A 181,052-nucleotide genomic window follows, 5' to 3' on the forward strand; every position below is an offset into this window, starting at 1 on the left:
CCGTGATCTCCACGCGATTGCCGGCAATCTGGCTGTACAGCGGCATTCATCCTCCAAAAGTACAATAATGCGCTACATTAGTGCATTTTATATGTGGCTGTCATTGCTAAACTTTGATCAGCGCAGGGGAAAGCCTTGAGGAGAACGGCAACCCCGATAAGGCGCTTTGGGAGGAACATCATGAATAATCTGAAGCGCAGAACGCTGTTCTGCCTGCTCTCCGGTGCTGCCCTGTCGGCGGTATCTTTCGGTCACGCCATTGCGCAGGACCGCACCTCGGTGAAGATCGGTTATGCCGTTTCCAAAAGCGGCGCCAATGCCACGGGTGCTGGCATCACCACCATTCCGAACTACAAATTATGGGTGAAGGAGGTCAACGATGCCGGTGGTCTCACTTTGCCGGATGGCAAGCGCCTGCCAGTGGAAGTGGTCGAATATGACGACCGCTCCTCGGCCGAGGATGCGGTGCGGTTCACCGAGCGTCTGGCCAGCCAGGACAAGGTCGATTTCATTCTGCCGCCCTGGGGCACGGGCTTCAATCTGGCCGTTGCGCCGCTTTACGACCGTTTCGGTTATCCACAGCTGGCTGTGACCGGCGTGACCGACAAGGCGCCGGATTTTGCAGCGCGCTGGAAAAAGAGCTTCTGGATGCTGGGCGGCGGTCATGATTATGCCAATGCGCTGGCCGATGTTTTGAAAGCTGCGCGCGATGCCGGCCAGATCAACGACAAGGTCGCGGTGATTTCCGTGGCTGACGGTTTCGGTATCGATCTCATCAAGGCCGCGCGGCCGGCGCTGAAGGAAGCGGGTTTCACACTCGCCTATGACAAGACCTATCCGGTCGGCACTTCGGATTTCGCAGCACTTGTGAACGAGGCGGCGTCGAGCGGTGCGGACAGCTTCATCGCCTTTTCTTATCCGCCCGACAGTTTCGCGGTGACGAAACAGGCACAGACGGCCCGGTTTAACCCGAAGGTTCTCTATGTTGGCGTCGGCGGCGCTTTCCCGATCTTCCCGAAGGTTTCCGATGGCAAGCAGGAAGGCGTGATTAGCATCGGCGGCGTCGATGGCAGCAGCGACAAGATCGAGGACTATTTCAAACGCCACGAAGCCTTCATCGGCACCAAGCCGGACAGCTGGGCAAGTGCCATCACCTATGCGAGCCTCGAAATGCTGGCCCAGTCCATCCAGCGCGTCGGTCTCGACAAGGCGGCAGTCGCGGGCGAGCTTTCGACTGGAAGCTTCGAGACTGTGATCGGCCCGGTCAAGCTTGAAGACAACCAGCTTCGCCAGCTCTGGTGGGCGGGGCAATGGCAGGGTGACCGTTTCGTGGCGATTGCGCCCGCGGACCGTGCAGGCGCGGCGAAGCCGGTCGTTCCGAAGCCGCAATGGTGAACCTTTGCCGGCCGGGGCCGTAAACCCCGGCCGGAAGGCTTCGGCCATCTTCCATACTGGAGACATTCCCTTGTTTTTATCCACCCTCATCTTCGGCTTGATGCTGGGAGGGACCTATGCGCTGATCGCGCTTGGACTTTCGCTGCAATATGGCATCGCCCGCATCATGAACCTCGCTTATGGCGAAGTGCTGATTGCGGCTGCCTTCATCGCCTTCGTGCTGTTTTCCAGTTATGGCCTGTCGCCGCTCTGGTCGCTTTTCATCATCGTGCCGCTCGGTTACGGCCTGTCTTTCGTGATCTACCGGGTCATGATGCGGCCGCTGGTGCGCCGTTCGGGCGGCTCCGGCCGTCTGGAAGTTGATTCCATTCTGGCGACCTTCGGGCTGCTCTTCGTTATCCAGGGCATCATGCTCGTGATATTCGGCGGCAACTACCATTCCTATTCCTATCTCGCCGATGGCGTCGACATCTTCGGCACGACGGTGGCGCTGAACCGGCTCCTGTCCTTCGGCCTGTCGGTCGCGATTGGCGGCGGGCTTTATCTCGCGCTTACCCACAGCCGCTGGGGCCTTAACCTGCGGGCGGTGGCGCTTGCGCCCAAATCCGCGCCGCTGGTCGGCATCGATGTGAACCGCGTGGCCTCGATCGGCTTTGCTCTTGGCGGCGCACTCGCCGTGGCGGGCGGAGTGATGATTTCGATGTACCAGACCTTTTCCGCCTCCTATGGCGTGGTTTTCACCATGAAGGCGCTTGTCGTCGTCATCATGGGCGGTGTCGGCAATCTGCTCGGCGCGCTGGTGGCCGGGCTGCTGCTCGGCCTCGTGGAAACCTTCGTGCTCGTTTATGTCGATCCCGGCCTCACGCTTGCCGCCACCTATCTGCTTTTCCTCGTGGTGCTGCTCTGGCGTCCGGAAGGCATCTTCGCAAGGAGGGGCAAATGATCCCGCTTCTCATCGGTCTTGCCGCAGCCGCGCTGCTGGCGCTTTCCCCTTTCTTTTTCGATGCCTATGGCGTGGGTGTCATCATCGGCCTTCTCGGTTATGCGACGCTCGCCTCTGCCTGGGCGATGTTCTCCGGCCCGACCCGCTATATTTCGCTCGCCACCGTCGCCTTCTTCGGTGTCGGGGCCTATACGGTCGCGGTGCTGAGCGAGGTTCTGCCCTGGCCGGTGGTGCTCCTGTGTGCGGCCCTTGTCGGCGCGGCGCTGGCGCTTGTCGTCGGGCTTTCCACGCTGCGCGTCGCAGGCATTTATTTCGTGATATTTTCTTTCGGCCTTGCCGAACTTATCCGCCAGCTCATCACCTGGTATGAGGTGAATGTGACCGGCACGCTGGGGCGTTACATCTTCCTGCCGCTGGAGCCGCAGCATGTGCTGTGGCAATTGCTGGCGCTGGCTGTCATCACCCTCCTGCTGGCGATCCTCATCGACCGCAGCAAGCTCGGACTGGCGCTGAAGGCAATCGGTGACGACGAGGTCGTGGCCGCCCATGCGGGCATCAATCTCGCCCGCACCAAGCTGACGCTCTTCGTGTTGTCGGCCACGCTCATCACGCTGGTCGGCGCCATTCAGGCCCCGCGCTGGGTCTATATCGAGCCGGCCATCGTCTTTAATCCGCAGGTATCGTTCCTCACAGTCATCATGGCCCTGCTTGGCGGAGCCACACGCCGCTGGGGACCCATTCTCGGTGCGGTGCCGCTGTTCCTGCTGTTCGAGTGGCTGGGCGCGAACTTCCCCAACCATTTTTCCATCATTCTCGGCGCTCTCTTCATCCTCATCGTCTTTGTTCTGCCGGATGGCGTGCTCGCGGCGCTGGAGAAGTTGCGCAAAAAGGAGAAAGCCGCATGAGCGCCGTTCTCGAAATCACCGATATCCGCAAGACCTTCGGCGGGCTGAAGGCGGTGGATGGCCTCGGCCTCACCATTAAGGCCGGCGAGGTCGTCGGGCTGCTCGGGCCGAACGGTTCCGGCAAGACGACGCTGATGAACCTCATCTCCGGGGCGCTGAAGCCGACCGAAGGGTCGATACGGCTCAAAGGGCAGGAGATTGCCGGCCGACGGCCGGATGTGATTGCGCGCGCCGGCGTGGCGCGCACCTTTCAGCTCGTGCGGCTTTTGCCGTCGCTTTCACTGCTCGAAAATGTCGCGGTGTCGGCCATGTTCGGCCCGCAGCGGCTTTCACGTCCCGAGGCGGAGAAGGTCGCGCGTGCCTGCCTCGAGAGAATTGGCCTTGCCGGACGGGAGACCCTGCCTGCCGGCGATCTCACCTATATCGACCAGAAGCGGCTTGAACTGGCGCGTGCGCTGGCGGGCGAACCGAAGCTTCTGCTTCTTGACGAATGGCTTGCGGGCCTCAACCCCACGGAGCTGCAGGAAGGAATAGCGCTGATCCGGCGGCTGGCATCGCAGGGAACGACGATCCTGCTGGTGGAACATATCATGGCCGCCGTGCGCGCACTTTGCCCGCGCTCCGTGGTCATGGCGGCCGGTCGCAAGATCGCCGATGGGCCGACGGCGACGGTGCTTGATGATCCGCAGGTCATTTCCGCCTATCTGGGAGCGGCACATGCTTGAAATAGACGCACTGACAATCCGCTACGGCAAACATCTCGCGGTTGACGGCATATCGCTTAATGTCGCCAAGGGCGAAACGGTGGTGCTGCTCGGCGCCAATGGTGCGGGCAAGTCGTCACTGCTGAAAGCGGTCGGCGGCGTGGTTGCGCCGGCCTCTGGCGACGTGCGCGTCAACGGTGCGTCGCTTGCCGCTGTCCCCGCCCATCAGATCGTGGAACGGGGCGTGGCGCTGGTGCCGGAGGGACGCGGAATTTTCGCGGCGCTGACGGTGGAGGACAATCTCCGTCTCGGCGCCAATCCCCGCCATGCACGTTCGGCGGAAAAGGCGACAAGAGAGCATATTTTCTCGCTGTTTCCGCGCCTTGCGGAGCGGCGGCAGCAGCTTGCAGGCACCATGTCCGGCGGCGAACAGCAGATGGTCGCCATCGGGCGGGCGCTGATGTCCGCACCCGATTATCTGCTGCTGGATGAGCCGAGCCTTGGCCTTGCGCCCATCGTTACGCAGGAACTTTTCGCCGCCCTGGCGGAGATCAAGAAGAGCGGCCTTTCCATTCTGCTCGTGGAGCAGAATGTGCGCGAAAGCCTCGCGCTTGCCGATCGCGGTTATTTGCTGGAAGCAGGGCGGATCGTCGGGGCAGGCACGGCTGAGGCCCTGTCCGCCGATCCCGCCGTGCAACGGGCGTTTCTCGGCGGCACCACCGCCGCCATTGTCTGAATTCAGGAGGAAGACCATGCAGACTGTCAATCTTTTCATCGCCGGCGACCATTGCCCGGCCGCAAGCGGCAAGCGCTTCGAACGCAGCAACCCCATTACCGGCGACGTGGCGACCAGTGCGGCAGCGGCAACGGTGGAGGACGCTACCCGTGCCGCCGATGCCGCGGCGGCCGCTTTCCCGGTCTGGTCGGCAACGCCGCCCGGTGAACGCCGCCGCCTGCTTCTGGCTGCCGCGCAGGCGCTTCTTGCCGCCGGGCCTGATATTACCCAGGCGATGAAGGAAGAAATCGGCGCAACCGATGCCTGGGCCGGTTTTAACGTCAAACTGGCAAGCGACATGCTGGTGGAGGCGGCAAGCCTAACGACCCAGATCAAGGGCGAGATCATTCCCTCCAACCGTCCCGGAACCATGGCGATGGCACTGCGCCAGCCGGCGGGCGTCGTCCTGTCCATCGCACCGTGGAATGCGCCTGTCATTCTCGGCGTGCGCTCCATCGCCACGCCGCTTGCCTGCGGCAATACGGTTGTGATGAAGACCTCGGAACTTTGCCCGCGCACCCATGCGCTGATCATCGAGGCGGTTGCTTCGGCGGGTCTGCCGAAGGGCGTGCTCAACGCCGTCTCCAATGCGCCGGAAGATGCCGCAAAGATCGTCGATACGCTGATCGCGCACCCCGCCGTCAGACGCGTGAATTTCACAGGGTCGACCCGTGTCGGCCGCGTGATTGCTGAAACAGCCGGTCGTTACCTGAAGCCGGCGCTTCTGGAGCTTGGCGGCAAGGCGCCGTTCATCGTGCTCGACGATGCCGATATCGATGCGGCTGTCGCGGCTGCCGCCTTCGGCGCTTACATGAATCAGGGCCAGATCTGCATGTCGACGGAGCGCATCATCGTGCTCGACAGCGTCGCCGATGCATTTGTGGAGGCCTTCGCCCAAAAAGCTTCGAGCCTCACGGCCGGCGATCCGCGTGAGGGCAAAACACCGCTCGGCTCGCTGGTCAGCGCCGAAGCGACCGCCCGCATTCGGGCGCTGGTGGATGACGCCGTCTCCAAGGGTGCACGACAGGTCGCCGGAGGCGGCGGGAACGGCACGATGCTCGATGCGATTGCGGTCGATGGCGTCACTCCCGCCATGCGGCTCTATTCGGAGGAAAGTTTTGGTCCTGTCGTCTCCATCATCAGGGCCGGCAGCATCGATGAGGCGGTGAGCATCGCCAATGAAACCGAGTTCGGCCTCTCCGCCGCGATTTTCGGCAGGGATCAGGCACGGGCGCTTTCCATTGCAGCCCGCATTGAAAGCGGCATATGCCACATCAACGGCCCGACCGTTCACGATGAAGCGCAGATGCCCTTCGGCGGGGTCAAGGCCTCCGGATACGGCCGTTTCGGCGGCACGGCGGGCATTGCGGAATTCACCGAGTTGCGCTGGGTCACGCTGCAGGACGGGCCGCTGCATTATCCCATCTGAACCGGAAACGGTACAGGCTGGCGGGCGGCGTCATCGCCGCTCGTCGATCAGCCAGCTGGTGAGTTTTCTCACCGCGCTATCGCTGCTTTTCGGCCGCATCAGCCAGTAGCCGCGTCCCGGCGCATCAAGGCTCGGGCCTGCCGTTACCAGCACTCCGGCCTCGAGCAACGGATCGACCAGCCCGGCCCAGCCGAGCGCGAAACCCTGTTCGCCGATGGTTGCCTGCACCACCATGGTGTAATTGTTGAAGCTGATATCGCCGCCATCATGCTCGGCCGTTCTCAGCACGCCGAAGTGCTTGAAATAGGACGGCCAGTCGAACCAGTGGGCCTGCGAGGTATTTTCTAGGTGGATGAGCTTCCGCCGTGAAAAATCAGCGACGCCTGCCGGTGCTGGCGTTTCCGCCAGGAGCGCCGGGGAACAGACCGGTGTGACCTTCTCCGAGAGCAGCAATACCGCTCCTTCGCCGGCCTCCTGCCGCGTGCCGAAAATGATCATCACGTCGCTATCGTGTTTGCCCTGGCCGAGCGGATCCTGCGTGGCGACAATCTGGATATTGATATCAGGATTGAGGGCGCGAAATCCGTGCATGCGCGGGATGAGCCACAAGGACGAAAAGGCATAGTCCGTGTGCAGACGGATGGTCTGCCGCTCCTCCGTTCGGCGGAGCTGCTGCGCCAAAAGATCGATGGCATCGACATTGCGCGAAACGATCTCGAACAGCCTCCGACCCTCCGTCGTCAGTTCGATGCCGCGATGTCTGCGCTGCACCAGCGCCACGCCCAGTTCCTCCTCCAGCCTGCGAATCTGATAGCTGACGGCTGGCTGGGTCAGCCGCAGGGATGCCGCCGCAGCCGTCAGGCTGCCACGGCGGGCAACCTCGGTGAAAATGCGCATCCATCCCAGATCGAGCGGTCGGTCTGACATTAAAATTCCTTATATCAACTATCGAAAAATACCCGCTTCACAGGCAAAAACAATGTGGTGTTCAATAAACTGGACTAATAAAAGGGGAGCCGCAATGAAAACCATTTCTCATCTGCATCGCATCGCCGCCGGTCTCATTCTGTCCGTGGCGGCCTTCTCCACCCCGCTTCAGGCGGCCGATGACGCGGCCTGCAAGACGATCCGCCTCAGCGATCCCGGCTGGACCGACATTACCGCCACCAATGGCGTCGCCTCCGTTCTGCTCGATGCGTTGGGTTATGAGGCCGACGTCAAGACACTGTCGGTGCCGATTGGCTATCAGGCGATGAAAAACGGCGAGATCGACGTTTTTCTCGGCAACTGGATGCCGGCCCAGAAATCCTTCGTCGATGACCTGAACGCGGCCAAGGCGGCCGAGGTGATGACGAAGAACCTTGAAGGCGCAAAGTTTACGCTGGCAGTGCCTTCTTACATGGCGGAAAAGGGCGTCAAGGATTTCGCCGATCTCGCCAAACACGCCGATGAGTTCGAAAGCAAGATTTATGGCATCGAGCCGGGTGCACCGGCCAACCAGAATATCCAGAAGATCATCGATGCCAATGATTTCGGCCTGAAAGGCTGGCAGTTGGTCGAATCCGGCGAGCAGGCCATGCTGGCGCAGGTGGAGCGGGCGGGCAGGGACAAGAAGGCCGTGGTCTTTCTTGCCTGGGCGCCGCATCCGATGAATGAGAAGATCGATATCACCTACCTCTCCGGCGGTGACACCTATTTCGGCCCAAATTTCGGCGGCGCGGAAGTCCATACGCTCGCCCGCACCGGCTGGCCGCAGCAATGCCCGAATGCGGCGACGCTGTTCAAGAACCTGAAATTCGATATCGGCATGGAAAATACCCTGATGGGTTCCATTCTCGGTGGCGAGGATTCCAAGGCGGCGGCAACAGCCTGGCTGAAGGCAAATCCGCAGGCGCTGGATGGCTGGCTGCAGGGCGTTACCACGCTGGATGGCAAGCCGGGTGCGGACGCCGTCAAAGGCAAGCTTGGCCTCTAAAATCGGAAAGTGGAAATGCCGCGTCCCAATATTCTGATCCTGATGGCCGACCAGTTTAACGGGACGTTTTTTCCCGATGGCCCGGCCGATTTTCTCCATGCGCCACATCTGAAAGCCTTGGCGGAGCGGTCTGTCCGCTTCGCCAACACCTATACCGCAAGCCCGCTCTGCGCACCGGCCCGCGCCTCCTTCATGTCCGGGCAATTGCCCAGTCGCACGCGGGTTTACGACAATGCTGCCGAATTTGCTTCCGATATTCCGACCTATGCCCATCATCTGCGGGCGGCGGGTTATTACACCGGCCTTTCGGGCAAGATGCATTTTGTCGGGCCCGACCAGCTGCATGGCTTCGAGGAACGCCTGACGACGGATATCTATCCGGCGGATTTCGGCTGGACACCCGATTATACCAAGCCGGGTGAGCGGATCGACTGGTGGTATCACAATCTCGGTTCGGTGACTGGCGCAGGTGTCGCGGAAATCACCAACCAGATGGAATATGACGACGAGGTAGCCTATCACGCCACCCGCAAGCTCTACGACCTGTCGCGCCGCCTCGATGACCGGCCGTGGTGCCTGACGGTGAGCTTCACCCACCCGCACGACCCCTATGTGGCGCGGCGCAAATTCTGGGACCTCTATGAGGATTGCCCGGCGCTCGACCCGCAGACGCCGGCGATTGCCTTCGAGGAGCAGGACCCGCATTCGAAGCGGTTGCTGGAGGCCTGCGATCACGAAGCTTTCGATATTTCGGCAGAACAGATGCGCCGGGCACGGCGCGGTTATTTCGCCAATATCTCCTATATCGACGAGAAGATCGGCGAAATCCTCGACGTCCTGAAGGCGACGCGGATGGAGGAGGACACGATCATCCTCTTCCTGTCGGACCATGGCGATATGCTGGGCGAGCGCGGCCTGTGGTTCAAGATGTGTTTCTTCGAGGGTTCCGCCCGCGTGCCCTTGATGATCGCCGCACCCGGCTGGCAGCCGGCTTTGATCGATGCACCGGTCTCGACGCTGGATGTCACGCCGACGCTGTGCGGACTGGCGGGGCTCGATATCACTTCACTCAAACGCTGGACGGATGGCGAAGATCTGACGGCGCTGGCTGCGGGAACTGGCGAGCGCGGCCCGGTGCCGATGGAATATGCCGCCGAAGGCTCCATCGCGCCGCTCGTCGCCATCAGGGACGGCCGCTACAAGCTGTCGGTCTGCGAGGCCGATCCGCCGCTGCTCTACGATCTCGAAGCTGACCCGGAAGAGCGCATCAATCTTGCCGGCGATCCCGCTTTCAGCGATGTGCTCTCATTGCTTTCCGCCGAGATTGGCCGGCGTTGGCAATTGCCGGGGTTCGACGCTGCCGTTCGCGAAAGCCAGGCGCGGCGCTGGGTGGTCTATAAGGCGCTGCGCAACGGCGCCTATTATCCGTGGGATTACCAGCCCTTGCAAAAGGCCTCGGAACGCTACATGCGCAACCACATGGACCTCAACGTGCTGGAGGAAAACCAGCGCTTTCCGCGCGGGGAATGAGGCGGGCAGGGCGTGTCACGCGGCGGTCGCCCTTGGCGCGCCGCCCGCCGCCTGCACCGCAAGGCTGCCCGCTGCAACACCCGCCTTGAGGCATTGTTCGTCGCCCAGCCGATGAAGCCATGCGTCAAGGAAGCCTGCATTAAAGGCGTCACCTGCGCCCGTCGTGTCGATGACAGGGACTTTTTGAGCCGCGGCATGCCGAAGTCCGGCTGAAGAGGATACCCATGCGCCCTGCGCACCGCCTTTGAGGGCGACGAGGGGAAAAGCCTCTGCCAGTGCCTTAATGGCCGCTTCCGGCTCTGAATGACCCGTGATCGCTTCGGCTTCCTCAAGATTGGGCAAAAAGACGTCGACCCCCGTACAGGCCTTGAGCAGTCCCTTGTCATATATCAGTGATGCGTCCCAGCTCGGATCGAGCGAGACGGACAGGCCATTTGCCTTGGCGCGGGAAACGAGATCTGGGATTTCGTGCAGCGTGGCAAATTCGGCAATATGCAGATGGCATGCCCCGTTCCATGCGAAGGCGGCATCAAGGGTTGAAGGGCGAACGGTGCCGGCGCGGCGCGTCAGAAACGCCCGGTCCTGCCCGACCACGCTTGCCACCGTGACCTGCGGTCCCGCATCTGCCGAATGCTCCAGAAATTGCAGGTCGACGCCGCTCTGCTGCATCCTCTCGCCGATCGCGCGCGACAGTGTGTCTGTGCCGAGCCTTGCGAGCAGCGCGGCCGGGCGGCCGATATGGGCGAAATGCGCGGCGGCAATGAAGGCCCCGCCGCCGGCGGCAATTTCCATGTCGCGGGCAAACAGTTCCCGGCCGAGAACGGGTAATTCGTCAAGCCCGGTGAAAATGAGGTCGCAATAGATCCGGCCGATGCTGAGGACGGCTGTTTTTTCTGTTGTCATCATGCGCGACCCAGAAGCTTTTCCGTTTTCGCATCGAAAAGATAAAGCGCGCCTGCTTCCGCCTGGCATTGCAACCGGCTGCCGACAGCGGGAATGGATTTGCCTCTGGCCGTCGCAATCACCGAGGTGGTGTCGGTATCCAGATGAACAAGCGTCTCCGGCCCGAGCGGCTCGACTGCCGTTACAGTTCCCTCGAGCGTAAACGTTCCCTGTGCGGCACCGTTTTCCCCGACCAGCAGATCATGTGGCCGGACGCCGATCAAAAGCTCACCCGTGGCGGAGGGCGTAACGCTGCTGGTTTTTTTGGTGCCGCGCAGCAGGTTCATCGAGGGGCTGCCGATGAAGCGCGCCGTGAAGATATCGACGGGTGTTTCGTAAAGTTCCGTCGGCGTGCCGACCTGCAGGATATGGCCGTCCTTCATCACCACGATACGGTCCGCCATGGTCATGGCTTCCACCTGATCGTGGGTGACGTAGACGGTGGTCGTCTTAAGACGTTGATGCAAGCGCTTGATTTCAATGCGCATCTGCGATCTCAACTGCGCATCGAGATTGGAGAGCGGCTCATCGAACAGGAAGGCTGCGGGATCGCGCACCATCGCGCGGCCAATGGCGACGCGCTGCCGCTGGCCGCCCGACAGGGCCGCGGGACGGCGGTCAAGCAGGGCTTCAAGCCCCAGCACCCGGCCGGCCTCTTCGATGCGGCGGTTCTTTTCCGTCTTGTCGAGCTTTGATGTATAAAGCCCGAAACCGATATTCTGGCGAACCGTCATATGCGGATAGATCGCATAGTTCTGGAAGACCATGGCGATGTTGCGCTGTTTCGGTTCTTTCTCATTGACGACGTTACCGGCGATCTTGAGCGTGCCATCGGAAATCTCTTCCAGCCCGGCGATCATTCTGAGCGTAGTGGATTTGCCGCAGCCGGAAGGGCCGACAAAAACGACGAATTCGCCGTCTTCAATGGCCAGGTCTATGCCTTTGACCGCTTCGACCTTGCCGTAGCGCTTCACGAGTTGATTGAGTTCGATTGTCGCCATTATCGCGCTCCCGTCAGGGCGGTAAATTTCTCTGTCAGTTCGGTGGCCTTCGCCGCTTCGTGGTCGGCGGATCGCTGTGCTTCCGCTGCCAACTCACCCAGCTTGTCTCGATAGGCCGCGATGGCCTCCCGCATCGGTTCGGGGGCAGGGCCGCCGAAGCGGCTGCGAACCGCGACGAAGTGCTCCGGCGAGACGATCTGCCTGAATTTTTCCTCGTCAATGCCGGTCTCGCGTCCTGTCAGCTCATTGAAGGCCTTGAGGAACGGCTGATAGCCGTCATTCGGCAGATCGCCCTTCAGCGCGACGACGCTTCTGGCGACGGTCGCGGCAATTTCGTGCGCTTGGCGGAACGACAGGTCTTCGATACGGACAAGCGAATCCGCCAGTTCCGTGATGGTGATGCAGGAACGGCGGATGTTCTGGTCGACCCTTTCAGGATCGATGCTGATCTGGCCAACGAGGCTGGCGAGAAGATCGAGAACCCGGCCGGCGGAAGCGAAGGCCTCGTAACCCATGCCCTGGGTTTCGCCTTCGCTGTCGTTCATGTCGGTGAAGGGCGTATTGTGCATCACATCAAGCACGGTACGCGCCCGGCCGAATGTCTGGCTGGCGAGGTGGCGCAGATGTTCGATCGGCACCGGGTTGCGTTTCTGCGGCATGATGGAGGAAATCTGTACCAGCGAATTCGGCACATAGATCTGGCCAACTTCGAAACTCGTCCAGAACTGGAAATCCTGAATGAGCCGGCCGAGATGCAGGAACATCAGCTCGATCGCGCCGTAGGTTGCTGTCGTATAATCCACGGCGGCGATGCAGGAATAGGAATTGCGCAGCGGCGCGGCAAAGCCCAGCAATTCGGCAACGCGTGCACGGTCGATTGGAAAGCCCGAGGTGGTGATGGCGGCAGCGCCCATTGGCGAAAGGTCAACGATGCGGCGCGCCTCAGCGAAGCGGTCAATATCCCTTATCAACACCTCGATGGCGGCGGAAAGGTAATGGCCGAAGGTCGTGGGCTGGGCGGGCTGCCCATGCGTATAGGCCACAATCAGCGTGGACTGATTGCGCTCGGCGGCATCGATCAGCGCTTTCAGCAGAACGCGTGCCTTGGCGGTGAGCGTGTCGATCTTGTCCTTGAGGCCGATCTTGAACAGCGTGTGATCGATATCGTTGCGCGAACGGGCCGTGTGCAGGCGACCTGCCACATCGACGCCGATGCGGGCTTTCAGTTCCTTTTCGATCAGGAAGAAGAAATCCTCGACCTCGCCGGTATAAACAAGTTCCGATGGCTCGATGGTCCTGTCGATATCCTCAAGCGCGCCGGCGATTTTGGCCGCCGTTTCGGCGTCGAGAATGCCGGTTTCCCGAAGCATGACCAGATGGGCGCGGTCAATGCGGCGGAAACCGTCGACATGGTGGTTCTTGGCGCCGTCGAAAAGCGGGCGCAGCACTGTTTCCTTGTAGACAGGGTCGGGGAACTTGCTGGTATCCGACTGGCGCGGGTTGATATCGGCCATAATATTATCCTTTCAGACCCGCCAGCATCACACCGCGCACGATGTAGCGTTGCAGGACGATGAAGACGATAAGGGTTGGGATGGTCGCAATGGCTGCGCCCGTCATGATCATTTCCCACTGGATCTGCTGCTCCACGGCAAAGCTCGAGAGGCCGACCGGCAGAGTATAGAGTTCCTTGCTGGTCGTGACGATCAGCGGCCAGAAAAAGGCTGTCCAGTTGCCAAGGAAGGTGAAGATCGCGAGTGCGGAGAGCGCCGGCGTCACCAGTGGCAGGGCGACTTTCCACCAGATCTGGAATTCGTTCAACCCGTCGACGCGCGCGGCCTCGATGAAATCGTTAGGAACCGTCTCGAAGAACTGCTTCATCAGGAAGGTGCCGAAGGCCGTCATCATGCCCGGAAACATGATGCCCCAGTAGCTGTCGAGCCAGCCCAGCTGGCTGGACATCAGATACCATGGAATAACAAGCATTTCGGTCGGTATCATCAGCGTCGAGAGGATTGCGAGGAAGATGAAGTATCGACCACGGAACTCGAACTTCGCCAGCGTATAACCGACCAGACTGTCGAAGAAACAGTTGGAAATGGTGACGACGACGGCGACCAGCATCGAGTTGAAAAACCAGCGCAGGAAACGGCCGTCGGCCATGACGGTGATGTAGTTTGCGATTGTCGGCGCAGCCGGGATGAGCCTGAGATCATAGACTTGATCCGCCGTCTTGAACGATGTCGAGAACATGAACAGCAGCGGCGAAACCATGATCAGGCCACCGATGAACAGCAGCGTCCAGGCGAGAATGCGGCCGGGGCGGATGCGGGCGTGGGAGAGTGGCGAGGCTTCGCTCATTTCTTTTCCCTCAGGACCCAGAGCTGGATCAGCGATACGACGAGAAGAATGGTGAACAGGACGACCGTCTGCGCGGCGGCATAGCCCATCGCATAGGAGTTGAATGCGGTCTGGTAGATCATCAGCACCAGCGGTTTGGTGGAACCGAGCGGCCCGCCCGGATCATTGGTGGTCATGTTATAGACCTGGTCGAAAATGCGCAGGAAGCCGATGGATGAAAACACCACGAGGAAAACGGTGGTGGGTTTCAGAAGCGGCAAGGTTATCTTGCGCAGGATCGCCCATTCACCCAGCCCGTCGATACGGGCGGCTTCGTAGAATGTCGTCGGAATGGCGCGCAGGCCCGCCATGAAGATGATGATCTGGAAACCGAGGCCCGCCCAGATGGCCGTCACCATGACCGAATAAAGCGCCTGATCGGTGGAGCGAATAAATGGCTGCTGGGGAATGCCGATGAGGCCGAGCACGTCGTTGATGATGCCGATGGGCGGCGGCTGATAGAACCAGCGCCAAACCCAGGCCATGGCGGCAGCCGTGGTCAGGTAGGGGAGGAAATAAAGCGCGCGGATGAAGCCGTGCAGAATGCGCACCCGGTCCAGATAAAACGCGATGACGAAAGCCAGAACAAGGCTGATCGGCGTACCGACGATAAGATAGGCAAAGGTGTTCTTGAACACCTTCCAGAATTGCGGGTCCTTGAACAGCTTGACGTAATTGGCGATGCCGATGAACTTTGCCGGTCGCAGCAGGTCCCAGTTGGTGAAGGATAGATAGAAGGCCTGCAGCGTCGGGTAAAAACGGATGACGCTGTAAAAGAGGATCGGGATTGCCAGAAAGCTCCAGATCCACAAAAGCCGTTTGGTGCGCATGGAAAGGCGATCTCCGAAGGAGCCGCCGGGGCGGCCGGATGCCGCCCCCTGTTGATCGATCGCTGTCATTGTTGGACCTGCGGTTTTCAGGGTTTCGCCGCGTCGATGATTTCCTGCTCGGCCTCGGCGGCCTGCTTGATGGAATCTTCGACCGACTGGCCTTCGAGCAGGACCCGGTTGGTCATGTCGATGGCGTTCTGCCGCTGGGCGGCTTCATCCATGAACAGTGTTGTATGGGCATATTCCAGACCCTTCAGGAACGGCGCGTAGATCGGGTCCTTCAGGTTTTCTTCTGTCAGTGCCGCAGAGCGCCGCGCCGGCAACTCGCCCACCGTCTTCAGCCAGATCGCCATGGCCTCCGGCGAAGAGATATAGGCGAGGAACTTCTTCGACGCCTCAAGCTCTTCGCCCGTGGTCTTGGCGCTGATGCCGTTGGCGAAGTAGCTCGCATAGTTGGAGCGGATATTCTTGTCATTGGTGGGAAGTTCGGTCACGCCCCACTCGAAATCCTTGATGGTGCGGAACGAGCCCAGCCGGAAGGTGCCGTCGATGGTCATGCCGGCCTTGCCGGCGCGGAAGGCGGCCTGGCCTTCATCCATGAAGCCGGCCTGACCGATCTTCTTTTCAAGCTGCAGGCTGGTGTAGAATTTCAGTGCCTGAACGCCCGCCTCGCTGTTATAGGCGACCTTCTGGTCATTGTCGGTATAGGGTTCGCCACCATATTGGCGAATGAGAATCTCACGCCACCACTGGTGATCCTGGCCGCCCATGTCGAGCGTGGAACCGGCGACCGTCAGGTTTCCGGCGGCGTCGTGCTTGGCGATCTTTTCCGCGGCTGCCACGAATTCGTCAAGCGTCTTCGGCGGATTGGCGGCGTCGAGACCTGCTTCGGTGAAGAGCTTCTTGTTGTAGAAGAGCGCCAGCGAACGAACCGCTGTCGGCAGGCCGTAATAATCGTCGCCGCGTTTCATGGCGCTGACGATCGGGAAAAATTCGCTTTCGATCTTGTCATGCGGGAAGGCGTCGGTTGGCAGTGGCTGCAGGATGCCGCCGGCTGCGAATTTATCCAGCCAGCCATAGAAGAGCTGCATCACGTCGGGGCCCTTGCCGGAAAGATTGGCGGCGATGACGCGCGTCTGGTAATCGGCGTATGGAAAGGTCACCTGCTTGACGGTGATGTCAGGATTGGCCTTCTGGAATTCCGCGATCAGCTCATCCATGGCCTTTACGCGTGTGTCGAAGACATATTGCCAATATTCGATTTCAACCGCCTGCGCGGCGTTGAATGCAAATGTGCTGAAACCGGCGACCAAGCCGGCGAACAGAGTTGCCCTGCGCATGTAACCCTCCATTTCCTCCGTCCGGTCTTCCGGATGCGGAGTGATCGTTCCCTTTATCCGCGCTTTCGCGCGTGCTCATTCACTCGTCCGGCAACGGGAATTTTCGTGTCCCATCCCCATGCGAGCCTGACCCCCGGTCGTTCTCTACGGTTCTCCGAACACGGGCATTTGTCAATAAGATAATTTACTTGAATTATTATATTGCGCTTATCGTCATTTGGACGTTATGAATTTTCTAAGGGACGGGGAAATTGAAGAGATGACGGTGCACACGGTGGATGCCTATCCCGTAGCAATCGGAAAAAATCCTGAGCGGAGCCGCGAGCATAACAGGCGAGTCGTCCTCGACCTCGTCAGGCGTCACGGATCGCTCGGTCGCGCCCAGATCGCCAAGATCACCCATCTGACAGCCCAGGCAGTCGCCAACATCGTCGATGAGCTGGTGGGTGAAGAATTGCTGAAGGAACTCGGCCGTCGCCGCACCGGCAGGGGGCAGCCGCCGATCCAGTTCGCTGTCAATCCGGATGGCGGCGCGACGATCGGCGTGGAAATCGCCGCCGACCATATGGTCACCGTCGGCCTCGATCTCGCCGGCGTGCTGCGCACCCATCGCGTCACGCCGCTGACGGACACCACGCCGGAGGCCATATTCAAGACCTTTGCCGCCGAGCATGCGGCTGTTGCGAAAAATCTCGGTTGCAGGCTGCTCGGCACCGGCGTCGTCATGCCCGGTCCCTTCGAGATCGATGGCATGACCTCGGTCGGGCCAACGACCCTTTCCGGCTGGGGCGGCATCGATGCCCGCCAGATGCTGAGCGACGCCTGCGGCCAGCCGGTGGTGGTGGAAAATGACGCGACAGCCGCTGCCGTCGGGGAGCGCCTGTTCGGCGCGGGGTTGGCGATCCCCAATTTCTGCATGATCTATTTCGGCGTCGGTATCGGTCTTGGCATCATTCAGGATGGCTCGCCCTATCGCGGTGCATTCGGAAACGCCGGCGAAATCGGCCACGTCACCGTATCGCCGCGGGGCAGGGCCTGCCCGTCCTGCGGGCAAAAAGGCTGCCTGGAAGCCTATGCTTCCGTTTACGTGCTGAAGGAAAAGCTCAGCCATGCCGGTATCGCCGATACCGAACTTGGCGATCTTGAAGCTCTGTTCAAAGCCGGCGATCCTGTCGTGACAGAGTGGATCGACGATGCCTCGGCCCATCTCGCGCCGATGATTGCCATGCTGGAGAACATTCTCGATCCGCAGACCGTCATCCTCGGTGGCGCGCTGCCGGAGGTCATCATCAGCGAAATCATTCAGCGCATGGGGGATTTGCCGACCTCGGTCGCAAGCCGGCGGCAGCGGGAACTGCCGCGCGTCATGCACGGCAAATCCGGGCAGTTGACCGCCGCCCTTGGCGCTGCGGCGCTGCCGCTGTTCGATATCGTCACACCAAAACTGGAGACATCCCCGGGAGCCGCAGCACAGGCGCCGGGCTGAATATTGGAGGAGACCGCCCATGCTTACCCCTCGCGAGCGCATCGAACGGCAGATGGCCGATCCATGGCTCGTTCGCCTGCACCGCAAGCTGAGCGCGCTGAAATCCACCGCCACCGTCATGCATACCGGCGCGCATCCGGATGATGAGCAGAACGGCCTTCTCGCCTATTTCCGCATGGAACTGGGCATGCGGATCATCATTGCCTGTTCGACACGCGGCGAGGGCGGGCAGAACGCGCTGGGGCCGGAAAGACTGGGCGCGCTTGGTGTCATTCGCTCGCGGGAACTCGAAGAGGCCGCCCGTATCATCGATGCCGACATAAGCTGGCTTGGCCACGGACCGGCGGATATGATCCATGATTTCGGTTTCTCCAAGGATGGCGACCAGACCTTCGGCCGCTGGGGGCAGCAGCGCATCGTCGAAAGATTGGTGCGGGCCTATCGCAAGGAGCGTCCCGATATCGTCATCCCGACATTTCTCGATGTGCCGGGGCAGCACGGGCACCACCGCGCCATGACACGGGCTGCAAGAAGCGCGATTGCGCTGGCGGCCGATCCTTCCGCTTACCCTGAACATTTCTCCGAGGGGCTGAAGCCCTGGAAGGTGGCGAAGTTCTACCTTCCGGCATGGTCGGGCGGTGGCGATACCTATGATGACGAAGTGCCGCCGCCGGAAACCACCCTGACGATCAATGCGGCCGGCAAGGAGCCGGCGACCGGTGCGGAATATGACCGTATCGGCGAATGGTCACGTTATTACCATGCCTCGCAGGGAATGGGGCACTGGCCGAAGCGTGCGCAGGAACTCTGGCCGCTTCATCTCGAACTTTCCGACGCCGCCAATCGAGAAGAAAGTTCGATCCTCGACAACCTGCCATCGACGCTTGCCGCCCTTGCCGGCGTTGCGGGGCTGGATTCCGAATCCCAGAAAGCACTGGTCGAGGCCGAAAAGGCCATCGGCCGCGCGATTGCGGCTTTTCCCGACACGCGGGAAATCACCAGATCGCTACTGGATGCGGCGGCCCTTCTGCAAAAGGTGGATGAAGCCGCGGCAAGTGAATTCACGGACTTGCACGGCCACAGGATCACGCGCAAACGGGCTGAAGTCGATGCTGCCATTCTGACCGCGCTTAATCTTTTCGAGCGGGCCTATGCCGAGCCGGCAGAGATCGTTCCGGGTGGGGAAACGTCGCTTTCTGTGGAGCTTTCCGACCGGGCGGCCGAATTCGATATCAAGGTAACACCGGTTCTTCCGAGTGGAGTGTCGTCGTCCATCAGGTCGTTGGGACAGACAGTTGTCTTTTCCCTTGCCGCCGATCAAACCACGGCTGTCTCAGGTCTCTATCAGCCGGACTGGAAGACGGCAGGCGGCAACGGCCATGGTTTCGTACGTGTGGCTGCAACGCTCGAAGGGCGGGAGGTTTCCGCTCTCTTCGATCTGGAAGAACCGTTTTTCGTTACGCCGGCGCAGTCGCTCACGCTTTCGCCGGATGCATTTCTCGTTCCGCTGGAGCAAGGCCGGGACACACATGTGTTTCAGGCCCTTGTGAAAGGCGCGGATACACCGATTTCATTCAGGGGCGCTGGCGGCTGGAATGTGAACCGATCGGGAGACGGCTGGGTTGCTGAACGCACGGGCGAGGGCGCGGCGGGGCTTGCACAGCTTGAGGCGATCTCCGGTTCGCAGCCGGCTTTCCAGGTCACCCCTATCGCCTATCCGCATATTGGCAGGGCGCGGTTTCTTGCTCCGTCCGTCATGAAAATTCTGTCGCTGGACCTCAAACTGCCCAAGGGCGCGCGGATCGGTTATGTCGGCGGCGGTGCGGACCGGGTCGGTTCATGGCTGTCGCGCATGGGTCTCGATGTCACCGAACTCGACGCGCAGGCGCTCGGCGGCGATCTCTCGCCTTTCACGACAATTGTCGTCGGCATATTCGCCTTCGGCATCCGCAGGGATCTCACTGCTGCGACGGAGAAGCTCCATCGCTTTGTCGAAAACGGCGGCCATCTGGTCACGCTCTATCACCGGCCGACCGACGGATGGAACCCGGAGACAACACCGGTCCAGCGTCTTGAAATCGGCAAACCGTCGCTGCGCTGGCGGGTAACGGACCCGACGGCGGAGGTGACGGTGCTGTTGCCCGATCATCCGCTGCTTGCCGGCCCCAACATCATCGGCGCTGCCGATTGGGCGGGCTGGGACAAGGAGCGCGGGCTTTATTTCGCCTCGCGCTGGGATGACGTGTACGAGCCATTGCTCGCCATGCACGATGTCGATGAACAGCCTCTCAAGGGCGCGCTGGTCTCGGGCGTCATCGGCAAGGGCCGTCACACCCATACCAGCCTCGTGCTGCATCACCAGATGGACAAGCTTGTGCCGGGGGCGTTCCGCCTCATGGCAAACCTTGTGCAACCGGCGTGAATGCCCACGGACAAAGTGAGAAACAGGAAAACCCGCGCGAAACCGATACGCGCGCGGGTATCGGCTGGCTGTTGCTGGACATGACCCTTGTTGCGGGAGGAATGACAGCGCTGGTTAAGGCGCAGGGTGTTACCTATCCCGCCTTCCAGCTCGTCTTCATCCGGGCGATGATCGGCCTTATCTTCATCCTGCCTTTGATCTGGCGGCATCGGATGGAGATGCTGCGCGTCAAATATCCTTGGCGCAACCTCTTTCGCATCTGCTGCAACGCCATCGCGCTCACCAGCAATTTCATCGCCATCACCCTCCTGCCGCTTGCCACGGTCAACGCCGTCGGCTTCTCCCGACCATTGGTGACGATGGCGATGGCCGTTGCTTTTCTCGGTGAAAGAGTGAGTCGGTATCGCTGGGCCGGAGCCTGCCTCGCATTTGCCGGCGTGCTTGTCGTCATCGGGCCGGGTGGGGCGGAGTTTAACGGGGGCGTGCTTGTCGTCCTCGTATCTGTGGTGTTTGGTGCACTTGCAGTGATCCAGACCCGGGCGTTGCGGCAGGAAAACACCACGGTCATGATGGTATTTTATACCGTTGGCCTTGCCGTCATCACTGCCGTTCCGGCGATCTGGACATGGAAGCCGGTTGCGCCGCTCGACTGGGGGCCGTTGCTGGCCATCGGGCTTCTGGCGCAGATGGGGCAATATTGCTTCCTGCGGGCCTATCGTATCGCCGATGCCAGCGTCCTTGCGCCCGTCAGCTATCTCTCGATCCTGTTCGTCACGGCTGTCGGATATTTCCTGTTTGACGAGGTGCCCGAAACCCGTGTCGTGCTCGGCATCGCCATCATCCTCGTTTCGTTGCAGTCCACCGCACTTGTGGAATATGTTTTAAAGAAGCTGCGCCGCCGGAAGTAACGGAAACGCCCTTACCTCTGGAATTCCAAGACCCTCAGCCGGATCCAGTTCAAGGTCGCCAGTTTGGCGCGATCGTAAAAGGAACGGGCGAAGCGCACATAGCGCATGATCCAGGCGAGCCAGGCATAGGTGAGGAGCTTTTCCTTCCCCGCGTGATAGATGCGTTCGACGATCAGGAAGGTTGCCAGATGGGCGAGGATCGTGACACCGATCCCTGTCTTGATTGCACCATGGGCAATCAGGAGAAGGCCGACGATCTTCATGGGTTCGGCAATGGCGAAGGGCACGGCAAGACAGAGAAGAATGGCGAGACGCGGCAAGTCGGCGATCCGGTTTTCCAGTCGCCTGATGAATGTTATGCCGGATATGGCCCTGATGACAGGCCGATAAAGCGGCCGGAAAATTCCGTCGAGGATCAGTGCAAATACGATGATTGCTCTGATTGGAAAAACGAGGATCGTGCGGACTTTGCTGTTCACCTCAGCCGATCTCCAAAGAGGTTGTTCAGTCCATTCTTAGTCGCCTGAAACGTGGCAAAACGAAGTTGTTTTTTCAGGTTCCGTCCTGCCGAACGCTCGCATACATGCCGGTGGTGCGAAATTCGCTGGGATTGGTGCCGTAAAGACGGCGGAAGACCTTGGAGAAATAGTTCGGATCCTCGAACCCACACAGCACGGAAACCTCCTTGATCGGGATGTTTGCGGCCGTGGTGAGAAGCTTGGCCGCCCGCCTCAATCGGCGTTGCAGCACGAATTCAGCGGGCGGCATGCCTTCGCTTGCCGTGAAGATGCGGGAAAAATGCGCGCGGCTGAGGCCGGCGACGCCCGCGAGGTCGCTGACGGATAGACGCTCGCCGAGATGGCTGTCTATGTGGCTCAGCACCTGTTGCAGGGTGCGATATTCGCCGCCGAAAGAAGGGTGCGAACCGAAGACATCATCATAAAGCGTCATAGCTGCTTCATAGGCCACGGCGGAGGCCGCCCCCGGCGTTTCCGCGCCATTGACCAGGCGCGAACAGCATTCGGCAAGGTGATCGACGGTTTCGGACTGGAGCTTGAGGATCGGGCCGGTGACGGCGAGGATGTTGCGGTGAATGCGCAGGGCTTCCTCGCCATTCATGGAAATCCAGAAGAATTCCCACTCCTTGCCCTCTTCCAGCCAGTAGCGGTGATTGTGGGGGATGAGCAGCAGCAGGGTTTCGCCCGGCTTCACCACATAGTGGCGGTTCTCGTAACGCAGGTTGCCCTGTCCGCTGATACAATATTGCAGCACCGTGAAGGGCGTCTGGCCGCGCTTGCGTCCGTCCCAGTCGTAATTGCCGCCGCGGCGGATTTCATAACCGCTGCTGGTCGGCATGGTGTGCAGCGTCTGGCGGCCGCGCGGCAGCGAGACGGTGCGCATGCCCGGTCCCTGATCGATCAAATCGTGCAGCACAAAATTACCCATGAAAGCATAATCCTTCTCTGGTCCTCACCCTCTTTATACGCATAATCCCGATCCGAGGAGACAGCCAACGGGATATTGTTGCTGAAAAATTGGGAGGAAGGCCGGTTTTCCGGGATTCTCACGGGTATTTTTCTACAGCGCCATTTCATGACCCTTCGGCCCGTTTCACCCGTTCGATTTGCAACAGAGGTGGCGTTATGAGTTTCAAAATCGCTATTATTGGCGCAGGCAGCGTCGGTTTCACGAAAAAACTGTTCACCGATCTCCTGTGCGTGCCGGAGTTTCGCGACATTGAAGTCGCGCTGACGGATATCAGCCAGCACAATCTCGATATGATCAAGGCGATCCTTGAAAAGATCGTCGAGGCCAATGGTTTTCCGGTGAAGGTGACAGCCGATACCGACCGCCGCCGGGCGCTGGAGGGTGCCAAATACATCATCAGCTGCGTGCGGGTCGGCGGTCTGGAAGCCTATGCCGACGATATCCGCATTCCGTTGAAATATGGCATCGATCAGTGCGTCGGCGATACGATCTGCGCCGGCGGCATTCTCTATGGCCAGCGCAACATTCCGGTCATCCTGGATTTCTGCAAGGATATCCGCGAGGTCGCGGCACCCGGCGCAAAATTCCTGAACTATGCCAACCCCATGGCGATGAACACATGGGCGGCCATCGAATATGGCAAGGTGGATACGGTCGGTCTCTGCCATGGCGTGCAGCACGGTGCCGAACAGATCGCCGAAATTCTCGGTGCGAAAAGCGTGTCCGAACTGGATTACATCTGCTCGGGCATCAACCACCAGACATGGTTTATCGATCTGAGGCTCAACGGCCGCAAGATCGAAAAGGACGAGTTGATCGCCGCTTTCGAAGCGCATCCGGTCTTCTCGCAGCAGGAGAAGCTGCGCATCGATGTGCTGAAGCGTTTCGGTGTCTATTCGACGGAAAGCAACGGCCATCTCTCCGAATATCTGCCGTGGTATCGCAAGCGGCCAGAGGAAATCGCCCGCTGGATCGACATGTCCGACTGGATCCACGGCGAAACCGGAGGGTATCTGCGCCATTCCACCGAAACGCGCAACTGGTTCGAAACGGAGTTTCCGCAGTTCTTGGCATCCGCCGCCAAGCCCATCGACCCGGCGAAGCGCTCCAACGAACATGCGAGCCACATTCTGGAAGCGCTGGAAACCGGGCGCGTCTATCGCGGCCATTTCAACGTCAAGAACAATGGCGTCATCAGCAACCTGCCTGCGGATGCGATCATCGAATCGCCCGGCTTCGTTGATCGTTTCGGCATCAACATGGTCTCGGGCGTGACGTTGCCGGAAGCCTGTGCTGCCACCTGCATGGCCTCCATCAACGTCCAGCGCATGTCTGTGCATGCGGCGGTGAGTGGCGATATCGATCTTCTGAAACTTGCGGTGCTGCATGACCCGCTGGTTGGTGCTGTCGCCACGCCGGAGGAGGTTTGGCAGATGGTCGATGAGATGGTCGTCGCGCAGGCGCGCTGGCTGCCTCAATATGCCGATGCCGTGCCGGCCGCCAAGGAGCGGCTTGCGAAATCCAGCGTCAAGACCCGTGACTGGGCGGGAGCTGCGCGCCGCAACGTGCGCTCCATCGAGGAATTGCGGGCCGAAAAATCGGCGTTGAAAAAGGCCGTTTGAGGAAAAGTGAGGAAACAGGCCGGCGGCAAAAGGGAGTTTGCCGCCCGGTCAGAACGATCAAAGAGGGTGGGCGGTCGAAGAGCTGCCATTTGGGAGGAATGACGATGTTACTTCAATGCAAGATTGGTATCATCTCGGCACTGGGTCTCGGTGTTTCGATGATCGCACTCAATGCGAATGCCTTCGAGACCACCACGCCGCCGGAGCCGCCGCAATTTCCGGCCGAAGGCAAGATCAATTATGTCGCGCGCGACTCGATCCTCGAATTCAAGGCGCTGCCAAATTACAGCGAACCCGACTGGGTCAGTGAGAAATTCGAAAAGACCGGCAAATTGCCGCCGCTGAAGGAGCGTTTGCCGGAAGAGCCGCTGGTCTACAAGGCGGCCAACATGCCCGACGGCGCCGGCGTTTACGGCGACACGATGCGACACGTTGTCGGCGGCAGGCCCGAAGGCTGGAACTATATTGCCGGCCAGAGCCAGGGTTGGGGTGGCATCGATATCGCCCTTTCCGAATGCCTGACGCGCACCGCACCGCTCTTCCAGGTGGATGCCAAGGACACCGAACCGCTGCCCAATCTGGCGAAAAGCTGGGAATGGTCCGAAGACGGCCACAGGCTGACGATGCATCTCGTCAAGGGCGCCAAGTGGTCGGACGGCGAAGCCTTCAACGCCGATGACGTGATGTTTTATTGGGAAGACGCCGTCGTCGATCCAAATGTGTCACCGCTTGGCGGCGGCGCATCGCCTGAGGCTTTCGGTGAGGGAACGACGCTCAAGAAGATCGATGATTACACCGTGGAGTGGACCTTCAAGGCCGCTTTTCCCAAGCAGTATCTCTACACCATGGCCTATCCGAGCTTCTGCCCCGGACCGTCGCATATACTGAAACCGCAGCATCCGAAATATTCCAAGAACACCTATAACCAGTTCAAGAACGCTTTCCCGCCGGAATATATGAACATGCCGGTCATGGGTGCTTGGGTGCCGGTCGCCTATCGGCCCGATGATATCATCGTGCTCAGGCGCAACCCCTATTACTGGAAGGTGGATGAAAAGGGCCAGCAGCTGCCCTATCTCAACGAGGTCCATTACAAGCTTTCCACCTGGGCCGACCGTGACGTGCAGGCCGTGGCGGGATCGGGCGATTTCTCCAATCTCGAGCAGCCGGAGAACTTCGTCGCCTCGCTGAAACGCGCCGCCGATCCCAATGCGCCGGCCCGCCTTGCCTTCGGGCCGCGGCTTATCGGTTATAATCTGCAGATGAATTTTTCCGCCAATGGCTGGGGCAATCCTGATGAGCGCGGGCAGGCCATTCGCGAGCTGAACCGCAACGAGGTGTTCCGCCAGGCCGTCACATCGGCCATCGACCGCAAGGCAGTCGGCGACTCGCTGGTGAAGGGACCTTTCACGGCGATCTATCCGGGTGGCATTTCGTCTGGCACCAGCTTCTATGACCGCGCCTCCACGGTTTATTACCCCTTCAATCTCGAGGCCGCCAAGGCCGCACTCGCCTCGATCGGCCTGAAGGATACGGATGGCGATGGTTTCCTGAATTTCCCAAAGGAAACGCTTGATGGTCGCAATGTCGAAATTACCCTTCTCGTCAATAACGGTTACGCGACGGACAAGAGCCTCGCGGAAGGTCTTGTTGGCCAGATGGCGAAACTCGGCCTGCGCGTCGTCATCAACAGCCTCGATTCCAACCAGCGCGACGCCGCCCATTATGGCGGGCAGTTCGACTGGCTGGTACGCCGCAACTCCACCGAGCTTTCATCGGTGGTGCAGAATACCGAGCAGCTTGCCCCTGTTGGCCCGCGCACCAGCTGGAACCACCGCTCTCCCGAAGGCAAGGAGCTCGATCTGATGCCGTTCGAGAAGGAGATGGCCGATCTGGTGCGGAAATTCATCTCCTCGCAGGACAATGCCGAACGGGCGGACCTGATGAAGCAATATCAGAAGGTCTACACGCAGAACCTCTATACGATTGGTCTCACCGAATATCCCGGCGCGCTGATCGTCAACAAGCGGTTCTCGAATGTGCCGCAGGGCACGCCGATCTTCATGTTCAACTGGGCTGAAGACGCCATCATCCGCGAACGCCTGTGGGTCGCGGCCGACAAGCAGGGCAAATACGAACTTTTCCCGCAGCAGCTTCCCGGCAAGCCGGGTGAGGGCGGGCCGATTAACTAAAGCATTTCCAGGAAAAGTGCGTAGCGGTTTTACGTCCGGAAAATGCGTAGAAACAAATAGCTAGCGCATTTCAAGGAAAAGGGACCCCGGTTTTCCGTCCGGAAATGCCAATACCTTAAAGTACTCCTCCCGGAGAACACCCGGTACCGGTCGCGCGTGAAGCGCGGCCGGAGACACACGGCCCACCCAAACCGAGGAGACCGTCGATGCTGCGATTTTTGACGATACGCGTTGCATCCGCCATTCCGGTGCTGCTGATCCTGAGTGTGGTGACCTTCGCCATCATTCAGGCGCCGCCCGGCGATTATGCCGATTACATCCGCTCGCAGCTGATGAACCAGGGCGGCGCGTCCTTCGAACAGGCGGAAGCGCAGGCGCAGGCCTATCGTGTCGAACACGGTCTCGATCAGCCGCTCGTGGTGCAATATTTCAACTGGATCGGTGGCATCGTGACGCGCGGCGATTTCGGCTACAGCTTTTATTACAACAAGCCGGTCGCCGATGTGGTTGGCGAACGCCTGCCGCGCACCATTGCGCTGGCGCTGGTCTGCCACATCTTTGCATCCGTTCTCGGCATCGGTTTCGGAATCTGGGCGGCCACACGGCAATATTCCTGGGTCGACAACCTGCTCTCCACCATCGCCTTTCTCGGCATGACGATCCCGCGTTTCCTTATGGCGCTGATCCTCGTCTATCTCATGGTGTTTCATTTCGACGTGTCCGAGATCGGCAGCTTCTTCTCGCCGCAATATGGCGGTGCACCGTGGTCGTGGGGCAAATTCGTCGATCTGGTCAGTCATGTCTGGCCGGTGGTCGCCATCGCCGTCTTCGGTGGGCTGGCCTATAATATGCGGGTGATGCGCGGCAATCTGCTCGATACGCTGAATGCGCAATATGTCGAGACCGCGCGCGCCAAGGGGCTTTCGGAAGGCGCCGTCATCATGCGCCATGCGGTGCCGAATGCCGTGCACCCGCTCGTCATGTATCAGGGGGTGGTGCTGCCCTACATGCTGAGCGGCGAGATCGAAACCGCCATCATCTTCGCGCTGCCGACCGTCGGTCCCGCCATCGTCGGCTCCATGGCAGTGGGTGATGTCTATGTCACTGCGACATTCATGATGGTGCTGGCCGCCACGCTCATCATCGGCAACATCATCGCCGATATGCTTCTGGCCATGCTCGACCCGCGCGTGCGCGAATTCGGGAGGGCCTGAGATGATGGCGTTTGACGAGATGAAGAACGAAACCGCCGTCCCCGCAAAACCCGACCGTTCCGCCCATGGCAATGAGAGCTATCTCGCGCTTGTCTGGCGGCGTCTGAGGCGCTCCTTCACCGGCATGGTTGGACTGGTGCTGGTGGTACTGCTGATCCTCATTGCCATCTTCGCGGATTTTTTTGCGCCGATGAACCCGCTCGAAACCCATGGCAGCTTTTCGCCGCCGCAGGTGGTGCGCTTCAGCGACAAGGACGGCAATATCAGCCTTTCGCCGCGGGTCTATGCCATCGCCGAGACCGAAGAGCTCGATCCGATCACCTTCCAGCCCATCGTCGGGCCGGACTATGACAATCCGGTTTATCTCGGCTTTTTCGTCAAGGGCGCAGAATACAAGCTTTTGGGTCTCATCCCGATGAGCCGGCATTTCTTCGGCTCGACGGATGGCCAGCCGGTGCATTTTCTCGGAACCGATAAATTCGGACGCGACGTGCTGTCGCGCGCCATCTATGGCTCGCGCATCTCGCTTGCCATCGCGCTCAGCGTCGTCGCCATCGTCACCGTCATCGGCACCAGCGTCGGGCTGATATCAGGATATTTCGGCGGGCCGCTGGATGCCTGGATACAGCGTTTCGTGGAAGTGGTGCTCGCTTTCCCGCAATTGCCGCTTTATCTCGCGTTGACCTCACTCATTCCTGTCACCGCGCCGACGACCGTTTTCCTCGTCTTCGTCGTCGGTGTCATGTCGGCGCTCGGCTGGGCGCAGATGTCCCGCGAAGTGCGGGGCAAGACGCTGGCGCTGGCGCGTATCGATTATGTCCGGGCGGCGATTGCCGTCGGGGCCACTGACCGGCGCATTATTTTCCAGCATATCCTGCCGAATGTGATGAGCCATGTGATCGTCGCCGTCACCCTGCATATTCCAAGCGTCGTGCTGCTCGAATCCTTCCTCGGTTTCCTCGGCTTTGCGGTGAAGCCGCCGCTCATCTCCTGGGGGCTGATGCTGCAGGATACCGCCACCTATTCCGTCATCGGTTCCTATCCATGGATATTGGCCCCGGTCGGTTTCGTGCTGGTCACCGTCTTCGCCTTCAACGCGTTGGGCGATGGCCTGCGCGATGCCGTCGATCCCTATTGAGAGGAGTGTGTCATGGTTGCTGCCCAGAACAACGCCTACGCCCCTGCGATCCGCCTCGATGCCGATGACCGTCAGGACGATGCCATTATCGACGCGCGCAATATTGCCGTGACCTTCAGGGTGGAACACGGCATCGTGGAGGCGGTGAAGGATATTTCCTTCCAGCTCTATCGCGGAGAGACGATCGCCATCGTCGGCGAATCCGGTTCGGGAAAATCGGTGACGGCGCGCACCGTCATGGGCCTTCTGACGAAGCGGGCTTCCGTTTCGAAATCCGCGACCGTGCGGTTCAATGGCGACGACATTCTGAAGTTCTCGAGCCGCCAGCGGCGAGCGTTGCGTGGCAACCGCATCTCGATGATCTTTCAGGAGCCGATGAGTTCATTGAACCCGATCTATACGATCGGTAGCCAGATCGTCGAGGCGATCCGCGTTCATTCGAGACTCAGTCGGAAAGAGGCCGAGGCAAGGGCGCTCGATCTTCTGCGGCAGGTGCAGATACCGGAGCCGGAAGCGCGGCTGAAGCAATATCCGCACCAGCTTTCCGGCGGCCAGCGGCAGCGTGTGATGATCGCCATGGCGCTCTCCAACGATCCTGACGTGCTGATTGCCGACGAACCCACCACCGCGCTTGATGTGACGGTGCAGGCGCAGATCCTCAACCTCATCCGCGACCTTCAGAAGAAGCGCGGCATGGCCGTGGTGCTCATCACCCATGACCTGACGATCGTGAAGCAGTTTTCCGATTACGTCTATGTCATGCAGCATGGCGAGATGCGTGAGCACAACACCACGGAAAAGCTCTTCGAAGCGCCGCAGCACCCCTATACGAAGAAGCTGCTCGGCTCCGAACCGCATGGCACGGCAAAGCCGCTGCCGGAAAATTCCGGCGTGCTGCTGACGGCGAGCGGTGTGCGCGTTTCCTTCATGATGCGTTACGGCGGGCTGTTCAAACCGGAACTGAAAGAGCTGATCGCCGTCGACAGTCTCGGCCTGACCCTGAGGCGGCACGAGACGCTGGGGCTGGTCGGTGAATCCGGTTCCGGCAAGACCACGTTCGGGCAATCGCTGCTGCGGCTGAACGAGCCGGTGGGCGGCGAGGTGATCTTTGATGGCGAGAGGGTCGATGGCCGCTCGCGTGCGGAAATGCGGCCCTTGCGTTCGCGTATGCAGATCGTCTTTCAGGATCCTTTTGCCTCGCTCAACCCGCGCATGACCATCGGCCAGATCATCGAGGAAGGCCTCATCATCAACGGTCTTGGCAAAACCAAGGCCGAAAGACTGGAGCGGGTGCGCGACGCGCTGGAGGCGGCGGGCATGCCCGGCAACATCCTCTCGCGTTTCCCGCACGAATTTTCCGGCGGCCAGCGCCAGCGCATCGCCATTGCCCGTGCAGTGGCGCTGGAGCCGGAATTCATCCTGCTCGATGAGCCGACCTCGGCGCTCGATCTCTCCGTACAGGCGCAGATCATCGATTTGCTCCGCAAGCTGCAGGATGAGCGGGGCCTGAGCTACCTGTTCATCTCGCATGACCTGAAGGTGGTGCGCGCACTCTGCCACCGCGTCATCGTCATGCAAAGCGGCAGGATCGTCGAGGAAGGCCCCGTCGAGGACGTTCTCACTCACCCAAAAACCGAATATACTCAGCGGCTTGTAAGGGCCGCCTTCGAAATCGCTTGAATGCCAAATGCCGGAGGTAGAAATGGCAAGAGATCCCAAGATCACATTTATCGGCGCAGGTTCCACTGTTTTCATGAAGAACATCATCGGTGATGTGCTGCAGCGTCCGGCCCTGTCCGGCGCCACCATCGCGCTGATGGACATCAACCGTGAAAGGCTGGAAGAAAGCGCCATCGTCGTCAACAAGCTGATCTCGACATTGGGGGCAAAGGCGAAGGCCGAGACCTATACCGACCAGAAGAAGGCGCTCGCCGGTGCGGATTTCGTCGTCGTCGCCTTCCAGATCGGCGGTTATGAGCCCTGCACGGTCACCGATTTCGAGGTGCCGCGCAAATATGGCCTGCGCCAGACGATTGCCGATACGCTCGGCGTCGGTGGCATCATGCGCGGCCTGCGCACCGTGCCGCACCTGTGGAAGATTTGTGAGGACATCCTTGCCGTTTGCCCCAATGCGATCATGCTGCAATATGTCAACCCGATGGCGATCAACACCTGGGCGATCGCGGAAAAATACCCGACGGTCCGGCAGGTCGGCCTTTGCCATTCCGTACAGGGCACGGCCATGGAGCTCGCCCATGACCTCGATATTCCCTACGAGGAAATTCGCTATCGTTCGGCCGGCATTAACCACATGGCGTTTTTCCTCGAATTCGAGCATCGTCAGCCCGACGGTAGCTACAAGAACCTTTATCCCGATCTCGTGCGCGGCTACCGCGAAGGCCGTGCACCAAAACCCGGCTGGAACCCGCGCTGCCCCAACAAGGTCCGCTACGAGATGCTGACAAGGCTCGGTTATTTCGTCACCGAAAGCTCCGAACATTTCGCCGAATACACGCCCTATTTCATCAAGGAAGGTCGTGAGGACCTGATCGAGAAATTCGGCATTCCGCTCGATGAATATCCCAAGCGCTGCATCGAGCAGATCGAACGCTGGAAAGGCCAGGCAGCTGCCTATCGTTCGGCCGAGAAGATCGAGGTCAAGCAGTCCAAGGAATATGCCTCCTCGATCATCAACTCGGTCTGGACCGGCGAGCCCTCTGTCATCTATGGCAACCAGCGCAACAATGGCTGCATCACCTCACTGCCGTCAGATTGTGCGGCGGAAGTGCCCTGCCTCGTTGACCATAACGGTGTGCAGCCCACCTTCATCGGCGAATTGCCGCCGCAGCTGACGGCGCTGATGCGCACCAACATCAATGTGCAGGAGCTGACGGTGCGGGCGCTGATGACCGAGAACCGCGAGCACATCTTCCACGCGGCGATGATGGACCCGCATACGGCGGCGGAACTGGATCTCGACCAGATTTGGTCGCTGGTGGATGATCTCCTCGTCGCGCACCGCGACTGGTTGCCTGAGTGGACGCAGGTGGAGGTGAAGCGGGCGCGGGCGGTGTAACGCGCGGTCGCTACAACAAATACGAGGCTGCAGGTTTCACCCTGCGGCCTTTGACTACTTAAGGTGCGGGCCCTCTCCTCCGTCATGCCGGAGGTGATCCGGCATCCAGCCACGGCGCGTCTGCGCCGTGAGAGGAGGGCCGCGTGCGATCAAGGACTTGATCGCGCCAGACCCCGGATCAAGTCCGGGGTGACGAGTGCGGATGACGCGGCCTTGCCAAACGAGGCCGTTTCATATGCCTTTGCAATCGTTGTCGCCTGCCATCGTCAACCGGTTCAGGGCCTTGCCCGAAACCTTTCATGCACTTGACTTGTGTCAAAGCCACGAAGCGCACCCTCACTTAAACAGCCGCATGACCCGGCCCATTTCCTCAAACAGAAGAAATGCCGGGTGCAAATTCTAAACGCGATGGTGGCTGGCATCTTCGGTTTTTACGTATTACGGTTGAAACCTGAAGGGTTCATGGGGAAGACGGATGTCTAAAAAAGGCTTGCTCATTGGTCTGGTGGTTCTGGTTATTGCCGGTGTCGCCTATTTCTCCTGGTCAAAACTGAAGGGGGAGGGACTGCCCGCCGGATTTGTGGCCAGTAACGGCCGGATCGAGGCTGTCGAGATTGACATTTCCACGAAAACCGCCGGCCGCCTTCAGGATATCATGGCGCGCGAGGGCGACTTCGTGAAGGCCGGGCAAGTGCTTGCGCAGATGGACACAGCCCAGCTGGAAGCCAAGAAACGTCAGGCGGAAGCGCAGCTTCGCCGTGCGAAAATTGCGATCGATACAGCCAACAGCCTCGTTGCCCAGCGTGAAGCGGAAAAAACCTCCGCTCAGGCGGTGGTGGAACAGCGCAAGGCCCAACTCGATTCCGCATCCAAGACCTATACGCGCTCAAAACAGCTGCTGACCGGCAACGCCGTCTCCCAGCAGATCGTTGACGACAGCGAAGCCGCCGAGCAATCCGCCCGCGCCACACTTGCCTCGGCGCAGGCCTCTCTCGCTGCTTCGGATGCTGCAATCAGCGCCGCCAAGGCACAGATCGTTGATGCTGAAGCGGCTGTCGATGCTGCGCAGGCCGATATAGAGAGCATTGAAACGGATATAGAAGATGCGACGCTGAAATCGCCGCGCGACGGCCGCGTGCAATATCGCATCGCCCAGCCCGGAGAGGTGCTTTCCGCCGGCGGCCGCGTTCTCAATCTCGTCGATCTCGGCGACGTCTATATGACGTTCTTCCTGCCGACGGCCGAGGCCGGCCGCACTTCCATGGGCTCCGATGTCCGCCTGATCCTCGACGCAGCGCCGCAATACACCATTCCCGCCAAGGTTTCCTTCGTCGCCGATGTCGCGCAATTCACTCCCAAAACGGTTGAGACCGAAGAAGAGCGCCAGAAACTGACGTTCCGGGTGCGGGCGCAAATTCCGCAGGAACTGCTGCAGAAATATATTCAATATGTCAAAACCGGTCTGCCCGGCATGGCCTATGTCCGGCTTGATCCGCAGGCGGCCTGGCCTGGAAACCTCGAACGCAATCTCGTCAAGTGACGGTGGCCGCCGTGGTCGCGTCTCCCCAAACGAACGACAAGAACGCACCGGTCGCGCGATTGACCGATGTGCGGCTGACTTTTGGCAGCACGGTAGCGCTGGCCGATATATCGGTGGAGATCCCCGCCGGCCGGATGATTGGCCTGATCGGGCCTGATGGCGTCGGCAAATCCAGCCTGCTGTCGCTCGTCTCCGGTGCGCGCGCCATCCAGAAGGGCAAAGTGGAGGTTCTGGGCGGCGATATGTCCGATCCACGCCACCGCGAGGATACCTGCCCGCGTATCGCCTATATGCCGCAGGGTCTTGGCAAGAATCTTTATCCCACCCTGTCCGTCTTCGAGAATATCGACTTTTTCGGCAGGCTGTTCGGGCAGGGCGGCAGGGAGCGGCAGGCGCGTATTGCCGAATTACTCAAGAGCACCGGCCTCGAGCCATTCGCCGACCGCCCCGCAATGAAACTTTCCGGCGGCATGAAGCAGAAGCTCGGGCTTTGCTGTGCCCTCATCCACGATCCGGACCTGCTCATTCTCGATGAACCGACCACGGGCGTCGACCCGCTGTCGCGCCGGCAGTTCTGGGAACTGATCGATTCCATCCGCGCCGGGCGTCCGGGCATGAGTGTGATCGTCGCCACGGCCTATATGGAAGAAGCCGCCGGTTTCGACTGGCTGGTCGCCATGGATGGCGGCAAAATCCTCGCCACCGGTTCACCCGCCGAACTTCTCGAACGCACTTCGACCGCCAATCTCGATGCCGCCTTCATCGCGCTTCTTCCGGAAGAAAAGCGCAAGGATTATCACGAGGTGCATATCGCGCCACGCAAGGTGACGGATGATGGTGACTATGCCATTGAGGCGTCGCATCTCAGCATGCGCTTCGGTGATTTCACCGCCGTCGACAATGTCAGCTTCAAAATTCCGCGCGGCGAGATTTTCGGCTTTCTCGGCTCGAATGGTTGCGGAAAATCCACGACCATGAAGATGCTGACCGGGCTTCTGGCCGCCAGCGAAGGCGAAGCGAAGCTCTTCGGGCACAAGGTGGATGCCAGTGACATGGCGATCCGCCACCGCGTCGGTTACATGAGCCAGGCGTTCTCGCTCTATTCCGAGCTGACGGTGCGCCAGAACCTCGATCTGCACGCGCGGCTGTTCAAGCTGCCGGAAGAAACCATTCAGCCGCGTATCGCCGAGATGGCGGAGCGTTTCGATCTCGGCGCCGTTATGGAAACCATGCCTGACGACCTGCCGCTCGGCATCCGCCAAAGGCTGTCGCTGGCGGTGGCGATGATCCATTCGCCTGATATTCTCATCCTTGATGAGCCGACCTCGGGTGTCGATCCGGTGGCGCGGGACGGCTTCTGGCAAATCCTCGCCGATCTCTCGCGTAACGATAATGTCACCATCTTCATCTCCACCCATTTCATGAACGAAGCGGAGCGCTGCGACCGGATTTCGCTGATGCATGCCGGCAAGGTGCTGTTCAGCGATACGCCAGACGCGATCACCAGAAGTCGCAATGCCGCAACGCTCGAAGAGGCCTTTGTCGCCTATCTCGAAGATGCGTCCGGTGTAAAGAAGACGCAGGCCGCCGCCGTTCCTGCTTCGGCAGCGGCCGTGCCCGCGACGCCGCATGCAGCGCCCGCCCGCAAACGGTTTTTCGATGTCAGGCGCATGTTCAGCTATACGCGGCGCGAGGCGCTGGAACTGCAGCGAGACCCCATTCGCGGCACGCTGGCGGTGCTTGGCAGCGTCATCCTGATGTTCGTGATCGGATATGGTATCAATCTCGATGTCGAGGATCTGACCTTCGCGGTGTTGGACCGTGACGATTCCACCATCAGCCGCGATTACGTGCTCGACATAGCCGGCTCGCGTTATTTCATCGAGAAAGAACCGATCCGCGATTATGCCGATATGGACAGGCGCATGCGTGACGGCGAACTCAGCCTTGCCATTGAAATCCCGCCCGGTTTCGGCCGCGATGTCTTGCGCGGAAAGACGGTGGAGGTCGGCGCATGGATCGACGGTGCCATGCCGCAGCGGGCCGAGACGGTGCGTGGTTACGTGCAGGGCATGCACCAGACATGGCTGGCGCGCAAGGCCGCCGAGATTTACGGCAGCGCCGCCACGCAAAGCACATTCAGCATCGAGACGCGGTATCGTTATAATCCAGACGTCAAGAGCCTCGTCGCCATGGTGCCGGCGGTTATTCCGCTGTTGCTGATGCTCATCCCCGCCATGTTGGCGGCGCTCAGCGTCGTCCGGGAAAAGGAGCTTGGCTCCATCGTCAATCTTTACGTGACGCCGACCACGCGGCTGGAGTTCCTGATCGGCAAGCAGCTTCCCTATGTCGCTCTCGGCATGCTCAATTTCCTGCTGTTGACGGCATTCGCCATCTTCATCTTTCAGGTACCCTTCACGGGAAGTTATCTCGCTTACGCAACGGGAGCGCTGCTCTTCGTCATCATCGCCACATCCATCGGCCTCGTCATGTCGTCTTTCATGAAGAGCCAGATCGCGGCGATCTTCGGCACGGCCCTGTTGACGCTTATTCCGGCCACGCAATATTCGGGCATGATCGATCCCGTTTCGTCGCTGCAGGGGGCGGGGGCCGTCATCGGCAATATCTATCCCGCCACCTATTTCATGACCATTTCGCGCGGCACCTTCTCCAAGGGACTGGATTTCGCCGGGCTTTCCGGCTCGTTCCTGCCGCTCATCATCGCCATTCCGCTGCTGCTCATCGCCGGTGCCGCTCTTTTGAGGAAACAGGCGTCATGAGGTTGTTTTCGTCCAACATCTTCCAGCTCGGCATCAAGGAACTGCGCGGGCTTGCGCGTGATGGCATGCTGCTGCTCCTGATTGTCTACGCTTTCACGCTGCAGATCTATACCGGCTCCAGCGCATTGCCGGAAACACTCAACAATGCCGCCATCGCCATTGTCGATGAGGATCAGTCGCCGCTTTCCGGGCGCATCAGTACGGCGTTTTATCCGCCCTATTTTGCGCCGCCGAAGCAGATTTCGATTGCGGAAATGGACAAGCGCATGGATGCCGGGCTCGATACTTTCGCCCTCAATATTCCACCGGATTTCCAGCGCCGGCTGATGGCCGGGCAACAGCCCGCCATCCAGCTCAATATCGACGCCACCCGCATGAGTCAGGCTTTCAGCGGCGGCGGTTATGTTCAGACCATCGTGACGAGCGAAGTTCAGGAATATATCAACCGCTATCGCGGTGTGACTTCGGTGCCGGTAGATCTGACACTGCGCTCTCGCTTCAACCCGGAACTGGACAAATCCTGGTTCGGCTCGATCAACAACATCATCACCGCCATCACCATGCTGTCGATCGTGCTGACCGGGGCGGCGCTCATTCGCGAGCGTGAGCATGGCACGGTGGAGCATCTGCTGGTCATGCCGGTCACGCCGCTGGAGATCATGCTTAGCAAGGTCTGGTCCATGGGCCTTGTCGTGCTGGTGGCTTCGGCATTTTCCCTCTTCGTTGTTGTCCGGGGTCTGCTTGCCATTCCCATAGAAGGCTCGCTCTTGCTCTTTCTGCTTGGAACCGCCCTGCAGCTCTTCGCCATGACGTCGATGGGCATATTCCTCGCAACGGTTGCCGGGTCCATGCCGCAGTTCGGCATGTTGCTGATCCTGTTCCTGCTGCCGTTGCAGGTGCTTTCCGGCGCCATGACGCCACGTGAAAGCATGCCTGATATCATCCAGTATCTCATGCTTCTCGCACCCAACACTCATTTCGTCATCCTGGCGCAATCGGTGCTTTTCAGGGGCGCCGGGCTGGATGTGGTGTGGCCGCAACTGCTGGCGCTGCTGGCTATCGGCTCAGCGCTCTTCGTCTTTGCGCTTCGCCGCTTCCGGCGTTTCCTGCGCTGAGGTGAGCGAAACCCGCCGTTTTTCGACCGCTTCCGGACAAGTTGAATTAATTGTGTTCGGTAACGGTATGTTCGCCTTCCGGGAATATGCCTATGAGGACGGCTGGGTAAAAGCGGGCTTTGTTCAGGAGTAGCATAATGAATATTGCAGCACGTCTGTCTTTGACGGCCATGATCGCACTGGCTGCGACATCATCTTTCGCCTCTGAGGATATGACTTCGGAGACGAGCGAGGCGATATTCGGTTTCGCTGGCGCCATGACGAAAGAAGACATGCTGAAAAGTGCTGCGCTCATTCCAGTGGAATATGAAAGAAACGCCACTATCGGCGGCGGCTACCAGTTTTATCCCTACAGTATCGGCAATGTAAAACTGGGCGGCGAGATCGGCATTGCCGCCAGATTTGGCAAAGGCTTCACTGGCGAGGTCTGGGCGGGCCCGGTCGCCCGTTATGAGCAGATCAGGCTTGGGGAGCGGCTGTTCATCACGCCGAGCTTCACCGCCGGTCTCAGCCTTGTCACGGATGCGCAGCCGGGCCGTGAGCGCGAGCAGGAAATCAAGGACGACGGCAATGCCAATGTCCTGTTTTATCTCGGGCCGGAAATCAATGTCTCCTTCAGCGAGGATTCATCGACGGAATTCTTCTGGCGCCTTCACCACCGTTCCGGCGGTGGCAAAACTTTGGGCAATATGAAGGGCGCTACAAACGCCAATGTATTCGGTGTCCGCTACAAGTTTTGAGATGACAGCGCCGGGTAAAGCCTCGCGAACCGGCTGAATTTCAGTCACGTTTCTTTTTCGTTGCAAACCGTCACGAGGTACCCTTGCGTCTGGCGCATGGGTGTATTGCCTTATTCTGCCTGTTCATTGGGCATGAGAAAGCGCATATAGAGGGCATCAAAGGACGCCGGAACGAAAACGTTGCTGACGTCACCTAAACCTCAAGAAAGGGTCATGTCATGAACGTAGCACGCAGCTTTAACAATTGGCGCAAATATCGTCAGACCATCAACGAACTGGGCCGCATGAGCACCCGTGAACTGCACGATCTCGGTCTCGACCGCAGCCAGATCACCAGCGTTGCCCGCGCCGCAATCGGCAAATAATCAAGACGATTATTGTCGTGTCTTAATGCCCAAACGCCCGCTTCGCGGGCGTTTTTGTTTTGGCGCATCATTCAATTTCTTCGTCACCTTTTGGCGCTTGTAACGAAGTTTTGCCCGGCTGCGTGAAATAGGCAGTCTGCGGTTTTTGCAGACGATGCGACAAGACGTGAAGCTGTGGCATCGATATCCCATAGCGTGAAATTCGTCATGCACCAAATGCATATCTGTACTGCAAGCTTATGCCTGTGAAATGCGCAGGAAAATGCTATCTTCAAATCATCGAAACGGATGTACCTCCTCCCACATCCTTTTTGTAATGCGGGCGATCCTACTCCTCCTCCCAAGGATTGCCCCAGGGACAGCGGTTTCCTCCTCCCATATCGCTGTTCATCTTTTCAGAAGCCTGCCGCACCTCCTCCCGCGGCAGGCTTTTCTGTTTTCAGCCTTATCTTCAGGTCAGCTTAATTTTAAGGAAGTGCCTCAGTCGAAAGCCATCATGCCGATGGGTGTCACCGCATGCGTGCCGGCCCGTTTGGCAAGCGCGTAGGACAGGCATTGTCCCACTGCGTCCTGCGGCACGGGCTTGGCAATCACTCCGGCGCCAATGCCCAGATTGACGACCACTTCCGGGTTTGCCGTCATGAAAATCACCACCACGCCATGATCCTGGGAAAGACGGCGGCCGATCTCCGGGCCAGTCTGGCCATCGGCAAGGTTGACGTCGACGAAGGCGATGTCGGCGCGGCTGCCGAGCGCAACGGCCTCATCCAGCCGGTTGGCGATGCCGATGACATCTGCCTCTTCATCCGCCTGGAGAATGGAATCCTCTATGTCCATGGCGATGAGGAACTCATCTTCGACGATCAGCACCCGCGGCTGTTCCATGCGGAAACCCGGTTCGCTTTGCAAGACGTCTGCCAACATATGCCTGCCTCCATTCTGTGCGCCAAGCGCGGTCGGCAAGCAAACACTTGTCGGCACAACTCGTTCCAAACTGAGATAAACATAGTGAATGGAGTGTAAACGGCGTGCCTTTTCGGCTATCACAATTCAATAGCGAAGCAGTTGATTCGGTTTGGTTTTCATCCGGGGGAAGGGTGGGAGAACGTTGCCGTAGCGCATCTTTCGCCGCTGGAGCACAAGTCTTTTGGCCGCAATCGGCCGATAGCTTATATGCAATTCAACGCGTTAAAGCCTCCTTCGTGCGCCAGGAAGGAAGTGCCGGAACGCCGCCGATCATTCGCGTGCCGCGGCCAAAACGGCGCGGGACACTATGAGTTTAGAAAGAGAATAACACGATGACCCAGTCTCCGCGCGCTTCGATTGCCCGCAACACTCCCAATATCGCTGTCGTCGGCGTTGGTGGCGGTGGCGGAAATGCGATCAACAACATGATCTCCGAGGGCATTAGCGGGGTCGATTTCATCGCCGCCAATACGGACGCGCAGGCGCTGAAGAAAACCAATGCACCGCGGATGGTGCAGCTCAGTTCCGAGCTGACCGGTGGACTTGGTGCAGGGGCCGATCCGGAGGTCGGTCGGCAGGCGGCGATCGATTCACTCGATGAGATCATGGATCACTTGAGCGGTTACGACATGTGTTTCATCACCGCCGGCATGGGCGGCGGCACCGGCACGGGTGCGGCCCCGGTAATTGCGGAAGCCTGCCGGGCAAAGAACATCCTCACCGTTGGCGTTGTTACGCTTCCCTTCAGCTTTGAAGGTGCGCGCCGCATGCGGGCTGCCGAATACGGCTTTGCCAACCTGCTCAATACCGCCGATACCGTCATCGTCATTCCCAACCAGAACCTGTTGCGCATTGCCGACGCTGGCACCACCTTCGAGAATGCGCTGAAGACGGCCGACAAGGTCCTGTCGCTCGGCGTGCGTTGCGTCACCGATCTCATTCTGCGCGAGGGTCTCGTCAATCTCGATTTCGCCGATGTGCGCTACGTCATGAAAAATGGCGGCCGGGCGCTTATGGGCACGGCGCAGGCCAAGGGTGAAAAGCGCGCCTCCGAAGCGGCGGCCGCCGCCATCGCCAACCCGCTGCTCGGCGAACCGTCGCTGAAAGAAGCGCGCGGTGCGCTTGTGGCCATCTCCGGTGGCAACGATCTGACGCTTTATGAGATCGATGAGGCGATGACGCTGGTGCGCGAGGCTGTCAGCGAGGAGACGGATGTGGTGATGGGCGCTTCTTTCGATCCGACGCTGGACGGGGCTTTCAAGATCTCTGTCGTGGCCACCGGCCTGCGGAACTGAGGCGCAGCTACAGCGACAGGGAGTTACGGGGGAGTACGAGGGTGCGGCTCGTTTCTTCTCCCCGCCGGGGAGAAGGTGGCCCGAAGGGTCGGATGAGGGGGCAACGTTGCCGAATATCTCTACCCTTGCCCCCTCATCCCGCTGCCGCGACCTTCTCCCCGAACGGGGAGAAGAAACAGGCGGCGTGCTCCCCGTTCCCCGATAAACTAAGCGGCGACATTTTATAAACAGCGTACACGCCACAAACCGAACAATTAAAAGCCGTCGCGGGTAATTTTCGCGACGGCTTTTTGTTGTTTTTGAACAATTATTCCGCCATTCGGGGAGGCGGGGCTGCAACGCGTCGTTGATAACGAAAAAAGATAATAGTACTCTTTATGTCGACAAGAAGGATTTGGCTATGACGGAAATAATTGCTTCTGCCGAGCGCAAGCGCGGCTCCGGCGTGAAGATGGTCTATGATCTGCTGCGCGACGAGATTCTCGATCTGGTCCTGCCGCCGGGAAGCCCCATTGACGAGGTGCAACTTGCCGAACGGTTCAAGATGTCGCGCACGCCCATACGCGAGGCGCTGGTGCGGCTTTCGGGTGAGGGGCTGATCGATACGTTGCCGAACCGCTCGACCATGGTGTCGAATATCGATTTCCTCAACATGCACACCTATTTCGATGCGCTGGTGCTGATGTACCGGGTCACCACCCAGCTTGCGGCGCAATATCACCGCCCCGAGGATCTTGCGGGAATCCGTGCCCACAATGCGGAATTTGCCATTGCGGTGGAAGAGCAGAATGCGCTGGCAATGATTTCCACCAACGCCGCACTTCATCTTTCCATCGCCGAGGCAGGCCGAAACCCCTATTTCACCAGCCTGTTCAAGCGCCTGCTGGATGAGGGGCGGCGCATTCTGAGACTTTATTACCAGTCCTATGAGGACCGTCTGCCGAAGCGTTTCGTCCATGACCATGACGCAATGATCGCCGCCATCGCCGCGCGGGATATCGCCCTTTCCGAAAAACTGGCGCGTGAACATGCGGAACAGATCGTGCAGCAGGTGCAGAAATTGCTGGTGCGAAATGAGCGGTTGGAAATAAATCTGTAGCTTGTCGATTTCTTGTCGACAAATAAAATACAAGATAGTAATGTCCTTGTTGAAAGGGTGGCGCATCGCTGCGTCCATTCCTGAGAACCATGTGCCTTAGGAGCTAATAATGACGGCCAGCATTTTTTCCGGCGTGATTCCCGCCTTGATGACCCCCTGCAAGGAAGATCGCACCCCTGATTTTGATGCGCTTGTGCGCAAGGGCAAGGAATTGATTGCCGATGGCATGTCGGCCGTCGTTTATTGCGGTTCCATGGGCGACTGGCCGCTTCTCACCGATGAGCAGCGCATGGAAGGCGTGGAGCGCCTGGTCAAGGCCGGCATCCCCGTTATCGTCGGCACCGGTGCGGTCAATACGGCGTCCGCCGTGGCGCATGCCGCGCACGCCCAGAAGGTTGGTGCCAAGGGCCTGATGGTCATTCCCCGCGTCCTGTCTCGCGGTTCGGTCATCGCGGCCCAGAAGGCGCACTTCAAGGCCATTCTCTCGGCCGCTCCTGAAATTCCGGCGGTTATCTACAACAGCCCCTATTACGGTTTTGCCACCCGCGCAGATCTCTTCTTCGCGTTGCGTGCCGAACACAAGAACCTGATCGGCTTCAAGGAGTTCGGCGGTCCGGCTGATATGCGTTACGCAGCTGAAAACATCACCAGCCGTGATGATGAAGTGACCCTGATGATCGGCGTCGATACCGCCGTTTTCCACGGCTTCGTCAACTGCGGTGCAACCGGCGCCATCACCGGCATCGGCAATGTTCTGCCGAAGGAAGTGATTCACCTGTGCAAGCTGTCGCAGGCCGCTGCCAAGGGTGATGCGGATGCCCGCACCCGCGCGCTGGAGCTGGAGCAGGCGCTTGCCGTTCTCTCCTCCTTTGATGAAGGTCCGGATCTGGTTCTGTATTTCAAGCACATGATGGTGCTGAAGGGCGACAAGGAATACACGCTGCATTTCAACGAAACCGACGCCCTGACGGACAGCCAGCGCGGTTATGTCGAGGCGCAGTTCAAGCTGTTCAACAGCTGGTATGCCGACTGGAGCAAGCTTCCCGGTGCCGTTCAGACCTGTAAGGCTGCCTGAGCAGTCGCTGACGTGAAAACAAAAGGCCCGCAAATGCGGGCCTTTTTTGCATGTTATGAGGTTTGATCGTTCCCCGGCTTCGACGTCATCCTCGGGCCTGTCCCGAGGATCTGCCAACGTATAGTCAAATCAATCGGTTGCAGATGCTCGGGACGGGCCCGAGCATGACGGAGGAGAGGTTTGCGGTCTTCGCCATCACGTCAGGCCCTCGGCCTTTCGTATATCGCTCCCCAACGCGGTCAGGAGACCGCGTCCAGCCCCTTCTCCAGCAATCGGTCGAGCCCGGCCATTTCTGCTGCGGTCAGCGTGATACCCTCGCTTTCGGACTTGGCGCGTGCGACGAAGCGGCGGCCGGAGGGCAGGCGGGCGCCCTGGCCGATGATGGCGTCGAACAGCACTTCCGCGCGCTGGAACGGGTCGCCGGGGCGGCCCCTGGCGAAGGCTTCGGGAGAGAAGGCGACAATCAGCTCGCCGTGTGTGGGGGCGAGCGCCGTGCTGCCGAGAAAGTCGAGGGCTTCGGGGCTGGTCAGGTCGCCGATCATGATACCGGCGAGAAGTTCGATCATGGTGCCGATTGCCGATCCCTTGTGCCCGCCGAAAGGCAGCATGGAACCGGCAAGCGCGGCTTCCGGGTCGGTCGTCGGCCTGCCTTCAGCGTCCAGCGCCCATCCTTCCGGCAGGGATTTGCCTGCGCGACGGTGCAGTTCGATTTCGCCGCGCGCCGCAACAGAAGTGGCGAAATCGAAGACATAGGGTGATGTATCCTTGCGCGGCCAGCCGAAAGCGAAGGGGTTGGTGCCGAGAAGCGGTTTGCTGCCGCCAGTGGGGGCAACGGCGGAATAGCTGGGGCACATCACCAGCCCGGCAAGGCCGTTCTCGGTCAGCCCCTCGATTTCCGGCCAGAGCGCCGAGAAATGCGTGCAGTCATTGATGACGAGTGCGGCGATGCCCGAACGTTTCGCCCGCTCCACCAGAACCGGCAGGCCCAGTTCGAAAGCTGGGTTGGCAAAGCCGCCATTGGCGTTGACCTTCACGATCGCCGTGCCGTCATCTTCGGCCACATCAGGGATCGCGTCAGGCTTCACCTTGCCGGCCTTGACGGTGCGCAGCGCGCCCTCGATGCGGTAGATGCCGTGCGATTTGCAGGCGTCGCGCTCGCCGGCGGTGATGACGCGGGCAAGCGCTCCCGACTGCACGTCATTCAGCCCCGCTTTGCGGAAAATTTCTTCAACCCGCTTTGAAAGCGCATCAATGGTCAGGGTGGTGGCGTCGCTCATCATGATCCTCCGATATCTGCTCGCACATCTTGAATACATAAAGTATACAAAGGCGGGTCTATTGCAACTCGTCTTTTCGGTGAAGCGCCATGAAAGCGTAAATCGGCATCGAAGATACAGAGTTTTCTGTTTTTGTGACGGTTTCCTCTTCCCTCGCATTCCCGGGCGGCCCGCGGCATTCGCGTCGGCTCAAGTCCTTGGGCTGAAAAGAGTCTTTTCTTCACGCCCCCACACAACCACCCATGCGGCAAATCCCGATTATTCGCAGCTGCAAAATTCTTTTTGTATACTAGTTGTATTTTTATGTTGATTTATCGGCCCCATAGGGAAATAGTGACCGGGCCTTCAAAGGCAGACCAATTGTGGGAGCAAATAAAGAATGAAAAAATCGGTCATCATCGCCGGCCTTCTGGCCACCACTTCCGTTATCACGCCGGCCAAGGCCGACAAACTTGACGACATCATTTCCGCCGGTACGCTGCGCTGCGCCGTCGTGCTCGATTTCCCGCCCATGGGTTCGCGTGACGACGCAAACAACCCTGTTGGCTTCGACGTCGATTATTGCAACGATCTCGCCAAGGCGCTCGGCGTCACGGCTGAAATCGTCGAAACGCCTTTCCCCGAGCGCATTCCCGCCCTTATGTCGGGCCGCGTTGATGTCGGCGTTGCGTCGACCTCCGATACGCTGGAGCGCGCCAAGACGGTCGGCATGACCGTGCCTTATTTCGCCTTCGAAATGGCCGTTACCGCCAATGACAAGTCGGGCATCAAGTCCTTCGAGGACATGAAGGGCAAGACGGTTGGCGCAACCGCCGGCACGTTCGAAGCCATCGCGCTCGAAAAGTCGGTCAAGGAATGGGGAACCGGCGAGTTCCGTCCTTACCAGACGCAGGCCGATGTCTTCCTCGCTCTGAGCCAGGGCCAGATCGACGCCACCGTTTCCACTTCCACGGTTGCGCAGTCCAACGTCAAGGGCGGCAAGTTCACCGGCATCTCGGTGGTCGGCAAGGCGCCTTACGACATCGACTATGTCGCGCTCTTCACCAACCGTGACGAATACGGTCTCATCAACTACCTGAACCTCTTCATCAACCAGCAGGTTCGTACCGGCCGTTACGCCGAACTCTACGAAAAATGGGTTGGCGGCGAGGTTCCATCGCTCACCGTCAACGGCGTTTATCGCTGATCAGGACTTTTCGTAAACGGCGCGGTCGAAATGATCGCGCCGTTGATCGTTTCTGAAAAGGCGGGACGCTTAATGTTCAACTATACATTCCACTGGAATCAGGCGCTGAAGGCTTTGCCGCAGCTTCTGGACGGTGCGGTGGTAACGCTGCAGATCGCCCTTTTGTCGATGGTGATCGGTCTTACCTTCGCCATCCTGCTGACGCTGTTCCGGCTCTCCGGTAACCGCGTTCTCGGCGCTTTGGCCTCCGTCTGGGTGGAGGTTGCCCGCAACACGCCGGCACTTTTCCAGATTTACATGGCCCATTTCGGGCTTGGTAATTTCGGCATCCACCTCAGCCCCTATACCGCGCTTCTGGTCGGTATCGCGTTTAACAATGCCGGTTATCTGGCCGAGAACTTCCGAGGTGCGCTGAAAGCAATCCCGGATACGCAGACGCGGTCGGGCCGTTCGCTTGGCATGACCTCGATGCAGACCTTCCGGCTGATCATCCTGCCGCAGATGCTGCGCGTGGCTTTCCTGCCGGCCACCAACCAGATGGTCTGGGCGATCCTCATGACCTCGCTCGGTGTCACGGTCGGCATGAATACGGATCTGGCCGGCGTCACGCAGGCGCTCAATGCGCGCTCGTTCCGCACCTTTGAATTCTTCGCGCTCGCCGCGGTCATCTATTACGTGATCGCCAAAATCGTCACGCTCGCCGCCAGAATGCTGGCCTGGCGTCTGTTCCGTTACTGAGAGAGGTGAGCCATGTTTGAAACCGCTCTCACCTGGAGTGATCTCGCCTTCCTGGCCAAGGGTGCCGGCATGACGCTTGCCGTCACCGCCGTCGCCGTCACGGCGGGCACCCTCATGGGAATCATCTTCGGTATCATCCGTTTCCAGTTCGGCCCTTACTGGTCGCTGCCGCTGACCTTCGTTCTGGATATTTTCCGCTCCGTGCCGCTGCTCATCCAGCTGGTTCTCGGCAACGCCTTCCAGTCGATCGCCAAGCTCGGCTGGCCGCCATTTACCACCTCCTGCGTGGTGCTGTCGCTTTATACGGCCGCCTATTGCACCGAGATCGTGCGCGGCGGCATCGACGCCGTACCGTCCAATACGCGCCGCGCCTGCCGCTCGCTCGGCATGACGTGGTCGCAGGACATGCGCTACATCGTGCTGCCGCTTGCTACCCGTGTGTCGCTGCCTTCCTGGATCGGGCTGACGCTCGGTGTCATGAAGGATTCGGCACTGGTGCTGTGGCTTGGCCTCATCGAGCTTCTGCGCGCCTCGCAGATTCTCGTTACCCGCCTGCAGGAACCGCTGACCATCCTGATGATCTGCGGCGCCATCTACTTCCTTATCAGCTTCCCCATCGCCCGTTTCGGCGGGTATCTCGAAAGACGGTGGTCCCCCAATGATTGAGATCGAAAACGTCCGCAAATCCTTCGGCCCGCTGGAGGTTCTGAAAGGGATCAACCTCACCGTCAACAAGGGCGAGGTCGTCACCATCATCGGCGGTTCGGGTTCCGGCAAGTCGACCCTGCTGACCTGCATCAACGGCCTCGAGCCGATCGACAGCGGCAAGATCGTCATCGACGGCACGGAAGTGCATGCCAAATCGACCGACCTCAACAAGCTGCGCCGCAAGGTCGGCATCGTCTTCCAGCAATGGAACGCCTTCCCGCATCTGACGGTGCTTGAAAACGTCATGCTGGCGCCGCGCAAGGTGCTCGGTATTTCCAAGGAACAGGCCGAGGAAATCGCCGTCAAGCAGCTGACCCATGTGGGCCTTGCCGAAAAGCTGAAGGTCTATCCCAACCGCATGTCGGGCGGCCAGCAGCAGCGCATGGCGATTGCCCGCGCGCTCGCCATGTCGCCGGAATATATGCTGTTCGACGAAGTCACGTCAGCGCTCGACCCGATGCTGGTGGGCGAAGTGCTCGATACGCTGAAGATGCTGGCGGATGAGGGCATGACGATGATCTGCGTCACCCATGAAATGGCCTTCGCCCGCGATGTCTCGAACCGCGTCGCCTTCTTCCATCAGGGCGTGATGGCGGAAATCGGTACGCCCGACCAGCTGTTCGGCGCACCGCAGCATGCTGAAACCCAGAAGTTCCTGGCGAGCGTGCGGTAATGCCAGCCAATGATGTCATCGTCATAGGGGCCGGCGTCGTCGGCCTCTCGGCGGCAATTGCCGCGCAGGGCCGTGGTCTTTCGGTCACCGTCATCGATCGCGAGGGACCGGCGGCGGGCGCTTCGGCCGGCAATGCCGGCGCCTTCGCCTTCACCGATATCCTGCCGCTCGCATCGCCGGGCATTCTCTGGAAGGCGCCGAAATGGCTCATCGATCCGCTCGGTCCGCTCAGCGTGCCGCCGGCCTATGCGCTGAAGATCGCGCCGTGGATGTTCCGCTTCTGGCGGGCCTGCGCGGCATCGAAAGTCGAGCATTCCACGGCCGCCCAGACGGCGCTGATGGATCTTTCCAAAGCAGAGCTGGAGCCGTTTCTCAGAAAGACGGACACCATTGCCATGCTGCGCAAGGAGGGCAACCTCCAAGTCTATGAAAGCGAGGCGGAATTCGAAACCTCGCTTCCCGGCTGGAAGGCGCGCGAACGCCATGGCATCGAGTTCCGGCATCTGAACGCCGAACAGATGGCCGAGATACAGCCCGGCATCGCGCCGCGTTTTACCTGTGGCACGTTTACGCCCGGCTGGTATTCCATTGCCGATCCCAAGCTTTACACGCTGGCGCTGGCCGACCATTTCCGCACCATTGGCGGTCGCATCGAATGCCTTGATGTCGCCTCGCTCCGGCCGCTGGAAGACGGCGTCGAGGTGGTGAGCCATGATGGCCGCACCCGCAAGGCCGGTAAGGTGGTGCTGGCGGCCGGGGCTTTCTCGCACCGCATCGCCCGCTCGCTTGGTGAAAAAATTCCGCTGGAAACGGAACGGGGTTATAATACCACCCTGCCTTCGGGTGCTTTCGATCTGCGCACGCAGGTCACCTTCGGCGGCCATGGTTTCGTCGTTACCCGCCTTTCCTCCGGTATCCGCGTTGGCGGTGCTGTGGAACTCGGCGGGCTGGAGCTTCCGGCCAATTTCGCCCGTTCGGAGGCGCTTTTGACCAAGGCGAAGAGCTTCCTGCCGGGCCTGAAAACAGAAGGCGGCAAGCAGTGGATGGGCTTTCGCCCGTCGCTGCCGGACAGCCTGCCGGCCATCGGCGAAGCGCGGCACACGGCACGGGTGGTTTATGCTTTCGGCCACGGGCATCTGGGGCTGACGCAATCGGCGGGCACGGCCCGCATCGTCGCTGATCTTCTGACGGGGCAAAAACCCGCCATCGATACAAGGGCATTTTCGCCGCAACGTTTCTAGAGAGTTTTGGCTTTTCCCCAAAACGCAAAAATTCTCTAGCTCTTTTTTTCACGCATTTTCCGGGCGTAAAACCGCTACGCAATTTTGACGGAAATGCTTTAGGGAGATTTTCGATGTCTTCTGCCGTTTCGCCAATCACCGCTCCCGAGGCGCGCAGCATTCTGGCTGGCGCCGCCGAAGGCAAGGTTATCGCCACGACCGAGGCGCTGAGCTTCTGGGGCGGGGTCGATCCCGCCACCGGCAAGGTGATCTGCGTGCATCACCCGCTGCATGGCGCCTGTCTCACCGGCGGTGTGCTGTTCATGCCGACCAGCCGCGGTTCCTGCACCGGTTCCGGCGTGCTGCTCGATCTCATCCTCACCGGCCGTGCGCCCTCGGCGCTGGTTTTCTGCGAGGCTGAAGACGTTCTGACACTCGGCGCCCTCGTCGCGGCGGAAATGTTCGACAAGGCTCTGCCGGTTGTCCGTCTGGATGCGGATAATTTCGCCCGCTTCTCGCGTGCTGCGCATGTCAGCATCAATGAGAACACCATTGAGGCTGACGGTATCTCGCTTGCCATCGCGCCGCCGGCGACGGCCCATCTCGACCTGAAGGACGACGATGGGGCAATGCTCGAGGGGCGAGACGGCATCGCCGTGCGGCAGGCCATGCGCATCATCGTCGCCATGGCCGCGCAGCAGGGCGCTTCGGCGCTTGTCGATGTGACGCAGGGCCATATCGATGGCTGTATCTATGCCAGCCCCGCCAACCTCACCTTTGCCGAAAAAATGGCTGACATGGGTGGCAAGGTGCGGGTACCGACCACCATGAACGCCATTTCGGTGGACAAGGCGCACTGGCGGGCGCAGGGCGTGCCGGAGGATTTCGGCGATCCGGCCGCAAGGCTGGCGGATGCCTATGTGCGCATGGGCTGTCGCCCCACCTTCACCTGTTCGCCTTACCTGCTGGACAGTGCCCCAAGTGCCGGTGAATCGATCGGCTGGGCCGAATCGAATGCGGTGATCTTCGCCAATACGGTGCTCGGTGCCCGCACCGCAAAGCACCCGGATTTTCTCGACCTCTGCATTGCGATGACGGGCAGGGCGCCGCTTTCGGGGGTCTATCTCAAGGAAAACCGCAGGCCGCAGCGCATCGTCGATGTGGCGTTGCCAGCTGGTATCGATGATGCCTTCTGGCCGCTCGTTGGCTATCTCGCCGGCAAGGCCGCGCCGGATTGTATTCCGTTGCTGCGTGGTCTCGGGGCCGCAAAGCCGTCGCGGGACGATCTCAAGGCGTTGTGTGCCGCCTTCGGCACCACCTCCGCCTCGCCCATGCTGCATATCGAGGGCGTGACGCCGGAAGCGGAACTAGCGCCGCTCGAAACGGCCGTCACCGTCACCATTTCGCTCGCCGATATGGCCGCCGGCTGGTCGCTTCTGAACGAGGGACCGGAAGAGGTGCAGCTTGTCGCCATCGGCAGCCCGCATGCCTCGCTGGAGGAATGCCACGCCCTTGTCACCGTGTTCAATGGCCGCAAACGCCATGCGGATGTCGCCGTCATCGTCACCGCCGGCCAGCAGGTCATCGATGCGGCTGTGCAGGACGGCACGTTGCAGAGTTTGAAGGACAGCGGCGTGCAGGTCCTGCCGGATCTCTGCTGGTGTTCGATTTCCGAGCCGGTCTTCCCGACGAAGACGCGCGCACTCATGACCAATTCCGGCAAATACGCCCATTACGGTCCTGGTCTCAGCGGCCGCGCTGTGCGCTTCGGCAGCCTTGCCGATTGCGTTGAAAGCGCGCTGACCGGCCGTGCCGTATCCCGCCTTCCTGTCTGGCTTTCCTGAGGAGAACTGAATGCGCAGTATCAAGACAGTTCATGTGATTTCCGCCCATGCGGAAGGTGAAGTGGGGGATGTTATCGTTGGCGGGGTGAAGCCGCCGCCGGGGGAGACGATCTGGGAACAGAGCCGTTTCATCGCCCGCGATGAGACCCTGCGCAACTTCGTGCTCAACGAGCCGCGCGGCGGCGTGTTCCGTCACGTCAATCTGCTGGTGCCGCCGAAACATCCGGATGCGGATGCCGCCTTCATCATCATGGAGCCGGAAGATACACCGCCCATGTCCGGCTCCAATTCCATCTGCGTTTCCACCGTGCTTCTGGATGGTGGTATCGTGCCGATGCAGGAACCGGAAACCCATATGCTGCTGGAAGCTCCCGGCGGACTGGTGAAGGTGCGCGCCGAATGCCGCAACGGCAAGGCCGAGCGCATTTTCGTGCAGAACCTGCCGAGCTTTGCCGCAAAACTCGACGCCGAACTCGAGGTCGAAGGTCTCGGAACGCTGAAGGTAGATACCGCCTATGGTGGCGACAGCTTCGTCATCGTTGATGCCGAGGCGATGGGCTTCAGCCTGAAGCCGGAAGAGGCGCATGAGATTGCCCGCCTCGGTGTGCGCATCACAAATGCCGCCAACAAGGCTTTGGGCTTCGACCATCCCGAAAACCCGGACTGGCGGCATTTTTCCTTCTGCCTTTTCGCCGGCAAGGTGGAACGCACGGCGGAAGGTCTCAGGGCAGGGGCGGCCGTCGCCATCCAGCCGGGCAAGGTGGACCGCTCGCCGACCGGCACGGCACTTTCGGCCCGCATGGCCGTTCTGCATGCGCGCGGCGAAATGAAGGAAGGCGAAACGCTGACGGCGGTATCGCTGATCGGCTCCACCTTCACCGGCCGCATCCTCGGAACCACAACAGTCGGCGACCGCCCGGCCATCCTGCCGGAAATCTCCGGCCGCGGCTGGGTTACCGGCATCCATCAGCATATGCTCGATCCGTCGGATCCATGGCCGGAAGGGTATCGGCTGACGGATACCTGGGGTGCGAGGTAATAAGAGCCTTACGGTCGAAACCCAGCTCGGGTGGCGTGTTTCGATGGACCGCAGCGATTCGGCGAGTTTCTTCTCCCCGCCGGGGAGAAGGTGGCCCGAAGGGTCGGATGAGGGGGTAACCTTGCCGGAGTTCGGAGAGCTTGCCCCCTCATCCCGCTGCCGCGGACTTCTCCCCCTCGGGGAGAAGAAACAAGCGGTACCCGCTCGTTCCAACAGGGCTAAAGCCTCACCGGCTCAACCGCTTCGTCGTCTCCCGCACGATCAGCTCGAAACCGACATCCACCCGCGCCCCTTCGGGAACAGCGGCATCCTTTTCCGGCTCCAATATCGAAAGCAGCAATTCGCCCGCCTTGCGGCCGATCATCTGGGCATCGACGCGGATCGTTGAAATCGCGGGGTAACACTGGCGGCTGATATCGAAATCGCCGAAACCGAGAATCGACACCTGATCCGGCACGGGAATGCCGCGGCGATGACATTCCATCAGTGCGCCAACGGCGGAAATATCGGAGACCGCGAAAATGCCTTCGACATCGGGCGCCTTCGCAAGCAACGAGCCGAGCGTCTTTGCCCCGTGATCGTAGGAGACAGGCGCGCTGCCTTCCCGGATGATCAGATCGTCGGGAATGCCGGCTTCGCGCAGTGCCGCCGCAAACCCGACAAGGCGGCTTTCGCCGCGCCAGTCGTTCACGGCGCCATCAGCCCGGGAGCCGAGTGCGCCTATGCGCTTTAAACCAAGCGATATCAGATATTTGGCGGCGTTTCTTCCTACTTCGTAGTTGGAGAAACCAACGGCATGGTCGATCGGATGTTCCGGAACATCCCAGATTTCCACGATCGGAATGCCGGCGCGCATCAGAACTTCGCTCGCCATCTTGGTATGTACGGTGCCGGCAACGACAATCGCGTCGGGACGCCGCTCCATCATGGTGCGGATGACGCGCTCCTCTTCCTGCAGATCATACATCGTATAACCGATCAGCAACTGGTAATCGGCCGCGCGCAGCGCCTTGGCGAGCCCCTGGGCGCTGTCGGCGAAGTTGGAGTTGGTGAGCGTCGGCAGGATGGCGGTGATGAAATTGGTGCGCCGGGAAGAGAGCGAACCGGCGATCCGGTCTGGCACATAACCGAGCTTCTCTATCGCCTTCATCACCTTCTGGCGTGTGTCTTCCGACACCAGGGCAGGATCGGCCAGCACCCGCGAAACGGTCATCTTGGAGACGCCCGCGAGTTTCGAGACGTCGCTCATGGTTGCTTTTTTTGACGTGACTAACGCTGCGGCCAAGGGCGTGCGCTCCACCAAAGCATGTCTCCCTAAATTCGAACCGGTTCAGGACAAGACATACACGAAGATATCAAGGGAAAGCACGCCGTATGATTGCAGATCGATGCGGCGTGCACCGGATTTATGCGACGCGGCTATAGACCAGATGGTAAAAACGGCCGTCGCACATGCTCATCATCTCGTCCGTCAGCACCCGGCCTTCCAGCCGAACCGGCGAGACCAGTGCTTCCTCCACGGCTTCCATCGAAGGATAGTCGATTTCCTGCACCATGATGATCGCAGCCGCGTCCGGATCGGTGCGCTCGGTGCGCATCACCCGAACGGCCTGCGCATTCGGCATGCGTTTCCAGACGGGCAGCAATTTCTCCTCGACGATGCGGAAAAACTCCTCCTCCCGGCCGGGGTGAATCCTGCCTTCGAAAATTGCCGAGCGTGTGTACATGTTTCCCTCCCGAATGAATGCCGACCAAAACAGTTCTGTAGATCGGACTTGCAATGATACCGATAACATGCATTATTGATCCTGCCAAGAACGTGAAATGGTGTCGAACAGAGGAAAATCGATAACCAGCCGAAAACATTGAATTTCATTGGAAATTCAGGCTGTTTTTGATCTTCGCGTCCCCTTGGGAGGAGTTTTTAGTCAATCGCGACAGAATGTTATCGAGAACATTGTGTCCTTTGCGCAAGGCCGCTGTTCCTGTCGAACAGCCACTATAAGGTTGGAGGAGAAACCATGAGCATTTCAAGATTTCTGAAAAACATGACCGTTGCCGTTGGTGTTGCAGCCGCTTCGCTTGCTGCCACCACGTCCGCCCATGCCGTCTCGCTCAGCGAGATCACGGCGCGCGGCAAGGTCAAGATCGGTGTTCTCACCGGTGCGCCGCCGATGGGCATGGTGGATGAGAAGGGCAATCCTTCCGGTTATGACGTGGATGTCGCCAATCTTATCGGTTCTTACCTGTCGCTGCCGGTGGAACTGGTGCCGCTGACGCCGCCCGCCCGCATTCCGGCACTTCAGACCGGCAAGGTCGATTTTCTAGTTGCGACGCTCGCACCGACCGGTGAACGCGCCAAGACCGTGATGTTCACGCAGCCCTACAGCGCCTTCAACATGGACATCATCTCCGGCAAGGACCAGAAGTTCGAAAATCTCGACAGCCTCAGGGGCAAGCGCGTTTCGGTCAATCGCGGTTCCTCGCAGGAAACAGCGCTGCGCAAGGCCAATGTCGAAGGTCTCGAAATCGTCGTTTACGAAGACGACTCCACCAGCGCCCAGGCATTGCTCGCCGGTCAGGTTGATGCTGTCGCCCTGCCGTCCACGGTTGGCGAAGCGATCATCAAGCAGCGCCCGGAGGCTGGTCTGCAGGTTGGTTTCACCTTCTTCCAGCAGGGCAATTCCATGGCGACGAAGCTTGAGGATTTCGAGCTGCGCCAGTGGCTGAACACCTCCATCTACCTCATGAAGATGTCGGGCGATCTCGACCGTATCTCGGTGAAGTGGACCGGCCGTCCGCTGCCGCAATTGCCAAGCTTCTGATTGAGCCTTTCAACGCGTCCGCCGGAGGAAAATTCCGGCGGACCGGGAAATGTCAACGGAGTGACGCATGTCCTATACTTTTCAATTCGGCGCGCTCGCCCAATATCAGAATGAAATTCTGAACGGCATATGGCTGACGATCAAGCTGTCTGTCCTGTCCATCGTGCTCGGCTGCGCTTTCGGCATTCTTTTGGCCTCGCTGCGGTCCATCAATGGCGGCATTGTCCGCATCATCGTGGACGCCTATGTGGAGGTGATCCGCAATACGCCGTTTCTCGTGCAGCTGTTCATCGTCTATTTCGGCCTGCCGGGCCTCGGCTTCAGGGTAGGGGCGGATACGGCGGCGCTGATCGGCATGACGATCAATCTTGCGGCCTATTCGACGGAAATCATCCGCGCCGGCATCGAGGCGGTGCACAAGTCGCAGATCGAGGCGGGCGAGGCGCTGGGCTTCACCAGATACCAGATCTATCGCCACGTCATCATCGTGCCTGCCATCGCCAAGGTCTATCCCTCGCTTTGCAGCCAGTTCGTGCTGATGATGCTGGCATCGAGCATATGCTCGGCCATTTCCACCCATGAGCTTGCGGCCGCCGCAGCCTTCGTGGAATCGCAGACCTATCGCTCCTTCGAAGTCTATATCGTCGTCACGCTCATCTATCTTGCGCTGGCGCTCAGCCTGCGGCTCATCCTTGCCCTTATCGGCATGTGGCTGTTTGGCCGCCGCGTGGCTCGCAAGACGATGACCGCCATGCCGGAGGTGCAGTCATGACTCTTCGAACTTTCGGCTGGAACGAATTCGGTTTCCTGCTGACCGCCCTGCAATGGACCGTGCTTTTGACGATCATTGCGCTTATCGGCGGTGGCATCGTCGGCTTTTTCATCGCTCTTGCCCGCACCTCGGATAACAAGCTGCTGCGCATTGCCGCCGGCACCTATATCCAGGTCATTCAGGGCATTCCGGTGCTGATGATCCTGTTCCTGTCCTATTACGGCCTCAGCCTTGCCGGACTGGAACTGCCGCCTTTGATCGCCGCCGGCGCGTCGATGACCATCTATACATCAGGTTATCTTGCCGAAATCTGGCGCGGCTGCATCCAGGCGGTGCCGAAGCAGCAATGGGAAGCGTCGGAATCGCTGGCGTTGACCCGCGCCCAGCAATATCGCTACGTCATCCTGCCGCAGGCGATCCGCATTTCCCTGCCGCCGACCGTCGGTTTCGCCGTTCAGGTCGTCAAGAATACGTCCATCGCATCGATCATCGGTTTCGTCGAACTGGCGAGAGCGGGGCAGCTCATCAACAATGCCACGTTCCAGCCGTTCCGCGTCTTCGTCGCCGTGGCCGTGCTTTATTTCATCGTCTGCTACCCGTTGTCCCAGCTGTCGCGTTGGCTGGAAAGGAGGCTTCATGCCGGAAGTAATCGTTGAAAACGTTCACAAGAGCTTTGGCGCTCTGGAAGTCCTCAAAGGCGTGTCGCTGACGGTCGGCCGCGGTGAAGTCTTCGCCCTCATCGGCCGCTCGGGTTCGGGCAAGAGCACGCTGCTGCGCTGCATGAATGGGTTGGAGAAGATCAATTCGGGCCGCATCGAAATTGCCGGTCATGCCATTGGCGAAGATGCCAAGGCGCTGCGCAAGCTGCGCACCGATGTCGGCATCGTGTTCCAGAGCTACAATCTCTTCCCGCATTTGACGGTCGGCGAAAACATCATGCTCGCGCCGCGCATCGTCAAGGATGTGGCGAAATCGGAAACAAAGGATATCGCCCGCGAGGTCCTGCAACTCGTCGGCCTGTCGGAGAAATTCGATTCCTATCCCGACCAGCTGTCCGGCGGCCAGCAGCAGCGCGTGGCAATTGCCCGCTCGCTCGCCATGCGACCGAAGGTGATGCTGTTCGACGAGGTGACCTCGGCGCTCGACCCGGAATTGACCGAGGAAGTGCTGACCGTCATGGAAAACCTCGCCAAAGGCGGCATGACCATGATCCTCGTTACCCATGAAATGGCCTTTGCGCGCCGCGTGGCGACTGAAACCATCTTCATGCACAAGGGCAAGATCTGGGAGCAGGGCCGTTCTTCGGAACTTTTCGCCAATCCGCAAACGCCGGAACTCCGGCAATTCGTCAAGGCCGATGTGAAGTAATTCACCGGCGCAAAGGAAAGTCCATGACCACTGAAATCGTGCAACTGTGCCCGCTCATTCCGGCACTGGAAGAAGAACTCGCGCAGCGTTTCACGGTGCATCGCCTGTTCGAAGCTTCCGACAAGGCGGCGTTCCTTGCTGAAAAGGGCGCCGCGATCCGCGGCGTCGTCACCGGCGGCCATATCGGCCTGCCGGCGGATATCGGCGCCGCACTTCCCAATCTTGAAATCGTCGCCATCAACGGTGTCGGTTTCGACAAAGTCGATCTGACGGACGCGAAACAACGCGGTTTCCGCGTCTCCAACACGCCCGACGTGCTGACGGCCGATGTTGCCGACCTCGCGCTTGGCCTCGTCCTGGCGCAGGCGCGCAAGCTGCCGCAGGCCGACCAGCATGTGCGCACCGGTCAATGGCTGAAGGGCGATATGGGGCTTTCCACCCGTGTGGCTGGCCGTCGTTACGGCATTTTCGGCCTCGGCCGCATCGGTCAGGCAATCGCAAAGAGGCTCGAAGGTTTTGATGGGCGGATTTCCTATACCGCCAGAAACCGTCGCGACGTCGCTTATGACTATCACGACAGTATAGAGGCGCTGGCCGCCAATTGCGACGTGCTGATCATCGCCGCCGCCGCCACCGCCGAAACGCGCCATATCGTCAATGCCGATGTGCTGAAGGCACTCGGGCCGCAGGGTGTGCTTGTCAACGTTGCGCGCGGTTCGCTGGTGGATGAAAAGGCGCTGGTCGAGGCGCTGTCAAACGGCACGATCGGTGGTGCGGCCCTCGACGTCTTCGAGGATGAGCCGCGTGTGCCGGAAGCGCTTTTCGCCTTCGACACCGTCACGCTTGCCCCGCATGTCGGCAGCGGCACGCACCAGACGCGACGCGCCATGGCCGATCTCGTTCTTGCCAATCTCGACGCGCATTTTGCGGGCAAGGAACTGCCGACCCCGGTGGTCTGACATACCTCTATCTGAGCCTGTAATCCAACGGCGCGGCTTTTATCCGCGCCGTTTCGATTCGTGCTGTCGGCTGTTCCTGATTTAGCCTGTAAAAGGCAGCCATTCGCCGGTAATCTCGGCCTGTCGTTCATATTTATATAATATGTATAATCCTACTATTCTGCTTCCTTATAAAGCGATGAGGCGGAGAGGTGCGTTCCAAAGGCCCGAAGACACCCGTGCAGAACCGGATGTCGCGAACCAAGCGCGGCGTAGCGCCATCTGCCTCTCCTGCAACGACTGAAAACCCCAATACCTCCGACCGGCATGTGCTTCTGGAAGCGATGATCAATCATGTGCCGGATTTTATCTATGCCAAGGATCTGGAGGGTCGTTTTCTTTTTGCCAACCGCGCCATCGTTACGGAAAACGGCTTTGAAAGTGTCGAAGAACTGATCGGGCTCACCGACGGCGACATTCACGGAGACGCGGCGCAGCGGGCCGGCATTCCCGATACCGAAGCGCGGGTGATGCGCACCGGAGAGCCTGATCTTGGCTACGAGGAACCCGCCATGCGCGGCGATATCGACCGTTGGTTGATGATGTCGCGTGTGCCCTTGAAGGATGAGGCCGGCAAGATCATTGGTGTGGTTGGCGCTTCCAGGGACATAACCCAGAAAAAGGCCTCGGAAAGACTGCTTCAGGCACAGGCGCGTATTCTGGAAATGATTGTCGCGGCGGCGCGGATCGAAGATTTTCTCGACGAATTCGTCAAGGCCATTGAAAATCTTGCCACCGGGCTTGCCTGCGCTGTCAGGGTGTTCGAGGCGGCGGCGGGCGAACCTTCCGTTTATGTCTCTCCGGCGCTGATGCCGCATGAGGGGCTGACGGCGCGCATTTCCACCGTCAACGATCCCGGGAGCCTTACCTATCCGGCCGACAGCACGGCTTTCAGTTTCGATATTCCCGCCAGCGAGGGCAAGGCGCATGGTTTTGTCTGGTGCGTGCTGGCGGGCCGCCAGCCGGATGCGGCGCTGGTAGAGTTCATCGGGGCTGCCGCCCGCATGGCGGGGCTGGCGATCGACCGGAAACGTGCCGCGGAGCATATAGCATTTCTGGCCGATCACGACATGCTGACCCGGCTACCTAATCGCCGTTTTCTCGATACGCGGCTACCGGAAATATTGGCGGTGGCGGCAAAGGCAAAACGGAAGGTCGGCATCGGTTTTCTCGATCTCGATAATTTCAAGCAGATCAATGATACGCTTGGTCACAGCGTTGGCGACGCGCTGCTTTCGAAAACGGCGGAGCGCATCGCTCATAGCCTCGGCCGAAACGATCTCGTGCTGCGGGTGGGCGGCGACGAATTCGTCGTCATTCTGGAAAAGCAGAAAGACAGTTTCGAAAACCGTCTGCAGCGTATTCAGGCGGCGGTTTCGCAGCCGCTGCGCATCGGCAATTACGATATCAAGGTCACCTGCAGCATCGGCATGGCGTTTTTTCCCGAGCACGGGGAGACCACGGCGGAAATCGTCGCTGCCGCCGATCTTGCCATGTATGAGGCCAAACATAATGGCCGGAATGGCATCGCCACTTTCACACCGCGCATGGCGGACGATCTGAGAAAGAAGTTCACCCGCATCGAGGAGTTGCGCAAGGCTTTGGAGCGGGATGAGTTTGTTCTGCATTTCCAGCCGCAGGTTGATCTTCTCACCGGCCGCATCAGCGGGGTGGAGGCGCTGGTGCGCTGGCAGCATCCGGTGGAAGGTCTGCTGGCTCCGTCGGAATTCATCGGTCTTGCCGAGGAAACCGGCCTCATTGTGGAGCTTGGGGAAAGCATTCTGAAAAAGGCATGCCAGCAGGCGCAGGCTTGGATCGTGGCCGGCCTGTCGCCCATCAAAATGGCGGTCAATATCTCACCCCGGCAGTTTCAGGGCGGACTTGTGGAGCAAATCCAGTCGGTGCTGAAGGAAACCGGTCTTTCGCCCTCGCTGCTCGAAATCGAAATCACCGAGACGCTTATCATTCAGGATGTCGAAACATCGGTGCGGATCATGCGCTCCATCAAGCAGATGGGCGTCAGCCTCTCGCTGGACGATTTCGGCATCGGTTATTCCTGCCTCGGCATGCTCAAGACCTTTCCCCTGTCCTGCATGAAGATAGACCGCTCGTTCCTCACCCACCTGCCGGAAAAAACCAAGGACAGCGCCATCGTCTCGATCATGATTCAGCTTGCTGGATCTCTGGATATCGATGTCATTGCCGAGGGAGTGGAGGCCGGCGAACAGGCGGCGTTTTTGCGCGCCGCCGGCTGCCCTTACGGGCAGGGTTATTATTTCAGTCGCCCGGTGCAGGCGGACGTGATTGAAGACATGCTGGCAAAGATGACGACATTCCCCACAGGCCCTGCCGGCGATCTGCAATAGACCCGCTATGATGGCCCTGTTTTGACGGGCCTGATCTGAGTGACGCCGGAATTGTTCCGGCCGGTTGCCCGCGCCTTTTATTACAACAACCTTAAACGTCTCTATGATTGTTTAGGGTCAGGGTGCCGGGTAACTGCCCTTCGCGGTTATGTAGATTTATATATTATAATAAATAAAATTATTATAATCGACTATTTTTGTTAAGTAATAAATTCTTTTATTTGAAAATAAAAAATGAAATTATTATATTTTAAACTATTGATTTGTTGTAATTTTACTACTTAATACGTCTGTGTACTTTTATTGTATTTGTAATCCGCCGATTTAAATTGCGAGTCCCCCGCACTTTCTGTCATTTGCTGAATCAGCGCAGGGAAGCGGGCGGCAGGGAAAAGACCAGCCCTCAAATTTGCGCATTCGTTGAAAAATTTTTGACTGGAGATTAAAAATGAACATCAAGAGCCTTCTTATCGGCTCCGCTGCCGCTCTCGCAGCAGTATCCGGCGCACAGGCCGCTGACGCTATCGTCGCTGCCGAGCCGGAAGCCATGGAATACGTTCGCGTTTGCGACGCTTTCGGCACCGGCTTCTTCTACATCCCCGGCACCGAAACCTGCCTGAAGTTTCAGGGTTATGTCCGGTTCCAGACCGACTTCGGTCGTGACAAGACCGGCACCTCTGACTGGGATTCGTTCACCCGCGCCCAGTTCGAAATTGACACCCGCACCGACACCGAACTCGGTGCCCTGCGTGGCTTCATTGGCCTCCGTGGCAATGCTGACACGGGTTCTGCAGCTGCGTCCACCACGTCTGGCTCGGGCGACAAGGGTTCTGCGGTTTTCGTTGACCAGGCTTTCATCGAACTCGGCGGCCTGAAGGTCGGTAAGTTCTACAGCTGGTGGGACGATGGCCTTTCTGGCGAAACGGACGAACTGGCTTCCAACGCTCTGTTCAACTCCATTCGTTACACCTACGACGCCGGTTCCTTCTGGGCAGGCGCTTCGGTTGACGAACTCGAAGGCATCACAGTTGGCTCGTACAACGAGCGTGACAACAATGTTGGCGTCGCGCTCGGCGTTGGCGCAAAGTTCGACAGCGTAACTCTGCAGCTCATCGGCGGCTACGATACCGACCGCGAAAACGGCTCTGTACGCCTGATCGCAACGGCTGGTGTTGGTCCGGGTACGCTTGGCCTGTCTGGTGTTTGGGCTTCCGGCGCAAACGCTTACTACAACGTCTCCGAGTGGGCAGTTGCTGCTGAATACGCCATCAAGGCAACCGACAAGCTGAAGATCACCCCCGGCTTCCAGTACTACGGCAGCTATGGTCTCGTTTCCTGGGACGAATTCTCCAACAACGACGCCTGGAAGGCTGGTCTGACGGTTGACTACAAGATCACCGATGGCCTGACCACGAAGCTCACTGCAAACTACCTCGACATCGATAACCGTCCTGAGCAGTGGACCGGTTTCGTTCGCCTGCAGCGTTCGTTCTAATAGCCTGCATAAGCAAAAAGCATAATCTGGTTAGATAACTCAGATCCACCCCGTTCTCGGACGGGTGAGTGCTAGCTCCAGTCAAAGTTCCTGACATGACGTTAGGTTTGCTCCCCGGACCCTCCAGGCCGTGGAGTTTTTGCGTTGACGAAATATCACACGCGGTTTTGTCAACAATGTTATCGCGGGCAGCTGCAAGCGTGTGATGCATTGCAGGTCTTCCAGATGGCGTTATCCTGTTATCGGCTGAGCGCCGGCTCCGGTGGCTGGGGAGGGTGGACAGGTTCTTCGAAGGTCCGCAGCAGACGGCCCCAACCCGGGTCGTGCATATGCGCTTCAAGACCGGCGCGGGCGGCGAGGGCCAGCGCTTCTTCCTGGCCGAAGTTAAGCGCGGCATCCACGTCGGTTGTCAGAACCCGGCCGTTTTCCATCAACATCCGGCCATCCACGAAAACGGTATCGACATCGCTGCCCAGCACCTGATGCACCAGCCGGTGCACCGGCATCCACATCGGCATCAGATGCGGTTTGCGCATGTCGATGACGACGACATCGGCCTTTTTGCCGATTTCCAGCGAGCCGATCTCGTTTTCCATGCCGATGGCATGCGCGGCGTCGATGGTGATCATTTCGAATATCTTGCCGGGCGGCAGCAGGTAACGATCATGGTTGTGCAGCAGGTGCTGGGTGAATTGCGCCAGACGCGCCGTCTGCAACATGTCGAAATGGCGGCTGGGGGCCGCGCCGTCGGTGGTGATGGCAACGCGAATGCCTTTCGACATCATTTCCATGATTGGCGTCGCCCGACCGGGCGGGGCGTGGGTAACGCGAGTTCCCGTTTCGGCCAGAATGTCGATCTCGTCATGCGAGATGCCCCAGCAATGCTGAAGATGGATATCTGGGCCAAGCAGCGCATTTTCCTTGTCCTGAAACGCCATGCGAATCTGGCCTGCAAAAGCGTCCGAATGTAGCCTGACGCCGGTCTTTCGTGCCGTTTCGCGGATCCGGCGCGCCTGCATCCGGTCATTTTCCGTCAGTTTCACCGACTGATCGGGTGTCGAGGCATTGGAGGGCTCCACTGACGGAACGATGGTGAAAGGTGTGAGGAAAACGCTGATGCGGCCATCCGCCGTGCCGTTCAGGGCCTCGATGGTTGCCTCGCTGCCTTCGATCATCTCTTCGAAGCTGATATGACGGCGCTCCGGCGAACCGCTTTCCCATCGGGTGACGGGGTGCGGCCATGGCAGGCCGGAAGGGCCGACACAGATGATTTCGCGAAGGCCGATCTCCTCATAGGCGCGTGCATGGTTGATAGCGAAGAGGGGATCGTCGGCGCGCGGCATCGAGGTGATGATGCTGGCGCCGGTCGTCACGCCGGCGCGTAACCGCTCGATGCCGGAGACCAGGCCGTCGGCGTACCAGTAATCGCGGGTGACGTAGTGATAATAGGTCGGTGTCACGACCTTCATCCACATGGCATTGGTATCGGCGGCAATGCTGCGGATGAGCGCATGCCCGGCATGGCCATGCGCATCGATCAGGCCGGGAATGATGAGTTTGCCCCGGCAGTCTATGATCTGCTTGCCGGGGTGGCGTGAAGCGAGTTCCCCGGCCGGGCCGATGTCAACGATACGATCATCCTGAATGGCAAGGCCGCCATCCTCGATAATCCGTCTTTCGCGATCCACGGTGACGATCGTGCCATGCAGCAGCAGATAATTTCCCATTCGCCTTCTCCCATATGTTTGCAGTCGGTATCCAGAATTTCACAATTTTGAATACGATAATTGTCAACAATATTATTGACAATAAGCCCGTGCAAAACAATACTCCCCTTGCTCAGCCGCCAGCCGGCTTTCCAACGACCTATAAAAAGGGGGGATCAAATGTCCCGAATTAGAAGTTTTGTCCTGGCCGCCATGGCCGCCGCCGCCATTGCCGCTCCCGCAAGCGCAGAGACCCTACGCTGGGGTAGCCGCGCCGATCTTTATTCGCTCGATCCGTATTCGGTGCCTTCCACCTCCAACCTTGCGTTCCTCAATCACATCTATGAAGGGCTCGTCCGTTACGGGCCGGACTTCAAGATCGAACCGGCGCTGGCGACGGAGTGGAAGCTCGTTGATGGAAAGGCCTGGCGTTTCACCCTGCGCAAGGGTGTGAAGTTCCATGATGGCTCGGATTTCACCGCTGACGATGTGGTTGCGTCCTTCACGCGCGCTTCCGATGCCACCTCGCCATTGCGCGGCAATATTCCGGTCTTTGCCGGAGTGAAGAAGGTCGATGACTACACTGTCGATCTCGACGTCACCGCACCGACCTCGCTTTTCCTGAACGACATCACCAATATCTTCATCTTCAATGCCAAGTGGTTGAAGGATAACAATAGCGAGAAGCCGACCGATTTTGCCTCCGAGGTCGACGGTTATACGACGATGCACACCAATGGCACCGGGCCGTTCAGGCTCGAAAGCCGCGTGCCCGATAGCAAGACGGTTCTTGTTGCCAATGACGGCTGGTGGGACCAGAAGAAGCACAATCTCGACCGTATCGAATTTGTACCGATCGCCTCTGCCGCGACCCGTGTTGCAGCGCTGCTTTCCGGCGAAATCGACCTGATCGATTCCGCGCCGATCCAGGATTTGCCGCGGCTCGAAACCTCGGCCAATATCACGGTGAAGAAGCGCACCGAACTGCGCACACTGTTCATCGGTTTCAACCGTCGCGAAAAGCTGGAAGACGGCAAGCCCAACCCGTTTAATGACCTGCGTGTGCGTCAGGCATTCGAGGCCTCGCTTGATCGCGATCTCATCAACAAGAAGGTCATGCGCGGCCTTGCAAGACCTTCCGGCTCGCTCATCGCGCCTGAAATCGCCGGTTATGCCAAGTCGCTCGATACCTATGAACCCGCCGATCCGGCAAAAGCACAAAAGCTGCTTGCCGATGCAGGCATGAAGAACCTTGCTTTCACCTATACCTGCATGAACGACGAAAGCATCAACGAGGAAGATATCTGCTCCGGTGTCGCCAACATGCTGAAGCGCGGCGGTTTCCAGCCGACGATCGACATTGCCCCGCGCTCCGTGCAGTCGCCCAAGCGCAATGGCGGCAAGGCGGATGTCTTCAACCTCAGCTGGGCGAACGAGCCGACGCTCGATGCCTTCTCGTTCCTGTCGCAGATATTGTCGACCCGCAAGGGTGCGATGGGTGTCTCCAATTATGGCGGCTGGTCGAACCCCGAAATCGACAAGCTGGTCGATCAGGCGGCGCAGGAGCAGGACAACACCAAACGTCTGGCGCTTGAAGAAGCTGCATTGAAAATCGCCAAGGATGAAACCATGCTTGTTCCGCTGCATCAGCAGCCCATTGCATGGGCCATGCTCGGAAAGGTCAAGAGCGTCGATTTCCGTGCCGATAACAAGCCGCGTCACTGGCTGACACAGCTCGACAAATAATGCAGGATGCAGGAAGGGCGTCGGCCAGTCGCCGAACGCCTTTCCAGCCTTTCCGGCGCAGTCGCCTCAGCCGTTCAAACCGTGATCCCCAGGGACAGGGAAGGCCGAAATGCGATCCTCCGCCGGTGCAATTGTCGACAATGTGACAGGCTCATGCGCGAGGCATCGCATCGTTGCGAAAGCTCTGCCCTGTCTCTGCAAGAGAATGGTCGAACCTGACAGGCCTTGTGGCGCGGGTTCTGATCCGAGAGGTAACCATGCTGGTTTTCATCATCAAGCGTTTGGGAAATGCCGTGCTCGTCATGCTTTCCGTCGCGCTTATCGCATTTCTCATTTTCCGGCTCGCGGGTGATCCCGTTGAACTGATGGTCGGCGAACAGACCTCGCAGGAGGATCGGGCGGCCCTGCGTGAGCGCCTCGGCCTCAATGACAGTCTGCCGACGCAATATCTGCGGTTTGTCAAAGATGCGGCAGAAGGCAATTTCGGCGTTTCCTATCGCAACGGCCAGCAGGTGCTGCCGCTGATAGCGGAGAGGTTTCCGGCAACGCTGGAGCTTGTTCTTGTCGCCACCGTCCTGTCGCTGGTCGTCGGCCTGCCGCTCGGGGTACTGACGGCGATCAGGCGTGGCAAATGGTATACGGAGGGCCTGCAGTTCCTGTCGATCGTCGGCGTTTCGCTGCCGAGTTTCGTCGTCGGCATCCTGCTCATTCTCGTCTTTTCGGTGTCGCTCGGCTGGGCGCCGGCCTTCGGTCGCGGAGATGTGGTGCAGATCGGCTGGTGGTCTACCGGGTTGCTGACCTCCTCCGGTCGTGCGGCCATCATTTTGCCGGCCATTGCGCTTTCGCTTTATCAGATCACGCTCGTTATGCGTCTGGTTCGCGCCGAGATGCTGGAAGTGTTGCGATCCGATTTCGTGAAGTTTGCGCGTGCCCGCGGCATTCCCCGCTGGCGCATCTATTTCCGCCATGCGCTTCGCAACTGTCTCATGCCTGTCGTGACGCTGACGACGATGAATGTCGGCTCGCTCATCGCCTTCGCACTGATTACGGAAACGGTGTTTCAGTGGCCGGGCATGGGCATGCTGTTCATACAGGCGGTGACGTTTCTCGATATTCCCGTCATGGCGGCCTATCTCTGCATCATTTCCTTCATCTTCGTTGTTCTCAACACGTTCGTCGACATTGCCTATGCGGTGATCGATCCGCGTCTGCGCACTGCGCGTTAACCGAAGGGAGCCGGTTCCTTGACAGACCTTCCACAAATGGCAAAACCCGCCCGTCGGTCGCTTTTCAGCCGCCTGCGCGACAGCGATCTCTACTGGTCCTTCAGTCGCAGCAAATCGGCGAAGATCAGTGCGCTGGTCCTCGCAATCCTGATCCTTGCTGCCATATTCGCGCCGTTGATCGCGCCCCAGAACCCCTATGACGGCGCTTCGCTGGACATGTGGAAGGCCGAGCTGCCGCCGGTTTGGCAGGAGGGCGGCGAATGGCCCTATCTGCTCGGCACCGATACGCAGGGGCGGGACATGCTCTCCGCCATTCTCTACGGCACGCGCATATCGATCGTCATCGGTGTCGCTTCCGTGGCGCTGTCGCTTGTCATCGGCATGACCGCGGGATTGATTGCCGGTTACTTCGGTGGCTTTGCCGACAATCTCCTGATGCGGATCGGCGACATCACGCTCTCCATCCCGACAATTCTGGTGGCCATCCTCGTCTCGACGGTCGTGCGGCAGATGTTGCCGGACAGTCTGCGTGAGGTGGGCGCATCCGCCGTGCTCATTTTCGCCATCGCCCTTTCCGCCTGGGTGCAATATGCGCGCACCGTGCGCGCCCAGGCCATCGTCGAAACCGGCAAGGATTATGTGCAGGCGGCCAAGCTCATCGGCGTTCCCGCCCGCCGTATCATGGCAAACCATATCCTGCCCAATACGCTCACACCGATCATGGTTGCCGCCACGCTCAATTTCGGCATGGCGATCCTGACCGAAGCGACGCTGTCCTTCCTTGGCATCGGCATGCCGCCCAGCCAGCCTTCACTTGGAACGCTGATCCGCATCGGCAATCAGTTCCTGTTCTCGGGTTCGTGGTGGATCGTATTGTTTCCCGTTTTCCAGCTCTGTCTGCTCGTCGTCACCGTCAACCTTCTGGGTGACTGGCTGCGCGATGCGCTCAATCCGAAACTGAGGTGAGTTCCATGCATGATCTTCTGCTCCGCAACATCAGGCCCATGGCGGGCGATACCTGCGATGTTCTGATCAGGCAGGGAAAGATAGCCGGTTTCGGAAAATTCGAGGCCGATCCGGGCATGCCGGTCGAGGAGGGGAATGGCGCGATTGCCGTTCCCGGCCTTATCGATGCCCATACCCACCTCGACAAGACGACATGGGGCATGCCCTGGCATGTTAATAATCGCGCGGCGATCCTGCGCCAGCGGATCGACTTTGAACGCGATAACCGGACACAGATCGGCATCGATCCGCACCGCCAGTCCATGCGCCACGCCATCGGCCTTGCGGCAAATGGCGGCACGCATATTCGCAGCCACGTGGATATCGACCCGACCCATGGCCTGACGCTCGTCGAAGGTATCTGGGAGACCCGCGAGAAGCTGAAGGGCATCATCGACATCGAAGTCGTCGCCTTCCCGCAATCCGGCGTCATGGTCATGCCCGGCACCGTGGAACTTCTGGACGAAGCCTTGAAACAGGGCTGCGAAGTGCTTGGCGGTATCGATCCCTGCGGCATCGACCGCGATCCGAAAGGCCAGCTGGATATTCTCTTTGCGCTTGCGGTCAAGCACGGCGTGCCGATCGACATCCATCTGCATGAGGCCGCCGATCTCGGTGCCTTCACCATGGAGCTGATATTCGAGCGTATCCGGGCCAATGGCATGCAAGGCAAGGTCGCGATCAGCCATGCCTTTGCCCTTGGAATGAATGATTACCTGCGGGTCGGCAAGCTGATCGAAGAGATTGCAAAGCTCGACGTGGCGATCCTGACGACAGGTGCGCCTTCGGCAAACGTGCCGTCGATCATGCGCCTGAAGGAGGCGGGTGTGCGCGTCGGCGGCGGTTGCGATGGCATTCGTGATACCTGGGGGCCATGGGGCCAGCCGGATATGCTAGACCGGGCAAAGATCATCGGCATGAAGAATGGCCTGCGCTCGGATATCGAGCTTGCCCATGTGCTGCATGTGGTCTCGCAGGGCGGCGCCGATGTCATGGGGCTTGGCGATTATGGCCTCAAGGAAGGCTGCGCCGCAGACTTCACGTTGCTTACGGGCGAAACGCTCGCCCATGCCGTGGTCGATATCGCGCCCCGGCCGCTCGTCGTCAAAGGTGGCCGCGTCACCGCAAGAAACGGCAAAGCCATCGTGGAGGCGCCGTGATGAGCGCTGCTTTGCAATCTCTCGCACTTGGCGAACGCCCATTCGGTCGCACGCTGCTTACCGCAAGCTGGGTTGTCGGACACAAGGATGGATCGCACCGGCTCTTGAAAAACGGCGAGGTGGTCTTCGAGAACGGTGAGATTCTGTTCGTCGGGTACGGCTTTGAAGGCGAGGTCGCCCGTCGCGTCGATTTCGGCAACGCCCTCATCAGCCCTGGCCTGATCGATCTCGACGCGCTTTCCGATCTCGATACGACGATCCTGGGGATCGATCATTACCCCGGCTGGGCCAAGGGCCGGGTCTGGCCGCGATCCTATGTCGAGGCAGGTCCCTACGAGATGTATTCCGGGGAGGAGCTGGCCTTCCAGAAGCGTTTCGCTTTCGGTCAGCTGCTTCTGAGCGGCATTACCACGGCAGCGCCCATCGCTTCCCTGTTTTACCGGCAATGGGGCGAAACCGCCGCCGAATTCGAGGCTGCGGCCGATGCTGCCGGCGAACTCGGCCTGCGCGTCTATCTCAGCCCCGCATACCGCTCCGGCGGCATGGTGTTGGAAGAGCCGGGACGCATGGTGCCTGTCTTTGACGAGGAGCGCGGCTTTCAGGGGCTGAAGGATGCGGTGTCCTTCATCGAAAGACAGAGCGGACGCCATGGCGATCTCGTGCGCGGCATGCTCGCACCGGATCGGGTCGAGACATCGACACTCGCCCTGTTGCAAAGAACCGATGCGGCGGCTCGCGATCTTGGATGCAAGTTTCGTCTGCATATGGCGCAGGGCACGATGGAGGTGGATACCGTCCGCAGCCTTCATGGCTCGACTGCGCCCGTGTGGCTGGCCAAGGCGGGCTTGCTCAGTGAGCGCCTTGTCGCGCCGCACGCCACCAACGCGACCGACGAGGATCTGGCGCTTTACGCTGAAAATGGCGTTTCCATCGTCCACTGTCCGCTGGTGTCGGCCAGAGGCGGCAGCAAGCTGTCGTCGTTTTCGTCGTGCCGGCAGCGTGGCATCAACATCGCGATGGGCACGGACACGGCACCGGCCGACATGCTGATGAACCTTCTGGTCGGGCTCATCACCTGCCGCATCAGCGACGGCGTTCCCGACAGGGTTCGCTCGGCCGATCTGTTCGACGCCGCCACGATCGGTGGCGCAAGGGCGCTGGGCCGATCCGATCTCGGACATCTCTCAAAGGGTGCCCGCGCCGATATCGCGGTCTTCGATCTCGATGATACGGTCATGGCTCCGAGCGTCGATCCCATCACGACCATCATTACCGGCGGCTCTGGCAAGATCACGCGTGCGGTCTTCGTTGATGGCCGGCTGTCGATGCGCTCAAGGCAGGTCGCGAATATCGACATGGAGCGCGCCCGCGTTCAGGCGCAGGCGCAGTTCGACGGGCTGATCGCGAAATATCCCGAACGAAGCTGGGCCAATCCGCCCGTTTCGGAAATTTTTCCCCCGAGCTACCCGGTGGAGGTGGACGCCAATGGATAACATGAACCAGTCGGTTATCGATGTTCGCAATCTGAAAGTCGAGTTTCCGGGACGCAGAGGCACGGTGACGGCCCTTTCGGATGTCAGCCTGTCGATCCGCCCCGGCGAAATCCTCGGTGTGGTGGGAGAATCCGGTGCCGGAAAATCCATGACCGGGCTTGCGATACAGGGCTTGCTGGAAAAGCCCGGCCGCATCGCCGAGGGTGAGATATGGCTGGGATCGCGGCGTATTGACAAGTTGGACGACAGGGCGATGGAGAGCATTCGCGGCCGCGAGATCGGTGCGATCTTTCAGGATCCGCTCACCTCGCTCAATCCCCTCTTTACGGTTGGCGCGCAGCTGCTCGAAACGATCCGCCAGCATCTGCCGCTCTCCAAAAAAGAAGCGCGGGGGCGGGCGGTTCAACTCCTGAAAGATGTCGGCATTCCGTCTCCGGAAGATCGTGTCGATCATTATCCGCATCAGTTCTCCGGCGGCATGCGTCAGCGTGTCGTCATCGCATTGGCGCTGGCGGCCTCGCCGAAGCTCATCATTGCCGACGAGCCGACCACGGCGCTTGACGTATCCATTCAGGCGCAGATCATCTCGCTGCTGCGCAGGCTGTGCAAGGAGAAGCAGACGGCGGTCATGCTGGTCACGCATGATATGGGCGTCATCGCCGAAGCCGCCGATCGCGTCGCCGTGCTTTATGCCGGCAGGCTGATCGAGGTCGGGCCGGTCGAGCAGGTTCTGCATGCGCCGAAACATCCCTATACGCAGGGCCTGATGGCCTCCATCCCCTCGCTCGGCGCGCGTGTGGAGCGGCTTAACCAGATCGACGGGGCGATGCCGCGTCTCGATGCGATCCCCCCGGGCTGCGCCTTCAATCCGCGCTGTGGTTTTGCCGGCCCCCGCTGTCTTCGCGAGCGCCCGGAACTGGAAACGCAGGGCGACAGCGCAAGCGCCTGCTGGATGAATGCAGGAGGAACAGCATGAAAACCCCGGTGACAAAAACACCTGCACTGACGGTGAAGGGTCTGACCAAAACCTTCGATGTTTCCGCCCCGTGGCTCAACCGCGTCATCGAGCGCAAGCCCCGTCAATTCGTGCAGGCCGTCAACGACATCGACTTCATGGTGCCAGCCGGTGGCTGTCTCAGCATTGTCGGCGAAAGCGGCTGCGGCAAGTCCACGGTCGCGCGGCTGGTGACAGGGCTGTTCCGTCCAAGTGCCGGTGACTTCCGCTTTGCCAAAGGGCGGAAGGATGCACCGCTTTCGGCGCAGATGATCTTTCAGGATCCCTATGCCTCGCTCAATCCGCGCTGGCGGGTGAAGAACATCATCGCAGAGCCGATCCGCGAGCTGAAACTGCGCGCCACCCGTGCAGAGACAATGGAGCGGGTGGAGGAACTGCTGCGAACCGTCGGCCTTTCCGCTTCCGATGGCGAGAAATTCCCGCATGAATTTTCCGGCGGTCAGCGCCAGCGCATTTCGATTGCCCGCGCCCTGGCAAGCGAACCGGAGTTTCTCGTCTGCGACGAGCCGACATCTGCACTTGATGTATCGGTGCAGGCACAGGTACTGAACCTGATGCGGCGGCTTCAGGATGAGCTGGGACTGACTTATCTCTTCATCAGCCATGATATGAGTGTGGTTCGCCACATGTCGGACCGTATCGCGGTGATGTATCTCGGTCGCATCGTGGAGGAGGGCGATACGGAGGAGCTGTTCGCCCGCCCGCGTCACCCCTATACGCAGCTTTTGTTGCAGACCATTCCCAATATCGAGGCGCCGCGCCGCGACCGGGAACTGGTGGCAGGTGAAGTCCCAAGCCCGCTCAGGCCACCCTCGGGGTGCACGTTCCATCCGCGCTGCCCGCTTGCAACGGCGCGCTGTTCGGCGGAAGTGCCGCAGGTGCGCACGCTTGCCGTCGGCACACGCGTTGCATGCCATCTGGTGGAGGATGAAGAGGTGCTGACGCAGGAGCGGGAGCGCGCCTGACACGCAGGGTCAGGCGAGTGCAGCCCGCAGATCATGGGAAAGGTCGCGGATTTCGCTGAGATCGAGCTCCGCTTCCACATGTTCCAGGTGATGGGTCATCAGATGCGTGGCTCTCGCCGGGTCGTTATTGGCGATCGCGTCGACAATTTCCGCATGTTCGTCGGGCCCGCAGTTGAATCGGTCCGTGTTGCGGTAAACAGCGGTGATGAGGGAGGAACGCGAAATGAGGTCGCGCATGGTGGTGAACAGGAAATCGGAACCGACCGTTTCCGCAAGCAGCAGGTGGAAGCCGCCGGAAAGCTTGATGATGTCGGTTGTGATATTGTGAGCATTGGCCACGCGCTCCTTCTCGACATGGTCGCGAAGCCGTTTCAGATCGGTCTTGGTGGCGGATTTGCACAGCCGCTCAACGACACATTGTTCCACGGTGCGGCGCACGAAGAACACGTCCCTTGCCTCTTCGACCGAGGGTTTGGAAACGAAGGCGCCGCGATTGGGAACGATGGTGACGAGCCCGTCACGCTCCAGCACGGAAAGCGCCTGGCGGATGCGCGCGCGGCTGACGCCGAAAATGGTGGCGAGCTGCTCTTCCTTCAACTGCACGCCCGGGCGCAGCCGCCGTTCAGCGATCGACAGCCAGACTTTCTCGACAATTTGCTGCGTGGACTGGCCGTTTTGTTCGGTCATCGGGTTCACTCTCCATTATGGGTAGAGAAGCGTGATGCGGTGGAAAAAGTCAACCGTTTCAACAGAGTTTTGGTTGCAAGATTGTCAACAATCTGAAATAATATTGTGTACCATAAACAGGGTAGTTGTCATGGAATTCGACTTCACCGCGCTCGAACCACAAAGCCGTTATCGTCTGCTGACGAATTTTATCGGTCCACGGCCGATAGCGCTTGTCACGACGCGTTCGGCCGCCGGCCACAACAACGCGGCGCCGATGAGCTTTTTCAACGTTTTCTCCCATGATCCGCCGATCGTCGTCCTCGGTATCCAGCCGCGTGTGACGGGGGAGGAGAAGGATACGATGGTCAATATTCGCCGAACCGGCGAATTCGTCATCAACATGGTCGATATGGCTCTGTCGGAACAGATGCTCGTTTGCGGCCTCGGTTTCGACAGCGAGGTGGACGAGCTTTCCATGGCGCGTCTGACCGCGACCCCGTGCAGCAAGATCGATGCAAGCTTTGCGGCGGAATCGCCCTGTGCCTTCGAGTGCCGGGTGGAGCGCCTGATCGATTATCCGCGCCGCACACTGGTTCTGGGCGAAGTCGTGCACATGCATGTGCACAAGGATTGCCTCGATGAAGAGGGGCGTTATGTCGATCCGGACCGCTATCAGCCGATCGCGCGCCTTCACGCCGACAATTACATTACTTCGGACCGCCAGTTCGTCCTCAAGGCGCCGGCGATTACCGACTTCATCAAGCCAGACGGCGCGTGAAGGTCCTGAAAGGCTTACCCCGATGCATATTCGCCTGATCAACCCCAACTCTACGGCCTCGATGACGGCGCAGGCGCTCGACAGCGCCTTGCGCGTCAAACACGTGGATACGAAAATTTCCGCTGCAAATCCTCTCGATACGCCCGTCAGTATCGAAGGCGGGGCGGATGAGGCGCTGGCTGTTCCGGGCCTGCTGCAGGAGATCCGCAAGGGTGAACAGCTCGGCGTTAACGCCTATGTCATCGCCTGCTTTGACGATCCGGGGCTGCATGCTGCCCGCGAAGTGGCGCGCGGGCCGGTCATCGGCATCTGCCAGGCCGCCGTGCAGGTGGCCATGACGATCAGCCGCCGATTTTCCATCATCACCACCCTGCCGCGTTCGATCCCCATCATCGAGGACCTTGTCGGCAACTATGGGGCGGAGCGGCATTGCCGCAAGGTTCGTGCCATCAATCTGCCGGTGCTTGGTCTCGAGGAAGACCCTCTCGCCGCTGAAATGATGCTGATCCGCGAGATCGAAGCGGCCAAGAAGGAGGACGCGGCGGAAGCGATCATCCTTGGATGCGCCGGCATGTCGGCTCTGTGCGACAGGCTGCGCGACGCAACCGGCGTGCCTGTTATCGATGGGGTTACGGCAGCGGTGAAACTCGCCGAGGCGCTGGTGGGAGCGGGTTACAGCACTTCGAAGGTCAATGCCTATGATTATCCGCGCATCAAGGAAGCCATGCTGGTTGCCTGAGCCGGGAGACGGCATCTGGTTTCGGGCAAATTGGATGCCCGAAACCGCGCCGGTTGCGACCTGAATTAGCGGGCGTGCTTCAATTGCAGACGTGATACGCCCGCTGCAATGTTTACACCCGTGCCGACCTCGGCGCTGATCGGCTGAAGTGCGAAATTCTTGGCATTGCCGCCGATCAGGGCGTTTGCGCCAATACCAATGCCGACAGAGGCTGCAGCGGAAGCGCCGACATACTCACCCCCAAGCGCACCCTCGCCGATGCGGCTTGCCGCGGTATTGAACACGATCCAGCTCATATATGTCTTGCCCGTCACGCCGATATCGAGGCCGAGCTTGCCGATTGTGCCTGTGTAGCGCTCGGTTTTGCCGGAGCGCTGGCGAAACTGGCAATCGACGTTTTTGCTGGAACCGATCACAAGTCCGACCCCACCGGCGATTTCGCAGGACAAGGTGCCGACACGTTCCTTCTGGACGGTTTCAGGCGCACGTTTCGAGTTGTGTCTGGTTTCGGCCGAGGCGAGCGGGGCAAGTGCCAGGGTTGCGATGGCGGTTGCGAGAACGAACTTCTTCATTGTTTATCACTCCTGTTGTTGTTGGCGAGGTGGAGATGCGGGGAGGCCGCGTCCAGCCTGGTCGACGACCGCTGGCGGATCGCCAGATCGGCGATGATGGGTCGTGACGCGAAACACTCGGCAATGATGACCGCACGTTCGAAGGCAGAGAGGGTTTCAACTTCGCCCGTGAGGACGATGCACCCATCAGAGGAACTGACGGAGATGCAGCTGTTTTCCTGCCCGTCCGCATAGGCAATCAGTGCCTGCAACGCGGCGCAAAGGCTGATCTCCTGTGGATTGCAGCCCGGTGCCGTGTTTGCGGCCCATGAAAGCATCATCGTGAAACCTCCGGCCTTGAACATCGATGGATCACTTTAATGCTTTGGTGATGGCGTCTTTCGCCCGGCCGAGTTTCTCCTGTGCGTGGCCGGCAACTTTTTCCGCCTTGCCTTCCGCCTCAAGTCGCCCATTGCCGGTGATTTTCCCGGTTGCTTCCTTGATGGTGCCCTTTGCCTGGCGGGCAATGCCTTCGATACGGTTTTTGTCCATGATGTACTCCTTCCATCGTTGGATCATGCCGCTGCTGACAACGGCATGATGGGAAGGTAGTGCGGCGCATTGGCCCGAAGCAGAGCATTTTCTACTAGTTGAACTGGTATAAAGTGACTTATTTTCGCAAAAGCAGGTCGCTATTTTTCCCTGCGGCCGGAAAAGCCCCGTTCGCGTGCCCAGATAACCGCGGCGGTACGGCGGTTCACGCCGATCTTGCCATAAAGCGACGCGATATGATTCCGGATGGTGTGCTTGGAAAGATGAAGCCTGTCGCTCATTTCCCTGTCGCTGCACCCGTCACAGATCAGCGACAGGATTTCCTCCTCGCGATCCGTCAGGTCCTTCAGCGATGCGGATGGCGTCGTGCTGCGCGCGTTCTGGCGCAGTCCCGCCAGCCTTTCGACGACGGTTCTGCTGAACCATGATGTATCGGTCATCACGCTTTCGATTGCTTCGATCAGTTCATTTTCCGAGCGTCTGCGCTCGGTCACGTCCTGTATTGCCCAGATGACGCATTGCTGGTCGTTGATTTCGGCGCGTTCGGCGGAAACGATGCATTCGGCCGTGCCGCCATCGCTCAGCTTCATGCGCATGTTTTCGTTGCGGATGGGGATGTTGTCCTTCAGCCGTTTCTCGATATCCCTGCGTGCCGTCACATCTTCCCACAGCCGCAGTTCGCCGGCGGTTTTTCCCACCACCTCCGGCTCCTTGCGGCCACATAATTGCAGGAAGGCGTCGTTGACTTCAGTCAGCACGAAGTCCTCCAGCCGCGAAACGGCAGCGGGCGCGGGTGAAAGGCGGAATGATTTGAAGAACCGTTCCTCGCTCTGGCGCAGCGCGTTCTGCGCCCTGCGGCGCCCGTCAAGATCGGCGAAGGTGAAGAGCATGCAGGGCTCTTCGGCAACCGCGATGGTTTCGCCGGCGACGATCACCAGCCTGTCTCCTCCCGGTATGGGGATGAGCGCCTCCCTCTGACGGATGATCCTGCCTTCATGCAGCCGCTTCAGTGCGTCCTCGCCGGTGTCGCATTCGGAAAACAGTCCAAGCTCCTCGACACTCACGCCGATAATGTCCTCACGCGTGAAGCCGGTCATTTCAAGAAAGCCCTGATTGACGCGGATGAAACGCTCGTCTTCCAGCCGGCAGATCAGGCCCGGGGCGGGATTGGCGTTAAAGGCGCTTTCAAAGCGCGCTTCGGCCTCAAAACGGGGTGTTTCATCCCGGATGATGAGGACGAGGACGTCGGGCCTGGCGCCCGCGTCCTCAAGAACAAGGCCACGCATCGTGTGGACCCAGCACTCCTCCTCATTGCCGCTCGGCGACACTTCCACCGTCACGTCGTCGAAATCATCGCCGGCCAAAAGACGCTCGAGCGGATATTGTCCCTCTTCGAGCAGATGGTTGTTGCGGTAACGAAGCGTGAAATTTCGCCGGTAGGCCGCGGCATCCTCTCCGAGATCCGCGAGCGCCTCGATCCGGTGCATACGAAGTGCCGCGCTGTTTGCCCAGGCAATCGTTCCGTCCTTTTCGAGCAGGATCAATCCGTCGCTCAGCCCGGCGATCAGATTCTGCAATACCAGCCGGTTGATCTTCGGAACCTCTGCGATCGCGTCCATGCTTCCCCCGCTATCCTGATCCTTGTCGCTGTTATAACGCATGGTTGCGGCAAGTGTTGCAAGGAAGTCCTGCCTGTGTCTCCGCGCTCCGGCAGTCTCCTGCTGCCACCGGATTTGCGGCAAGGCCCGTCAGGCACTAGTGTCCGGTTGCGTGCTGTCGCGCGCAGCGACACGTGTCATGGGAGGACGCATGATCGACAAGCTGGAATTTTTCATCGCATTGGCGCGCGCGGAGCATTTCGGGCGGGCAGCGGAGGAATGCGGCATTTCGCAGCCAAGTCTCTCGGCGGCGATCCGCCAACTGGAAGATCAGCTGGGTGTTGTTCTGGTGGTGCGCGCCGCCCGTTATCAGGGGCTGACACCTGAAGGGCAGCGCGTTCTGGAATGGGCGCGCCGCATCGTTGCCGATACGCGCACCATGCGCGAGGAAATGCGCGCCGCCCGCAAGGGTCTGGCCGGCCATATCCGCCTTGCGGTCATTCCCACCGCACTTGCCATGGTGCCGCGATTGACGGAGCCGTTTCAGGCGCGCCATCCCGCCGTGACCTTTTCGGTGACGTCACGCACCTCGCTTCAGGTTTTGGGCCAGATCGAAAATCTCGAGATCGACGCGGGAATCACCTATTTAGACAATGAGCCGCTGGGGCGGGTGACGACGGTGCCGCTTTATTCGGAGCGATATCACCTGATTGCAGCGGCCGGAACACCTTTGGCCGATCAGGAAAGCGTTACCTGGAGGCAGGTTGCCGGTCTTAGGCTATGCCTATTGACTTCAGACATGCAGAACCGCCGTATCATCAACAAGCACATGGCGGAAGCGGGTGTAGAGGTGAAGCCAACGCTCGAATCCAATTCGATGATCGTGCTTTTTTCCCATATTCGAACCGGACAATGGGCTTCAATAATGCCGCGTAACATAGCGGAATCATTCGGTTTTCCAAAACAGATAAAAATGATCCCGATCATCGAGCCCGATGCCGAGCATCTTGTGGGCTTGATTGCGACTTACCGCGAACCGCACACGCCACTGGTTTCAGCGCTTCTTCATGAGGCGCGGCAGCGCGCTGCGGAGCTGGTTTTTGATAGGAAATCCCTATCGAGCGACGGAAACACCTTATTGACCTGATCCTGCCGGTCTCGCCATTCTTGCCGCCAATGCAGGCGTTGCGAAAGGGCTGAGAAATGTCCTGCCCGCCATCCTTGCCCCTGTCGGTTTGGGAGGACTGGCTTATGAATATTCAGGCGGTTGCCGCAGATGAGGCGGCCCGTGTTTCCGCGGTCATTGACGACTTTCTTCACCTCGAAGGGCCGATGCTGCCCATCCTGCACGCGGTTCAGGAAGAGTTCGGCTACATTCCGGAAAGCGCCAAACAGATTATCGCCTCCGCACTGAACGTGTCGCGGGCGGAGGTGCATGGTGTCGTAACCTTCTATCCCGATTTTCGTGATCATCCTTCCGGCCGGCATGTCTTGAAGCTCTGTCGCGCCGAGGCTTGCCAGTCGATGGGTGGCGAGCCTCTGGCGGACACCATCAAGTCCCGGCTCGGCCTTGACTGGCACGAAACCGCCGCTGACGGTTCCGTCACCCTGGAACCGGTTTTCTGTCTCGGGCTTTGTGCGCAGGCGCCGGCCCTGATGCTGGACGGCGAAGTCCATGCCCGCCTTGACGAGGACTGTCTTGGCGACATTCTGACGGAGGCGCGCCGATGAATGTCACCGTTTTTGTTCCCGGCGATTCCGCCGCGCTTGCGGTTGGCGCAAACCGCGTGGCCGACGCCATCGGCCGGGAAGCGGCCAGCCGCAATCTTGATGTGCATATTGTCCGCAACGGTTCGCGCGGCATGCTCTGGCTCGAAGTGCTGGTCGAAGTGCGCACCGACCATGGCCGCATCGCCTACGGGCCGGTCAAGGCCGGCGATGTGGCCTCGCTTTTCGATGCGGGTTTTCTCACCGGCGGCGAGCATCGTCTCTGTCTTGGGCCGACCAAGGACATCCCGTTCCTGAAAAGCCAGACGCGTCTGACATTTGCCCGCTGCGGCGTGACTGATCCATTGTCGCTCGAGGATTACCGCGCCTATCAGGGCATGAAAGGCCTCGAAAAAGCCGTCGCCATGGCGCCGCTCGACATCGTTGCGCAGGTGACCGAAAGCGGCCTGCGTGGACGCGGAGGTGCGGGTTTCCCGACGGGCATCAAATGGAAGACCGTTGCCGATGCCGTGGCGGACCAGAAATACATCGTCTGCAACGCGGACGAGGGCGATAGCGGTACCTTTGCCGACCGCATGATCATGGAAGGCGATCCCTTCGTGCTGATCGAAGGCATGGCGATTGCCGGCCTTGCCGTTGGTGCGACGAAGGGCTTCATCTATACCCGCTCGGAATATCCCCACGCCATCAAGGTCATGGAACAGGCGATCGACATCGCCCGCCGAGAAGGCATTATCGGCCCCTCCGTCCTCGGTTCCGGGCGGGCCTTCGATCTCGAAGTGCGTATGGGTGCCGGCGCCTATGTCTGCGGCGAGGAAACATCGCTTCTCAACAGTCTGGAAGGCAAGCGCGGCACCGTGCGCGCCAAGCCGCCGTTACCTGCCCTGCAGGGCCTGTTCGGAAAACCCACCGTCGTCAACAACGTGATTTCGCTGGCGTCCATTCCGGTGATCATGGATCTGGGTGCCGCTTTCTACCGCGATTTCGGCGTTGGCCGTTCGCATGGCACGATCCCCATCCAGCTTGCCGGAAACATCAGGCATGGCGGGCTTTACGAGACCGCCTTCGGCCTGCCGCTCGGGCAACTGGTCAACGATATCGGTGGCGGCACGATCACCGGCCGGCCCGTCAAGGCCGTGCAGGTGGGTGGCCCGCTCGGCGCCTATTTCCCGGTTTCGCTGTTCGACACGATCTTCGACTATGAGGCCTTTACGGCGGCTGGCGGCCTTATCGGCCATGCCGGCATCGTGGTGTTCGACGATACCGCCGATATGCTGCGGCAGGCGCGGTTCGCGCTGGAATTCTGCGCGGTTGAAAGCTGCGGCAAGTGCACGCCCTGTCGCATCGGCTCGACGCGTGGTGTCGAGACCGTCGACAGGATCGCGCTCGGCATCGAGCGGGAGAAGAATACCGCGCTCCTCGAAGACCTCTGCGAAACCATGAAATTCGGTTCGCTTTGCGCGCTTGGCGGCTTCACGCCCTATCCCGTCATGAGTGCGCTCCGGCATTTCCCTGATGATTTTGCCCCCATCCCACGCGTTGAAGCTGCGGAGTAAGACCATGGCCCTTGTTTCTGAATTCGACTACGGAACGCCGAAATCCCGCGCAACGGACATGGTGACGCTCACCATCGACGGCCGGCAGATTACCGTACCGGCGGGAACGTCGATCATGCGCGCCTCACGCGAGGCGGGCATCGATGTCCCGAAACTCTGCGCCACCGATATGGTGGATGCCTTCGGCTCCTGCCGGCTCTGTCTTATCGAGGTGGAGGGCCGCAATGGCACTCCCGCCTCCTGCACCACGCCTGTCGCCCCCGGTCTCGTCGTGCACACGCAGACGGAGCGGCTGAAACAGATCCGCAAGGGGGTGATGGAGCTTTATATCTCCGATCACCCGCTCGACTGTCTGACCTGCGCTGCCAATGGCGATTGCGAGCTGCAGGATATGGCCGGTGCCGTTGGCCTGCGCGATGTGCGCTACGGTTACGAAGGCGACAACCACGTCAAGGCACGCACCGGTGAAGGTGATCTCAATGCCCGCTGGATGCCGAAGGACGAAAGCAATCCCTATTTCACCTATGATCCCTCCAAATGTATTGTCTGCTCCCGCTGCGTGCGTGCCTGCGAGGAAGTGCAGGGCACGTTTGCACTGACGATCGAAGGGCGCGGTTTTGAAAGCCGGGTTTCGCCCGGCGCACATGAGGCATTCCTTGATTCCGACTGCGTTTCCTGCGGCGCCTGCGTGCAGGCTTGTCCCACCGCGACGCTGACGGAAAAGTCGGTGATTGAGATCGGCCAGCCGGAACATTCGCTGGTGACGACATGCGCCTATTGTGGTGTCGGTTGTTCCTTCAAGGCGGAAATGCGCGGCGAAGAGCTGGTGCGCATGGTGCCGTGGAAGGACGGACAGGCCAATCGCGGCCATTCCTGCGTCAAGGGCCGTTTTGCCTATGGTTATGCGACGCACAGGGACCGTATTCTCAACCCGATGATCCGCGAGAAGATCAGCGATCCATGGCGGGAAGTCAGCTGGGAAGAGGCCTTCTCCCATGTCGCTTCGGAGTTCCGGCGCATTCAGGGCCAATATGGTCGGGAATCCATCGGCGGCATCACCTCGTCCCGCTGCACGAATGAAGAAACCTTCCTCGTCCAGAAACTCATCCGCGCCGGTTTTGGTAATAACAACGTCGATACCTGCGCCCGCGTCTGCCATTCGCCCACGGGCTATGGTCTCGGTCAGGCTTTCGGCACGTCGGCCGGAACGCAGAATTTCGACAGCGTGGAGCATTCCGACGTCGTCGTGGTCATCGGCGCCAATCCGACGGACGGTCACCCGGTCTTCGGTTCCCGGCTGAAAAAGCGGCTACGGCAGGGCGCAAAACTGATCGTCATCGATCCCCGCCGTATCGATCTCGTGCGCAGCCCGCATGTGGAGGCCTCTTTCCACCTGCCGCTGAAGCCCGGCACCAACGTGGCCGTGCTGACGGCGCTTGCACATGTGATCGTCACGGAAGGCCTGTTCAACGAGGCCTTCATCCGCGAGCGTTGCGACTGGTCGGAATTTGAGGATTGGGCCGCCTTCGTTGCCGAGCCTCAGCACAGCCCGGAAGAAACCGAAACTTTCACCGGTGTTCCGGCGGAAGAACTGCGCGGGGCTGCCCGCCTCTATGCCCGCGGCGGCAATGGTGCGATCTATTACGGCCTTGGCGTTACCGAACATAGCCAGGGGTCGACCACGGTCATGGCGATTGCCAATCTGGCCATGGCCACCGGCAATATTGGCCGCCCCGGTGTGGGCGTCAATCCGCTTCGCGGGCAGAACAACGTTCAGGGCTCCTGCGACATGGGCTCGTTCCCGCATGAGCTTCCGGGTTACCGGCATATTTCCGATGACGCCACGCGTGACATTTTCGAGAAACTCTGGGGCGTGAAACTCAACAACGAGCCGGGATTGCGTATCCCCAACATGCTCGACGCGGCCGTGGATGGCAGCTTCAAGGGCATCTACATTCAGGGTGAGGATATTCTCCAGTCCGATCCGGACACGAAGCACGTGTCCGCCGGCCTTGCCGCCATGGAATGTGTTGTGGTGCATGATCTTTTCCTGAACGAGACGGCGAATTATGCCCATGTCTTCCTGCCCGGTTCCACCTTCCTCGAAAAGGACGGCACCTTCACCAATGCCGAGCGCCGCATCAACCGCGTGCGCAAGGTCATGTCGCCGAAGAACGGTTATGCCGACTGGGAGGTGACGCAGAAGCTGGCGCAGGCCATGGGACTTACCTGGGACTATGCACATCCGTCTGAAATCATGGATGAAATTGCGGCGACGACACCGAGTTTCGCTAGTGTTTCCTATGACTATCTCGAGCGGACCGGTTCGGTGCAGTGGCCCTGCAACGAGAAGTTCCCGCAGGGTTCGCCGATCATGCATGTGGATGGTTTCGTACGCGGCAAGGGCAAGTTCATCCGCACCGAATATGTGGCGACGGACGAACGTACCGGTCCGCGCTTCCCGCTGCTGCTCACCACCGGCCGCATCCTGTCGCAATACAATGTCGGCGCGCAGACGAGGCGCACGGAAAATGTCGTGTGGCACGAGGAGGACCGGCTGGAAATCCATCCGCATGATGCCGAGCAGCGCGGCGTCAAGGATGGCGACTGGGTGAAGCTTGCCAGTCGCTCCGGAGACACGACGCTGAGGGCGCTGATCACCGACCGCGTGGCGCCGGGCGTGGTCTATACGACTTTCCACCATCCGGGCACGCAGGCGAACGTCATCACCACCGACTTCTCCGACTGGGCGACCAACTGTCCGGAATACAAGGTGACCGCCGTGCAGATATCACCTTCGAACGGCCCGACGGAATGGCAGGAGGAATATGATGCGCTCGGCCGCCGGTCGAGGCGGATCGCCGGCAAGCTGGAGGCAGCCGAATAATCAGGGCCGGGGGTGCCCCGGCCACTTGAAACACGGACGCCGACCGGCAGGCGGCGCGGGGGAACAGCATGTTGCTTAATCACACCGACGAAAAACTGGTGAGAATGGCGAACCAGATCGCGACATTTTTCCTGTCTCAGCCGGAGGAAGTCCGCATTGACGGTGTCGCCACCCACATCAACAAATTCTGGGAGCCGCGCATGCGCCGCCGGTTTTTCGAGATAGTGGATGCCGGCGCCGGTGATTTTCTGCCGCTGGTGATCGCTGCCTCAGTGGAGATCAAGAGACCCGGATCACCCAACGCCGATGCGGTGGGGCTTGGGGAGGATGCAAAGGGTGCGCCGGGAGGCAAGGGGCCGGCTGCGGGCGAGTCCCTATCCGAACCGAGTATTCCCGAAACCAGACATTGAGCGCGGCGAGGGGCCGCCTTCACCTATTGCCGCACGGGAGAGCATTCGGCGGTTTCGCCCTGCCATATGGGGCGTATGAAATTTGTCCAGACATCCACGAGGGAGGTAATGTCGATGGCAGTAGCAGGCGTATCTGCGGGAGAACCGGTGCAGGCCGGAATTCTGGACCGCGAACGGATCATAGCAAAACCCGGATTTAACCGCTGGCTGGTGCCGCCGGCAGCATTGGCCATTCATCTGTGCATCGGCATGGCCTATGGCTTCAGTGTCTTCTGGCTGCCATTGTCGAAGGCCCTGCCGGCGACGGACCCCAGTTGCTCCAGTCTAACCCTTGTCGGCGCTTTGTTCACCACGCAGTGCAACTGGCGCGTGGCCGATCTTGGCTGGATCTACACGCTGTTTTTCGTCCTCCTGGGTTGCTCGGCGGCGATCTGGGGCGGCTGGCTGGAAAGGGTGGGGCCGCGCAAGGCCGGTTTCGTCTCCGCCTGCTGCTGGTGTGGCGGCATTCTCGTTGCGGCGCTCGGCGTCATGACGCACCAGCTGTGGCTGATGTGGCTGGGCGCGGGTGTCATCGGCGGTGTCGGTCTCGGGCTTGGTTATATTTCGCCCGTATCGACGCTGATCAAATGGTTCCCGGATCGTCGCGGCATGGCGACGGGCATGGCCATCATGGGCTTTGGCGGCGGCGCAATGATCGGCGCGCCGCTTGCCAACCTGTTGATGAACGCCTTCAAGACCGAAACGACAGTGGGTGTCTGGCAGACCTTCGTCGTCATGGCGCTGATCTATTTCGTCTTCATGATGGCCGGTGCCTTCGGGTATCGGATTCCGCCGGCCGGCTGGCGTCCAGAGGGCTGGACTGCGCCGGCTGCCAAGAGCGCGATGATAACCCACCGTCACGTGCATCTGCGCGATGCGCACAAGACGCCGCAGTTCTGGCTGATCTGGGCGGTGCTGTGCCTTAACGTTTCGGCAGGCATAGGCGTCATCGGCATGGCGTCGCCCATGCTGCAGGAAATCTTCGCGGGCTCGCTGATCGGCCTGCCGGGCGTGGGTTTTGCGGATCTTGATGCAGGGCAGAAGGCGCAGATAGCGGCGATTGCCGCCGGTTTCACCGGGCTGCTTTCGCTGTTCAATATCGGCGGGCGTTTCTTCTGGGCGTCGATGTCTGACAGGATCGGCCGCAAGAACACTTATTTCTGCTTCTTCATTCTCGGCATCATTCTTTATGCGGCGGCGCCAACGCTTGCGACGATGGGGTCCAAGGCCTTCTTCGTTCTGGCCTTCGGCATCATCCTGTCCATGTATGGCGGTGGTTTTGCGACCATTCCGGCTTATCTCGCCGACATCTTCGGCACGCAGTTCGTCGGCGCTATTCACGGCCGGCTGCTGACAGCATGGGCAACAGCCGGCATCGCCGGACCGGTGGTCGTCAACTACATACGTGAGGCGCAGATAGCCGCCGGTGTTGCGCCGGGCCCGGCGCTTTACACCAGTACCATGTATATTCTGGCGGGCATGCTGGCGATCGGCCTTGTTGCAAATGCGCTGGTGAGGCCGTTGCCGGAGAAATGGTTCATGTCGGATGCGGAGGTTGCCGCGCTTCAGGCAAAAACCGCTGCCGCCAGCGCCGGCCCGACCGGCTCCTTCGGCATCGGCAAGGGCGGGCTTGACGCTAAAGCCGCATTCGCCTGGATTGCCGTCGGCATACCGCTTCTTTGGGGCGTGTGGGTTACGGTGAGAAGCAGCCTCGCGCTGTTTGGCTGAACGGATTGCGTTCGTTCGCGCAGGAAAAGCGCGCCGCTTGCCAGACGTGTGTCGGCTTATAGTCGGCATGTGATCTGGGTGCTGAAGACAAGGAGGCGGTTCAGGTTCAATGGGCCGCTTCCCGAAACGCGCAGATGCTTCGGGCGGAGGAACGCTTGGCTCCATGGCCATTGATCAGGGCGCGATGCTGCCTGATCAAGTCATACCGTTGGTCATCGCCCGCGGGCACGTTTGGCAATGAGAGCCGACGTGGCTGAAGCGCGGTCTGACTGTTCCTTTGCAAGGCGTGCTTCCCGAAGCCGCAGGGTCTTCTCTTCGCGGGATCGGTTAAGGGAATCGAGTTCTTCACGCGCTTCTTCCTTCGCGAAAAACGGCGTTTGGATATGGCTGAAGGCAATCTCCGCCTTCTGGCGAGACGTGCTGTATTTTTCTGTCATGGGTGTTCCGCTGGTAAGGCTCGGCAAGCGAGCGAAAAATAAAAAGGCCAGGCGATTTGCCTGGCCTTGATTGGGTTGGTGTGCTTCCGGCAGTGCCAGTACATCCGTGGTCAAAGGGAAGCAGATACCCTCAGGCAGCCTGCAGATTGCAAGCCGACATCTTGCCCGACTTGTTGTCGCGCTCCAGCTCGAAGCTGACCTTCTGGCCTTCAACGAGTTCACGCATGCCTGCGCGCTCAACTGCGGAGATATGTACAAAAGCATCGTTGCCGCCGTTATCAGGCTGAATGAAGCCGAAGCCCTTGGTGGAATTAAACCATTTAACTGTGCCAGTGGTCATGATGAACCCTTTCATAGCAATAGAGAGACCACAGCACTCAGGTGCTGCGGATGATGATAGCGATTTTGAAAGGAAAGGTTCGTTCAGAACGCGGTGCCAGACGCGTGACAAGCAAAGCTAAGCAAGCAAATTCGATTGCCCCTTGTATCGGGTCTATGCTCCAGTGTCAACTATTGGTTTTGGTGCTGTCATCATCGACAAAAAGTTGTGGCATGGCGGGAACGAGCAGATTGACCCAAAACTGAGTGTAGGCGGGCCCTGGAGCCCGGCCTTTTTCAGATCGTCGGCTTAACGGTCATGCGTGGATCGGGAGCGCGGAACGCACAGTCTGGCCCGTCCATTCGAGGCGCTTGGGACCCGCGCGCGGAATGAGGGAGGCGCCCATTAACGCCAGCTGGCAAGCAATCCCTCAAGTGTTGAGCGATCTTCTTTGTCCAGACGCGCAAGGCCCGGCGCTCGAACCGGGCCAACCGTAAGCCCAAGGATCTCCATCGCTTCCTTCACCACCGTCACGTTCGCGCCGTTGCGGTATCGTGTCCGCAGCCGTTCGAACAGCTCGATCTTTTCGACGATCTTCCGGGCTGCAGTGAAATCGCCAGCCGTCAGGGCATCATGAACCTGCAGGGAAAATTGCGGCGCGACATTGACGAGGCCGGATGTGAAGCCGCGTGCGCCGGCGGCGCAAAAGGCGGGTGCCCAGCTTTCCGCCAGTCCGCAGACGTAGAGCGCGCCGTTCGGATCGGAAGCGGCGATCGCGCGCGACAACAGCATAATGTCGGTGGTTGCGAACTTGATGCCGGCGACATTCGGATGGCTGGAAAGCCTGACCATGTCATCGACCGAAAAACCGTCGGCCCGGACATAGGCCACCAGCGGCAATTCGCTGCCTTCTGCCAGGCCGATAAAATAGTCGATCTGCGATTGCGGGGCTGCAAAGGGGTCGACCGGCTGATGCGACATGACGGCGGAAGCCCCTATGTCCTTCGCCTGCCGCGCCATGGACAGCGCTTCGCGCTGCGAGCGCCCGATCGCTGCCGTCACCGGGGCTTTCCCGCTTACACCTTTTATCGCGGCCTCATAAACCCTCATAATTTCAGCGGGTGTCAGGGCGTAGAACTCGCCGGTATTGCCCGCCGCGACGATATTATGGATGCCTGCCTTTGCCACGCGGGCGTAAACCTCGGCGGTGACGACGGCGTCCACTTCACCGCCCGCATCATAAGCCGTTACGGGAACGCCGGAGATACCCTGCAGGGCCTGGCGAAAATCGAATGTCGTCATCAATTTGTTCCTCAAGGTAAAAGGGCGTCTCAGATGGAGAATTTGTGAACGGGCGTGCCGGCGACAGGCGCATCGAACGCAACGACCGTGCCCGCCGTGGAGACGCCGTTGGTTTCGGTCACCAGACTGGTGAGATAGATCGTCTTAAGGTCCGGACCGCCGAAACATGGCATGGTCGGCCCCTTGAACGGCAGCCTGTAGATTTCGAACAATTTGCCTTCAGGCGTAAAGCGGTTGAGCCGTCCGCCCTGAACGCCGGCGCTCCAGTAGCAGCCTTCGCTATCGGTCGCTGCGCCATCCGGCCTGCCTTCGTCTGGCGCGAAATCATGGAGGCGTTCGGCAGGGCCGAGCTTGCCGGTTGCAGCATCGAAATCGAACGCCTGATACATGAGCCCGCTGCTATCGGAATGATACATCCGCTTTCCGTCCGGGCTCCAGGCAAGGCCGTTCGACGTGAACATATTACCGTCGATGACGCGCTCGATACCGCCGTCAGGTGCCACCCGATAGAGACGCGCATTGCCTGTAGGCACGGCGGCCTCGTCGCGGGTGCCCACCCAGAAATGCCCGTCCGGACCAACCTTGCCGTCATTGAGGCGGCTATCGGGTCGTCCTTCGTCGGGGTCGCAGAGAAGCTCGAGCTTGCCGCTTGCGGGGTCGAGCAGATGCACGCCGGTCTTGAGGCCCGCCACAACAAGGCCATTGTCGCAGAGACCGAGACAGCCCACCTGGGCGGGCATGTCGAACCTGTCCAGCTTTCCGTCCGCATGCAGGCGGAAAATCGCCGGGGCGAGAATATCGACGAACCACAGATTGCCCGTCCGCTCGTCCCATGCGGGCGATTCGCCAACCTTCAAAGGCGTATCGACGAGGGGACGGAGTTTCGGTTCTATGATGCGCGGCTGGCTCACTGGTTATTCTCCATCGCCCTTTCAGGCCTCGTTTTTTTAAATTGCGGGATCGGTTCTAGCCTCCGACGCCCTGAAACATGCGGGCGCGGGCTTTGAGGATGTGGTCTTTCATCGCGTCATGCGCAGCCTGCTCGTGGCGCGCAAAAATCGCTTCGACGATGGCTGTGTGCTCGTTTTGCACTTCGCGCACATGCTGCGGTGTACGTTTGAGGCTGAGACTGCGTGTCACCGACTGGCCGATGGCGAAATGCGGTTTGAACCAGATGCGTACGGTGATGTGGAACTGGTTATGGCTTGCCCTGGCAATGGCTTCGTGCAGGGCGAAATCTTCCTCTGCGCCAAGATCATTGCGCTCGAGACATTGTTCCAGCGCTGCAATTGCCTGCTCGATCCGCGTCTTGTCGGCTGCCTGCCAGTTGCGCGCCGCAAGCTCGGCCCCCGAGGCCTCAAGGCCGGCCCGGAACTCGAAGAAGCGCTGCACGTCGGCAAGCGAACCGACCGGCACCTGCTGCAACACCGAAGAGTCGGGTTGCTGGCGCACATAGGAGCCGGAGCCCTTTTGTGAAACGATAAGCTCGTCATTGCGCAGCCGCTCCAGCGCTGCGCGCACCACCGGCCGGGAAGCCCCGAACAGAGACGCCAGGCTTTGTTCGGATGGTAGCCGCTCGTTTATGGGAAACCGCCCGTCCGAAATCATGCCGACGATCTTTTCGTAGACGATGTCGCTGAGCCGGGTCTCGCCGCGTGCGGCCGACGATGTGGTCGTATTGTCCATCAGCACACCTTTCGTTGCAAATCGCTGAAGTTGAACGGTTTCCTGTATGTCATCCGCAACAGAAATACCGGGGTTTTATCAGCGGGGAGCGCTGCCGTTCCGATCTTTATCGTCAAACCTGTTTTCGAAAATCGCTCTACGAATAAAAAATATGTAAAAAGCTGTCAATACTTGTAATCATCTGAAAACGCCCATATGGTCTGCCCCTGCCGGTGGAGGATCGGCGTGCTGGCTGGCCGGGAGGGCCGTTGCGACACAGTGAAGGCTGTTTTGCTGCCGGTGATTTTTTGGGAGGATAATCGATGCGCGATGGGGATAAATTTTCGCTTGGCGTGACGCGCCGGACCTTTGTGGCGGGGCTTGGCGGCGTCGCCGCCCTTTCCGTCATCGGGACCTCGGCCCGGGCCGCCACCGGCAAGGAAGCGCCGGAACTGGCAGCCTCGGTAAAAGACGGCAAACTGCCGCCCCTGGCCGAGCGCCTGCCGAAAAATCCGATGGTGGTGACGCCGCACGAGAAAATCGGCACCTATGGCGGCACATTGCGCCGTGGCCTGCGCGGTTCATCGGACCACAATGGCATTTTGCGCATGGTCGGCAATCAGGGGCTGGTTCGCTGGAACATGGATTTCACCGAGGTTCTGCCGAACCTTGCCGAGAAATGGGAGGTTAATGACGACGCTTCGCAGTTCACCTTCCATCTGTTGCAGGGCGCGAAATGGTCGGACGGCCACCCCTTCACCGCAGATGACGTGGTGTTCGCCATCGAGGACTGCATCAAGAACAAGGAGCTTTACAGCGCCACCCCGGCCCAGCTTTCCGTGGCCGGCAAGGCGGTCGATGTCGAGAAGGTCGACGATTTCACGGTCAAGTTCAAATTCGCCGCGCCGAACGCGCTCTATCTAGAAAACCTCGCTACACCGCTCGGCCAGCATCCAACGCTGTTCGCCAAGCATTATTGCAGCAAGTTCCTGCCGAAATACAATACGTCGCTGGATGCCGATGTGAAGGCGGCCGGCGTATCGAGCTGGACGGAACTGTTCCGCGCCAAGTGCGGTGATATCGAAATTCCGTCGCGCTGGTCGAATGTCGACAAGCCGACGCTTGATCCGTGGGTGGTGAAGGAACCCTATTCCGGCGGCGCGACCCGGGTTGTGATGACCCGCAATCCTTACTTCTGGCAGGTTGATACCGAAGGTAACCAGCTTCCTTACATCGACGAAGTCAATTTCGGCATTTCGCAGGATGTCGAATCGCTGATGCTGAATGTCATTTCCGGCAAGATCGACATTCAGGAGCGCCATATCAGCGTTCTCGCCAACAAGCCGACCCTGTCGCAGAACATGAAAAAAGGTGATTACCGTCTGCTGACGCTGGTGCCTTCCGCTTCGCAACAGTGCCAGATCTACCTGAACATCACCCATAAAGACCCGGCAATGCGCAAGATGTTTGCCGACAAGTCCTTCCGTCAGGCGCTGTCCATTGCGCTCAACCGGCAGGAAATCATCGACATCGTTTATTTCGGCCAGAGCGAGGGATATCAGGCCGGGCCACGCCCGACGCACCCCTGGTATAATGAAAAGCTGGCGCGCCAGTTCACCGAATATGACGCCGACAAGGCGAATGATCTTCTCGACAAGGCCGGTTACGACAAGAAGAACGGCAATGGCATGCGGCTGCGTCCTGACGGCCAGCCGATTTTCTTCTCGATCGATGTCATCCCGACGCTTTATCCAGATCTTGTCGATGCGCTGGAACTGGTGAAGGCACAGTGGGCGCAGATCGGCGTTGATATCAAGGTCAACACCATCGAACGCGCGCTCTATTACACGCGTGGCGATGACAACGCCCATGATGCGGCGGTCTGGCCTGGCCCCGGCGGTCTCGATCCAATGCTCGACCCGCGCGATTTCTTCGCCTTCCATCCGCAGGGGTCGCGTTACGCCATTCCGTGGGCGCTCTGGTATACGTCCAACGGCCAGAAGGGTGAGGAACCACCGGAAAGCCAGAAGAAACGCTTCAAACTATTCGACGAGGCGCGTTCGACGGCCGACCTTGCCAAGCGCGGCGAGAAGATGAAGGAAATCTTCGACATAGCGGCGGAAGAGTTCGAGACGATCGGTCTCTGCCTTGCCGTGGGTGGTTTCGGCATCATCCGCAACAATCTGCGCAATGTGCCGGAAACGGAACCCGACAGCTGGACCTGGCCCAATCCCGGCCCGGCGCTGCCGCAACAGTTCACCTTCACAAGCTGATACCGCCACATGGGCGTCGCTACCGTAACGCGGCGACGCCTCTCAGGTTGTTTCGACCATCCACAGCCCGCCTCCCTGGTGGAAGGCGGTGCGTATGGCACAATGTGATTGCGAGAACGACATGCTGCTTTTTATCGTAAAACGCCTGCTGTGGATGATCCCGTCCCTGTTTGCCGTCAGTTTCCTTGCCTTTGTCCTGATCCAGCTGCCGCCCGGCGACTATGTGACGACCTATATCGCCACCCTGGCCGCTTCCAACGAGGTCATTGACCACAATACGGCGGCGCAGCTGCGCGAACGTTTCGGCCTCGATGACCCGATGATCGTGCAATATCTGAAATGGATATGGGGCATCATCAGCCGTGGTGATTTCGGCATCTCGTTCGAGTGGCAGCAGCCGGTTTCCGGCCTCATCTGGGAACGCATGGCGCTGACGCTGGTTCTGGCCATCGCAAGCCTTCTCGCCACCTGGGCCATAGCTCTTCCCATCGGCGTCTTCTCCGCCGTGCGCAAATATTCGATCGGCGATTATCTCTTTACCGCCTTCTCCTTCTTCGGCCTTTCCATACCCTCGTTTCTGCTGGCGCTGGTGCTGATGTATGTGGCGGCGGTGGAGTTCGGGGCCGATGTTGGCGGGCTGTTTTCCGCAGAATATGAAACGGCGTCCTGGAGCATCGCCAAGATGATCGACCTGATGGCCCATATCTGGCTGCCGGTCGCCATCCTTGCCGTCTCCTCTACCGCAAGCCTCATCCGCGTCATGCGTGCCAATATGCTGGACGAATTGCCCAAGCCCTATGTGACCACGGCGCGTGCAAAGGGATTGTCCGAGTTCAAGCTGCTGACGAAATATCCGCTCAGAATTGCGCTCAACCCGTTCATTTCCACCATCGCATGGCTGCTGCCCAACCTCATTTCGGGCTCCGTGGTGGTCGCCATCGTGCTCAACCTGCCAACGGCGGCACCGCTGCTTCTGCAGTCGTTGATGGCGCAGGACATGTATCTCGCCGGCGCTTTCGTGCTGTTGATCTGCGCGCTGACGCTGATCGGTTCGCTGATCAGCGACATCCTGCTTGCGCTGGTCGATCCGCGCATCCGTCTCGAATAGGAGGGCGCCATGAGCGATATCACTATGACCACCAACACCCGGCAGGACCGCGCCGCCGTCGCTTCGCAGTGGCAGCTCATCTGGTGGGCGTTCAAGCGCCACAAGCTGGCCATGGCCGCCCTTTTCATCACCATCGCCATGTATATCGTCGCGCTGGTGCCGGGCTTCTTCGCCATCAACGATCCGGTGCTGCAGAACGCCCGCGCCACCTTCCATCCGCCGCAGCGCGTGCATTTCATCGATACGACCGACGGTTTCTCGCTCGGAATGCATTATTATCCGCTGAAGCTGACCCGCAATCCCGAGACGCTGGCGGCGGTGTTCGTCGAAGATACCGCGAAGAAAATCCCGGTCCAGCTTTTCGGTCGAGGTTACGAATATTCCGTGTTCGGCCTGTTCGACACGGATATCCATCTGCTGGCCTCCACCGACAAGACGCGACCGCTCTTTCTCTTCGGTGCGGATCGTCTCGGCCGTGATGTCTTCAGCCGCGTCGTGCAGGGGTCGCAGATTTCCCTGTCGATCGGTCTTGTCGGCGTATTTTTCTCGCTGCTGCTCGGTGTCGTTCTCGGCGGCATCTCCGGTTATTATGGCGGCCGCATCGATTTCGTCATGCAGCGGGTGATCGACTTCGTCTTGTCGCTGCCCACCATTCCCATCTGGCTGGCGCTGGCCGCCGCATTGCCGCAGGGCTGGCCGGCAACGCTGCAATACATGATGATCACCATCATCCTGTCCCTGACCGGCTGGGCGCAGCTTGCCCGCGTCGTGCGCGGCCGATTCCTGTCGCTCAGAACCGAAGAGTTCGTGGCTGCGGCCCGGCTGGATGGCGTGCCGGAAGGGCGCATCATCTTCCGCCATATGTTGCCGAGTTTTTCGAGCCATATCATCGCCTCGGTCACGCTTGCGGTTCCGGCGATGATCCTTGCGGAAACCTCGCTGTCCTTCCTTGGCCTCGGCCTTCAGCCGCCAACGATTTCCTGGGGCGTGCTGCTGCGCGAGGCGCAGAATATCCGCTCGATCGCGACTGCGCCGTGGTTGTTCCTGCCCGGTGTGGCTGTTGTCGTTGCCGTCATGGCGCTCAATCTGCTCGGTGACGGCCTGCGCGACGCAGCCGACCCCTATAACAAGTGAGGCCCAGGATGAGCGATATTCTCTCCATGAAGCCAGCAAAACCGCTGCTTGAAGTCCGCAATCTCGTCACCGAGTTCCCGGTCCGAAACGGTGTTTTCCGCGCGGTCAACGATCTGTCTTTTTCCATCGATCCCGGCAAGACACTCTGTGTCGTCGGCGAAAGCGGCTCCGGAAAATCCGTCACCGCCCGCTCTATCCTGCAAATTATCGACAGCCCCGGTTACATCGCGTCCGGGTCGATCATCCTCAATCGCGCCGATGGCACGTCACTTGACCTGGCAAAGCTCGATCCGCGCAGCCGGGCCATCCGCTCGGTGCGCGGCGCTGACATCGCCATGATTTTCCAGGAGCCGATGTCGTCGCTTTCCCCGGTCCATACCGTCGGTGACCAGATCACCGAAGTTCTGCGCCTGCACCTGAAAATGACGAAGGCACAGGCGCGGGCTGAGGCCATCGAACTGCTGCGGCAGGTGGAAATTCCCAATCCCGAAAAGGCGCTGGATCGGTATGCCTTTCAATATTCGGGCGGCATGCGCCAGCGCGCCATGATCGCCATGGCGCTGGCCTGCAAACCGCAGCTGTTGATCGCCGACGAACCGACGACGGCGCTCGACGTCACCACACAGGCCGAAATCCTCGACCTGATATCGCGGCTGCAGAAGGCGCATGGCATGGCGGTGCTGTTCATCACCCATGACATGGGCGTGGTGGCGCAGATTGCCGATGATGTGCTGGTCATGCATCACGGTGTCGCCAAGGAATATGGCACTGTCGATGAGATATTCCACAGCCCGCAGGACTCCTATACCCGCATGTTGATCGGCTCGGTCCTGAAACTGGAGCAGAAAGCGGAAATCCGGCTTGCCCGTCCGCCGCTCGATCTTGCCGCAGCGCCCATCCTCGAAGTCAACGACCTCTCCATGCATTTCGGTGAGATGAAGGCGCTGGATGGCGTCTCGATCAAGCTGTTGCCCGGCGAGACGCTTGGCATTGTCGGTGAAAGCGGTTCGGGCAAGACCACGATGGGCCGCTCCATCATGCGCCTTTACGATCCGACCGGCGGCGAAATGCGTTATCGCCGGGCGGATGGCACGGTGGTCGACCTGGCCAAAATCGAAGGCGCCGAGCTGAAAGCCGCGCGGCGCGAGTTGCGCATGGTTTTCCAGGACCCGTTCGGTTCGCTCAATCCGCGCATGACGGTGGCGCAGGTCATCGGCGAACCATTGCTGGTCAACGGTATTGCCAGGGGCAGGGAGCTGGATGAGCGCGTCTGCGCCCTGATGGAGCAGGTGGGGCTTGATCCGACCGGGCGTGAGCGTTACCCGCACGCCTTTTCCGGCGGCCAGCGCCAGCGCATCGGCATCGCCCGCGCCATCACGCTGAAGCCGCGCATCATCGTGGCGGATGAGGCGACCTCGGCGCTTGATGTTTCGGTGCGGTTCCAGGTGCTTGATCTTTTGATGCGGCTACAGGACGAACTGGGGCTCGCCTATATCTTCATCAGTCACGATATCGGCGTCATCAGATACATGTGCGACCGCGTCGGGGTGATGTATCGCGGCAAGCTGGTGGAAGTGGGAGAGGCCGAAAAGGTCTGCAACGCGCCGGATCATCCTTACACGCAGGCGCTGCTATCTGCCATTCCGCGGCCCGACCCGCGCGACCGGGATCGCACCCGAAGGTTCCGCTACATCGAACCATCCGAGATCAAGAACGGGGTAGCGGCCCGATAACGTCGCGGCCGTTGCATCCTGCAATTCACGAGGAAGAATAAAGCATGAAAATCGATCGCATGCGGGTATTCGTCACCCGCGACAAGGACCGTCCCCGCGTTGTCGTCGCTCTCGATACCGATGACGGTCTGACCGGCTGGGGTGAATGTTACAATCACGGCCCCGATCTCGCCTTACCGCCGTTGCTGGATTACCTCTACGGTTTCCTTGCCGGGCAGGATCCGACACGGGTGGAGTATCTCTACAATCTTCTTCTGCAACAGAACCGTTTTCCGCCCGGCGCGCTTGGTCTGTCGGCAATCTCGGCGCTTGACCATTGCCTGTGGGACCTTGCCGCCAAGGCGGCCGGCGTGCCGGTCTACAAGCTGCTGGGCGGCGAAGTGCGCGACCGCATCAAGGTCTATGCCGGTGTCTATACCGCCCCGGACGCACCGGCGGCGAAAGAAGAGTTCGATCGTCTGAACGAGGACTGGGGCTTCACGGCTTTCAAGCTCAGCCCGTGGCGCGTCGATATCCACGCCCATCGCTGGGGAGAGGTGGTGCGCAGTTCGGCCGAATATTTCCGCTCGCTTCGCGAGACCGTTCGTCCCGATTACGATATCGCCTTTGATGCCCATGCCAAGATTTTCGAGCCTGCCGCTGCCCGCCAGCTCGGCAACGCGCTTGCGCCTTACGATCCGCTGTTTTTCGAAGAGCCTTTGCGTCCGGAAAACATCGAGATGTGGGGAGACCTGAAACAGGGGCTGAACTGCACGCTGGCAACAGGTGAAAGTCTTTATAATCGCAATGAGTTCTTGCGGCTTCTTCAAGTAAAGGGTGCGGATATCATCCAGCCTGATATCTGCGTCGTCGGCGGCATCTCGGAGATGCGCCGCATCGCCACGCTTGCGGAAGCCCACTTCGTCAGCATCGCGCCGCACAACCCGATGGGGCCGCTCGCCACCGCCGTCAATGTGCATTTCTCCGCCGCCCAGCAGAATTTCCGCATTCTCGAATACCGGCTGCCGAAAGGGCAATGCTACGTCTATGGCGGCACCGATCTGGAAAAACGCGAAGATGAAACCCGTTATGTCGTCGACCCATACCTGCCGAAGGACGGATATCTGGAACTGAGGCCGGATCGCCCCGGCTGGGGTGTAGAGATGGATGAAAAAGCCATGCAGGAGGATGGCTATGTTCACTGGCAGAGACGGGTGCCGAAGCGGCCTGACGGCTCCTATGCCTTCGCCTGAGACGGTTGCGATAAGCTGCGGGCAGCTCTCTGCCCGCCTGCGCCCCGCCTGGGGCGGCAGAATGACTCATCTGCACCATGCGGACTACGGCGATATTCTGGTGCCGACAAGCGAGGACGCTTTCGAGCCGTTCAACTGGCCGCGCGCCGGAGCCTATCCGCTGTTTCCTTACCACAACCGGCTTTATGGCGGCTCCTTCGTTCATGCGGGCATCCGTCATGGGCTTTCGCCCCATCCAGCCCTTGCGCCGGATGCCATGCATGGGCCTGCTCACCGGCGCGCCTGGGAGATTTCAGGTCTGGCTTCGGATCGGGCCGGGCTGGTGCTTGACTATGAGGCTGACGGGGAATGGCCTTTTTCCTTCCGCGCTGAACAGTCCTTTCTGCTTGAAGACGCCGGCCTCACGGTGGAACTGTCGATCACCAATCTGGCGGATGTGCCGGCACCAATGGCGCTGGGATGGCACCCCTATCTGGCTGCCGGCCTTGGTTGCGACGCGCGCACGGACGCCAGACTGCAATATCCGTTGGACCCGCAGAACGTGCCGACCGGCCAGTCTGCAATTCCCCGCCACATGGCCGCCATTCCCGCATCGACGGGGTACACGCTGCATTACACCGGCTGGTCAAATGCGCATGTGCAATTGGGCAGGTTTTCACTGTTGATCGAGGCCGATCCCGTTTTCGGCCATCTGGCTGTTCACCGCATGGACCGCTATCTTTGCCTCGAGCCCGTTTCCATGGCGGCCGGAGCGCTCGGCCTGCCGGAGATGCACCGGGAAGCGCTAGGTATCAGGATCGTCGCGCCCGGCGCGCGTCTGTCAGGGCGCATCCGGCTTTCCATCAGCTCCTGAGGGCAGGCAGGGAGGCGAGAATGCCCTGCCTCTGCGTCCTGTCTTCCCATTCAAAAAAACGCCACATGCCCATATTTTGAGCGTCAAAAATCGTCGCTCAAAAATGCGCTTGACGTCGGCGAAAATTTCTCACCAAATGAACCAATATCAGATTGGTTCAAGCAAATGGTGCGGTGTGGCGGCAGGCCCTAACGATAATTCCAACTACGCCTTGGCGCGGTTGCGTGACTATATTCAGGCGAATCATCTCACCAGAGATGGGCGTTTGCCGACGGAGCGGGCCTTTGCGGAGACTTTTAATGTCGGCCGTCGTTCAATCCGCCGCGCTCTGGAGGTTCTGGAGGCCGAAGGCCTGATCTGGCGGCGGCAGGGGGCCGGAACCTTTGTGGGTGAAAAACCGGATGATTGGTCCGCACAGGTCACGGAACTGGTCGCCGGCACGGATTTCATGGAAATCATGGAAGTGCGCCTGCGCATCGAACCGCAGCTGGCGCAGCTCGCGGCCATGCGCGCCAAGCCGGCCGAGGTGGAGCGCATGCGCGCCCTTGTTCAAAAGACCGGCCAGAGCACGGATGCCGACGCTAAGGAATTGTGGGATGGCTCGCTCCATCGCCAGATCGCCCAGAGTGCCGGCAACAAGCTTTTCCTGTCGATCTTTGATGTTGTGAACCGCATCCGCCAGGATGATGCATGGCAGTCGATCCGCGAGCTTGCCCGGCGCAGCGGCACGAATGGCAGGGCGTCTTTCGAGCAGCATATGGCCATTGTCGAGGCCATTGCCGACCGTGATCCGGCGCGCGCCGGTGAAGCCATGCGCCAGCATCTTCTCATGCATCAGGAAAGGCTGATCCGCGCCACCTCGCTCGGCTTTCTGGAGGAGGAAACCGGGGAGGGCAATGCGGCCGAAGCCGATAATTCGCTGACCGAGGCCTCCTGAGGCCGCGGACGAAAACCGTCGTCCCTCAAGGGGCGGCCAATGACAAAAAGTCAAAATAACCAGACCAGAGGAACGAACATGAAGAAAATCCAGACATTGACTGCGGCGCTATTGGCAAGCGCATTGCTGGCCGCGCCGGCGCTATCGTCCGAATTGCGCATCGGCCTGAACGACGACGCCGATGTGCTCGACCCCGCGCAGTCGCGCACCTTCGTCGGCCGCATCGTCTACACCGCCATGTGCGACAAGCTGGTGGATATCTCGCAGGACATGAAGATCGTGCCGCAGCTGGCTACCGAATGGGCGTGGTCCGAAGGCGGCAAGGTGCTGACCATGAAAATCCGCGATGGCGTCAAGTTCCACAATGGCGAGACGCTGGACGCGGCCGCCGTTGTCGCCACCATCGAGCGCAATATCACGCTGCCGGAATCGCGCCGCAAAAGCGAGCTGTCCTCGGTCGAGAAGGTTGAGGCGACGGGACCGCTGGAGGTGAAATTTACGCTGAAGACGCCTGACGTTACCCTTCTGGCGCAGCTTTCCGACCGCGCCGGCATGATCGTTGAACCCAAGGCGGCCAAGGAACTGGGCGCGAATTTTGGTTCGAAACCGGTTTGCGCGGGGCCGTTCAAATTTGTCGAGCGTATCCAGCAGGACCGTATCGTGCTCGAGAAATTCGCTGACTATTGGGATAAGGACAAGGTCCTCGTCGACAAGGTCGTTTATCTGCCGATCCCCGATACGACCGTGAAGCTTGCAAACCTTCGCGCAGGCGACCTCGATATCGCCGAGCGTATTTCGGCGTCCGATGCGGAATCCGTCAGGAACGACTCCAAGCTGACCTATGCCGATGTGATCGGGCCGGGTTACATGGCCATGTATGTCAACATGAACAATGGCGCGCGTGCGGATAATCCGCTCGGCAAGGACAAGCGCCTGCGTCAGGCATTCTCCTATGCGATTGACCGCGAGGCGATCGGCCAGATCGTCTTTGAAGGCACCTCCAAGGGCGGTAATCAGGCCTTCCCGCCGACGAGCCCCTGGTTCAACCAGAGCCTGCCGGTGCCGCCGCGCGATATCGACAAGGCCAAGCAGTTGATGAAGGAAGCGGGTTACGAGACGCTCGACGTCGAACTTCAGCACGCCAACAACACCACGCAGACACAGATGATGCAGGTCATCCAGTCCATGGTGGCCGAGGCCGGCTTCAACGTCACCCTGAAGGCAACCGAGTTTGCGACGCTTCTGTCCGAACAGACCGCCGGCAACTACCAGCTCAGCCGTTCCGACTGGTCGGGACGTATCGATCCCGATGGCAACCTGCACCAGTTCGTCACCTGCAAGGGCGGCATCAACGACGTGAAATATTGCAATCCCGAGGTCGACAAGCTGCTGAACGAGGCCCGCGCCTCGACCGAAGATGCGGTCCGCAAGGAAAAATACGATGCCGCAAGTGTCATCCTCAACGATGACATGCCGATCATCTATCTCGGCCACCAGCCTTATGCCTATGCCATCTCCAACAAGGTCAAGGGCTGGGCACCGTCGCCGGATGGCATGATCCGTCTTCTCGGCGTCAGCAAGGACTGACAGCTTTGAACAGGTCGCACGGCTTGCCGTGCGGCCCCCAGCACCGGACTCAAACGGGGGCAATGCCATGCCTGTTTATATCGGCAAGCGACTGCTGGTCGCGATCCCGACGCTTCTCATCATTTCCATCTTCGTCTTTTCGCTGCAGAAATTGTTGCCGGGCGATCCGGTCCTTGCCATGGCGGGCGAGGAGCGCGATCCCGCGACGATTGAATTCCTGCGCGAGAAATATCGCCTGAACGACCCCGTGCCGCTGCAATATCTCAACTGGCTGGGCGGCGTGGTTACGGGTGATTTCGGCATTTCGCTGCGCACCAACCAGCCGGTGCTGGAACTGATCGGCCAGAAGCTGCCGGTCACCATTCAGCTTGCCGTCATGGCGATGTTCTTTGCCATGGTCATCGGCATTCCCATCGGCATTCTGGCCGCCGTCAAGAAGAACACGTGGATCGATTATACGGCCAATATCGTGGCGCTCTCCGGCCTGTCGATCCCGAATTTCTGGCTCGGCATCATGCTGATCCTGCTGGTGTCGGTCAAACTCGGTTGGCTGCCGGCATCCGGTTATGAATCGATCTTCGTAGACCCTGTCCGCTCCATCGAAACCATGATCATGCCCGCCTTCGTGCTCGGCAATGCGCTTGCGGCGACGCTGATGCGCCATACCCGCTCGGCGATGGTGGCGGTCTTGAGTTCCGACTATATCCGCACCGCCCGCGCCAAGGGGCTTTCGCCACGCGAAATCATCCTGTCGCACAGTTTCCGCAACGCGCTTCTGCCCGTCATCACGCTGCTGGCGCTGCTCTTCGGTGAATTGCTGGCCGGCGCGGTTCTGACGGAGCAGATATTCACCATTCCCGGCTTCGGCAAGATGACCGTCGATGCGGTGTTTACGCGTGACTATGCCGTCGTGCAGGGCATCGTGCTCTGCACCGCCGTCGGCTTCATCCTCATGAACCTTCTGGCCGACATTGCCTATGTCCTGCTCAACCCCCGCCTCAGGGCGACAATCTGAGGCTGATATCATGACCGTTCTCGATCAAAACCTCTCCGTACCGGCGACACGGCAGGAAAGCCGCGCCTGGAAAAAAATGAAGCGCAACAAATCGGCGCTTGTCGGCATGATCATCGTGCTGTTTTTCGCCGTGCTTGCCATCGCCGCGCCGATCCTGCCGATTGCCGACCCGGTTGCGACCAGCTGGTCGGCCATCCGCAAGGCGCCATCGGCGGCCCACTGGCTCGGGACCGATGATCTCGGCCGCGATATTCTCTCGCGCATGATCTATGGCGCGCGCGCTTCGCTGATGGCAGGCGTCGTCTCCGTGATGATCGCCGTTGTGATCGGTGTGCCGTTCGGGTTGATTTCAGGTTATTTCGGCGGCTGGGTGGATATGGTCATATCGCGCATCACTGAAGCGCTGCTGGCCATGCCGTTCCTGATCATGGCGATTGCACTGGCTGCCTTTCTCGGCCCGAGCCTCACAAATGCGATGATTGCCATCGGCCTTTCCGCCATGCCGATTTTCGTGCGGTTGACGCGCGGGCAGGTGCTTGCCGTCAAGATGGAAGATTATGTCGAAGGCGCAAGGTCCATCGGCCTCAACCATATCGATATCATGACCCGTTATATCCTGCCGAATGTCTTTGCCCCCATCATCGTGCAGGCGACTCTGACGGTGGCGACCGCCATCATCGCGGAGGCGAGCCTTTCCTTCCTCGGTCTTGGCCAGCAGGCGCCGGCCCCATCCTGGGGTTCCATGCTGAACACCGCGAAGAATTTTCTCAGCCAGGCGCCGTGGATGACGATGTGGCCCGGCATCGCAATCTTCCTCGTCGTCATCGGTTTCAATCTTCTGGGCGACGGCCTGCGTGACGCGCTCGATCCGCGCGAAGCATGATTTTTTACAAGGAATATCGGAATGAATGAATTCACCACACGCCCTGAAATCCTTGGCACCTTCGGCGTCGTCACCTCCACGCACTGGATCGCCTCGGCCGTTGGCATGGCGATCCTCGAAAAGGGCGGCAATGCTTTCGACGCCGCCGTCGCCACCGGTTTTGTCCTCCAGATTGTCGAGCCGCATCTGTGCGGTCCGGGCGGCGATATGCCCGCCGTGTTTTATTCGAAGCAGAAGGACAAGGTCGAAGTCATCTGCGCACAGGGCCCGGCCCCGAGCGGTGCGACGATCGAACATTACACTTCGGAAGGGCTGAAGCTGATCCCAGGCGACGGGCTGCTGGCCACCGTCATTCCCGGTGCCTTCGACGGCTGGATGCTGATGCTGCGCGACTATGGCACGATGAGCGTGCGCGACGTGCTGGAACCCGCCATCTATTACGCCGAACATGGGCATCCGACATTGCCGCGTGTCTCCGCCACCATCAAGGGGCTGGCCGATTTCTTCGAGAAGGAATGGCCGACATCCCATGAGACATGGCTGCCGGGCGGTGCGGCACCCGAACCTCACGCCAATTTCAGGAACCCTGTCCTTGCCGCGACCTATCAGCGGATCGTCACCGAAGCCGAAGCGCGCTCCGGCCGCGAAAACCAGATCGAGGCGGCACGCGATGCCTTCTACCGGGGTTTCGTAGCGGAAGCCATCGACAGTTACGTAAGGTCGGCGGAGGTGATGGATGCCAGCGGCGCAAAGCATAAAGGGGTGCTGACGGCGCAGGACATGGCGGATTGGAGCGCGACCGTCGAAGCGCCGCAGACATTCGACTATCATGACTGGACGGTTGCCAAGACACCTGCCTGGGGGCAGGGTCCGGTTCTGCTGCAATCGCTCGCATTGCTGAAAGGTTTCGACATCGCGGCCATGGACCCGTCCGGTCCCGATTTCATCCACACCGTCGTCGAAGCCATGAAGCTCGCCTTTGCCGACCGCGAGGTCTATTACGGCGATCCGGAATTTGGGCAAATCCCGACGGAATATCTTCTTTCCGAGGGCTACAATGCCGGACGCCGGGCGCTGATCGGCGGCGAGGCGTCGCTGGAGCTGCGCCCCGGCACCGTGCCGGGTTATGAAAACCAGGTGGACGCCACCATGGCCATGCTGGCCGAGATGAGCGGCAAGGGCACCGTCTACGAGCCGACCATGTCGCATCTGACTGAGAAGCGCGGGGACACGGTGCATATCGATGTCATCGACCGCTGGGGCAACATGGTCTCCACCACGCCTTCGGGCGGCTGGCTGCAATCTTCGCCGATCGTACCCGGTCTCGGTTTCGCGCTCAATTCCCGCGCCCAGATGTTCTGGCTGAAGGACGGCCTGCCGACCTCGCTTGCGCCGGGCAAACGCCCGCGCACGACGCTGACGCCGTCGCTGGCGCTGCATCAGGGCCGTCCCGCCATGGTCTTCGGCACACCCGGCGGCGACCAGCAGGACCAGTGGCAGCTGCCCTTCTTCCTGCGTTATGCGCATCACGGCAAGAACCTGCAGTCGGCCATCGATATGCCCCTGTTCCACACCTCGCATTTTCCGGGTTCGTTTTATCCGCGCACCAGTTCGCCGGGTGAAATCATGGTGGAAAGCACGGTGGGGGAGGCCACGCTCGACGAGCTTCGCCGTCGCGGCCACCGGGTCACGGTTGCCGATGCCTGGTCGGTCGGGCGATTGACTGCTGCGCGGCGGAATGCGGATGGCCTGTTGCGGGCTGCGGCAACACCGCGGCTGATGCAGGCCTATGCGGTGGGGCGTTGACACCATGGAAACAAAACCAGTCCTCTCCGTCCGTAACCTGACGACGTCGTTTCTCGTCGATGACGAATGGAAAAGCGTCGTGCGCAACGTCTCTTTCGATGTTGCGCCAGGCGAAACCGTCGCGATTGTCGGCGAATCCGGTTCCGGCAAGTCCGTCACCTCGCTGTCGCTCATGCGTCTGCTTGCGCCTTCCTCCAGCCGGATCGAAGGCGAAGTGCTGCTCAACGGCCGCAACCTGCTGGCGCTTTCCGAAAAGGAGATGCGCGGCGTGCGCGGCAACGATATCTCGATGATCTTTCAGGAGCCGATGACCTCGCTCAATCCGATCTTCACCATCGGCCGTCAGATTTCCGAAGTTCTCATTCGCCACAAGGGGCTTTCGAAACAGCAGGCGCGGGCGGAGACGGTGCGGCTTCTGGAAAAGGTCCGTATTCCCAATGCGGCCGGCCGTTTTGACGAATATCCGCATCAGTTTTCCGGCGGCATGCGCCAGCGGGTAATGATTGCCATGGCGCTCGCCTCGCGGCCGAAACTGCTGATCGCCGATGAGCCGACGACGGCGCTCGACGTCACCATTCAGGGGCAAATCCTCGACCTGATCAAACTGCTTCAGGAAGAGGAAGGCATGTCGGTCCTTTTCATCACCCACGACATGGGTGTGGTGGCCGAGATCGCCGACCGGACGATCGTCATGTATCGCGGCGATGAGGTTGAGACCGGACCGACCGAGGCGATATTCAAACGCGGCAAGCACCCCTATACGCGGGCGCTGCTTTCGGCGGTGCCGAAGCTTGGCTCGATGCGTGATCGGCAATGGCCGACACGTTTTCCCGTGCTCGACATGAAAACCGGTCTTTCAACCGAAGCCGAGGAGGTGGCCGAGACGGTTGCGAGCGGTCAGACGCCGGTTCTGTCGGTCAAGAACCTCGTGACGCGTTTCCCCATCCGCTCCGGCCTGCTGGCGCGCCAGACGGGTGCGGTTCATGCCGTCGAAAACGTCTCCTTCGATCTGTTCCAGGGGGAGACGCTTGCGCTGGTCGGTGAATCCGGTTGCGGAAAATCCACCACCGGCCGCTCGATCATGCGCCTCGTGGAGCCTTCGTCCGGCGATGTATCGCTTGACGGTTACGATGTGATGCGGCTCGATACGGTCGGCCTGCGCAACATGCGCAAATCCGTCCAGATGATCTTTCAGGACCCGTTCTCCTCGCTCAATCCGCGCATGACGGTGGGGACGGCGATTTCCGAACCCTTCATCAAGCACAAGCTGGGCACCACGAAACAGGCGAAGGAAAAGACCGCCGATCTTCTGCAGAAGGTTGGCCTTTCCGCTGATATGGCCGGTCGATACCCACATGAGTTTTCCGGCGGCCAGCGTCAGCGCATCGCCATTGCCCGGGCGCTTGCGCTTGATCCCAAGGTCATCGTTGCCGATGAAAGCGTCTCGGCGCTTGATGTTTCGATCAAGGCGCAGGTCTGCAACCTGTTGCTCGACCTCCAGCAGAGCCTCAACCTCGCCTTCCTGTTCATCTCGCATGACATGGCGGTGGTGGAGCGCGTCAGTCACCGTGTGGCGGTGATGTATCTCGGCGAGATCGTCGAAATCGGCCCGCGTGCTGATGTCTTCGACAATCCGCAGCATGCCTATACGAAAAAGCTGATGGCGGCGGTGCCGGTTCCGGATCCGGCGCGGCGCGGAATAAGGCGCGGCGTTTCCAATGACGAGCTGAAAAGCCCGATACGGGCAATGGGATATGAAACGCCTGTACGGACTTACAGGACCGTTTCACCCGGCCATTTCGTGCAGGTGGCCTGAGGCGGCAAAAAAGCGGGTCTTGAAGCGAATGCCGGTCATCTGGAATAATGGCGCTGCCCGCACCACCGGTGCCGGCATTCTTTCGAGGTGACGATGCGACGACTGGTTTTATGGGGAGTGCTGATGATGGCCCTTGGCGCAAATGCTGAGGCTTCCGTTCTGGAAGCCGTAACGGCGAAGGATCACGCGAGGCTCGAACAGCTTTTGAAAAACAGTGGCGTCACCGAAGAGCGGAACGCGCAGGGCCAGACGCCTCTTCTGGTTGCCGTCTGGCAAAATGATGTGCCGGCGGCACGCCTGCTTATCGAGGCCGGTGCCGATGTTGATGCCCGCGACAATATCGAGGACAGCCCCTTTCTGGTGGCGGGTGCGCAGGGCAGAACCGAGATCCTGCGGATGATCCTGAAAAAGGGCGCAAACCTTGAAAGCACCAACCGCTTTGGCGGCACCGCCCTCATTCCGGCTGCCGAAAAGGGACATCCGGAAGCCGTCGATATGCTGCTTGCAGCCGGTTTGGATGTCGATCACGTCAACCGGCTTGGGTGGACGGCCCTGCTTGAAGTCACAATCCTGAGAGATGGCGGGGCGGTATCCCAGCGGATCGTCCGGTCGCTTCTTGCCGGCGGCGCTGACGTTGCAGTGAAGGATTTTGACGGAAGGACCGCGCTTGCCCATGCACGCGAAAGAGGGCTTACGGAAATCGTTGCACTGCTTAAGGCCGCCGGCGCGAAGGACTGACCGGCCGCTTGGCCGAGCACGCGAGCGGCTTCAGGCCGACCTTTGCGCCAGCCCGGTGCCTGCCGGAAATGTCAACTGCACCTTCGCCCCTTCACCCGGCTTGGAACTGATATGCGCCTCGCCGCCGCTCTGGCGCACGAAGCCATAGACCATGGCAAGGCCAAGGCCCGCGCCGCCATGGTCCCCACGGGTGGTGAAATAGGGTTCAAAGGCCTTGTCCACTGCCTCCGGCGTCATGCCAATGCCTTCGTCGGTGACTGATATCACCAGTGCATCCTTCTCGCAGGCCGCCTCGATTGAAATCAGGCCGCCATCTGGCATGGCGGCCGCCGCATTGAGGCAGAGGTTGAGGATGGATTGCTCGAAAAGCGCCGGGTCGAGCGGGATTGTGGGAAGGTTGTCGTCGAGATCGAGCGCGATCCGGCATTTGGGGCCGACCGCGATCTCTAGGATGTCGGCCATGCCGCGCAGCAGGTTGGCGACATTGATTGAGCTTGGATGGATCGGCTGCTGGCTGCCGATGGTCAGCATGCTGCTGGCGAGAGACCGGCCGCGATCCGCCGCCTTGCGGATACGGGCAATGTGCCGGTTCTGGCGGTCGTTGAACCCGGCCTCGCGCTCCAAAAGCCCGAGACTGCCGGTGATGATGCCGATCATGTTGCCCACCTCATGGCTGACCTGATGCGTCATGCGCATGATGCCGTCCAGCCGCTGGGCCTTTACGGCTTCCGCTTCCTGCCGGTCGAGCGCCGTGACATCGCGGGCAAGCAGCACGATGCCGCCATCCGGCTGGCGCGACATCGATACTTCGATCACCCGTTCGTCCGCGGTGCGGTGGCGCACAACGGCGCGCTCCATCAACGCGCCCTTTTCGCTCTCGAACGGCAGAAGCATCGGATCGATTTCCGGGACCGGTTCGACAAACCGGCGGATCGGCAGTTTTCGCGACGAGCCGGAGCGTCCGACCAGTTCGATGATGCGGCGGTTCATGGTGATCGGCCGGCCGGTTGCATCAAACAGCGCTATGCCCTCATTCATGTTGCGGAAGGTCGAGCGGATGGTGCGGGCCGCCGCTTCCGCCGTGCGCCTGAGGCGCGAGACGCGGTCGACGCTGTCATGAAAGGCGCGGAATGCGTCAAGCAGACGGATCAGCTCCGTTTCCGAGCCGCTATAGGAAGGCGGGCCGACATCCTTTTCGCCTTTGGCGAGCGCATTCATGCCGTTGGAGAGCGCCGCGATCCCGCGCGACACCCGCATTACCGAGCGGATGGAGAGGATAGCCACCACCAGAACCAGAAGCGAGGCCACGGCCACGATGACCAGCAGCCGGTTGAGTGCATCGGAGGTGGAGATCAGGTCTTCGTTCAGGCTGCGGGCAACCGCATCGCCCTGGGTTTCCGTGACATGGGAGAGGTCGCGCGACACGGTATGAAGCCGCGACACCGAGGCGCGGATGGCGAACATTTCAAGGAGATAACGGCTCTGGGCCGCAAAGACCCGCTCATAGGGTTGCATCTCGGCCAGAGGCAAGCGCTCGCCGGGGTAACCCTGCTGACGCGCGGTGGTTTCGGCGACATAACGGCGGCGCAGTTCACCCAGTTGGAAGAGGCTGTCGGATGCGGAGGCGGCCTGCACGATGCCGTTCATGCGCCGGCGCAGCTCCGGGTCGGCAATGCCGCGACCGGTAGCGATTTCGCCGAGTGCCGCCGCCGCTTCCGCCTTGTGCGCCTGTGCGGCATCGGCATCCCTGGCGAGATCGAGCGTCTGCGCCCGGATAAGCTGGAGCAGTTCGACGATGCGTTCGCTCGCAAAGCCGCGTGCTGCCCGCTCCCCGCTGGCTGGCCCGGTCATCTCCAGCAGCAGGTCGACCTGCTGGACCACGGAGCGGCTTTCGCTGGAAACGCGATAGGGCGAGGCGGCATTCATCAGGAAAGGCGCGCTGGAGACGAGATCGGAGACCTGCCGGGAGACCAGCGACGCCTTGGCGAGACTGGAAAAGGCCTGCAAGCCATAGGCCGCCATCTCATCGCGGGCGCGCTGCAGGCCATAAATGGCGATGGCCGACAGGCTGAAGACGAGGACGCAGGTAAAGACGATCGCAAAGGGCAGGCGAAACGCGATCGAGGAAAGGAAGGAACGGCTGATCACGGGGAAAGCTCGCCCTCGTCGGTATGGAGCACATATCCCTTACCGCGCCGGGTCTTGATATGGCGCGGCAGATCGGGGTTTATCTCGATCTTGCGCCGCAGCCGCAGCACCAGCACATCGACATTGCGATCGATATAGCGGTCGCTTTCCGAACCCAGCCGGTCGAGGATCTGCGAACGGCTGACGGGTTGGTTTGGTGTTTCGGCGAGAATTTCAAGCAGCGCGAATTCGGCACTGGTCAGCGTGCGGCTGCGGTCCGCAAGGCAGACGGCCCGGCGGGCATCGAGATCGATCGCCCAGTCGCCGAGGCGCAGCGCCGTGCGGCCATGGTCACGCTCGCTGTCCTTTTCCTGTTTCAGCGAGGGGATCGTCCGGCGCAGAACGGCCTTGATCCGCGCCGTCAGTTCGATGGGTTCAAAGGGTTTGACGACATAATCGTCGGCGGCCGTTTCCAGACCGAGAACCCGGTCGGCGGCGCTGCCGGCGGCCGTGACCATGACGATGCCGATATCGCTATCGACCTTGCTGCGCAGCCGCTGGGCGAAAGTGCGGCCGGACGTGCCGGGCAGATTGTGATCAACGAGCACCAGCTGCATCCTGTCCCGCGCCAATATCTCGTCCGCTTCCTCGGCGGAGCGGGCGCAGGTGGGCAGCCAGCCCTCGGCCTCGACGAGGTCCGAGATAAGCTCGGCCATATCAGGATCGTCCTCGACGATCAGAATGCGAACCTTCTGATTAAGCACGGCATCTTCCTCCCGCCATCATCATAGGCGCGGCTGCGGCGATCTTCAAAGGCTCGCTGGTTATCTCCCCCGTCATAATTGTAATATCTGTAATCTTGTTCGGCGGTGCAGTGAAAAATTGGTAACCATTCTTCGATTGCGGTACGGGCCGAATGTGACATGCTGTTTGTGGAGACTGGAACGGGGAGGTTCCAGGCAGGGAGGCTTTAAGTGAAACGATTGACCGCACTTGCGGCGAGCATGGCTCTATGGCTGTGCGGCGCAGGGCATGGCATGGCCGAGCCGAAGTTGAACGTCCTGTGCGGCGTCGACGAGTCCTGGTGTGTGGCCATGCAGCGGGCCTTCGAGGCAAAGACGGGCCTTGAGATTTTAATGGTTCGCAGGAGCACCGGCGAAATCCTCGACCAGATCCGTGCGGAACGATCCCACCCGACAGTCGACGTCTGGTGGGGTGGCACGGGCGATACCCATTTGCAGGCCGGCTCGGAAGGGCTGCTGGACGAGTATCAGCCCCTGCATCCACAGGACCTGTTGCCCTGGGCGCAGAATTTTTATGCCATGTCCGGATCAAGGTCCGCCGGCATTTATGCCGGAGCACTGGGTTTTGCCTATAATTCCGAACTGCTCGCCAGAAACAATCTGCCGGCTCCCACCTGCTGGAAGGATCTGGCGAAGGACATTTATCGTGGCCATATCCTGACCGGCAATCCAAACTATTCAGGCACTGCCTTCACCATGCTCGCCACGCTGGTGCAGCTGTTCGGCGAGGAGGAGGCCTTCGGTTTCATGACGAAACTGAACCGGAATGTCGTCGGTTATACCAAGGTGGGTGCAGCGCCCGTCAAGGCGGCGGCGCGGGGCGAGGTCGTGATCGGGATTTCCTTCATGCATGACGCGGTGACCCAGAAGATCGAAGGATTTCCGCTGGTCATCGTCGCACCCTGCGAGGGCACCGGTTACGAGATCGGGGCGGTCAGCATCGTCAAGGGCAACCGTAATACGGCCCTTGCGCAGGCCTTCGTGGAATTTGCGCTGAGCCCGGAGGGGCAGGCGACCGGAGCTGCGGCGGGCCAGAACCAGGTGCCGTCCAACGCCCGGGCGACATTGCCGCTCACCGCACCCGATATATCGATGATCAAGATGGTGGACTATGACTTCGCCACTTTTGGCCAACCCGAAGAGCGAAGTCGGTTATTGAGCCGCTTCGACAGCGAAATCCACCCGAGCCAGACCCAGTAGGGCCAAAAACCAACACCTCGAAAAGACAGCGTGCGCGCCGCAGGGCGCCGCGACCGGCAGCGCCATGTCCGCGCGCTGCCCAGGAATTCAGACGCAAGCTACAGGAGGATAACCATGCGACTGACGATACTTTCCACCCTGCTTTTTGCCGGCACGGCACTGAGCGCCGTTTCCGCGCAGGCGGCGGGCGAACTGAACCTCATCTGCTCGGCCGATGTCGTCATCTGCGAACAGATGAAGGGCGATTTTGAAAAGTCGCACGACATCAAGGTCAATATGGTGCGCCTGTCTTCGGGCGAGACCTATGCCAAGGTGCGCGCGGAAGCCCGCAACCCAAAGACCGATATCTGGTGGGCCGGTACCGGCGATCCGCATATGCAGGCCGCCTCGGAAAACCTGACGCTGGAATACAAGTCGCCGATGCTCGACCAGTTGCAGGACTGGGCCGTGAAACAGGCCGAAAGCACCGGTTACAGGACTGTCGGCGTTTATGCCGGTGCGCTGGGCTGGGGCTACAACACCGAAATCTTCAAGTCGAAGGGTTACAAGGAGCCGAAGTGCTGGGCCGACCTGCTGGCGCCGGAGCTGAAGGGCGAAATCCAGATCGCCAATCCGAACTCTTCGGGTACCGCCTATACCGCGCTTGCCTCGCTCGCGCAGATCATGGGCGAAGATCAGGCGATCGACTATCTGAAGAAGCTCAACGTCAATATCTCGCAATATACCAAGTCGGGTTCCGCACCGGTCAAGGCGGCGGCGCGCGGCGAGACGGCGCTCGGCATCGTCTTCATGCATGATGCGGTGGCGCAGACGGCGGAAGGCTTCCCGGTGAAGTCGATCGCGCCGTGCGAAGGCACGGGTTACGAAATCGGCTCCATGTCGATCATCAAGGGTGCCCGCAACCTCGACAATGCCAAGACCTGGTACGACTGGGCGCTGAAACCGGAAGTGCAGTCGCGCATGAAGGACGCCAAGTCCTTCCAGCTTCCCTCCAACAAGACGGCGGAAGTGCCGAAAGAAGCGCCGAAGTTCGAGGATATCAAGCTCATCGACTACGACTTCAAGACCTATGGCGATCCGGCCAAGCGCAAGGCGCTTCTGGAACGTTGGGACCGTGAGGTTGGTGCGGTCGCCAACTGATCTTAACTCCGGCGACAGGCATCCCGGCTTTTAAAGCCGGGGTGTCCGCCACTCTCTCATCGGCATGAAATAAGCGAGGTCGGCCATGACACGTGGCAATCGCAGGCTGGACATCGTCCTGGCGTTCGGGGCTTTTGCCCTCATTCTTCTTCCCTGGTATCGCATCGAAGGCGGCTTTTTCAGCTTCCGCTGGCTGTCCGGATTTTTCTCCACCGCTAGCAATGCGCCCGGTGTGCTGCAAATATTGTCCTATGGAAAACCATGGCTTGTCGGCATCGTTCTTTTCTTCCTCGCCGCATGCCTTGTCCGGCCAATGCGTGATCCGATGCGCCGGGGTGGGTTGCTTGCCTTTATCGGTGCTGCCGGTCTCGTTTTTCTTGCTTTGCAGGGGCTGGCGATCGGCTTTACCGGCTGGACATGGACGATCAGCGAAAACCTCTTTGGCATGCTTGCCGATGGTCAGGCGTCCATGGGGGCGGGGGCCGTCGTCATGTCGTTCGTCTTCGTGCTGCTTTTCGCCTTCGGTCTTGCCGAACGTGGCGTCATGAAAGGCGACGCCTTCGTCGTCGGCGCCATTTCCGTTCTGGTATTCCTCGTTGCGGTTTTTGTCTTTTATCCGATCGGCAGCATGCTGATCGCATCCGTTCAGGATTTCGACGGCTCCTTCAATGCCGATGGCTTTATCCGCAATATCCAGGATCCCGGCATCTGGAGCCTTGGCTGCGTGGCGGGCGAAGAGCGTTGCGGCGTTGCCTGGCGCACATTGTTTCTGGCCCTAATGACCGCCTTCGGCTCGACCGTGCTCGGTCTCGGCTTCGCGCTGATCGCCACCCGCACCCGCTTTCCCTTCAAGAAGGGCCTGCGGCTTCTCACCGTTCTGCCGATCATCACGCCGCCTTTCGTCATCGGCCTTGCCCTGACGCTGCTGTTCGGCCGCGCCGGCGTCGTCACCGAATGGCTTTCCTATCTCTTTGGCATCGAGCCGGGTCGCTGGCTTTATGGCATGACCGGCATCTGGATCGCGCAGGTCCTGTCCTTCACGCCCATCTCGTTTCTGGTGCTGATCGGCGTGGTCGAAGGTGTCAGCCCGTCGATGGAAGAAGCCTCACAGACGCTGCGCGCCGACCGCTGGCGCACCTTCTGGCGGGTGTCGCTGCCGCTGATGAAGCCCGGTCTCGCCAATGCCTTCCTGATCGGCTTCATCGAGAGCATGGCGGATTTCGGCAATCCACTGGTGCTTGGCGGCACGCATGGCGTGCTGTCGACGGAAATCTTCTTTGCTGTCGTCGGCTCGCAGAATGATCCCTCCCGCGCCGCGGTGCTTGCTATCATCCTCCTGTGCTTCACGCTTTCGGCCTTCCTTGCCCAGCGTTTCTGGCTGGCAGGCAAGAATTTCGCCACGGTGACGGGCAAGGGCGACAGCGGCGCGCATATCGCCCTGCCGCGCGGCCTGTCCATCGGTGTTCACGCCATCGTCGTACCGTGGATGGTCTTCACCATCGTCGTTTATGGCATGATCCTTGTCGGTGGTTTCGTGAAGACCTGGGGTCTCGATAATTCCCTGACCTTCGATCACTACATCCGCGCCTTTTCCGTCAGCTTCTCGAACGGCTCGATCGCCTGGACGGGTGTTGCCTGGAACTCGTTCTGGACGACGATGGAGATCGCGCTGGTTTCGGCGCCGCTCACCGCTGCCGTCGGTCTTCTCACCGCCTATATCATCGTGCGGCAGAAATTCGCTGGTCGGAACCTGTTCGAATTCGCGCTGATGATGAGCTTTGCCATTCCCGGTACGGTCATCGGTGTCAGCTACATCATGGCCTTCAACCTGCCGCCGGTGGAAATGACGGGCTCGGCGCTGATCCTGATCGCCTGCTTCGTCTTCCGCAACATGCCGGTCGGCGTGCGCGGCGGCATCGCGGCGATGAGCCAGCTCGACAAGAGCCTTGATGAGGCCTCGCTGACGCTGCGGGCCAATAGTTTCCGCACCATCCGCAAGGTCATCCTGCCGCTCTTGAGGCCCGCAATCACGGCTGCGCTGGTCTATTCCTTCGTGCGCGCCATCACCTCCATCAGCGCCGTCATCTTCCTCGTCAGCGCCCAGTACAACATGGCGACGTCCTATATCGTCGGTCTCGTCGAAAACGGCGAATATGGTGTGGCGATCGCCTATTCCTCCATGCTGATCGTGGTGATGATCACCGTCATTACCGGCTTCCAGCTCATTGTTGGTGAGCGACGCCTGCGGCGCGAAAACCGCGTCGCCGGCCTGCCATCCGCTTCCTCCGTTCCTCTTGCCCAGGAGAAAACCGCATGATTTCCGTAAAGCCCGGCTCCGTCACCTTTCAGAATGTCCGCAAGACCTTCGGCGCCTTCACCGCCATTCCCGACCTGTCGCTCACCATCGAGCCCGGCACGCTGGTAACCCTGCTCGGTCCCTCCGGCTGCGGCAAGACGACGACGCTGCGTATGCTGGCAGGTCTTGAACATCCGACCAGCGGCCGCATTCTCATCGGCGACAAGGATGTGACCATGCTGCCTGCCAATGAGCGCGATGTCTCGATGGTCTTCCAGTCCTATGCGCTTTTCCCGCACATGACGGCGCTCGACAATGTCGCTTACGGCCTGCAATCCTCGGGATTGCGCAAGGCGGAAGCGCGGGAAAAGGCGGAAGAGGGGTTGAAGCTCGTCGGCCTCGCCGGCATGGGCCATCGCCTGCCGGCAGAACTTTCCGGCGGCCAGCAGCAGCGCGTCGCGGTTGCCCGCGCGCTGGTGCTGGAGCCGCAGGTATTGCTGCTTGATGAGCCGCTTTCCAACCTCGATGCCCGCCTTCGCCGCCGGGTGCGTACCGAAATTCGTGAATTGCAGCAGCGGCTGGGGTTCACCGCCGTTTATGTGACGCATGATCAGGACGAGGCATTGGCCGTTTCGGACAGAATCATCGTGATGAAGGATGGCGAAATCGCCCAGTCGGGTGCGCCGCGCGATCTATACGAAGCACCGGCCTCAGCCTTCATCGCCGATTTCATGGGTGAGGCGAATGTCGTCGGCTGTGAGGTGATCAGCATTGAGGGGCCGGATGCGCTGATCCGCGTCGGCGGCATCGATCATCGGGTTTCGGCGCGCAATGCCCGGCCCGGTCCGGCCAAGCTTGCCGTGCGTCCGGGTTCGATTGCCATCGGCCAGCCGGGCGGGCAAGGGGTCGCCGGCCGGGTGCTGCACAGCGCTTATCTCGGCGGCCATGTCGAATATGAGGTCGAGACCGATATCGGCACGCTCTTCATCGTCGACCATGCGGTCGAGGTGAGCCTGCCGCCGCAAAGCGATGTCACGCTGGGCTTCAGGAGCCGGGGTATTGCGCTGATCCAGTCGTGACGGGCTTCAGTCCTGCGGATCGGGCATGATCCACCAGAACAGCTGCACGAGGTCGCTCCAGGTGCGGGCGAGATCATCCATCATGGCATTCACCTCCATATAGAGGTGAATGGCCAGAAGCGTGAAAAGCCCCAGCAGCAGCCATGGCCAGAGCGGGCGTCTGCCCGCCGGTTTCGTTTCGTGCTTTTCGTCCTGATTGATGTCCAATCGCCATCTCCCCGTGACCTTGAGACCTACGATCAAAACCGCGCTGCTGCAACCGGTCGTCTGGAGGCGCGCGGCCACGTCCTCGCCATGAAGTGCGGCGCCCTGCCACAAAAACACCCAGATTCATTCAGCCGCAGTTCACCCGCCGGGGCGCTAAATCCCGACATCCCATAAGGAGGGAGATGACATGCGTAAGATGATTTTTGGCGCAGGAATGATACTCAGCGCCCTGTTCGGCACCGGCGCGAACGCCATGCCCGTGGGTCAGCCATCTGCACCCGCGACATCCAATGTTCAGACCGTCGACTATGCCTGCGGACGTGGCTTTCATCTGTCGCCGCGCGGCTATTGCCGTCCAAACGGCCCGCCGCGTTATGAGCGCGGCTGGGACAGGCGCGACCGCTGGGAAGGCCGCCGCGAATGGCGCGAACGTCAGGCCCGCAGAGAATGGCGGGAACGGCGAGATCGCCGCGACTGGCGGGAACACCGTGAATGGCGTGACCGTCGCGATTATTATCGCTGGTAATCGGCCAGGCCCTCTCTTAACCGGGAGGGCCTTTCTCTTGTCGTGTATCATCACGCCTTTGTCTGCCGACCCACGGCTCAATCCCCAATTCAACTGGAATTGAGGAAACCTCGGCGGTGCTCGCGGGTTAACCCGGGATGTCGACATTCAAAGGAGGATACCATGAACATTTCAAGGCGTAGCATTCTGGCAGCCGGTGCGGTCACCGCCGCCGCCACTATTTTCCCCCGTCCGTACGTGGCGCATGCCGCATTGCCGCTGGCGCAGCCACCGCTCCCGTTTGCCCAAGCCGATCTTGCGCCCGTCATTTCCGAAAAAACAGTTGGCCTACATTACGGTAAACACCACAAGGCCTATTACGACAAGCTGAACACGCTGGCAGCCGGCACACGTTATGCCGACATGGCACTGGTGGAAATCGTCACCGAATCTGCAAAATCGAAGGACGCTGACGATATCAAGATTTTCAACAACGCCGCTCAGGCGTGGAACCACGTTGCCTATTGGGATCAGTTCGTTCCGGGCGGACCCAACCAGCCGACCGGCGATCTAGCGGCGCAGGTCAACGAAACCTTCGGCGACTATGAAGGCTTCATCAAAAGGGCGGTGGATGTTTCCGACACGGTCTTCGGTACCGGCTGGGTATGGCTGACACGCGGCGACGATAACAAGCTTGCGCTCATCGGATATGAAGACGGCAAGAACCCGGTCGCCGTCGGTCGCCCCGCCTATCTGGGCATCGATATCTGGGAACACGCCTATTACGTCGATTATGAAAATCGCAAGCCCGAACATATCCGCGCCGTGCTGGACAAGCTGGTGAACTGGCGGGTCGTCGAAGAACGCGTCAAAGCCTGAGACCGGTACACTCGTCCCCTCCCGTAAACACCAATGGCTTGCCCCGAGGTGCTTTTGAGCTACTATGCCGGCATGGCGGGGAGGCCATGTTACAGGAGGGTTCATGAATTACCGGTTTTCGAAACGGCGCATGGTGTTGAAGCTTGCCGCTACGGCAGCTTCTTTTTGCATGCTGGGAATGACGGCGAGCGCCGAGGGTTTTCCCGATCGGACCATTACGCTGGTCGTGCCTTTCGCTGCGGGCGGCTCCACCGATGTGGTGGCGCGTGTCATCGCGCAGAAGATGGGCGATGAGCTTGGCCATCAGATCGTTGTTGAAAATGTCGCCGGCGCCGGTGGCAATCTCGGCGCCGACCGTGTCGCCCGGGCAGAGCCGGACGGCTATACGATCCTGATGGGCACGGTTGCGACCCATGCGCTCAACCCGCTCATCCTCAAAACAAAGCCTTACGATCCGGAAAAGGATTTCGCCCCGGTTTCCTTGCTGGTGGTGGTGCCGAATGTGCTGGTCGTCAATCCGAAGCTCAACGTCAACAGCGTTGCGGAACTGATTGCGCTTCTCAAGGCCGAGCCGGATAAATATGCCTATGCCTCTTCCGGCAATGGCACGCCGCTGCATCTTTCAGGCGAACTGTTCAAGAGCATGGCTGGTGTCAGCATGCAGCATGTTCCCTATAAGGGAGCAGGCCCGGCGCTCAACGATCTTCTCGGCAACCAGATTTCGATCATGTTCGACAATCTGCCGTCGTCATCCGGCCACATCAAGTCCGGAACATTGCGGGCGCTTGGTGTGACAACCACTGAGCGCGCTTCATCCTTTCCGGATATGCCGACCATTGCCGAGACAGTGCCGGGTTATGAAACCTACACCTGGAATGCGCTCTTTGCGCCTGCCGGCACGCCGGCCGGCGCGATCGATAAGCTCAATGCCGCCGCCAAGAAAGCGCTTGCCGATCCGAATGTGGCCGCGCGCATGGCGGAGTTCAGCGCCAAGATCGTTGCTTCGTCACCCGATGAGCTGAAAAGCCACGTTGCGGCCGAAATCGCCAAGTGGGAACCGGTCGTCAAAAATGCAAATGTGCAGATGGACTGATCGGGAGCGCTAATCCCGGTATCTTCGATACCTCGCTGCGCACTCCGTGCTGGGGTGCGCAGTAGCAGCTGCCGCTGCAGAACCGTAACCGAAGCTGTCATTGTCCGGCCAGGAACGGGCCTGCCACATCGGCCAATGTGTCGTTTCCGCATCACTTGCCATAAGGTTGCAAAAACCCGCTTGGCAAGCTCAAATCACTCAGCTACAAAACGTATCACCGCGTCAGATCAAACAAAGGGAGGCGTTGCATGACACCAGCATTCACCGAAAACCTCCCGCAGGGAATGACCCGACACTAGGTCATATCCATTCGAGGCCCGCCCTGCGCGCGCCCGACATGCGGTTTTTTCCTTCATAGCCCGATTGATCTGACGGGATCATTTCGTCTCCCGTCCGGGCTGTGCCATCCAACTTCCGTTTTGAGGACCGGTTGCCGATTTTCTGGCGCCGTGCTGGTTAAAATGTCTCGCAAGAAGCTCGATTTCCGCGCCGATGCCTATCGTCATGTGCTCGGCTTTGTTTTTCACCACTGGAGCCACCGGCCGGCACTGGTGGGTTTCATCATCGTGCTGGTCATTGCCAGCACGCTGGCCGAAGTCATGGTGCCGGTTTTTTCCGGCCAGATCGTTGATGCCATTGCCGGCGGCAACGGGGCGGACAAGGCGCTGCACGCTTTTGTCATCGTGGTGTCGCTGGGTCTCACCAGCGTGGTGCTGCGCTGGTTCATCTTTAACGGCATCATCAGGCTCACGCTGAAAACCATGGCTGACGTCACCAATAACGGCTTCCACAAGGTGCAGCGTTTCTCGACTGACTGGCATGCCAACAGCTTTGCCGGCTCTACGGTGCGCAAGATCACGCGTGGCATGTGGGCGCTGGATTCGCTGAACGACCTGCTGCTCATCGCGCTTCTGCCGTCCCTCGTGATGCTGGTCGGCGCCACCATCGTGCTGGGCAGCTACTGGCCGGTCATGGGCCTCATCGTTGGCCTCGGCTCGCTGATCTATGTCGGTGTCACCGTGGCTCTTTCCATGGGTTATGTGTCGCCTGCGGCACGGCTTGCCAATGCCTGGGATACAAGGCTTGGCGGGGCGCTGGCGGATGCCATCAGCTGCAACTCGGTCGTCAAGGCCTTTGGCGCTGAAACGCGTGAGGAAACGCGGCTGGGCCATGTGCTGGTGAAATGGGATAACCGCACGCGCAGGACATGGCGGCGCGGTACGCTGAATGGCACCATTCAGAGCTTCATGATGGTGTCCATGCAGGCCGGCATTCTCGGCACCGGTCTCATCATGTGGCGACAGGGGCTGGCGACGCCGGGTGATATCACCTTCGTGCTTGCCATGTTCTTCGTGTTGCAGGGTTACCTGCGTGATGTGGGGCAGGATATCCGTAACCTGCAACGCGCCGTCAACGACATGGAAGAGCTGGTGCTACTGGACAAGATGCCGCTTGGCGTCGAAGACAGGCCGGATGCCGCGCGGCTTGATATCGGCAGGGGCGAGATCGTCTTCGATCACGTCACGTTCCAATATGGCGCGCATCCCACCCCGCTTTATGATGACTTCTCGGTCACCATCAAGCCGGGCGAGCGTGTGGGGCTGGTTGGTCATTCCGGCTCGGGCAAGACAACCTTCGTCAAGCTCATCCAGCGCCTTTACGACATCAAGTCGGGCGCAATCCGCATCGACGGGCAGAATATCGCCGGTGTCACGCAATCGAGCCTGCGCGGCCAGATCGCCATCGTGCAGCAGGAACCCATCCTGTTCCACCGCACGCTGGCGGAAAACATCGCCTATGGCCGGCCGGGTGCCTCAAGACGGGAAATCGAGCAGGCGGCAAAACAGGCCAGCGCCCATGAGTTCATCATGTCCCTTCCAAAAGGGTATGAGACCATGGTCGGCGAACGCGGCGTTAAGCTCTCGGGCGGGGAACGCCAGCGCGTCGCCATTGCCCGTGCCTTCCTTGCGGATGCACCGGTGCTGATCCTTGACGAGGCCACTTCGAGCCTCGACAGCGAAAGCGAAGTGCAGATCCAGCAGGCCATGGAACGGCTGATGGATGGCCGCACGACGCTGGTCATCGCGCACCGGCTCTCCACGGTCAGGGCGCTGGACCGGCTGCTGGTGTTCGACAAGGGCAAGATTGTCGAAGAAGGCGACCATCAGGCGCTTATCCGCCTCAATGACGGCATCTATCGCCGGTTGTTCGAGCGGCAGGCGCTGGAACTGACCAAGGGCCTGGTGGCCTGAAACAATGAAACGCCGGAGTTCACCCTCCGGCGTTTCATGGCAACTTCAAACCTGCGCCACGAACGCGCCGCTTTTTTCCATTAGTAGCGCTCTCTCCGCAATACCAACAGGACGGTGAACCATGGATTTCAACCCGATCACAAAGCCGCAACGCCTTGTCATCCGGAGAAACCATATCCATGCCTTGTTCCATCACCCTTTCAGACCTCTCATGGTCCACGCCTGACGGTCATCCGCTCTTTTCCCACATCAATCTTCGCTTCGGCCTCGAACGAGCCGGCCTTGTCGGGCGCAACGGCGTTGGCAAGACGACGCTTCTGAAGCTGATTGCCGGCGAATTGTCGCCGTCCGCCGGCACGGTGTCCGTCTCCGGCCGGATAGGCGTTCTCAGGCAAATCGTGCAGGTGATGCCCGGGGAGACCGTCGCGGATCTTTTCAACGCGCGGGAGGCGCTCAAGGTTCTTTCCCGCGCCGAGGCGGGGCAGGCGACGCTGGAGGAGCTTGGTGACGTTGACTGGATGCTGGAGGAAAAAATCGCCGATGCGCTGGCTGATGTCGGGTTGGACGCTTCGCCGTCAACGCTGCTTTCGGCATTGTCCGGCGGGCAGCGCACACGGGCGGCACTTGCAGCCCACATCCATGCCGCCCCGGACTTCTTGATCCTCGATGAGCCGACCAACAATCTCGACCGTGACGGTCGTCTGTTCGTTGCCGATTTTCTGGCCGGTTGGCGTGGCGGAGCGATTGTCGTCAGCCATGATCGGGAACTTCTCGATACGTTTGATGCGATCGTCGAAATGACGACGCTGGTCGCAACCCGTTATGGCGGCAACTGGAGCCATTACCGTGCGCAAAAGGCACTGGAACTGGCGGCCGCCGAACAGGACCTCGCCAGCGCCGAAAAGCGCCTGTCCGAGGTTAGGCGACGGTCGCAGGAGGCACTGGAACGCAAGGCCCGGCGCGACGCAAAGGGCGCCGCAAAAGCGGCAAAGGGGGATATGCCGCGCATTGCCGCCGGTGGCATGAAAAGGCGTGCCGAAAACACCAGCGGCGACAATGCCAATCTCGCCAGTCGTCTGAAAGCCGAAGCGACCGACGATTTGCAGACGGCGCGACAGCGGATCGAAGTCCTTCAGGACCTTACTGTCACCCTGCCACCCAGCGGGTTGCACAAGACCAGAACCGTGCTGAGCCTGCAAAACCTGACCGCGGGATATTCGGGAAAACAGCCCGTGTTCGCCGATCTGTCCTTCGAAATCAACGGCCCGCAGCGCGTGGCCGTGACAGGCCCGAACGGATCGGGAAAAACGACGCTGCTTTCCGTGATCAGGAAGGAACTGACGCCGTTGTCAGGAACGGTCCACCTCGGTGTGACGTCCGTCTTTCTGGACCAGCAGGTCAGCCTGCTGGATCCGAAGCTGTCGATCCGCGACAATTTCCTTCAACTCAACCCGCAGGCCGGAGAGAACGCCTGCAGGGCAGCGCTTGCCCGCTTCATGTTTCGTGCCGATGCCGCCTTGCAGATCGTCGGAACGCTTTCGGGTGGACAGATGCTGCGCGCGGGTCTCGCCTGCGTTCTTTGTGGCCCGCAGCCGCCGCAATTGCTGATTCTCGATGAACCGACAAACCATCTGGATATCGATTCCATCGCGGCCGTGGAGGCCGGCCTGAGAGCCTATGACGGAGCGCTTCTGGTTGTCAGCCATGATGAGGCATTTCTTGGCAAGATTGGCATCGATCGGCGGCTTACCCTTGGCGGACCGTGAGGCGTCGTGATTGCACACGCCGAAGCCGGACGTCCATCTGCCGTTTTGCCTGGATGTCACCCTTTTTCATGGCGACCGCGCTGCCTTCAACCCACGCGGCAACGGCGCCGTCATCGTCTCCGAGATGCAAAAGGCATTCGCCAAGTGCCGCCCAGGCCGCTGAGTAATCGTGGTCCTGGTGAACCGCCTCGCGCAGATGTCGCGCCGCATCGTCGAATTGCCGCGCGGCCATCAGGGCCTTTGCGAGTGAAAAGCGCAGGAGTGGGGCATCTTTACCGTCTTCCAGCATTTTCAGGAGCTTTTCAATCATCGTCATTCCATTGCAATGGTGGGCTTCATGCAAATCGATACGACGTCAAGTGCGGTTGAGGTCAAGCGGAGATTGGCGCCTCTCCGGAGGAAATCTCCGCTGATAGCGCGGAACGTTTCACATTGACATTCGGCGCACCGCGACCGGATCCCAGATATCATCAAGCGGCCCTTCAAGGGCGGTGCGCGGGGGAATGAGCTGCGGTTCGATAATGGTGACCTCCGGCTCTGCGCGGTTCTCTTCGAGCAGTTCGAACCCTTTTTCGAGCATTTGCGCAATATCGGGTTTGATCATGTAAACTGGAAAGGGAAGAAAAGACGCGAATGGGTCATAGTCAAAACAGCCGACGACGATGTCGCCGAATGCCTCGCCGTCATGACGTCCCATGAAACGAAGCAACCCCTCGAAGTTGATCGATGAATTGACGAAGAAACAGCGGGGAAGGCGGCCCCTGCGCTCGAAGAAGCGTTCGAATGCCAGTTCCGTCATGCGCGGCGAATAGCCGGTGATCTCGATATCATCACCACTCTGCACGCCGAAATAATCGGCTTTCGCTGCATGAAAGCCGTCAATACGCTCGCGGCTGGCGTGGTCGTCATGACCGCCGAACAGGATGACGTCGTCAGGGCCGAGGGAACCGCCCTTGGCCGCATGGGTAAGGATTGCTGATGTCAGGATTTCCGCGCCGTGCCTGTTGTTGGAAATGACAGACGAGGCAAATTTGCCGGGCAGGTCGATATTGACATGCGGAAGGGCGGCGCGGGCGCAGACCTGGTGAACGCCATCAGGATCGGTGACGCCGGCAATGAACAGGGCATCAATCGAATAGGCGATCAGCGTCTCGACGGTGCGGCGTTCCTCCTCGGGATCGCGTCGCCCGGAAACCACCATCGGCGACAGGCCGCGTTTGCGTGCCTGCCCCTCGAAGGTCTGGGCCATCGATGAAAAGAACCGATTGTCATAAACCGGCACCAGAAGTCCGACGAGACCGGATTTTGAGCTCCTGAGGCCACGGGCCTGCAGATTGGTGGTGTAGCGCTGTGCCTTGGCGAGCGAGAGTATCTTGTCTGCGGTTTCCTCCGAAATCCGCCGCTTGCGCCACGATCCATTCAACACCGCGCTCACTGTCGAGGCGGACGCGCCAGACAAGAGCGACAAGTCATAAATGGTGGCTTTCTTGGAACTTATGCCTGTCACTTCGATCTCCCCAGCTGATTCCGATTATTAGAGCACGCATCCCCTTGACGGAAGGGAGCTTCATGATATGGTTATTGCACCATCGATTGTGCAGTTTGGCAATATCGATTGTGCAGGATGGTTGCTATGGGAGTGGCAAGGGAGAGTCTCGAATAAGCGAGATGAGAGATTTGAAGCGCAGCAGGGAAAAACTGGCTGCGGCGGATTTCGTTTGCCGATTTTTTGAGGAGGAACATCATGAAGAAAATTATTGCTGCGGCGCTCGGCCTGTCGCTTGCGCTGCTCTCATCCGCGGCCTTCGCCGAAGGGCCCAAGGTTGGCGTCGTCGTCAAGATCGGCGGTATTCCGTGGTTCAACGCCATGGAAGCCGGCATCAAGGAGCAGAGCAAGAAGCTCGGCGTCGACGGTTTCATGGTTGGTCCGACCAGCGCCGACCCGGCCCTGCAGGTTCGTGCGATCGAAGACCTGATCGCCCAGAAGGTCGATTTCATCGGTGTCGTGCCGAATGACGCGAAGGTGCTTGAGCCGGTGTTGAAAAAAGCCCAGGCCGCCGGCATCAAGGTCATCACCCATGAATCGCCCAAACAGCTCGGCGCTGACTGGGATTTTGAACTGGCTTCCGCCAAGGGCTTTGGTGAAGCGCATGGCAAACTCCTGGCGGAGAAGATGGGCGGCAAGGGTTCTTATGCCGTCTTCGTCGGTTCGCTCACCGTGCCGCTTCACAATGCCTGGGCCGATGCCGCCATCGCCTATATCAAGGCCAATTATCCGGACATGAAGCTCGTCGGCGACCGCTACGGCGTCGCCGAAGATCTCGACAAGAGCCGGTCGACTGCGCTCGATCTGATGTCCGCCAATGCCGACCTGAGCGGTTTCCTTGCCTTCGGTTCGCAGGGCCCGATCGGTGCCGGACGTGCTGTCGAGGAGCGGCGCAAGGATGGCAAGGTCTTCGTCATCGGCCCGTTTTCGCCGGGGCAGGGTGCCAAGCTGATCAAATCCGGTGCCCTGACTGGCGGCTTCATGTGGAACCCGAAACAGGCCGGTGAGGTGTTCATCACGCTCGCCGACCGCATCGCCAAGGGCGAGACACCCAAGGCCGGCGACAATATCGAAGGTCTTGGCACCATCAACCCCGAGGGTAACACCATCGTCGTCGACCAGCTTTTGAAGATCGACAAGGAAAGCATCGACAAGCTCGTTTCCATGGGCCTCTGATCCTCCCCAGAGCCGCAGGCGTCGCGCGGGAAAAATACCCGCGCGACGCCCATTCAGGAAAACATGCCGAGCGCCACGTCTGCGATGCTTTCGCGGCGAAAGGAGAGATACGCTATCATGAGCGCAGAACCGCTCCTGTCCCTCAAAAATGTCAAAGTCACTTTCGGCGGCGTGCGCGCCCTGAAGGGCGTTTCTTTCGAGGTCAATCCCGGTGAGGTGCATTGCCTTGCCGGCGAAAATGGCTGTGGCAAAAGCACGCTGATCAAGGTCATCACAGGCGTTTATACGCCCGAAAACGATGCGGAACTGTATTTCGACGGCAAGCCGATAGCCGCGATGACCCCGACTCTTGCGCAATCGCTTGGCATTCAGGTGATCTGGCAGGATCTGGCGCTGTTTGATGAAATGTCGGTGGCGGAGAATATCGGCTTTCAGTACGCGGTAAACGGCAGGTATGGGCTGGTCGACAAAGGTGCAATCGCAAAAGCGGCCGAGAAGGCTTTGGCCCGGCTCGGCGTTGAGATCGACCTCCACCGTCCGCTGAAGGAGTTGCCTATTGCCCAGCGTCAGATCGTGGCGATTGCCCGCGCACTGGTCGGGGAAGCCCGCCTCGTTTTCATGGATGAGCCGACCGCGTCGCTGACGCAATCGGAAACGGACTATCTGATCGATATCGTCCGCAACCTCTCCGCCTCCGGCGTTGCGGTTGTGTTCGTCTCGCACCGGCTGGCGGAAGTGCTTGAGATTTCGGACCGTATCACCGTGCTGCGTGACGGATCGCTTGTCGGGGTCTTCCCGGTTGAAGGCATGACCCAGTCACGCGTGACCGAACTGATGACCGGCCGTAATTTCGACAGCGCCGTCATTGCCGCTGATCACGATGACAAGCCGGTCGTCCTCTCGGTGCGCGGGCTCACGCGCGCCGGCGAGTTTGAAGATGTGTCTTTCGATCTGCGGCGGGGCGAAACGCTGGGGATTACCGGCCTGCTGGGAGCCGGACGCACCGAACTGGCCTTGACCCTTTTCGGAATGCATCGGCCGCAATCGGGTGAAATCCTGATCGACGGGAAGAAAGTGAATTTTCTTTCCAACCGGGATGCGATCCGGGCCGGCGTCGCCTATCTTTCCGAAGACCGGCTGGCACTTGGTCTCAATCAGCCCCAGTCGATCGCCGATAATCTCGTCATGGCCTCGCTCGACCGTTTGCTGACGGGCGGCCTTATTTCGCCATCGAAAAAGGCGGATGTGGTTTCCCGCTGGATTTCAGCTCTCGGCGTCAAGATCGGCCTGCCGGAAGACCCGATCCGTACGCTTTCGGGCGGAAACCAGCAGCGCGTGGCCATTGCCAAGTGGCTGGCGATCGGGCCGAAAATCCTCATTCTGGATGCGCCGACCGTGGGTGTCGATGTCGGTGCCCGCGCCGGCATTTTCGAAATTGTCCGAAAGCTCGCCGCCGAAGGTCTTTCGATCATCGTCATCTCCGATGAACCGCCGGAAGTCTATTTCAACACCGACAGGATCATCCACATGGTCGAAGGCCGGTTCCACGCCACCCATGATCCGCGACATGTGTCGCTTACCGAACTGGAGTCCGCCATCTATGCGTAGGCTCATCCTCGGACATACGACCGAATTCACGCTGCTTGTGGTCATGGTGCTGCTCTGCACGGGCCTGTCCTTCGCAACCGACCGTTTCCTCACCATCTCCAATGCCTTCGATGTGCTGAATGTCTCGGCGGTCAACATCATCTTTGCGGTCGGCCTGCTTGTCGTGTTGATTTCAGGCGGTATCGACATCTCCTTCGCCGTTGCCGCTTCCGTCGTGCAATACGTGACGGTGCTGGCGCTCAGTGCGCTCGGCGGCGGCAACTGGGCCGAAGGTTTCATCATCGCCGGCGCGGTTGGCCTTGGTCTCGGTTTCGTCAACGCCTTCCTCGTCTGGCGGCTCAATATCATTTCCATCGTCGCGACCATTTCCACGTTCAACATCTTCTTCGGGCTGTTGATGTTCTTCACCAAGGGCGTGTCGATCTACGACCTGCCGGAATGGCTTTCGACCCGCGTGGTGTTTTATGAGCGCGAGATGCCGGATGGTTCCTGGGTCGAGCTGACGCTGCCGGTCGTGGTCATGATCCTCTGCTGCCTCGCCACCTGGTTCATGATTTCTCGCACCACGGTCGGCCGCAAACTTTATGCTTTCGGTGACAATCCGGAAGGCGCACGCCGCTTCGGCATCAATATCGGCGCCATGCATTATATTTCCTTCGGCTGGCTCGGCCTGATGGCGGGCATTGCCGGTCTCATGCAGGCCCATTATGCGCAGGAGGTCGTGCCGAACGCGCTTTATGGCCGCGAGCTGGATGTTCTCGCCGCAACTGTGCTTGGTGGTGCGCGGCTTGGTGGCGGCAAGGGTTCGGTCATCGGCTGCGTGCTTGGCGTGTTGATGGTGTCCATCACCCAGAACGGCCTCAACCTGATGGGTGTCTCTCCCTTTGCATTCAAGATGATCGTCGGCGCGATCATTCTCATGGCAATCACGCTGTCCTCCACCCGGTTCGACAAGCTGCTGCCGTCAGCCCTGCGAACCTCCGCAAACAAGGGGAGTGCGCAGCGATGAGCAGCTTCGTTCGGAAATTCAACGCGATTTTCGGCGCTGACATGGCCGGGCCGGTGATTGCCTTTGTCGCGGTCATGCTCATCTTCGGGACGCTGGCGGATAATTTCCTGTCGCTCGCCACATTCGGTTCGGTCGCCTTCCAGTTGCCGGAGCTCGGTCTTTTGACGCTGGCGATGCTGCTGCCGCTGCTGACCGGCGGGATCAATCTTTCGGTCACTTTCGCCGCCAATCTGTCGGGGCTGGCGGCAGCCTGGGTGCTGCAGGCCCATGGCGGCGTGGACGCACCGCCGAGCGCCTTCCTGCTCGCCTGCCTTGCCGCCCTTGCCACCGGCGGCGCTGCCGGCGCCATGACCGGCGCGGCAATTGCCTATACCCGCGCGCACCCGATCCTCGTCACCCTGTCGATGATGATTTTCCTGCGCGGGCTCGGGGAGTTTCTGACGCGTGGAGGCGATGTTTCCGGTTTTCCGGCCTATATGGCGCCGCTTGGTCACGGCACGCTTTTCGGGCTGCCCATCCCGCTGCTGATCTTCATAGCCTGTGTCGGGCTGTGGCATGTGCTCCTGACCCGCACCAAGCTCGGTTTTGGTCTGCTGATGATCGGCTCCAATATCGAGGCGGCGCGTTATTCCGGTCTCAACACCCGCAAGATCCAGGTGCTCGTCTACACGCTCTCGGGGCTCATGTGTGCCGTCGCCGGCATCATCATGCTTGCCCGCTTCAACTCGGTGCGTGTGGGACACGGTGAATCCTACCTGCTGATCACGGTACTGGCGGCGTTCCTCGGCGGCATCAATCCATTCGGCGGCTTCGGCCGTGTGCTGCCCGTCTTCGTCGCGCTGATCGTGCTGCAGCTCCTGTCGTCCGGGCTCAACCTTCTCGGCGCCAACCAGCATCTGGCAACGGCGCTGTGGGGTGTGCTGATGATTGTCGTCATGGCGGCGCGCGGCCTGTTTTCAGGTTACTTCGCATCTCTCAGAAAGAAGGTATGACGTGCAAGGCTTCGGTGTTCACGCAATGATGTGGTCCCTCAACTGGGATCATGAAAGCGCCAGGCGGGCCATTACAGGTGCTGCGGATTATGGGCAGGACTTCATCGAGATTCCGCTTGTCGATCTCCCATCCGTCGATACGGCGCATACCCGCGCCCTGCTGGAGAAATACGGCCTGCGGGCCGCTTGCTCGCTGGTTCTGCCGGAGCCTGCCTGGGCCTCCGTCCGCCCGGAAGCAGCCGTCGCGCATCTGAACGCCGCGCTGGACAAGGCCGCCGAAATGGGGGCGGAAGCGCTGACCGGCGTCACCTATGGCGGCACCAGCGAGCGCACGGGTTTCCCGCCGACGCAGGCTGAATACGACAATCTGACACGCGCGCTATCTCAGGCTGCCGGCCACGCGAAGACGCTTGGCCTGCAATTCGGGATCGAGGCCGTCAACCGATACGAAAACCATCTGGTCAACTCAGCTGAACAGGCGGTGGCGCTGGTCGAGCGTATCGGCGCCGACAATATCTTTGTCCATCTCGATACCTTCCACATGAACATGGAAGAGAAGGGCATCGCCAGTGGCATCGTCGCTGCCCGTAACCATTTGAAATACATGCATATGTCGGAAAGTGACCGCGGCACGCCGGGTTTCGGCAACGTTGCCTGGGACGCGGTGTTTGCCGCACTCGCGGCGATTGGCTTCAAGGGCGTACTGACGCTCGAGAGTTTCGCCGCGATGCCGGAGGAGATGGCGGGTGCGATTTCCACCTGGCGGCCGGTCGCTTCAGGCGCAGACGAGGTCCTCGACAAGGGGCTGGCCTTCCTGCGCGACAAGGCAAGCCAGTACCGGATTTTCTGACCGCAATCATGATCGGGGCGAGGACCACCTTGAGTACAATTGACGATAATGCCCGTGAGATTGCGGGCTTGGCCCTCCAGCGTCTGGAAAGGGCAAAAGGCCGACGCGTGATGATCGCGATTGCCGGCGCCCCGGGATCGGGAAAATCGACCATTGCCGAAGGTGTGGTGGATGTGTTGAACGCCGGCGGAGGCGAGCCCGCCGCGCTTTTCCCGATGGATGGTTATCACTATGACGATGCCGTGCTCGAAGAGATGAACCGCCGACCATTCAAGGGCGCCATCGATACGTTCGATGCCCACGGGTTGCGGCACATGCTCGAGCGCCTCAAGGCCAATGAGGATGATGTCATTGCCGTTCCGGTCTTTGACCGGGCGATCGAAATCGCCCGCGCCGGCGGCCGGCTGATCCCGCAATCCGTCGATATCATCGTCTGTGAAGGCAATTATCTCCTCGCCGGCCAATCGCCCTGGAACCGTCTCAAACCGATCTTCGATCTGACGGTTTTTGTCGATGTCAGCGAGGACGATCTGCGTGCGCGGCTGAGAAACCGCTGGCTGGGCTTCGGTCTTGCCGAAGACGAGATCAACCGGAAGGTCGAGGAGAACGATCTTCCCAACGGCCGTTTCATCATCTCGACGAGCAGCGAACCCGATCTTCGCATCGGCAATCCGGGAAGCGGGGCCGCTTCCTGAGACGCACCGAATGATCGCGGGCGCCCACATCCCAACCAAGTGAAACAGAAGCGAAAGAAATCCCCATGAAACACGGCATCTATTATTCTTACTGGGAACATGAGTGGAGCGCCAAGTTCGGCCCCTATATCGAAAAGGTCGCCAAACTCGGCTTCGATATCATCGAAGTCGCCGCCCACCATATCAACGAATACAGCGACGCCGAACTCGCCGTGATCAAGCAGAGTGCGAAGGATAACGGCATCATGCTCACCGCCGGCATCGGCCCGTCGAAATCAAAGAACCTGTCGTCGGACGATGCGGCCGTGCGCGCGGCGGGCAAGGCGTTTTTTGAGCGGACGCTCACCAATGTCGCCAAGCTCGACATCCGCACCATCGGCGGCGCCCTGCATTCCTACTGGCCGATCGATTATTCGCAGCCGGTCGACAAGCCGGGTGATTACGCACGTGGTGTCGAGGGTATTCACGGCATTGCCGATTTCGCCAATGATCTCGGCATCAACCTGTGCATCGAAGTCCTCAACCGCTTTGAAAATCACGTGCTCAACACGGCGGCCGAAGGCGTCGCTTTTGTGAAGGATGTCGGAAAGAACAATGTGAAGGTCATGCTCGATACCTTCCACATGAACATCGAGGAAGACAGTTTCGGCGAAGCCATACGCACGGCCGGCCCGCTGCTGGGTCACTTCCACACCGGCGAGAGCAATCGCCGTGTTCCGGGCAAAGGCAGGATGCCCTGGCAGGAAATCGGCCTCGCGCTTCGCGATATCAATTACACCGGTGCCGTCGTCATGGAGCCGTTCGTCAAGACCGGTGGCACCATCGGTTCTGATATCAAGGTGTGGCGTGATCTGAGCAATGGCGCCGACATCGCCAAAATGGACGAGGACGCCAGAAATTCCCTGGCATTCTCCCGTTTCGTCCTCGGCGGCTGATGTCCGCAAAACGCGTGTTGCCCAGGCGCCCGTCACCGGCGGCGCCTGGTCTCTCACCAAAAACAGACTGATGACCGACGCGGGCAGTCAATCGGCTGGTTGAACAAACCACAATTCATGGGCTAAGGCTGCGGGGTATCTGAGGATCGGAAACGGTCCGCCCAAGGCCATTGGTTCACATGATCCCTGTCGCACTCCCGTCCGTCGAAGCGCTGCTTCTCGTCGCCTTCCTTCTCACCACGACCTTTGTCTGGGTCGTCTGGACGCTGGGGCTGCTCATTCGATATATCTGCGGCCGCTGGAAACGCCCGATGCTGCTGCCCTATGGGCTGGTGACCGCCATCGCAGCCTTCACCGTGTGGAAAACTGGTGATTTTTATATCCATATGCGGGCTTATGACAGGGAGAGGACGGCAAGCTACCGGCCGGAACTGCTTGCACCGACCCGGCTTGGCCAGATCGATATGCCCAAAGGTACGAAACTCGAGCTTGCCATTGCCGATACAAGGGACGCCTTCAGCCGCGCCTTGTTTCCGCATCCCGTGCGCGTTGCAGATATCGATGCCGTCGAGATCGCCCGCTATATCGCGATAAAAACCAACGACAACTACGAAACCATTGGCTTTACCCCCGACAACATGCGGATAACCGGCAATGGCGTAACCACCCAGAGCGGCTGGCGCTGCGACGCGACCCAGCCGGTGGAATTTGATCTGCGGCCCGATGGCAGCATATCCGCCTTCAGCAGATGTATTCTTGCCAATGGCAATGTCGTCGATGGCATCACCCTGCCGGAAGGAACGTCCCTGCGCGCTTCCACCGGCAATGTCTATATCGACGGCTTCGTCGATTCCGACAGATGGGTTCTCGGCACGCCGCAGGGTCAGACCGTTCGCGTCGATAATTTCGATCTCTCCGATGCGACGATTGCCCTTGATGACGAACGAAAACTCTACGAAATCAAAGGCGCGGTCCTGTCAAAAGAGGCAACGCTCGGAACCCGCCGCCATGCGGCCGGAACCCATGTTCGCTACAACTCCCGGCACCTCCGGAAAGATTATCCAGCCGCATGGCTGCTCACCCCACCTCTGCCTGATGTTGATCCTCAGCCGTCATCGCCCGCAAGCCTCGTGCAGAACAGGGAAGGAGAGGTTCTGGCCACCCCGGCGGATTGAACAGGACCGGGCAGGGATGCGGCGAAATGGCCCGCCCGCGAGCACACGCTGAACGCTGGGATGAAGGAAAATCCAGTCCTGTAAAAAGGCCGTGGTCATGCCTTTTTGCGATTGGCCGTTGCCGCTTCGATACCTGACGCCAGGTGGCTATCGAACCAGGCGATCATTTTACGAAGCTTTTCTTCGGCGGGCGTGACGTCACCTGCGTTTACGAGTTCAGCCGCAGCCTGAGACATGGCCAGCAGAATGCGCGCGGTTTCTGGCACATAGGGCAGATCGCCCCCCGCATCGTGGCGTTCGCGTATAATCTGATAACGTAGCTTCTCAGGGTAAGTCCATGCACTCACAAGCAAATCATGGACGCTGACCTCTTGGCCTGCGATATCGATCACCGCGTCGCGGTCAGCCTCGACATATCCTGATGCCTCTATGCGCTCGCAGGCGTCGATTGCGGCATTCATCAAGTTCCTGACCACGTTCCAATCTGTTTTCATTGCATCCTCCTTACCGACTGCGCAGGCCGGTCGACGGTATGTCGATGATCCGTTGCATGCAATGTCGACAGAAAGCGACCAGTGAAATCGTTTTTCCCAAGTGTCTTGCGAACGATCTCAAACACCGCGAACAGCTGTGAAAATACTGTGATACCGCAGGTGTCTTCTGGTGATGGATCGCGGGTGGCCGCGATCCATCATCGCGCTGTGCTTTACCGCTCCCGGTAAAAGATCATGCCGCCATGGTGCAGGACATCATCTATGAACGTTCCATCCGCGGTAAAGCCGGTATCGTCCCGGTAATCGATGTGATTGCCGGTCACGACGTAACGGCCCTGATAGGCGCTTTTACGGTTGCCGCGGGCTTCGTCATAACGCCCGTTGGCCAAAAGCTCCTGACGGATATGGCCGTCACCTGTCACCCACATTCCGACATAGGGGTGAGCTTGCGGGGGCGTGGAACCGGCGCTGGTTTCGGTCCCTGTGAGCATGGCAATGGCAGCGGCAACGGGTATTGTCATGTTTTTCATCTGTTTTCCTCCTCAGGCGGCAGCCGTTGGGCGAACAACGATCTCGTTCAGATCGACGTCATCAGGCTGTTCGATGGCGAAACGCACCGCGCGGCCGATGGCATCGGGCTTTAGCGCAATGGCGCGGTAGGTTTTCATGGCCTCGGCTGCTGCCGGATCGGTGATCGTTTCCGCCAGTTCGCTTTCCACCACACCGGGATGAATGCAGGTGACGCGCAGATCCGGCCGTTCCTGTCGCAACCCGTCCGAAATCGCGCGGACGGCGAATTTCGTGGCGCAGTAGACGGCGGCGGTCGGCACCACCGACAGCGCCCCGATGGAGGCGATATTGATGATGTGGCCGGAACCGCGCGACGTCATCTCCGGCAGCACGGCCGCGATGCCGTGCAGCACGCCCTTGATGTTGACGTCCACCATGCGGTCCCATTCGTCGACCTTCATCGAGGCCATCAGGGAAAGCGGCATGACGCCGGCATTGTTGACCATGACATCGACCCGGCCGAAGGTTTCGCGCGCCTTATCCGCGAAGTCTGCCACATCGGCACGGTTGGTGACATCCAGTCGGCTGACCGCCACCTGGCTGTTACCCGCTTCCCGGATCTCCTTTGCGAGTTCCTCCAGCCGCGCCGTACGGCGGGCGCCGAGCATGAGTTTTGCACCAGCCTTGCCGAGTTCACGCGCGATACCCGCGCCAATGCCGCTGGAGGCTCCCGTAATGAGAACAACCTTGTCCATCGTTCTGTCCTTCCTTTTTGAAACCACCGCTCGATTGCGGTTGCATGAAAGATAGACAGGCAGCATTGTTGAGATAAGATGCCTATTAATTTCCATAGTGGTAAGGAAAGCTAAACAGTGACGCCCGATCTGAACGCTCTCTCGGTCTTTGCGCTGGTGGCGGAACTGAAGAGTTTCAGCGCTGCCGCGGACCGAATGGGCGTGTCACGTTCCGCCGTCAGCCAGACAATTCGGCGGCTGGAGGAAATGCTCGGCCTGGCGCTGGTGCTGCGCACCACCCGCAGCGTCAGTCTCACCGAGGCGGGTGAGGGGCTTTATGCCAATATTGCTCCCGCCATAGCCGAAATGTCGGCGGCGGTGGAACAGGCGGGCGAATTGCGCGAAAGTCCGAACGGGCTGTTGCGGCTCGCCGTTTCGTCCATTGCCGAAGACTTCCTGTCCGGGCCGCTTCTTGCCGGCTTCACGGCTGCCTATCCGGATGTCCACCTAGATGTCATGGTGACCGATGAGGAGTTCGATATTGTTGCCGAAGGCTATGACGCAGCCGTGCGGCTGGGCGAGGTGATCGATGAGGACATGATCATCGTGCCTATATCCGGGGATGTGCGGCAGCTCGCGGTCTGTTCGCCTGATTATCTCAAAGGCAGAGCCAAGCCCACTCACCCGAAGGAACTGGCACATCACCGGTGCATTGGCTGGCGGCCGGCTCCGCGCAGCGCACCCTATCGCTGGGAGTTTGCGCAGGCCGGGCGGGAATTCAGCGTCGCGGTAGCGCCGGAGATCACCACCAACGACATGGGATTGATGATCCGAATGGCGGTGGCGGGAGCAGGAATCACCTTCGGCATTGAAGATACATTCCGCAGCTGGATCGATCGCGGAGAGCTGGTGCCGCTGCTTGAAGACTACTCACCTTATTTTCCCGGATTCTACCTCTATTATCCGAGCAGGCGTAATCTGGCGCCCAAACTCCGGGCGCTGATCGATCACGTCAAGACATCAAGGCAACGCACGCGGTCGCTTTAGACGATCATGGCGCGCCTTGGCTTCGTTGTCGCTTTACCGCAAAACCGATGACAGAAATTCGCGGGTTCGCTCTTCTTTCGGCCCGCCGAAAATTTCCTCCGGTGCTCCCTGTTCGCAGATGCGGCCCTTGTCGAAAAAGCAGACGCGGTCTGACACTTCGCGGGCAAAACGCATCTCATGGGTAACAAGCAGCATCGTCAGATCGTGTTCATGGGCCAGATCACGAATGACGGAAAGCACTTCGCCCACCAGCTGCGGGTCGAGCGCCGAGGTCGGCTCATCAAAAAGCAGCACACGCGGGCGCATGGCAAGCGAACGGGCAATGGCGACGCGCTGCTGCTGCCCGCCGGAAAGCTGTACCGGATAATGATCCTTCTTGTCGGCCAGCCCGACCATCTTCAGCAATTCGATTGCCCGCGCTTCCGCTTCTGCGCGGGCGATGCCCAGCACCCGCACCGGCGCTTCCACGATGTTGCGAAGCACCGTCATATGCGGAAAGAGGTTGAAGCTCTGAAAGACCATGCCGACGTGATTGCGGATCTGGCGAAGGTGTTTCTCCGAAGCCTGAAAGGGCCCTTTGCCGCCCTGTTCATGATAGGAGATATCGGCAAGGGTAAGCTTGCCCTCCTGGAACGGTTCCAGCGTCATGAGAATGCGCAGAACCGTTGATTTGCCGGAGCCGGACGGGCCGATAAGCGTGACTTTTTCGCCCTTTGCCACGCTGAAATTGAACTGGTCGAGAACCGTCAGAATGCCGAAACGCTTCGTGACATCGGAAAATTCGATCAGCGGCTGATTGGTGGTGTTGGTCATCGCAAGGGTATTCCTGCTTTTGGAAGTGCCCTTTGCAGGCGGCTGAGGCCTGCCGAGCAGATTATTGTCAGAAGGAGGAAGATCAGGCCGACAAGCGTCAGCGGGACCAGATATTCGAAGGTGCGCTCGCCGATCATGTTGGCAAGCCCCATCATCTCCAGAACCGTGACGACGGAAAGCACCGGCGTTTCCTTGATCATGGCGACAAGGTAGTTGCCCATGGCCGGCACGATGCGCGGGATGGCCTGAGGGATGATGATATCCCGATAGGTCTGCATGCGTGTGAGATTAAGTGCAGTCGCCGCTTCCCATTGGCCATGATGCACGGCCTCGATGCCGCCGCGATAGACCTCGGAGGTGTAGGCCGCATATTGCAGGCCGAGCGCCAGCGCGCCGGTCAGGAAGGCGGGTAGCACGATGCCGAAATCCGGAAGCACGTAATAAAGGAAGAACAGCTGCACCAGAAGCGGCGTATCGCGAAGGAATTCGACAACCAGCGCAGTCGGCCAGGAGATCATCTTGACCCGGCTGCGACGCAGCAGTGCAAAAACAAGCCCCAGAACCAGCGCGATGGCGAAGCCGGCGGCTGCCGCCTTCAACGTTACCGTCAGGCCGATCAGGATGATGGGCAGGATCGAGGTTGTGTAGGTGAGCCAGGTGGTGGTGTCCCATTCGTAACCATACATCATGAGAAGATATCCTTACGAATGGCGGGTGCGGGGGAAGACGTTGCCGCGCCTGACGAAATGTTCGATCACCTGGATGATGACCATCAGGATCAGGGACATCGCGAAATAGCAGAGCAGCGTGATCGAATAGATGCTGGTGCTATCCAGCGTCAGGTTGCGGATCGACTGTGCCGCAAAGGTGAGGTCGGCAATCGAGATCAGCGACACGAGCGAAGAAAGCTTCAGCGTTTCTATCGCCAGATTGCCGAATGCCGGCATCATCTCGACGATTGCCTGCGGCAGCGAGATGCGAAACAGCGTCTGCATCCGGGTAAAATTCAGCGCCCGGGCCGCTTCCAGCTGCTGCACGGAAACGGAGGATAGCGCACCGCGCACGATCTCCGCGCCATAACCGCCGGCATGGGCGGCAAGCACCAGAATACCTGTGGTGATCGGATCAAAGCTCAGCCCCACCAGCGGCAGCGCGTAATAGAACCAGAAGAGCTGAACCAGCAGCGAGGTGCCACGAAACACCTCCGTATAACAAAGCGCGACCGTGGACAGGATGGGGCCGCCCTCGACACGCAAAATCCCGAAGAAAAAGGCAAGCGATGTCCCGACAACGAGCGCTGCGAGCGTGATCGTCATGGTGACGACGGCGCCTTGCCACATCATCGGCAGGTAGGCGGTCATATCCATCTGGAGTTTTCCCAAGTTCCTGACGAGCGGCGCCCGGCGAAGACCGAGCGCCGCTGAGCTTTATTTTCCGGCGCAGAGATCGGCGACCTTCTTTTCGGCAGCGGCCGCGATACTCTGTTCGGAGAGACCGTATTTGGACAGGATTTTCTTGTAGTCATCCGTCTTGCGGAACTCGACCAGAGCGGCGTCAAATGCGTCGCGCAACTCCTTGTCCTCGGGGCGGAAGGCGAAGCCGCCATAGTTGCGGACCGGCGCATCCTTCACGATCGGATCCACGAACGGTTTGACCTGCTCGACATTGGCCTGGTTCTTGGCGAGTTCGGAGACGGTCAGCTCCGTGGCCGCATACGCATCCGCGCGGCTCTGCACGGTGGGGATTGCATCCGCATTGGCCGGAATGAAGACGATCTGCTCTTCCTTGACGCCGACTGCCCGCAGGAAGTCGACATTGTTGGCGCCTGAGACGACGGCCACTTTCAAGGACGGATCCTTGGCGATATCGGCATAGGTCGTCAGCTTCTTCGGATTGCCTTTCTTCACCAGCAGGCCCTCGCCGTAGGAAGAGTTCGGCTCGGTGAAGGAGACCTGCTTGCAGCGTTCGGGCGAGATGTTCTGTTCTGCCGCCGCGAAGTCGAAGCGACGGGCCTTGAGACCGGGGATCAGCGTGCCGAACGGCGTCACTGTCCAGTTGACCTCTTCGATACCCATGGATTTCAGGACCGCATTTGCCACATCAGGCCCGATCCCGGCAGATGTGCCGTCGGGCTGCATGTAGGAATAGGGGACTTCGTTTGCCGTGGCGGCCCGGATATATCCCTGGCTCTTGACCTCCTCGAGGGTCAAGGCGCTGGCCGAGGTCATGCCGATGGCAAGGGCAAGGGCGGAAAGCCCGGCGAGTTTGGTGATGTGCATGGTATTACTCCTCTGGTTGGGTTGCGTGGTCCGTTTTCGGATCTCACGTGGGTTCGTTTGACTATGTGTTCTCCGTTACCGTGGCGATGACGGAAAGGCAGTCGCCGGCCTTGATCAGGCCGGGAACGTGGCGCGCCGCAAGCACGCCATGCATGGATGCGCGGTAATCGACCGGCGCGAGGCCGGTTTTCCCGACCGGATAGACCCGGGCGATGGTTTCACCTGCCGTGACCGCGTCTCCCAGATCGCGGACAAAGGCGACGAGCCCGTCATCTTCGGCAAAAGTGAAGCAATCGCTGGAGGGCATGTCCAGCCAGCGGCTTGGGGCGGAATCCGGCGAGCCGGCCAGTATGCCGGCATGGCGCAGCAGGTTGAGGCTGCCCTTCCGGGCGATATCGATCGATCTTGCGCTCGCCGTGCCGGCCCCGCCGAGTTCGGTTGTCACAAAAACCTTGCCGAGTTCCTCGACAGTCGTGTCGAGCATGCCGACGGCGTCGATTTCCAGCATCTTCATCGAATAGGGCGCCGCAAAGGCCGCCACCGCCTCAAAACAACGGGCCTCCTGTGCCTTGTCGGGCAATTCGTGAGCGGCGGCATAGGGCAGGAAGTCGAGCGTCCTGCCGCCGGAATGGAAATCGAGAACGATATCCGCCAGCGGTATCAGATGGCGGGTCACGTAATCGGCGATCTTTTCCGTCACCGTTCCATCAGGCCGGCCGGGAAAACTGCGGTTCAGGTTTCCCCGATCGATTGGCGAAGTACGTGTGCCCGCGCGAAAGGCCGGATAGTTGAGCGCCGGCACGATGATTATGCGCCCGCTTACCTCAACCGGATCAAGCGTATGGGCAAGCTCGAAAAGTGCCGCCGGCCCTTCATACTCGTCGCCATGATTGGCGCCGGTCAGAAGCGCTGTCGGCCCTTCGCCATTGGCGATGATGCAGATCGGGATCATCACCGAACCCCAGGCACTGTCATCGCGGCTATAGGGTAGCCGCAAATGACCGTGCTGCACGCCTTTCGCGTCGAAATCGACGGAGGGCGTGATCGGCGAGGGGCGAGGAGCGTTGCTCAACATCGTCTCAGCCCTTCACGAAGAGTTGCCGCGGCACATTCGACAGACACTCGACGCCCGTTTCGGTGATCGCGATGCTTTCGGTGATTTCGAGCCCCATGTCCTCAAGCCACAGACCGGTCATGAAATGGAACGTCATGCCAGGTTTCAGCTCCGTGCGGTCGCCGGGCCGCAGGCTCATGGTGCGCTCGCCCCAGTCAGGCGGATAGGACAGGCCGATCGGATAGCCGGTACGGTTGTCCTTGATGATCCCGTATTTTTTCAGCACCGCAAAAAAGGCATTGGCGATGTCTTCGCAGGTGTTGCCCGGCTTCGCCGCCGAAAGTCCGGCTTCCATGCCTTCGAGCGTAGCCTTCTCCGCGTCGAGAAACGCCTGTGTCGGCTTGCCGAGAAAAACGGTGCGCGACAGCGGGCAGTGGTAACGCCTGTAGGCGCCGGCGATCTCAAAGAACGTCCCTTCTCCCAGGCGCATCGGTTTGTCGTCCCATGTCAGATGCGGCGCCGAAGCGTCGGCTCCCGACGGCAGCAGCGGAACAATGGCGGGATAATCACCGCCGAATTCGGCGGTGCCGCGAATGCCGGCATCGTAAATCTCGGCAACGAGATCACATTTGCGCATGCCGGGCTCAACGACATCGACGATGCGCTTGTGCATCAGCTCGACGATCTTGCCGGCCTTGCGCATGTAATCGAGTTCGGTCGGGCTCTTGACGGCCCGCTGCCAGTTCACGAGACCGGCGGCATCCTTGAAGCGGGCGTTTGGCAAATTTTTCTGCAGCGACGCAAAGGCGGCGGCGGAGAAATAGTAGTTATCCATCTCGACGCCGACGGTGAGGCCGGACCAGCCCCGCTCTCCGATGATCTGCGATAGCAGATCCATCGGGTGCCGCTCGGTCGATTGAACGTAATGATCGGGATAGCCGATAATATTGTCATGGGCGAGGTAGGCTGTGCGCTTTGCGCCATTGGCGTCCTGCTTGCGGCCATACCAGATCGGCTCGCCATCCGGCGGCACCAGCACGCATTGATGTACATAGAAAGACCAGCCGTCATAACCGGTCAGCCAATGCATGTTGGACGGGTCGGTGACAACAAGAAGATCGATGCCGGCCTTTTCCATGGCTCTGCGGGTTTTGGACAGGCGCGCGGCATATTCCTCGCGCGTAAAGTTCAGCGTTATGCTCACGCTGCATCTCCCATTTTCACGCTGTTTTCGATGATTTGGCCGCTCTTCGCGTCTCTTGCTCTGATGACGGCGAGATTGGCGATGGCGGTGTCCTGCACGCCAGTGCCGGTCAGGTCGGCAAAGGTTATTTGGTCCCGGCTCACCCGGCCCTGCGCCTTGCCGGCGATGATGGCCCCAAGTTCGGCGAATTGCTGATCCGGCATGACACGCCCTGCGGTAATCGCATGGTGTAATTCGCCGAGAATACGGGTCTGTGTGAGACGGTCCGCGACATAGGTCGCCCGGCCAAATACGGCGGGGTCAATCTCGTTCTTGTGTTCGGCGTCCGATCCCATCGCGGTCAGGTGTTGGCCCGGCTCCAGCCAATCGGCAAGGAGGATCGGTTGTTCTGATGGCGTTGTGGTCACGATGATCTCCGCGCCTCGTATTGCGTCGCGCGGGTCGGTTACGGCGACGACTTCGATGCCGTGTTCCCGCGCGAAATCGTCGGCGAGTTTCTGCGCCTTGTCGTGGTTTCTTGCCCATATCCGGACCGATTTTATCGGGCGAACCAGCATCAGGGCTTCCAGCTGCAACCGTGCCTGCATGCCTGCGCCGAAAATCGTGGCGATGGAGGCATCCTCGCGCGACAGGTGGCGCGCAGTGACAGCGCCGGCTGCGGCGGTGCGAATATCGGTGAGATAGCCATTGTCGAGAAGTAGCGCCTGCACCAAACCCGTTTTTGCGCTGAAGAGGATCATCAGGCCGTTGAGGCTCGGCAGGCCAAGCTTCGGATTATCGAAGAAACCGGGGCTGACCTTGATGGCGAAACCTTCAAAGCCGGGCACATAAGCTGTCTTTACATCCACTTCGCCGCGGAACTCTGGAATGTCGAGACGCAGGATCGGCGGCATGGCGACGGCTTCGGTGGCAAGCGCAGCAAAGGCCCGCTCGACACAATCGATGGAAGACAGGTCGAGCTTGATGATGGCGCGAAGGTCGTTTTCGGTCAGGATAGTGATGCGGCTCATGCGACAGCTCCGTCGACGATTGTCTTGTGAATGGCCGGGTCGATATTGCCGCCGGAGACGATCAGGGCGGTGGGGCCGGCGATTTTGATCTTGCCCGACAGGATTGCGGCAAAACCAACTGCGCCGGCCCCTTCCACGATCAAACCTTCTTCACGTGCAGCATGGCGAATGCCGGCAGCAATCTCGGCCTCGGAAACCAGCACGATTTCGTCAAGCAGCGAGTGGCAGAGTGCAAAAGTCACGCGGTTTTCAAGCCCGATGCCACCACCCAGCGAATCCGCCAGTGTTTCCTCTTCTCGCACGGAGACAGGCTTGCCAGCCGAGACCGATGCATGCATCGCCGCGCCGCGCTCCATGGAAATGCCGATGATACGGGCCTGCGGCTTCAGAGCCTTCACGGCCACGGCGATGCCGCCCGCCAGGCCGCCACCCGAGAGAGGGATGAGGATGGTTTGCAGATCAGGCATGTCTTCGACAATTTCGATGCCGATCGTGCCCTGACCGGCCACGACATTCACATCATCAAAGGGCGGGATCGACGTCAGGCCGTGGCTGCCTGTCAGGCGCTCAACTTCCTCCTGCGCGTCGTCCTGCGATCTGCCGACGATGCGAATATCGGCTCCGAGGGCGCGGATGGCTTCGACCTTGTTTGCCGGGACGAGCGACGACATGCAGACCGTGGCGGGAATGCCGAGTTTGCGCGCGGCATAGGCGACAGCGCGGCCATGATTGCCCGTCGAGGCGGTGACGAGGCCACGCCTGCGTGCCTCGTCGTCAAGCGACAGGATCGCATTCATCGCGCCGCGCAGTTTAAAGGCGCCAATCGGCTGAAGGGTTTCCAGTTTGAGATGGACCGGCGCGCCGTGGCGTTGTGACAGGAAATCGGAGCGAACCAGCGGCGTCCGTTCTACGTGGCCGAGGATACGCGCGGCAGCCTGCTCGATATCCGCCACCGAGACCGGCAGCAGGAATTTTTCAGCGGATATGGAAAGGTTTTCGCTCTTCATGATTGTCATGTTGGGAGCGAAGTAAAATCATGTCAATTATTATATTGTAATGATTCAATGATTTTCGAGCAAGGCTGTTTCAGCCGATGGAACCTATATCATAAACCGGCGGTAGCTGCTCGAAGGCCTGACGCACCGTCGTCAACGCCTTGACGAGGGTTTGATGGTTGAGGCGTCCACCGAGACATATGCGGATACCGCCGCCATGGCCAGGGCCGGCAACGAAGGGTTCCGATGGCGTGACCGCGACGTTCTGGTTGGTCAGGGAACGGACCAGACCGTCTTCCGTCCAGTGCGGCGGAACCTTGAGCCAGGCGCAGAAGGAGAGAGGATGGCTGGAGGCGATATGGTCGCCGAGAATTTCCATCGCAATGGTCTGCCGTGCACGGGCTTCGGCACGCTGGACGTCCAGCAACCGGCGCGCGGTGCCGTTTTCAACCCAGCGTGTGGCGATCTCGGCCGTCAGATATGTACCGCTCCAGCTCGACACGCGCAGGATGGAGGCGGCGCGGATGGAATAGGCGGGTGGTACGACGAGATAACCGACGCGCAGCCCCGTTAGGACCGTCTTGGTAAAGCTGGTAACGAAGAAGCCCAGATCCGGCAGCATCTCTGTGATGGACGGCAACCCGTCTTCGATCATCGGGCGATACACTTCGTCCTCAATCACGAAGACGCCGTGTCGCTGCGCAATTGCGGCGATTTCGCGCCTGCGTTCCGCGCCCGCGACATGACCGGTGGGATTGTTGAGGGTGGGGATAAGAACGAGCGCCCGCACCCCGCCCGCCGCGCAGGCGGCCTCCAGCGCATCGGGCAAAATACCCTCGCCATCCGTGGGCAGCCCCTTGAGGCTGAACCCCAGGATGTTCGAAAGGCCGATAATGCCGTGGTCGGTAAGGTTTTCGCACAGCACGACGTCGCTCGAACGGACGATGCAGCTGAGCGCGAGGAAAATACCGTGCGCCGCGCCGTTGGTGACAAGGATACGCTCCGCACCGGCCGTGACGCCCATCATGCCGAGCCAGCTGCGTGCCGTCTCGCGATGGCTGTCCAGTCCCGCGACCGGACGGCAGGGGCGCATGAAGCCCGAATTGTCGCTATCCGCCAGTTCGCGCAGGATCGCACGCGAGGCAGTTTCGTGCTCTTCGAGATAAACGCCGCGGATAATGGAAAGATCGAGCACCTCGGTCGGGCTGTGATCCAGCATCATGCGGCCCGCCCGGTCGGTTACCCGCGCCTTGACGAAGGTGCCGCGGCCGATTTCGCCGCTCAGATAACCCAGCCGTTCAGCCTCCTTGTAGGAAAGGCTGACGGTCTGGACGGAAAGGCCAAGATCGCGGGCCAGATCACGATGGGTCGGCATCCGGTCCATCGGCTTCAGGACACCGGCATCGATATCGGCGATGATCCGCTCCGTCAGTGCCGAATGTTTGGTCTCGCCCTTCTGCTTGGTCAGGCTTGGCCGCCATGCCACCGGTTTTGTTGCGGGAACCGGATCAAGGCTGAGCGGATTGGCTTGACGACGCATGAAATTGTCTCGTTTTTAGCGAAGGTAATTTCATGACATTATGCACGGTTCTTCAAAAAGATGAAGCGTTATGCATCACCGGTGACGATTGCACGGCGAATATGCGCAATCGTCACGTCGTTGCCGCTCAAACGGGCATTGATGGCGCAAGCCGGGATGGGTGGATCCTCAGATCTTTTCGCCGGCCTGTACCAGTTCATCCATGACGCTGCGAACAGCAGCTTCGGCGATGGCGATGATCTCGTCCACCTCCGCCTTCGTCGTGACGAGTGGCGGCGCAAAACCCAGAATATCGCCATGCGGCATGGCGCGCGCAATGAGACCGCCGTTGCGCGCAGCCTTGGAAACGCGTGCACCGACCGCAAGGCCGGGGGCAAAGCGGGTTTTCCTGTCCCGGTCGGCGACAAATTCGATTGCCCCCATCAGGCCCACACCGCGCACTTCCCCGACGATTGGCAGCTGGGCAAACTTCGCCTTGAGCTGTTCCTGGAAATAGCTGCCGACGGCCCGTGCATTGCCCGGCAGGTCTTCCTTTTCCACGATGTCGAGCACGGCATTTGCCGCAGCCGCACCAATTGGATGGCCTGAATAGGTGTAGCCGTGGGAAAAGGCGCCGACGCGGTCAGCGCCTTCCTCCATCACCTTGTAAACCTTTTCGCCGACAATTGCGCCGGAGAGCGGGAAATAGGCGGAGGTCAGGCCCTTGGCGACGGTAATCAGATCCGGTTCGATGCCATAATGCTGCGAGCCGAACATGGAGCCGGTACGGCCGAAACCGGTGATCACTTCATCGGCGATCAATAGGATGTCGTATTTCCTGAGGACAGTCTGTATCGCCGCCCAGTAACCTTCCGGCGGCGGTGTAATGCCGCCGGTGCCGAGCACCGGTTCGGCAATGAAGGCGCCAATCGTGTCGGGATTTTCCCGAAGGATAAGGGCCTCGAGCTCGTCGGCACGCCGTTTTGAAAATTCCAGTTCGGTCTCACCTGCTTCCGCGCCCCAATAATGATGGGGAGCGCCGGTGTGCAGGATGCCCGCACGCGGCAGGTCCATATGGTCATGATAAAAGCTCATGCCGGTCATGGAGCCGGAGACGACGCTGCAGCCGTGATATCCCCGCTCGCGCGAGATGATCTTCTTCTTTTCCGGCTTGCCGCGCAGGTTGCTGTAATACCAGACAAGCTTTGCCTGCGTCTCGTTGGAATCCGAACCCGACATGCCATAAAAGACCTTGCTCATCCTGCCTGGCGCCATTTTCACCAGCCGGTCAGAAAGGATTGCCAGTTCGTCGGTCGTGTGGGCGGCGTAGGAATGATAATAGGCAAGGCGATAGGCCTGACGGGAAATCGCCTCGGCCACCTCGGTGCGGCCATAACCGACATTGACGCAATAAAGCCCGGCGAAACCATCGATCAATTGTTTGCCATGCGCATCCTGAATGCGAATGCCCTTGCCGGTTTCAACGATCGTCGGTTCGCCGAGCTTGCCGCTGGCGAAATCCTTCAGCTGCGTAAAGGGGTGCAGAACCGCGTTGCGATCCATTTCGGCGATACGTTTGATGTCGATGGTCATGACAGAAATTCCTTTCAGGCAGCAAGATTGCCGAAGCAGACATATTTGGGTTCGAGATATTCCAGGAGACCATGGCGCGACCCCTCGCGGCCAAGTCCGGATTGCTTCCAGCCGCCGAATGGAACGGGCGCGCCGGTGAATTTCGGCGTGTTGACGGCCACCATGCCGTATTCCAGCTGATTGGTGAGACGCATCGCCCGACCGAGGTCGTTGGTGTAGAGATAGGCTGCGAGCCCCATTTCCGTCGCGTTGGCGCGGCGGATCACCTCCTGCTCGTCATCGAACGGCAATATGGCGGCGACCGGCCCGAAGGTTTCCTCGCGGGCGATCAGCATGTCGTCGGTAACGTCGGCAAGAACCGTCGGCGTAACAAAATTGCCGCCCAGGGGACTATCCTGCCCGCCGCAGACCAGACGTGCGCCGGCTGAAAGAGCCTGGGCGATCTGCTGACGGCATTTCTCGGCGACGGAGGCGCGCGTCATCGGGCCAATGTCGATATCGGGTTCAAGACCGTGGCCGACCACAAGTTCGGACGTCGCTTTGGCAAACTGGTCGACGAACCGTTCGTAAACTGCGCGTTGAACGTAGATACGGTTTGCCGCAAGGCAGTCCTGTCCTGATGTGGCGAATTTGGCGCCGAGGCAGCCTTTGACCGCCTGGGAGAGATTGGTATCGTCGAACACGATGAAAGGCGCATGGCCACCAAGCTCAAGCGATGCTTTTTTGACCGTTGCCGCCGATTGTTCGAGGAGGATCCGTCCGACCTGCGTCGAACCGGTGAAGGAAAATGCGCGAACATCGGTGTGTTCCAGAAGGCGGCGCGCCAGCGGGGCGGCTTCGCCCGGCAGCACCTGTAAAACGCCTGATGGCATTCCCGCTTCTTCAGCAAGCTTTGCCAGAGCCAGGGCCGAGAGCGGCGTTTCCGGTGCCGGTTTGACGATCATGGTGCAACCGGCGGCAAGAGCGGCACTTGCCTTGCGGGTTATCATGGCGGAAGGGAAGTTCCATGGGGTGATTGCCACGGTAACGCCGATTGGCTGCATCTGCACGGAGAGGCTGCCGCCCTTCAAATGGCTCGGGATGGTTTCACCATAGGATCGTTCGCCTTCGCTCGCGAACCAGTCGAGAAAATTGGCGGCATAGGAAATCTCGCCAAGGGATTCAGAAAGCGGTTTGCCCTGTTCGGCGGTTATGATGGTGGCGAGATCATCCGCGTTTTCACGCATCAATCTGCTCCACGCGCGCAGGATATCGCCCCGTTCGACGGGCAGCCGTTCGCGCCAGTCGAGAAAGGCTTTGCCGGCGGCATCGATTGCGACATCGACATCGTCGAGCGAGCAGGAGGTTACCGCGAGAAGGCGGTCGCCGGTGGCCGGATCGATAACGCTCAGTTTCTCGTCACGCGCCACCCATGCCCCATCAAGATAGGCACGATGCTCGACCAGATCGGGCCGATGCAGACTTTTTAGCGCCGCGCTGGCGATATCTTTCATGAGGAGGCTCCCTTTTTATTTGCAAGGAGCTTAGCGGCGCGGCATCATCGATCGGCGGCGTTTGTTCTCGTTGTTACGCAGGAATAGTGCTTAGTTTACCATATTGACGCAGGAATTCTGCATGACCACCATAGATCGAGCCGACAGGGCGTTGCTTGACGCCGTGCAGAAGAACAATCGCCTGACGTCGGAAGAACTGGCGCAGATCGTCAACCTGTCGCCCACGGCATGTCAAAGGCGGCTGAAGCGCCTGCGCGAGGAGGGGGTGATTGAAGCGGATGTGGCAATCATCTCACCCAAAGCCGTCGGGCGCGGCATCACCATGATCGTTCTGGTATCGCTGGAGCGCGAGCGGGCGGATATCGTCGATCGCTTCAAGGCCGCCATTCGCGCCACGCGGGAAGTCATGATCGGCTATTATGTGACAGGCGACGCCGATTTCATCCTGGTCATCACGGCAAGGGACATGGAGGATTACGAGGCCTTCACCCGCCGTTTCTTTTATGAAAACCATGACATTAAAGGCTTCAAGACCATGGTTGTGATGGATCGGGTTAAAGCCGGTTTTGCCTTTCCAATCGAAGCGTGATTGGAGCGCCTCTGGTTTTCCGCTGAGCGTTTTGGGTGCCGTTTGAATGAACCCGCACCCGCGGTCTTAAACTCTTTTGAAGGAAAGCGTTAAAAACGCGCGTGCTGGCGTATGTAACGCCAGCACAATTTCTGGATCAGCTCCGGGCGCCGAATGATCAATCGGGACGCTGCAGCAGAGCGAGACCGACCGTGGATGCGGCGAGGATGGCGGTGAGAGCCAATGGCGCAGTAGCCCCATAGGAATCAACGATGTAACCGCCGAAAACCGCACCGATACTGATGGCCACCTGAAAAGAAACGACCATCAGGCTGCCGGCTGCCTCCAGTGCGTCGGGTGCGCCACGGGAAAGGTTGGTCGGCAGCACCACGGGCGCCATGCCGAAGGCAAGACCCCAAAGGGCGACGAGTGCAAATGCGGCGCTGGTATGAGCACCCCAGACAACGAGGGCGATCGTCGCAAATGCCATCAGGGCGGCGGTAACGATGAGTGCGAGGCGGATACTGGTGTCAGCCATCCGGCCCCCCAGCACATTGCCGATCACGGAAGCGACGCCAAAGCCGAGCAAGGCGAGAGCAATCGGCGTGGTCTCAAGCAGCGTCACCTGTTCGAGGAACGGACGCACATAGACCGAACCGGCAAAATGCCCCGTCATCAGCAACAGGATCGCCAGCATCCCAAGTTGAACGCTGCGCCGCCGCGTCAGCCGCAGAACATCGGAAAGACTGTTGCTCGTACTTGCTGGCAGCGACGGCAGGCTGAGGATCTGCAGCAGCATGGCAATTATTGCCAGTCCCGCCGTCATCGACATGGCGATGCGCCATCCCACCCAGTCACTGATCAAGGCGCCCATTGAAGGGGCAGCGATGGTGGCAAGCGAAACGCCAAGGGTGACGATAGCCATGCCACGCCCGGTCGAATTCGCGCCGACGAGCCGCGCCACAACCGCAACCGAAAGCGCCCAGAAACCGCTGAGCGCGATACCCAGTCCCGCCCGGCCCACCAACAATAGCCAGAAATCGGCAGCAACCGATGCGAGAATGTTGGAGCCGATCGCCAGTGCGCTAAGTCCAACAAGCACGGTCTTGCGGTTCAGTTTGCCGATGAGAACATTGCTCAGCAAAGCCGTCACAGCGCCAACGGAAGCTGTCGCCGTAACAACCTGACCGGCTGTACCCTCGGTAATGCCGAGATCGCGCGCCATGGGCGTCAACAATCCCGCCGGCAGGAACTCGGCCGATACAAGTGCGAAACTGGTGGCCGCCATCGAAAGAACCGCGAACCAGGTCGCAGCTGTCCACGCGGGTTCCTCGGCGGCCTCCAGGGCAATTGTTGACCCATCAAATTCTGATGTCGTGTCCGTCATGGTCTCTCTCCTTGAGTTGGGAGAGTTTTAGACGAATTTTTTCGGATGATATGTATCTAAAAATCCGAATTTCATGCCTATTCCTCCGAATTTTGTGCGTTGCACAATGTTCGGGTGTGCATGTGCGTGGATCCCGTTTGAACGCTGACATCGCGATGAAGGACGGATTTGGGGCGGTCTCGCCTACCGGAATGATCGGTTTCGCATACTGGACAGGAGCCTATACCGTAACGGGTTGGAGGCTCTTCAATTTACAGTTCGTCTGAGGAAACCCACCTGTTCCGACCTGTCTGCTTGGCGTTTAGAAGCGCAGCGTCCGCTCGTTCCAACACGCTGCTCACGGTCCCGGCGGCCGGTGACGTTGCGATGCCGATCGATATGGTAATGGGGTCAAGCAGGCGACCGCGGTAGGTCAGTGGCGCGCGCTCGACGGCGTGTCGCAGTTTCTCCGCCGCCTTGATGGCATCTTCAATACCCGAAGCCGGCATGAGCACGGTGAATTCCTCGCCGCCGAAACGGAATAATTCACCTAGACCACCAATGGCTTCTGAAAGGACCTGGGCGACATATTGCATCACCGCATCTCCGGCGTCGTGGCCAAAACGGTCATTGAAGCGCTTGAAATGGTCTATGTCGAGCATCAAGCAGGCGAGATTTTGGCTTGGCTTCTCAATATGCCTGTTCAGTTCCTCATCAAGAGACCGGCGGTTCAGGAGACCCGTCAGGGCGTCCTGTCTCGCCATGCCGACCAGTCGCTGCCGAAGCTGGAGATTTGCGACGGCAAGGCCGACATTCTCGGCGAGGAGTTCCAGATATAGTCTCTCGGTCTCCAGTGTCTCGTTACCCTGCGGAATTTCAAGATACAACAGACCGACGGTGTCACCCAATGCCGTGAGTGGTATACACAGGCCGGTTCCGAAACCCTCCTTGAGGTGATGGCAGGCGACGTCGTCTCCATCAGGGTTACTGGCATGGGGGCGCCCGCGCCGGAGCGCCCAGCAATCGTCGATCGAAAACTCCGGAGCGGAAAACGATGGATTGGACCATTGGCCCGTCGATTGGAGAACTGAGCTGTGTTCTTTGATGACAAGCAGGCGGCCGGCGATGGCGGGGAAAATCTGCGGCATGAATTTTGAAACGACGTCGGACAATTCATCCTGATTTTGACATGCCTGAATCCGATGCATCATTTGCAGGATCAGGTCCTTTATGCGCTGGTTCTTGCGGTGCTCCGCGTCAAGCCGGTCCCGCTCAAGCCCGTTGCTGCGGAAGATGCGGATGGCCTGGTTCATGTCGCCGATTTCGTCACGACGTCCCTCGTCGGGCACATCGATACTGTAGTCCTGCCTGGCAAGGCGCGTAACGATATTGCTCATCCGGATAAGCGGCGCAGCAACACGTCTGGTAAGGACGAAGTAAAGTACGGCCACAAACATCAGGGCGGTGAGTGCAAGCATCACCTTGGCGATCGATCCGTAGAAATCGCTTCGGCTTTTGGCCTGGTCAACCGTTGCTTGTGAGCGGACCGCGATACCCTCTCTCAAGGTCGCGACGGTGTTCAGCAGGCCCGTATGCAGCCGATAATACTCATCTCCGAACAGGATCTGTTGTGCGGCGTTCTGGCGACTTGATCTATAGAAACCGATGGCCTCGCGCTCCATCCTGTCCAGCGCGTCGGCGCTCTTGCGTATCTCCTGAAATGATCCTGCCTCTTCCGGCGAAAGACCGAGCGCGGAGAGTTTATCCAGGGTATTTTCGAGGTGCTTTTCCTGATCTTCGTCGACGTAGAATTTCGCCAGGTGCTGTTCGTCGCCTCGCATGACGTAAAGACGCGCTTCCTCGGTGCGCTCATCCGCAATGATTGCCAGTTCCTCGGCAAGATCGTTCAACTGGAGGTGATCCTGGATGGCCGCTCGCTCTTGAGAAGCGCTTCTGGCTGACAGAATGAATGTAGTCGCCGATACCGTCGTGAGTACGAGGGTCACGGCATAGGCCAGGTTCGTGATGGTGCTAAGTCGCATGATGGCGCCGTCTGCTTGCCGCAAGCCATGACAACCGGGTGCGGCGAATCCAATATCAGAGTTTGCTTATTTTAGGGCATCTCGTCAAAACGGGAAGTTAACCTGCCGGAGATTATCGTGCGTGAGCACCGATCGCCTGAAAATCCGCCAGGGATTTCACTTTCATATGGCGGTTTCGGCAGGGCTATCTTGCCCAGCGGATTGTCGCAGTCAATGACATCCGGCTGCAGGATGCAGGTGGAGTTTCGAGTGCTTCTGCCGCCCGTTCTCAACGTGCGCAGAACGCCATCAAGCAGCGGAAGCAAGGCTGCGCAGGAAGGCAAGGCAACGGACGAGCTGTGACGCGGCGGCAGCGCAGAAGTTCAGAGCCGGTTCGGATTTTTCGCAGTTCATCCCGTCGAGATAATAGTCGAGCAGGATGCCGCAAAGCGTAACCGGCTGACCAAGCACCAGATCCAGTTGTCCGGACAATCGTGGCTTGTGACGAAATGTGAGGCCGGGGATGGAGCTGATCCGCGCCTGCGTTTCCTCGATAAATGCCCTTGATGTCTGATCGTCCTGCCATTCTGCCACAGCGGTAAGGAGTTTTAAAAAATGCTCCTCCAGCCCGAGAATATCCGGCGCGTCTCCCGGTGGTGCGGCGACCCTTGCGGCATGAAACGCCTGGCGCCTTTCCCGGCGCATCGTCGCGACATGGCCGAGTTCCTCGCGCGCCATTTTTTCCGCCGCCTGCCGCACGTCGGCGCTGGGCGCCTGGGCGGCAACGTAGCTCCAGAACACAAATGCCCGTTCCTCGTTCCTGACGGCAGCCGAAAAAGCGCGGTAGGCGTCGAGTGTTTCCGGCGGCACCATATCGGCGCCTTCGGCATCGAACATGGGTGAAAGGTCCGGGGCGGCGATGGTGCCCGCAGTGTCGGTCGGCACCGTCTCGGCAGCCCATACGCCGACCTGACGCAGATGGGTTTCCTCCTCGGCAATCAGCCGTTCGAAAACGGCGGCAAGCGCCGGCTGGTTTTCATCCAGCATTCGTTGTCTGAGGGCGACATAGCCGTCGATCGCTTCTTGTTCCATGCGGGCTGCGGTTTCCAGCACGGCGTGCATCGTCGTCAGAACGGGCGGTTCGGCATTCAGTCTAGACATGGGTTTCTCTTCAAAATCCTTGTCCCACACTGCCACATCAAACAACGCGGTATTTGTTCTGGATCAATGAGGCATCCGGCGGCGCGACTATTTTGCATTCAGCCCACTGAGGCCCGACCGATGCGACATGGCCGAGCGTGGGAGTGAACGTCTTGTCGCACCCCGATGGAATGCCCAATGCCGAAAAATACTCATATCGGGAAACAAGGTCTGGCTGTTTTTCTTTCTTTTCTGATCGCGCTTTTCACCCTTGCAGGCCACGCCTTCGCTGCCGGCAGTCTTGTCGATTATCTCGCCAAGGTTCAGCCGGCAGAGTTGTTTGCCGCGGCCGACCGCTTTGGCGAGCCGGTGGGGGAGCCTGCCATCGTGCCCGTCTACAAGGGCAGCGATATCGCCGGTTACGCTTACCTCAACTCGGATTTCACCAATTCGACCGGCTATTCAGGAAAGCCGATTCACATCGTTGTCGGCATTGACAGGGCCGGCGTCGTGCGTGGTCTGAAGCTTGTCGATCACAAGGAGCCGATCGTGCTGATCGGCATACCGGAAACCCGGGTTGTGGCTGCGCTGAATTCGGTGATCGACCGCGATCTGGCCAAGGTCGCTACCGGTGCGGAACGCCCGCCGCAGGTCGATATCGTCAGCGGCGCGACGGTGACCGTTCTTGTGATGGGCGACAGCGTCGTCCGCTCGGCGGTCAAACTCATTCGCAGCGGCAGGCTGGGAGAAGGCACACATGCCGCGATCGCAGCAGCGTCGCCGCAGCCGGTCAAAAAACTCGATGTTTCGAAACAGGAGGTTTCCGACTGGCAGACGCTGCTCGGCGATGGTTCCATCCGCGCCCTGCGCCTCAGTGTCGGTGAAGTCTCGGATGCCTTTGCAAAGGCCGGCCAGCCGGATGCGTCCCGGACACCGGAAGCGCCCAATCCGCAGGACCCGTTCATCGATCTCTACGTCGCTCCGGTCAGCGTTCCCGCCATCGGCCGCAGCCTGCTGGGTGAAGAAGGTTACGGAAGGCTGGTAAAACGCCTGAAGCCGGGTCAGTCCGCCATTCTCGTGGCGGGTGACGGCGCCTATTCGTTCAAGGGGTCGGGTTATGTACGAGGCGGTATTTTCGACCGTATCGAGCTGCTTCAGGACGGGCAGGGCATTCGCTTCCGCGATCGGGATCACACGCGGCTGACGCAGATCGCCGCCGAGGGCGCGCCGCATCTGCGTGAAATCGCCCTTTACGTGATCCCTGACAGTTTCGCTTTCGACGTGACGGAACCGTGGGAGTTACAGTTGCTGGTGCAGCGCACCACGGGAGTGCGGGACAAGGCGACGATGCCATACGATCTCGGCTACAGGCTGCCAGACGGCTACGTCAGCATCGAGACGCCCGCAGCCCCACCCATCGCCCCACCGGCAGCCGCAGCAACGATGCCGGCAGATGTGCCGTTCGATCTGGAAAACGCGCCGCTCTGGGGCAGCATATGGGAAATGAACCGCGTCTCGGTCGCCCTAACCTTTGCCGGGCTGCTGGTTCTCACCGCCATCTTCTTTTTTCAGGACTGGCTGGTCAAACGTCCCAAGCTGTTCGGCTGGATCAGGCGCGGCTATCTGCTTTTCGCGCTGGTCTGGCTCGGCTGGTATGCCAATGCGCAGCTTTCGGTGGTCAATGTCCTGACTTTCATCAATGCGCTTATCTCCGGTTTCCACTGGGATTTCTTCCTGTCCGCGCCGTTGATCTTCATTCTCTGGGCAGCGGTTGCAGCGGGTCTGCTGTTCTGGGGGCGCGGACCCTTCTGCGGCTGGCTCTGCCCTTTTGGTGCGCTGCAGGAACTGACCAACGGCGTCGCGAAATGGCTGAAGGTGCCGCAGGTCAAGCTGCCCTGGGGGCTGCATGAGCGCCTCTGGCCGGTCAAATACATCATCTTCCTCGGCCTCTTCGGCCTGTCGCTTTATTCGCTGGCGCTGGCGGAGACCTTTGCCGAGATCGAACCGTTCAAGACGGCGATCATCCTGAAATTCGCCCGCGAATGGCCCTTCGCGATCTTTGCGCTGACGCTGCTCGCCGCCGGTCTTTTCATCGAACGTTTCTACTGCCGGTATCTCTGCCCACTCGGCGCAGCACTCGCCATTCCCGGTCGCCTGCGCATGTTCGAATGGCTGAAACGCTGGCCGGAATGCGGCTCGCCCTGCCAGCGCTGCGCCAAGGAATGTCCCGTGCAGTCGATCCATCCCGAAGGGCAGATCAACGTCAACGAGTGCATCTACTGCATGCATTGCCAGGAACTTTACCAGGACGACCACCGCTGTCCGCACATGATTCAGGTGCGGTTGAAGCGGGAAAAATTCGTGGCGCTCTCCACCCCTCCGGAAAAGGGAAAAGAGCGTCCGAAAACCGTGGTTACCCACAAGGGCAAACCGATCGGCACAGATGAAGGAGTGGCTGGCGAACAGGCCTGAGCCACCATCAAAGGAGAGAAGACATGTCGGATCGAAATATCGAAACTGGCCTCAGCAGGCGCCAGCTTCTCGGCTCCACGGCGGTTGCCGCGGTGGCGGGTGCGGCGACGGTCGGCGGCGCGCTGGCGGTTTCCAGCATCACGGCGGCACCGGCGCTCGCCGCAGGCGGACAGGCCTTCGAGGTCAAGCCCGGCGAACTGGACGAATATTACGTCTTTTTCTCAGGCGGCCATAGCGGTGAACTGCGCATTCTCGGCCTGCCGTCGATGCGTGAACTGATGCGTATTCCCGTCTTTAACCGGGATAGCGCCACCGGCTGGGGTCAGACGAATGAAAGCCGGAAGATCCTGACGGAGGGGCTGCTGCCTGAAACGAAGGAATATCTGAAGGACAAGGGCGACATCTACCTCAACGGTGACCTGCACCACCCGCATCCATCCTTTACGGAAGGCACCTATGACGGCCGTTATCTCTTCGCCAATGACAAGGCCAATACCCGCGTCTGCCGCATCCGCCTTGACGTGATGAAATGTGACAAGATCATCCAGCTGCCCAACCAGCACACGGTTCACGGCCTGCGCGTGCAGAAATATCCGCGCACCGGTTATGTCTTCGCCAATGGCGAGGACCGGGTGCCGATCCCCAATGACGGTTCGGTTCTCGATGATCACAAACAGTATCACGCGATTTTCTCGGCCATTGACGGCGACACGATGAAGGTTGCCTGGCAGGTCATGGTCGACGGCAATCTCGACAATGTCGATGCCGACTATCAGGGAAAATATGCCTTCGCCACCTGCTACAATTCCGAAGAGGGCGTGAACCTCGAGGAAATGATGGCGAAGGATCAGGACTGGATCGTCGTCTTCAACCTGAAGCGTATCGAGGAAGCTGTCGCCAAGGGCGAGTTCAAGGAAATGGGTGGCGTGCCTGTTGTGGATGGTCGCCATGGCTCGCCATTCACCCGCTACATCCCGGTATCCAACGGCCCGCACGGTATGAACACCGCGCCGGATGGTATCCACGTCGTTGCCAATGGCAAGCTGTCGCCAACAGTCACGGTCTTCGACGTCCGGCTGTTCGACGACCTTTTCGCCGACAAGATCAAGCCGCGTGATACCGTCGTTGCCGAACCCGAACTCGGTCTTGGCCCGCTTCACACGGCCTATGACGGTCGCGGCAATTGCTACACGACGCTGTTCATCGACAGCCAGATCTGCAAATGGAACCTTGAGGATGCCAAACGCGCCTACAAGGGCGAGAAGGTCAATCCGGTCCGTCAGAAGCTCGATGTGCAGTATCAGCCCGGCCACAACCACACATCCATGGGTCAGACCAAGGATGCAGACGGCAAATGGCTGATCTCGCTCAACAAGTTCTCGAAGGACCGGTATTTGAACGTCGGCCCGCTGAAACCGGAAAACGATCAGCTGATCGATATTTCCGGCGACGAGATGGTGCTGGTTCACGACAATCCCACCTTTGCCGAGCCGCATGACGCCACCATCGTCCATAATTCCAAGATCAACCCGGTCAGCATCTGGAGCCGCGACGACAGCTTCTTTGCCGATGCGGTGGCCCAGGCTAAGGCCGACAACATCGATCTGCTGATCGATTCCGAAGTCATTCGCGACGGCGACAAGGTTCGCGTCTACATGACCTCGGCGGCACCTGCCTTCGGTCTGGAAAGCTTCACCGTCAAGCAGGGTGATGAGGTGACGGTTTACGTCACCAACATCGACGAGGTGGAAGACCTGACCCACGGCTTCTCGATCATCAATTACGGCATCAACATGGAAGTGGCGCCGCAAGCCACGGCATCCGTCACCTTCAAGGCCGATAAGCCCGGTGTGTGGTGGTATTATTGCTCATGGTTCTGCCATGCCATGCACATGGAAATGAAGGGCCGCATGCTGGTGGAGCCGAAGAAGGCATGAGGCATCTCCAAGATGCGGCGAGATGGGGGATGGTGGCGATGATCGCCGCCATTCCCGGCCTGGCGGGTGCTGAAACCATCCGCCTTTCCGCTGCCGCGACCCCAATACTTCAACAAGCCATCGACCGTGCACAGACGGGCGACGAACTGGTGCTGGAAAGCGGCGATTTTTCCGGGCCGGTGACCATTGGCACGTCCATTACGCTGCGTGGCGAGCCGGGTGCGGCCATTCGCGGCACCGGTCAGGGCAGTGTCGTCACCATCACCGCCGAAGACGTGATCTTCAGCGGCATTATCGTATCCGGCTCCGGCGGTTCGCTGGAAAACATGAATTCGGGCGTCTTCGTCGCCCGAACCGCCAAACGGGCGATTGTCGAAAACAGCCGCTTCGAAGAAAATCTGTATGGCGTCTATCTGCATGGCGCCGACGATTCCATCGCGCGCAACAATGTCATTATCGGTACGGGCGAAGGCCGTTTAAGCGAAACCGGCAACGGCGTGACCCTGTGGAACGCGCCCGGCGCACGCGTCACCGGCAACGACATCAGCTTCGGGCGCGACGGCATCGCCACCAATGCCAGCAAACGCAACGTGTTCAGCGGTAACCGGTTCAGCAATCTGCGATTTGCCATCCACTACATGTACACCAACGACAGCGAGATCAGCGATAATGTCTCCACCGGCAATTCGGTGGGATACGCCATCATGTTTTCCAGCCGCCTGAAGATCACCGGAAACGTCTCCGATGGCGACCGGGACCACGGCCTGCTTTTGAATTACGCCAACAGTTCCACCGTCACCGGCAATACGGTGCGCGGCCATATGCAGCCCGCATCGCGCTGGAGCGAACGCGGCATCCGCTCGCAGGAACATGGTGTGCCGGCCGCCGATGACGAGGCTGCCGCGGATACCTCGGGAATGCGGCCCGGGCCGGAAAAATGCGTCTTCATCTACAATGCCAACCGCAACCGCCTGCGCGACAACCGTTTCGAGGGGTGCGATATTGGCATTCATTTCACCGCCGGTTCGGAAGGCAACATGATGAGCGGCAATGCCTTCATCGCCAATCGCAACCAGGTCAAATATGTCGGCACGCGTTATGTCGACTGGTCGGAAAAGGGACGCGGCAATTACTGGAGCGATAATCCCGCTTTCGATCTGGATGGTGACGGCATCGCCGACAATCCCTATCGCCCGAATGATCTGATTGACCGCGTGCTGTGGACCGCGCCGCAGGCGCGGGTGCTGACCAGCAGCCCCGCCGTGCAGGTGGTGCGCTGGGCGCAGGCGCGGTTTCCTGCCCTTTTGCCGGGTGGGGTCACCGACAGTCATCCCTTGATGTCGCCGCCGCAGCCCCCCAGGGAGCCACGCTCATGAACCCGACCGTAAGCGTTCACGATGTGACCAAGACCTATGGCGGCAAGGTCAATGCCCTGCGCGAGCTGAGCTTTAACCTTCATGAAGGGGAGACCGTAGCTCTGGTCGGCCACAACGGCGCCGGAAAAACCACGCTGATCAAATTGCTGCTCGGGCTTATTCGCCCGACGTCGGGGCATGTGGAGGTGCTGGGCGAGAACCCGGCGAATGGCGATTTCGCCGTGCGTCAGGCGCTGGGCTACCTGCCGGAAAGCGTGTCTTTCCACCTCGCACTGACGGGGCGGGAAACGCTTGCCTTTTACGCACGCCTCAAGCGGGTGCCCATGCAATCCGCAGACAGCCTGTTCGAGCGTGTCGGCCTTGCCGCCGCGGCCGCCGACCGGCCTATTCGCACCTATTCCAAGGGTATGCGGCAGAGGCTTGGCCTTGCCCAGGCATTGCTCGGTGCACCAAGGGTTCTGCTGCTCGATGAACCGACCAGCGGCCTCGACCCGGCCCTACGGCGCAATTTCTACAACCTCGTCGATGAATTGCGGGCAGGCGGCGCGACGATCCTCCTGTCGTCGCATGCGCTGGGAGAGCTGGAAGACCGCGCCGGACGGGTCATCATCGTTAATCGTGGCGTGCGCATTGCCGATGGCACGCTGGATGATCTGAGACGGATCGCCAGCCTGCCGTCGCGTATCCGTATCCGCCCGACTGGCGGGGGCGGAGCCGCGGCACCTGCCGATCCCGTGGTGCGATGGACACCGACCGGAGATGGCGCTTACGAGACGGAGGTGGCGCATGCCGCAAGGCTGCCACTGCTGCACCGCCTCACTGCGGCTGCCGCCGGTATCGAAGCCCTGAGCCTTATCGAGCCGACGCTCGATGATCTCTATGCCCATTTCCTGAACAGCCAGGAGGCCGCGTCGTGAGCAACATCCTGATCATTGCGGGGAAGGAAATTCGCGAAGGCATGCGCAATCGCTGGGTGCTGGCCACGACATTGCTGCTGGCAATGCTCGCCCTGACGCTGACGTTTCTCGGCAGCGCGCCGACCGGCAATGTCGGCGCCAGCCGCATGGATGTGGTCATCGTCAGTCTCTCCAGCCTGACGATCTTCCTTGTGCCGCTGATTGCGCTGCTGATTTCCCATGATGCCATCGTGGGTGAGGTGGAGCGTGGCACCATGCTGCTGCTGCTCGCCTATCCGGTGGGGCGCAGCCAGATCGTTCTGGGCAAATTTCTCGGCCACATCGCCATCCTCTGCTTCGCCACCACCTGCGGATATGGCACGGCGGCGCTTGCGCTGGCGCTGATGGGCGGCGCCACCGGTCTTGAGGGCTGGCTGTCGTTTATTTCCATGACGGCATCGTCCGTGCTGCTTGGTGCGGTCTTCGTCGCCATCGGTTATCTCGTCAGCGCGCTATCTTCGGAGCGCAGCACGGCCGGCGGCGTGACGATCGGCATCTGGCTGTTCTTCGTGCTGATCTACGACATGGCCCTGCTTGGCGGACTGGTGGCGGCGCAGGGCCGTTCGCTGCCCGGTGGACTGCTGGATTTCGTGCTGCTCGCCAATCCGACGGATGCCTATCGGCTCCTCAATCTCGGCAGCGGCGGGGCGGCGGCCCTTTCCGGCATGGGCGGGCTTGCCAAAAGCTCCATTCTCACCGGTGGCGTCCTGCTCGCCGCCCTTTGCGCCTGGACAGCTGTTCCGCTCGGCCTCGCTTCGCTGTTTTTCTCAAGGAGGGACGTATGAAAACGGTCCGTTTTGCCCTTGTTCTTGTGGCTTCGTTGCTGCTTGCCGCCTGCGAAAATGAGCAGCAGGTGGAAACGCCGCTGCCCTTTTCGCTCACCGCCGAGGCCATGGGGCGATATTGCGGGATGAACGTACTGGAACATGCCGGGCCGAAGGGGCAGATCATCCTGCGCCAGATACCGGAGGCCATATGGTTCTCCTCAGCACGGGACACTGTGGCCTTCACCATGCTGCCGGACGAACCGAAGGAGATCGCGGCTATTTACGTGTCCGATATGGGCAAGGCTGCAAGCTGGGAAAAGCCCGGCGCGGAGAACTGGATCGACGCGCGCAAGGCCTTCTTCGTGATCGGCAGCTCCCTGCGCGGCGGCATGGGCGCGGAGGAAGCCGTGCCCTTTTCCGAGGAGGCGGCAGCAAGGCAATTCGTCGGCAAGAACGGCGGCGAAGTCGTGAAATTCAACGATCTGCCCGAGAATTACATTCTTGGCGCCGGTGGCGAGGCGGCGGACGATCCGGCTGCGGAGGGGGCGCATGATCATGGATAACAAACCGGGCCGTCGCCGCTTCATCACGCTCATGGCTGCCTTTGCGGGCCTGCCGCTTTTACCTGACAGGGGTTTTGCCTCAGTCTCCCCCATTGTCTGGCGGGGACAGGCACTCGGCGCGCCGGCAACGCTTGTGCTCAATCATCAAAACCCTGCAGAGGCGGAGCGCCTCCTGCGCAGGGTGGTAGTCGAGGTGGCGCGCCTCGAAAGTATTTTCAGCCTGTTTCGGCCGGAATCGGCACTGAGCGAGCTTAATCGCACCGGCGTCCTTGCCGCGCCGCCCTCCGAAATGGTGGAGCTGCTGGAATTGTGCCGCAGCTTCCATGGGCTTGGGGACGGACGTTTCGATCCGACGATACAGCCGCTCTGGCTGCTGCATGCCCGGCATTTTTTGTGCGATGACGCCGATCCCGCCGGCCCATCCGCACGGGATATGAGAAAGGCATTGGCGCTGGTGGGCTTCGACAAGGTAAGTTTCGACGCGAACCGTGTTGCACTGGGGCAGCGCGGCATGGCGTTGACGCTGAACGGTATTGCCCAGGGCTATATTACCGACCGCATCGTTGCCCTGCTGCGGGATGCGGGTGTGACCAGCAGCCTGGTGGATATGGGCGAAAATCGAGCCATCGGCAATAGTGCGCAAGGCGCGCCGTGGCGCATCGGTCTTGCGCAATCGGAAGATGCCACCCTTCCTGACATGGTTCTCGATATCACCGACCGTGCCGTGGCGACCTCGGCGGGCGCCGGGTTCCAGTTCGACCGCGCCGGCAAATTCAGTCATATCCTCGATCCGCGCACCGGCCTGAGCGCGCGCCGTTATGCGCGGGTCTCGGTGGTTGCCGAGGATGCGGCCACAGCCGATGCGCTATCGACCGCCTTCAGCCTGATGGATGAGTGCGAGGTGGAAACGCTGCGCGCATCGCTTCGCAATGTCGAGGTGTATCTGCGCGCCTGAACGCGCAGGTTTCAGAAGCGGCGGTTTTGCGTATGTCGCGCGTGTCGCGCCGCGAGATTGAGGTCGTGCATCGCCATCAGAACCAGTGCCGGGGATCGTCACTTCCCTGTCCGGCAGGTCTTTTACGGTAATATTGGCCAATCTCGAAGATACAAGGCCGGAAAGGCGAGGCCAGAAAGCAAGTTGGCGAGCACGCCAGCAAGTGCCAGCCGGAAAGTGCGTGTCGCCTGCCAGCCCGTCCGATCCCGACGCCCCCGCCGATTAATGTGGCGGAAGGGCCGGAAATCCGGCGCCGTTCCGGAAAAACGGCTGCCATGGCCGGCCTTTGGGGCGGCATCGGGGAGGGAAGGAGAGAAACCCGTTTGCCGGCCCGCAGGACCTCAGGGCTGTCGCAGGGACACGCCTTTCATGCGGTCAGGCGGAAAGAGGTGGCGCGCGCGGCGCGGCGCTCATCAGGAGAACGGATGGCCTGAACGCGGCCGTATCCGCCACGAAACCTTCACCGGTCTCGATGAGGAGCGGCATGCCGGTCATATCGGCCGGTTGCGGCAGCAGGATGCCGGCCACGATCCGGCAAACCTCGCAGACTGGAACAACGGCGTGCCGGTCGGGGTGGGACTGGCCATCGTCGTGATCGAAAGTGTGGCAAAGATCCGGCAGGCTGCCATCAGGCAGCATATAGGCGGAGATTTCAGTTCCGGCAAAACCGGCTTCTGCCACCGGCACGCGATGGGCGAAACCAATGGCGAACAAGGCAAGCGCGCACAGAATGCGCATCCCCTTCTGCCATGTCGTCACCTTTGCGATCATTGCCGGAATTCCCGCCCGAACACTCTCTGAAATTCGCTTCACATTCCGAACTTGTCGATTCACCCGAGACGGACAATTGTCACAGCGGGATGACATGACGTTACGGATTACTCTGTGGCATCGCGCGTGCTTCGTCTGTGCGATAGGTCAAACAGCTCCAAGTTTGGTGACGAGCGCTAAGCGATTTCCCACATACTGCCGGTCAGCGTGGCTTGGCCTTCGAGGCTTTTTGCGCTAATCAGACAGGATGATAAAAACCTCGAGTATCACCTGCATCTAGCTCCCGCCGCAGCGCGAGGAGCATCGAGCGAGAAGCCGACCGGCTTCACGCTTGGCGTCGGCTTGCCAGAAGGCAGGCGAATGCGAACACATGCAGTGAGACTACCTCAATGGAAAATTATTTCGAAAGCCCCTTCCGGGGCATCACGCTCGACAGGCTGGTAAAGAACCCGAACCTCGTCGTCGGTAAATACAGCTATTATTCCGGATATTATCACGGCCACAGCTTTGAAGATTGCGCCCGTTATCTGCTGCCGGATGAGGGTGCGGACAGGCTGGTGATCGGAAGCTTTTGCTCAATCGGCTCAGGCGCTGCCTTCATCATGGCGGGCAATCAGGGCCATCGGAACGAGTGGATCAGCACCTTCCCGTTCTTTTTCATGCCGGAAGTGCCGGAATTCGAGGGAGCGGAGAATGGCTATCTGCCGGCGGGCGACACCGTCATCGGCAATGATGTCTGGATAGGTTCGGAAGCGATCATCATGCCCGGCATCAAGATCGGCGATGGTGCCGTCATCGGAACCCGGGCGCTGGTGACGAAGAACGTCGAACCCTACACCATCGTCGGCGGCAACCCCGCCAGAACCATTCGCAAGCGGTTTGATGACGATGACATTGCCCGCCTGCTGAAGATGAAATGGTGGGAGTGGCCGGCAGAAAGGCTCAAGGCCGCAATGCCGCTCATGACCAGCGGCAATGTCGCGGAGCTGTATCGGTTCTGGCGATCTGACATTCTGTAGGTTTGAAGCTGTCGGCTCGTCTCCTTGGGGCGGGCCGGCGATCGCGCCTGATCCGGGAGCTGTTTCCGGATATGTGAAGGCCAGACGCCCGCCCTGTCACTGCAATTCCAGGCCCTCCTGAAGAATGGATTTTCGAGCCGCCTCGCCAGCTTCGGCCTTACCGTCTCGATATAGTCACCAGCCTGACGCGCATAAAGGAGCGGGATGAAGCCCTTGTGGATTTCCGTCGAAAGAAAGCTCAGCATCTCCTGCAGCCTGTAGCGCGCAAAGGTTCCATTCGCCGGCGCAAGGCCCGCCTCGGGCCTCCGGTCTGCAAGATATTGAACGGTGACGGGACCTTCCCGCTGCAGGTTGCCGTCTTCAAGCTCCAGCGCCGGAATATAGCCATGCGGGTTGATGTTGTAGAAGTTCTTCCCTTGATCCGTTGTGCGATCATTCTGATCGACCTTGATGAATTCGACGTCGAGACCCAGCTCGTTTGCGCAGGCACAACAGCGACCAACTTCACGTTTTGAAATAAACGGTCACCGAAAATGAGTTTCCATCCCGTGCCTGTGCGGTCATGTGTTTGTGAAGTTCGTATGAGCCATTGTTCTACGACACACGAATCAAAGAGCTGACAGCATGGAAAATCCGTTTGCACTGAATCATCTTTCCGAGAACACGGTCTTCCGTAAAGGCGATGTTTTCGTCCTTTTCGGCGAACTGTTCGGCCGCGGATATGCCACCGGCCTGCTCGATGAAGCCAGACGGGCTGGAATGGAGATTGTCGGGATCACGGTCGGGCGGCGCGACGAGAACAATGTGCTGCGGCCGCTCAACGCCGAGGAACTGGCTTCGGCGGAGGCCCAGCTGGGCGGCAGGATCATCAACATCCCTCTCATGGCGGGTTTCGATCTGGATGCGCCCGAAGGCGGCCCAACGCCCACAGATCTCCTGGCAAATATGAAGCTTGAGAGCTGGGAACACGACAAGCTCGACTGGGACTATGTCGGACAATGCCGCGACATCGCCACTGCGCGTTTTAAGGAAGCGCTTTCAAAAGTCATGGCCGTTCTCGATGGCATGATCGCCTCTGGCCGCAATGTTTTCTTCGCCCACACAATGGCCGGAGGCATCCCGAAGGCGAAGGTGTTCCTGGTCGTCGCCAATCGAATCTACAAGGGAACCGGAACCCGCCACATGTCGTCGCAGACCCTGCTCGACAGTGATCTGGGAAAACTCATCCTGCAGAATTTTGACGACGTCTCTGCAAATACCTTCCGCCATCTCATTGATTTCAGCGCGGCGATCCGCGAACGTGTGGAGGCTTCGGGCGGACAAGTGCGATACACGGCCTACGGTTACCACGGATCAGCCGTCCTCATTGACGGAAGCTATCGTTGGCAGACCTACACCAATTACACGCAGGGTTATGCCAAGATGCGGCTCGAAGGCATTGCAGAGGAAGCCTGGGCGACAGGCATCAAGGCAACTGTCTATAACTGCCCCGAAATCCGCACCAATTCGTCCGATGTGTTCACGGGTATCGAGCTGCCCCTGATACCGCTGCTGCTTGCGTTGAAGAAAGAAAACGGTGGCCAATGGGCAGACGAACAGTGGCAGGCCTGCGAGCAATTGCTGGCCGATGGCTTAACCATGCAAGACGTCTTCGGCAAGATCGCCGCCATGCAGGCCAGCGAGGTCATGCGTCCATTCTATGATTTTTCGGCTTGGCCCATGGCAAACAGCCAGGCACAGGCTGATTTGACCATCGGCACGTCCAATGAGATCACCCAGATGCATCGGGATAGAAAGGTGATGATCAGCGACCACTTGAGCGGCCTCGTTGTGAAGGCAACCGGGCAGCTGATTTTCGGCGAATCGTCCGAACCCTCCGGTCCTGTCCTGTGGCTCAACCACGATATCGTGGCGCGGCGACTTAACGCTTCCCACCCGCATTCGAAGTCTGCCACGCCGCTTGTCGCGCAGGGAGCGAAAACCTCACACATCGAGATGGTGTGAAGGCTTCCAGGCATCGCTTGGAAACTTGGTGTTTTGGCCGTGGAGCGATGAATTTTTAGAGCGGCGATGAAGCCAAGGCTGAACCGGCCGAATCTGCTGTCGATCTAAAAACGCCTGACGCCAGGATTGGCGAACAGACCTTGGAGAATGATTTTTTGTCGGGTGCGCTCGGCAAGGCGGGAGTGCCATCGGCAACATCAGCCTCCTGGTGTCCGCTTTATGTCAAATCCGGTGGTATGCTGCCGTTCAGGTGTATTCGGCGAAATGAGGAGCATCGGGTCGTTGAACAATGTAACATCAGCAGAGTGGCAGGAATTTGTAACCCGAAGGTCGAAAGAGCTCCCCGACCCGGCCGTGGCTAAGGCTCTATCGAGGTTTCAGCTGGTTCCTGGCGGCCCGCAGACGGAAACCGCAGATGCATATATTCATCGCGGTGATCTGGAGATTGACGGGGATTTCGTCCCGTCTTCATGGATCACTGTGATCGACGGAAACCTGCGTGTCAGCGGCAAGGTTTCAACACGCATCGAAGGCGGCGATGGATATGTTACCCTCGTCGTTTTCGGCGATCTGAACTGCGGCAGCATCGATAATGACTGGGCCAGCATTATCTTCGTCACCGGAGACGCTGTCGTCAGGGAGTGGGTTTTCGCGTCAAGGGAAGACTCGTCAATGGTAATAGGTGGCGATTTCAGGACACCGATTTTTATCGGTGCCGATATTTGGGTATCTGTCGGTGGTTCCGTCGAGATGGAATACGGTTACGGGTACGCAGTCGCTCTCGCGTGGTTTGCTGATACCTATGGCGCAGCCCAGATACAGCCGACTTATGGTTGGCGCGAGTTGGCCATGAAGCTCGGCCTGGGACAAGGGCGCATTCGCGAGGAGCAGCTTGTGGAATTGCTGGAGGAGCGTTTGCGAACGACAGGAAGCCTGTTGCGCCCGGTATGAACGACGGGGGACACTCTGTCCTTCGTATAGTTTTTGACCCGAACCCCCAGTCACTTCGGACGTGCCGCTTCGACTGTTCTTGCGCGGAAGCACGGCTTGCCCTTCGTCAGCGGCGGGCGGAATGGCAAGCAGGATGGCGTCGCGACAGGCACGCGCCTGACGATAGACGGCGTCACTCGAACCGTAGATACTGTCCCTGAACAGCCTGGCAATCCGGTGGCCGCGCCTCGTTAAACTCACGCACCAGCCGGCACCGTGGTGAGTCCCGGCGGCGTCTTCCCGTCTAAGGCCATAGTGATCGGCATCATGCTTCATTGGTCTCGGCGTCGTTCCGGTCGTCACGCTCTGCTCGCGCTATCAGATGTCATAGATGGTATTTTGGCATTTTCTGGTTGCATAATTTATGATGAGTCCTTGGTTTCGCCACAATGTTTGATTGCATTCTGTCGAGATTTTGACAGCTGATTGATTTTCCATCGATCTGAACACCCCGGGGGGTTCAATGACCGACCAGCCTGCATCTTCGGACTTTCTCCAGGCGAGCCGCGTTCTCAAGGTCAAGTCCCCGCTGGGCGAAGACCAGCTTCTCCCGGAACGACTTGCGGTTGATGAGGGTGTGTCGCGGCTCTTCGAAATCCACCTGACGCTGCGTGCGAAGAAGGAAGCGGTCAAGCCCGAGGAGCTGATCGGCCGGCTTGTCGATGTGTCGGTCGAGATAAGCCAGGGCGACGGGGAAGAGGGCAGCGGCATCCGCCGACCGTTCAACGGTCTGGTGACGGAATTGCACGAAGGTCCGCCGATCACCCGCGGCATGCGCTCCTATGCGCTGACGCTGCGGCCGCAGATGTGGCTTCTGTCGCGCCGCTCGGATTGCCGCATCTGGATGGACAAGACGGCGGTGGAGATCGTCGAGACGCTGTTTTCCGAACACGGCATTCCCGCCCCCGATACATCAGGCATCATCTCGCCGCCGCCGGCGCAGCATTACAGCGTGCAGTTTAACGAGACCGATCTGGACTATCTCACCCGGCGTTTCGAAGAGGACGGGCTGTTCTACTGGTTTGCCCATGAGGATGGTTCCCACAAGCTGCATGTGGCCGACAGCGCCAGCGGCTGGCTTGCCCCATCGGCTTCGGCGCAGGGCGAAGGCAAGGTGCGTCTGGCGCAGGGGTCTTCGGATCGCAACCACATTAGCGACTGGGCGCGGCGTTTTTCCTATGTATCGGGCCAGCGTGCGGGTGCGGACTGGAATTTCGAGACACCGGGCATGGTGCCGGGCACCATGACGCCCTCACTGGTGCAGATGCCGGATGCTACGAAACGCGAGCTTTATGAATATCCGGCCCGGATCAAGACGGTTGAAGAGGCCGAGCGGGCGCAGAAACTCAGAACCCAATCCATCGAGGCCGACCATGACCGTGTATTCGGGTCTTCGACCACGCGCATCCTGGAAGCCGGCCGCCGCTTTACGCCTTACGAGGTTGCGCATCCGGAACATGCCTATGAAGAACATGTGATCATCAGGGCAAGCCACAGTATTGTGGATCTCTCCTATGAGACAAACAGCAACGAGCCGGAATATCGCAATCACTTCGAGGCGATCCCGGCACGTGTGCCGCTGACGCCGCACCGGGCGACGAGGCGGCCGCGGATCGAGGGTACGCAGGTGGCGATCGTCGCCGGTCCTGAAGGCGAGGAAATCCATCCGGATCAATATGGCCGCATCAAGCTGTGGTTCCCGTGGGACCGCAAGGCGAAGAAGGATGGAACCGATACGTGCTGGGTGCGGGTCAGCCAGGCATGGGGCGGCGGGACGTGGGGCGCGCAGGTCATCCCGCGCATCGGCATGGAAGTGATGGTCGCCTTTGTCGATGGCGATCCGGACAAGCCGCTGGTCATCGGCGTGGTCAACAATCCTGCCAATTCCGTTCCTTACGACCTGCCCGCCAACAAGACGCGCATGGTACTGCGTTCCAACAGCCACAAGGGTGACGGCTTCAACGAAATCACCTTCGAGGATGAGGCCGGCAAGGAGAACCAGTTCTTCCACGCCCAGAAGGACCAGACGACGCGGGTTCTCAACGATCGCACCAAGCGTATTGACCGGCACGAGGTTGCCTCGGTCGGCGGCAACCGCGCGGTGGAGGTTTCCGGCAACCAGAAACACGAGATCGGCGGCTCGGTGAACACCGTCGTTGGCGGCACGGGGCCGATGGCGATGATGGCCATGGCGGGCGTGCAGGCGCTCTCCGGACAGACGGCGGGGTTGCTCAGTCAGGCAGCACAGATCGCCGGTGGAGGTGGCCCGGGTGTCGCTGCCTTTGCTACGACACTTGCCTCATCGGCGCTTGGCTTTCTCGGTGCTGGCGGCATGTCGTCGCGGGATGGCGTGGTCTCCGGCCCAAGTCCGCGGGCAGATGCAGGCACGGCGCTTGCCGGCTCCGGCTCGGGCGTCGGTTCCGATGCCTCCGGTCTCTTTCCGCTGCCGGGCATCATGAACACGATAATCGGTTCGTTTCAGTCCACATCCGTTGGCATCGCAAAAACCGAGCAGGTTGGGGTCAGCAAGGTCACGAATGTCGGCCAGACATCCATGGAGAATGTCGGCAAGGCAAAGAAACTTACTGTCGGAGAGGAGTATGTCATCGAAGTCGGTAAGTCATCTATGACGATGAAGAAGGACGGTACTATCATCATCAAGGGCGTGACGTTTCATTTCGAGGCTGAAGGTTCGTTCCAGCAGATCGGCAAAGTCATAGACCTCAACTGATTAGGCTCCTGGAAAAATGGTCAAGATCACCAACTTCACGCCTTTTGCGAACCTCCGATTCTCAAACCGCAATGCTGCGGGCAAGGAATTCGGTGTGTTCATGGCAAAGACTGCCCTGGATATTGGCATGGATGGCGAATGCCGGTTTTCGAGCGAGCAGGAGCCGTTTGTTTTCACTGACACGTACCATGGCGATCTCAATCTCTCTTCGGTGCGCTACCCGTCCGATTTCGTACCCTATAAACCGCATAGTGAGGTCATCGTTGATGCGACGGCCTACGCTCCGGGCGGAAAGCCAGCAACAGAATGGCCTGTTTCCATCAAGGTATCCGACGATCTGGGCATTTTTGTCCATCATGAATTGCGGGTCACAGGGCCGAGGAAGTGGACCCCGAAGTGGCTGAGGGAGTTGAGCGACGGGCAGAAGCGGGACTGGCGGAAGTTTAAACCGCTTTTCCGAGGCTGGGCATTGTCTTCCCCAGGTCCAATCAGGAGCCTGCCGATCCGGTACGAGCACGCCTTCGGAGGTATTATCGACAAGGGTTTTGACGATGACGGCAATCCTGTGCTGGAGGCCTTTCAGCACAATCCGATTGGGTGCGGCTTGATTGACCCGGAGTTCACCGACCATACAAAGCCGGTCCATGCGCCACAAATTTTAAGTAGAGACACAGTGTTGTCGGACGCCCATGGGCAGTACGCTGTTGAAGGTCTAGGCCCGGTTCCGCCTGCATGGCTGCCGCGCCGTCCTTTGGGTGGAACCTATGACGAGCACTGGATCGAGCACATCTGGCCCAACTGGGCGGCAGATTACGATTACCGTTTCCACAATTCGGCGCCTGTCAGCAGTCAGGGTGCCCGTTATCTGGAAGGTGCGGTTCGCATAGAATTGCAGAACCTTTTTCCTGACCGTCCTGATTTCACTATTCGCCTGCCCGACGAACAGCTGGTCGCGATCTCTCGGCGCAATGACGAAAGCGTTGTGGCGCTCAAGATGGTTCTTGATACTGTTTATCTTGAGATCAGTGAGCAGGACCAGAACGACCCGCGGATTTATTGTATCTGGCGCACACCCTACGATATGACGGCGACTGAAGATCTCGCTCTTTTGCGCTGTGGCCCTCAAGATATGCGGCGGATCAATCCGGTTCGGGTGAACCCCGATGAGGTTGCCTGCGATCCTGTGCTTCTTGATCCCGACCGGGATGAAGAGGAGGCCGCCTGATGGCAATTCCGATCTCCGCACGTCGCGACGGTGCGAACATCATGCATTGCACCGGCCCGGATGTCTGCAAGACGCCGATGGGTTCCTCGATGGTGCCCGTACCCTACATGTCCATGGTGGCACTGGGGTCTTCCGTGCGCACGTCCCGGACGGTTCGAAACAACGGCCAGCAGGATTTTCAGTTGAATTCCCGGGCGCTGGTCGTGACGGGCCATGAGCCGGGAGTCGGAAGGGGCGTCAAGGTCAGCGGCTACAAGTCTCATGCGCTGGCGAAGAAGGGTTCGAAAACGGTCTTTTCAGAAGGCTGGGCAGTCGTGCGCGATTCCGATCCGGCCTGGATCAACAGGCCTGGGCCGGGAGGCACCGAACCCCATCGTACTATGGGCGAAGAAAAGGTGCCGATCCTCTTGGCAGGCAGCGGCGGAACGCCGGGCAACAACCGAGCTCAGAACCGGCAAGTGAGGGCGCTGGGGAAGCAATACGGATTGACTGACGACCAGCTGGAACAACTTCATGAGATTATTACCAAGCAGAACTATGGATTTCAAGAAATCAAGCAGATTATCATCGACGAGTTCGGCAAATGAGTTTCCAGGACGACATTCAATCTCTAGTCGGGCTTCCGATCTCTGCCTCAAAATACATTTATGGCAGCATATTTCATCTGCTTTTCGCATCCGCCGACGGTGAGGTGAAACTGATCTGCAACGGATGTCAGTGGGCGTTGGTCGATGAGGGCGGCGCGATCGTGCTACAGGACGAGGCTGCCCTCTCAAGTGGAGTGATAGGAAGCCATTTCACAGGTAAGCGACTGCGGGCCGCCGAAATCTCGGCCGATGCGTTAACGCTACGCTTCGATGACATGGTCTTCCACGCCTTTATGACCGAGGAATACCATCTCGACATCCACGAGGGCGTCGCGCTTGGCTCGCCCGAATGGCGGCAGCTGCCAGAGGCGGCGCGCGATAGTTTCGTGATTGTCTCGCGCCTGCGGAAGACGGTGGGCTGGGAGTTTTCCGCTTATTCAAATCTGGCGGGTATCTCTTGGGGCGCGGCCTACCTGGCGCTGCAGGAGGCCTCACATGGCGGGTGATGAAGAGGTCCATCAGCGCAATGGCGGACAGCCGCATGTCGCCCAGACGCCCGCCAATGCCGATGGGCGTGTGGTCGTAGGATCGGGCGCACCTCAACAGGATGCCGAGGCGCTTCGCCAGCAGATGATCGATGACCGCAAGCAGGAACTGCGCGAGATCGATGAGGAACTGAGTGCCCTGAACCGTGAGGTGGGTAGCAACCGTCCAAACGCGGAACAGATCGAATACGGGACCAACCTGCAGGCCGACGCCTATATCGCGGCGACGGAACTCAATGCGCTGGAAAATCACTCCTACGCGGAATCGTTTGAGGATTTCATAGAGACCAATGGCAGCATGCAAGGGTCTCTTGATAACATGACGGGACCGCAGCGCCTTCATATGGCGCGGGGCCAATCTGATGACTTCCTCGCACGGGCGTCCGGGTGGGATATAATAGAGGTAGGCCCGCAGGACTTGCTTGGCGGTCCCGGCGGGTGGCTGGGCAGGCGAGGGAGAAAACTCTTCGGCCGTTGGCGAAGGCCGCGTGGCCGATTGGGAGGCAATCGTACTCGCGCACAGGAACGCGTGAGGGGGCGCAGGCGCAAACGACGTGAACGCAAAGAGTGCCGGCTCGCCGGCAATCCGGCTTTTATGCCGACGGGAATTCCCGTCCATTACGATCCCGATTTCTCCATTCCCGGTTTGCTCAAGCTTGCGATTACCAGCACATGGTACGGCGATGTCGAGGCAAGTGGCCCACTCGGCCGCGGCCGACTGAGCGATATCGATGCGACTATAAGCAGGAACGAGGCCAAGGGTTTCACCCTGCTCGACGAAGATGGTTTCGCTGTTAATTTCAAGGCGCCGACGCCTATTCCCGATGGATGGGAAGAGGGCGACACAGTCCGCAATACCAGTCTGATGCAGGGCCATGGCCGCGCACTGATCCTTAAAGAGGATGCACTGGAAACCCATTTCGCCAAAGGCAGGGACGGTATCTGGCGTATCGGGCAAATCAAGGACCGGCGCGGAAATGCACTCCAGTTCGCGCGGGATGCCGCCGAAAACCTTCTGTCGATCACGACCCCTGAAGGCCTGAAAATACTGTTTTCTTACGAAGGCAGCTTGCGCATGCTGGCTGAACTTGAAGGTGTTGATGGCAGCCGCAAGACGGTCATGCGCTATCGCTATGATGAGAAGCAGCGGATGGTGCTGGCGGAATGCTCCTATGGCGAACGTCATGAATTTGCTTATGATGACTGGGGCATGCTTTCTGAAGTTATTCGCAACGGCCATTATCATGCGAAGTTCGAGCATGACGAGAAGGGTAGACGCACGCGAACGGTCAGCAACCTGGGTGTATCCGCGACTTTCCAGTATGATGAAGTAAACCGGATCACGACCTACATGCCCGGCTCGGACAGGCACCGCGCCATCCAGTTTCATTATGACGAAAATGGCGCGATCATCCGCGAAGTGAACGCGCTCGGTCATGAGAAACGCTTTGTAACAGACGATGAAGGGCGGATTGCAGCCGAGATCGACGGAGAAGGCAATGAGACCCGTTACGCCTACGACGCGGCCGGAAATGTGAAAAGCATTCGGGACCCGGTCGGTCGTTCGACCTATTACGGTTGGACGTCCGAAGGCGATATGGAGCTCGTCATAGACAATGCTGGAAAAGCATGGGACTTCCACTACGACGATTTTGGCGCACTTAGCCTTGTCAAAAGCCCGGTCGGGCATATTTCAGAAATCCGCAACAATGCGGCCGGACTGCCAACCGGCGTCCTTCGGCATGACGGACTGATTGCGCAGAACGCTTATGACGGCCACAACTGGCTCACCGAAACGCTGGACTTCCGCAATGCGCGCACGCGCTTCGAACGAGACGCCTTTGGGCGCGTCGTCCGGATGACTGAAGCAAACGGCGCTTCGACCACTTACGAATACGAGGACCAGTCAGGGCATAATTTCTTTCGCCCGACGCGAATTATCCGACCGGATGGTGCTGTGTTCAGCAGCTATACCTCAGAGAACGGACGCCTACTGGAAACCGTGGATGGGGAAGGGCGCAGAAGCCGTTACGAATATGACGGACTTGGCAATCTTGTCCTGTCGGTCACCCCCTTGGGCGGGCGCATCGGTTTCCATTACGATGACGAACTCAATCTGATGAAGGTGGTCAACGAAGCGGGACGGGAATGGACCTTCGTTCGTGACGTTGGCGGACGTATTGTTCAGGAAACCGATTTTAGCGGGAGAACGACCGATTACGCGCTCGATAGAGCGGACAGGGTGGTCGAGGCGAAGCAGCCGGATGGCAGAGTCCTCGCCTATGAACGGGACGCGTCGGGAAGCATTGTCAGCCGCTCCGCCTTTTTGCCGGGTGAAACCAAAGCGCTGCAGCGCGAGACATTTGCTTATGACGATGTCGGGAGATTGAATCTCGCCAGCAACGCCCACGTCACGATCTCACTGGAGTATGATGCAGCTGGCCAGCCGATTTCGGAAACGACAAACGGAATCCGCATCGAAAGCGAGTATGATTGTTGTGGCAATCGGGTGAAGCGTCGTATAGGCGATCAGGTGGTCACCTATGATTACGACCCGCTCGGTGCCCTGACCGGCGTATCTCTCGGCGAACGCTCTGTTCTGAATGTCATACGGGATAGATTGGGGCAGCCCGTCCGCCGCACGACGCCGGAAGGCTTCGTTATCGAATTTGTCCATGACCCCTTGGGCCAGCTCGTCCGCCAGACGGCGTCCAGCCGAGTGCAGGCCGGCAGGCAGCGATCGACTCCGCTGCCGGAAATCTGGTCACGGCAGTTCGAATGGGACCGCTCAGCGGCACCGACCATGGTGGCCGATCCACTTTGGGGCACCAGTTGTTATGAAATGGATGGCAACGGACAGGTCACCGCTGCGTGGCACGGGGGGCCGAATCCTGGAGCGCCTGTTCTTGCGACCGTTCCAGCCGATGCCATTGCCGGGATCGGCGGCGACAACCGCGAGGTGGAGCGTTTCGATTACGCGCCGACCCAGGATATTGCTGCGTCGGAAACGGCCCTTCCCGACCACCCGCTCGGTCGCCCTCTTCGACAATGGTCACACGCCACTGGCGGCGAGGTGCTGGAGGCCTTTGGCCCCCACGGCGAGCAGATTCGTTACGAGTATGATGCTGCCGGTCGCGTCTCCGACCGGCATGTGGATCGCAACGGGTTCCGCCGGCTGAGCTTCCATTACCTTTGGGACGGTTTTGATCAGCTGATTGGGGTGGAATGCCCGGATGGGTCGGCTTGGCGGTACTCCTACGATCCGTTCGGGCGCCGAATCGAAAAGCAGCAGGTTCGGGCAGCAAGGCGACAGGGCAGGAATGGCGGCGCCACTCTTTCAGTTCACCGGTTCCTTTGGGACGGCGACGTGCTGGCGGTGGAGCATCGGATAGCGGATGCTTCGGAAGACAGGCAGTCTTTCGTTTGGTGGCATTTTGAGCCTGACAGCTTTGTGCCAATGCTCCGGGTCGACATTAACGCTTCCGGCGAGCAACGTATTCTCCACGTCGTAACCGACCATCTTGGTGCGCCGAGAGAGCTGGTGAGGCCATCAGGCGAAGTCGTCTGGTCCTCGTCCTACAGGTTGTGGGGCGGAATTCGGGGTCTTTGGACCGCGGCCAATGACAATCGCGGAGCGGTTTCTGGTGGCGCTGTATCCCGAGGTTTCGGATCGGTTCAGGCCCAGCTTGTCAACGTTGCTGATACTGAGCCGGGAGGCGATGACCAAGCCGGGATAAGCGCGCACACGGCGGTGATCGATGCTGATCTCTGCCCCATCCGGTTCCTGGGGCAATGGGAAGATGCTGAGACTGGCCTCTGTTACAACCGCTTCAGGACATATGATCCGTCAACAGGCCAATATCTGAGCGCCGATCCTACAGGTCTTCTTGGGGGGCTGCGCACCCATGGTTATGTCGAGATACCGACGTGGTGGGCGGATCCACTCGGCCTTTATGGCGTATACGTTTTTCAAATGAAACCTGGCAAACGGTGTTATGTGGGCAAGGGTGAGCCGACGCGCATGGCGGAGTCGATGCGCTATCGAACCGGGTCGAGCACGAGAGAGCAAGGTCGTAACCGATGCCCGCGCCGTCTTTATACCAATACCGATGCAGATGCGGCGGCGGCTGGTATGACCCCGAGAGACTATGGCGCGTTGGTCGAGAACCGGCTTTTGTCCCAATCGGGATTTAACGCGGTTGCTGATAGCAACTGGGCCAATGTGAAACTCGACGGGCAATCGGTGTTTAACCGTGCTACACCTGCCCAACGAGCGGCTGCAACTTTGACTGCGACACGAATAAGAACCGCCTTTGGTCGATGCTGATGATCGAAACCACAGTTTGGTGTTTGGTTTTAGCGATGCATGAATGGAGAAACTAATTGTCTGAGATCGTTTTGGAAATAGATGAAAGAACGATGGAAAACCTGATGACAGGGCCATATATCTTCATCGAGGAGACGCGATCCCCGGCACTCCGGAAGACAGCCTATTTCAACAAGGCTGCCTTCAAGGTTTATTCGAACCTCATCGATGAACATGGTTGCACCGGATTTTCGATCGAGGTTGAAGACATCGCCGAGAACGAACTGCAGGACTATTTCTCTCCCGATTTCAGCAGCATCCGCAAGAAGGATGATATCATTGAAATCGGCATAGTCGGGTCCGGCGCCTTCTCCGAGGATTTCGATCTCGACGTCTTCAAAAGTTTCCCGAACATCAAAAAGATCACTACCCACGGCATTTCTTTCCGGTCCAGACTGCCGGAGCTTTTTCCGAAGCTCGAGACCTGGCTTAATCTCGATTGGAAGAGCAATAAGGTCGAGAACCTTGGCAACGAATGGCCGGATTTGAAAAATCTCGGGCTACACGGGTTCAGCGGATCGCTTGCACTTTTCGAAAAGTCACCGATTAGAAAACTCTTTCTGATCTCATCGACTATCAAGGACATTGACGACATTCTGCGCTTTAAGGATCTTGAAGTCCTGCAACTTGTTTCCAGCAGGATTACGGGCGACGTCTCACGCCTGTCGGAACTTACCAAACTACGATCACTGCGTTTCGAGGGTAAGAACAAGCTTGAGGGCTGGGATAAGCTGGCGAGCAGGTCGCTCGAAAACCTCGATGCGTCGCATTATCCCTGCAAATTTCCGCGCGACAATTTCCCGAAGCTTGAGAACTATGTCATCAACGCGTATCGCGCTCGGGATCCGTTCTATGAAGAAGGCGGAGATTACGACGCCCTCGGCGACGAATTCGCTGCCCTATGACCGCTCTCCGTGTCGCGACCCCCGCCGCGAGTTGTGGAATTGGCCGTCTCAGGACCACGAATACTTCGTTGTTTATCATCAGGCCATCTGGTCCGGATGATGGAATGTACCGGCATATTTCGTTGCAGCATCGCCGGCTATCTGGTTACAGCAGTGCCTTGCCATAAGGTATTTTTAAACAGCGGAAGGGTGAATTTCAGCAAGCTTGGTGCGGGACGCAGCGATCGACTGCCTCCTGGCGGCGGCGGTAATAGAGCGTATCGGGGTGGTGAGCCTGATTTCCCGAAATTCAAAATAGGTGGTGTAGTCCGTGCCGGTCAGGAAAGCGTTCCCTCGGCAAGATCGTGAGAGCGAAGAGTGGTTTCTCTCGGAACTGTCGAATTGGATGACCGGGAAGTCGTGTCGATTTAGTGATTTTGAAGCTTATTGAAGTGGTAAGTCACTGATAGTCCATCATAATCAAGGCCTTGCCGCGGGTTCGATTCCCTTCAAGAGCAAGACATTGACCTCTTTGAGTGGAGAGGGGAGAGGCGGGTTTCGGATCAGCAGATCATACAGTCAGACGTCTCCGCACCGGAGCATTCCCCGCCCGAATCTGTTTAGGTTGCCAAAGTGGCTCTATCCTCTCCAAGCGATATCGATTTTCGAATTCGTTGAGCACCATTTCTAGCGTCGCTTCAAACGCGCCTCGATCAAACATCGTCGATTTTGGCTCATGGATGTAGCGCCAGTCGGTGAACGCATCTTTGTGCTAATACAGCAAATGACGAATGCCGTAGTCGATATGAAGGCCATTGGGATGGTACGGGATATAGATTTCTTGAACTCCCCGTCAAGTGTCTCCTGACTTTCAGTCTTAAGCTTGTCAAACAGCCTAGAAAGGTCGTGTGATTTGACGATCTTTGGATCATCATGATCAAAAACGAACCAGGCCTTGAGCGCCATTTCCATAGAAAGTGCCAGGAGCATCGATTCAACGCCGATGTCTTTCAGGTTGGGCGATCTTCATCCCCAGCTAACTCTAAGTCGGGAAAACTTTGAGCCTTTCGCAATACCGCCCTTGCTGTGCCTGCAATCCTACTAGCGATTGTTAATCGGGCGCTCATTCTTGGTCTTCAGACATCAACGCGTCACCTTTTGAGCCAGGAAGTTTCGACCCACACGTTGAACGGTTTCTGCTGCCCCATGTTAGTGGCGAGGATCACAGTCATCCAAGTATTATTCGACCGTTCTACGAGGAAGGCAGTTCCGGTGGTCGCAATCTCCTTGGTAACTTTAGTTTCGGAGTCTTGAGATAGAGCCGTCTCGAAGGCTGTAAACTCATCGGCCGTACAAGTCATTCCTTCTTCACCAAGCTTTGCGAGGGCCATAACGAAGTTGAGTTCGCAGTGCGAATAGGAAAAATCTTTGAAATCTCGATAGCCTATGAAGAACTCTCGCCCGCTCGCCATGGTGTAGACGGCACTACCGGTTGTCGGGAGAGATTCTGACGGAAGGGCAAGAACTTTCACAGTCCAGTCACCCTTCTTGACTCCGCTTTCTAACTTAATGGCGCTCGCACCACTCCCTACGCAAAGTTTCACGACGTCATCGAGAGGGCATGCAACGGCGGCCCCGTTGGTCGATGCTAAAGCAATTAATAAAGCGATTAAAAAACGCACGCGTTTCTCCCTGCGAGATGTGGTTTCAGACTTCACCTTGCCGATATTTCGGTGGAAGTTCCGCGGTCGGCAGATCGTCGGCCTCGAACTGCTTACCGGTGGACCATGGGAGCATGTTAAGCACCACACCAAGCCCCGCGATGATTGCCGCAACCACGGGTTTGAAACCCAAATTTTTCAAGCCAGCAAATTTGAAGCCAGAAAGCAGAGCACCGAGCGGTTTGAAGATCAGAAAGGGGATCAACAAGAACGGCATAGAGACGAGGGCGAGCACCCCCGGGATCGCCGCCTCCAGCATAGGGTCGCCGCCGTATCGGAGGCGAAGACGCGGGTTATGGGCGACTGCAAACGGAATCAGTTCTTTCATGAACCTAACGTAGTCGGCGGATCGATCGACGCGTGTCTCTCCCTGCCAATCCAGCGAGGATACCTGTATTGATGTGAAAAGCATCCGCAAACGCGCGCTGTAGACTGGAAATCCAGTGGTGCCGACGCCACTTGTAACATGAAGGTGCAGGAACCGAAAAGAAGTCCACGGGATGAGGCTCACGGACTGTCCTCGCCGTACCGAAAGGCCTTTGGCGTCGATGACGTAGGCCGTCGTGATCATCGTGAATCTCGGGGAGCTTTGATAAGGCATCGCGACTTGTGTGGTAAAGCTGTACGTTGGAGGGGCATCCGTCTGCAATTGAGAGCTCCCGCGCGTTCCAAATGAAAAAGACAAGCTAACCCGGCTTTATTCGCTAATCAGAATGGCCAGTGGCTGGCGATTACCTGATATCATTACTGTAGATAGACCTAGGTGATATCCAGCGATGCGCTACCACGAACCCCACGACGAAACGTAGGGCCACCGCAAAACCCACCGGAATCATATATCGCTATCACGCCTCGACTTCTCCGCTAATTCTTCTCGTGGCTTATGTGAAGCAGGCTTCCTCGGTCTATCTTATCGTTCCTGCTCGTCTCAAGCGCGCTCTGCTTGGCGCTTCTGCCCCAGTTGCTCAAGGCGGTTCAACTGCCTTGCCGCAGGATCTGCAAGTGATGCTTCACCTCTCGGACCGCTGCTTTTTTTCTAACAGAAGACGCGCATTCCGAGAAGTCTCAACCTCTACAGTTTTGTCGTCACGTGCCGGAACAATTTCCGCTTCCTACTTGCGCCGGTCAACCAGTTCAACCTCACGAACCTTTTCGCCCTCGACCTCACGGATAACGGTTTCTCGATCCGTACCGATGGGTGGACGAGAGCTTCTTCAACCTTCTGAAGCGGGAGCGGATACGCGGCAGGGTCGACCGTTCACGCGATGAAGCTCGTCACGACATGTTCGATTACATAGAAATGTTCTGCAACCAGAAACGCAAACACATCAGAAACGGAATGCTCTCTCCGACCGCGAGGGGGCAAGTCCATCGCGACGCCTAGGAAATTTGGAAGCTTGGCGCACTTTCAAGGGTGGCCGCTATCAAACACTGTTGTCGTCGTCAGCTCTTACTATCGACTCAATCCAAGCCCTTGAGACCGGGCAAGCTGCTGTTTCAGCGCGTGGTCATGGCTGAGGTCGGCTTGGCGTGTACGATCCACCATGCGGGCGATCGTCTTGATCTGCTCGGCCTGCCTTGCGAGCTCCGGGCGTGTCTCAAGCTCCTCGGCAAACCTGCGAGGATCGGAGCTTCCGAACCGCCGCGTGAGCGCTTCGGCCACCAGCTTGGCCTCATCGAGCGCGACTCGGCCCTCAGGTGACGAGCGCAGCTCTGTGATGAACTTGCTTCGCCTCTCCACCGGCGTCTTTTCCATCTTGGCAATGATCTCGGCGCTGCGCGGCGTGAGGCCAGGTACCGCGATCACATCACGCTGTTCGCGCTGCCATTGTTCGCTATCCCGCTCTTCTCCAAGCCAGCGCTCCCATGCCTCGGAGACATGGCCAGTATGGGCAGAGAGAGACCTGGCATATTGCAGCGCCTCCTTCCGCTCCTTGTTGTTTCCGAACATTCCCGACTTGCCGCGTAGCTCCCCGAAGCGCTCTGGCTGCTCGGCCATGGCTTTCGTCATGATATTGCCGTTGCCTTCCTTCTCGGTAATCGCGGTGCGCAGCCTCGCGGCGACGTCCACCGGATCACGGAACACGTGCCGCACTAGAGATTCCACCGTATCGAATCGCTGATCGATGACGGACATCGCCCTTTGCTGCGGCACCTCTTCGATGCTGCGGTCGTGACGGGTGATTGCTGGCACCAGCGGAGTGGGCTTACCGGGTTCCAACGGCGATCGCTGGCCGATAGCTTCTGTGGGGGCAAGAACGGCGGCACCGTCTTGCGACATGAGATCGGACCACCGAATGCGGCGATATCCATTATTGTCCTCTGTCCGGGCGAACTGATTGCGAGGATCTTCGCGGCGAACAGGGCCGGCCAGTTCGCCGGAACGTTCCTCGTAAACCTGCTGGCACTCTGATGGCCGGTCCTGTTGCTCCCGTTGCAGATGGGCCGCACGGGACAAAATGTCTTGACGCTCATTTTGGGCGGAAGCAAGTTCGATCTCGCTTCTCACCCCAAACTCTTGCCCGATCCATGGGGCGCTTGCGATACCCCACCGCTCGGCAAAGTCCCTGACATAGTCCAGCGTGGTTTCCTTCGCTCCGGAACGCGACAGGCGGTTTTCTAACTGCTGGTAGGCCAGTTCATCACCCTTGACGACGCGCCACGAATTGCGCTCGGCCTGCGTACCGTCCGGAAGCGTGACAGGCGTGGCTCCTTCATGCTGCAGTCCAATCCTGTCCCCGATCTTTGGCGATGCCTCCTGCATGGCCCGCTTGAGATCGGCGCCCCACACCGTGCGCTGATCGCCCTTGTCATTCTCCAGCGTCACAAAATAGTTTTCTCGCGCCCGGCGATTATGCTCATAGGGAGCCGCGCCGTGATCGACCAGCCGGCCCGCATTAGTGAACTCCTGGCTGTCGGCATAGAGCTGCACACTGTCGCGGTGCCTGGTCATGGCAACATAGGCAGATGCCGATCCATGGTGCTGGACGCCAGCACAAAGGCGCGATCAACCGTCGCCCCCTGGTTTTTATGGATCGTCGTCGCATAGCCGTGGTCGATCGCCTGGTAGGTGTCCGTGGGAATGCTGACGCTATCGCCGCCTCGACCATCGAGCCGTGCGATGATCTTATTCGGCTCGACATGCTCGACCGTGCCCAGCATGCCGTTTTTCATGGCGAGGTCGCGGTTGTTTTCGAGGAAGATGATCCGGTCACCGGGGGGCGACCTGCCTCGATCAATTGTCGATCGACGCGCTCCTATTCGAACATCGCTCTACCGAAACGCCTGCAAAGGTTGTCGAAATCTTCAAGAATGTTATGACAAAGCAACTAATAAACGGGGATTACGGGGAAAGCCTCCATCGGGCGGTTTTCTCCTGATTGATATTTGGAAAATGTGCAAAGGCGCGATTAATTATTAAAGGAACAAGTCTGCGCGTTCGATATAATTTTCCCCATTTTTCCAATGGGTTGATGCTTTTCTCCTCATCATCTATAGTCTTTTGAGACGGCCTTTTTTTCTTCGTTCATCCCCACCCCTTGTGCGTAGGGTACACTGCTCTTGTTCTGCAATGAACCGAGAGACATTCCGATTTTGCGCTGAGCCAGCGACGTTTGCGGGAGGAGACGGTCACTTTCATGTTCGGGGTCTGACAGCGAAAGTCCTCTGGTGATGAATGGAGGAGAGATGGACGGGTTGGTGGTGGGCCTTTCTTTTTCTCCGAATGTCGTTGGCTGAAGGGCTGGCTTTGGCAGGATGAATCGCTGATGCGGGGCACTGATAAGTGTCTTTATTTTCCCTAGGCGGCAATTTTCAGTGCCCCGTTGCAATGCCCATCGAGCTGAAATGCTGATGGGAGAGAGGAAGCTCATAACACGGACGCAACTGCGTTGCGTGATAGGAAAGGTGTGTTCAATGGGTCTCTATGAGACGTACGTCCTTGCTGCTCGTGCAGATACAGCCCTGATGAGGCGAAGGATGGCGAAGATTATGAATCGTCGGCGCAAGAAGTAATATTTACACAACCAGAAGAAGAATTTGAGTTTGGAACCGAGATGAAGAGGGGAATACATCTGCGACCCGGGAGGATTCCACGAGCATATATTTATATAGATATATATGCGGATACATATAAAATATATGCTGCGTTGAATTATATAGGAATATTTGAGGGTGAATGAAAATCCGCGACCAGAATCTTGCTTTTACGGCCTGCAATTTGCGAATTGTGGGGGCAATAACGCGTAAATATATGATTCTACGTTGAAATTATCGATCTTGCCGAAGAATGATTATGTGTGGAAACTATATAGGTGAAATGGATTTGATTAGAGCGGAGATCAGATTTGAGTGGCAATCGATCATAATAACAATATCATGATA

152 protein-coding genes and 4 pseudogenes (1 of these 156 cut by a window edge) are annotated in these 181,052 nt (G+C 59.6%); 104 read left to right on the forward strand and 52 right to left on the reverse strand.

The genetic code is table 11. The features are described from left to right. A protein-coding gene (locus ACQZ5F_RS21465) for a helix-turn-helix transcriptional regulator (protein WP_225338154.1) crosses the window boundary here: on the reverse strand, positions 1-46 show its beginning. The gene continues 827 nt to the left of window position 1, outside the view; the window shows 46 of its 873 coding nt (coding positions 1-46); the start codon lies at positions 44-46; its stop codon lies beyond the left edge, outside the window. 134 nt (positions 47-180) lie between these two features. Between ACQZ5F_RS21465 and ACQZ5F_RS21470 the strand changes: the two genes are divergently transcribed. The 6 genes from ACQZ5F_RS21470 to ACQZ5F_RS21495 all read left to right on the forward strand — a co-directional run bounded on the left by ACQZ5F_RS21470 (position 181) and on the right by ACQZ5F_RS21495 (position 6,151). Continuing rightward, positions 181-1,395: an amino acid ABC transporter substrate-binding protein gene (locus tag ACQZ5F_RS21470; protein WP_225338155.1), complete on the forward strand. Its 1,215-nt coding sequence runs from the start codon at positions 181-183 to the stop codon at positions 1,393-1,395. 70 nt (positions 1,396-1,465) lie between these two features. Next, positions 1,466-2,338 (forward strand): branched-chain amino acid ABC transporter permease, encoded by an 873-nt coding sequence (locus ACQZ5F_RS21475; RefSeq protein ID WP_225338156.1) that lies wholly within the window; start codon positions 1,466-1,468, stop codon positions 2,336-2,338. Beyond that, on the forward strand, positions 2,335-3,243 hold the full coding sequence (locus ACQZ5F_RS21480) for a branched-chain amino acid ABC transporter permease (RefSeq protein WP_225338157.1): 909 nt from the start codon (positions 2,335-2,337) through the stop codon (positions 3,241-3,243). Before ACQZ5F_RS21475 ends, ACQZ5F_RS21480 begins: the two co-directional genes overlap by 4 nt. After that, positions 3,240-3,968, forward strand: a complete 729-nt coding sequence (locus tag ACQZ5F_RS21485) for an ABC transporter ATP-binding protein (protein ID WP_225338158.1) — start codon at positions 3,240-3,242, stop codon at positions 3,966-3,968. Before ACQZ5F_RS21480 ends, ACQZ5F_RS21485 begins: the two co-directional genes overlap by 4 nt. After that, positions 3,961-4,683, forward strand: coding sequence for an ABC transporter ATP-binding protein (locus ACQZ5F_RS21490; protein ID WP_225338159.1), 723 nt, complete (start codon positions 3,961-3,963; stop codon positions 4,681-4,683). The genes ACQZ5F_RS21485 and ACQZ5F_RS21490 overlap by 8 nt, the downstream gene beginning before the upstream one ends. Positions 4,684-4,699: 16 nt before the next feature. Further along, positions 4,700-6,151: an aldehyde dehydrogenase gene (locus tag ACQZ5F_RS21495; RefSeq protein ID WP_225338160.1), complete on the forward strand. Its 1,452-nt coding sequence runs from the start codon at positions 4,700-4,702 to the stop codon at positions 6,149-6,151. A gap of 30 nt (positions 6,152-6,181) precedes the next feature. Here ACQZ5F_RS21495 and ACQZ5F_RS21500 read toward each other — a convergent pair whose 3' ends face one another. Beyond that, positions 6,182-7,078 carry a choline sulfate utilization transcriptional regulator gene (locus ACQZ5F_RS21500; RefSeq protein WP_225338161.1) on the reverse strand — a complete coding sequence of 299 codons (897 nt, stop codon included), beginning with the start codon at positions 7,076-7,078 and terminating at the stop codon, positions 6,182-6,184. Positions 7,079-7,172: 94 nt separating this feature from the next. On the opposite strand from ACQZ5F_RS21500, the gene ACQZ5F_RS21505 reads away from it, so the two are divergent. Next, positions 7,173-8,126, forward strand: coding sequence for a choline ABC transporter substrate-binding protein (locus ACQZ5F_RS21505; RefSeq protein WP_225338162.1), 954 nt, complete (start codon positions 7,173-7,175; stop codon positions 8,124-8,126). Between the two features lie 15 nt (positions 8,127-8,141). Then, on the forward strand, positions 8,142-9,656 hold the full coding sequence (gene betC, locus ACQZ5F_RS21510; RefSeq protein WP_225338163.1) for a choline-sulfatase: 1,515 nt from the start codon (positions 8,142-8,144) through the stop codon (positions 9,654-9,656). A 15-nt stretch (positions 9,657-9,671) separates the two neighbouring features. On the opposite strand, the gene ACQZ5F_RS21515 is transcribed toward betC, so the two are convergent. The 6 genes from ACQZ5F_RS21515 to ACQZ5F_RS21540 are packed head-to-tail and all read right to left on the reverse strand — an operon-like array spanning position 9,672 to position 16,181. Further along, on the reverse strand, positions 9,672-10,562 hold the full coding sequence (locus tag ACQZ5F_RS21515; RefSeq protein ID WP_225338164.1) for a carbohydrate kinase family protein: 891 nt from the start codon (positions 10,560-10,562) through the stop codon (positions 9,672-9,674). Then, entirely contained in the window at positions 10,559-11,599 is a 1,041-nt protein-coding gene (locus tag ACQZ5F_RS21520) for an ABC transporter ATP-binding protein (protein ID WP_046801192.1), read from the reverse strand. Before ACQZ5F_RS21520 ends, ACQZ5F_RS21515 begins: the two co-directional genes overlap by 4 nt. Continuing rightward, the gene (gene argH, locus ACQZ5F_RS21525) at positions 11,599-13,113 is read right to left on the reverse strand and encodes an argininosuccinate lyase (RefSeq protein WP_448730947.1); all 1,515 of its coding nucleotides are present in this window, start codon (positions 13,111-13,113) and stop codon (positions 11,599-11,601) included. The genes ACQZ5F_RS21520 and argH overlap by 1 nt, the downstream gene beginning before the upstream one ends. 4 nt (positions 13,114-13,117) lie before the next feature. Then, entirely contained in the window at positions 13,118-13,960 is an 843-nt protein-coding gene (locus ACQZ5F_RS21530; RefSeq protein ID WP_046801194.1) for a carbohydrate ABC transporter permease, read from the reverse strand. Continuing rightward, the gene (locus tag ACQZ5F_RS21535; protein ID WP_046801195.1) at positions 13,957-14,898 is read right to left on the reverse strand and encodes a carbohydrate ABC transporter permease; all 942 of its coding nucleotides are present in this window, start codon (positions 14,896-14,898) and stop codon (positions 13,957-13,959) included. Before ACQZ5F_RS21535 ends, ACQZ5F_RS21530 begins: the two co-directional genes overlap by 4 nt. Positions 14,899-14,915: 17 nt before the next feature. Continuing rightward, positions 14,916-16,181, reverse strand: coding sequence for an extracellular solute-binding protein (locus tag ACQZ5F_RS21540; protein ID WP_046801196.1), 1,266 nt, complete (start codon positions 16,179-16,181; stop codon positions 14,916-14,918). Positions 16,182-16,428: 247 nt separating this feature from the next. On the opposite strand from ACQZ5F_RS21540, the gene ACQZ5F_RS21545 reads away from it, so the two are divergent. From ACQZ5F_RS21545 to ACQZ5F_RS21555, 3 genes are read left to right on the forward strand one after another with little or no spacing between them, the layout of a single operon-like run. Then, positions 16,429-17,655: an ROK family transcriptional regulator gene (locus ACQZ5F_RS21545; RefSeq protein WP_046801197.1), complete on the forward strand. Its 1,227-nt coding sequence runs from the start codon at positions 16,429-16,431 to the stop codon at positions 17,653-17,655. 19 nt (positions 17,656-17,674) lie between these two features. Then, the gene (locus ACQZ5F_RS21550) at positions 17,675-20,077 is read left to right on the forward strand and encodes a PIG-L family deacetylase (RefSeq protein ID WP_448730948.1); all 2,403 of its coding nucleotides are present in this window, start codon (positions 17,675-17,677) and stop codon (positions 20,075-20,077) included. Beyond that, on the forward strand, positions 20,074-20,985 hold the full coding sequence (locus tag ACQZ5F_RS21555; RefSeq protein WP_225245509.1) for a DMT family transporter: 912 nt from the start codon (positions 20,074-20,076) through the stop codon (positions 20,983-20,985). The genes ACQZ5F_RS21550 and ACQZ5F_RS21555 overlap by 4 nt, the downstream gene beginning before the upstream one ends. Before the next feature lie 11 nt (positions 20,986-20,996). Here the strand turns inward: ACQZ5F_RS21555 and ACQZ5F_RS21560 are convergent, their stop codons facing one another. Both ACQZ5F_RS21560 and ACQZ5F_RS21565 read right to left on the reverse strand, forming a co-directional pair. Continuing rightward, on the reverse strand, positions 20,997-21,464 hold the full coding sequence (locus tag ACQZ5F_RS21560; protein ID WP_046801200.1) for a hypothetical protein: 468 nt from the start codon (positions 21,462-21,464) through the stop codon (positions 20,997-20,999). Positions 21,465-21,537: 73 nt separating this feature from the next. Next, positions 21,538-22,431, reverse strand: coding sequence for an AraC family transcriptional regulator (locus ACQZ5F_RS21565; RefSeq protein WP_046801201.1), 894 nt, complete (start codon positions 22,429-22,431; stop codon positions 21,538-21,540). Positions 22,432-22,628: 197 nt separating this feature from the next. Between ACQZ5F_RS21565 and melA (ACQZ5F_RS21570) the strand changes: the two genes are divergently transcribed. The 11 genes from melA (ACQZ5F_RS21570) (at position 22,629) to ACQZ5F_RS21620 (ending at position 38,255) form a co-directional block, all read left to right on the forward strand. Then, entirely contained in the window at positions 22,629-24,095 is a 1,467-nt protein-coding gene (melA, locus tag ACQZ5F_RS21570) for an alpha-glucosidase/alpha-galactosidase (RefSeq protein WP_080843060.1), read from the forward strand. A gap of 104 nt (positions 24,096-24,199) precedes the next feature. After that, entirely contained in the window at positions 24,200-26,287 is a 2,088-nt protein-coding gene (locus ACQZ5F_RS21575) for an ABC transporter substrate-binding protein (protein WP_225338167.1), read from the forward strand. 206 nt (positions 26,288-26,493) lie between these two features. After that, positions 26,494-27,501 (forward strand): ABC transporter permease, encoded by a 1,008-nt coding sequence (locus tag ACQZ5F_RS21580; protein ID WP_046801204.1) that lies wholly within the window; start codon positions 26,494-26,496, stop codon positions 27,499-27,501. 19 nt (positions 27,502-27,520) lie between these two features. Beyond that, positions 27,521-28,639 (forward strand): ABC transporter permease, encoded by a 1,119-nt coding sequence (locus tag ACQZ5F_RS21585; RefSeq protein ID WP_225338210.1) that lies wholly within the window; start codon positions 27,521-27,523, stop codon positions 28,637-28,639. Positions 28,640-28,651: 12 nt separating this feature from the next. Further along, the gene (locus ACQZ5F_RS21590) at positions 28,652-30,319 is read left to right on the forward strand and encodes an ABC transporter ATP-binding protein (protein WP_225338168.1); all 1,668 of its coding nucleotides are present in this window, start codon (positions 28,652-28,654) and stop codon (positions 30,317-30,319) included. Between the two features lie 22 nt (positions 30,320-30,341). Next, positions 30,342-31,715, forward strand: coding sequence for an alpha-glucosidase/alpha-galactosidase (melA, locus tag ACQZ5F_RS21595; RefSeq protein WP_137087899.1), 1,374 nt, complete (start codon positions 30,342-30,344; stop codon positions 31,713-31,715). Between the two features lie 475 nt (positions 31,716-32,190). Beyond that, positions 32,191-33,255, forward strand: coding sequence for an HlyD family secretion protein (locus ACQZ5F_RS21600; RefSeq protein ID WP_225338169.1), 1,065 nt, complete (start codon positions 32,191-32,193; stop codon positions 33,253-33,255). Continuing rightward, positions 33,252-36,035, forward strand: a complete 2,784-nt coding sequence (gene rbbA / locus ACQZ5F_RS21605) for a ribosome-associated ATPase/putative transporter RbbA (RefSeq protein WP_448730949.1) — start codon at positions 33,252-33,254, stop codon at positions 36,033-36,035. The genes ACQZ5F_RS21600 and rbbA overlap by 4 nt, the downstream gene beginning before the upstream one ends. Beyond that, positions 36,032-37,150 carry an ABC transporter permease gene (locus ACQZ5F_RS21610; protein ID WP_052820446.1) on the forward strand — a complete coding sequence of 373 codons (1,119 nt, stop codon included), beginning with the start codon at positions 36,032-36,034 and terminating at the stop codon, positions 37,148-37,150. Before rbbA ends, ACQZ5F_RS21610 begins: the two co-directional genes overlap by 4 nt. Positions 37,151-37,287: 137 nt before the next feature. Continuing rightward, positions 37,288-37,890, forward strand: a complete 603-nt coding sequence (locus tag ACQZ5F_RS21615) for a hypothetical protein (RefSeq protein ID WP_448730950.1) — start codon at positions 37,288-37,290, stop codon at positions 37,888-37,890. Between the two features lie 218 nt (positions 37,891-38,108). Then, a complete protein-coding gene (locus tag ACQZ5F_RS21620; protein ID WP_080843067.1) occupies positions 38,109-38,255 on the forward strand; it encodes a DUF1127 domain-containing protein in 147 nt (48 codons plus the stop codon). Positions 38,256-38,735: 480 nt separating this feature from the next. On the opposite strand, the gene ACQZ5F_RS21625 is transcribed toward ACQZ5F_RS21620, so the two are convergent. Further along, positions 38,736-39,179, reverse strand: coding sequence for a response regulator (locus tag ACQZ5F_RS21625; RefSeq protein WP_046801212.1), 444 nt, complete (start codon positions 39,177-39,179; stop codon positions 38,736-38,738). A gap of 374 nt (positions 39,180-39,553) precedes the next feature. Between ACQZ5F_RS21625 and ftsZ the strand changes: the two genes are divergently transcribed. The 3 genes from ftsZ to ACQZ5F_RS21640 all read left to right on the forward strand — a co-directional run bounded on the left by ftsZ (position 39,554) and on the right by ACQZ5F_RS21640 (position 42,690). Beyond that, positions 39,554-40,516 carry a cell division protein FtsZ gene (gene ftsZ, locus ACQZ5F_RS21630; protein WP_046801213.1) on the forward strand — a complete coding sequence of 321 codons (963 nt, stop codon included), beginning with the start codon at positions 39,554-39,556 and terminating at the stop codon, positions 40,514-40,516. A gap of 400 nt (positions 40,517-40,916) precedes the next feature. Next, positions 40,917-41,615 (forward strand): GntR family transcriptional regulator, encoded by a 699-nt coding sequence (locus ACQZ5F_RS21635; protein ID WP_225338171.1) that lies wholly within the window; start codon positions 40,917-40,919, stop codon positions 41,613-41,615. A 109-nt stretch (positions 41,616-41,724) separates the two neighbouring features. Next, the gene (locus tag ACQZ5F_RS21640; RefSeq protein ID WP_046801215.1) at positions 41,725-42,690 is read left to right on the forward strand and encodes a dihydrodipicolinate synthase family protein; all 966 of its coding nucleotides are present in this window, start codon (positions 41,725-41,727) and stop codon (positions 42,688-42,690) included. A 239-nt stretch (positions 42,691-42,929) separates the two neighbouring features. Here ACQZ5F_RS21640 and ACQZ5F_RS21645 read toward each other — a convergent pair whose 3' ends face one another. Next, positions 42,930-43,967 (reverse strand): Ldh family oxidoreductase, encoded by a 1,038-nt coding sequence (locus ACQZ5F_RS21645; protein ID WP_225338172.1) that lies wholly within the window; start codon positions 43,965-43,967, stop codon positions 42,930-42,932. A gap of 379 nt (positions 43,968-44,346) precedes the next feature. On the opposite strand from ACQZ5F_RS21645, the gene ACQZ5F_RS21650 reads away from it, so the two are divergent. From ACQZ5F_RS21650 to ACQZ5F_RS21680, 7 genes are all read left to right on the forward strand, one after another. Then, entirely contained in the window at positions 44,347-45,153 is an 807-nt protein-coding gene (locus ACQZ5F_RS21650; protein ID WP_225245519.1) for an ABC transporter substrate-binding protein, read from the forward strand. 72 nt (positions 45,154-45,225) lie between these two features. Beyond that, positions 45,226-45,891, forward strand: coding sequence for an amino acid ABC transporter permease (locus ACQZ5F_RS21655; protein WP_046801218.1), 666 nt, complete (start codon positions 45,226-45,228; stop codon positions 45,889-45,891). 12 nt (positions 45,892-45,903) lie between these two features. Beyond that, positions 45,904-46,557 (forward strand): amino acid ABC transporter permease, encoded by a 654-nt coding sequence (locus ACQZ5F_RS21660; protein WP_065116851.1) that lies wholly within the window; start codon positions 45,904-45,906, stop codon positions 46,555-46,557. Continuing rightward, the gene (locus tag ACQZ5F_RS21665) at positions 46,550-47,272 is read left to right on the forward strand and encodes an amino acid ABC transporter ATP-binding protein (RefSeq protein WP_020811659.1); all 723 of its coding nucleotides are present in this window, start codon (positions 46,550-46,552) and stop codon (positions 47,270-47,272) included. The genes ACQZ5F_RS21660 and ACQZ5F_RS21665 overlap by 8 nt, the downstream gene beginning before the upstream one ends. Further along, positions 47,272-48,513: an NAD(P)/FAD-dependent oxidoreductase gene (locus ACQZ5F_RS21670; RefSeq protein WP_448730951.1), complete on the forward strand. Its 1,242-nt coding sequence runs from the start codon at positions 47,272-47,274 to the stop codon at positions 48,511-48,513. Before ACQZ5F_RS21665 ends, ACQZ5F_RS21670 begins: the two co-directional genes overlap by 1 nt. 113 nt (positions 48,514-48,626) lie before the next feature. Beyond that, on the forward strand, positions 48,627-50,336 hold the full coding sequence (gene lhpI / locus ACQZ5F_RS21675) for a cis-3-hydroxy-L-proline dehydratase (protein WP_448730952.1): 1,710 nt from the start codon (positions 48,627-48,629) through the stop codon (positions 50,334-50,336). Positions 50,337-50,346: 10 nt separating this feature from the next. Then, on the forward strand, positions 50,347-51,375 hold the full coding sequence (locus ACQZ5F_RS21680; protein ID WP_225338175.1) for a trans-3-hydroxy-L-proline dehydratase: 1,029 nt from the start codon (positions 50,347-50,349) through the stop codon (positions 51,373-51,375). A 226-nt stretch (positions 51,376-51,601) separates the two neighbouring features. Here ACQZ5F_RS21680 and ACQZ5F_RS21685 read toward each other — a convergent pair whose 3' ends face one another. Both ACQZ5F_RS21685 and ACQZ5F_RS21690 read right to left on the reverse strand, forming a co-directional pair. Beyond that, positions 51,602-52,624 carry a LacI family DNA-binding transcriptional regulator gene (locus tag ACQZ5F_RS21685; protein ID WP_052820450.1) on the reverse strand — a complete coding sequence of 341 codons (1,023 nt, stop codon included), beginning with the start codon at positions 52,622-52,624 and terminating at the stop codon, positions 51,602-51,604. 157 nt (positions 52,625-52,781) lie between these two features. Beyond that, complete coding sequence (locus ACQZ5F_RS21690) at positions 52,782-53,102, reverse strand: hypothetical protein (RefSeq protein ID WP_046801224.1); 321 nt, start codon at positions 53,100-53,102, stop codon at positions 52,782-52,784. A 294-nt stretch (positions 53,103-53,396) separates the two neighbouring features. Between ACQZ5F_RS21690 and ACQZ5F_RS21695 the strand changes: the two genes are divergently transcribed. From ACQZ5F_RS21695 to ACQZ5F_RS21725, 7 genes are all read left to right on the forward strand, one after another. Then, positions 53,397-54,200: a transporter substrate-binding domain-containing protein gene (locus ACQZ5F_RS21695; protein WP_225338176.1), complete on the forward strand. Its 804-nt coding sequence runs from the start codon at positions 53,397-53,399 to the stop codon at positions 54,198-54,200. 67 nt (positions 54,201-54,267) lie between these two features. Next, positions 54,268-54,972, forward strand: coding sequence for an amino acid ABC transporter permease (locus ACQZ5F_RS21700; RefSeq protein WP_003499524.1), 705 nt, complete (start codon positions 54,268-54,270; stop codon positions 54,970-54,972). Continuing rightward, the gene (locus tag ACQZ5F_RS21705) at positions 54,969-55,628 is read left to right on the forward strand and encodes an amino acid ABC transporter permease (RefSeq protein ID WP_003499527.1); all 660 of its coding nucleotides are present in this window, start codon (positions 54,969-54,971) and stop codon (positions 55,626-55,628) included. The genes ACQZ5F_RS21700 and ACQZ5F_RS21705 overlap by 4 nt, the downstream gene beginning before the upstream one ends. Beyond that, positions 55,609-56,340 (forward strand): amino acid ABC transporter ATP-binding protein, encoded by a 732-nt coding sequence (locus ACQZ5F_RS21710; protein WP_111806823.1) that lies wholly within the window; start codon positions 55,609-55,611, stop codon positions 56,338-56,340. Before ACQZ5F_RS21705 ends, ACQZ5F_RS21710 begins: the two co-directional genes overlap by 20 nt. A 23-nt stretch (positions 56,341-56,363) precedes the next feature. After that, positions 56,364-57,299, forward strand: a complete 936-nt coding sequence (locus ACQZ5F_RS21715) for a 2-hydroxyacid dehydrogenase (RefSeq protein WP_225338177.1) — start codon at positions 56,364-56,366, stop codon at positions 57,297-57,299. 230 nt (positions 57,300-57,529) lie between these two features. Then, the gene (locus ACQZ5F_RS21720; protein WP_225338211.1) at positions 57,530-59,704 is read left to right on the forward strand and encodes a putative bifunctional diguanylate cyclase/phosphodiesterase; all 2,175 of its coding nucleotides are present in this window, start codon (positions 57,530-57,532) and stop codon (positions 59,702-59,704) included. Positions 59,705-60,152: 448 nt separating this feature from the next. Next, positions 60,153-61,199 carry a porin gene (locus tag ACQZ5F_RS21725; RefSeq protein ID WP_225338178.1) on the forward strand — a complete coding sequence of 349 codons (1,047 nt, stop codon included), beginning with the start codon at positions 60,153-60,155 and terminating at the stop codon, positions 61,197-61,199. Between the two features lie 239 nt (positions 61,200-61,438). Here the strand turns inward: ACQZ5F_RS21725 and ACQZ5F_RS21730 are convergent, their stop codons facing one another. Continuing rightward, complete coding sequence (locus tag ACQZ5F_RS21730) at positions 61,439-62,926, reverse strand: amidohydrolase family protein (protein ID WP_052820549.1); 1,488 nt, start codon at positions 62,924-62,926, stop codon at positions 61,439-61,441. A gap of 159 nt (positions 62,927-63,085) precedes the next feature. Here ACQZ5F_RS21730 and ACQZ5F_RS21735 point away from each other — a divergent pair, with 159 nt between their 5' ends. From ACQZ5F_RS21735 to ACQZ5F_RS21765, 7 genes are all read left to right on the forward strand, one after another. Beyond that, complete coding sequence (locus ACQZ5F_RS21735; RefSeq protein ID WP_448730953.1) at positions 63,086-64,651, forward strand: ABC transporter substrate-binding protein; 1,566 nt, start codon at positions 63,086-63,088, stop codon at positions 64,649-64,651. A gap of 257 nt (positions 64,652-64,908) precedes the next feature. Further along, complete coding sequence (locus ACQZ5F_RS21740; protein ID WP_046801232.1) at positions 64,909-65,877, forward strand: ABC transporter permease; 969 nt, start codon at positions 64,909-64,911, stop codon at positions 65,875-65,877. A gap of 36 nt (positions 65,878-65,913) precedes the next feature. Then, positions 65,914-66,843, forward strand: a complete 930-nt coding sequence (locus tag ACQZ5F_RS21745; RefSeq protein ID WP_225338212.1) for an ABC transporter permease — start codon at positions 65,914-65,916, stop codon at positions 66,841-66,843. A gap of 5 nt (positions 66,844-66,848) precedes the next feature. Next, a complete protein-coding gene (locus tag ACQZ5F_RS21750) occupies positions 66,849-68,042 on the forward strand; it encodes an amidohydrolase family protein (RefSeq protein WP_052820552.1) in 1,194 nt (397 codons plus the stop codon). Further along, complete coding sequence (locus tag ACQZ5F_RS21755) at positions 68,042-69,535, forward strand: amidohydrolase family protein (protein WP_225338179.1); 1,494 nt, start codon at positions 68,042-68,044, stop codon at positions 69,533-69,535. Before ACQZ5F_RS21750 ends, ACQZ5F_RS21755 begins: the two co-directional genes overlap by 1 nt. Further along, positions 69,528-70,511: an ABC transporter ATP-binding protein gene (locus tag ACQZ5F_RS21760; protein ID WP_046801236.1), complete on the forward strand. Its 984-nt coding sequence runs from the start codon at positions 69,528-69,530 to the stop codon at positions 70,509-70,511. The genes ACQZ5F_RS21755 and ACQZ5F_RS21760 overlap by 8 nt, the downstream gene beginning before the upstream one ends. Beyond that, positions 70,508-71,515: an ABC transporter ATP-binding protein gene (locus ACQZ5F_RS21765; protein ID WP_225338180.1), complete on the forward strand. Its 1,008-nt coding sequence runs from the start codon at positions 70,508-70,510 to the stop codon at positions 71,513-71,515. Before ACQZ5F_RS21760 ends, ACQZ5F_RS21765 begins: the two co-directional genes overlap by 4 nt. A 9-nt stretch (positions 71,516-71,524) precedes the next feature. On the opposite strand, the gene ACQZ5F_RS21770 is transcribed toward ACQZ5F_RS21765, so the two are convergent. Continuing rightward, positions 71,525-72,202 carry a GntR family transcriptional regulator gene (locus ACQZ5F_RS21770; protein WP_046801238.1) on the reverse strand — a complete coding sequence of 226 codons (678 nt, stop codon included), beginning with the start codon at positions 72,200-72,202 and terminating at the stop codon, positions 71,525-71,527. Positions 72,203-72,332: 130 nt separating this feature from the next. Here ACQZ5F_RS21770 and ACQZ5F_RS21775 point away from each other — a divergent pair, with 130 nt between their 5' ends. Both ACQZ5F_RS21775 and ACQZ5F_RS21780 read left to right on the forward strand, forming a co-directional pair. After that, positions 72,333-72,962, forward strand: coding sequence for a flavin reductase family protein (locus tag ACQZ5F_RS21775; protein WP_046801239.1), 630 nt, complete (start codon positions 72,333-72,335; stop codon positions 72,960-72,962). 22 nt (positions 72,963-72,984) lie between these two features. Continuing rightward, complete coding sequence (locus ACQZ5F_RS21780) at positions 72,985-73,701, forward strand: aspartate/glutamate racemase family protein (protein WP_052820556.1); 717 nt, start codon at positions 72,985-72,987, stop codon at positions 73,699-73,701. A gap of 65 nt (positions 73,702-73,766) precedes the next feature. Here ACQZ5F_RS21780 and ACQZ5F_RS21785 read toward each other — a convergent pair whose 3' ends face one another. The 4 genes from ACQZ5F_RS21785 to ACQZ5F_RS21800 form a co-directional block, all read right to left on the reverse strand. After that, a complete protein-coding gene (locus ACQZ5F_RS21785; RefSeq protein ID WP_225338181.1) occupies positions 73,767-74,273 on the reverse strand; it encodes a DUF992 domain-containing protein in 507 nt (168 codons plus the stop codon). Next, the gene (locus tag ACQZ5F_RS21790; RefSeq protein WP_080843082.1) at positions 74,270-74,617 is read right to left on the reverse strand and encodes a BON domain-containing protein; all 348 of its coding nucleotides are present in this window, start codon (positions 74,615-74,617) and stop codon (positions 74,270-74,272) included. Before ACQZ5F_RS21790 ends, ACQZ5F_RS21785 begins: the two co-directional genes overlap by 4 nt. Positions 74,618-74,624: 7 nt before the next feature. Beyond that, positions 74,625-74,804, reverse strand: a complete 180-nt coding sequence (locus tag ACQZ5F_RS21795; RefSeq protein ID WP_046801242.1) for a CsbD family protein — start codon at positions 74,802-74,804, stop codon at positions 74,625-74,627. Between the two features lie 140 nt (positions 74,805-74,944). Beyond that, complete coding sequence (locus ACQZ5F_RS21800; protein ID WP_225338182.1) at positions 74,945-76,423, reverse strand: helix-turn-helix transcriptional regulator; 1,479 nt, start codon at positions 76,421-76,423, stop codon at positions 74,945-74,947. Positions 76,424-76,613: 190 nt separating this feature from the next. On the opposite strand from ACQZ5F_RS21800, the gene ACQZ5F_RS21805 reads away from it, so the two are divergent. The 6 genes from ACQZ5F_RS21805 (at position 76,614) to ACQZ5F_RS21830 (ending at position 84,750) form a co-directional block, all read left to right on the forward strand. Continuing rightward, positions 76,614-77,549: a LysR family transcriptional regulator gene (locus tag ACQZ5F_RS21805; RefSeq protein ID WP_080843084.1), complete on the forward strand. Its 936-nt coding sequence runs from the start codon at positions 76,614-76,616 to the stop codon at positions 77,547-77,549. 104 nt (positions 77,550-77,653) lie between these two features. Next, positions 77,654-78,133, forward strand: coding sequence for a formate dehydrogenase subunit gamma (locus ACQZ5F_RS21810; protein ID WP_046801244.1), 480 nt, complete (start codon positions 77,654-77,656; stop codon positions 78,131-78,133). Further along, positions 78,130-79,686 carry a formate dehydrogenase beta subunit gene (locus ACQZ5F_RS21815; protein ID WP_448730954.1) on the forward strand — a complete coding sequence of 519 codons (1,557 nt, stop codon included), beginning with the start codon at positions 78,130-78,132 and terminating at the stop codon, positions 79,684-79,686. The genes ACQZ5F_RS21810 and ACQZ5F_RS21815 overlap by 4 nt, the downstream gene beginning before the upstream one ends. A gap of 4 nt (positions 79,687-79,690) precedes the next feature. After that, on the forward strand, positions 79,691-82,573 hold the full coding sequence (gene fdhF, locus ACQZ5F_RS21820; protein ID WP_225338184.1) for a formate dehydrogenase subunit alpha: 2,883 nt from the start codon (positions 79,691-79,693) through the stop codon (positions 82,571-82,573). Positions 82,574-82,641: 68 nt separating this feature from the next. Further along, positions 82,642-82,983 carry a formate dehydrogenase subunit delta gene (locus tag ACQZ5F_RS21825; RefSeq protein WP_225245531.1) on the forward strand — a complete coding sequence of 114 codons (342 nt, stop codon included), beginning with the start codon at positions 82,642-82,644 and terminating at the stop codon, positions 82,981-82,983. Positions 82,984-83,097: 114 nt separating this feature from the next. Then, the gene (locus ACQZ5F_RS21830; protein ID WP_080843272.1) at positions 83,098-84,750 is read left to right on the forward strand and encodes an OFA family MFS transporter; all 1,653 of its coding nucleotides are present in this window, start codon (positions 83,098-83,100) and stop codon (positions 84,748-84,750) included. A 212-nt stretch (positions 84,751-84,962) separates the two neighbouring features. On the opposite strand, the gene ACQZ5F_RS21835 is transcribed toward ACQZ5F_RS21830, so the two are convergent. From ACQZ5F_RS21835 to ACQZ5F_RS21855, 5 genes are all read right to left on the reverse strand, one after another. Further along, positions 84,963-85,187, reverse strand: coding sequence for a hypothetical protein (locus tag ACQZ5F_RS21835; protein ID WP_225338213.1), 225 nt, complete (start codon positions 85,185-85,187; stop codon positions 84,963-84,965). 130 nt (positions 85,188-85,317) lie between these two features. Continuing rightward, positions 85,318-85,527: a cold-shock protein gene (locus tag ACQZ5F_RS21840; RefSeq protein WP_225338185.1), complete on the reverse strand. Its 210-nt coding sequence runs from the start codon at positions 85,525-85,527 to the stop codon at positions 85,318-85,320. A 384-nt stretch (positions 85,528-85,911) separates the two neighbouring features. Next, positions 85,912-86,808, reverse strand: coding sequence for a dihydrodipicolinate synthase family protein (locus tag ACQZ5F_RS21845; protein WP_448730955.1), 897 nt, complete (start codon positions 86,806-86,808; stop codon positions 85,912-85,914). Positions 86,809-86,837: 29 nt separating this feature from the next. Beyond that, a complete protein-coding gene (locus ACQZ5F_RS21850; RefSeq protein ID WP_046801251.1) occupies positions 86,838-87,719 on the reverse strand; it encodes an SMP-30/gluconolactonase/LRE family protein in 882 nt (293 codons plus the stop codon). Between the two features lie 55 nt (positions 87,720-87,774). Next, positions 87,775-88,494: a FadR/GntR family transcriptional regulator gene (locus tag ACQZ5F_RS21855; protein ID WP_046801252.1), complete on the reverse strand. Its 720-nt coding sequence runs from the start codon at positions 88,492-88,494 to the stop codon at positions 87,775-87,777. A 302-nt stretch (positions 88,495-88,796) separates the two neighbouring features. On the opposite strand from ACQZ5F_RS21855, the gene ACQZ5F_RS21860 reads away from it, so the two are divergent. The 13 genes from ACQZ5F_RS21860 to ACQZ5F_RS21920 all read left to right on the forward strand — a co-directional run bounded on the left by ACQZ5F_RS21860 (position 88,797) and on the right by ACQZ5F_RS21920 (position 105,588). Then, positions 88,797-90,746 carry an ABC transporter substrate-binding protein gene (locus ACQZ5F_RS21860; RefSeq protein ID WP_225338186.1) on the forward strand — a complete coding sequence of 650 codons (1,950 nt, stop codon included), beginning with the start codon at positions 88,797-88,799 and terminating at the stop codon, positions 90,744-90,746. A 121-nt stretch (positions 90,747-90,867) separates the two neighbouring features. Continuing rightward, positions 90,868-91,854 carry an ABC transporter permease gene (locus ACQZ5F_RS21865; protein WP_077983887.1) on the forward strand — a complete coding sequence of 329 codons (987 nt, stop codon included), beginning with the start codon at positions 90,868-90,870 and terminating at the stop codon, positions 91,852-91,854. 9 nt (positions 91,855-91,863) lie between these two features. Continuing rightward, positions 91,864-92,988, forward strand: coding sequence for an ABC transporter permease (locus tag ACQZ5F_RS21870; RefSeq protein ID WP_225338187.1), 1,125 nt, complete (start codon positions 91,864-91,866; stop codon positions 92,986-92,988). 8 nt (positions 92,989-92,996) lie between these two features. After that, the gene (locus ACQZ5F_RS21875; RefSeq protein WP_225338188.1) at positions 92,997-94,721 is read left to right on the forward strand and encodes an ABC transporter ATP-binding protein; all 1,725 of its coding nucleotides are present in this window, start codon (positions 92,997-92,999) and stop codon (positions 94,719-94,721) included. Between the two features lie 44 nt (positions 94,722-94,765). Further along, positions 94,766-95,953: a galactarate dehydratase gene (locus ACQZ5F_RS21880; protein WP_046801257.1), complete on the forward strand. Its 1,188-nt coding sequence runs from the start codon at positions 94,766-94,768 to the stop codon at positions 95,951-95,953. Next, on the forward strand, positions 95,940-96,806 hold the full coding sequence (locus ACQZ5F_RS21885) for an aldose 1-epimerase (RefSeq protein ID WP_225338189.1): 867 nt from the start codon (positions 95,940-95,942) through the stop codon (positions 96,804-96,806). The genes ACQZ5F_RS21880 and ACQZ5F_RS21885 overlap by 14 nt, the downstream gene beginning before the upstream one ends. Before the next feature lie 136 nt (positions 96,807-96,942). Then, positions 96,943-97,743 carry a FadR/GntR family transcriptional regulator gene (locus ACQZ5F_RS21890; RefSeq protein ID WP_137087926.1) on the forward strand — a complete coding sequence of 267 codons (801 nt, stop codon included), beginning with the start codon at positions 96,943-96,945 and terminating at the stop codon, positions 97,741-97,743. Positions 97,744-97,821: 78 nt separating this feature from the next. After that, positions 97,822-99,330: an ABC transporter substrate-binding protein gene (locus ACQZ5F_RS21895; protein ID WP_052820570.1), complete on the forward strand. Its 1,509-nt coding sequence runs from the start codon at positions 97,822-97,824 to the stop codon at positions 99,328-99,330. 67 nt (positions 99,331-99,397) lie between these two features. Beyond that, entirely contained in the window at positions 99,398-100,345 is a 948-nt protein-coding gene (locus tag ACQZ5F_RS21900) for an ABC transporter permease (protein WP_006311351.1), read from the forward strand. 10 nt (positions 100,346-100,355) lie between these two features. After that, entirely contained in the window at positions 100,356-101,228 is an 873-nt protein-coding gene (locus ACQZ5F_RS21905) for an ABC transporter permease (RefSeq protein ID WP_003505690.1), read from the forward strand. Positions 101,229-101,249: 21 nt separating this feature from the next. Beyond that, positions 101,250-103,034 carry a gamma-glutamyltransferase family protein gene (locus tag ACQZ5F_RS21910; protein ID WP_225338190.1) on the forward strand — a complete coding sequence of 595 codons (1,785 nt, stop codon included), beginning with the start codon at positions 101,250-101,252 and terminating at the stop codon, positions 103,032-103,034. 4 nt (positions 103,035-103,038) lie between these two features. Further along, positions 103,039-104,850 carry an ABC transporter ATP-binding protein gene (locus tag ACQZ5F_RS21915; RefSeq protein ID WP_225338191.1) on the forward strand — a complete coding sequence of 604 codons (1,812 nt, stop codon included), beginning with the start codon at positions 103,039-103,041 and terminating at the stop codon, positions 104,848-104,850. Positions 104,851-104,943: 93 nt separating this feature from the next. Further along, positions 104,944-105,588: an ankyrin repeat domain-containing protein gene (locus ACQZ5F_RS21920; protein WP_052820573.1), complete on the forward strand. Its 645-nt coding sequence runs from the start codon at positions 104,944-104,946 to the stop codon at positions 105,586-105,588. A 30-nt stretch (positions 105,589-105,618) separates the two neighbouring features. Here ACQZ5F_RS21920 and ACQZ5F_RS21925 read toward each other — a convergent pair whose 3' ends face one another. Together ACQZ5F_RS21925 and ACQZ5F_RS21930 are read right to left on the reverse strand one after the other, a co-directional pair. Continuing rightward, positions 105,619-107,736, reverse strand: a complete 2,118-nt coding sequence (locus ACQZ5F_RS21925; RefSeq protein ID WP_225338192.1) for a sensor histidine kinase — start codon at positions 107,734-107,736, stop codon at positions 105,619-105,621. Continuing rightward, positions 107,733-108,479 (reverse strand): response regulator transcription factor, encoded by a 747-nt coding sequence (locus ACQZ5F_RS21930; protein ID WP_052820575.1) that lies wholly within the window; start codon positions 108,477-108,479, stop codon positions 107,733-107,735. The genes ACQZ5F_RS21925 and ACQZ5F_RS21930 overlap by 4 nt, the downstream gene beginning before the upstream one ends. Before the next feature lie 240 nt (positions 108,480-108,719). Here ACQZ5F_RS21930 and ACQZ5F_RS21935 point away from each other — a divergent pair, with 240 nt between their 5' ends. The 4 genes from ACQZ5F_RS21935 (at position 108,720) to ACQZ5F_RS21950 (ending at position 114,233) form a co-directional block, all read left to right on the forward strand. Continuing rightward, positions 108,720-109,718 carry an ABC transporter substrate-binding protein gene (locus ACQZ5F_RS21935; RefSeq protein WP_225338214.1) on the forward strand — a complete coding sequence of 333 codons (999 nt, stop codon included), beginning with the start codon at positions 108,720-108,722 and terminating at the stop codon, positions 109,716-109,718. Between the two features lie 114 nt (positions 109,719-109,832). Beyond that, positions 109,833-110,858, forward strand: a complete 1,026-nt coding sequence (locus tag ACQZ5F_RS21940; RefSeq protein WP_046801267.1) for an ABC transporter substrate-binding protein — start codon at positions 109,833-109,835, stop codon at positions 110,856-110,858. Positions 110,859-110,943: 85 nt separating this feature from the next. Further along, complete coding sequence (locus tag ACQZ5F_RS21945) at positions 110,944-113,175, forward strand: ABC transporter permease (protein WP_137087931.1); 2,232 nt, start codon at positions 110,944-110,946, stop codon at positions 113,173-113,175. Then, positions 113,172-114,233: an ABC transporter ATP-binding protein gene (locus ACQZ5F_RS21950; protein WP_046801269.1), complete on the forward strand. Its 1,062-nt coding sequence runs from the start codon at positions 113,172-113,174 to the stop codon at positions 114,231-114,233. Before ACQZ5F_RS21945 ends, ACQZ5F_RS21950 begins: the two co-directional genes overlap by 4 nt. 6 nt (positions 114,234-114,239) lie before the next feature. Here ACQZ5F_RS21950 and ACQZ5F_RS21955 read toward each other — a convergent pair whose 3' ends face one another. Further along, positions 114,240-114,440 (reverse strand): hypothetical protein, encoded by a 201-nt coding sequence (locus ACQZ5F_RS21955; RefSeq protein WP_046801318.1) that lies wholly within the window; start codon positions 114,438-114,440, stop codon positions 114,240-114,242. A gap of 187 nt (positions 114,441-114,627) precedes the next feature. Here ACQZ5F_RS21955 and ACQZ5F_RS21960 point away from each other — a divergent pair, with 187 nt between their 5' ends. From ACQZ5F_RS21960 to ACQZ5F_RS21980, 5 genes are all read left to right on the forward strand, one after another. Then, positions 114,628-114,966, forward strand: a complete 339-nt coding sequence (locus ACQZ5F_RS21960; protein ID WP_046801270.1) for a GCG_CRPN prefix-to-repeats domain-containing protein — start codon at positions 114,628-114,630, stop codon at positions 114,964-114,966. 162 nt (positions 114,967-115,128) lie between these two features. Continuing rightward, entirely contained in the window at positions 115,129-115,824 is a 696-nt protein-coding gene (locus ACQZ5F_RS21965; protein ID WP_225338193.1) for a superoxide dismutase, read from the forward strand. Positions 115,825-115,927: 103 nt separating this feature from the next. Then, positions 115,928-116,917 carry a Bug family tripartite tricarboxylate transporter substrate binding protein gene (locus ACQZ5F_RS21970; protein ID WP_046801272.1) on the forward strand — a complete coding sequence of 330 codons (990 nt, stop codon included), beginning with the start codon at positions 115,928-115,930 and terminating at the stop codon, positions 116,915-116,917. Positions 116,918-117,378: 461 nt separating this feature from the next. Beyond that, on the forward strand, positions 117,379-119,169 hold the full coding sequence (locus tag ACQZ5F_RS21975; protein WP_080843275.1) for an ABC transporter ATP-binding protein: 1,791 nt from the start codon (positions 117,379-117,381) through the stop codon (positions 119,167-119,169). Between the two features lie 179 nt (positions 119,170-119,348). After that, a complete protein-coding gene (locus ACQZ5F_RS21980) occupies positions 119,349-120,935 on the forward strand; it encodes an ABC-F family ATP-binding cassette domain-containing protein (protein WP_225338194.1) in 1,587 nt (528 codons plus the stop codon). Here the strand turns inward: ACQZ5F_RS21980 and ACQZ5F_RS21985 are convergent. Both ACQZ5F_RS21985 and ACQZ5F_RS21990 read right to left on the reverse strand, forming a co-directional pair. Further along, positions 120,916-121,245, reverse strand: a complete 330-nt coding sequence (locus tag ACQZ5F_RS21985) for a tetratricopeptide repeat protein (protein WP_137087934.1) — start codon at positions 121,243-121,245, stop codon at positions 120,916-120,918. The genes ACQZ5F_RS21980 and ACQZ5F_RS21985 overlap by 20 nt on opposite strands. A gap of 117 nt (positions 121,246-121,362) precedes the next feature. Beyond that, the gene (locus tag ACQZ5F_RS21990; RefSeq protein ID WP_046801274.1) at positions 121,363-122,442 is read right to left on the reverse strand and encodes a LacI family DNA-binding transcriptional regulator; all 1,080 of its coding nucleotides are present in this window, start codon (positions 122,440-122,442) and stop codon (positions 121,363-121,365) included. A gap of 237 nt (positions 122,443-122,679) precedes the next feature. Here ACQZ5F_RS21990 and ACQZ5F_RS21995 point away from each other — a divergent pair, with 237 nt between their 5' ends. The 8 genes from ACQZ5F_RS21995 (at position 122,680) to ACQZ5F_RS22030 (ending at position 130,921) form a co-directional block, all read left to right on the forward strand. Next, a complete protein-coding gene (locus tag ACQZ5F_RS21995) occupies positions 122,680-123,657 on the forward strand; it encodes a substrate-binding domain-containing protein (RefSeq protein ID WP_046801275.1) in 978 nt (325 codons plus the stop codon). 117 nt (positions 123,658-123,774) lie between these two features. After that, positions 123,775-125,265 carry a sugar ABC transporter ATP-binding protein gene (locus ACQZ5F_RS22000; protein WP_137087935.1) on the forward strand — a complete coding sequence of 497 codons (1,491 nt, stop codon included), beginning with the start codon at positions 123,775-123,777 and terminating at the stop codon, positions 125,263-125,265. Then, entirely contained in the window at positions 125,258-126,274 is a 1,017-nt protein-coding gene (locus ACQZ5F_RS22005; protein ID WP_225338195.1) for an ABC transporter permease, read from the forward strand. The genes ACQZ5F_RS22000 and ACQZ5F_RS22005 overlap by 8 nt, the downstream gene beginning before the upstream one ends. Beyond that, entirely contained in the window at positions 126,271-127,266 is a 996-nt protein-coding gene (locus ACQZ5F_RS22010; protein ID WP_046801277.1) for an ABC transporter permease, read from the forward strand. The genes ACQZ5F_RS22005 and ACQZ5F_RS22010 overlap by 4 nt, the downstream gene beginning before the upstream one ends. Position 127,267: 1 nt before the next feature. Continuing rightward, positions 127,268-128,116, forward strand: coding sequence for a sugar phosphate isomerase/epimerase family protein (locus ACQZ5F_RS22015; protein WP_225338196.1), 849 nt, complete (start codon positions 127,268-127,270; stop codon positions 128,114-128,116). A gap of 29 nt (positions 128,117-128,145) precedes the next feature. After that, complete coding sequence (locus tag ACQZ5F_RS22020) at positions 128,146-128,811, forward strand: nucleoside triphosphate hydrolase (protein ID WP_225338197.1); 666 nt, start codon at positions 128,146-128,148, stop codon at positions 128,809-128,811. A 65-nt stretch (positions 128,812-128,876) separates the two neighbouring features. Then, on the forward strand, positions 128,877-129,746 hold the full coding sequence (locus tag ACQZ5F_RS22025) for a D-psicose 3-epimerase (protein WP_448730956.1): 870 nt from the start codon (positions 128,877-128,879) through the stop codon (positions 129,744-129,746). A 179-nt stretch (positions 129,747-129,925) separates the two neighbouring features. Then, on the forward strand, positions 129,926-130,921 hold the full coding sequence (locus ACQZ5F_RS22030; RefSeq protein WP_225338198.1) for a hypothetical protein: 996 nt from the start codon (positions 129,926-129,928) through the stop codon (positions 130,919-130,921). A 95-nt stretch (positions 130,922-131,016) separates the two neighbouring features. On the opposite strand, the gene ACQZ5F_RS22035 is transcribed toward ACQZ5F_RS22030, so the two are convergent. The 3 genes from ACQZ5F_RS22035 to ACQZ5F_RS22045 form a co-directional block, all read right to left on the reverse strand. After that, positions 131,017-131,415, reverse strand: a complete 399-nt coding sequence (locus ACQZ5F_RS22035) for a thioredoxin domain-containing protein (RefSeq protein WP_137087940.1) — start codon at positions 131,413-131,415, stop codon at positions 131,017-131,019. Between the two features lie 212 nt (positions 131,416-131,627). Then, positions 131,628-131,906 carry an Atu4866 domain-containing protein gene (locus ACQZ5F_RS22040; RefSeq protein WP_404801039.1) on the reverse strand — a complete coding sequence of 93 codons (279 nt, stop codon included), beginning with the start codon at positions 131,904-131,906 and terminating at the stop codon, positions 131,628-131,630. Positions 131,907-131,957: 51 nt separating this feature from the next. Beyond that, positions 131,958-132,680: an SDR family oxidoreductase gene (locus ACQZ5F_RS22045; protein ID WP_225338199.1), complete on the reverse strand. Its 723-nt coding sequence runs from the start codon at positions 132,678-132,680 to the stop codon at positions 131,958-131,960. A 117-nt stretch (positions 132,681-132,797) separates the two neighbouring features. Between ACQZ5F_RS22045 and ACQZ5F_RS22050 the strand changes: the two genes are divergently transcribed. Next, the gene (locus ACQZ5F_RS22050) at positions 132,798-133,706 is read left to right on the forward strand and encodes a LysR family transcriptional regulator (RefSeq protein WP_225338200.1); all 909 of its coding nucleotides are present in this window, start codon (positions 132,798-132,800) and stop codon (positions 133,704-133,706) included. 33 nt (positions 133,707-133,739) lie between these two features. On the opposite strand, the gene ehuA is transcribed toward ACQZ5F_RS22050, so the two are convergent. The 11 genes from ehuA to ACQZ5F_RS22105 all read right to left on the reverse strand — a co-directional run bounded on the left by ehuA (position 133,740) and on the right by ACQZ5F_RS22105 (position 145,666). After that, positions 133,740-134,519, reverse strand: coding sequence for an ectoine/hydroxyectoine ABC transporter ATP-binding protein EhuA (gene ehuA / locus ACQZ5F_RS22055; RefSeq protein ID WP_052820588.1), 780 nt, complete (start codon positions 134,517-134,519; stop codon positions 133,740-133,742). Continuing rightward, positions 134,516-135,208, reverse strand: a complete 693-nt coding sequence (gene ehuD / locus ACQZ5F_RS22060) for an ectoine/hydroxyectoine ABC transporter permease subunit EhuD (RefSeq protein WP_046801285.1) — start codon at positions 135,206-135,208, stop codon at positions 134,516-134,518. The genes ehuA and ehuD overlap by 4 nt, the downstream gene beginning before the upstream one ends. A gap of 12 nt (positions 135,209-135,220) precedes the next feature. Next, positions 135,221-135,886 (reverse strand): ectoine/hydroxyectoine ABC transporter permease subunit EhuC, encoded by a 666-nt coding sequence (gene ehuC / locus ACQZ5F_RS22065; protein ID WP_448730957.1) that lies wholly within the window; start codon positions 135,884-135,886, stop codon positions 135,221-135,223. 60 nt (positions 135,887-135,946) lie between these two features. Continuing rightward, positions 135,947-136,798: an ectoine/hydroxyectoine ABC transporter substrate-binding protein EhuB gene (ehuB, locus tag ACQZ5F_RS22070; RefSeq protein WP_052820590.1), complete on the reverse strand. Its 852-nt coding sequence runs from the start codon at positions 136,796-136,798 to the stop codon at positions 135,947-135,949. Positions 136,799-136,859: 61 nt separating this feature from the next. Beyond that, positions 136,860-137,873 (reverse strand): N(2)-acetyl-L-2,4-diaminobutanoate deacetylase DoeB, encoded by a 1,014-nt coding sequence (gene doeB, locus ACQZ5F_RS22075; RefSeq protein WP_225338201.1) that lies wholly within the window; start codon positions 137,871-137,873, stop codon positions 136,860-136,862. A gap of 4 nt (positions 137,874-137,877) precedes the next feature. Continuing rightward, a complete protein-coding gene (doeA, locus tag ACQZ5F_RS22080) occupies positions 137,878-139,056 on the reverse strand; it encodes an ectoine hydrolase DoeA (RefSeq protein WP_080843117.1) in 1,179 nt (392 codons plus the stop codon). Continuing rightward, the gene (gene eutC / locus ACQZ5F_RS22085) at positions 139,053-140,066 is read right to left on the reverse strand and encodes an ectoine utilization protein EutC (RefSeq protein ID WP_448730958.1); all 1,014 of its coding nucleotides are present in this window, start codon (positions 140,064-140,066) and stop codon (positions 139,053-139,055) included. Before eutC ends, doeA begins: the two co-directional genes overlap by 4 nt. Further along, positions 140,063-141,082, reverse strand: a complete 1,020-nt coding sequence (eutB, locus tag ACQZ5F_RS22090) for a hydroxyectoine utilization dehydratase EutB (RefSeq protein WP_225338203.1) — start codon at positions 141,080-141,082, stop codon at positions 140,063-140,065. The genes eutC and eutB overlap by 4 nt, the downstream gene beginning before the upstream one ends. A gap of 70 nt (positions 141,083-141,152) precedes the next feature. Beyond that, a complete protein-coding gene (gene ehuR / locus ACQZ5F_RS22095) occupies positions 141,153-142,601 on the reverse strand; it encodes a MocR-like ectoine utilization transcription factor EhuR (RefSeq protein WP_080843120.1) in 1,449 nt (482 codons plus the stop codon). 168 nt (positions 142,602-142,769) lie between these two features. Beyond that, positions 142,770-144,173 (reverse strand): aminotransferase, encoded by a 1,404-nt coding sequence (locus ACQZ5F_RS22100; protein WP_448730959.1) that lies wholly within the window; start codon positions 144,171-144,173, stop codon positions 142,770-142,772. Between the two features lie 14 nt (positions 144,174-144,187). Next, complete coding sequence (locus ACQZ5F_RS22105; protein ID WP_225338204.1) at positions 144,188-145,666, reverse strand: NAD-dependent succinate-semialdehyde dehydrogenase; 1,479 nt, start codon at positions 145,664-145,666, stop codon at positions 144,188-144,190. 121 nt (positions 145,667-145,787) lie between these two features. Here ACQZ5F_RS22105 and ACQZ5F_RS22110 point away from each other — a divergent pair, with 121 nt between their 5' ends. Beyond that, positions 145,788-146,255 carry an Lrp/AsnC family transcriptional regulator gene (locus ACQZ5F_RS22110; protein WP_046801324.1) on the forward strand — a complete coding sequence of 156 codons (468 nt, stop codon included), beginning with the start codon at positions 145,788-145,790 and terminating at the stop codon, positions 146,253-146,255. Between the two features lie 157 nt (positions 146,256-146,412). On the opposite strand, the gene ACQZ5F_RS22115 is transcribed toward ACQZ5F_RS22110, so the two are convergent. From ACQZ5F_RS22115 to ACQZ5F_RS22125, 3 genes are all read right to left on the reverse strand, one after another. Then, positions 146,413-147,621: an MFS transporter gene (locus ACQZ5F_RS22115; protein ID WP_080843122.1), complete on the reverse strand. Its 1,209-nt coding sequence runs from the start codon at positions 147,619-147,621 to the stop codon at positions 146,413-146,415. Positions 147,622-147,872: 251 nt separating this feature from the next. Beyond that, complete coding sequence (locus tag ACQZ5F_RS22120; protein ID WP_046801296.1) at positions 147,873-149,642, reverse strand: diguanylate cyclase; 1,770 nt, start codon at positions 149,640-149,642, stop codon at positions 147,873-147,875. A 288-nt stretch (positions 149,643-149,930) separates the two neighbouring features. Further along, a complete protein-coding gene (locus tag ACQZ5F_RS22125; protein ID WP_312359670.1) occupies positions 149,931-150,782 on the reverse strand; it encodes a ferritin-like domain-containing protein in 852 nt (283 codons plus the stop codon). Positions 150,783-150,959: 177 nt separating this feature from the next. Between ACQZ5F_RS22125 and ACQZ5F_RS22130 the strand changes: the two genes are divergently transcribed. The 7 genes from ACQZ5F_RS22130 to ACQZ5F_RS22160 are packed head-to-tail and all read left to right on the forward strand — an operon-like array spanning position 150,960 to position 159,787. Further along, entirely contained in the window at positions 150,960-153,233 is a 2,274-nt protein-coding gene (locus tag ACQZ5F_RS22130) for a 4Fe-4S binding protein (protein ID WP_448730960.1), read from the forward strand. Between the two features lie 23 nt (positions 153,234-153,256). Continuing rightward, the gene (gene nosZ / locus ACQZ5F_RS22135; RefSeq protein ID WP_046801298.1) at positions 153,257-155,170 is read left to right on the forward strand and encodes a TAT-dependent nitrous-oxide reductase; all 1,914 of its coding nucleotides are present in this window, start codon (positions 153,257-153,259) and stop codon (positions 155,168-155,170) included. Then, positions 155,167-156,546 (forward strand): nitrous oxide reductase family maturation protein NosD, encoded by a 1,380-nt coding sequence (locus tag ACQZ5F_RS22140; protein WP_432704557.1) that lies wholly within the window; start codon positions 155,167-155,169, stop codon positions 156,544-156,546. The genes nosZ and ACQZ5F_RS22140 overlap by 4 nt, the downstream gene beginning before the upstream one ends. Further along, the gene (locus ACQZ5F_RS22145; RefSeq protein WP_448730961.1) at positions 156,543-157,463 is read left to right on the forward strand and encodes an ABC transporter ATP-binding protein; all 921 of its coding nucleotides are present in this window, start codon (positions 156,543-156,545) and stop codon (positions 157,461-157,463) included. The genes ACQZ5F_RS22140 and ACQZ5F_RS22145 overlap by 4 nt, the downstream gene beginning before the upstream one ends. After that, positions 157,460-158,287, forward strand: coding sequence for an ABC transporter permease (locus ACQZ5F_RS22150; RefSeq protein ID WP_225338059.1), 828 nt, complete (start codon positions 157,460-157,462; stop codon positions 158,285-158,287). The genes ACQZ5F_RS22145 and ACQZ5F_RS22150 overlap by 4 nt, the downstream gene beginning before the upstream one ends. Next, positions 158,284-158,832, forward strand: a complete 549-nt coding sequence (locus ACQZ5F_RS22155; protein WP_225338060.1) for a nitrous oxide reductase accessory protein NosL — start codon at positions 158,284-158,286, stop codon at positions 158,830-158,832. Before ACQZ5F_RS22150 ends, ACQZ5F_RS22155 begins: the two co-directional genes overlap by 4 nt. After that, complete coding sequence (locus ACQZ5F_RS22160) at positions 158,825-159,787, forward strand: FAD:protein FMN transferase (protein ID WP_225338061.1); 963 nt, start codon at positions 158,825-158,827, stop codon at positions 159,785-159,787. Before ACQZ5F_RS22155 ends, ACQZ5F_RS22160 begins: the two co-directional genes overlap by 8 nt. A 414-nt stretch (positions 159,788-160,201) precedes the next feature. On the opposite strand, the gene ACQZ5F_RS22165 is transcribed toward ACQZ5F_RS22160, so the two are convergent. Continuing rightward, positions 160,202-160,597, reverse strand: coding sequence for a hypothetical protein (locus ACQZ5F_RS22165; RefSeq protein ID WP_052760256.1), 396 nt, complete (start codon positions 160,595-160,597; stop codon positions 160,202-160,204). Between the two features lie 389 nt (positions 160,598-160,986). Here ACQZ5F_RS22165 and catB point away from each other — a divergent pair, with 389 nt between their 5' ends. Next, positions 160,987-161,616 carry a type B chloramphenicol O-acetyltransferase gene (catB, locus tag ACQZ5F_RS22170; RefSeq protein ID WP_225338062.1) on the forward strand — a complete coding sequence of 210 codons (630 nt, stop codon included), beginning with the start codon at positions 160,987-160,989 and terminating at the stop codon, positions 161,614-161,616. A gap of 356 nt (positions 161,617-161,972) precedes the next feature. Here catB and ACQZ5F_RS22175 read toward each other — a convergent pair. Continuing rightward, positions 161,973-162,134, reverse strand: a pseudogene (locus tag ACQZ5F_RS22175) (thioredoxin domain-containing protein); the annotation flags it as partial. A 106-nt stretch (positions 162,135-162,240) separates the two neighbouring features. Between ACQZ5F_RS22175 and ACQZ5F_RS22180 the strand changes: the two are divergent. The 9 genes and pseudogenes from ACQZ5F_RS22180 (at position 162,241) to ACQZ5F_RS22220 (ending at position 174,969) form a co-directional block, all read left to right on the forward strand. Continuing rightward, positions 162,241-163,620, forward strand: a complete 1,380-nt coding sequence (locus tag ACQZ5F_RS22180; protein WP_225338063.1) for an enoyl ACP reductase FabMG family protein — start codon at positions 162,241-162,243, stop codon at positions 163,618-163,620. Between the two features lie 62 nt (positions 163,621-163,682). Further along, positions 163,683-163,805: pseudogene (locus ACQZ5F_RS22185) on the forward strand (IS3 family transposase); the annotation flags it as partial. Between the two features lie 97 nt (positions 163,806-163,902). Beyond that, entirely contained in the window at positions 163,903-164,571 is a 669-nt protein-coding gene (locus ACQZ5F_RS22190; protein ID WP_225338064.1) for a hypothetical protein, read from the forward strand. A 502-nt stretch (positions 164,572-165,073) separates the two neighbouring features. Further along, positions 165,074-167,341, forward strand: coding sequence for a type VI secretion system tip protein TssI/VgrG (gene tssI, locus ACQZ5F_RS22195; protein ID WP_448730962.1), 2,268 nt, complete (start codon positions 165,074-165,076; stop codon positions 167,339-167,341). A 16-nt stretch (positions 167,342-167,357) separates the two neighbouring features. After that, positions 167,358-168,566: a DUF2169 family type VI secretion system accessory protein gene (locus ACQZ5F_RS22200; protein WP_448730963.1), complete on the forward strand. Its 1,209-nt coding sequence runs from the start codon at positions 167,358-167,360 to the stop codon at positions 168,564-168,566. After that, entirely contained in the window at positions 168,566-169,153 is a 588-nt protein-coding gene (locus tag ACQZ5F_RS22205; protein ID WP_225337904.1) for a PAAR-like domain-containing protein, read from the forward strand. The genes ACQZ5F_RS22200 and ACQZ5F_RS22205 overlap by 1 nt, the downstream gene beginning before the upstream one ends. Beyond that, the gene (locus ACQZ5F_RS22210) at positions 169,150-169,659 is read left to right on the forward strand and encodes a hypothetical protein (RefSeq protein ID WP_225246268.1); all 510 of its coding nucleotides are present in this window, start codon (positions 169,150-169,152) and stop codon (positions 169,657-169,659) included. Before ACQZ5F_RS22205 ends, ACQZ5F_RS22210 begins: the two co-directional genes overlap by 4 nt. Continuing rightward, positions 169,649-174,025, forward strand: a complete 4,377-nt coding sequence (locus tag ACQZ5F_RS22215) for an RHS repeat-associated core domain-containing protein (protein WP_225337903.1) — start codon at positions 169,649-169,651, stop codon at positions 174,023-174,025. Before ACQZ5F_RS22210 ends, ACQZ5F_RS22215 begins: the two co-directional genes overlap by 11 nt. A 104-nt stretch (positions 174,026-174,129) precedes the next feature. Further along, a complete protein-coding gene (locus tag ACQZ5F_RS22220; RefSeq protein ID WP_225337902.1) occupies positions 174,130-174,969 on the forward strand; it encodes a leucine-rich repeat domain-containing protein in 840 nt (279 codons plus the stop codon). Positions 174,970-176,099: 1,130 nt separating this feature from the next. Here the strand turns inward: ACQZ5F_RS22220 and ACQZ5F_RS22225 are convergent. Both ACQZ5F_RS22225 and ACQZ5F_RS22230 read right to left on the reverse strand, forming a co-directional pair. Next, on the reverse strand, positions 176,100-176,630 hold the full coding sequence (locus ACQZ5F_RS22225) for a hypothetical protein (RefSeq protein WP_225337901.1): 531 nt from the start codon (positions 176,628-176,630) through the stop codon (positions 176,100-176,102). 25 nt (positions 176,631-176,655) lie between these two features. Continuing rightward, complete coding sequence (locus ACQZ5F_RS22230; RefSeq protein WP_225337900.1) at positions 176,656-177,240, reverse strand: hypothetical protein; 585 nt, start codon at positions 177,238-177,240, stop codon at positions 176,656-176,658. Positions 177,241-177,867: 627 nt separating this feature from the next. Between ACQZ5F_RS22230 and ACQZ5F_RS22235 the strand changes: the two are divergent. Beyond that, positions 177,868-178,053 (forward strand): annotated as a pseudogene (locus tag ACQZ5F_RS22235) (IS3 family transposase); the annotation flags it as partial. Positions 178,054-178,122: 69 nt separating this feature from the next. Here the strand turns inward: ACQZ5F_RS22235 and ACQZ5F_RS22240 are convergent. Beyond that, positions 178,123-179,930, reverse strand: a pseudogene (locus tag ACQZ5F_RS22240) (BID domain-containing protein). Positions 179,931-181,052 lie beyond the last annotated feature (1,122 nt).

This window comes from Agrobacterium sp. 22-210-1, from assembly GCF_053522525.1.

Excerpts from the sequence above, each read along its gene's own strand:
- ACQZ5F_RS21970 (WP_046801272.1), top strand. The coding sequence starts at position 115,928 with ATGAATTACCGGTTTTCGAAACGGCGCATGGTGTTGAAGCTTGCCGCT.
- ACQZ5F_RS22035 (WP_137087940.1), bottom strand. The coding sequence starts at position 131,415 with ATGAAAACAGATTGGAACGTGGTCAGGAACTTGATGAATGCCGCAATC.
- melA (WP_137087899.1), top strand. The coding sequence starts at position 30,342 with ATGGCAAGAGATCCCAAGATCACATTTATCGGCGCAGGTTCCACTGTT.
- ACQZ5F_RS21625 (WP_046801212.1), bottom strand. The coding sequence starts at position 39,179 with ATGTTGGCAGACGTCTTGCAAAGCGAACCGGGTTTCCGCATGGAACAG.
- ACQZ5F_RS22110 (WP_046801324.1), top strand. The coding sequence starts at position 145,788 with ATGACCACCATAGATCGAGCCGACAGGGCGTTGCTTGACGCCGTGCAG.
- ACQZ5F_RS21490 (WP_225338159.1), top strand. The coding sequence starts at position 3,961 with ATGCTTGAAATAGACGCACTGACAATCCGCTACGGCAAACATCTCGCG.
- ACQZ5F_RS22115 (WP_080843122.1), bottom strand. The coding sequence starts at position 147,621 with ATGACGGACACGACATCAGAATTTGATGGGTCAACAATTGCCCTGGAG.
- ACQZ5F_RS22145 (WP_448730961.1), top strand. The coding sequence starts at position 156,543 with ATGAACCCGACCGTAAGCGTTCACGATGTGACCAAGACCTATGGCGGC.
- ACQZ5F_RS22230 (WP_225337900.1), bottom strand. The coding sequence starts at position 177,240 with ATGATCACGACGGCCTACGTCATCGACGCCAAAGGCCTTTCGGTACGG.
- ACQZ5F_RS21550 (WP_448730948.1), top strand. The coding sequence starts at position 17,675 with ATGCTTACCCCTCGCGAGCGCATCGAACGGCAGATGGCCGATCCATGG.
- ACQZ5F_RS21505 (WP_225338162.1), top strand. The coding sequence starts at position 7,173 with ATGAAAACCATTTCTCATCTGCATCGCATCGCCGCCGGTCTCATTCTG.
- ACQZ5F_RS21680 (WP_225338175.1), top strand. The coding sequence starts at position 50,347 with ATGCGCAGTATCAAGACAGTTCATGTGATTTCCGCCCATGCGGAAGGT.
- ACQZ5F_RS21780 (WP_052820556.1), top strand. The coding sequence starts at position 72,985 with ATGCATATTCGCCTGATCAACCCCAACTCTACGGCCTCGATGACGGCG.
- ACQZ5F_RS21685 (WP_052820450.1), bottom strand. The coding sequence starts at position 52,624 with ATGAGCGACGTCTCGAAACTCGCGGGCGTCTCCAAGATGACCGTTTCG.
- ehuB (WP_052820590.1), bottom strand. The coding sequence starts at position 136,798 with ATGCACATCACCAAACTCGCCGGGCTTTCCGCCCTTGCCCTTGCCATC.
- ACQZ5F_RS21575 (WP_225338167.1), top strand. The coding sequence starts at position 24,200 with ATGTTACTTCAATGCAAGATTGGTATCATCTCGGCACTGGGTCTCGGT.
- ACQZ5F_RS21825 (WP_225245531.1), top strand. The coding sequence starts at position 82,642 with ATGTTGCTTAATCACACCGACGAAAAACTGGTGAGAATGGCGAACCAG.
- ACQZ5F_RS21890 (WP_137087926.1), top strand. The coding sequence starts at position 96,943 with ATGAACCAATATCAGATTGGTTCAAGCAAATGGTGCGGTGTGGCGGCA.
- ACQZ5F_RS21665 (WP_020811659.1), top strand. The coding sequence starts at position 46,550 with ATGATTGAGATCGAAAACGTCCGCAAATCCTTCGGCCCGCTGGAGGTT.
- ACQZ5F_RS22200 (WP_448730963.1), top strand. The coding sequence starts at position 167,358 with ATGGTCAAGATCACCAACTTCACGCCTTTTGCGAACCTCCGATTCTCA.
- ACQZ5F_RS22165 (WP_052760256.1), bottom strand. The coding sequence starts at position 160,597 with ATGATCGCAAAGGTGACGACATGGCAGAAGGGGATGCGCATTCTGTGC.
- ACQZ5F_RS22215 (WP_225337903.1), top strand. The coding sequence starts at position 169,649 with ATGGCGGGTGATGAAGAGGTCCATCAGCGCAATGGCGGACAGCCGCAT.
- ACQZ5F_RS21950 (WP_046801269.1), top strand. The coding sequence starts at position 113,172 with ATGATTTCCGTAAAGCCCGGCTCCGTCACCTTTCAGAATGTCCGCAAG.
- ACQZ5F_RS21655 (WP_046801218.1), top strand. The coding sequence starts at position 45,226 with ATGTTCAACTATACATTCCACTGGAATCAGGCGCTGAAGGCTTTGCCG.
- ACQZ5F_RS22210 (WP_225246268.1), top strand. The coding sequence starts at position 169,150 with ATGAGTTTCCAGGACGACATTCAATCTCTAGTCGGGCTTCCGATCTCT.
- ehuA (WP_052820588.1), bottom strand. The coding sequence starts at position 134,519 with ATGACCAACACCACCAATCAGCCGCTGATCGAATTTTCCGATGTCACG.
- tssI (WP_448730962.1), top strand. The coding sequence starts at position 165,074 with ATGACCGACCAGCCTGCATCTTCGGACTTTCTCCAGGCGAGCCGCGTT.
- ACQZ5F_RS21750 (WP_052820552.1), top strand. The coding sequence starts at position 66,849 with ATGCATGATCTTCTGCTCCGCAACATCAGGCCCATGGCGGGCGATACC.
- ACQZ5F_RS21785 (WP_225338181.1), bottom strand. The coding sequence starts at position 74,273 with ATGAAGAAGTTCGTTCTCGCAACCGCCATCGCAACCCTGGCACTTGCC.
- ACQZ5F_RS22220 (WP_225337902.1), top strand. The coding sequence starts at position 174,130 with ATGACAGGGCCATATATCTTCATCGAGGAGACGCGATCCCCGGCACTC.
- ACQZ5F_RS22130 (WP_448730960.1), top strand. The coding sequence starts at position 150,960 with ATGCCGAAAAATACTCATATCGGGAAACAAGGTCTGGCTGTTTTTCTT.
- ACQZ5F_RS21935 (WP_225338214.1), top strand. The coding sequence starts at position 108,720 with ATGGCTCTATGGCTGTGCGGCGCAGGGCATGGCATGGCCGAGCCGAAG.
- ACQZ5F_RS21520 (WP_046801192.1), bottom strand. The coding sequence starts at position 11,599 with ATGGCGACAATCGAACTCAATCAACTCGTGAAGCGCTACGGCAAGGTC.
- ACQZ5F_RS22205 (WP_225337904.1), top strand. The coding sequence starts at position 168,566 with ATGGCAATTCCGATCTCCGCACGTCGCGACGGTGCGAACATCATGCAT.
- ACQZ5F_RS21980 (WP_225338194.1), top strand. The coding sequence starts at position 119,349 with ATGCCTTGTTCCATCACCCTTTCAGACCTCTCATGGTCCACGCCTGAC.
- ACQZ5F_RS21735 (WP_448730953.1), top strand. The coding sequence starts at position 63,086 with ATGTCCCGAATTAGAAGTTTTGTCCTGGCCGCCATGGCCGCCGCCGCC.
- ACQZ5F_RS21905 (WP_003505690.1), top strand. The coding sequence starts at position 100,356 with ATGACCGTTCTCGATCAAAACCTCTCCGTACCGGCGACACGGCAGGAA.
- ACQZ5F_RS22155 (WP_225338060.1), top strand. The coding sequence starts at position 158,284 with ATGAAAACGGTCCGTTTTGCCCTTGTTCTTGTGGCTTCGTTGCTGCTT.
- ACQZ5F_RS21775 (WP_046801239.1), top strand. The coding sequence starts at position 72,333 with ATGGAATTCGACTTCACCGCGCTCGAACCACAAAGCCGTTATCGTCTG.
- ftsZ (WP_046801213.1), top strand. The coding sequence starts at position 39,554 with ATGACCCAGTCTCCGCGCGCTTCGATTGCCCGCAACACTCCCAATATC.
- ACQZ5F_RS22040 (WP_404801039.1), bottom strand. The coding sequence starts at position 131,906 with ATGCTCACAGGGACCGAAACCAGCGCCGGTTCCACGCCCCCGCAAGCT.
- ACQZ5F_RS21500 (WP_225338161.1), bottom strand. The coding sequence starts at position 7,078 with ATGTCAGACCGACCGCTCGATCTGGGATGGATGCGCATTTTCACCGAG.
- ACQZ5F_RS22100 (WP_448730959.1), bottom strand. The coding sequence starts at position 144,173 with ATGACCATCGACATCAAACGTATCGCCGAAATGGATCGCAACGCGGTT.
- ACQZ5F_RS21995 (WP_046801275.1), top strand. The coding sequence starts at position 122,680 with ATGAAGAAAATTATTGCTGCGGCGCTCGGCCTGTCGCTTGCGCTGCTC.
- nosZ (WP_046801298.1), top strand. The coding sequence starts at position 153,257 with ATGTCGGATCGAAATATCGAAACTGGCCTCAGCAGGCGCCAGCTTCTC.
- ACQZ5F_RS22025 (WP_448730956.1), top strand. The coding sequence starts at position 128,877 with ATGAAACACGGCATCTATTATTCTTACTGGGAACATGAGTGGAGCGCC.
- ACQZ5F_RS21635 (WP_225338171.1), top strand. The coding sequence starts at position 40,917 with ATGACGGAAATAATTGCTTCTGCCGAGCGCAAGCGCGGCTCCGGCGTG.
- ACQZ5F_RS21865 (WP_077983887.1), top strand. The coding sequence starts at position 90,868 with ATGCTGCTTTTTATCGTAAAACGCCTGCTGTGGATGATCCCGTCCCTG.
- ACQZ5F_RS21840 (WP_225338185.1), bottom strand. The coding sequence starts at position 85,527 with ATGACCACTGGCACAGTTAAATGGTTTAATTCCACCAAGGGCTTCGGC.
- ACQZ5F_RS21875 (WP_225338188.1), top strand. The coding sequence starts at position 92,997 with ATGAGCGATATTCTCTCCATGAAGCCAGCAAAACCGCTGCTTGAAGTC.
- ehuR (WP_080843120.1), bottom strand. The coding sequence starts at position 142,601 with ATGCGTCGTCAAGCCAATCCGCTCAGCCTTGATCCGGTTCCCGCAACA.
- ACQZ5F_RS21940 (WP_046801267.1), top strand. The coding sequence starts at position 109,833 with ATGCGACTGACGATACTTTCCACCCTGCTTTTTGCCGGCACGGCACTG.
- ACQZ5F_RS21485 (WP_225338158.1), top strand. The coding sequence starts at position 3,240 with ATGAGCGCCGTTCTCGAAATCACCGATATCCGCAAGACCTTCGGCGGG.
- ACQZ5F_RS22045 (WP_225338199.1), bottom strand. The coding sequence starts at position 132,680 with ATGGACAAGGTTGTTCTCATTACGGGAGCCTCCAGCGGCATTGGCGCG.
- ACQZ5F_RS22005 (WP_225338195.1), top strand. The coding sequence starts at position 125,258 with ATGCGTAGGCTCATCCTCGGACATACGACCGAATTCACGCTGCTTGTG.
- ACQZ5F_RS21835 (WP_225338213.1), bottom strand. The coding sequence starts at position 85,187 with ATGACAGAAAAATACAGCACGTCTCGCCAGAAGGCGGAGATTGCCTTC.
- ACQZ5F_RS21530 (WP_046801194.1), bottom strand. The coding sequence starts at position 13,960 with ATGAGCGAAGCCTCGCCACTCTCCCACGCCCGCATCCGCCCCGGCCGC.
- ACQZ5F_RS21900 (WP_006311351.1), top strand. The coding sequence starts at position 99,398 with ATGCCTGTTTATATCGGCAAGCGACTGCTGGTCGCGATCCCGACGCTT.
- ACQZ5F_RS21765 (WP_225338180.1), top strand. The coding sequence starts at position 70,508 with ATGAAAACCCCGGTGACAAAAACACCTGCACTGACGGTGAAGGGTCTG.
- ACQZ5F_RS22180 (WP_225338063.1), top strand. The coding sequence starts at position 162,241 with ATGGAAAATCCGTTTGCACTGAATCATCTTTCCGAGAACACGGTCTTC.
- catB (WP_225338062.1), top strand. The coding sequence starts at position 160,987 with ATGGAAAATTATTTCGAAAGCCCCTTCCGGGGCATCACGCTCGACAGG.
- ACQZ5F_RS21610 (WP_052820446.1), top strand. The coding sequence starts at position 36,032 with ATGAGGTTGTTTTCGTCCAACATCTTCCAGCTCGGCATCAAGGAACTG.
- ACQZ5F_RS21815 (WP_448730954.1), top strand. The coding sequence starts at position 78,130 with ATGAATGTCACCGTTTTTGTTCCCGGCGATTCCGCCGCGCTTGCGGTT.
- betC (WP_225338163.1), top strand. The coding sequence starts at position 8,142 with ATGCCGCGTCCCAATATTCTGATCCTGATGGCCGACCAGTTTAACGGG.
- argH (WP_448730947.1), bottom strand. The coding sequence starts at position 13,113 with ATGGCCGATATCAACCCGCGCCAGTCGGATACCAGCAAGTTCCCCGAC.
- ACQZ5F_RS21700 (WP_003499524.1), top strand. The coding sequence starts at position 54,268 with ATGTCCTATACTTTTCAATTCGGCGCGCTCGCCCAATATCAGAATGAA.
- ACQZ5F_RS21650 (WP_225245519.1), top strand. The coding sequence starts at position 44,347 with ATGAAAAAATCGGTCATCATCGCCGGCCTTCTGGCCACCACTTCCGTT.
- ACQZ5F_RS22000 (WP_137087935.1), top strand. The coding sequence starts at position 123,775 with ATGAGCGCAGAACCGCTCCTGTCCCTCAAAAATGTCAAAGTCACTTTC.
- ACQZ5F_RS21745 (WP_225338212.1), top strand. The coding sequence starts at position 65,914 with ATGGCAAAACCCGCCCGTCGGTCGCTTTTCAGCCGCCTGCGCGACAGC.
- ACQZ5F_RS21805 (WP_080843084.1), top strand. The coding sequence starts at position 76,614 with ATGATCGACAAGCTGGAATTTTTCATCGCATTGGCGCGCGCGGAGCAT.
- ACQZ5F_RS21725 (WP_225338178.1), top strand. The coding sequence starts at position 60,153 with ATGAACATCAAGAGCCTTCTTATCGGCTCCGCTGCCGCTCTCGCAGCA.
- ACQZ5F_RS22125 (WP_312359670.1), bottom strand. The coding sequence starts at position 150,782 with ATGTCTAGACTGAATGCCGAACCGCCCGTTCTGACGACGATGCACGCC.
- ACQZ5F_RS21640 (WP_046801215.1), top strand. The coding sequence starts at position 41,725 with ATGACGGCCAGCATTTTTTCCGGCGTGATTCCCGCCTTGATGACCCCC.
- ACQZ5F_RS22105 (WP_225338204.1), bottom strand. The coding sequence starts at position 145,666 with ATGAAAGATATCGCCAGCGCGGCGCTAAAAAGTCTGCATCGGCCCGAT.
- ACQZ5F_RS21565 (WP_046801201.1), bottom strand. The coding sequence starts at position 22,431 with ATGGGTAATTTTGTGCTGCACGATTTGATCGATCAGGGACCGGGCATG.
- ACQZ5F_RS21470 (WP_225338155.1), top strand. The coding sequence starts at position 181 with ATGAATAATCTGAAGCGCAGAACGCTGTTCTGCCTGCTCTCCGGTGCT.
- ACQZ5F_RS22140 (WP_432704557.1), top strand. The coding sequence starts at position 155,167 with ATGAGGCATCTCCAAGATGCGGCGAGATGGGGGATGGTGGCGATGATC.
- ACQZ5F_RS21600 (WP_225338169.1), top strand. The coding sequence starts at position 32,191 with ATGTCTAAAAAAGGCTTGCTCATTGGTCTGGTGGTTCTGGTTATTGCC.
- ACQZ5F_RS21985 (WP_137087934.1), bottom strand. The coding sequence starts at position 121,245 with ATGATTGAAAAGCTCCTGAAAATGCTGGAAGACGGTAAAGATGCCCCA.
- melA (WP_080843060.1), top strand. The coding sequence starts at position 22,629 with ATGAGTTTCAAAATCGCTATTATTGGCGCAGGCAGCGTCGGTTTCACG.
- ACQZ5F_RS21860 (WP_225338186.1), top strand. The coding sequence starts at position 88,797 with ATGCGCGATGGGGATAAATTTTCGCTTGGCGTGACGCGCCGGACCTTT.
- ACQZ5F_RS21540 (WP_046801196.1), bottom strand. The coding sequence starts at position 16,181 with ATGGAGGGTTACATGCGCAGGGCAACTCTGTTCGCCGGCTTGGTCGCC.
- ACQZ5F_RS21660 (WP_065116851.1), top strand. The coding sequence starts at position 45,904 with ATGTTTGAAACCGCTCTCACCTGGAGTGATCTCGCCTTCCTGGCCAAG.
- ACQZ5F_RS21615 (WP_448730950.1), top strand. The coding sequence starts at position 37,288 with ATGAATATTGCAGCACGTCTGTCTTTGACGGCCATGATCGCACTGGCT.
- ACQZ5F_RS21870 (WP_225338187.1), top strand. The coding sequence starts at position 91,864 with ATGAGCGATATCACTATGACCACCAACACCCGGCAGGACCGCGCCGCC.
- eutC (WP_448730958.1), bottom strand. The coding sequence starts at position 140,066 with ATGAGCCGCATCACTATCCTGACCGAAAACGACCTTCGCGCCATCATC.
- ACQZ5F_RS21480 (WP_225338157.1), top strand. The coding sequence starts at position 2,335 with ATGATCCCGCTTCTCATCGGTCTTGCCGCAGCCGCGCTGCTGGCGCTT.
- ACQZ5F_RS21670 (WP_448730951.1), top strand. The coding sequence starts at position 47,272 with ATGCCAGCCAATGATGTCATCGTCATAGGGGCCGGCGTCGTCGGCCTC.
- ACQZ5F_RS21915 (WP_225338191.1), top strand. The coding sequence starts at position 103,039 with ATGGAAACAAAACCAGTCCTCTCCGTCCGTAACCTGACGACGTCGTTT.
- ACQZ5F_RS21760 (WP_046801236.1), top strand. The coding sequence starts at position 69,528 with ATGGATAACATGAACCAGTCGGTTATCGATGTTCGCAATCTGAAAGTC.
- ACQZ5F_RS21885 (WP_225338189.1), top strand. The coding sequence starts at position 95,940 with ATGCCTTCGCCTGAGACGGTTGCGATAAGCTGCGGGCAGCTCTCTGCC.
- ACQZ5F_RS21590 (WP_225338168.1), top strand. The coding sequence starts at position 28,652 with ATGGTTGCTGCCCAGAACAACGCCTACGCCCCTGCGATCCGCCTCGAT.
- ACQZ5F_RS21730 (WP_052820549.1), bottom strand. The coding sequence starts at position 62,926 with ATGGGAAATTATCTGCTGCTGCATGGCACGATCGTCACCGTGGATCGC.
- ACQZ5F_RS21535 (WP_046801195.1), bottom strand. The coding sequence starts at position 14,898 with ATGACAGCGATCGATCAACAGGGGGCGGCATCCGGCCGCCCCGGCGGC.
- ACQZ5F_RS21705 (WP_003499527.1), top strand. The coding sequence starts at position 54,969 with ATGACTCTTCGAACTTTCGGCTGGAACGAATTCGGTTTCCTGCTGACC.
- ACQZ5F_RS21495 (WP_225338160.1), top strand. The coding sequence starts at position 4,700 with ATGCAGACTGTCAATCTTTTCATCGCCGGCGACCATTGCCCGGCCGCA.
- ACQZ5F_RS22160 (WP_225338061.1), top strand. The coding sequence starts at position 158,825 with ATGGATAACAAACCGGGCCGTCGCCGCTTCATCACGCTCATGGCTGCC.
- ACQZ5F_RS21965 (WP_225338193.1), top strand. The coding sequence starts at position 115,129 with ATGAACATTTCAAGGCGTAGCATTCTGGCAGCCGGTGCGGTCACCGCC.
- ACQZ5F_RS21695 (WP_225338176.1), top strand. The coding sequence starts at position 53,397 with ATGAGCATTTCAAGATTTCTGAAAAACATGACCGTTGCCGTTGGTGTT.
- ACQZ5F_RS21690 (WP_046801224.1), bottom strand. The coding sequence starts at position 53,102 with ATGTACACACGCTCGGCAATTTTCGAAGGCAGGATTCACCCCGGCCGG.
- ACQZ5F_RS21545 (WP_046801197.1), top strand. The coding sequence starts at position 16,429 with ATGACGGTGCACACGGTGGATGCCTATCCCGTAGCAATCGGAAAAAAT.
- ACQZ5F_RS21580 (WP_046801204.1), top strand. The coding sequence starts at position 26,494 with ATGCTGCGATTTTTGACGATACGCGTTGCATCCGCCATTCCGGTGCTG.
- ACQZ5F_RS21715 (WP_225338177.1), top strand. The coding sequence starts at position 56,364 with ATGACCACTGAAATCGTGCAACTGTGCCCGCTCATTCCGGCACTGGAA.
- ACQZ5F_RS22030 (WP_225338198.1), top strand. The coding sequence starts at position 129,926 with ATGATCCCTGTCGCACTCCCGTCCGTCGAAGCGCTGCTTCTCGTCGCC.
- ACQZ5F_RS21845 (WP_448730955.1), bottom strand. The coding sequence starts at position 86,808 with ATGACGACATTCGATTTTCGCCAGGCCCTGCAGGGTATCTCCGGCGTT.
- lhpI (WP_448730952.1), top strand. The coding sequence starts at position 48,627 with ATGTCTTCTGCCGTTTCGCCAATCACCGCTCCCGAGGCGCGCAGCATT.
- ACQZ5F_RS21795 (WP_046801242.1), bottom strand. The coding sequence starts at position 74,804 with ATGGACAAAAACCGTATCGAAGGCATTGCCCGCCAGGCAAAGGGCACC.
- fdhF (WP_225338184.1), top strand. The coding sequence starts at position 79,691 with ATGGCCCTTGTTTCTGAATTCGACTACGGAACGCCGAAATCCCGCGCA.
- ACQZ5F_RS21755 (WP_225338179.1), top strand. The coding sequence starts at position 68,042 with ATGAGCGCTGCTTTGCAATCTCTCGCACTTGGCGAACGCCCATTCGGT.
- ACQZ5F_RS21855 (WP_046801252.1), bottom strand. The coding sequence starts at position 88,494 with ATGGACAATACGACCACATCGTCGGCCGCACGCGGCGAGACCCGGCTC.
- ACQZ5F_RS21880 (WP_046801257.1), top strand. The coding sequence starts at position 94,766 with ATGAAAATCGATCGCATGCGGGTATTCGTCACCCGCGACAAGGACCGT.
- ACQZ5F_RS21910 (WP_225338190.1), top strand. The coding sequence starts at position 101,250 with ATGAATGAATTCACCACACGCCCTGAAATCCTTGGCACCTTCGGCGTC.
- ACQZ5F_RS21810 (WP_046801244.1), top strand. The coding sequence starts at position 77,654 with ATGAATATTCAGGCGGTTGCCGCAGATGAGGCGGCCCGTGTTTCCGCG.
- ACQZ5F_RS21945 (WP_137087931.1), top strand. The coding sequence starts at position 110,944 with ATGACACGTGGCAATCGCAGGCTGGACATCGTCCTGGCGTTCGGGGCT.
- ehuC (WP_448730957.1), bottom strand. The coding sequence starts at position 135,886 with ATGGATATGACCGCCTACCTGCCGATGATGTGGCAAGGCGCCGTCGTC.
- ACQZ5F_RS21800 (WP_225338182.1), bottom strand. The coding sequence starts at position 76,423 with ATGGACGCGATCGCAGAGGTTCCGAAGATCAACCGGCTGGTATTGCAG.
- ACQZ5F_RS21585 (WP_225338210.1), top strand. The coding sequence starts at position 27,521 with ATGAAGAACGAAACCGCCGTCCCCGCAAAACCCGACCGTTCCGCCCAT.
- ACQZ5F_RS22120 (WP_046801296.1), bottom strand. The coding sequence starts at position 149,642 with ATGCGACTTAGCACCATCACGAACCTGGCCTATGCCGTGACCCTCGTA.
- ACQZ5F_RS21620 (WP_080843067.1), top strand. The coding sequence starts at position 38,109 with ATGAACGTAGCACGCAGCTTTAACAATTGGCGCAAATATCGTCAGACC.
- ACQZ5F_RS21975 (WP_080843275.1), top strand. The coding sequence starts at position 117,379 with ATGTCTCGCAAGAAGCTCGATTTCCGCGCCGATGCCTATCGTCATGTG.
- doeB (WP_225338201.1), bottom strand. The coding sequence starts at position 137,873 with ATGTTGAGCAACGCTCCTCGCCCCTCGCCGATCACGCCCTCCGTCGAT.
- ACQZ5F_RS21830 (WP_080843272.1), top strand. The coding sequence starts at position 83,098 with ATGGCAGTAGCAGGCGTATCTGCGGGAGAACCGGTGCAGGCCGGAATT.
- ACQZ5F_RS21960 (WP_046801270.1), top strand. The coding sequence starts at position 114,628 with ATGCGTAAGATGATTTTTGGCGCAGGAATGATACTCAGCGCCCTGTTC.
- ACQZ5F_RS21770 (WP_046801238.1), bottom strand. The coding sequence starts at position 72,202 with ATGACCGAACAAAACGGCCAGTCCACGCAGCAAATTGTCGAGAAAGTC.
- ACQZ5F_RS21895 (WP_052820570.1), top strand. The coding sequence starts at position 97,822 with ATGAAGAAAATCCAGACATTGACTGCGGCGCTATTGGCAAGCGCATTG.
- ACQZ5F_RS21740 (WP_046801232.1), top strand. The coding sequence starts at position 64,909 with ATGCTGGTTTTCATCATCAAGCGTTTGGGAAATGCCGTGCTCGTCATG.
- ACQZ5F_RS21920 (WP_052820573.1), top strand. The coding sequence starts at position 104,944 with ATGCGACGACTGGTTTTATGGGGAGTGCTGATGATGGCCCTTGGCGCA.
- ACQZ5F_RS22010 (WP_046801277.1), top strand. The coding sequence starts at position 126,271 with ATGAGCAGCTTCGTTCGGAAATTCAACGCGATTTTCGGCGCTGACATG.
- ACQZ5F_RS21720 (WP_225338211.1), top strand. The coding sequence starts at position 57,530 with ATGTCGCGAACCAAGCGCGGCGTAGCGCCATCTGCCTCTCCTGCAACG.
- ehuD (WP_046801285.1), bottom strand. The coding sequence starts at position 135,208 with ATGATGTATGGTTACGAATGGGACACCACCACCTGGCTCACCTACACA.
- ACQZ5F_RS21515 (WP_225338164.1), bottom strand. The coding sequence starts at position 10,562 with ATGATGACAACAGAAAAAACAGCCGTCCTCAGCATCGGCCGGATCTAT.
- ACQZ5F_RS21645 (WP_225338172.1), bottom strand. The coding sequence starts at position 43,967 with ATGAGCGACGCCACCACCCTGACCATTGATGCGCTTTCAAAGCGGGTT.
- ACQZ5F_RS21710 (WP_111806823.1), top strand. The coding sequence starts at position 55,609 with ATGCCGGAAGTAATCGTTGAAAACGTTCACAAGAGCTTTGGCGCTCTG.
- eutB (WP_225338203.1), bottom strand. The coding sequence starts at position 141,082 with ATGACAATCATGAAGAGCGAAAACCTTTCCATATCCGCTGAAAAATTC.
- ACQZ5F_RS21790 (WP_080843082.1), bottom strand. The coding sequence starts at position 74,617 with ATGTTCAAGGCCGGAGGTTTCACGATGATGCTTTCATGGGCCGCAAAC.